Below are 228,151 nucleotides of genomic sequence, written 5' to 3'. Positions count from 1 at the left end.
AGCTGATCACCTGCCGTCACGCGGGCGAAAACATGATGGTTCCGTCCGAGAGGGTGGACCTCATGGACGTTTCGCCCAAGCAGCTTGTCTCGGTCGCCGCGGCGCTCATTCCGTTCCTGGAGAACGATGACGCCAACCGCGCCCTGATGGGCTCGAACATGCAGCGGCAGGCCGTGCCTCTGGTCCGTGCCGAGGCACCGTTCGTCGGCACCGGCATGGAGCCGATCGTTGCCCGCGATTCCGGCGCCGCCATCGGTGCGCGCCGCGCAGGTGTGGTCGACCAGGTGGATGCGACCCGTATCGTCATCCGGGCGACGGAAGAACTCGATCCGGGCAAGTCCGGCGTCGACATTTACCGTCTGCAGAAGTACCAGCGTTCCAACCAGAACACCTGCATCAACCAGCGTCCGCTGGTGCGTGTCGGCGACCGGGTCCACAAGGGCGATATCATCGCCGACGGCCCGTCCACCGATCTCGGCGATCTGGCGCTCGGCCGGAACGTGCTCGTCGCGTTCATGCCCTGGAACGGCTACAACTTCGAGGATTCCATCCTGCTGTCCGAGCGGATCGTGTCCGACGATGTCTTCACCTCCATCCACCTTGAGGAATTCGAGGTGATGGCGCGCGACACCAAGCTTGGTCCGGAAGAGATCACCCGCGACATTCCAAACGTTTCGGAAGAAGCGCTGAAGAACCTCGATGAGGCCGGGATCGTCTATATCGGTGCCGAGCTTCAGCCGGGCGACATCCTGGTCGGCAAGATCACGCCGAAGGGCGAAAGCCCGATGACGCCGGAAGAAAAGCTTCTGCGCGCCATTTTCGGCGAGAAGGCGTCCGACGTGCGCGACACGTCCCTGCGTCTGCCGCCGGGCGTGTCCGGCACCGTCGTCGAGGTGCGTGTCTTTAACCGTCACGGGGTGGAAAAAGACGAGCGCGCCATGGCGATCGAACGCGAGGAAATCGAACGCCTCGCCAAGGACCGCGACGACGAACAGGCGATCCTCGACCGCAACGTCTATGGCCGTCTTGCCGAGATGCTGATGGACAAGACCGCCATCGCCGGACCGAAGGGCTTCAAGAAGGACACGGTGCTGACCGGGGACGTCCTCAATGACTTCCCGCGCTCGCAGTGGTGGCAGTTCGCCACCGACGACGAGAAGTTCATGTCCGAGATCGAGGCTCTGCGCGGTCAGTATGACGACAGCCGCAAGCGTCTCGAGCAGCGTTTCATCGACAAGGTCGAGAAGCTGCAGCGCGGCGACGAACTGCCGCCGGGCGTCATGAAGATGGTCAAGGTCTTCGTTGCCGTGAAGCGCAAGCTTCAGCCGGGCGACAAGATGGCCGGCCGTCACGGCAACAAGGGCGTGGTCTCCAAGATCAACCCGTGCGAGGACATGCCGTTCCTGGAAGACGGTACGCATGTCGACATCGTTCTGAACCCGCTCGGCGTTCCGTCGCGCATGAATGTCGGCCAGATCCTTGAAACCCACCTGGGCTGGGCCTGCCGCGGCATGGGCCACCGGATCGGCGAAATGTACGAAGAGTACAAGAAGTCGGGCCAGATCGAGCAGCTGCGCGGCAAGATCGTCGAGATCTACGGCGACAACATGAAGGGCGACAACGTCAAGGAATACGACGACGAAGGCGTCGTGCGCCTGGCGGAGCAGCTGAAGAAGGGCGTCTCGATCGCGACGCCGGTCTTCGACGGTGCCCGTGAACCAGATGTTGTCGAGGCGCTGAACATCGCCGGCTACGACCCGAGCGGACAGTCCGTCCTCTATGACGGCCGGACCGGTGAAGAGTTCGACCGCAAGGTGACCGTGGGCTACATCTACATGCTGAAGCTCCACCACCTGGTCGACGACAAGATCCATGCCCGTTCAATCGGCCCGTACTCGCTTGTCACCCAGCAGCCGTTGGGCGGTAAGGCGCAGTTCGGTGGCCAGCGTTTCGGGGAAATGGAGGTCTGGGCTCTTGAAGCTTACGGCGCAGCCTATACGCTTCAGGAAATGCTCACGGTCAAGTCGGACGACGTGGCCGGACGTACGAAGGTCTACGAGGCCATCGTTCGCGGCGACGACACGTTCGAAGCCGGTATTCCGGAGAGCTTCAACGTGCTTGTGAAGGAAATGCGGTCCCTGGGTCTCAACGTTGAACTGCAACGTACCGATGCACCCATGATTACCGAGGAAGAAACCGCAGACGCTGCGGAATAACCCCGGTAACGGACTTAATGACTTGGCATGCCGGTTACGGGGGAAGGCGGAACAGCCCACTCCCCGGCCGTGCATCGAAGGAGATGGACCATGAATCATGAGGTCATGAACCTGTTCAATCAGCAGGCTCCCGCACAGACCTTCGACAATATCCGGATTTCGCTCGCGAGCCCGGAAAAGATCCTGTCTTGGTCTTTCGGCGAAATCAAAAAGCCGGAAACCATCAACTACCGGACGTTCAAGCCGGAACGGGACGGTCTGTTCTGCGCGCGTATTTTCGGGCCGATCAAGGACTACGAATGTCTTTGCGGCAAATACAAGCGCATGAAATACAAAGGCGTCATCTGTGAAAAATGTGGCGTCGAAGTCACCTTGTCGCGGGTGCGCCGCGAGCGTATGGGGCACATCGAGCTCGCCGCTCCGGTCGCGCACATCTGGTTCCTGAAATCGCTCCCGAGCCGCATCGGCCTTCTGCTCGACATGACGCTGAAGGATCTGGAACGCGTGCTCTACTTCGAGAACTACGTGGTTCTTGAACCGGGCCTGACACCGCTCAAGCAGCATCAGCTTCTGTCGGAAGAAGACTTCGTCGCCGCCCAGGATGAGTACGGCGAGGACGCCTTCACCGCCATGATCGGCGCAGAAGCGATTCGCGAGATCCTGATGAGCATGGATCTGGAGCGCGAGAGCGAAAAGCTGCGCCAGGAGATCGCAGAGGCGACCACAGAGCTGAAGCCGAAGAAGCTGGCCAAGCGCCTGAAGGTCATCGAGGCCTTCATGGAATCCGGCAACCGTCCGGAATGGATGATCATGACCGTGGTTCCGGTGATCCCGCCGGACCTGCGTCCGCTCGTGCCGCTCGACGGCGGCCGGTTCGCGACGTCGGATCTGAACGATCTCTACCGCCGCGTTATCAACCGGAACAACCGTCTGCGCCGGCTGATGGAACTGCGCGCTCCGGACATCATCATCCGGAACGAAAAGCGCATGCTGCAGGAATCCGTCGATGCCCTGTTCGACAACGGCCGCCGCGGCCGCGTCATCACAGGCGCCAACAAGCGTCCGCTGAAGTCGCTGTCCGACATGCTGAAGGGCAAGCAGGGCCGGTTCCGGCAGAACCTGCTCGGCAAGCGCGTTGACTATTCCGGCCGGTCGGTGATCACCGTGGGTCCGGAACTGAAACTGCATCAGTGCGGTCTGCCGAAGAAGATGGCGCTTGAGCTCTTCAAGCCGTTCATCTATTCGCGTCTCGACGCCAAGGGGTTTTCCTCGACCGTCAAGCAGGCCAAGAAGCTGGTCGAGAAGGAGCGTCCGGAAGTCTGGGATATCCTCGACGAGGTGATCCGCGAGCATCCGGTGCTTCTCAACCGTGCGCCGACGCTGCACCGTCTGGGCATCCAGGCGTTCGAGCCGACCCTGATCGAAGGCAAGGCGATCCAGCTGCACCCGCTCGTGTGTTCCGCGTTCAACGCCGACTTCGACGGCGACCAGATGGCCGTTCACGTGCCGCTGTCGCTCGAAGCTCAGCTTGAGGCCCGCACGCTGATGATGTCGACGAACAACATCCTGCATCCGGCAAACGGTGGCCCGATCATCGTGCCGTCCCAGGATATCGTTCTCGGTCTCTACTACCTCTCCATCATCGCTGAAGGCGAGCCGGGAGAGGGCATGGCCTTCGGTGACATCGGCGAGATCCATCACGCCCTGGCCAACAAGGTCATCACGCTGCACACTAAGATCAAGGGCCGGTACAAGTCCATCGATGCGGACGGCAATCCGACCTCCGAGATCATCGAGACCACGCCTGGCCGGATGCTGATCGCGGAACTTCTGCCGAAGCACCACGAGGTGCCCTTCGAAGTCTGCAACAAGCTGATGACGAAGAAGGACATCTCCCGCATGATCGACACGGTCTACCGTGCCTGCGGTCAGAAGGAGACGGTCATCTTCTGTGACCGGATCATGCAGCTTGGCTTCAAGAATGCCTGTAACGCCGGCATCTCGTTCGGCATGGACGACATGGTCATTCCGGATACCAAGACCAAGCTTGTTGCCGAAACCTCCTCGCTTGCGACGGAGTATGAGCAGCAATACAACGACGGTCTGATCACCCAGGGCGAAAAGTACAACAAGGTTGTCGACGCCTGGGCGAAATGCACCGACAAGATCGCCGACGAGATGATGGCCCGCATCAAGGCGGTCCAGATCGACGAGGAGACCGGGCGGCAGAAACCGATGAACTCGGTTTACATGATGTCCCACTCCGGGGCCCGTGGTTCACCCCAGCAGATGAAACAGCTGGCGGGTATGCGCGGCCTGATGGCCAAGCCGGACGGTTCGATCATCGAGAACCCGATCATTTCGAACTTCAAGGAAGGCCTGTCGGTTCTCGAGTACTTCAACTCCACCCACGGCGCCCGTAAGGGTCTTGCCGATACCGCGTTGAAGACGGCGAACTCCGGTTACCTGACCCGCCGCCTCGTCGATGTCGCGCAGGATTCCATTATCCTCGAGCAGGATTGTGGTTCGACACGCGGTATCACCGTGGCGCCGATCGTCGATGCGGGTAACGTCATTGCCTCTCTGGGCATGCGCGTTCTCGGCCGGACCACCGCGGAAGATGTCTTCAACAACCAGACCGGAGAACTGCTTGTCGCCAAGGGCACGCTGATCGACGAGAAGGATGTGGAAGCCATCGAAGCCGCCAAGGTTCAGCAGATCAAGATCCGCTCGGTTCTGACCTGTGAAACCGAAACCGGCGTGTGCGCGACCTGTTACGGCCGTGACCTGGCACGCGGTACGCCTGTGAACATGGGCGAAGCTGTCGGTGTCATCGCCGCACAGTCCATCGGCGAGCCTGGAACGCAGTTGACCATGCGTACCTTCCACATCGGCGGTACGGCGCAGGTCGTCGACAGCTCGTTCATCGAGTCCAACGTCGACGGCACTGTGAAGATCCGGAACCGTTCGGTGAACCGGGATTCGGAAGGCAATCTGATTGCCATGGTGCGCAACATGTCCATCGTTATCATCGACAGCGACGGCAACGAGCGCGCCGTGCACCGTATTGCCTACGGCTCCAAGCTGCATGTGGACGACGGCGATACCGTCAAGCGCGGTCAGCGGATCGCGGAATGGGATCCCTATACCCGTCCGATGCTTGCCGAAGTCGACGGCGTGGTGGATTTCGAGGATCTGGTCGACGGTGCCTCCGTGCAGGAAACGGCCGACGAGGCAACCGGTATCACCAAGCGTGTCGTCATCGACTGGCGTTCGTCCCAGCGGGGCGCGGACCTCAAGCCCGCGATCGTCGTCAAGGACGAGAAGGGCTCGGTTGCGAAAAACCAGCGCGGTTCGGATGCCCGCTTGATGCTGTCCGTGGATGCGGTCCTGTCGGTTCAGCCCGGCGCGACGGTCAAGGCCGGCGACGTTCTGGCCCGTATCCCGCTGGAAAGCGCCAAGACCAAGGACATCACCGGCGGTCTGCCGCGTGTTGCCGAACTGTTCGAGGCGCGCCGTCCGAAGGATCATGCCATCATCGCCGAGATCGACGGCACGATCCGTTTCGGCCGCGATTACAAGAACAAGCGCCGGATCATCATCGATCCTGCGGAGGACGGCGTCGAACCGGTCGAATACCTCATCCCGAAAGGCAAGCATTTCCATCTTCAGGAAGGCGATGCCATTGAAAAGGGCGAGTACATCCTCGACGGAAACCCGGCACCGCACGACATTCTGGCGGTCAAGGGCGTGGAGGCCCTGGCGGCATATCTCGTCAACGAGATCCAGGAGGTCTACCGGTTGCAGGGTGTGACGATCAACGACAAGCACATCGAGGTGATCGTTCGCCAGATGCTGCAGAAGATCGAGATCACCGAGCCGGGCGACACCGAGTTCTTTGCGGGCGAACAGATCGACAAGATCGACTTCGAAGAGGCCAACCGCAAGGCGATCGACGAAGCACGCGACCCGGCCAAGGGTGTTCCGGTTCTGCTCGGTATCACCAAGGCATCGCTGCAGACCCGGTCGTTCTTCTCCGCCGCCTCCTTCCAGGAGACGACCCGCGTTCTGACCGATGCGGCTGTCAACGGCAAGACCGATCCGCTCGTCGGGCTCAAGGAGAACGTCATTGTCGGCCGGCTGATTCCGGCCGGTACCGGAGGGGTGATGAAACGCATCCGCCAGATCGCAACCCATCGGGACGATCTAATCCAGGAAGCACAGCGCCAGCAGTCTTCGGAAAGCGCGGCGGAAGGACTTCTGGAAGACATGAGCGGGGCGGCGGAGTAGTCGCTGTCTTGAAGAGTAACGAAAGGCCGCCTCCGGGCGGCCTTTCTGTATGAAGTCTGGAACAGGATGATCAGCGATGAACGATAATGAATTGGATCTGGAGCCGGTTGTCTACATCGTCATTGGCCGTGTCTGGCAAGACGAAGATGCCAGTCCCGACGATGCCATCACGATCCATGCGCTACTGACGGCGCCCGATGACGACGATGCGGTGCGCAAGACACTCGAGTCGCTTTCGGCACAGGGGTTTGCGGAAGCGGAACTCGATCAGATCGGAATCATGGACGGCGAGCCCGACGATCCGGTCTACGAAGGCGCATATCAGGACGCACTGTCGGGAAATGTGGCCATCGTGACCTTTGCGGGCTGATGCACCGGACACGAATCTCCGGAAGAACCTGCTTCAAGGCCAGATAACGGGCGAGCCGGGCAGGGGCCATGGCGCCGGCTAGCCGTCGACCGTGCGTTTGATTCCAAACAGCCAAGGGTGACAGGTTGAAGTCACGCAATAAAATTACAAAACCGCTCCTTAAAGCGGCTACAAATTGTTCCAAGTCCCGGAAATTCTTTTGAAAATGCACTGCGACCGGCTCCGTGGCGGGATTTGCGGTTTTTTCGATAAATCACTTGACGCAATGGGTGCATATGAGTAGTTTCCGCGCATCCCAAGGACAGGCGGTAAGAGCGAACCCGTCCAGCGCTGATCAAGGCGCAGGACCCAGTCCTCTTAAACGCTGTCGGGTTAGATAGGCGAATATACGCGTCGATTGCATGACCGCGGGGCAACTCGTGGTCCTCTGGTTTTTCGCAGCGCCGGCCGCTCTTCTGTGAGCGCGCGGGCGCGATTTTGCATGCTTGAAGGCTTCTTGCCGAAGGGTGTCAAGGTCTGCGGAGGACTGCAGTTGCAGACGAATTTTTGGATGGACAAGGTAAAGGGCACAGAATGCCGACCATCAACCAGTTGATCCGCAAGCCGCGGAAAGATCCGGCGAAGCGGAACAAAGTGCCGGCCATGGAGGCCTGCCCGCAGAAGCGTGGTGTTTGCACCCGCGTTTATACCACTACGCCGAAGAAGCCGAACTCGGCTCTGCGTAAGGTGGCCAAGATCCGCCTGACCAACGGCTTCGAAGTCATTGGCTACATCCCGGGTGAAGGTCACAACCTTCAAGAGCACTCGGTGGTGATGATCCGCGGCGGCCGCGTCAAGGATTTGCCGGGTGTCCGCTACCACATCATCCGTGGTGTGCTCGATACCCAGGGCGTCAAGGATCGTAAGCAGCGCCGTTCGAAATACGGCGCCAAGCGGCCGAAGTAAGGAGCACGTAAGATGTCCCGTCGTCACCGCGCTGAAAAACGCGAAATCAACCCGGATCCGAAGTTCGGGGATGTTGTCGTCACCAAGTTCATGAACTCGATCATGTATGACGGCAAGAAGTCGGCTGCAGAACGCATCGTCTACGGTGCCTTCGACGTCGTCGAGAACAAGGCGCGTGAGAACCCGATCGAAGTGTTCCACGCAGCTCTTGAGAACGTTATGCCGCAAGTGGAAGTGCGCTCCCGCCGTGTTGGTGGTGCGACCTACCAGGTTCCGGTCGAGGTTCGTAACGAGCGTCGCCAGGCGCTGGCGATCCGCTGGCTTATCGCCGCTGCGCGCAACCGCAACGAAACCACGATGATCGATCGCCTGTCCGGCGAGCTGCTCGATGCGGCAAACAACCGTGGTACCGCTGTCAAGAAGCGCGAAGACACGCACCGGATGGCTGACGCCAACCGCGCGTTCTCGCACTATCGCTGGTAATTTGTGACTTCGAAGGGCTGACGCTATGTCGCGCACGCATAAAATCGAGGACTACCGCAATTTCGGCATCATGGCTCACATCGATGCAGGTAAGACAACTACCACCGAGCGGATCCTTTACTACACGGGTAAGAGCCACAAGATCGGCGAAGTCCATGACGGCGCAGCCACCATGGACTGGATGGAGCAGGAGCAGGAGCGTGGCATCACGATCACCTCTGCTGCGACCACCGCTTTCTGGAAAGAAAAGCGTCTGAACATCATCGACACCCCGGGCCACGTTGACTTCACCATTGAAGTCGAACGTTCGCTGCGCGTGCTCGACGGTGCTGTCGCCCTTCTGGACGCAAACGCCGGCGTTGAGCCGCAGACCGAGACTGTCTGGCGTCAGGCCGACAAGTATCACGTTCCGCGGATGATCTTCGTCAACAAGATGGACAAGCTCGGTGCCGATTTCGATCGCTGCGTCGAGATGATCGAGAAGCGCCTTGGCTGCACCCCGCTGGTCATGCAGCTGAACGTTGGTGCCGAGAACGAATTCGCCGGTGTCGTCGACCTTCTGGAAATGAAGGCTCTCATCTGGCAGTCCGAAAACCTCGGCGCTGCCTGGGACGTCGTCGACATCCCGGCCGATCTGGTTGACCGTGCCCAGGAAGCGCGCGACGCTCTGATCGAGACGGTTGTCGAAATCGACGAAGCCGCCATGGAAGCCTACCTGGAAGGCGAAGAGCCCTCCATGGAAACGATCAAGAAACTGATCCGCAAGGGCACCATCAACAACGATTTTGTCCCCGTCTTCTGTGGGTCCGCGTTCAAGAACAAGGGCGTTCAGCCGCTTCTCGACGCGGTCGTCGATTACCTGCCGAGCCCGGTCGAAGTGCCGGACATCAAGGGGATCGATCCGAAGACCGAAGAAGAGCTGCTGCGCAAGTCTTCGGACGAAGAGCCGCTGGGCCTTCTGGCGTTCAAGATCGCAAACGACCCGTTCGTCGGATCGCTGACGTTCTGCCGCATCTATTCCGGTGTTCTGAACAAGGGTGTGTCCCTGCTCAACACCGTCAAGGAAAAGCGTGAGCGCGTCGGCCGGATGATGCAGATGCACTCCAACTCCCGTGAAGACATCGATGTGGCCTATGCCGGCGATATCGTTGCTATCGCGGGCCTGAAGGACACCACCACGGGCGACACGCTCTGCGATCCCCTGAAGCCGGTGATCCTGGAGCGCATGGAATTCCCCGAGCCGGTGATCGAGATCGCTGTTGAGCCGAAAACCAAGGGCGACCAGGAGAAGATGGGCCTGGCCCTGAACCGCCTGGCTGCGGAAGATCCGTCTTTCCGCGTGAAGACGGACGAAGAGTCCGGTCAGACGATCATTGCCGGAATGGGCGAATTGCACCTGGACATCATCGTCGACCGCATGAAGCGTGAATTCAAGGTCGAGGCCAACATCGGTGCGCCGCAGGTGGCTTACCGCGAAACCATCACCAAGACCGCCGAAGTGGACTACACCCACAAGAAGCAGTCCGGTGGTTCCGGTCAGTTCGCTCGCATCAAGCTCACCATCGAGCCGGCCGAGCCGAATGAAGGTTATGTCTTCGAAAGCAAGATTGTCGGCGGTAACGTTCCGAAGGAATACATTCCGGGTGTTACCAAAGGTATCGAAAGCGTCATGTCGTCCGGCCCGCTGGCAGGCTTCCCGATGCTCGACATCAAGGCAATCCTGACCGACGGTGCTTACCACGACGTCGACTCATCCGTGCTCGCCTTCGAAATCGCCGGCCGTGCCGGTTTCCGCGAAGCGATCCAGAAGGCCGGCCCGAAACTGCTCGAGCCGATCATGAAGGTCGAGGTTGTTACGCCGGAAGACTACATGGGTGACGTTATCGGTGACCTGAACTCCCGCCGCGGTCAGATCGCGGGCACGGAGAACCGGGGCATCGTCACCGTCATCACCGCAATGGTTCCGCTGGCCAACATGTTTGGTTACGTGAACAACTTGCGTTCCATGTCACAAGGCCGTGCCCAGTATTCGATGGTGTTCGATCACTACGAGCAGGTGCCGCAGGCTGTCGCCGAAGAGGTTCAGGCGAAATACGCCTGATCCCCAACCTCTTAACGTCAAGAAGAAATAGAGAAACGGAGTAATCCGATGGCGAAGGAAAAATTTGAGCGCACGAAACCGCACGTCAACATTGGCACGATTGGCCACGTTGACCACGGCAAGACGACGCTGACCGCAGCAATCACCATGACGCTGGCAGAAGCCGGCGGCGCGGAAGCCAAAGCTTACGACGAGATTGACGGTGCGCCGGAAGAAAAGGCGCGCGGCATCACCATCTCCACGGCGCACGTTGAGTATGAGACGGAAAACCGTCACTACGCTCACGTTGACTGCCCTGGTCACGCCGACTACGTGAAGAACATGATCACGGGTGCGGCGCAGATGGACGGCGGCATTCTGGTCGTGTCCTCGGCTGACGGCCCGATGCCGCAGACCCGCGAGCATATCCTGCTTGCGCGTCAGGTTGGCGTTCCGGCCCTGGTCGTTTTCATGAACAAGGTCGACCAGGTCGACGACGAAGAGCTGCTTGAGCTTGTCGAGATGGAAATCCGCGAGCTTCTGTCCTCTTACGAGTTCCCGGGCGACGACATTCCGATCGTCAAGGGCTCCGCTCTTGCGGCCGTTGAGAACCGCGATCCGGCCATTGGCCGCGACGCGATCCGCGAGCTGATGGCAGCGGTCGACGATTACATCCCGACGCCTGAGCGTCCGAAGGATCAGCCGTTCCTGATGCCGATCGAAGACGTGTTCTCGATCTCCGGCCGCGGTACGGTTGTGACCGGCCGTGTCGAGCGTGGCATCATCAAGGTTGGTGAGGAAGTCGAGATCGTCGGCATCAAGGACACGGCGAAGACGACGGTTACCGGCGTTGAAATGTTCCGCAAGCTGCTGGACAGCGGCGAAGCGGGCGACAACATCGGCGCTCTGATCCGCGGCGTTGGCCGTGAGGAAGTCGAGCGTGGCCAGGTTCTCTGCAAGCCGGGTTCGGTTACGCCGCACACGAAGTTCAAGGCCGAGGCCTACATCCTGACGAAGGAAGAGGGTGGCCGTCACACGCCGTTCTTCACGAACTACCGTCCGCAGTTCTACTTCCGCACGACGGACGTGACCGGCGTGGTTTCTCTTCCGGAAGGCACGGAAATGGTCATGCCGGGCGACAACGTGTCGGTTGACGTTGAGCTGATCGTGCCGATCGCCATGGAAGAAGGCCTGCGCTTCGCGATCCGCGAAGGTGGCCGTACCGTCGGCGCCGGCGTCGTCGCTTCCATCATCGAGTAATCGACAGCCGGGCCTGCCGGCGGCTTTAACGAAACGCGGGCAGGCCCGCAGTCTTATTGGGAACAATAACAATGAACGGTCAGAACATCCGGATCCGCTTGAAGGCGTTTGACCACCGTATTCTGGACGCCTCCACCAAGGAGATCGTCAATACGGCGAAGCGGACCGGTGCTCAGGTGCGGGGTCCCGTGCCGCTGCCGACGCGGATTGAGAAGTACACCGTGCTTCGCGGACCGCATATCGATAAGAAAAGCCGCGATCAGTTCGAGATGCGCACACACAAGCGCCTTCTCGACATCGTTGATCCGACGCCCCAGACGGTGGACGCGCTGATGAAGCTCGACCTGGCCGCTGGTGTGGACGTCGAGATCAAGCTGTAAGCCGGATCGAAGGGGACAAAACCATGCGTTCTGGAGTGATCGCTCAGAAAGTGGGCATGACCCGCATCTACAACGATGCAGGCGAGCATGTTCCGGTTACCGTTCTGCGGCTGGAAAATTGCCAGGTGGTAGCCCACCGGACCGAAGAAAAGAACGGTTACACCGCGCTGCAGCTTGGTGCGGGTACCCGGAAAGTTAAGAATACGCCGAAGGCGCTGCGCGGCCATTTCGCCGTGGCACAGGTCGAGCCCAAGCGGACCGTCGTGGAATTCCGCGTGTCCGAAGGCAACATGATCGATGTCGGCGCCGAGCTGACCGCCGATCACTTTGTCGAGGGCCAGTTCGTCGACGTGACCGGAAATTCCATCGGTAAGGGTTTTGCCGGTGCGATGAAGCGTCACAACTTCGGCGGTGGCCGTGCGTCGCACGGTAATTCGATCTCGCACCGTTCACACGGTTCCACCGGTCAGTGTCAGGACCCGGGCCGCGTGTTCAAGGGCAAGAAAATGGCCGGTCACATGGGCGACGTCCGCGTGACCACGCAGAACCTGAAGGTTGTGCGCATCGATGTTGAGCGTGGCCTGATCATGGTCGAGGGCTCTGTTCCGGGCGCCAAGGGCGGCTGGATCCTGGTTCGCGACGCGATCAAAAAGGCGCTGCCGGAAAACGTTCCGGTTCCGGGTGCTTTCAAGGCATCCGAAGCGACTGAGGCTGCCGGGAAGGAGAGTGAGTGATGGAACTTGAGGTCAAGACCCTCGAAGGTGGGGCGGCCGGTTCGATCACGGTGTCTGACGAGATCTTCGGTCTCGAGCCGCGCACCGATTTGATCCACCGTGTGGTGCGCTGGCAGCTGGCAAAGCGCCAGGCGGGCACCCACAAGTCGCTGGGCCGTTCGGAAGTTTCCGGCACGACGAAGAAATTCGTCCGCCAGAAGGGCTCCGGCGGTGCGCGCCACGGCAACAGGAAAGCTCCGCAGTTTCGCGGCGGCGGCAAGGCTTTCGGTCCGATCGTTCGGGACCACGGCCACGACCTGCCCAAGAAAGTGCGCGCTCTCGGACTGAAACATGCTCTGTCGGCGAAAGCCAAGGCAGACAGCATTGTCGTCGTTGAAGACGCCAAGGCGGCCGAAGCCAAGACCAAGGCCCTGAAGAGCCAGCTCGCGAAGCTCGGTCTCAGCAGCGCTCTTGTTATCGACGGCGCCGAAGTCGACAACAATTTCGCACTGGCTTCACGCAACATTCCTCACCTGGATGTGCTGCCGGTTCAGGGCATCAACGTTTACGACATCCTGCAGGCCAACACCCTGGTGTTGACCAAGGCTGCGGTGTCCGCACTTGAGGAGCGCTTTAAATGAGCAAACTTCCTCACTACGACAAGATTGTCGGCCCGGTGATCACCGAAAAGTCGACGATGGCTTCCGAAGAGAACAAGGTTGTCTTCAAGGTTGCTAACGACGCAACCAAGCCGGAAATCAAGGCCGCAGTCGAAGCTCTGTTCGGTGTCAAGGTCACGGCGGTGAACACCCTCGTCCGCAAGGGCAAGGTCAAGCGCTTCCGCGGACGTCTTGGCCGCCAGTCCGACTTTAAAAAGGCCGTCGTAACGCTGCAGGAAGGTCACGGCATTGACGTGACCACCGGGCTCTAAGACGGGGACATAAGAAAATGGCACTCAAGACATTCAATCCGACGTCTCCGGGCCGCCGTCAGCTCGTTCAGGTTGACAGGTCCGGTCTGTGGAAGGGCAAGCCGGTCAAAACTTTGACCGAAGGCCTCTCCAAGAGCGGTGGACGCAACAACACCGGCCGTCTGACGTCTCCGAACCGCGGCGGCGGTCACAAGCGAACCTACCGCCTTGTGGACTTCAAGCGTCGCAAGTGGGACGTTCCGGCGACCGTCGAGCGTCTGGAATACGATCCGAACCGGACCGCATTCATCGCGCTGATCCGCTATGAAGACGGCGAGCTGAGCTACATTCTGGCTCCGCAGCGCCTGGCCGCTGGCGACACGGTCGTCGCAGGCGAGAACGTCGACATCAAACCGGGTAACGCAGCACCGCTGTCGCGCATTCCGGTCGGTACGATCGTTCACAACATCGAGCTGAAGCCCGGCAAGGGCGCGCAGATCGCGCGGTCCGCAGGTGCATTCGTTCAGATTGTCGGCCGCGACCAGGGTTACACCACGCTGCGCCTTATGTCCGGCGAGCAGCGCCGTGTGCTTGGCACCTGCATGGCTTCCATCGGCGCCGTGTCCAATCCGGACCACGGCAACGTGAACCACGGCAAGGCCGGCCGTTCCCGCTGGCTTGGCATTCGCCCGCATACGCGCGGCGTCGCCATGAACCCGATCGACCACCCGCATGGCGGTGGTGAAGGCCGGACCTCCGGCGGTCGTCATCCGGTTACTCCTTGGGGTAAACCGACCAAAGGCAAGCGCACGCGGCGCAACAAGCAGACCGATAAGTATATCGTCCGCAGCCGCCACGCGCGTAAGAAGTAAAGGACAAGGATCGTGGCACGTTCGATCTGGAAAGGTCCGTTTGTCGACGGGTATCTGCTGAAGAAAGCTGACAAGGTCCGCGAGTCCGGCCGGAACGAGGTCATCAAGACCTGGAGCCGCCGCTCGACGATCCTGCCGCAGTTCGTCGGTTTGACCTTCGGCGTCTACAACGGTCAAAAGCACGTTCCGGTGCTGGTGTCTGAAGAAATGATCGGTCACAAGTTCGGCGAATTTTCTCCGAGCCGGACCTATTACGGACATGGCGCCGACAAGAAGGCGAAGAGGAAGTAACGATGGGCAAGCCGAAGGGTGAGCGGACGCTCGCTGACAATGAGGCACGGGCAATGACGCGGATGATCCGCGTTTCCCCCCGCAAGCTGAACCTCGTTGCGGCCTCGATCCGTGGTAAAAAAGTCGGTTCCGCGATCGCGGACCTGACATTCTCCCGCAAGCGCATTGCGCAGGACGTCAAGAAGACCTTGATGTCCGCCGTTGCCAACGCGGAAAACAATCATGACCTGGACATCGACAACCTGGTGGTTGCCGAAGCCCATGTTGGCAAGGCCTTTGTCATCAAGCGGTTCCAGGCCCGTGCACGCGGACGTGTTGGCCGGATCGAGAAGCCGTTCTCGAACCTGACCATTGTCGTGCGCGAAGTTGAGGAGACTGCCTGATGGGACACAAGACAAACCCGATCGGCATGCGCCTTGGGATCAACCGCACCTGGGATTCCCGCTGGTACGCGAACAAGAACGAATACGGCGATCTTCTGCACGAAGATTTCCGCATCCGTGAGTTCCTGCTGAAGGAACTGAAGCAGGCCGCAGTCTCTAAGGTTGTTATCGAGCGTCCGCACAAGAAGTGCCGCGTTTCCATTCACTCCGGTCGTCCGGGTGTGGTCATCGGCAAGAAGGGTGCGGATATCGAACGTCTTCGCAAGAAGATCGCCGACATCACCAATTCGGAAGTGCACATCAACATCGTTGAAGTTCGCAAGCCGGAAATCGACGCTACCCTGGTTGCGGCTTCGATCGCACAGCAGCTGGAACGCCGTGTTGCCTTCCGCCGCGCCATGAAGCGGGCCGTTCAGTCCGCCATGCGTCTCGGCGCCCAGGGCATCCGGATCAACTGTGGCGGCCGTCTCGGCGGCGCGGAAATCGCACGTATCGAATGGTACCGCGAAGGCCGGGTTCCGCTTCACACGCTGCGTGCCGACATCGACTACGGTGTTGCGAGCGCACACACGGCTTACGGCGTGTGCGGCGTGAAGGTCTGGATCTTCAAGGGTGAAATTCTGGAACACGACCCGATGGCGTCCGAACGCCGTGCAACGGCCGTGTCGGACGGAAACCAGGGTGATCGCGGCGGACGCCGGGATCGGGGCCGCGAGCGCGTAGCTTAATTCAAGCTGCCGCCTGCTCGTAAGATAAGAAAGACGAGAGAAGAACGATGCTGCAACCGAAGCGCACAAAGTTCCGCAAGCAGCACAAGGGCCGCATTCACGGCTTGTCGAAGGGGGGCACCGACCTCAACTTCGGCGCATTCGGTCTGAAGGCTGTTGAGCCGGAGCGTGTAACGGCACGTCAGATCGAAGCGGCCCGTCGTGCTATGACCCGCCACATGAAGCGTGCGGGTCGTGTTTGGATCCGTATCTTCCCGGACCTTCCGGTTTCTTCGAAACCTGCCGAAGTCCGCATGGGTAAGGGTAAGGGTTCTCCGGATTTCTGGGCTTGCCGCGTCAAGCCTGGCCGGATCATGTTCGAAATCGACGGTGTGCCGGAAGATGTGGCTCGTGAAGCCATGCGTCTTGCGGCTGCCAAGCTGCCGATCAAGTGCCGATTCGTTCAGCGTATCGGCGAGTAAGGCAGGCGAGGAGTTTAAGCCATGAAGGCTACCGATGTACGGGCCAAGACCCTCGATGAGCTTCGCACGGAGCTCGAAGGCCTGAAGAAAGAGCAGTTCAACCTGCGCTTCCAGAAGGCAACGGGTCAGCTTGAAAACACTGCGCGTGTCCGGCAGATCCGCCGCGACATCGCGCGCATCCAGACGATCATGCGCGAAAAGCGCGTGTCGGCGAACGCTTAAGGAGACGGCTATGCCAAAGCGTATCCTGCAGGGCACCGTTGTCGGCGACGCCAATGACAAGACGGTGACGGTGAATGTGGAGCGCCGCTTCACGCACCCGCTTTTGAAAAAGACCGTGCGCCGGACCAAGAAGTACCGCGCACACGACGAAAACAACCAGTACAAGGTTGGCGACACTGTCCAGATCGAAGAGTGCGCGCCGATCTCGAAAAACAAACGTTGGACTGTGGTCACCCAGTGACCGCTCTCTGACAGAGTGAGCATCAGGCGCCCGCGAAACGAGCGCCACAAGAAGAACAAGGCAGCCAGTCATGATTCAGATGCAAACAAACCTCGACGTCGCCGACAACTCCGGCGCCCGTCGTGTCATGTGCATCAAAGTGCTCGGCGGCTCCAAGCGTAAATATGCCCAGGTAGGCGACATCATCGTCGTCTCCGTCAAAGAGGCAATTCCGCGGGGCCGTGTCAAAAAGGGCGACGTGATGAAGGCTGTCGTCGTGCGCACGGCTAAGGATATCCGCCGTCCCGATGGCAGCGTGATCCGGTTCGACCGCAATGCGGCCGTGCTGGTGAATAACAACAAGGAGCCGGTCGGTACGCGTATCTTCGGCCCGGTGCCGCGCGAACTCCGTGCAAAGAACCACATGAAGATCATTTCGCTCGCGCCGGAGGTGCTCTGATGGCTGCGAAAATTAAAAAAGGCGACACGGTGGTCGTGCTGACCGGTCGTGACAAGGGCAGGTCCGGCGAAGTCATTCAGCTGATGCCGGCCGACAACAAGGCTCTGGTCCGCGGTATCAACATGGTTCAGCGCCACCAGAAGCAGACGCAGACCCAGGAAGCCGGGATTGTCTCGAAAGAGGCCCCGATTCACCTGTCCAACGTTGCGCTGGCCGATCCGAAGGACGGCAAGGCGACCCGCGTCGGCTTCAAAGTGCAGGACGATGGCACCAAGGTCCGTGTGGCCAAGCGTTCGGGAGACCTGATCGATGGCTGAGACCACTAACGTGCCGCGTCTGAAAACGCATTACGACGAAGTCGTGCGCAAGCAGCTTCTTGAAAAATTCCAGTACAAGAACGTCATGCAGGTTCCGCAGCTGGAAAAGATCGTCCTGAACATCGGTGTCGGTGAAGCGGTTGGCGACAGCAAGAAGGCGCGGACCGCGGCGGATGACCTGGCTGCGATTGCCGGTCAGAAGCCGGTGATCACCAAGGCCAAAAAATCCATCGCGACCTTCAAGGTTCGTGAAGGCATGCCGCTTGGCGTCAAGGTGACCCTGCGCCGCCAGCAGATGTTCGAATTCATGGACCGTCTGATCACCATCGCGCTGCCGCGCGTTCGTGACTTCCGGGGCCTGAACCCGAAAAGCTTCGACGGTCGTGGCAATTACGCCATGGGCATCAAGGAACACATCGTGTTTCCCGAGATCGAATACGACAAGGTCGATCAGATCTGGGGCATGGACGTGATCGTGTGCACCACGGCGCCGACGGATGACGAGGCGCGCGAGCTTCTGCGCGCGTTCAACTTCCCGTTCACGAAGTAACGGGCAAGGAAGGGAACGACGATGGCGAAGAAAAGCGCAGTCGAAAAAAACAAGCGGCGCGAGCGGCTTGTCAAGAAATATGCTGAGAAGCGCGCGGCTCTGAAGGCAATGGCTAAGGATGAAAGCCTGTCTCTTGAAGAGCGTTTCAACGCACGCCTGAAGCTGGCGAAATTGCCGCGGAACTCCGCGCCGAACCGCATTCGCAACCGTTGCGAAGTGTCCGGCCGCCCGCGCGGTTATTACCGCAAGCTGAAGATGTCGCGTATCGCGCTTCGTGAACTGGGCTCCCTGGGCAAGATCCCGGGCCTGGTCAAGTCGAGCTGGTAAGGAGATACTCCGATGGCAATTTCAGATCCGTTGGGGGATATGCTGACCCGGATTCGCAACGCTCAGATGCGTCGCAAGAACAAGGTCAGCTCACCAAATTCCAAATTGCGCGCGCACGTACTTGATGTGCTCGCAAAAGAGGGCTACATCCGTGGCTACACCACGGTTGACTACGAGGGCGGTAAGTCCGAGTTGGAAATCGAACTGAAGTATTTCGACGGTGAACCGGTCATCCGCACAATCGAGCGGGTCTCCAAGCCGGGCCGCCGCGTGTACTCTTCGGTGAAGAACATCCCGCATGTCTCCAATGGCCTGGGCGTGTCGATCATTTCGACTCCGCGCGGCGTCATGAGCGACCATCAGGCGCGGGAAGAAAACGTAGGTGGCGAGGTTCTTTGCCGCGTCTTCTGACGCGGCGGGCTCGCTCTTTATAAAACGACAAGGTTGGTCATATGTCTCGTATTGGCAAAAAGCCAGTCCCCGTGCCGAGCGGGGTAACGGCATCGATCGACGGTCAGACGGTTACGATCAAGGGCCCGAAAGGCGAAAAGTCTTTTGTGCTCAATGATCTCGTTCTGGCCGAAATCACTGATGACGGGATCAAAATCGATCCGCGCAATACCTCCAAGCCGGCACGCTCCATGTGGGGCATGAGCCGGACGATGGTCGCGAACCTGATCACGGGTGTTACCGAGGGCTTCAAGAAAGACCTCGCGATCACCGGCGTCGGTTATCGCGCCCAGATCCAGGGGCAGAACCTTCAGCTTGCTCTGGGTTTCTCGCACGACGTTGTCTATCCGATCCCGGACGGCATCGAAATCAAGTGCCCGAAACCGACGGAAATCAACATCACCGGCACCGACAAACAGCGTGTCGGCCAGGTGGCGGCTGAAATCCGCGAGTTCCGTCCGCCGGAGCCCTACAAGGGCAAGGGCGTTCGTTATGCGGACGAGTTCATCGTTCGCAAAGAAGGCAAGAAGAAGTAACGGATCAGGATCATGGCGAACAGCAAACAAGCTTTCGAGCGCCGCCGCGATCGCGTGCGCCGTTCGATCAAGAAAGCCGCTGGCGGCCGCCCGCGCCTTTCCATCTTCCGCTCGTCGAAGCAGATCTACGCCCAGATCATCGACGATGCGAAGGGACATACGATTGTCTCTGCCTCCACGATCGAAAACGATCTCAAGGGCAGCCTGAAGACGGGCGCCGACGTTGCCGCAGCCGCGGCCGTTGGCAAGCTTGTCGCCGAGCGTGCAGTTGCCGCCGGCGTCAAGCAGGTCGTGTTCGACCGGGGCGGGTACATGTATCATGGGCGCGTGAAAGCGCTCGCCGATGCGGCCCGCGAAGGTGGACTTGAATTCTGACCAGCGCCCGTTGGCGCTCTTAAGAACGGAAGACGTATAATATGGCGAGACAGGATAATCGCGATCGCGAAGAGCGAGACAGCGAATTCGTCGACAAGCTCGTGCACATCAACCGCGTAGCCAAAGTGGTCAAGGGTGGCCGCCGGTTCGGTTTCGCAGCCCTCGTCGTGGTTGGTGATCAAAAGGGCCGTGTCGGCTTCGGTCATGGCAAGGCACGCGAAGTGCCGGAAGCCATCCGCAAGGCAACAGAAGCCGCAAAGCGCACGATGATCCGTGTGCCGCTGCGCGAAGGCCGGACCCTCCACCACGATGTGGAAGGCCGTCACGGAGCCGGCAAGGTGCTGTTGCGCGCCGCACCGGCCGGTACCGGTATCATCGCCGGCGGACCGATGCGCGCCGTTTTCGAAACGCTTGGCGTTCAGGACGTTGTGGCAAAGTCGCTGGGGACTTCGAACCCCTACAACATGGTACGCGCAACTTTCGCTGCGTTGACCAGGGAAGACAGCCCGCGCTCCGTCGCTGCCCGCCGTGGACTCAAGGTCTCGGTGCTGCAGTCGCGGCGCCGCGACAACACCGACGAGGCGGCTCCGGCTTCCGCCGAGGCTTGACCTCGGCGGTTCCGGCCACCAGTTGAAAGAGGGTAGGTTCCATGGCGAACTCAGAAAAGACTGTTACGGTCGAACAGATCGGCAGCCCGCTGCGCCGTCCGAAGGACCAGCGCGCGACGCTTGTCGGTCTTGGCCTGAACAAGATGCACCGCCGTTCCACACTGAAGGACACTCCGGAAGTGCGCGGAATGATCAATAAGGTCCAGCATCTCGTTCGCGTCGTCGAAGACAACGCATAAGGACGGGGTGAGGAGAAAACAAATGAAGCTCAACGAACTTCGTGACAACGAAGGTGCCGTGAAAGAGCGCATGCGCGTTGGTCGCGGTATCGGATCCGGCAAAGGCAAGACCGGCGGCCGTGGCGTCAAGGGACAGAAGTCCCGCTCCGGCGTGGCGATCAAAGGCTTTGAAGGCGGTCAGATGCCGCTTCACCGCCGTCTGCCGAAGCGCGGTTTCACGAACATCTTCGCCAAGGACTTCAACACCGTGTCCGTTGGCCGCGTTCAGAAGGCGATCGACGCCGGTAAGCTGAACGCGTCCGAGACCGTCACCGTGGAGGCTCTGAAGGCCGCCGGTGTCGTCAAGCGGGTTCGCGACGGTGTGCGTATTGTCGCAAACGGTGAAATCACCGCGGCAGTGACCTTCGAAGTCGCAGGTGCCTCCAAGGGTGCCGTTGAAGCGATCGAAAAAGCAGGCGGCAAGGTCGCCGTTTTGGGAGCTCAGGCTTAACAGCCTGGGCTTCACCCTTTTGTGGGCATTCTACGACCGGAGTAGGGCATGGCATCGGCCGCCGAGCAACTGGCGTCAAATCTAAACTTTTCAGCTTTCGCCAAGGCTGAGGAACTCAAAAAGCGCATCTGGTTCACACTGGGGGCGCTTTTGGTTTATCGACTGGGCACCTATATTCCGATGCCCGGTATCAACCCTGAAGCGTTCGCGCAGGCCTTCGGCCAGGCCCAGTCGGGCATCATCGGCATGTTCAACATGTTCGCCGGCGGCGCCGTCGAACGCATGGCGATCTTTGCGCTCGGCATCATGCCGTATATTTCCGCCTCCATTATCATGCAGCTGATGACGACCGTGGTGCCGTCTCTGGAGCAGATGAAGAAGGAAGGCGATCAGGGCCGGAAAGTCATCAACCAGTACACCCGCTACGGGACCGTTATTCTGGCGGCTTTCCAGGCGTACGGGATTGCGGTCGGTCTGGAAGGCGCGACAAATGTCGTCACCGATCCGGGCTGGTTCTTCAGGGCGTCCACGGTCATAACGCTGGTCGGCGGCACCATGTTCCTGATGTGGCTCGGCGAGCAGATCACCTCGCGCGGGATCGGTAATGGGATATCGCTGATTATCTTTGCCGGGATCGTCGCAGGCCTGCCCGCAGCGATCGTGCAGACCCTCGAGCTGGGCCGCCAGGGGTCGCTTGCGACCTGGATCATCCTTGCTGTGATCATCCTGGCCGTGGTTGTTATTGCCGTCATCGTCTTCATGGAAAGAGCGCAGCGGCGTCTTCTGATCCAGTATCCGAAGCGTCAGATGGGCAACCGCATGTTTGAGGGAAATACCTCATTCCTGCCGTTGAAACTGAACACCGCCGGTGTGATTCCGCCGATTTTCGCTTCCTCCCTTCTGCTGGTTCCGGCAACGGTTGCCGGCTTCGGTCAGGGCGCTGGAAACGAGTGGCTGACTTACATTACCGCCGCGCTCGGTCACGGGCAGCCGTTGTATATGGTCTTTTACGCGGCGATGATCATCTTCTTCTGTTTCTTTTATACCGCCATTGTGTTCAATCCGAGCGACACGGCGGACAACCTCAAGAAACACGGCGGTTTTATTCCGGGTATTCGTCCGGGTGAGCGGACAGCGCAGTATATCGATCACGTTTTGACGCGTATCACCGTGGTCGGCGCCATCTACATCACCATCGTTTGTCTATTACCCGAATTCCTTATTTCGGCGACTGGCGTTCCGTTTTATTTCGGGGGCACCTCTTTGCTTATTGTCGTGAGCGTGACAATGGATACAGTGTCACAAATACAGGGACACCTGCTCGCGCATCAATATGAGGGGCTGGTGAAAAAAGCGAAACTCAGGGGGAGACGTCGATGAGGCTTATTCTGGTAGGACCGCCGGGGGCGGGGAAGGGAACGCAAGCGGCCCACCTCGTTGAGAAATACTCCATTCCGCAGCTTTCCACCGGCGACATGCTGCGTGCTGCCGTTGCCGCGGAAACTCCGATCGGTCTCCAGGCTAAGGCGGTAATGGATGCAGGCGGTCTTGTTTCCGACGAAATCGTTGTCGGTATCATTCGCGACCGGATCGCCGAGGATGACGCGAGGAACGGTTTCATACTGGACGGTTTCCCGCGCACCATCGCTCAGGCCGAAGCGTTGGATGGGATGCTCGATCAGGGCAACCTGAAGCTGGATGCGGTCATTGAGCTTCGGGTCGACCAGACCAAGCTCGTCGACCGCATCATCAAGCGCGCCGAAGACGCGAAGGCTGCCGGTCAACCGGTGCGCAAGGACGATGACCCGGAAGTGTTCAAGGACCGGCTTGAAGCATATAATCGCGATACCGCTGTTGTCGTTCCGTATTACGAGAAGACCGGCCTTCTTACGGTGGTAGACGGAATGCAGTCCATCGAAGAAGTGACCGCGGCGATCGATTCTGTTCTGCAAGGACTTGACGAAAAGGTTTAGAACCGTTAAACGACGCGCTCTACCTTACAGTTGAGCCGGTTCCATGAAAGTGGGACCGGCATTCTCTGTGCCGGGGTTCCCCCGGCATTTTCGTACCCCGCAAGGGCCGGCCTCCACCGGACGCGGGATTTACCCACTGCGGCCAGTGCTTTGCGCACAGCCGCTTACCATGGAGATAGACGTGGCACGTATTGCTGGCGTTAACATCCCGACGAACAAGCGCGTTGTTATCGCGCTTCAGTACATTCACGGCATTGGCCCCAAATTCGCTCAGGAAATCATCGAAAAGGTGAATATCGAGCCGGCGCGCCGTGTGAATGAGCTTTCCGATTCGGAAGTTCTGCAGATTCGCGAAACCATCGACCGCGACTACCTCGTGGAAGGCGATCTTCGCCGCGAAACTGCAATGAACATCAAACGTCTGATGGACCTGGGCTGCTATCGCGGCCTGCGTCACCGCCGTGGCCTCCCGGTTCGCGGTCAGCGGACGCATACGAACGCACGTACCCGCAAGGGTCCGGCGAAACCGATCGCGGGCAAGAAGAAGTAATCAACATTTGGCGATTGGTGGTGGAGCTGCCGGCATTACGGCAGTGACGAGATCAAAAAAAGGATAAGAGAATGGCAAAAGACACGACTCGCGTGCGTCGCCGTGAGCGCAAGAACATCTCCTCCGGTGTTGCGCATGTGAACTCCACGTTCAACAACACCATGATTACGATCACCGATGCGCAGGGCAACGCGATCTCCTGGTCGTCGGCCGGCGCGCTCGGTTTCAAGGGGTCTCGAAAGTCGACCCCGTATGCCGCTCAGGTTGCTGCCGAGGACGCTGCAAAGAAAGCGGCGGAACATGGCATGCGCACTCTGGAAGTTGAAGTCCGTGGTCCGGGTTCAGGCCGTGAATCCGCTTTGCGCGCCTTGCAGGCTGCCGGTTTCCTTATCACGTCGATCCGCGACGTGACGCCGATTCCGCACAATGGCTGCCGTCCGCGCAAGCGCCGCCGCGTCTAAGGCTTTCCAGCTTTAGGTACCTGTTTCTCCAAATGGCAAAGAATAGCCTGGCCTGAAGAGCCGGGCGGGATAGCCGAAGGGACGCAAACGTGACCATTCAAAAAAACTGGCAGGAACTGATCAAGCCGACCAAACTCGAGATCAAGCCGGGCGACGACCCGCGCTTCTTGGCAACAGTCGTTGCCGAGCCGCTCGAGCGTGGCTACGGTTTGACCCTGGGGAATGCGCTGCGCCGCATTCTTCTGTCCTCTCTGCAGGGGGCTGCCGTCACCGCCGTTCAGATCGATGGCGTGCTGCACGAGTTTTCGTCGATCCCGGGCGTGCGCGAAGATGTCACCGACATTGTTCTTAACATCAAGGAAATCGCCATCCGCATGGAAGGCGAGGGCCCCAAGCGCATGGTTGTGCGCAAACAGGGTCCTGGTGTCGTGACCGCCGGAGACATTCAGACTGTCGGCGATGTGGAAGTGCTCAACCCGGATCTTGTGCTTTGCACGTTGGACGAAGGCGCCGAAATCCGCATGGAGTTCACCGTCAACACCGGCAAGGGTTACCATTCTTCCGACCGGAACCGTCCGGAAGACGCCCCCATCGGTCTCATTCCGGTCGACAGCCTGTATTCGCCGGTCAAGAAGGTGTCCTACAAGGTGGAAAACACCCGTGAAGGACAGGTTCTCGACTACGACAAGCTGACACTGACCGTCGAAACCGACGGATCGGTGAAGCCGGATGACGCCGTGGCCTTTGCCGCACGCATTCTGCAGGATCAGCTTTCGATCTTCGTTAATTTCGAAGAGCCGCAGCGCGAAGTTGCCGAGGACACTGTCCCGGAACTGGCGTTCAACCCGGCGCTTCTGAAGAAGGTCGACGAGCTGGAACTTTCCGTCCGCTCCGCGAACTGCCTGAAGAACGACAATATCGTGTATATTGGCGATCTCATTCAGAAGACCGAAGCGGAAATGCTGCGCACGCCGAATTTCGGCCGCAAGTCGCTCAACGAGATCAAGGAAGTTCTTGCCCAGATGGGTCTCCATCTTGGCATGGAGGTTGCCAATTGGCCGCCTGAGAACATCGACGATCTCGCCAAGCGCTACGAAGATCATCAGTATTAAGGGGCGTACGCGTCCTTGTTGGATCAACCGGGCAAGTGCTGTTGAAGGATAACGAGCAGACTGCCTGAAAGAAAAAGGAGAGGGCCATGCGCCACGGTAAATCCGGCCGCAAGCTCAACCGGACATCCAGCCACCGCAAGGCGATGTTCGCGAACATGGCAGCGTCGCTGATCAAACACGAACAGATCGTCACGACCCTGCCGAAAGCTAAAGAAATGAAGCCGATCATCGACAAGCTCATTACGTTGGGCAAGCGCGGCGATCTTCATGCACGCCGTCAGGCCATTTCGCAGATTCGCGACACGGCCATGGTCGCCAAGCTTTTTGACACGCTCGGCGAGCGTTACAAGGAGCGCAACGGCGGTTATTCCCGTGTACTCAAGGCCGGGTTCCGGTACGGTGACAACGCGCCGCTGGCGGTGATCGAACTCGTCGACCGCGATCCGGAAGCCCGGGGAGCGGAAGACCGCGCACGCGTGGAAGCGGAAGAAGCATCGGAAGACGCTGCGTAAGTCAGCGCGATGCAGGATTTCAGGAAAAGGCGGGCAGTTTGAGCCCGCCTTTTTTTTACGCTTCCGGACTGAAACTCGAGATAACTATTGTCTAAATTATCAATGATTTAAGGAAGGACACCTATCATTCCTAGTGGCATGCAAGAGATGCAACTGATGTTAGGGGGTCCGCTTTGACTGGCAAAAAGAAATCCGGCGACAAGAAGATTTCGACTTCGCTCCGCCTTTCCTTTGTTATTCCGGCTTTGATGATCGTCATTACGGTCGCCGCCTGTACGGCAGTCGGTTTCATCGGCTACATGTCTGGCCGCGACGGCCTGCAAAAGGCCGGCAAAGCGGAATTGGCAATGGTGATCGCCGCCAGATCCGCTCTATTGAAGAGCAAGTTGCGCGCCGCAGAGGTCGAGACAATCAATCTGGCCTCAAGTGTCGGAGAGCCTTTGAGCAATCTCACGAACGCGACACAGAACCTGTCTTCGGAAAAGGATGAGATCTTCAGTTTCTTCCAGTCGCCTCAGTCGGCTGAAGAACGCGCCAAGCTGACCGGGGAAAAACAAAAAACTATGTACGCCTGGCGGCATGCGGAAGCGCACCAGGGCTTTTACAACGTCTGGAAAAACGGGGGCTATGCCGATCTCTATCTGATCGGGCCGGATGGCCTCGTTCTTTATTCGGTGACGAAGGGAAATGAGTTCCTGCAAAGGATCGGCGAGGGTGATTCCGTCGATGGTACGGGGTTCGAAGCCACCTTCAGGTCCGCACTGAAACTTGAGGAGGGGCAGGTGGTCTCCAGCGTGTTTGAGCCCTTCGGACCGGCCGGAGAAGAAGGATCCCTGTTTCTTGCTTCTCCGGTTTACATCAATTCATTCGGTTCGGTTTCCCTGGGCGGTGTTGCCATGATCCGGCTCGGGTCCTCGTTTCTGAACCAGGTTGCCGCCAGCCGAGAAAACCTCGGCGACACCGGTCAGGTTTACATGATCGACGGGGACGGGCGCCTCTTGACCGATTTGCCGTTGTCGGACGCGCCAACAGCGCTTGTTGCGCATACCGGAGCGAAGCCGGCCCTGGCGGCAGCGGAAGGTGCTGAAACGGCTGAAATCGTGACGGGGGAAGACGGTGTTGCGGATCTCATGGTGGCGCGGCCGTTTAAGTTTCTTGGCCACAATTGGGCCATCGTCGCGGAAAAAAGCGTTGAAGAGACCCTGGCGGCCGTGACCAACATGCGTAACCAGATGTTCCTCTGGTCTTTGGCAACGATTGCCGTTGCCGCGGTCATCGCCCTGGTCTTTTCCCGCTCGATCACCGGACCTCTGTCGACCATGGTCGGTGCCCTGAATGCGATTGCCGCAGGCGATCTGGCGACCAGCATCAAGGCCGCGAGCCGCAAGGACGAAATCGGCGACATCGGCCGCGCTGTCCTTCAGATCCGTCAGAACGCGGCGGAGGACAACGAACGCCGTGCGGCGGAAGAAGCCGACGCGGCACGCCATCAGGCCGAACAGCGCAAGGAAATGCTTTCAAGCCTTGCCGGCGAGTTTGAGGCAACGGTCGGCACGGTCGTTGACAAGGTTGCCCATTCGGCGGCTTCCTTGCGCGAGTCCGCCGAAAAGATGCGCAGCATGACCGACACTGCCGGCGAAACCTCCGTGAACGCCGCGGCCATGTCGGAAACCACTCTTGCCGAGGTGGAATCCATTGCGGCGGCCTCCGATCAGCTTTCGAGCTCCATTCAGGAAATATCGACTTTGATCGAACGTTCTTCCGAAGTGGCGTCGGCCGCCACAAAAAGGGCGGAGTCCACCAACCAGACCGTCAAATCGCTGGCCGAGGCCGCGAACAGGATCGGCGAGGTCGTAACCTTGATCAGCGACATCGCGGATCAGACAAACCTTCTGGCGCTGAATGCCACGATCGAGGCGGCGCGCGCGGGCGAAGCCGGCAAGGGGTTTGCCGTCGTCGCTTCCGAGGTCAAGGAACTGGCTTCCCAGACCGGCAAGGCCACGGGCGAAATTCAGCAGCAGATCGATGCGATCCGGGGTGCCACCGACGAAGCCGTCGACGCGATCGGAGACATTCAGAAGACCATCGACGAGATCACCAAGTCGGTCAGCGAGGTTTCGGCCGCGGTAACGGAGCAAAGCTACGCGACCCAGGGGATTGCCGAAAACACGCAGCGGGCTGCGGGAGGCACATCCAAGGTGACCGAAGACATTCGCAATGTTTCTTCTTTGTCGAGCGACGCAAATTCCGCGGCGCAGGATTTTTCCGATCAAGCCGCCAACATGGCGACGGACGCGGAGCATCTGGACAGGGAAATGCGCGGCTTTCTCGACCAGATCCGCTCCGCATAAAGCGGCGCAACAGAAAAGAGCCAGAAGCCGCCGCCCGTTCGGTGGCTTTTTGCTTTTGTGTTTGCCTCTTTTCCTCCCTATCTGCCATGTATCGGCAGACTGGAACGAAGATTCGGAAAAGAGGGTTCTGGCAATGCGCCTGGCACGAACTGGCAAGACAGATCTATTTATTCGCGCGGCTCTGGCCGGTCTCTGCACGCTCTGGACGGTGGCTGCAACGGCCCAAGCGGTTCAGCCGTCCGCGGAAGACCTGAGGCTTGTTCCCGAAACGGAAGCGCAGATCAAGTTGTCCTTTGCGCCGATTGTCAAGGCGGTCGCGCCGGCGGTCGTCAATGTCTATGCCAGCCGTAAGGTTGTGCAGCGCCAGCGTGTATCGCCGTTTTTCGACGATCCGTTCTTCCGCCGCTTTTTCGGCCAACCCGGCGGTGGTTTCGACCGGCCGCGTCGGCGTGTTGAGTCCTCGCTTGGGTCCGGGGTGATCATTTCCGCGGACGGTACAGTGATCACCAATCACCATGTCATCAAGGATGCGGATGAAGTTCGCGTCGCGCTGAACGACCGGCGCGAGTACGACGCGGATATCGTGCTCATGGACGAGCGGACAGATCTGGCGGTTTTGAAAATCCGCGACAAAGGGCCGTTCGAACATACCGCTTTCGCGGATTCAGACAGTCTTGAGGTCGGGGACATCGTGCTTGCCATCGGCAACCCGTTCGGCGTCGGTCAGACCGTGACCCAGGGGATCGTGTCCGCCACGGCGCGCACCCAGGTCGGGGTCACCGATTTTCAGTTCTTCATCCAGACGGATGCGGCGATCAATCCGGGCAATTCCGGCGGCGCGCTCGTCGACATGACCGGCAAGCTTGTGGGCATCAACACGGCGATCTTTTCGCGGTCCGGAGGATCCAACGGCATTGGCTTCGCTATCCCAGCGCATATGGCGCGCTTTGTTGCAAAGGCGGCCGACCATGGCGGCAAGGTGCAGCGGCCGTGGCTTGGGGCGACTGTGCAGACGGTCAATGCCGAGATTGCGGAAGCGCTCAGCCTGGAGCGGCCGCGCGGGGTTCTCGTGACCGCCGTTTACGACGGCTCCCCGGCTCAGGGCGCCGGACTGAAGGTTAGCGATCTCGTTGTCGCGATCGATGGCAAGGAAGTGCTCGATCCGAATTCCTTCGGATACCGGTTCGCCACCAAGATGATCGGTGAAAAGACGGAATTCCGGATCCTGCGCGGGGGCAAGGAAGTCTCCTTGCAGGTGGCTCTGGAACCGGCTCCCGAGACCGTGCCCCGGGATACGAGGGAAATGCGGGCTTACTCGCCCTTCGAGGGGGCGACGGTGATGAACCTTTCTCCGGCGGTCGCGGAGGAACTCGGCGTCGAAGGCGTGTTTGAGGGCGTTGCCATCGCCGAGGTCGACCGGGGCAGCACCGCCGACCGTGTCGGGTTGCGGACGGGCGACATCGTGCGGTCTGTCAACCGGACCCCGATTGAGACAACCCGGATGCTGGAAACGATCACCAAGACGCCTCCGCGCGTCTGGCAGCTCGATATCGAGCGGGACGGCAAGGTTTCCCAGATCACCTTGCGCGGGTAACGGGGCCGGTGAGCGATCTGTTCGAAGCGTCGGGTTTGACGCAGACCGGGCCCCGGCCGTTGGCTGACCGGATGCGCCCGACCCGTCTGGGCGATGTCGTCGGTCAGGACCATCTGCTTGGCCCGGACGGGACCCTGTCGCGAATGCTGAAGACCCGCAGCCTGGGATCCCTGATCTTCTGGGGGCCGCCTGGAACGGGCAAGACGACGATCGCCCGCCTGCTTGCCAACGAGACCGATCTGGCTTTCGAACAGATCTCGGCGATTTTCTCCGGGGTTGCCGAGCTGAAGAAGGTTTTTGAGGCGGCCCGGGCAAGACGCATGGGCGGCCGGGCAACCTTGCTTTTCGTCGATGAGATCCACCGGTTCAACCGTGCGCAGCAGGACAGCTTTCTGCCCGTCATGGAAGACGGCACGATCACGCTTGTCGGGGCGACCACCGAAAATCCCTCGTTCGAGCTGAACGCGGCGCTCTTGTCCCGGTCCCACGTGATGACGTTTCAATCGCTGTCTCAGGACGCGGTTGACCAGCTTCTGGCCCGGGCCGAGAAACTGGAAGAAAAGGCTCTGCCTCTGGACGCGGAAGCCCGGCAGGTCTTGATCCGCATGGCGGACGGCGATGGCCGGTCCGCGTTGACGCTGGCGGAAGATATCTGGCGGGCGGCGGATGAGGGCGAAATTTTCGATGCGCAACGCCTGCAGGACATCGTGCAGCGTCGGGCGCCAATCTACGACAAAAGCGCCGACGGGCATTACAATCTGATTTCGGCGCTTCACAAGTCCGTTCGCGGCTCCGATCCGGATGCGGCACTCTACTGGTTCTGCCGCATGCTCGACGGTGGCGAGGACCCGATGTTTCTCGCGCGCAGGCTGATCCGCATGGCGGTGGAGGATATCGGTCTTGCCGACCCGAATGCTCTGGTTCAGGCGAATGCGTCCCGCGACGCCTACCAGATGCTGGGATCGCCGGAAGGCGAGCTGGCGCTTGCGCAAACAGTTATTTATCTGGCGACCGCCCCGAAATCCAATGGTGCCTACGTGGCTTACAAGGCTGCCATGCGGGATGCCAAATCCAGTGGGTCGCTGCTGCCGCCGAAGCATATTTTGAACGCCCCGACCAAGCTGATGAAGGAGGAGGGGTACGGCTCCGGCTATCAGTACGATCATGACGCTCCGGACGGGTTTTCCGGACAGGATTATTTTCCGGAGCAGATGACCCGTCGGACCTATTACGATCCGCCGCAACGCGGTTTTGAACGCGAGTTGCGCAAACGGCTGGAATATTGGAGCAAGCTGCGCAGCGAAAGGTGAAAAGACGGCGGTTAAGCCTGGAGGAAGACAGCGGGGATAAAATCTGAGTAACTAGCGACACCGCGCTTTTTCCGGCGGATTACCCGTACCCCGAGGCGGCTGCATCATGAAGGAAATCGAACTCAGACTTGCGCTTGTGTTTTACGGCGGGGTGTCTCTGGCCGTTTACATGCATGGCGTCAGCCGGGACATCCTGAACCTCGTGCGTGCCTCCGCATTGCGGCTCGACCGAACAATCGCTGCGCCTGAGGCACAGCACACTCCGCCCGTCCAGGCGGCCTTCAAGGAGCTTCTGGATCTGGTCTCGGCGGTCGCGGACATCAGGGTCGTGGTCGACGCCATCGCCGGCGCATCGGCGGGTGGGGTCAACGGCATCATGCTGGCGCGGGCGATTGCCCACGACCTGCCTTTGGACAGCCACAGCGAACTCTGGCTGAAAAACGCGGATGTCACCCGCTTGTCCCGGCCGCAGTCGGGCTTGTCGAGATACCTGAAGCTGACGGTTTCGCCGGTGCTCGACCAGCTCATTTCCTCCCGTCTCGACAAACAGATCAAAAACCAGGAAACCCGCGAGAAGCTTCGGCAGTTCATGCAGGCCAGGTGGTTCTCTCCGCCTTTTTCCGGCGAGCGGTTCAGCGGATGGATGCTGGACGCCTGCCGCGAAATGGAAAAGGACTGTGAGTTCAACCGAACGCTGATCCCGACCGGGCAGACGCTCGACCTATTCGTCACGATCACCGACTACAATGGCGTCAAACGGCGTATTCACCTGGATGATCCCGCCTTTGTCGAAGAATGGGATCACAGGCGGATCCTGAATTTCCATGCCGTTCACCGCACACCGGGATATGTCGACAGCCAGTTCGGGGCCGAACATGTCCCGGAACTGGTGTTCGCCGCGCGTGCGACTTCCTCCTTTCCAGGGGCCTTTCAGCCGGCGACCTTGACGGAGATGGACCGGGTGCTTGCCGACAGGGGCCAGTCCTGGCCGCATCGGTCCGACTTTCTCGCGCGGGGTTTCGGTCTGACGCCGGAGACGGTGCACCAGCATTGTTTCGTCGATGGCAGCGTCGTCATGAACAAGCCGTTCGCTCCGGTCATCAGTGTCATTCGGGACAGGCCTGCCGCGAGGGAGGTCTCCCGGCGCCTCATCTACATCGACCCTTCGCCGGTCGAGCCGCCGCCGCATTCGGGATCGGTCGAAATACCCGGATTTTTCCGGGTGATTCTGGCATCGCTGGCGCATATACCGCGCAACGAACCGGTCGGTGACGATTTGCGGGATCTGGAGAAAAACAACAGACGCAGCCGGTGGCTGGCGCAATTGGTCGATGCCGCTTCCCCGATGGTGGAAGATGTGGTCGCCGGATTGCTGCCAAGACGCAAGCCGTTGACCGCCGAAGGTTTGTCAAAGTGCCGAAAGCAAGCAACCGTTGCGGCGTTCGAACAGGCCGGTTTTGCTTTCCTCAATTACCAGTCTCTGAAGTTGCACGCGCTGGCCGACCGGCTTGCCAAGCTCACCGTTCGCCTGGGTGTTACAGGGGATCGGGAACGACTTGAAGAGGATATTCTCTCCATATATTCGCGGCACTTCATCGCATTGGCTTCGGCCGGCAGCAAGGATATGGGCCGAACCGACCCTGATGTGGTGGCCTTGTTGCGCGGGCTCGACGTGGACTACCGGGTTCGACGCCTGCGGTTTGTGATCCGCAGGTTGAACGGGTTTTATCGCGATCGACCAGCCAGCAGTGATTTGCCGCCGGACACTGCCGCTCTCGATCGGTTGAAAGCGACGCTTTATGAGCAGATAGATCATTTGCGGTGGCGTTGGAGCGACCGGTTTTACGGCGGAAAATGCCGGGATCAGGTGGAGCGCTTTCTGGTGGATATCGAAAGCGGATCGGCAGCCGTTTCCAGCCATGTCGCTCCTATGATCAGAACCCTCACATCCATGATGGGGCTGGCGGACCTGGATCGGCTGCATGACGAGATTTTTGCCGAAACCGCGCAAGACCTTCTCGAACCGGCACACCACAAATCCCTGATGCGCTCCTATGTCGGTTTCGGCTTCTACGATCTCATCACCTTTCCAGTTCTTCAGCGCAATGACTTTGCGGAGGTTACCGAAATACTCGTGGACCGGATCAGTCCGGGCGACGCAACGGCTCTTTTCACCGAGGGCTTCCAGCTCAAAGGCAAGGCCCTCAACAGTTTCGGTGCGTTTTTCAACCGGTCGTGGCGGGAACACGACTACATCTGGGGACGCCTCCACGCGGCGGACCGGCTTGTGAACATCGTCTTGTCGGCAGCCGAAGGGGGATCGTTGCCGCAACACCGTATCGACCAGGCGCGCGCCCAAGTCCTGCTGGCGATCCTGGAAGAGGAACGCGACAAGCTGAGTGAAATCGGCGAGGAGATCGAGCGTATCGATGCTCTGATCCGGTCCATCTATCCGGACTTTGCCCATGTTGCGCGGGAGGTTTGAGGCCGGCGCGTTCGCACGAGATGTCACGGCGATGTCTTGACGGTCCCGCGATGCAAAAATAGGCTTGCCGGTGAAACGGTTGCGCACAGGTGGGCCAGATTTGAAGCATCTTATTCTCGTCATGCTGGGGGGCGGTCTTGGAGCCGGTGGGCGGCATCTGGTGTCGATGGTGACGCTGAGACTGTTCGGTCCGGGGTTCCCGGTTGGAACGCTCACCGTAAACGTCCTCGGCTCCCTGATCATGGGGCTCTTCATTGGCTGGCTGGTCAAGCACGGCAGCGCTCAATTGCAGGATCTGCGCTATTTCGTTGCCACCGGTGTACTCGGCGGGTTCACCACCTTCTCGGCCTTTTCTCTCGACACCTCGGTCCTCTGGGAGCGCGGCGACACGCATCTGGCGCTTGGTTACGTGCTGGCGTCCGTGTTCCTGTCGATTGTCGCGGTCTTCGCCGGCCTCATGATCATGCGACAGTTCGGGCCGTAAGTTTCCCTTTCCTTCGAAGGGAAAGTTGCCTATACGCAGCGGAACCATTCCGGGCGAGATCCGGGGCGTCCACCGCAGGCAATCATGGACGCTGCAACATGAGCTGACAGTCAGCCAAGCTTGAGTCAAAAAATGTCCGCGATCGAACAGAAACAGGTGACCGCCGATGAGGCGGGCATGCGGCTGGACCGTTGGTTCAAGGCCCACTATCCGGGTCTCGGATTTGGCCGTCTCCAGAAACTATTGCGCACGGGTCAGGTGCGTGTGGACGGCAAGCGTGTGGAAGCAAACACCAGGATCGCCAAGGGGCAGACGGTTCGTATTCCGCCGCTTGGCGTGGAGCTTCCGGCGGACGACAAGAAAAACGCCAGACCGAAATCCACCAAACTGATCGCCGACGACAGGAAAGCCATCGAAGAGATGCTGCTTTTCGAGGACAACCAGGTCATGGTCCTGAACAAGCCGGCCGGCCTTGCGGTCCAGGGCGGCTCGGGCCTCAAACGGCACCTGGACGGCATGCTGGACGCCTATACCGACCGTAAAGGCAACAAGCCGCGGCTGGTGCATCGCCTGGACAGGGAGACATCGGGCATCATTCTGGTCGCGCGCACGCGCCAGGCGGCGCAGGAACTCACCAAGGCCTTCCGCCACCGCAACACGCGCAAGATTTACTGGGCGATGCTGGCCGGCGTTCCCAAGCCCAAGCAAGGCCGCATTTCGACCTTCCTGGCCCGTAACGAGGGCGAGGAACGCATGCAGGTGGTTCGCCAGGGAGAGGACGAGGCGCAACACGCGGTCTCGCTTTATTCCGTGTTCGAGCAATCCGCGCAAAAGCTCTCCTGGGTGACCATGAAACCGATCACCGGTCGCACACACCAATTGCGCGCCCATGCTGCCCACATCGGCCATCCGATCATTGGCGACGACAAGTATTTCAATATCGAGAACTGGGAATTGCCGGGCGGCATACAGAACCGGCTGCATCTGCTGGCGCGCCGGATCGTCATCCCGCACCCCTCGGGCCACGGCACGATCGATGTCTCCGCGCCACTGCCGCCGCACATGCAGCAGACCTGGAACCTGCTGGGTTTCGATGCCTCCGATTACGACCCGGAAGTTGACGATCCCGACGAGGACCTGATCAGGCGGTAGGTCTGCTTTCAACTTTCAGACTGAAACCCGGTGAACCATGATGTTGAAGCGCTCGTCTTCGGAGGGGGGCTGGAAATGCTCGGCTATGCGCTCAAACTGGTCCTCGGTCACCGAAAACTCGTGTTCGCCCGATGCGTTGCGCTGCCCGAGCCGCGACAAGCATATCTCGTCAGGAACGTCCAGATAGTGGAGCTGGTGAAGACACTCGGCTCTGTCGATGAGTTCCTGCATCCAGAGCCTGTCATCTTTCGTATTTGCCGGAAAGTCGAGAACGACAGAGGTTCCGCTTTTCAACAGCGCGACGATATATGATGCCATCGCCTGCTTGAGACGCGCGGAAAACTTCACGTAGTCTCGCAGTGTCTTCAGTTCCTCACCGTAGAGGCTGGAGAGCCAGAAGTCCTCGCGCAAGAGAACGGTGTTGTGAGTGGAGGCCAGGCGGTCCGCCAAGGTTGACTTTCCTGAAGCAACCTTGCCGCACAGCATGAATAGGGTTGCCGGAGGGGTCTTGAACATGTCGACCTACCAGTCAGGCCGCGGGAAACAGCGCGCGCTCCTGGGTCATACCCCCTGAAACAAGGCGCTCAGTACCAGCGATGCGAAGGTGAAGCCCATCACACCCGCGACAAGCTTCCAGGCGTCTGACCGCTTCTTCAGACCAGGCCATCCGAGAGGCTTGATCACCTGGATTGCGGCAATCAGAAACAGCAGCAGCAGGACGATCTTGGTCAAGAAGGGCTCCGGTGCGGGCGGAAAAGAGGGATCTCCCCCGGCATAGCCAATCCCCCGACCGGCTGCAAGCCACTTAAGAGGCGCCGGTGTGGCGCTCCAGCATGGCCATGTAAGACGGCAGCTTGTTCATGGACGGCACGACGATCATCGTCTTGACCTTGCCTGTTTTGAAGGCGGTCAGGAACTTCTTGTAGTCCTTGAATGCCACGCAGCCGTGGGAGCCGATGGAGTTGCGCAGGAGCCTGGTATGGGTCAGCATGCCGTCGCGCCCCTTCATGGCCGCCTTGTCGTAGGGCAGCATCCGGATGGCTTCGACACCGTGGAAGCGGCGCTCCCGCATGCGGAGCTTGTAGACGTTCGGGGGGGTCGGGCCAAGCATCCGTACATGGGCGTACTTCGGATTGTCCATCCGGTGCCCTATACCCGAATGAGCTTCCAGCTTCGTTCCGTCCGGCATGTGCACGGTTGCCGCGCTGATGTCGTAAATCGCCACACCCTTTCTACGGGTGGCAATGCCTCCGCCGCCGAAAAGCTTGCCGAGGCCGCTGAAGACACCCCCGTCCTCATCGTCCGGGTTTCCGGGGGTTGCATAGGCAAGGACCGGTGCCTTGGCCTTACGGTCCTTGTCCTTCGACGGTTCTGCGACGGCGCGGCGCGGCGGTTCAGGCTTGATGCCGGGAGCCGGCGGGACGATGGTTCCGGAGTTTGAGGGAAGCTCGGCTTCCAGTTCAGCGACCGCCGTTTCTTCCAGTGCCGCGACAATGCCGGTTTCCGCACCGGCCTGCGCGTCGTCGCCGAGAAGCGCGGACACGGTTGTGGAGCGTTCTGCGCGGGTGTCCGGTTCGCCTGAGGTTGCCAGGGCAATGTCAAAGGCGCCGGCATGTTCTTTCGCGATACGGGTTTTCGAGGCAGCCTGAGCGGCCAGAAGACTGCCGGCAAGCCTTAGTCTGGCGAGTTTTCGGACGAGCGTTTCCTTGGCGGTCTCCCGGGCTTCCGCTGCCTTGATCGCTTTGAGGTCCGGACCGGCTGGCTGCCTGTCTGCGAGGCTGCCTGCGTCCGGCGTCACAGCCCGAAGCGGCACAATCGCGTCTTTAACTGTCCGGGCCGTTTCCAGGCGGGAAAGAGAGGCGTTTTCAGGTGTCGATGCCAGGCTCGCGACATGAGAGGGCGCGAGAGCCGGTTCCATTAACATGGCAGCCATGGCAAGAGCGAAAATCAGCAGAGTTACACCGGAAAGAAGGGCGTAGGGCATCCGTCCGTTTTTGGAGGGTGTTTTCGACCCCATGCGGGCGGGGGGCTGCTTCTTCTGAGTCATTCAGACAAAACCATCGTTTTCGCGCAGCCGGTCATGCTGCGTTCCGTGTTCCGTATTCTTTGGCGACAAACTTGCCCCAAGCGATCATCCCCACCAGCACACGCAAGTATCGCGGGTCATGGTAACCAATCGGTTTACGTGCCTGCGCCCGGTAATATGTTCGCTAACCATCTTAAAGCGGCGAATTTCGGGCAGGTAATTTGAAATCGCGGATATCCCAAGTTCGGCAGTCGATATGTCGCAGCGTGGGAACGAATTGCCGATCGGACGAGACGAGGCGGCAACTCTTGACCCCCGGTGCAAAACCGGTCACATGCGAAAGCCGCTAACTGGAAGCTGGATAATTCATGTATCTCATCATTTTTGACGTCGACGGCACGCTGGTCGACAGCCAAAACAGCATTCTTCACGGATTGCAGGTTGGGTTTGACGCCGCCGGCCTGCCGATGCCGGACCGTCAGAGGGCTCTTTCCATTGTCGGACGGTCATTGGAGGAGGCGTTCTCGGATCTGGTTGGCCCGGCGTATCAGGACAAGGTGGCGATGATGGCGGACGCCTATCGGCAGTCCAAATTCAGCCGGCGGGAGCAGGGCCTTGAGATCGATCCGCTGTATCCCGGCGCCAGGGAGGCGATCGAGCGTTTTCACGCCCGCGAAGATGTCCTGCTGGGCATTGCCACGGGCAAGGCTCTGAGGGGCGTTAGGCACATGCAGGAGGTCCACGATCTGCACGGCATGTTTGCAACCATCCAGACGGCCGACACTTCTCCTTCCAAACCGCATCCGGACATGATTTTTCGGGCCATGGCGGAAACCGGTGCGGAGCCGGGCCGCACCGTCATGCTCGGCGACACCGGCTTCGATATGACCATGGCGAGAGAGGCAGGGGCTCATGCAATTGGTGTCACGTGGGGCTATCATGAGAGCACCCGCTTGAACGCGGAAGGGGCGGAACTGATCGTCGACAGCTTCGAAGAGCTGGATCAGGCAGTCGCGGAATTGTTTAAATTCGACGAGGAAACAGTCTAATGCGCGATTTTCTTGAAGCTTCGAATGAGGAGTTGTCAAAAGATCCGGAACAGCGTGCACGTGAGCTGTCCAAACGTGAACTGCCCAAGAGGTTTTACAAGGACGTGACTTATGTCGCGGGGAAAGACGGCTTTGCGATCCACCTGGACGGCCGTACTGTCAAGACGCCGGCCAAGGCGACGCTGCTCCTGCCGACCGAAACGCTCGCAGCCGCGGTTGCCGCGGAGTGGGACGCACAGGAAACGGAAATCGACCCGGTGCGCATGCCGTTGACGCGGATTGCGAATTCCGCACAGGACGCCGTCCGCGATCGTTTCCGGGAGGTTGTCGAGGACATTGTCCGGTATGCCGGGAACGATGCGCTCTGCTATCGGGCGGATGATCCTGAAAGTCTGGTTCAAACACAAGCGAGTTTGTGGGATCCGGTGGTCGAATGGGCAGGCCGTCTGCTTGACGGACGCTTTGTCCTGATCGAGGGGATCATTCACAAGCCGCAGCCGGAAACCGTGTTGCGGGCTTTCGGGGAGCGGCTGGCGGATGAAACGCCCTTGCGTCTCGCAGCGCTCCATACAATCACGGGCCTGACAGGTTCAGCTCTCTTGGCGCTTGCTGTGAGAGAATCATATCTCGACGCGGACGCGGCCTGGAAGGCTGCGCATGTCGAGGAGGATTTCAACATCGAGCGCTGGGGCGAAGACGCCGAGGCCGCGCAACTTCGCGCACGCAAGAAAACCGAGTTCGAAGCGGCGGTGCTGGTCCTCAAGGACGGGTGAGGCGGCTAGGCCTCGCCGGCAGGAGGCGGCGCGGCCGCAAAACTCTCATGTGATGTAAAATGTCGTTGCCATCAGGAAGAAGATCAGCACGCCCAGGACATCGTTCGAAGACGTGATGAACACTCCTATGGCCATGGCCGGATCGATGCCGATCTTGTCGAGGACAATCGGAATTGTCGCGCCGACCATTGCAGCGAGAGTCGTCACGCACAACAGGGACAGGGACGTGGCGATCGCCAGATGGAAGGGAGCTTCCAGAGGGACGACAAGCGACGCGGTCATCACCAGGCCTCCAAGGATGGCTCCGGCGATCGCTCCGTTGAACAACGCTGCGACAAGTTCCTTCAAGAGCCGGAAGAAGATATCGCCGGACCATAGGGCGCCCGTGGCGATGCCCTGCACGGCGACGGCGGAGGCCTGAAGGCCGGCATTGCCGGCCATGGACATCGTCACGGGAATGAAGGCGGCGAGAATGGCGGCTTCGGCCAACTGGTCTTCATACGAACCAACCACCGTGGCGGCGATGCTCGCGCCGACAAGTCCGGCCAAAAGCCAGGGAAGACGGCCCCGGACAATCCTGAATATCGTGTCGTCGGAGCGGGCTTCACCCGACACGCCGCTCATCAGCAGCATGTCTTCGTTGGCCTCGTCCGCGGCGATACGGGTCAACTGCTTGGGGGTGATGCGTCCGACAAGATGCCCGTCTGCGGAGACCACGGGCACGGTACGCATGTCCCGCTTGCGCGCCAGACGCAGGACCTCTTCCTGATCCGTATCCGCGGACACCGCGATGACATCCTTGTTCATGATGTCCTTGAGAGGTGTTTCCCTGGGGGCGAGAAGCAGCTTTCCGACTTCGACCGTGCCGGTGAGCTTACCTGCCGCATCGATCACATAAACCGTGAAGATCTTGCGGATCCGGTCCGCTTCCTCACGCATTTGCGTGACGGCCTCGCCTGTGGTGCAGTTCTCCGGCAACGCGACGAATTTTCGGGCCATGACCCGCCCGGCGGAATCGTCGGCATAGCCGGCGCGGGTGGAGATCTCTTCAACGTCCGGCAGGCGCGCCGCCAATTCGTCGGCAACATCTTCCGGAAATTCGTTCAGGATTTCGGTGGCGTCTTCGGGATCGAGTCCCGCCAGAATGTCCCGGAACTGTTCGAGCGTCGATTCTTCCATGAGGATCGAACGGAACTCGGGTCTCAGTTCGGCCACCACCTTGATGGACGGGTTCGCGGGCAGCCACTGGAATAGTTTGCGGGCGTGCTTGAGCCTGAGCCGCGTCAGAAGCTGCATGACGTCGACCGGGTCCCAGCGCTTGAGCAGATCTACGGTCTGATTGCGTTCGCCGGACTTGATCATGGACCGGATCGCCCTGAGCGCCGTATCGTTTTCTTCCAGCGGCTTGTTGGCCGGTTCCCGCGTCCAGGTGATGGCGTCAAGATCCGTGACGGTGCTGGAGCTACTCATTGCAACATGTTCTCCGGAAAGATCCTGAACGCTTCTACCGGTGCAATATGACGTCTGCCTGAAGGTTTGTTCCTGCGTCTGGAACGAGTGGTGTCAGACTTCGAATTCGTCAATGTCGGCAAAGGCTTCGCGCAATTTGTCGGACCATCCTCGGGACAGCTTCTGGAAATAGGGATCGTCCTGGTCGATCCGCACCTGGCGCTGAGCGGTAAAGGAATCGGTGTTGTAGAGCAGCATGTCGATCGGCATGCCGACCGAAAGATTGGACCGAAGCGTTGAATCGAACGACAAGAGTACCAGCTTGGCAGCTTCGCCAAGGCGCATTTCCGCGCGCGTGACCCGGTCAAGTATGGGTTTGCCGTATTTGTGTTCGCCGATCTGCAGATAGGGCGTATCCTCGCAGACCTCGATGAAGTTGCCTGCCGCATAGACCTGAAACAGGCGAGGCGGCTCACCCTTGATCTGACCTCCGAGAATGAAGGTGACGAAGAAGTTGTCGGCGTTGGCCGCAAGGGCTTCTCCGTCGATTTCCTTGACTTCGCGTACCGCACTGCCGACCAGGCGCGCAACCTGGAACATGGTCTTGGCCGTCATCAGCGTCGCTCGGTCGCTATCCGCCGATGCGATGTGTTCGCTGAGCAGGGAAACGACCGCCTGGGTCACGGCCAGGTTTCCCGCCGAAAGCAGCGTGATCACCCGCTCGCCGGGGTCCTCCCAGACGTGAAGCTTCTTGAAGGTCGAAATGTTATCGACGCCGGCATTGGTTCTCGTGTCCGCGGCAAACACCAGGCCGCGATCCAGTTTTAAGCCGACACAGTAAGTCATGGCCGCGCCCCCCAGCCTAACAATGGTTTCTTCTTGCCAGTGAACCCGGTTTTGGCGTCCGGAAAATGACAGCTATTGCTGCTGTTGAAAAGCGGCTTGTGCAACATCGACTTCAACATGAAGGTTTTCTTCCAGGCCGCCGAACCGGATGCCCCTGATCGGCGCGGCCGATCGGGAATCGAGGCCGACCGTCAACCGGATGTAGCGGTCCGTCGGGCACACGGCGTTGGAGATGTCGAACCCGGTCCAGCCCAGTCCGTCGATCATCACTTCAGCCCAGGCATGGTGAGCTTCCGAGGCCTGTTCCTCTTCCAGGAGGAGATAGCCCGAGACATAGCGTGCCGGAACGCCGAGCGACCTTGCCGCGGAGATAAAGATATGGGCGTGGTCCTGGCAAACGCCTTCGCCGGCCGCGAGCGCGGATGTCGCCGAAGCATGGGTCTCCGTCACCCCGACCTTGTAGTCGACCTTGTCCCGGATCGCGTGCATGAGGTCATGGAAGCCGGAGACTTTGTCCGCGACGTCCGCATGGGCTGCCAGTTTGCGGATAGCCTGATTGAAGTGCGTGAGCGGCGTGATCCTGGTGTAGATGCGCGGCGGCGCCTTTGCATCGGGCTCGAAGCCAATGACACCGTTCGTATCGATGGTTTCCAGCGTGCCGGAGGCGGTAATTGCGACGTCTTCGACAGGGCCGCTGCGCGAGACCATATGCACCTGATTGCCGAACGCGTCCTTGTAGGTGGTGGCCCGCGCGATGCCGGGCGCATCTATTTCCCAGTCGATGACTTTCTGTGCCGGGCCGTCCTCCGGTGTCAGGCGGAGCTGCTGCATGGCGTTGGCTAGCGGCGAGTCGTATCGGTAGCTGGTGGTATGTCGGACGGTCAGTCGCATGCGGCACCGGGTTGTCGGGTTCGAGGATCAGGCGAAATTATAGTCTTCAGATAACTGTTGTGCGAACTGATTGTTCTTGCCAATGAAAATTGTCAGAAAATCGTGGAGACCTTCTTGATAGATGTCGCGCATCTGTTTGCCGGACAGTTCCCGATGGATCTCGATTGCCAGGTCCAGGCTGGGTTCGCGCGAACCGTAATACTGCGCCAGGTCCTCTGCCGTGTCGGCGATCCAGTCGAAGCAATGCGCGAGCGAACGTGGCATTTCCTGCCTCAGGATGAGGAATTCCGCGATGTTGAAGGCTTTCAGGCGCGCATGCGGATAGGCGAAACGGTAACTGCGCCGTCCGGACAACGCTCTCAGGATTGCCGACCACTGGTAGCGCTCCGTTGAGCCATCGTCGATGATGTCGTTATCCGGCAGCAGGGACCAGTACTGGGTGTTGAGGATCCTGGCCGTATTGTCCGCGCGCTCGACGAAATTGCCCATCTGACTGAAAAAGTATCCGTCATTCCTGAGAACGGTGTTCAAAAGCGCGCCGCGGAACAGGTGGGCTCTCTGATTGATCCATGCCAGAAAATCCGGCAGCTTTTCCTGGGTGACACTTTGCGGATTGACTTCGGTGAACTCGATCCAGGTGGTGTTCATGGCCTCCCAGAGTTCGGCGGTAATGCTTGTGCGCACGGCCCTTGCGTTGTTGCGGGCAAGCTCGAGCGAGTTCCGAACGCTGAGCGGATTGTCCTTGGCGAAGATCATGAACATCGAGACGTTGCGAATATTCAGCTCTTCGTATTTCTGGCGGTAGTCGCTTTCGAGCCCGGAGTTGGTCAGGGCGAAGGTAAGATGAGTGCCGTGCTCCTGACCGTTGTGCGACATGATGGCGCCGCGATAGGCGACCTCCAGCAGACGAGTGACATTCTGGGCGCGTTCATGATAGCGCGACATCCAGAAAAGCGAGGCGGCGGTTCTTCCGAGCATTTAATCCTCAGTCTTCTAGTACCCAGGTGTCTTTGGTGCCGCCGCCCTGGCTTGAATTGACGACGAGCGACCCCTTTTTGAGCGCGACCCGGGTCAGTCCGCCAGGTGTGATGCGAACCTGATCGCCAATCAGGACGAAGGGACGCAGATCGACGTGCCGGGGGGCGACGCCGGAGGCGACGTGTGTCGGACAGGCGGAAAGGGCAAGGGTGGGTTGGGCAATGTAGTTGGAAGGATTGTGCTGCAGGACCTTCCGGAATTCGGCGATTTCCCGTTTCGATGCGGTCGGGCCGATCAGCATGCCGTATCCGCCCGAGCCGTGAACCTCCTTGACGACGATGTCGTCGAGATTGTCGAGCACATAGGCCAGATCCTCTTTCCGGGAGCAATTCCAGGTCGGGACATTGTTCAGAAGCGGCTTTTGACCGGTATAGAATTCGATGATGTCGGGGACATAGGCATAGATAGCCTTGTCGTCGGCAATGCCCGTGCCCGGTGCGTTGCAGATCGTGACATTTCCGGCCCGGTAGGCGTCGAACAGGCCCGGAACGCCAAGCATGCTGTCCGGATTGAAGGTGAGGGGATCCAGAAAGGCATCGTCGATGCGCCGATAGATGACGTCCACCTGCTTCGGCTCGCGGGTGGTGCGCATGTAGACCTTGCCGGCGTCGACGAAGAGGTCGCGGCCTTCGACAAGGTCGACACCCATGGAGTCGGCCAGGAAGGCATGCTCGAAATAAGCGGAGTTGTAGATCCCGGGAGTCAGAACCGCGACGGTCTGATCGGATTTGCCGCCGTCGGGGGCGACACTTTCCAGAGTCCGGCGCAAGAGTTCGGGATACTGCTCGACGGTGGCGACCCGGTTGGTCTGAAAGAGTTCCGGGAAAAGGCGCATCATCGTTTCGCGGTTCTCCAGCATGTAGGAGACGCCGGACGGTGTGCGGGTATTGTCTTCCAGAACGTAGAACTCGTCTTCGCCCACACGGACGAGATCGGTTCCTATGATGTGGGCGTAGACCTTTCGTGCCGGGGTGAAACCCACCATTTCAGGCAGGAAGGCCTCGTTTTGCAGGATGAGCGCTTCCGGAATGACGCCTGCGCGGAGTATTTCCTGCCGGTGGTAAATGTCGTGCAGGAAGGCATTAAGCGCCCTGACACGCTGATCGATGCCTATGGAAAGCCGGCGCCACTCCGCGGCGGAGATTATGCGGGGAATAGGATCGAAGGGAATCAGACGCTCGGTGGCCTCTTCGGCACCGTAAACCGCGAATGTGATTCCCAGTCTGCGGAAAATCATTTCCGCGTCGCGGCTCTTCTTCGTCAGAAAATTGGCGGGCTTGTCTTCAAGCCATTGGGCAAGGCGGGCGTAAGGCGGGCGTGGCCCGCCGTTTTCATCGAGCATTTCATTGAAGAAGTTGCGGTCGTCCGGCATTGCCTCCCCTTCGGTGTGCTTTCTTCTTATGCATCATCGCAAAATTCCGAAGGCTGTCAAAGCGCAATATCTCAGCGGCCGTGACTAGTAATTGGGCAAATGGGCTGAGAAAGACGAAAATCCCTGTTTTTCTCCCGCCTGTGGGCCTTGTCGTCAAACGGCCGGTAAACCTTTAAAAGCAAAACGGCCAACGACTTGCAAAAAAGCCGAAGCTGGAAACCAGGGCGAAACGATCGGTTTGCCTCCGAAGCATTTTTCCTGCCGATAGACGCGGCAATTTATTGATTTCTGCCCGGCTGGGCGACCAGGCAACTCGAAACCGCGATCTTAGGAAATGCGTGAACAGCAATGCCGAATTCAGCCGGCTCCCCGTATTTGCTCATTTGATATGCAACTTGAATTCAATACTCTGCTTCGGACTTCAACCTGGACCGACGGTATGCGCCGGGCCGGCACCTGGCACCAGAGGATGCCGGTTCACGGGCATGAGCGGACCCGGAACCGGCGATGAACCGGTGCCATAAGCCCTTGTGCTGACTTTGCCTCGCATTTGGTTCATGTTACGGCCTGAAAAACCGAATTTTGGGAGGACCGGATGAAAGAAGTTCTGGCCGAATTGGAACAACGCCGTGAAACCGCGCGCATGGGCGGCGGACAACGCCGCATCGATTCCCAGCACAAAAAAGGCAAGCTGACCGCGCGCGAACGGATCGAGGTTTTGCTGGATGAGGGCTCCTTCGAGGAGTTCGACATGTTCAAGCAGCATCGTTGCACCGATTTCGGGATGGAAGAACAGCATATTCCGGGTGACGGTGTGGTCACCGGCTGGGGAACGGTCAACGGCCGCACGGTCTATGTCTTTTCCAAGGACTTCACGGTTTTCGGCGGCTCCCTTTCGGAGACACATGCCGAAAAGATCACAAAGCTTCAGGACATGGCCCTTCGGAACCGGGCCCCGATCATCGGCCTGTTCGATGCCGGTGGTGCACGAATCCAGGAAGGTGTCGCCGCGCTGGGCGGCTACGGCGAGGTGTTTCACCGCAACGTGCTTGCCTCCGGCGTTATTCCGCAAATCTCCCTGATCATGGGCCCGTGCGCCGGCGGAGATGTCTACTCGCCCGCGATGACGGATTTCATCTTCATGGTGCGGGACACGTCCTACATGTTCGTTACCGGGCCCGACGTGGTGAAGACGGTGACCAACGAAACCGTGACGGCCGAAGAACTCGGCGGGGCATCGATCCACACGACCAAGTCCTCGATCGCCGACGGCGCCTTCGACAACGATGTCGAGGCTCTCCTCGAAATGCGCCGTCTCATCGACTTCCTGCCGATGAACAATCAGGCAGAGCTTCCCGAGTTGACGAACTACGACGATCCGGAGCGGATCGACACCAGTCTGGACACCCTGATCCCGGACAACCCGAACAAACCCTACGACATGATGGAGCTTGTCTCCAAGACGGTTGACGAGGGGGATTTCTTCGAGATCCAGGGCAGTTTTGCGAAGAACATCATCACCGGATTCGGCCGCATGGAAGGGCGCACCGTCGGGATCATCGCCAATCAGCCGATGGTGCTGGCCGGCGTCCTCGATGCCGATGCAAGCCGCAAGGCCGCCAGGTTCGTCCGGTTCTGCGATTGTTTCAGCATCCCGATCGTGACCTTCGTCGACGTGCCGGGCTTCCTGCCGGGCACCTCACAGGAATATGGCGGGCTGATCAAGCACGGTGCCAAGCTGCTGTTTGCCTACGCGGAAGCAACGGTGCCAAAGATCACGGTGATCACCCGCAAGGCCTACGGCGGCGCTTACGACGTCATGAGTTCCAAGCACATTCGCGGTGATGTCAATTACGCCTGGCCGTCCGCCGAAATTGCGGTGATGGGTGCCAAGGGCGCGGTCGAGATCCTCTACCGTTCGGAACTCGACGACCGGGAAAAGATCGCCAAGCGGACGAAGGACTACGAGGACCGGTTCGCCAATCCTTTCGTCGCGGCGGAACGCGGTTACATCGACGATGTCATCCGGCCGCATTCCACCCGCCGCCGCATAGCCAAGGCGCTCGCGCTGCTCAGGTCGAAGCAGGTCGAAATTCCCTGGCGGAAACACGACAACATTCCGTTGTAGACCCGATCCCGCTGACAGTCGCCGCGCTCCGTTTAGAACGGGAAACGCGGTGCTGTTGTCGTTCCGCCGATCCTTTCGCGCGGGACCCGGGGCGGTTTGCCGATACATTTGCTTTCGCAGTCGTCTCCGCCGTTCTCGACGGGAGGTTTCTGCTGCGGGCAGGACTACCAGCGCCTGATCCCGTGGCGGAACAGGCGTTCCTGGCATTTAAACGCCACGGGGCACTTCGGGGTGTCCAGGGTCGGCCCGTATTGGGTGAAGAGCGATTGTCCGCGATCGCAATAGCTCAGGTTCGAGACGAACCTTGAGAATGTGTGTTGTCCGGTTGTGAAGACCAAAGCGCCGTGCTGCCGGACCAGGTTCTGGGCCTGTGCGCAGGTCATGCGGCGAAGGTCGGGGCGGGCCGCTTCGGCGGCGGTGGTCAGGGCAACGCCGGCAAGCGCGAGCGTGGCTGTCGCGAGATGACGAATTCGCATCGATAGCTCCTAGTAGCTTCCAAAATCCACTGGCCGTCCGGATTTTACCATTCATTTCCGGCAGCGTGTGACACAAAGAATTTAGGGAGCGGCATTGGCCGCTGCTGTGATCGTGCGCACAGCTCGGGTGAAAGCATCGGGAAAAGCCCCTCTCGCCCTTTGGATAAGTTGCGCGTGAGGGACCCCCGGCCTACAAATTCAAAAAACGATCCTGCTGGGTGGAGTTCATGTTCTCAAAAATACTTGTCGCCAACCGGGGCGAGATCGCGTGCCGGGTCATCAAAACCGCTCGCCGGATGGGGATTAAGACCGTTGCGGTGTATTCCGACGCGGATCGTGAGGCGCTGCATGTGGAGATGGCGGACGAAGCCGTTCACATCGGACCCGCGGCGGCCGCGGAATCCTATCTGATCGCGGATAAAATCATCGCAGCCTGCAAGGAAACGGGCGCGGAAGCGGTGCATCCGGGCTACGGATTCCTGTCCGAACGGGCGAGCTTCCCCGAAGCACTTGCGAAAGAAGGCATCGTCTGGATCGGTCCGAACCCGCGCGCCATCGAGGCGATGGGTGACAAGATCGAATCCAAGAAATTCGCCAACGACGCGAAAGTCAGCACCGTTCCTGGCTATCTCGGAGTGATCGAAACGCCGGAACACGCAGTGGAGATCGCCAAGGAGATTGGCTATCCGGTGATGATCAAGGCGTCCGCTGGCGGCGGCGGCAAGGGCATGCGCATCGCCTGGAACGATGCGGAAGTGCACGACGGATTTGCGCGTTCGAAGTCCGAGGCGGCCTCTTCGTTTGGCGACGACCGCGTGTTCATCGAGAAGTTCATCGAAAATCCGCGGCATATCGAAATTCAGGTGCTGGGCGACAAGCACGGCAACGCGATCTATCTGGGCGAACGCGAATGCTCCATTCAGCGCCGGAACCAGAAGGTGATCGAGGAAGCGCCGTCGCCGCTTCTGGACGAGGAGACGCGCCGCAAGATGGGTGAGCAGGCGGTTGCTCTTGCCAAGGCGGTTGACTATGACAGCGCCGGTACGGTGGAATTCGTCGCAGGCCAGGACAAGAGCTTTTTCTTCCTGGAAATGAACACCCGCCTCCAGGTGGAGCACCCGGTTACGGAACTGGTTACCGGCATCGATCTGGTCGAACAGATGATCCGGGTCGCAGCCGGGGAAAAGCTCTCCCTTGCACAGGATGACGTGAAGCTGACCGGCTGGGCCGTCGAAAGCCGCATCTACGCGGAAGATCCCTACCGGAACTTCCTTCCCTCCATCGGCCGCCTTGTGCGTTACCAGCCGCCGGAGGAAAGCGCCGACGGGACGGTGACGATCCGCAACGACACCGGCGTGGTCGAGGGGTCGGAGATTTCCATGTTCTACGACCCCATGATCGCCAAGCTGATTACACACGCACCGAGCCGCGATGAAGCCATTGAGGCAATGAGTTCCGCTCTGGATGGCTTTTACGTCGATGGAATCCAGCACAATGTTCCGTTCCTGACGGCGCTGATGAACCATCCCCGCTGGCGTTCCGGCGAACTGGCGACCAGTTTCATCGCGGATGAGTATCCGGACGGTTTCTCTCCCGCTGTCCCCGATGACACGGCCTATTCCGTGCTTGCCGCGGTTTCGCTTTCGATGGGCGCACTGGAACGCGAGCGTCTGGATCACCTTCCCGGACGGCTGCGGGCGCATTCCGGCGCCATTCGCGAAGACTGGGTGGTCAAGCTGGACGATACGTTCGTGCCGATCCGCCTTGCCGCGGGCTACCCGGGCACCCCTGTCGAAATCGACGTGGCCATCGGCGAGGGACCTATTCTGAACGTGGAATCCGACTGGGCACCGGGTGCCCCGCTTTGGACGGGCCGGGTCGGCGAGGAGCAGGTTACGGTTCAGGTTCGCCCGGTAACCGGTGGCTATCGACTTGACTGGCAGGGCTACTCGGTGATCGCAAAGGTGATGACACCGCGGATCGCGGAGCTTGAGGAGCTCATGCCGGAGAAGCTGCCGCCGGATACCTCGAAGATGCTGCTGTGTCCGATGCCGGGCCTTGTGGTTTCCATCGCGGTCTCGGAAGGCCAGGAAGTCAAGGCGGGGGAACAACTCGCCGTTGTCGAAGCCATGAAAATGGAAAATGTGCTTCGGGCCGAGCGGGATTGCGTGGTTTCAGCGGTCAAGGCAGTCCCTGGAGACAGCCTGGCGGTCGATGCCGTGATCATGGAGTTTTCCTGATCCACGCCACGCATTGACACGATTGGCACGCTCGCTCATTTGTTTGAAACCGGTCCGGAGCTTTTCCAGGTCGGTTTCTTTTTGCTGGAGGGCGCATGCCAATCTCAACCGTGTTGTTCGATCTCGACGGGACGCTGACGGATCCTTACGAAGGAATTTCCAGGTCCATTCGATACGCCCTTGAAAAGATGGGGAGCACGGTGGCGGACGGAGACGACCTTCGCTGGTGCATCGGTCCGCCGCTCTGGGAGAGCTTCAGGGTTCTTCTGGGAACGGACGAGCAGCCGGAACTGGACCGGGCAGTGGCGTTTTACAGGGAACGGTACACACAGACCGGACTGTTCGAAAACTCGTTGATCGGCGGAATACCGGAATTGCTCTCCATGTTGCGCGCCGAGAACCGGCAGCTTCATGTCTGCACCTCAAAACCGCATGTTTATGCCTCCCGGATTGTCGAGCATTTCGGGTTGAGGCGTTTTTTCGGTACGGTCTATGGCTCCGAGCTCGACGGTACGCGGTCCTCGAAGACCGAGCTGATTGCTCATATTCTGTCTGGTGAACAGGCGTCGCCGTCGGAAGTCCTTATGATCGGTGACCGGAGACACGATCTGATTGGCGCGAAGGACAACGGCGTTGCCGGCATCGGCGTGCTTTGGGGATATGGCAGCCGGCAGGAACTCGAAATGGAAAAGCCTGTCCTGATTGCAGAGACGCCGGGGCAGGTTGAGGCTTATTTCCAAAGGGCTTCTTGAGACCGGGACCGGAAGACACCGGATCGTCAAGAGCTCTTGAGGCGTTTCGGATGCGCACGCACGTCGTGTCCGATGACCCGCACTTCTTCAGGTCCTGCAATACCGGTTCACCAAGCGCGAACCGGTATTGAAACGCCTGCCGCTGACCAACGTTGCGCGCTTCGCGGCAAGCTGTTCGCCACGATCGACCGTACCCCTGTCCGCACCCGATGCCGCCGGCAATGCGATCCGGTCCCGGTTGTCGGTCAGGCCGGATTGCGGAAGCGAAGATTGTCGCGGCTGAGCTGGTCGAGACTGGTGATGCCCATCAGCTTCATGTCGCGTTCTATTTCGGTTCTCAGGTTGCCCAGAGCGCGCTCGACACCAGCCTGGCCCGCAGCGGCCAGGGCGTAGAGGTAAAGCCGGCCTCCTGAACAGGCTTTCGCACCGACCGAGAGCGCCTTGAGCACGTGTGTGCCCCGCTGAATTCCGCCTTCACAGATGACGTCGATCTTGTCGCCGACCGCATCGACGATTTCGGCAAGCTGATCGAACGGACTGCGCGAGCCGTCAAGTTGTCTGCCGCCATGGTTGGAAACCATGATGCCGGTGCACCCTATGTCGACGGCGCGCTTGGCGTCTTCGACGCTCATGATGCCCTTGAGCGCAAATTGGCCGTTCCACCTGGCGCAGAGCTCTTCCGCATCCTTCCAGTTCATGGACTGATCCAGCATCGTCGAGAAGTAGTTTCCGACGGAAACGGCAACATTGGTGCCTTCGCTGACGTAGCCGGACAAGTGAGGCATGTCGAATTTGGGCTTGGTGTAGAAGTTCCAGGCCCACATCGGATGCATTGCGAAACTCAGGAGAGAGCCGAGCGTAAGCTTGGGCGGCGAGGTGAAGCCTGTTCTGAGGTCCCGTTCCCGGTTGCCGCCCGTGATCGTGTCAACCGTCAGCGCCATCACCTCGAAGTTCGCGTCCCGCGCCCGTTCCAGCAAGGCATCGTTCAGGCCACGGTCCTTGTGAAAGTAGAACTGGAACATCTTCGGGGAACTTGCGATCTGGGCGATTTCCTCGACCGTCACGGTCGCAAGGGATGACACGCCGAACATGGTGCCGAACTTGCTCGCAGCACGCGCCACCGCGCGTTCGCCATCGTGATGGAAGAGCCGCTGCAACGCGGTCGGAGCGCAGTATAGCGGCATGTCCAGCTTCTGCCCCATGACTTCGACGCTCATGTCGACAGTCTCGACCCCCGCGAGCACGTTCGGCACGAGGTCGCAACTGTCGTAAGCCTCGGTGTTCCGCCGGTAGGTGACCTCATCGTCCGCCGCACCGTCGATGTAGTTGAAAATGGGACCGGGAAGCCGCTTGCTGGCGAGTCTCCGGAAATCCTTGAAATTATTGCAATCACCGAGATTCACAGCAGCTCTCCCAAACTAAATCCAACCAAGATGTGCTTTGGTGTATTTTTCTTACCAATTTTTCAATGGCCACTTTTTTCCTGATCGAGGCCCTTCAAAGCGCGTGGACGGGTTCCACTCGCAGTCGAATGGGGTAAAAGAAATAAAAATCAGTATCTTACGCGATTTTGAAGGTTTCAATCCCTTCGTTGGCTTTCAAGGGAAGAAAAAGTGCTTTTCCAATAGGACTCGGTTGCAAAGCGCTGTTCAGGACCCCGGATGTTTGTTTTCGAGAGCAATTCGTCATCCGGTTGCGGGCATCGGCGCAGCAGCCACTGTCTTGCATGACTGCCGAGCAAGGCCTGTCTCTCGGTGTTAGCCGAGGCAGGTCCAATGACGAGAAACGGGAAGCCAAAAACAGGGTCCCGGAGAGTGTCTGCGCGGTCACCTTGGTCACGAAACTTGCCGGCCTCATGTGCGATTTCTCACGCAGTCTATCCGGGAGGAGCTCCGCTCACTTCGAGAAGGTTTCAGTGAGCGTTGCGACGAAGGCTTGCCTGGAGATGTTGCGCGGAAGGCAGGCGTGAGCCTGGACGTCTATCCGGCGGTCTTCGCCCAAAAGGGACAAGAAGCGGTTTATGGCATCGATTGCGTCGGTGGAGACAGGATCGATCAGCATGATTGCGTGCGCAAGAATGGCGCTTCTATTTCTGTCCGCCTTTCCGCGGCGAACGCGCATGGCCGTTCCGGCGAATTTTCTGTTGTTCAGCTGAACATTGAACTCACCGTCGCAAAAAGCGCCGGGTTGCCAGCCCCTGCCTGCACCGGGGCCGAGCGCCTGTTCGAGCGGTGTGCACAGCCGGTCGTACTCTCGCTTCAGATCGACCGGTTTTCCAGGCTCTGTCGCGTAGACATGAGAAACGTTCACGATGCCCGCGCCCTGCGGTGTAACATCCCCACCGGTACTGCGCAGATTAACCGGCCAACCTTCCGCTTCGAGCACGCTCGACGCCTGTTCAAAGTTGGCCTTGTTGCTCAAACTCTTCGGGGCGACAAGGCATTTGGGGCTCTCCCAGAACCAGAGATGCCGCCGGTCGGGATTCCGGCTGACATCGTCGAGAAGATCCAGCTCTTTGGCAAGTGCCTCCGATGCATCCAGGAAATCAATCAAGGGTCACCTTCTGTTCTGCCTGAGTACTTGTTGGATCAGTGCAATTAGTCCGAACCCAGGCGCAAACACAACACAGTCCTTGAGAAGGCCGTTGTGATCCGGAGGTCGTCCGCCTGGAGTTTCCCTGCCAGATACTCGCGCCGAGCCTCGCGACGATGTGCGCTTGTGCATCGCGGAAACGGACGAGGCTTCAGAGGTCCGGACCTTCGGTTTCAACGGGAGAGCATGGATTCCAGTGCGATTTCAATGGGGCGGGCTTACATTCGAAGCTCCTGGCGGGAAAAAACAAAAAGCCTGCTATTAACCGTAGATTTAACGGTATCGCGCAAACTCACCGCTTGATTATGGTAATATGGGCGATTGCGATGAACGTTGGGGACGCCGGACGCAAAACGGCAACCTGCACGGAGCCGGTTGGCATCGGTTGTTATATGAAGTCCGGTCATCCATCTCCGGAACTGCCCGATGGATACGACCTGCAGACTTTCGACGCCTTTTTGCATTCGGACATTTGCACCTTCCAGATCTGCCTCTTAGGAGCTGAACTGGCCGAGTTCGAAGACTTGCTGGCAGAGGCGAGGTCCTTGCTGGGTGACGATTGCCATTTCATCGCATGTGTCCAGAACCGTCTGGATGTTCAGCATTCGCTGAACCTGCTCGACATGGGGATGGACGATGTGGTTGTCGCCAGCGACAAGGACGGTGTTGCTCTGGCGTTGAAACGCGCGACGAGGGCGGTGGATCGGGAAAACAGCCTTCGCCAGTTGCATCGGCAAGCCGTGGTCGAGCGAAACAACCTGCAGGCGGCGATCGACAATCTGCCGTCACCGATTTTTTTCAAGAACAGAGCCGGAATTTACAGTGGCTGCAACAAGGCTTTCGAAGAGTACATCGGTCTGCCGTCGGACGAAGTGCACGGTTCGAGCGTTTACGATGTGGCGCCTCCGGAACTGGCGAAAATCTATGAAAGCGCCGACGAGGAGCTGATGAGCCGGGGCGGCGTGCAGATCTATGAAGCCGAAGTCCGCTATGCGAACGGCGACATCCGCAACGTTACGTTTCACAAGGCGGTCACCCATGACAAGTCTACAGGCGAAGTGAGCGGGCTTGCCGGCGCCATGCTGGATATCACCGACCGCAAGAGGCTTGAGGAGCGGCTCAAGCGGGCCGCCGAGCGCGATGACCTGACAAATGCCTATAATCGCCGGAAGTTCTTCGAGATGGCGGGCGAAATCGAGATCCGCTCCAGGCAGGAAGGTATCGACCTTTCCGTTCTCGTGGTCGATGTCGACCATTTCAAGCAGATCAATGACCGTTTCGGCCATGCGTGCGGCGACAATTCGCTGTGTCACCTTGTCGGGATACTCGAAAAGGAACTGCCGGAACCGCACGTCTTCGCACGGGCCGGCGGCGAAGAATTCTTCTGCCTGCTCTACGACTGCGATATCCGCAAGGCCTACCGAATTGCCGATGCCATCCGGGCGAAGGTGGATGTTTCACCTTATAACTTCGACGGACTGGAAATCTTCTTGAAGGTCAGTATCGGCGTAGCCGACGTCGGTGACGGAGAAAAGCTGAGTCAGGCAATCATTCGCGCCGATCAGGCTCTCTACCGGGCCAAGGAAGAAGGCCGTAACCGGGTCATTACGGCCTGAACGCTCCCTACAGACCTCAATAGGCAAGGTTGTATTACGGGAGCCAACGGCCTTGCCGGAGTGAACGACTTGCCTTGTTGCAAAATGTCATCGCCGTGACAACAAACGTCAGTTGAAACACGTTCGTTGCTTTACGCGCATGGCGACGCAGCGTAAATAGCCTGCGTCGCAATCCCGAACCGTTTCGGCCAGTTCAATGTAACGCCTTTTCGCACATCGCCATTTTCATCGCGACCGTTGTCGCGGTCGCTGCAACATCGATCAACTTCGAACATTCAGTCGATAGGCATTGAATGCGCGTTGAGCCGGTGCATGTGCAATTTCCGCACCCATGTCCATTTCCGAATTAAACTGCCTGTCGCGCTCGATCGGAGCCGGCGAAGGCAATCGAAGGTTTGTGCGTGGATGGCGGACAGCAAAGAGCAAAACCATGGAACTGACAAAATACCCGCGCACGCGGCACCTGGAGGGGTCGCGGCTGCAAGCGGGAGACTTGCCGGACGACCAACCGATCGCGGATCTCGCCGGGAAATTGCTGGTCGTCGAAGAAAAACTCGATGGGGCCAACTGTGCCGTGTCCTTCGACCGGAGTGGCGGACTGCGCCTGCAAAGTCGTGGTCATTTTCTCGGCGGAGGTTACCGCGAACGCCACTTTGACCTGCTCAAGACCTGGGGCTCCGTTCACGCTCCGCGGTTATGGCAGGCGCTGGGGAGCCGTTACATCATGTATGGCGAGTGGCTCTTTGCCAAGCACACGGTCTATTACGACGCCTTGCCGCACTTCTTTCTGGAGTTCGACATCTATGACAGGAAGAGCGGGCTCTTCCTGAGCACCGACCATCGCCGGGAAAAACTAAAAGGTCTTCCCGTCATGCCGGTCCCGGTCATTCACCGTGGCGAGTTGAGCTCGGTTGCGCAGGTCGAGGGACTGATTAGTCCGTCCCTCTACAAGACGCCCAACTGGCGCGAAGCGTTGCGCGTGTCTGCCGAAGCGTCCGGGAACCGGCTCGAAATGGTCAGGCGGCAGACCGAGGACACGGATCTGGCGGAAGGGCTCTATGTCAAACAGGAAGACGCGTCGACGGTCCAGGGGCGCTACAAGTTTGTCCGATCGGGATTTCTTCAGACGATAACCTCTTCGGAGGGGCACTGGCATTCCCGGCCTGTCCTGCCCAACAAGCTTGCGCCGGACGTGGACATCTTTGCGCCGGTTCTGGGGCTTGAGGGAGCTTACGATGAAGTATGACGGCTCAAGGCGCGTTCCCTTCAAGAGGCTCATGGATCTTGTCCCCACCGCACCCGGCTGGATCGTGGACTGGGGCGGTGTCTGGGGCCTTTGGCCGGAGCTTGCTAAGCTCGATACCTGTCTCCAGGATCCCGTTCATCATGCCGAAGGAGATGCGGGAACGCATACGCGCATGGTTGTGGAGGAACTGGTTGCCTCGCCGGGTTGGCGCGCGCTCTCCCGTTCGGACCAGTCCTGTCTGTTCTGGACGGCGGTGCTCCATGACATCGGCAAACCCGCCACGACGCGGTACGAGGAAGATGGCCGGATCACGTCCCGGGGACACTCCCGGGTTGGAGCGGCCATCGCCAGAAAACTCCTCTGGGAGGTGGAAGCGCCCTTCGAGTGGCGGGAGCAGATCTGCGGGCTGATCTCCGGTCATCAGCTGCCTTTCTGGCTGATCGAGCGCGAGGAGTGTGACCGGCTGGCGATCAAGACATCCTGGAAGTGCCGGCCGGACCTGCTTTGCCTGCATGCGGAGGCGGATGCCCGGGGACGGATTTGCGGTGACAAGAATTCGATCTTGGACAATGTGGCCCTCGCTCGGCAGCTCTTTGAGGACAATAAGTGTCTCTCGGAAAGCTTTGCATTCGCAAATGACGAGAGCCGCGTTGCGTTTTTCGAACGATCGGACCGGGATCCGTATTTCGCGGCCCACGAGGATTTCAGGTGCAACGTCATCATAATGTCGGGCCTTCCGGGTTCGGGAAAGGACACCTGGATCGGGAACAACAGGCCGGATCTTCCCGTGGTCAGTCTCGATGCCATCCGAAAAGAACTCGATGAAAAGGGTACCGGCAATCAGGGGCGGGTGGTCCAGGCTGCCTATGAAATGGCACGTGGGTTCCTGAGGGAAAGGCAGGATTTCGTCTGGAACGCGACGAATGTCACCGAGCAACTGCGCGCCAAGCCGATACGGTTGCTGCGCGACTATGGAGCCCGGATCGAAATTGTTTATCTTGAACCGCACCCGGACAGGCTCTTGGCCCAGAACAGGAACCGGTACCAGGCGGTGCCTGAAACGGCCCTGGCGAACCTTTTGAACAAGTTCGAGCCGCCCGGAGACTGGGAAGCTCACGCGGTTCACAGGGTTGTGGAAGGGAGCGGCGGCGATTGACCACGGGTACTTTGCCTGTCCGCCGTTCTCGATTTAAGTTCGGCGGACAGTTGCAAATCGGGAGAGACAGATGACAACCGATCCCTTGACCGTACATGTTCTGATAGAAGGCAGGGTGCAGGGCGTCGGTTACCGAGCCTGGTGCGCCTCGGCGGCCGAAGCGCGCGGATTGTCAGGCTGGGTGAGGAACCTGAAAACCGGCGCGGTCGAGGCGGTTCTGAGCGGCCCCTCCGATACGGTGGTGGACATGATGGATCAGCTTTGGCAGGGTCCGGCTTTCGCACGTGTCAGTGCCATCCGGGATCTTGATCCCGTCGATCCGGCGAAAGGTTCGTTTGCGGTCCTTGAGACCGCCTGAAACCAGCCGTTGCGGGCTCCGCTTTGTCGCAGCGGCGAAAATCAAAGTCGTTTGTCATTTAGGTATCGCATTAATCTGCTCATCCATGGTACCCGATTAACGTCTTGATCCGTTTCGTTTAGGGAGACTGCTTGTGAAGATCGCGATACTCGGTGGTGACGGATTTGTCGGCTGGCCCACATCCCTGCATTTGTCGGACCAGGGCCACGAAATTCACGTGATCGACAATCTCAGCCGCCGGTGGATCGATGCGGAGCTCGGCGTCCAGTCGCTTACGCCGATGGATTCCATTCAGGAACGCGTGCGTATCTGGAAGCAGGAAACCGGCAACACCATCCATTTCCATCTGATCGACATCGCCAAGGACTACGAGGTTTTCAAGGCGTGGCTTGCTGACAACCGACCCGATGCCATCGTCCACTTCGCCGAGCAGCGCGCCGCCCCTTATTCGATGAAGTCGGACCAGCACAAGAACTACACGGTCAACAACAACGTCAACGCCAGCCACAATCTCCTGAACGCGATGGTCGAGCTGGACCTTGACGCGCATCTCGTCCATCTGGGCACCATGGGCGTCTACGGTTATTCCAACGTGGGGGCGGCTATTCCGGAAGGCTATCTCAGCGTCGATGTGGAAACGCTGAGCGGCGAGAAGGCGTCACAGGAAATTCTTTATCCGGCTAATCCGGGCTCGATCTATCACATGACGAAGTGTCTGGATCAGCTTCTGTTCCAGTTCTACGCCAAGAACGACGGGCTCAGGATTACCGACCTCCATCAGGGCATTGTCTGGGGTACGCATACCGAGCAGACGTTGCGCCACAAGCAGCTCATCAACCGGTTTGACTATGACGGCGATTACGGCACCGTTCTGAACCGCTTCCTGATCCAGGCGGCCATCGGCTATCCGCTGACGGTGCATGGCACCGGTGGACAGACCAGAGCCTTCATCCACATTCAGGATTCTGTGCGCTGCGTCGAGCTCGCCCTTCAAAACCCGCCGGCGAAGGGCGACCGGGTGAAGGTCTTCAACCAGATGACGGAGACCCACCGGGTGCGCGATCTGGCGGAGTTGATCTCGAAGCTCACGGGCGCGAAGGTCGCTTATCTGCCAAACCCGCGCAAGGAAGCGCCTGAAAACGACCTGGTCGTGGAAAACAAGCAGTTCCTCGAACTCGGCCTGAATCCGATCACGTTGGAAGACGGTCTTCTGAGCGAAGTCGTCGATGTCGCGAAAAATTTCGCCTACCGGGTCGACCGCAGCCGGGTGCCTGCCGTTTCGGCCTGGACCAAGGAAATCGCGGAAGAGATCGAGCGCGATCCGGAACACCCGCGGCTCAAGTCAGTTTCCTGAGGCTGCACCATGACGGATGCTCCCGAGTTCGACCGGGCACCGGCGAGCCCGCTCGCCTATGTCACGCTGGTCACGAATCCTGACTACGTTTCGGGAGCTTGCGCCTTGCTGCGCTCGTTGCGCCGGACCGGAACGGGAGCTGATCTCGTCGTGCTCTATACGCCGGGTGTGGCAGACGAAGATCTGGCGGCGTTGCGGGAATTCGAGCCCCGGCTGGGGCGCTGCGAACGCCTGCCGACATCGGAGTCCTTCAACGAGCGCCACGAACGGGGCAGGCTGCACACGGCAGCCCCGTTCACCAAGGGCGGCAAGCCCGTGTTTCATACGCCTCTGGACAATTTCGTGAAGCTGCGTTTGTGGCAGCTGGAGGAATACGAGAAAATCGTGTTCATTGACGCGGATGCGCTTGTCTTGAAAAATTGTGACAAGCTTTTCGGCTATCCGGAATTCTGCGCCGCGCCGAATGTCTATGAATCACTTGTCGATTTTCACCGGATGAACAGCGGTGTCTTCACCGCTTGCCCGAACGCGGCCACCTACAAGGATATGCTGGCACGCCTTGACCAGCCGGATGCCTTCTGGCGGCGCACTGACCAGACGTTCCTGCAAAGCTATTTCCCGGATTGGCACGGCCTGCCGGTCTTTTACAACATGCTGCAATATGTCTGGTTCAATCTGCCCGATCTGTGGGATTGGGAGCAGATCCATATTCTGCACTACCAGTACGAAAAGCCCTGGGAAGTTGGCCACGACAAGAGCGAGAAACTCAAGCCGTTGATCGACTTGTGGCAGGCCTACGCCACCGGGAACGGTATCCCGGAGGACAGTTCCAAGCTGGCCGAGCGGTCTGTCAAACAGGCTTCCTGATGCATGTTCTGGTGACCGGTGCCAGCGGAACGGTCGGGCGGTTCATTGTGAAAGGTCTTCTGGACCAAGGCCATGCGGTGACGGCCCTGGGGCGTCGGCCGCTGCAAGGCTGGCCCACAGCATTTCACCCCTTCGACCTTGGTGACGACGTACCTGTGGTGCCGCAGTCGGATGCACTCGTCCATTGTGCTCTGCTTCACGAACCGGGGCGGTTCCGGGGCGGGGAAGGGGACGATCCAGAGCGCTTTCGGCGTTTGAATGCGGACGGTACGCGGCGGCTGTTTGAAGCGGCTCGCAATGCCGGCTGCCGGGACGCGGTGTTCCTGTCCAGCCGGTCGGTCTATGGCGATCACCGCAAGGGCGAGACCCTTCTGGAAACCGACCGGCCCGAGCCGGACACGCTCTATGGCCGGGTGAAGCTTGCAGGTGAGGAGGCGCTGAAGGGCCTGTCGGGAGCGGAATTCAAGGGAACCGTGTTGCGAGCCACAGGCATTTACGGCTGTCCTCCGGGGGAAACGGCTCATAAATGGTCTGAGCTCCTGAAAGACTTCGACCGAGGCGGCGACATTTCTCCGAGAGTGGGAACGGAAGTCCATGGCGACGACCTTTCCGCCGCCGTCTCGCTGGTGCTGAACACGCCGCACGACAAGCGCCCGGCCTTCAATGTGTTCAACGTGTCGGATCTTCTGCTCGACCGTCGGGATCTGCTGACACTTTATGGAGAGCTTGCCGGGATATCCCGTCCGTTGCCTGAGCGGTCCGGGGGGGCGCCAGGTGTCATGGACACCGGAAGACTTCGAGAGCTTGGGTGGACGCCGGGCGGTATCGAGAAATTGAGATCGTTTCTGACCTGCCTAGTCAAAGGCCATTCCTAGAGAATCCGCAAGTCACGCGCTGCCTGACGAAACAACCGGCCCGAAAATCTTTTCGAATTCCGCTCTCAACACGATGTCGTTTTCCGCCATCGTCACCGGAATGCCGAGATCGACCAGACTGGTGACGCCGTGTTCGCTGACACCGCAGGGAACGATGCCGGAAAAATGCTCCAGCTCAGGTTCGACATTGAAGCTGATGCCGTGAAGGGTCACCCATTTGCGCAGTCGGATGCCGATGGCGGCAATCTTGTCTTCCGCCGTTTGGCTGCGCTCGGGCCGCCGTACCCAGACACCGACCCTGTCTTCCCGGCGCTCTCCCCGGATGTGGTAGTGCCAGAGGGTATTTATGAGCCAGGCTTCCAGGGCGGAGACAAAGACGCGCACATCCTGTTTCCGCCGCTTCAGATCCAGCATGACGTAGGCAACCCGCTGGCCGGGGCCGTGGTAGGTGTGCTGCCCGCCGCGTCCGGTTTTGTAGACCGGGAACCGGTCCGGAGAGATCAGGTCGCTGTCTTGTGCCCTGGTCCCGGCTGTGTAGAGCGGAGGATGTTCCAACAGCCAGACCAGTTCGCCCGCTTCTCCGGAACTGATTCCCTGCACCCGGTCGTCCATTTCGGCAAGGGCGGTCTCGTAGGGGACGAGATCGTCGGATATACGCCATTCGACCGGTGGAGCGCCGTCCTTGGGCAGGAAACTGAACTCCAGGGCGTCTCTTTGGGAAGGTGACATGTGGATGACACTTCTTTGTTTTTTGAGCGGGCTTGCAATGCCGTGGTACACTTCAGCGCTGGCAGGTTCTGCCCTATTTAAGGATCGTTGCGTCTGATGGCCACCTTTGATGAGATCAATGTCGACATTTCCGTCGTGCTCGGCGAATCCGAAATGCCGGTTCATCAGCTCCTGCGCATGGGACGTGGCGCGGTTATCGACCTCGATGTATCGGAAGACGACGACGTGAAAATCTATGCCAACAACACGCTCGTGGCCAAGGGGCAAGTGGTGCTGCTTGGCGAACGGATCGGCATTTCCATCACGGAAGTCCTGATGCGTGCGCCGGACCAGAGACCGATGCGAAGCGACGGGCCGCTCTGAAGCCGTGCGAAATCGAAGCGTGTAAGAAATTTCCTGTGCCTGTGAATTATTCCGATTTCCGCTCTTGCGCCCAGAAAGCCCTTTTGCTACATGGAGCGCCTCGACGCTGACAGGCGCCGGGAGCAACTGAATATGCGGTCGTGGCGGAATTGGTAGACGCGCAGCGTTGAGGTCGCTGTGGGGTAAAACCCGTGGAAGTTCGAGTCTTCTCGACCGCACCATATTCAAGTCGAAAGACGTTGTTCAAAAGAGCCGCCTTCGGGTGGCTTTTTTGCTTTTCAGGCGCCGTCCTGCTTCCGGCCAATTCGAAATCTCTCTGTTCGTCATCTTGCGAATGTGCTTAGTAGCATTCGGTCCACGCTGTTTTGTCGCGCAAATCGGGAGCGTCAGGGAATGAGACCCATTTCCTTTCTTGTTTCAATGGCTTTTGTTGCACTTGCGGGGAGTTCCCAGCTGGCACTCGCACAGCAGGCGATGGTCCCGGCCATGTCGGTCGCCGGTGTTGAGACCGTTCCGGTTGACGGCGATATTTTTCGCTACCGGGCCGTTCTGGCGGATGGCGAGGATGGCGGCGATCTTTACATTTTCACCGACGCTGGCAACGGTTGGCAGCAGGCGGTTTATGCCAGGGGACTCGTCTGGCGTGGCGCCATGTACGGTACGGAACCGTGGATGGAAGCGACCGAACACGGATCGTTGAAAATTCACTCGGAGAATTCCGCGATCGGCCGCAATCGCTGGGAACAGGTGCTGACCATCGCCTACAGGAAGAACCAGTTCCTCGTCGCGGGATACACCTACAGCTACTACGATACGCTGGATCCGAACGGCGCGGGTCAGTGCGACGTCAATTTGCTGACCGGCAAGGGCAACTTGAACGGCAAGACCTTCAAGACGTCACTTCCGTCCCTGCCGGTCGCCGAATGGACCATGGAAACCCAGCCGCGCGAATGCATCGTGGAGTGAGGGCATTGCGCTTGGGTGCGATTGCGGGTGGTGGCGGCTGGCGGTGACATTGAGCTTCGAGACGATCCTGAAAAGTCTGGCGTTCAAGCACGACTGGCGCAGTTATCAGAAGCGCGTGCTTCAGGAGCTGGAACGGCACATGGAGGACACGCAACTGCATGTGGTTGCCGCGCCCGGGTCGGGCAAGACTGTCCTCGGCCTGGAAGTCATGCGCCGTCTGGGGAGGCCGGCGATCGTCTTTGCGCCGTCCCTTGCAATCCGCAACCAGTGGAAGGCCCGTCTGGTTGAGTTGTTTTTGCCGGAAGATGCTGACATCAGCTGGATTTCCTTCGACGTACGCAACCCCGGGCCGCTGACGATTGTCACCTATCAGGGCTTTCATGCGGCCTTGAGTGGAGATGCCTCTTCAGAGGATGGTGAAGAACGGGACCTCTCCGGGCTGGATTTGATCACCCGTTTCAAAGACCAGGGTGTCGGAACGCTCGTCTTCGACGAGGCGCATCACCTTAGAAAGGACTGGCAACGTTCGCTGGTCCGTCTTCGCGAAGCGCTGCCAGCCTGTGCGACCACCGTTTCGTTGACGGCGACCCCGCCCTACGACACTGATGCCTCCGAATGGGATAGTTACGAAGCGCTATGCGGCCCGATCGATTGCGAGATCTCCGTCCCGGAGTTGATCAAAACCGGCGATTTGTGTCCGCATCAGGATCTGGTCTGTTTTTCCGCTCCCACCGATGATGAAACGAGGTTTATCGACGCCTTCGCGGAAAACGTAAACGGGTTCGCCTATAATCTGCTGAACGACGAGCGTTTTCTGTCAAACATGGCCCGCATGCCCTGGTTCGCAGACCCGTTGCAGCATGAGGAGGAGGTGTTCAAGAACTCCGGGTTCTTCCTGGCCGGGCTGGTCTTCCTCAAGGCAGCTGGCCGGACGCTTCCGGCTGAGGCGCTTCAGCTCTTCGGTCTTGAGGAAGAGCATGTCCCCGCGCTCAACCGCGATTTTCTCGAACGCCTCGTTGCCGGAGTTCTGACCGGAGACGGTGCTGACTGGTTCGATGAAAAAGGCTGTCACCAAAGGCTGAAAACGGATCTCAAGGCGTTCGGTGGCATTCGCGGCGACCGTCCGATGCTGGCCAACATGGACAAGATCGACCGACTGCTACGCAACAGTCTCGGAAAGATACAAAGCATCAGATCGATTGTCGCCGCGGAAAGTTCAAATCTTGGCGCTGGGCTGCGCATGGTCATTCTGACCGACCATATTTACCGCGATCTGATGCCATCCCCCTCTCAACGGGTCTATGAGCCGGTGAAAATCGGTGTTGTACCGCTGTTTGAGGTTCTCAGGGAACACGGAGACTATTTTTACAAGGTCGGCGTGCTCACCGGATCTCTTGTTGTTCTGCCGGTGGAGGCGGTTCCTCTTTATCGCGAAGCCGCCGCAGCGAAAGGGATCGCTGAAAAGGACTTCAGCACGCGCCCTTTGTCGCATGCTCCGGACTATGTCGAAATCGAGTTGCGTGGCGCTTTTCAGCACGAAAGCGTTCGTTTGGTGACCGAGGTTTTCGAACGCGGAGGCGTCACGGTTCTTGTTGGCACCCAATCTCTTCTCGGCGAAGGCTGGGATGCGCCCTCCATCAACGCGCTCGTGCTGGCAAGCACGGTGGGATCGTTCATGCTTTCCAACCAGATGCGCGGACGGGCTATCCGAACGGATCCGAACGCGCCGCGAAAGACCGCCAATATCTGGCACCTGGCCTGTGTGACCCTTCCTGAACCAAAGGGACCACTGAATAGCCTCGACAGGATTGGCGGAGTGAAGCTGCCGGGCGGCCGGCCCGGTTATCCTCGCGGCGCGCTGCCTGAAGATCTTGGCCAGGACCGGGATCTGCTGGTGCGCCGCTTCAAGGCCTTTGAAGGCCTGAGCGTGTCCGATCCCCCTTTCATAGAGACGGGTCTCGGCCGGCTCGGTTTTGAAAACGTCAGTTGGACACCGGAGGGGCTGGAACGGATCAATGGCGCGACCTTCGCCAGGAGCGCCGACCGCGTGGCGCTTGCCGTGCGGTGGGAGAGTGCCTTGTACCTCGACACCCCGGGTGCCCGATTGCGTCCGATGGTGACCACCCGCCGACCGGCGCAAAAGTGGGTCTATCGCCATCCCCTGCGTTCGCTGTCGTACTCGGGGCTTGCGGCGCTTCTTCCAGTTGCCGGCATGGCGGTTTCCGGAGTGTCGGTGACTTCGGCTGTTGTCCTGACAGCGACGGCTCTGCTGGGATTGGGTGTGGCCTTCCTGCGCGGATTCAATCCTCTGCGGACCGCGGCCCTCGTTTTTCGGAACAGAAACAAGACCCGGAACCTGTCACAGATCGCGCGGGTGGTTCTGGAGGCGCTGGCTGCGACCGATCAGCTCGAAAGCCCTTTGGCGGATTTGACACCGGTCGTGCAAAAACTGCATGAGGACCATCTTTGCAGTCTTGAAGGCGCGCAGCCAAAGGAGCGGGCCGTGTTTCTGGATTGTCTTGCGCAGCTTCTCGGCCCGATCGATAACCCCAAGTATATCTTGCTACGCCGTGCCAGGGGGCTCGGCAAGCTTCTGGAGGACTATCATCCGGTGCCGGACTGCCTCTCGGGTAAAAAGGCCGACGCGGAAGTATTCGCCAGGCTCTGGAACGGCCGGGTTTCAGATGCGGTTCTGGTATCGGCAAGGTCCAGGGAAGGGCGGAAGGTTCTGTTGCGGGCTCGTGCCAGGGCCTATGCGAGCGAAGAAGCGGCAGTCGCGGAACGGTTGGGAAGATGGCAATAGAAACCCGGATCGACTTGCCCGCGCCTGCGTGGCTGGGGGCCTCGCGGGTCAGAGCCGGACGGCCTTCTTGCTGGAAGACCCCGCATACCTCCGCGAGCGTATTCCAGCTTAAGCCGGTCAGGACGGGACGGTTTGTCCTGACGGGGTTTTTCTGGGCGCTGACTTGTCTTGCAGCCGGTGGGCAGACCCCTTCCGTCGATCCGGGCCGGTTCGGAGCCATGACCTGTCAGCAGCTCTGGTATGTGGAGCAGCAGGTACTTGCGGAGGGCGGCGTCTGCCTCAAGACCGAGCGAGCGCGACGAGCGTTTCGCAAGTCAGGACGATGTATCTCGCCCGACGAGGACATCCTGCCGGTAAAGGCTCGCGATTACCTTGCGAATTTGCGTGGCGTTGCCAGAGAGAAAGGGTGCCCCGGTTCTTAGGTGCCGAATTTTCTCGCGCGTGCCGCAGACGGGCTTCCTCCGCGAATTCAGGAAACGTGCCTAAGACTGTGGACCGGCGTTTCTTTTCCTGTGGCGCTTTGGCGCTTCAAGGGATAGTTCTGGAGAACCGTTCCGGGCCTGTTTTCCGGGCGAAATATCGTGCGGAAAGGAGGGAGACGTATGAGCGACGCTACCGAGCTTGAAAAGACGGTTTCCCCGGATCCGCAAACGATTCCGGTACGCGACGAGGACGAGCGTCTCAATCCGGATTTCATCGCAGCCGTAGAGACGGCCATCGAGGCCAGCGACCAGTTTGCCCTGAAGCAGCTTGCCGCCAATCTTCACGAGGCCGACACCGGCGATTTGCTTGAAACGCTGGCCGCCGACGAGCGGGCGGCCTTCATCCACCTTCTTGGCGACGAATTCGATTACACGGCGCTCACGGAAACAGACGAAGCGGTTCGTCTGCAGCTTCTGGAAGACTTGCCGAACGAGGTGATCGCGGAGGGTCTCGGAGAGCTCGATTCCGACGATGCCGTCTACATCCTGGAAGATCTCGACGCGGACGATCAGGCGGCCATCCTGGAAGAGCTGCCCTACGCCGACCGGGCCCAGCTTCGGAAAGCGCTGGACTATCCGGAAGAAAGCGCCGGGCGGCGCATGCAAAGCGAATTCATCGCGGTCGCGCCGTTCTGGACCGTGGGACAGACCATCGATTACATGCGCGAGGCCCGGGACCTTCCCGACAGTTTTTACGAAATCTATGTCGTCGATCCGACCTTCAAGCTGCTCGGGTCCGTCCATCTGGACAAGATCCTGCGGACCAAGCGGGCGGAGAAGGTTACCTCCATCATGGAGGAAACCCGGCAGGCGGTTCTGGCGACCGAGGACCAGGAGGAAGTCGCAAGACGGTTCGAGCGCTACAACCTGGTTTCCTCGGCTGTCGTGGATGAAAACGACCGCATGGTCGGGGTGCTCATGGTCGACGACATCGTCGATGTCATCCAGGAAGAGGCGGAAGAGGACCTGCGCGCGCTTGCCGGTGTCGGCGACGAAGAGATTTCCGACAATGTGATCACCATTGCCCGTTCCAGGCTTGCTTGGCTTGTGGTGAACCTCGGGACCGCGGTCCTGGCCTCCGTGGTGATCGCGCTGTTCGAGGACACGATCGAAGCCATGGTCGCGCTTGCGGTGCTGATGCCGATCGTTGCGTCCATGGGCGGCAATGCCGGCACCCAGACGATGACGGTGGCCGTGCGCGGTATCGCGACCCAGGAACTGAGCGCCCGAAACATGATGAGGGTGCTCAATCGCGAGGTGCTGGTGAGCGTTCTGAACGGTGTGGCCCTGGCCCTGTTGATCGGTCTGACCGCCTGGTTGTGGTTCTCAAGCGTCGGGCTCGGTGTGGTGATTGGCGGTGCGATCGTCATCAACATGCTGTTCGCGGGTCTTTCGGGGCTGCTGATCCCGATTGTTTTGGACAAACTCAATGTCGATCCGGCAATTGCGTCCAGCGTGTTCGTGACGACTGTTACGGACGTGGTCGGCTTCTTCGCCTTTCTCGGCATTGCCGCGCTCTGGTTCGGCCTGCCTTTTTAGGCTGTTGCATGACTGCAGGAGAGGCTCTGACAACCGGGGTTCGGGCGCGTGTCCGTTTCCGTGCTTTTCAGGCTCTCTCTCATTTCATTCTCCGCAAATCATGACTTTCTGACGCTCGCAAGCCGCCGTGCGGTGGTGAAACGCTCGTCTGTAGTGGTCGTCGGAATAGAGGGCCATGAAAGACTTGAGGTTCGGATAAGCGCCGATAGCGACAAGATCCCAATCTTCGTCGTCTCCGAGGAACATTCCCTGATAGGGACCTACAAAAAGAAATTTGCCTCCGGCCCTTTGCATGGCGGGAAGGCTAACCGCCGCGTAGTCCGAAAAGGCTTGCTGACCGCTCACCTCGGGCGTCTTGTCCTCATACGCGGCCTTGCCTCGGAATTTGAAGAAATTGATCAGTGTGAGCGGCTGTTCGGGCGAGCGGTTCAATATTCTGGTCCACTGCGACCCCGTTGGGCAATTTCCGTCGTTTCCGGGGCCATACCATTCCGTGAATTGAGCGATCTGCTGATTGACGTCCATGCGGCAACTCCATAACTTGACAGGTGTCAAAATAAGAGAAACTTTACACGTGTCAAGTCAGCGCAGGGTGCAGCGAACCCGTAACGAGATTCTGGACAGGGCCTGGAGTCTGATTTCCGAGCAGGGAGCGGAGGTTTCGCTGGGGGAAATTGCCAAGGCCGCGGGCGTCAGCCGACAGTCGGTCTATGACCATTTCGGGTCCCGGGGCGGGCTGATTCTGGCGCTGGTCCGTCGGGCCGATGAGCGGCTTGACATCAAGAACAGTCTTTTTACCGCGTTCGATTTGCAGGATCCGGAGGAGCGGCTCAGGGTAACGATCGATGTCTGGATATGTTTCGTGCGGGAAATCTATCCTGTCGCGAGCGATTTGATCCGGCTCCGGAAGACGGATGAAGATGCCTCGGCCGCATGGGAGGACAGGATGTCCGACTTGAGAGCCTGGCTGAAGGTTCTGACCAGCTCTCTCGAAAACGACCGGGCCTTGCAGCCGGTCTGGAGTGCTCAGACAGCGTCCGAGTTTCTCTGGGCTTCCTTCAGTGTGCAGGTGTGGGGACTGCTGACCGAGGACTGCCGCTGGAGCACGCAGGATGCGTCAAGCGTCCTGAAACGGACCCTCTGTCAAACGCTGTTGAGGGCCGGCGGATAGAATCCGGCACACGCTGCGGTCTTTCTTTGAAGAAGACGCTCAAGGAGAGGGGGCTCCAGTTCAGGAGCTTGGCTCCGCTTGCCGCAGATTGTCGCGAAGCTTCATGATCTTGCGCTGCAGATCGGCGACTTCCTCGAGCTGCATGCCGGTCGCGCCGAAGACGCAGTTCCCGAAATGGGCGGTTTTCTTCTGCAGGGCGCGGCCTTTTCGGGTGAGCTTCAGGATCACCTGGCGCTCGTCTTTGACGTTGCGCGTTCGCGTGAGCAGTTCCATGGCTTCCAGACGCTTCAGAAGCGGTGTCAGCGTGTTGGTGTCGAGCTGCAGTTTTGAGGTGATCGCACCGACTGGAACGTTGTTTGTCTCCCACAAAACGGTCATGGCCAGAAACTGAGGATAGGTAAGCCCGATTTCCTTCAGAAGCACTTTGTAGACGCCGTGCATGGCGTGGTTCGCCGAATAAAGCGCGAAGCAGAGATACTTGTCGAGGGGCAGGGGACCTTCAGGCAGCTCATCCGTTTCAACGGCGGCTTCGGGTGCGGGGAGCGCGGGCTCCTGGCGGCTTTCAGGCGCGCTCGGTGCCTGTTCCGGAACCCGGATATCCGTTTCTGTTTCCACATCTGGTGCGTTCTGCCTGGCAGGCTTTTTCCTCCTGGGCTTGGCGGCTGCGCCGGAGCCTTTGACTTCGGGCGGCTGTTTCGCCTTTTCGGTTTCCTTGCGCACGGAAAAACCGATCGCGTCCAGTAGGGACATCTGGTCTGTTGTCTCGCTCATTCCGCAATCTATAAATCGTGCACGATATGATCGCAAGAGGTTGACGAGCTGGCGGCGGCGGCATATGTGGATATTTATATCGTGCACGATATTAACGTAAGCGATATAAAGTGAGTTGGTTGAACTGGTGAAGACAGAGGAGAAAACGATGGCTGTGAATGTCGTTTACGAAACGAAGGCAAAGGCGACCGGTGGCCGCGACGGTGTCGCGGAAACCCTGAGCGGGTCCTTGAAGGTCGATCTCGCGACGCCGAAGGAACTCGGCGGAGCCGGTGGGGCGGGCAACAACCCGGAGGAACTCTTCGCGGCAGGCTATGCGGCCTGTTTCATCGGAGCGCTGAAGTTTGTCGGCGGTCAGGAAAAGGTCGCCGTACCGGCGGATACGGCCATTGTTGCCACCGTTGGCATCGGGCCGCGGTCGGAAGGAGGCTTCGGGCTGGAGGTCGCGCTGGAGGTTTCGCTCCCCGGCCTGGACAAGGAGGTCGCGCAGGACCTCGTGGTCAAGGCGCACGAAGTCTGCCCCTATTCCAACGCAACTCGCGGCAATATTGACGTGAAACTGTCGATTGCCTGATCGGAAAAAGGGTCCGGCTACACAGCCGGGCCTTATCTGATTGATGGCGATCTAAATCGCAAGGCGCTTCTTTTTCGCCTGCGGGAAAACGTCTTTCAGGTACCCGTGGGTCTTTTCCAGGATGGTGGGGATCATGTGGTGAGCAAGCTCCCGTTCATCGACCCGAACGAAGGTGACGGAGGGACTCCACGGGACGTAGTCCTTGCCGAGGGTCAAGGGCACGGAGGTGCCCCCGAAGCGGACGCAGGGAACGTCCATCACACCCGCCAGGTCGGCAATGTTGGTGTTGGCCGAGATGACGACGTCGCAAATGGCGATCAGCGACGCCACGGAACCGAGATCGTTGTAAAGATCGACATCCTCGAAATGATGAAACGCGCGTCCTGGCACGGATGACAGCGCCTTGAGTTCCGGAGGGTGGGCGAGATACTGAAGATTGAGGAACACCGCGTCCTCGCTTTCCACGATCGCGCACATTTGCTCCGCGGTCATGTAGTAGCGCGCCCGGTAGGCCTCCATCTTCTTGGACCGCCAGCACAGACCGATGACAGGCTTGTCGGCCGCCCCGGGTAAACGCTCCATGAAGCCTAGGCTTTTTTCCCTGTCGAAACGGATGGACGGGCAGCGAAGCTTGTCGAAACTTGCCAGGGAGGGGCGCAGAAACCGGGCGATGTCGGTGGTGTTGGAGACGAAGTCATAGTCCCGGTCCGGATCATCCTGCGGCGCGGAGTTCTGCCCCGGGGAACCGCCGATGCGCCGGCACTCAATGCCTTCCAGGGCCTGTGAGAAAAACGGAACGAAGCGCGGATTTGTTTCAAGGATGACCTTGCCGGCCATCTGTTTCAGGTCCGATAGCATCGTCGTCGATTTAATCGTGTCTCCCAGCCCCTGGTCCGACCAGATCAGGATCGCCTTGTCCGTCAGGTCTTCGCCGTTCCACAAGGGGGCCGGGTAGTCCCACCACTTCGCTCCCTTTTCGTGGAAGCGGGCCGGGTGGAGTTCCCAGCCTTCCTTCAGATTGCCGCGTGCGAGTTCAATGTTGGACTTGATCCATTTGAGTTGTTCCGCTTTCTCCGCGCGATGTTCTTCGGCCAAGACGATTGCATCGTAAGCTTCGTCATAGCGTTCGAGCTGGTTCAGAATATGCGCGTGGATCAGATGGCCCATGCCGCTGTCGGGCACGTTTTTCGTGTAGTACTCGATGTATTTCAGGGCTTCGTGGTGCCTGGACAGTCTCAGCAGAAGCTCCGAGAACAGGAGGGACAGGTTCAGGTCCGCCGGAAACCTGAGCAGCGCCTGGGATAGTTCGTCAAAGCAGGTGAAATAATCCTCGTCTGATATTCTCAGCCATGCCCGGTCCGCGTAATGGGTAACCGTGTCCGGGTCGAGTTCGATCATCCGGTTCAGGAAGGCGCAGGCGGCTTTGCGCTGCTCGACCTTCGCAAACGCACTGACGCAGTATCTCAGGAAGACGATGTCTGGGGTGTCGGTCGCGGCATGGCGCTTGATGAGTTCGAAGGCGTCGGCGTAGCGGCCGGCCTTGACCATCACGTCGACTTTAAGCGCGACGGTTTCCATGCGCTCGGGATCGAGCGCAACTGCCGCATCCAGCGTGTCGAGGACCTTTTCGGCGCTCTCGCCGGCAAGAAACTGGCAACGGGCCAAGCTTATCAGGGTGGCGCTGTTCTGCCCTGTCAGTTTCAGGGACTTCCTGAAGCAATCGGCTGCCTTGCCGTATCTCTGCTGGCCTTGATAGGCGGTTCCCAGAAGGTTTTGCAGTTCCGGCGACTTGGGCAGTTTCTTGACCACGGACTTGTAGATTGCCGCGGCCTTGTCGTACTGCTTCGTCTGCAGGCAGGTCATGCCTTCCTTGATCTTGAGTTGAAGCGGTTGAGCGTCTGTTTTCGGTACCGTCTGATATTGCACGCTGTCCTGTCCGTGGTTTCCGGGGTCTTGCGCTGCGCGAAGACCGGCCTGGCAGAGGAGTGTCCGAACGGGGACCGGGATTGTGATCCGGGTCGTCCTTCCGGCATGCTAGGTTGGGAAGCTGGTGCGGACCTGATGCCTTGAGCCAACCGCTTTCGCGGGGCGTGTTTGACAAAGGGGGGGGTGGCATGCGGCCAAATCTGGGGGGAATTCTCGAAACGGCGGTCTATGTCGATGACATGGAATTGGCACATGCCTTTTATTCAGGCGTGCTTGGCCTGACACGCATGGTCGCCGGCGACCGGCTCTATGCCTATGACGCGGGGCCGTCTCAGGTGCTGCTTGTGTTCCATCGCGGTCACACCGGTGAGGATGTCGAGACGCCGGGAGGCATGGTGCCGGGCCATGACACGTCGGGGCATAGTCATTTCGCGTTCAAGATCCCCGCGGACCAGGTGCAGCCCTGGCGCGATTTCCTGTCCCGCGAGAAGGTCGAAATCATCAGCGAAGTGGTTTGGCCGGCAGGGGGAACCAGTCTTTATTTCAACGATCCGGACGGCAATGTTCTGGAACTGGCCGCTGCACCTCTCTGGCCAAACTTCCTAACCTGAATATTAACATGTTCCGGCTATTTTAAGATTTGCCTTCGGAACTGTTCGGGTGGTGAAATGAATTTCTTGCAAGCGGTTTTGCGGACCATATTTTATATTGTGGTCGGCGGAGTGATATCGATTGCCGGAGCGGCGTATTTCTTCATGAACTGGGAACCTGACCGGGACGAATTTCCGATCCGCGGTATCGATGTGTCTCATCATCAAGGAGAGATCGATTGGCCGACGGTTGCCGGCGACGATGTTGCCTTTGCCTATATCAAGGCAAGTGAGGGAGGCGACTTCAAGGATGGCGCCTTTGCCCGCAATTGGGCGGGAGCCGGCGCTGCCGGAATTGCCCGGGGCGCCTATCATTTTTTCAGCTTGTGTAAACCGGGGCTCGAGCAGGCGGAAAACTTCCTGAGCGTGCTGCCGCAAGACAGCCGGATGCTGGCCCCCATGGTCGATCTCGAGTTCACGGGCAATTGCGCACGGCGCCCGCAGGTGACGGAGGTACTCAAGGAGATCAGCGATTTCGCCGCGCAGGTCGAACAGGCCAGGGGTCGGCAGGTGATTTTTTACGCACCGAAGGATTTTTTCGTTGCCTATCTGAAGGACCAGGGCCTGAACCGGCGTCTGTGGACCCGTTCCATCTGGCGGTCGCCTTCCTACGCCAGGGATTGGACGATCTGGCAATACCATCATCAGGGATCGGTCGAGGGAATCTCCGGCAGCGTTGATCTGAATGTTCTTGGCCCCGGCATAGCGGTCGAGGATCTGGTTGAGTGATTGCTAATCATCTGTAAATAAAATAAAAACAAAGACGTATTGACTTAAACGTAAAAAGGCTGAACTGTGCCCGCCAAAAGGAGAGGGCATGCAGCGGTACTTCACGATCACCCAACTGACCCGGGAACTGGATGTCACCACGCGCACCTTGCGGTTTTATGAGGCGCAGGGGCTGGTCTCGCCCACCCGGCGTGGGCGCCAGCGTCTTTACAGCCAGGGGGACCGGACCCGCGTCAAGCTGATCCTCAGAGGCAAGCGCCTCGGCTTTTCCTTGAATGAAATCAAGGAAATCATAGAGATGTACGACAGCGCACCTGGAGAGACCGGGCAATTGCGGCTGCTGTTGAAAAAAATCGCCGCGCGCCGTGAAGAGCTTCTGGAAAAGCAGCGGGACATCGAACTTACCCTGCTGGAACTTGAGGAGGTGGAGGCCGGGGCACGCACCCGAATGGCCGAACTCGCTCCGGGCGCGACGCAGGAGGAAGTGTGATGAACTTGGAACCGCGCGATCCCGATTGGGAGAACCGTGTCAGAACCAGTTTTGCCAGCCAGAAGTTCATGGTCCATCTGGGAGCGGAACTGGTCCATCTTTCGCCAGGGGCGGTGGATCTGGAGCTGAAACTTTGCCCCGAACTCACCCAGCAGCACGGCTTCTTCCATGCCGGCGCCACGTCGTCGATCGCCGACAGCGCGGCGGGCTACGCGGCACTCAGCCTGTTCGCGGAAGGCTTCGGCGTGCTGACCAGCGAATACAAGATCAACCTGCTCAACCCGGCCAGGCAGCCGGTCCTGATCGCGCGCGGCAGGGTGGTGAAACCGGGACGGACCCTGACCATTGCCAAGGCCGATGTCTACGGTCTCGGTGACGCCGAACAGGTGCATGTCGCGACCGGACTTTTCACGCTGATGAGCGTCTCGGGAATGAAGGACTGATCCGATGACGGACGTGACCATCAGGGACTTGCGCCCGTCCGACAAAGCGGAATGGCTGGCCCTCTGGCGGGGATACCTGGAATTCTACAAGCAGGAGCTGCCTGGAGAAGTCACAGAAACACTGTTTGACAGGCTGTTGTCCGAAACGAAAGGGCATGACGGGCTTGTGGCCGAACAGGACGGACGGCTTGTCGGTTTCGTGCATTACCTTTTCCATGCGAGCACATGGTCGACGCAGGCGACGTGTTACCTGGAAGATCTTTATGTCAGCGAACTTGCACGTGGCGGAGGAGCCGGCCGCAAGCTGATCGAGGCCGTTTATGCGGCCGCCGACGCGAAGCCGGACGCCAGCGGCAAGGTCTATTGGCATACCCATCATTACAATGAACGCGCCCGGCTTCTCTATGACCGGATCGGCGTTTTGAGTGACTTTGTGCGGTACGATCGCCCCTGAATCTCAAGGGGCCGGGAGGAGCAAGAATGATCCGCAACGATTTTCCCACCTTCAATTTCGATCTCGGCGAAACAGCCGACATGCTGCGCGATACCGTGCGGTCCTACAGCCAGGACCGGATCGCGCCCATGGCCGAAAGAATCGACAGGGACGACTGGTTCCCGCGAGAGATCTGGCCGGAAATGGGCGAACTCGGCCTGCATGGCATCACTGTCGAAGAAGAATGGGGCGGTTCCGGCCTCGGGTATCTCGAGCACTGTATCGCCATGGAGGAAGTCAGCCGGGCGTCGGCGTCCGTCGGACTCAGCTACGGCGCGCATTCCAACCTTTGCGTCAACCAGTTGCGCCGCTGGGGTTCGGACGCGCAGAAAAAGCGGTATCTTGGCAAACTGGTTTCCGGGGAACATCTCGGCGCCCTGGCCATGTCCGAACCCGGCGCCGGATCCGATGTGGTTTCAATGAAGCTGCGCGCCGAAAAGAAAGGCGATCGGTATATTCTGAACGGCTCCAAGATGTGGATCACCAACGGGCCGACCGCAGATACGCTGATCATCTATGCCAAGACCGATCCGGACGCGGGCCCAAAGGGCATTACCGCCTTTCTGGTAGAAAAAGGGTTCGCAGGCTTTTCGGTGGCTCAGAAACTCGACAAACTCGGCATGCGCGGGTCGGAAACCGGTGAGCTGGTGTTTCAGGACTGTGAAGTTCCGGAGGAAAACGTTCTCGGCTCGGTGGGCAAGGGCGTCAACGTTCTCATGTCCGGCCTCGACTACGAACGTGCCGTTCTGGCCGCGGGCGCGGTGGGGATCATGCAGGCGGCGATGGACGTCGTCATTCCCTATGTGCACGAGCGCGAACAGTTCGACAAGCCGATCGGTACGTTCCAGCTTGTCCAGGGCAAGCTTGCGGACATGTATGTCACCATGAACGCGACCAAATCCTATGTCTACATGGTCGCTCGGGCCTGCGACCGTGGGGAAACCACGCGGGAGGATGCGGCCGGAGCGATTCTCTTCGCGGCGGAAAACGCCACCAAGCTCGCGCTTGATGCCATCCAGCTTCTGGGAGGCAACGGCTATATCAATGAGTATCCGACGGGGCGCCTGTTGCGCGATGCCAAGCTTTACGAAATCGGCGCCGGAACCTCTGAAATCCGCCGCATGCTGATCGGGCGAGAAATCTTCAACAAGACGGCGTGAAGAGACCAATACACAGCGGATCTTTTTGGGAACCTGTGATCCTCAAAAGCGATTGAGGCTGTGGGTGTGACATGTTCGGGCGAATGCAAGGCTTTCGGTGGCTTCGACAGGTCACCGGAGATCCAGCTTTTTACATCTTCCGATGGATAGCGGGCGGCAAAGGGGTATCCGCACAAAATATTTGACCTGAACGCGGAGAGTGTTCCAATTAGGTGAATACGTGACAGTTCTTCAGGAGCGGAACAAGTTTTCAGCCTGGGTCTTCTCGCTAGGTCTGGCCGCGCGTGCCAAACTGTTTTCTCTGTCGGCCGCTGCCGACGGCACGGTTCTGTGGTGAAGCGGAAGGGATTGAATTTCCTGTCGTGTGCAAATCAGGAGCGATAACGGTTCCGGTATGGAGAGATCGCTTGGGAAGGAAATTTCTGAGTAGTCCGCAGATCGCGACGTACAGGAGCGCAAAACGCCAGACAAAGGACCACGCGTATGACAACCGTCCCGGAATGTCGTTCGTGAGGTATATCTCGTCAGGGTTACCTCTAACATAGGTGAGGCGCACTGTTGGCAGCTTACGCAGCCAGTCGAACCTGCTCCGACGGACCTGAAGCTCTGCCTGGTGTTCCATCCCGGCGGCGGGGAAGAAAAACCGGGCGTAATACTCCTTCTCGCCGTAAGTCCGTTTGGTGTCCTCTTCCCACACAGCTACGGTCTGGGCTTGGACATCCACACCGAAAAAGATAGCTGGAATAGACTTTGGAGCCTTGATGACCCCGCTGATGAAGGAGGGGCCGGTTAACAACAGACCGAGAACAAAGGCTACCGTTGTACCCCAGAGAGCGGGGCCGGATGTCGGACGCTGTATTTCCTGCAGGGGGACGCCGTCGATGAGTCTGCGGGCCATTCTGCGGATTCCGTACCCAATAAGAAGCAGGGCCGGAAAGAGAAGCCACAACCACAAAATCGGTGGCTGAAGGAACAGTTCCGGTTGTTCCATCGCACCAGCAAGGGAATCGGCCAGCAACAGGGCGAGACTCGCCCCAGCCTCTTTCTCGCCGGGCATCGTCGCCATGAATTTGTAGGTGGAGTGGAAATTCACCAGGGAGTAGAGAATTAGACCTAGCCCCGTGAAGACCATCATGCCACTCAGAAAAAGACTGATCGCAAAACGTATGAAGCGCTCCATCTGCGAACCTCAATGACTACACCGGTAAAAACTGTGGAACTCTAAAGGTGCAATTATAAATAGAAGGTTGAGCGTCGAGAATGCCTGATTAGTTCCGGGAATGATGAAACCGTCCCGACAGCCAAAGAGTTGCGTGCTGTCATGAAAGCGGGAGAAAATGCCTTCATGAAAACCCAGTCGAACGGTGAGACCGATCTGGAAAGACTGATCTCGAAGATGCGGCCGGTTCTGGACCCGCTGCGCTACGTGTTTTGCAGTTTTCCGGAAAAAACCATGAGCGAGCTGGCTGTCTACGACCCTGCCGGACTTATTGCCGAGAAAGAGGGGATGACCGCGATATTCACTGCGGAACAGGCAAACGAGATGGGACTTTCAGAGCAGGTAGTGTTCAGAAGGATAACCCTCACGGTGCATTCCTCTCTCGAAGCCGTCGGCCTGACAGCAGCCGTATCGAGGGTGCTTGCGGCAAAGGGGATCTCCGCGAATGTTGTCGCTGCCTTCTATCACGATCATGTTTTCGTTCCCGAAGCGCGCTCGAAGGACGCCATGGACGCGCTTCGGGAGTTATCCGCAGGTGGATAGAGGATTGTGTCGCAAGGCGTCCCGGTCCACGCGTTTCGCTATCATATGTTACAATTTCCGGGGAAATGTTCTTGCATTTTGCGGGCTGGCTTCCCATTCCTAAGCATGAGCAATCAGGGGTAAGCGTATGCAACGGGTGAAGCGGCGTCTGGCGGCGATCATGTGCGCCGATGTCGAGCAGTATTCCAAGTTGATGGAACGCGATGAGGATGGGACACTCGACCGGTTGAAGGCTTACCGGGAGGTCATGTCGTCGCTCACCGACCGTCACAGCGGTCGGATCGTCAACACCTGGGGCGATGCGGTCATCGTCGAGTTCACCTCGGTCATAGAAGCCGTTCAATGCGCGGTAGAGATCCAGAACGAGCTGACTCACCGCAACAGCGATCTGCCTGACAACAACCGGATGGAATTCCGCATTGGAATCAACCTCGGCGATATCATGGTCGAGGGCGATGACATCTACGGCGATGGCGTCAACGTCGCCGCCCGGCTGCAGGAGCTTGCGCCGCGCGGCGGAATCATGTTGTCGCAATCGGTTTACGATCAGGTCCGGACCAAGCTGGCCCTCGGGTTCGAGAATCTCGGACCTCGAAAGGTCAAGAATGTCAGCGAGCCGGTCGAAACCTATTCGGTCAGGCTCGGAGGCCGCAATGCTCCCGAGACAAGTCTCGGACGCGAGGAGCCGGACGCGGCCGCAGAGGGCCACGCGGCTTCACGCGGCCCGCACGACTGGGAAAAGGACACGCGGGCAGTGGGAGATGGCCTGGAACAGGCACGCCGCTGGCTGAGAGGCCAACCGAGGCGCGTTCAGGGGTGCGTCTTCATGATCGGCTTCTTTCTGGTTCTTAATCTGCTGACCACCGGTTTCCACGAATTCTGGTTCGTGTGGCCTTCGCTGCCGTTCGCCGCCATGCTGGCCTGGCACTTTCTCGTGGGTCAGAAGGACAAGAAGCTGAATGGTTAGACCGGGCAGGCCGACCGCTGAGGACTGTCAGGAGGCTTGTTGCCAATCTGATAACTCTTTTCAGGCTATTCAGGTTCACACGATTTGCGAGCGCCCGTCACATGGCTTACACATACCGTAAAAGCCGGACCGGCGTATCCGGCCGTCAAACGTCAAATTGCCGGGCCGACCGGCTCAACAGCCAAGGGAGCTAAATCCTGCGCATGAAAAACTACTCGACCACGGTGCCAGCACACCTCGACGATGACGACGAGGAAAAGACCAAGAGCCAGCAGTCGATTCAGGTCGACAAGCATTTGTTCGACGCGCGCACGGTTCTGATCACCGGTCCGGTCACTCAGGAAATGGCGCGCGATGTCTGCGCCCGCCTTCTTGCTTTGGCACAGGTGTCCAACGATCCGATCACGGTCATCGTTTCTTCTCCGGGCGGTCATGTGGAATCCGGTGATATGATCCACGACACCATCAAGTTCGTGGCGCCGGAAGTACGCATTCTCGGCATGGGATGGGTCGCTAGCGCCGGAGCGCTGATCTACGTCTCCGTTCCCAAGGACAAGCGCTTCTGCACGCCGAACACGCGTTTTCTCCTGCACCAACCGTCCGGCGGGGCCGGCGGCATGGCCACCGATATCGAGATCCAGGCTAAGGAGATCATCAAGATGCGCGATCGTCTGAACAAGATTTTCGCGGATGCGACCGGTCAGCCGATCGAGCGTATCGAGAAAGACACCGACCGCGACTATTGGATGGGCCCGGAAGAGGGCATCGAGTACGGCCTCGTCGGCAAGGTTGTCGTCACGGTCGACGAACTGGGCTGAACAAAGCCTTCGCAACAAGCGAAAACGCCGGGAACATCCCGGCGTTTTTCGTTCTGGGTCTCTCCTTTGAATTCGAGCGTTGCCGGGTTGCCCGCATCGGACAACGGGTCCGCTTCAAGCACTCAACATGTCCGTCTCGAGGGAATAAACCAGGACCGGCGCGACCGGTTTCGGGCACAGGACCTGAGGCCTCAGCCTGTCCATCAGGTTTCGCAGATCCTCTTCCGCCGCGGCGATGGCGGTACCGTCGAAGAACACGGCGACGAGGTGATCGACGAAACGATCATAGACGTCCGCGCAGGTGCAAATCGGCGACAACAGAGCATTCACCGGTTTGCCGTCGTAGAATGGAGCGCCTCCGAACAGAAACACCAGGAACTCCGTCAGATCGTCGGAACGTTCGAACTCCTGGCGGAACTTCGTTAGGTCGAAACAGGGGTCCTGCTCGAGACGGACTTGAAGGAGCGGCATGGCCTGCATGATTGCCTTGCGCCCACCGAGTTTATTGTAGAGTGTCATCTGGCTAACCTCACTTAAGCCTTCGAAACTGCTCCAGTAAATTGCCGCATCCAGTCGGCGAACCCAGTGACTCAGATCACTAATCTGACCTTTGAGAAAAACGACAAGGCTTCCTGTTGCGCGGCAGGGGCAAAGTTTCGGATCTCGTGACGGCAAGTTGGCTCGTTGGCGCGGCGGAGAATGTCGGTAAACTGTGACAGGCAGTTTACAGATTTGTAACAGGCGTGATTCTGACCGGCAGTAAGTGGAAGTGTTTTGCGGATTTTGCGTAAGTAATTAATATTATTTGGAAAAGCCTTTTCTGATTTCGTTGGAAAGACGTCAGATTCGAGGCTTGAAGCGGTTTGTGGAGCTCTTTGGTCGCGCGCCGCGATGGTCCGGCGCATGCCGGGGGAAGGGGCTTTCCACTGGTGCCGATCCTGCTGTAGATGTCCTTGCCCGCAACGGTCTGGAGGTCCGGCCCATGTTTTTTTACCTCGCCAAAATTGGATATTTCCTGATCCAGCCTTCGAATTTTCTGATTGCCATGGTCGTTTTCGGATTGCTGATGAGGGCTGTCACGAGACGGAAGAGGCTGGGGCTCGGACTTGCCTGGACCGGCTGCCTCGGGCTACTGATCTGCGGGTTCTCTCCGGCAGCCAATTGGCTGATCCTGCCTCTTGAAGACCGCTTTGCGCGACCGGTGGAAATGCGCGCTGTCGACGGCATTATCGTCCTCGGAGGCGCCGTTGACACGATCGTAACCGGCACCCGGGGCGATACCGCGCTCACCACGTCGGCGGAGCGCATCACCATCACGGCCAGACTGGCGAAGCGATTTCCGCAGGCCAAGGTCATTCACAGCGGCGGGCACGGCATCATCGTTCCCGCGCAGGCGACGGAGGCGGAAGGCGCCGCCCGGCTCTTTGAGGACTTCGGGATCTCCGCCGAAAGGGTGATCTTGGAAGACGCCTCAAGAAACACCTGGGAAAATGCTGTGCTGACGAAAGACCTTGTCGATCCCAAACCGGGACAAACATGGCTGCTGGTGACTTCGGCGTACCACATGCCCCGATCCATGGGTGTCTTCGAAAAAGCGGGCTGGACAGGTTTGACGGCCTATCCGGTGGACTACCGCACTCGCGGGCCGGAAGACAGGTCGCTTGGGTTCGGCGGGGCATCGAAAGGGCTGAGGCGCTTCGATGTGGCCTTCAGGGAATGGGTTGGTCTCCTGGTCTACTGGCTTACGGGTCGTTGCTCGTCACTGTTTCCCGCCCCCTGAGGTTTGGAAATTTGTTCCAGGCAACGTCGCGTTTTCAGTAAGAAACCCCTTTCTCAATTGGTCGCCAGGCACCATATAACGCCTGAATCATGATTTGAGAGGGCGCTCGAAAATGGTCCTTGAGGCACCGATCGTTTCGGCCGACGTCGTACAGTGGCTTTATAGCGAAGCACCGCAATTGAAGGGCACGCTTGAGATTATCAGCGAAACCGCTGAGCGCTTGCGTGCTGGAAATGTTCCTGTCGATCGGGCGACTACCGGGATCTGGGTGGTTCATCCGAACGTCCGGGCGGAAGCCTCCATCTGGAGAAGCGAAGGCACGCGTGAACTCCGCCTCTATACGGAGGACGACGGTTCGGACAAGGATTATCAGACCAGTCCGATCAGAAGGGTACACGAAACCCTGAAACCGGTTCGCGTTGAAATCGGCAAACATTCTCGGAAGGCGGCAGAGTTTCCGGTTACAGCCACGCTTCGGGAAGAAGGATATACAGACTATATCGCGCTTCCGATGCCGTTTTCCGACGGCTCGGTCAAGGTCGTGAGTTTCGCGACCAAAACCCCGGACGGTTTTACGGACAAGCATCTGAGTGTGTTCGACTCCATCGTGCGGCCGCTTGCGCTTGTCTGTGAGTTGAAAACGCTGCGGCGCACGGCAGAAACGGTGCTCGATACCTATGTCGGACCGCGCGCCGGTCTGAGGGTGCTCGACGGAACGACCAGACGAGGTGAGGGCGAGTGGATCAAGGCTATCGTCAGCTTTGCAGATATCAGGGGATTCACGGTTCTTTCCAATACTTTGCCTGCCGACAAAATCGTTTTGTTCCTGAACAAGTATTTCGGGGTTATGACGGCGGCCGTTGAAGCGCACGGTGGCGAGGTGTTGAAATTTATCGGCGACGAGGTCATGGCGATCTTTCCCTATGACACCGAGAGCGAGGCGGTCGAAGCAGCGCACCGGGCGCTCGCGGCCGCGCGTGACACGATGCTGCGGATCGCGGAAATCAACACCAAAAAGACCTGTATGGTCACTCCCGACATGAGTGTCGGTATCGCGCTGCATGCAGGGGATGTGTTCTACGGTAACGTAGGCAGCGAGACGCGGCTGGACTTCACTGTCGTCGGCCCCGTTGTCAATCTGGCCGCACGCATTGCGGAATTGGCAAAGGACATGGAGCGTCCGATCCTTGTTTCCGACGCGGTGGCCGACATCATGGGGTGCCGGTCGGGATTGTTCGGCAGCTATAGGGTCAAGGGATTTGAAGACCCGGTCTCTGTCTATTCTCCGGACCTGTCCAGCGATACCGTATCCGGATACTGCCCGGACAATACCGCCGCGCGGGCCTTGGAGGCGAACTGACGGCGGGCAAGGACCAGAAAGACCGCTAGCGTGGTTGCCGCGAAAACGTAAGGGCCGGCGAACCAGCCGAGAAAACCGATCGAAAAGAAAAACGCACGCTGGCCGCGATTAAAATGGCGGCCGGCGAGAATGTTCAGTTCTGCCGCCTGGAGAGCGATGTTGCGTATCTCCGTGTCACTCGCACGACCCCGGTCCGGCACCGCCCCCATGATGATGCTGGCATAGTTGAACAGCCTGTAAGCCCATCCGAACTTGAAAAAGGCGTAGGCGAAGATCAGCATCAGGCCCAGCACCTTGATTTCCCACAGGGCCCGGCTCTCGCCCACCGGAATCGAGAGGTCTCCGGCAACCTGGAGGATCGTGTCGGTTGCATCGAGCAGTGCGAAACCGCCACCGATGGCAATGAGGGAGGTGGATGCAAAAAAGGCGGTGCCTTGCTGCAGACCGGACATGATGGAGGTATCCATGATGCGTACCTCGCGCAAACACATGGAAATCATCCAGCCTCGGCGGAAGCCCTCCATGGCACTTGACAGGGTTTTCTTGCGCAATGGGCTGACATCAATCAGGAAATTGAAACCGAACCAGGCAAGAAGGAACCACGCTGCCGCTGCCTGGTCGAGTTGCGATAAGGCGTGCATCGTGACCCTTTCCGTTCAATCGTCGATGATTACTGGCCGAATCGTGACCCGAACCCAACGATAATACACAGGCCCGGCCGATTTTGGCTTAATTGCTCGACTTTGCGTACCTGTCCAACAGGCGTGTCGCCAAGGTAGGTGAATCCCATCGGGCAGGGAGTTTGGAGAGGGTGGGAAGGCCTGCGGGAGCGAGTTTCCAAACGGTCAGTCTTGAGGTGGCGAAGCGCTAAATATCTCGTCGATCAGGGCATTTTTCCGCCCTGCGAAAAAGTGAGGTCAGATGCTCTAATTTTGCACTTGCGAAATGGTAAGGGATCGTTTACCTCGTTGCCCCAATGGCGCCATAATTGGGTTCTCAGGGGGATGGCGCCGACAATCGAAATGTAGGGCTTTCATGGACGAAAACGTGCAGAAATCTTGCTGGAGCGTCACCTTGTGGACCGTTGCAGCAGCAGGCATTGCGTTGACGATGATCCTTTTGTTCAACGATGTGGAATCTGCCCAGCAAGCCGTCGCCGTTGCCCAGTAAGGCAAACGGGACGTTTTCAGAACGAAGGCGCAGCCACTGGCTGCGCCTTTTGTTTTTCAGTCGTTGTCCGCGTTTGCAGCCATTTCGTGAGACGGGTGCGAAAACTCCGGCCGGTTCGCGGGACCAAACGTTTGGCGGAACTCCATCTGACGGACGACGGTTTTTTCTCCTGGGTGGCTGATAACAAACCCTGTGAGTGCATCGATACCAAGCGGCAGAAGGACAATTTCCACGGTCCCGTTCCCAGGCCAGTCGACACGAGCCCCCCAGACCGGGATCTCGGCGCGGTCGCTTTCGCCCAACAGCGCCTGAATGTCTACGTCGTGCAAAAGGGCGGTTGCCTCGGCGTCCCAGCTCAGGGCGTCCAGCCCGTTGGCGACCGGAAACAGACCGATTTGCGTATTGTTGATTTCCAGAAGCAGTGTGCCGTCGTTCTCGCGGCCGATCGTGGCGACTCCGGCGTTCTGATCCAGTTCAAGTGGTTGGCGGATACCGTTTTCTTCCACGAAGCCTGCCGAGTTGACCACCTGAAACGTGCCGAGTGGAAAGTTGCTTTCCGCCCTCAAAGGGGTTGTCAGGCAAAAAATCGCGATCAGCCCTGCGATCGCCTGAGCGCGCGCGAATAGATTCAGGTTTGTTGCCAATGTCTGTTCCCTGCCGGCCACAAAGCTAAGGTCGGGAAACGCTAGCAGGGAAACCTTTAAAAAGCCTTGTTGAGCATATCATAGGCGATTGAAAAGACTAAGTAAATTTTCCATGTGTCTATTTTGACAGGGCGACGATCAGGTCCTCGACGGTTGAGTGCTCCGGTTGCCAGCCGGTAGCGCGCCGGGCATGGTCGATGTCCACGGTTTGCGAAAGTGCGTAGCCAGCGGTCCAGTCGCTTGCCGGATCGATATCTTTCGGGCTTGCCTGCGTTTCAATCTCGAGCGGCAGACCATGGCGTGCCGAGATATGTGAGGCCAGGTGCGCTACGGAAATGCCAGCAACGCCGGCGGCGATGAGCGAGAGGCGAAACCGGGCCTGTTTGAGCGCTGCAAGGTAGAGATCCGCAAGGTCCCGCGCTTCAACCAGAGGCCAGACTGTTTCGGGACGCGCCCGGGTCTGAAATGCGCTGCCCGCCTTGAGCGCACGGGTCATCTCTGCGATCGGACCCGACGTCCGGCTGCAGACCAGAGCCGGGTGTATCACGGCAAGGGCAAGGTCGGTTCCGTTGGACAGGAAGCGGATCGTTTCGCTCATGAAGCGAAATGCCGGTAGTGGAGAAAACGGCGTCTTTTCGGTAATGATCTTGCCTGTGCCGCATGGCGGATACAGCCAGATGCCACCGGTATAGATAACCTGCAAGGGTTGTTTTCGGTGTCTGGCGGCCTGTTTCAGGCAGAGCATGGCATGGCGATCGATCCGGCCCATGTCGCTTGCAAAGGTGGCGCCCGCGTGGATAACCGCGTCACAGGAGGCGGCCCGGCTCACCCAGCCTTCCGGAGCGCGCAGGTCGCCGGGATAGGCGCTTGCGCCCGCAGAGCGCAGTTCCTCGGATGCGGCATCGGACCTGGCCAAGCCGATAACATGAGCGCCTTCCTGGAGCAGTTTGGCGACGACCGGGGCGCCAATGGTCCCCGTGCCGCCAGACACGAAAATATCCATGACCAAAGAGAACCTGTTTCGGCGCCACCGTGCAAGGACCCACGTTCCAACCCTGTGCAAAATCCGGCGCCGGATTATCCCCCAGCTTGACGCGGACGGCGGGGCTGCTAGGTCAGGGGCATGACCTTGCATCTTGTAAAACTGTGTGTCGGTGCGGACAGTGTGGAGTCGTTGCAGGCCTGGATCGACTTTCGCGTCGATCAGGCGCGGGCAGCCGGGCTGCCGGCGGAAACGACCCATACGACCCGGATGGTACCGACGCGGCGCGACGAGCTTCTCGACGGCGGGTCGCTCTACTGGGTGATCAAGGGAAAAATTCAAGCCCGGCAGCATCTGGTCGATATCAGGCCGTTTACGGACGAAGCCGGCATCAAGCGCTGCGACCTCGTGCTCGAGCCGAGAGTCGTTCTGACCCAGTTTCAGCCGAAGCGTCCCTTTCAGGGGTGGCGTTATCTCAAGGCGTCGGATGCTCCGAAGGATCTACGGCTTGCCGGCGACAGTTCGGCGCTCTCGGAGGCCATGCGTCAGGAACTGACCGAACTCTGCCTCCTTTAGGAGCTTCCGTGCCCGTTGCTCCTGTCGCCGGGCAGAAGTCCTTCCGCTTTGTCGGCAGCAAGAGCCCGCTCCAGGTATTGGAGCAGCGATCCAAGGTCAGGCCATGTCAGGCCGATTTCCGGGTTTTCCCTTTTTCTCGTCATACTCAGATGAGCGTAGCCGTGCACAAAGGACCAGACGAGGATTTCCAGATGCGCGGGCTCCGACCCTTCCGGCACCAGCGGTGCGCAGACCTCGCGCAGGATGGCATAGGCCTCCCGGGCCGCAGCATCGTACTCCTCGTCCGACTCGTTGAATTTCTGGCCTGAGAAAATGAACAGAAACAGTTCGGGGTGCGCGGACGCATAGTCCAGGTAGCCTTGGCAGATGGCTTCCAGGCGGCTGAAGGGCGCTTCGTCCGCCGCGGCCAAACGTTGTTTCATCGCTTCGCAAAACAACCGGTAGCCACGGGCGGCGATCGCCGTGGACAGTCCCATGAGATTCTTGAAATGGTAGCCGGGTGCCGCATGGGAAACACCCGCATTCGCGGCACACTCGCGCAAGGAGAGGCCATCGGGACCACGGTCGCGCAGAAGCGACACCCCCGCATCGATCAGGTCATTCCTGAGAGACCCGTCTCTCTTTCGTTTCAAAGAAGCGGCTGTTGGCATGGAACCTTGATGAAGGATCTACTTGACAGTGTCAAGTCAATCGATATCTTGACACTGTCAAGTTTGCAGCGAAGGATCAAGAGCCATGCATCCATCAATCCTCTCGGCGCGGCGTACGGCTTTCTGGGGTGCGACCGTAAGCGCGCTTGCGGTCGCGCTGATCTCCTACCGGTTTCTTCCACTCGGCGTGGAGGTGGCAATGGATTTTCTGGCGCACAATCTCGATGGGAACGCGATACCGCTCTACGCCCACATCGGGGTCGCGCCGATTGCGCTTGCCCTGATGCCTTTCCAGTTCATGGGGCGGCTGCGCGCAGGCAGGCCGGCACTGCATCGATGGATGGGACGAGCCTACGCGGCCGCTATCCTTGTGTCGGGACTTGCCGGGTTTCAGCTTGCCTTCCATTCGACCGCCGGAAGTGTCGCAAGCGCAGGCTTTGCATGCCTTGCCGTCCTTTGGCTCGCCACGACCGCCCAGGGCGTCATATATGCGGTCCGGCGCCGTTTTGCTCTGCACCGTATCTGGATGCTTCGGTCTGCATCGCTCACTTTCGCTGCTGTCACGCTCAGGATCTATCTCGGGACGGCACTGGCGCTCGATTGGGATTTTTCCATCGCCTACACCGTGATCGCCTGGCTATGCTGGGTGCCGAATGCGCTGGCGATCGAGATTTACCTGAGGGTTTCTGGCGCGCTTGACTGCATTTCGAGACCTGTGGCGGCTGAATGAGCTCTCCTCTGTGGCACATGGAGACGCGCGGTGCTTGCCAAAACGGCTCTTCGGTCCCAATTTCAGGTTTTGGAAGCAGGGACCGGGACCGGAGGAAATGACCAAAACGGGCGAAAGCGGAAAAGAGGCGATTGCCACCCGGACGGAAACAGGTTCGCTCCGATCCGCCGATACGGAAATCTCGGCTTTTCTCGACAAGGCCAAGGGTCTCCAGCCGGCGGGGGACTGTGGCGGTCGTCTGATCTTCGCGCTGGATGCAACCATGAGCCGGCAACCGACCTGGGATCAAGCCTGTCATATCCAGGCAGAAATGTTCCAGGAGGCCGGCAAGATCGGTGGCTTGAATATCAAGCTTGTCTATTTCCGTGGATTTGGCGAATGCAGGGCCTCGCGCTGGTTCGAGCGGGGGGAAGAGCTTGCACACGCCATGAGCAGGATTTACTGCCAGGGGGGGCGTACGCAAATTCGCAAAGTTCTTTCCGCCGCTCTTTCCGCTGCCGAAAAGGAAAACATTGCGGCCCTGGTCTACGTCGGCGACTGCATGGAGGAGGATGTCGATCTTCTGTGTGACAGGGCAGGTCAGTTGGGAATGCTCGGTGTGCCGATGTTTCTGTTTCAAGAGGGACGCGATGGCGTCGCCGAGAGGGCCTTCCGGGAGATGGCCAGGCTGACCGGTGGCGCTTATTGTCCCTTCGATGCGGGCTCCGCCAAGCAGTTGGCGGACCTGCTGAAGGCCGTGGCCATTTTTGCCAGCGGTGGACGGGCCGCGCTTGAGAAACTCGGAAAGCAGGGAGGGCAGGGCGCCCGGAGGCTGCTGGAACAACTTAAACGCTGACGAAATTGCCGTCGGCTAAGAAAGACGCAATGCTTTATCTGGTTATCGGAACGGTTCTTCTCGTTGCTCTGCTGGTTGTAGGACAGAGTTTTGTGCAGGCGAACACCGCTGCCCTGGCCAAAAGCCTCAAAATCTATGGCGGCATATTTCTTGTTCTGCTGGCCGCGATTTTCGCTTTTACCGGCAGGATTGGTTTTGCGGTTCCGCTCTTCGGCCTGGGTCTGTCGGTGCTTGGTCTCGCCGGGCTGGGCGGCGGTTACAAACCGAACAAGGCGTCTGGGCAAAGGTCGCGGGTGCGCACGGCGATGATTGAAATGGAGCTGGATCACGACACCGGAACCATGACCGGCACGATCCTGGCCGGCGGCTTTCACGGCCGCGGCCTTGACGATCTGAATGAGCAGGACCTGCATGCCTTCTGGCAGGAAACGGCGCAGGACGAGCAGAGCCGCAAGTTAGTCGAAGCTTATCTCGACCGCCGGCTTGCCGGATGGCGTGAACACTTCCAGTCGGATGGAACAGAGCGGCAGGGAAGCGCGGCGGGCGCGGGCCCCATGACAGATGAGGAGGCCTACCAGATCCTGGGGCTTTCTCCCGATGCCGGGGACGCGGAAATTCGAGCCGCGCACCGACGGCTTATGATGCGAGTCCATCCCGACCAGGGTGGATCCAGTTTCCTCGCGGCGAAAATCAACGAGGCTAAAGACACGCTTCTCAGAGGACATTGACGGCATCCGTTACGCGGTTACTGATAGATGGCGAAGCAAGCATATTTGGCCTTCTTCAGGGAAGAACAGGCTTTCCATGCTGCGGATTTCGTGTCGAAGCCGACAAAGCGGGCTCTGTAGAGCGTCTGGCCGCCGGATTCCACGGGTTCTGTGTAAGGTTTGCGGCCCCTAAGCGCTGAGCCGGCTCTGGCCTTGGCGTTTTTCAGCATTTCGATGGCCTGGTTTTCCGTTTCCGTCGCTGCGATCTGCACCTGCCAGCCCGGATCTGCCTCCTGGGTATCGCTGGTGGCGACCGTTACCGTGTCGTCCTTGTCCTCGATTTCCGTGGCGGCCTGTTCGGCGCTGACGGAGACAGGAGCAGTGCTGGCGACCTTGGTCGCGCCGGCCACGTTGTCCGCCTTGACGACTGTCACCGGAACGGGGTCGATTCTGATTGTTTCGACTTTTACGGTTCGGGCGGGTTGCACCGATGCGGGCTGGCCTTTTCCGGTTCCTGAAACTTCCTTCTTCGCGGCTTGCAGCAACTCGGCCCTGCTGATGGAGTTGGTGGTGAAGGAAGCGCCTGGACTTTGTGGCGGTATCGGTGGAAGCGACGTCGCGACGGCAAAGGCGGCGTCAAAGCGCTGCTTGACCATCTTCGGCGGAACCGGCACCGCGTCACCGAAACCGGGGACGGGCGGCGGCGCAGGAACGACGGATACCGGGGCGGGAGCGGTGAGGGCGAGCACCATCGGAGCTCCTGTCGACTTTCCGGTCTGCGGTTTTGCAGTGGGCAAAGGTACCGTATCCAGTTTGGCTGCCTGGAAGCTTGGTTGCGCACCCCGTTTTGCAATGGCCGGGGCGGTTCTTGCGCCACGGCTGGCCTTGGGCAGGTAGCCCTTGATCAGCTTTACCATCTGGGCATCGCGGGAGGAGCCTGTTCGCCCGCCCATGACGACGGCGACGATGTGCCGGCCGTTGCGTTTGACGGAGGAGACGAGGTTGAAACCCGACGCGCGCGTGTAACCGGTCTTGATCCCGTCAACGCCCTTGACCCGACCGAGAAGCTTGTTGTGGTTCGCATAGGTGCGTCCCTTGTACTTGTAGGCGCGGGTTTTGAAGTAACCGTAGTATTGCGGAAAGTGCTCCTGAATAGCCCTTCCAAGCGTCGCCATGTCCCGGGCCGTGGTCCGCTGACGGCTATCGGGCAGGCCGTGCGGGTTCCGGAATGTGGTTTTCGACATGCCAAGGCTGCGGGCCGTGCGTGTCATGCGCTCCGCGAACCTTGCCTCGGATCCGCTGATGTTTTCTGCGATAACGGTGGATGCGTCATTGGCGGATTTCGTCACCAGTCCGAGGATGGCGTCCTTGACCTTGATGGTTTGACCTGGCTTCAAACCAAGTTTGGTCGGCGGCCGGCCGGAGGCGTATTTCGACACGGTCAAGGCGCTGTTCAGTGACAGGCGGCCCGCCTCGAGTTCTTCAAAGACCACGTAAAGGGTCATGATCTTGGTCAGAGATGCCGGGTACCGGTAGGCGTCCGCTGAAGACGAGTAGAGGGTCTTGCCGGTCTTCGCGTCTATGACAATTCCGGCATACTTGGAGTTGGCGAGAGCCGTTGCCGGAATACTCAAGCTTACGAGGAGGAGGCCGAGACCCAATGCCCTGCCAGTTCCGAGCAGAGCCTTTATTTTGCGGAGAAGACGCATACCAAACACAGTTACTATCCCAATTCGGGTCACGTGATAAGTGTTCTGACTTTCGCGGACCGAATTCCTGAACCCCCGTTTTGAATCGGTGCCGCGTTCTTTCTGTACGGATTATTTGAGGGAATTACGGTTACGAATGTGTAAATAGTCCGGCCAAAAAACACTTTAAAATTTTCACTTCCGTTAGAGTTAATCGTTTGTTAATTCTGTTTTCTGCCGCTTTATTTTCTTTTCAAATGTAGTTTTTCGAATCTTAATTTGTTAAAAGTTTTGTTCTATGAGAAAAATTCATGCTTATATTGTTTTTTGTTCTGTTGTCCGGCGCGATTGTTTGAGGTTGTTTCTGTCTATACTCTGGCGCGCGAAAGCCTTTTTCACGTATGGTGTCGAACCTGTCCATGTCGGGTTGTTCGATATTTCTCGCTCAGGTTGTTTTTGCGGTGCAAAAAAACCTTGACTTCGATTGTGCAGTGCATTATCAGATTTCCCGTAGGTAACGCGATGCGCGCACCGGTCAGCCAGTCGGGTTCGTCCGTGGCTTCCGGTTCGCCGGAAAAGGGCAGGAAAATGATGAGCAACTTTGAAGAAATGCAGAAGTTGAGCAAAGACAACATGGATATGGCCATGGCGTCCTTCGGGACCATGAGCAAGGGTTTTCAGGCGATCGCTGCAGAAGTCGCCGATTACCAGAAAAAATCCTTCGAAGAAGGCACGGCAGCGGTCGAGAAGCTGGTTGCGTCCAAATCCCTGGACAAGGCATTCGAGGCTCAGGCTGACTACGTCAAGACCGCTTACGAAGGTTTTGTCGGTGAGATGACCAAATTGGGTGAAATGGTCACCGACATGTCCAAGGATGCCTACAAGCCTTACGAAGGCGTTTTGGGCAAAATGGCGAAGTAAATTCCGTTTTCGATTGCCGCATGACGGCATCAGGACATGAAACCCGGCTCATCGAGGCCGGGTTTTTTTGTTTTCGAAAGTTATGCCCAGAAACCTGGGGTTTTCAGGTTTCGACTCGTGACCTGTGCCATCCCGCGCCGTCTGCCCATCTTTATTTCGCTTTTAAGACACCTACATTCATTCGTAACGGTGGGCCCGTTTGCGAAAAATGCGGGTCCCCAGGGTACTTGATGAAATCGACCATTGCACGAATGCGGCTCGCGCGGCAGGATTACCAGACAAGTCTTTCATCCGGCGGGCCATGGGCGATGCCGGAGAGAGCCCCGGACCAGTTTCACTGAGTAGGGTGATCTGCAGTGCTGGGCAATCCACGGCGCGGGAGTTGAGCGCGTCCGGAACGATAGAGGCGTAAGAAACAGTAATGTCGGCAGGCTCTGACTATGACAATGACGGTGGCGACACCGGTACGGTTGTTGTTACCAGAACCAAAACAGTTACGAAGCGGCCAAACCTCTATCGCGTGCTGCTTCTAAACGATGACTACACTCCGATGGAGTTCGTCATCCATGTTGTGGAGAACTTCTTCCAGAAGAATAGGGAAGAAGCGACCCGTATAATGTTGCATGTCCATCATCACGGTGTCGGGGAATGTGGGATCTACTCCTACGAAGTCGCGGAGACCAAGGTGACCCAGGTGATGGACTTTGCCCGCAAGCATCAGCATCCTCTGCAATGCGTCATGGAAAAAAAGTGAGGACAAACGCACGTGCCTTCTTTCTCACGCAGTCTTGAAAAAGCTCTTCACCAGGCCCTCGCCTTCGCAAACGAGCGGCAACAGGAGTACGCGACTCTCGAGCATCTGCTTCTTGCATTGCTGGACGATCAGGATGCCGCGGCTGTCATGCGGGCCTGCAACGTGGACCTGGACACGATCCGGCGAAACCTTCTGGAATATATCGAGACGGAGCTCGACAATCTGGTCACCGACAGTGACGAGGATTCAAAGCCCACAGCCGGATTCCAGCGTGTCATTCAGCGCGCCGTCATTCACGTCCAGTCGTCCGGGCGGGAAGAGGTGACCGGTGCGAACGTCCTGGTAGCGATCTTTGCCGAGAGGGAAAGCCATGCGGCCTATTTCCTTCAGGATCAGGACATGACCCGCTACGATGCGGTCAACTACATTTCGCATGGCATCGCAAAGCGTCCCGGCATGTCGGAAGCCCGTCCCGTCGAAGGGGCGGAAGAGGAAGACGTGCTGCCCGGTGCGGAAGCCGAGAAGAAGTCCAGCCAGAAGACCGACGCGCTCGAAGCCTACTGCGTCAATCTCAACGACAAGGCGAAGGGCGGAAAGATCGATCCGCTGATCGGTCGCGACAGCGAAATTCAGCGCACGATCCAGATCCTGTGCCGCCGCTCGAAGAACAACCCGCTTTTCGTAGGCGATCCGGGTGTCGGCAAGACAGCCATCGCCGAAGGCCTGGCGCACCGGATCGTCAAGGGTGACGTTCCGGACGTGCTCAAGGAAGCGACCATCTTCTCCCTGGACATGGGGTCGTTGCTGGCCGGAACCCGCTATCGCGGCGATTTCGAAGAGCGCTTGAAGCAAGTGGTCAAGGAAATCGAGGATTACCCCGGCGCGGTGATGTTCATCGACGAGATCCACACCGTCATTGGCGCGGGCGCGACCTCGGGCGGCGCGATGGATGCCTCGAACCTGCTGAAACCCGCGCTGGCCTCCGGTGCGATCCGCTGCATCGGCTCGACGACTTACAAGGAATACCGGCAGTTCTTCGAAAAGGACCGCGCGCTGGTTCGCCGTTTCCAGAAGATCGATGTGAACGAACCGTCCATTCCGGACGCCATCGACATTCTGCGCGGCCTGAAACCCTATTTCGAGGACTTCCACAAGGTCCGCTATACCAACGACGCCATCAAGACAGCGGTGGAATTGTCGGCGAAATATATTTCCGACCGGAAACTGCCGGACAAGGCCATTGACGTTCTGGACGAGACGGGCGCTTCGCAGATGCTGGTTCCGGAGGCTCGGCGCCGGAAGACCATCGGCGTCAAGGAGATTGAGAATACCATCGCGACGATGGCGCGTATTCCGCCCAAATCCGTCTCCAAGGACGATGCGGAGGTGCTTGAAAACCTCGGGACCGACCTGAAACGGGTGGTCTACGGTCAGGACGACGCCATCAGCACGCTTGCATCGGCGATCAAGCTTGCCCGAGCCGGCCTGCGTGAGCCGGACAAGCCGATCGGAAGCTATCTGTTCTCCGGGCCCACAGGCGTCGGCAAGACCGAGGTGGCGCGTCAGCTGGCATCCTCTCTGGGTGTCGAACTCATCCGCTTCGACATGTCGGAGTACATGGAGCGGCACACGGTTTCGCGTCTGATCGGTGCGCCCCCGGGCTATGTCGGCTTCGATCAGGGCGGTCTGCTGACGGACGGTGTCGATCAGCATCCGCATTGCGTGCTGTTGCTCGATGAAATCGAAAAGGCCCATCCCGATCTTTTCAATATCCTCCTGCAGGTCATGGACCATGGCAAGCTGACCGATCACAATGGCAAGCAGGTCGATTTCCGAAACGTCATCCTGATCATGACGACGAACGCGGGCGCGGCGGACATGGCGAAAATGCCGGTCGGCTTCAACCGGGTGAAGCGCGAGGGCGACGACGCCGAGGCGATCAACAAGCTGTTCACGCCGGAATTCCGGAACAGGCTCGATGCGATCATTCCGTTCGGCAATCTGCCGATCGAGGTCGTCTACAAGGTGGTCGAGAAATTCGTCATGCAGCTGGAAGTCCAGCTCGCGGACCGGAATGTGACCTTCGAGCTGACCGACGATGCCGTCAAATGGCTGGCGACAAAGGGCTACGACAGCCAGATGGGCGCCCGTCCGCTTGGCCGGATCATCCAGGAACACATCAAGCGTCCGCTCGCCGATGAAGTTCTCTTCGGCAAGCTGAAGAAGGGCGGCATGGTCAAGGTTTCGGTTTCCGAGGACGGCAAGGGTCTGCTTCTTGAAAGCGTCGAGGAACGGGCAACGCCACCTAAGGCCAAGACGGTTGCAAAGCCCAAGCCGAAACGCAAACGCAAGCCGGCCTCAAGAGCCGCTGCGGCCAAGGACGCCAAGGCTTCCCCCGGGAAGGGGGGCACACCCAAGAAAAGCCTTGTCCCGAAGGTGCCGCTGGCGGACTGAACGTCCGCTGCTTGACCCCGCAAAAACAGGTCAAAGCCCCGGAGCGATCCGGGGCTTTCCGATTCCGGAGTGGAGGCCTTTCATTCCGCAGCTTCAAGTTCCTTTTGAGGTTCCGGAGCCAAAGGCTTTCCCATGCTGTTTTCCAGCCTGTTCTTGTGGGTTCTGACGAATACCTCTCCCGTCTTCCGGCCGATCTCGAAGAGTTCCGTCAGATTGAAGTTGCTCCAGTCGAGCACGTGAGGCCAGTGGTCTTCTGGAATGTGCTGTCTGAACGGCATGCGCAGGAGTTCGGTCCGGCTGCGGTGGATGGAGCCTTCCGACTTGCCGACCATCTCCGTTTCCCTGTTTTTCAGATAGGATTCGCGCTCATTCGCAAAGCTCGGGTCTTCCGCCATCGCGAGATCGACAAGGTCCTTGAATGCCGGGTCGCTGGTTTTGTCCAGATAGGCCTGGGCGCGGTTGTCGAAGGCCGCCATATCCGCGTCCGCGCTGCCCAGAAGATCGACGAGTTGGTAGAGGTCGCGCTTTCTCTGAATGAGGTCGCAACCTTTCTTGAAGTCCGTTGTCTTCGTCCCCGCCGTTTCGGCTGCCTGTTGCATTTCTCTCAGGAACAGCTCGTGGGCGTGAATCTCCCGCCTGTTCTTGAATTCGGTCAGGCTGTTTTCGGCAAGCCGGGTGAGGGGGGCGATGATGGACTGGACCCAGGCATCGGTCAGGTCACGAGGTTCGTCGATCAGTTCCCGGTAGCCGAGCACGTCCATGAAGACGATGGTGTCGATATCGTTTTCGACCATGACGTCGCCCGGGTTGAATTCGAGTGGGTTGAACGCGGATCCCTCCAGGAAGGTCTTCGGCTTGTCCGCGTCCGGCAACTTAAGCTTGAAGGGTTCGTAGATCAGCGGCATCGCGAGGGCCGCCTTGGTGTGATCGATGGTGATTTCGTTCCGGTTGAAGGTGATTTCCTTCCTGTCCTCGACACTGTAGGCGGTGAGCCGGAAGAGGGTGTCGCCAAGGTTCTCGACAAGCTGTTCGAAATCGACAATCGCTTCGATCCAGGAGGGCGCCTGGCAGAGGCCCTTGCTGAAGGGGGTGAGGTTGGATGGCATCAGCGTTGCCGCCACAAGCGCCGTCCAGTCCCGCAAAAACTGCTGCGCGGGTGTTTCGTTTTCGAAGGGGCGCAGGAACCAGGCATTGAAAACCGGAGCCAGCAATTCCGCGGCCGGACCCGGCTTCTGGAAAATCTTGTAGTTGATGGGCATGACCTTGTAGATGAGGTCGTTGATGCCCAGGAACTGGGTTTGAAAGAGTGCATCGCGGCGGGCGGCGATCAGGTCATCGTCCGGCCGCGATTTCTGCGGCGAGGCATAAAGCAGTCCCGCCAGCATGCCGGCGCCGGTTGTCGATATGACCTTGTATTCGAGCCCCGCTTCGTCCAGGGCCAGCAAGGCGCCGCTCATGAGCGGCAGATTCGGGGCGCCTCCGCCCAAAACCAGTCCAATAGGCATAAGTCTATCCTCTAAAGAAAAACAATTAGAGGTTTACATTAACAAAAATCTCGCCTCTTGGTGCTCAAAAAAATGCCTGCCGGTGCGTTTGCCATGGAAGTCATTCCGGGCCTTGATGAAATTCATTCAGCAAATTTGTTTGCGTGTCGGATGAAGGCTTCCTAGCTTGATTGGATGTGCAGAGGAGAAATCGAATGACGGATACCAAGGTTGCCCTGGTTACCGCCGGAGGGTCCGGCATGGGGGCGGAGGCCGCTCGGCAGCTTGCCGCCGACGGATTCAAGGTTGCGATCCTGTCGTCTTCCGGAAAGGGGGAAGCCTTGGCGGAAGAGCTTGGCGGGCTGGGTTTCACCGGCTCCAATCTGAGATCCGTCGACTTGAAGTCGTTTGTCGATAAAGCTCAAGAAGTTTATGGAAGAATTGATGTTCTTGTGAACTCGGCTGGTCATGGGCCGAAAGGGGATATCCTGGATATCAGCGATGAGGACTGGCATTTTGGCATGGATGTCTATCTCATGAATGTCATCCGCCCGAGCCGTCTGGTGGCTCCCTTGATGGCCGCGCAAGGCGGTGGCACCATCCTCAATATCTCCACCTTCGCAACATTCGAACCGGATCCGATGTTTCCGACCTCCGGGGTCTTCCGCGCCGGCCTGGCGAGCTTTACGAAGCTGTTCTCCGACAAATTCGCGGACCGGAACGTGCGCATGAACAATATCCTGCCGGGCTTCATCGACAGTCTGCCTGAGAAAGAAGACCGCAAGGCGCGCATTCCGATGGGCCGATATGGCCGCTCCGACGAGGTCGCCGGTCTGGTTTCCTATCTTGCCAGCGATGCGGCCGCCTATATCACGGGGCAGAATATCAGGATCGATGGCGGGCTGACGCGGTCGGTTTGACAGCGACAGGCTGCATCAGAAGGTCATACCAACAAGTCGAGGTGGTTCCGCTCGGTTTCCCTGGGCATAGTCAAGCAGCCCACGGAGCCACAAGACACCACTTTCAAAGGTATCCTTGGAAAGCTCTTCCGGGCGGGTGTCAATAACGCGTGCAACATTCTCAAACTTTTTGCACGCTGGAAACGACGTTCTCTTGCCGTCTATACCAATCGGGCACCAGAGTTTTTGGTTGGCGAGTGCGCCCCAGGCGATGCCACGCTCGTAACATGTTAGCGCCCGGTATTTCGGTTCTATAAACACATTGTCCTCACGGTCTTTCATTCCCCAAAGACCGTCTTCTTCGAAACGTTTCAAAATACCGCCGCAACGTAAGATCGCTTCGCCTTCTTCTCCGGTCGGGCCGCTGGGTTTTGAAATCTCGTTGTTTTGTGAGTCAATCCAGAAGTGTCTGCCGTTTAGCTCGGCTTTGAATACATTTAGCAATCTTTCGGTCGGAGAAGTGGCTGTGTACCAATGGCTGTTACCCAAATGTGGGGAGAGCTTGTCGTACACCGGTGGAACCAAGAAAAGTCCGGTTTCGCTGATAATACCCCATTTCCCTTCAAAAGAGACTACCGCCCTTCCGCTTTGGAATTGGAAAACATTGTCATACCAACCGGTTGCAGGCAGGATCTTTCCATCCTGCGTCACGAATTTGTACCGACCTTTGTCGGCCCACACCAGATACGGATTCCTGCAATGGTCGCTGGTAAGAAGTAAATTTTTCGCGCTTCTTTTTGACCGTATCAAACGGGGCAGTTTTGGATGAACTACGGAAAAGAAACCATTTATTTCAATTATCTGGAGGCCGTCCGGGCAACTTAGGTGAACATGGCCGTTTCGCTGGTCTTCGAGCAGTTTTCCTTCCGAAGTGACGCTGTACCACCTTCCGTTTTTAAGAACGCGCGGCAACCGTCGGTCAGTCGATCGTTCGACATTCTCGTAATAGCGGCCAGTCAGTAGTTCTCCTTTTGGTGTTACCAAGCCGAGTTTGGGATTATCCCCAAACTTGCGGGCAAGGCCATAGCCGCCCATCCAGTAGCTCAGGCCCTCGTACTTCAGCGGAATGACCAATCTGCCGTTTTTATCTACCGCTCCAGACATCTTTTTCCGGGTTTGGGAAGACGTTTCTTCGGCATCGTCGGAAAAACCTTGCACCGTGGCAAAGTTGCCGATGACCCTATGGACCTTGGTGTAGCGAGGTGTAACCTGCCAGGTGCCGTCCGCTCTTAGGAGGCCAAAGAGCGGATCTTTGCCTTCCGCTTCGGAGGCCCAAAACAGGCCTTGGCTTGGCCTATCAAAGAAGTTTATTTTGTAGCGTTTTTCCGACAACCAACCCCGGTTGATGCGGTAAAGCCCAAATCGCCTTTTGAAAATGATGTCGCTTAGGCTTTCGAAGGGCGCAAGTCTCCAGCTTTCTTCGGGGTGCCGTTGTCCCTCCGCTATAAGAACAATGTCTTCAGTCAACGGAATTGCGCGGGCGAATTGCGTCTCGACGACGAGCTTACCGTTTCGGTCGATGACACCTGCCTGATTATCCAGAACGACCTCCGCATGTCCGGACGTGAAGGCACCAGCAAGTTCGAAGCGCGGCTTAATGACCATCGAGCCCGTGCTGTCGATGTAGCCCCATTTGCCGTGGCTTTTGACCGCCGCCAGTCCGCCGGCGAAAGGGGAGGCTTCTTCGAACTTGAAGGGGATCAAGGTTTGTCCCGATTTGCGGTCGACATATCCGCAAAGGTTGAACACCCCGCCACATTTGAACGAAAAGGTGGTAGCGTCAGCGACGCTCAGCGAACCCGTAAGCAGAAATGAGAAGAGGAAGACTGAGAAAAAGAACAATTCGCGAGACATCTGGACTGCTCCGCATCAAGTATGGTTGTAACTTGATCCTTCGAAAATGCGGCTTTAATGCAGTCAACGGTTGCAAAACTTGCTGATCCCAACATCTTGGGAAGTTTAAGAGATTGGTCGACCGACACCATGTGCCTGCGTACCAATCCTCCATTGGGTGCACTGGACAGCATTTTTGCGAAAAGGTAAGGCTACCTTACTAACTGCCGAAAGATGAGTCAGCTTCATGACGGCTTCGGACCGGTCCGCATCCGCCAAAACACCGCTAGATCCATTGGTCCCGTCAAGGGTCTGGGTGCTGCGCGGCGCGTTCTCTGCCATCTCCATACCCGCCTTTATCCTGAGCGCCGCCTTTGTCGGCTATGCGGGGCTTGCCCGGGAAACCGGACTGACCCTTATAGAAACCCTCGCCATGACAGGACTTGTCTGGGCACTGCCGTCGATCGTCGTTCTGACGGGCGCCCTGCAATCCGGCATGGGCATGATACCGGCGGCCATCGCCGTCGCTCTGGCGTCCGTCCGGCTCATGCCCATGACCATGGCGCTTCTTCCGATCATCAAGGTTCCGGGGAAGACCAAGACCTGGCAGCTTCTTCTCGCTTCCCATTTCGTTGCCGTGACAGCCTGGGTCTTTGCGATGAGGAACCTGCCGGAGCTCCCCAGGGAAGCCCGTCTGCCGTTTTTTCTGGGGTTCGGCGGGGCGTTGACGGGTTTCGTGTTTTGCATAACGGGCATTGCCTATCTTCTGGTTGAGCAACTTCCACAGGTTGTGGCCGGTGCGTTGTTCCTCCTGACACCGATCTATTTTCTCTGTTCTCTCTGGGGTGCGGCGCGGCTCGGTGCCGACAAGGTCGCCTTGGCCGTCGGTCTTGTTCTCGGGCCGGTGTTCTACGTCTATTTTCCCGGGCTTGATCTGCTCTTGACGGGTGTCATCGGCGGAACGCTCGCTTATGTCGGCTCGCGGTTCATGCGCAAGGGGCTGTTGTCATGACGCAGACATGGTGGTGGCCGCTCGCGATGATCCTGATTGCCGGTTGGCTGGCAACCGATGTCTGGCGCTGGATCGGTGTGTTCGCAGGCGGCAGGTTGCGGGAAGACGGCGAACTTCTCATCTGGGTCCGGTGCGTCGCGACGGCGCTTGTGGCAGGACTGATCGCCAAGCTGATCCTGTTTCCGCAAGGCACCTTGTCCGAAACGCCGATGTGGTTGCGTCTCGCGGCCGCGGCTTTCGGCTTTGCCATGTTTCTGATCGCCAAGCAGAGAGTTATCGCCGGCGTTCTGGCCGGCGAGGCGTTCCTCATCTGCGGGTGGGTGCTGCTCGATGCCGAGGCCTGGATGCTCTGACCTGTAGCGGACACGGACAGGTTGCGCTATCGTTTCGGACAGGTGCTCGGAGAACAAGAGGCGGGCAATGGCGGATCAGCTGGAACTCTTCTACAGCCCACGAACACGGGCAACCGGCGTGCGGGTGCTTCTGGAGGAGCTGGATGCTCCCTACAAACTCAACGTCTTGAACCTGAAGCTCGGGGAAAACCGCAAGCCGGAGTTTCTGGCCGTCAACCCTTCCGGCAAGGTTCCAACGCTCCGTCATGGCAACGCGGTGATCACGGAGCAGGTTGCCATCTACATCTATCTGGCTGACCTGTTTCCGGAAAAAGGCCTGGCTCCGGCGCTGGACGATCCGCTGCGGGGCCCTTACCTGCGCTGGTTCGTCCACATGGCGTCCTGTTTCGAACCGGCTCTTGTCGACAAGGCGATGCAGCGGGAGGAGCCGCCGCAATCCATGTCGCCGTACGGCAGCTTCGACACGGTCATTGAAAACATGCGCGCGCAACTGGCCGAGGGGCCTTATGTGCTTGGCGAAAAAATGACGGCGGTCGATGTTCTTTGGTCGGCCGGTCTCAGATGGGGCATGCTCTTCGGCATCGTGCCGGACCTTGAGGAATTCAAAGATTATATCGAGCGCAATTTCGATCGTCCGGCCGCTCAGAAGGTCATGCGTGAAGATCAGCAGTTGGCCCAGGAACAGGACGACGCTGCGGAAAGGGCCGGCGTCGTCTGAACCGGTCAGGCAAGGGCCGCGCGTATTTTTTCCGCATGCGCGGCCAGAAGATCGTTATCTGCCATTTCTCCCGTGTGCGGTTTCAGGCGAACGCCCTCGAAACGCGGGATAATGTGGACATGGGTATGAAACACCACCTGGCCTCCGGCCGGTTCGGAGAACTGCTGGATGGTGGTTCCGTCCGCGTCGAAGGCCTTCAGGACCGCGCGAGCCATTTTCTGCACGGTCGCCATGAGCGACGACAGGTCCTCCGGAGCAATGTCGAGAATGTTGCGTGACGGTTCCTTCGGAATGGCGAGGATGTGACCGTCTCCACGCGGCATGATATCCATGATCACCAGGGTATTGTCGTCTTCGTAGATCTTGTGACTGGGCAATTCGCCCCGCAGGATCTTCGCGAAGACATTCTGATCGTCGTAAGCGGGCGTGGACATGCTGCAAGTTCCCGATTGAATTGATTGGCGCTCCGAAGGGTTGCGCGCGAGACTAAGCGCACATTCGTGGGCGGAGCAAGAGCGAAATGGACCAAAGCGGTCCGCCGGCGCTCAAGGCAATCTCGAAGAGCCTGAGCGCCGGCTTGAGGGTCTTGTCAGGCCGCCGCCTTGACTGTTCGGTCCACCGACACAAGGTTGGCCACACCCGCGAAATCCACCTTGCCGCTGCCCAGAACCGGAACCTTCGGCACCACGCGAACGTCCGCCGGGATCATGAGATCCTGCGCGCCGGATGTCTTCGCGGCTTCGATGAAGGAGGACCGTGTCGCGTTCGGGCACTCGGTGATCAGGATGAGTTTTTCACCCTTGCGCGGGTCCTTGACGGCGGCGACGGCGGAAAGATGCTCCGGCCAGATTCTCCCGGCGATGGCTTCCACGGCGGCCAGGGACACCATCTCTCCGCCGATCTTGGCGAAACGCTTTGCGCGCCCCTTGATTGTCATGAAGCCTTCCTTGTCGATCTCGACGATGTCGCCGGTGTCGTGCCAGCCGTCGACCAGCGGTTCGACGACGCCTGGCTTGTCCGCCTTCAGATAGCCGACCATCACATTGGGGCCCGTGACGAAAAGACGGCCGCCGGTTTCGACACCGGGCACGGGTTCGAGGCGCGCGGACATGCCGGGCATCAGCTGGCCGACCGTTCCCGCCTTGTTGAACATCGGTGTGTTGAGCGCGATGACGGGCGCCGTCTCGGTAACGCCGTAGCCTTCCAGCACCCGGACACCGAAACGCTCCATGTAGGTCTGCCGCGTCGCGGGTTTGACCGGCTCGGCGCCGGCGAAGCAGTAGCGCAGGGAGCGGAAATCGTAAGCGTGAGCCACGCGTGCATATCCGTTCAGGAACGTGTCGGTGCCGAACAGGATGGTGGCGTTGGATGCGTAGATCAGCTCCGGCACGATCCGGTAGTGGAGCGGCGAAGGGTAGAGATAGGTCGGCACGCCGGAAATCAGCGGCAGGATTGTTCCCGCCGTCAGGCCGAAGGAATGGAACATCGGCAGCACGTTGAACACCTTGTCGGAGGGGGTGAAGTCGATCCTTGCCGCCGCCTGGTTCGCGTTAGCCAGAATGTTCCTGTGGGTCAGGACGACGCCCTTGGGAGTGCCCTCGGAGCCCGAGGTGAACAGGATCACCGCGGTGTCGGAGGAACTGCGCCGGACAAGGGGACGCCTTTTGGTCAGGAGGCCCCGGACCTTGTTCAGGATTCCGATTTCCTGGCGCAGGTCCTCGAGCCAGACGACATTCACGTGCTGTTCCAGTCCGGCGACCAGAGCCTCCAGCTTGGCCTGCTTGACGAAGGCCCTGGAAGACAGGATCGTGCCGAGATCGGCCGCGCGGCAGGCTGACAGGACATTTTCCATGCCAGCGGTAAAGTTGAGCATGGCCGGTACCTTGCCCGCGGACATGGCCGCCAGAACCGTCGCGGCGCAGTCGTTGGCATTCGGCAGCATGACGCCGATGGCGTCCTTGTCTTCTTCCAGACGTCGGATTTTTCGGCCAAGCACGGAGACACCGGTCAACAGCTTGCCGTAGCTGAGCTTGCCGGTCAGCGGATCTTCCAGCGCGGTTTCGGAAAGTCCGCGCTCCGCTGCGGTCGCGATCACGGTTTCCAAGATGGTCTCGTTCTTGGCCAGGCTGGTGTCGAACATGAGGCCGGACATGATCTTGTACAGGGCGGCGCCGGCGGCGGAGCGGCGCTGGCGGCCCTTGAGGTCCTCAGGCAATTCCAGGCTTTGCGGTTCCATGATCGTTACCTTCACTTTCGGAAACAGGGCTTTACGGATCTGGCCGGGTTTCAGGTAGGAAAACGGCGTCTTCTCCAGACCGTCGATGCGGATGGGTACGATCTTGGCGCCCGTCTTGTCGGCAACCATCGCGGCGCCGTCATAGATCTTCATGAGAGTTCCGGTGACTGTCAGGCGGCCCTCTGGAAAGATCGCCATCGGTTCTCCGGAATTCACAACCTTGATCAGCGAGCGGGTCGCCATCGGCTTGGCCGGATTGATCGGCATGGAGTTGGCGAGTTTCAGGAAGGGTTTGACCCACCAGCGTCTGGCGATGTTGTAGTCCACCGCGAAGGTCGGCTCCCTGTCGGTCAGTGTCAGCGCAAGGCCGGCATCCAGATAACTCACATGGTTCAACGCGAGGATCGGTGCGTCACCCGCCTTCTTCAGGTTCTCAAGACCCTCGATCTCGACGCGGAAGAACACCCGGTAGAGGATCGAAATCGCGTCTCGCATGGGATTGGTCGGCAGCAGTTTGAACATCAAGATCGCCACACAGGCATTCAAGATGGCCAGGGTCAGGAAGATGCTCTGCAATGAAAGACCCAGTTTCTGGGCACCCGCGAGGAGGAGGCTGCCGAGAACCATGATGGCGGCTCCAAGAGCATTGCTTCCGGCAATGCGCCGGGCGCGGTGTGCGGGGTCGGCCCAGGCCTGCAGGGCTGTGAAGGTCGGAACGGCGAGGAGGGCGCCGGAGACAGCGAGCCCGGCCATGTCGATACCGAGCTTCGTGACTCCTTGCTGCTGGAAGAAGTCACCCGCCGTGAGGGAAGGCGGGACTGACGGGAGACCGGCTAGGGTCAGCGCGGTGTCCAGCATGAACAGGGCAATCAGCGCGGTGCCGACCGGGGCGGGCAGCAGGACAACCCGACCCGCGGAAAGCCATGCGGCAAGAGCCGAGCCGAGGCCGACGGACAAGGCGAACACCGTCAGGAAGCCGGTGATAACCGTTTCATCCCCGCCCAGGGAGTTCTTCACCATCAGCGGCAGAAGGGAAAGCACGACCGCGCCGGTCAGCCAGAACCAGGCATTCATCAGGGCGACCTTGAACAGGCGTCTGTCTTCAGCCAGATCGGCCATGATGCGCCAGGTTGCGGTCAGCACGTTCCAGTCGACCTTGAGGCCTGGATCGGCCGCGGGCGCACCGGGGATCAGGCGGCTTGCGCCGTAACAGCCCAGTGCCAGCAGGATCATGACCGGGGCAAAGGCCAGCGCCGGAGTTTCGGAGGTGAACAGGAAACCGGCGGAAATCGTGCCGCCGAGGATCGCCAGGAACGTACCGGCTTCGACCCAGGCATTGGCGCGAGGCAGTTCATGCGTCGCAAGATGATCGGGAAGGAGCCCGTATTTGACCGGGCTGAACAGCGCCGACATGGCGCCGAAAACGAACAGCGCGGCAAAAAGCACCGGCACGGAGGAAACGATCATGCCGGTGACCGCAAGGCCCGCGCCGGCGACCTCGACCGATTTTGTGAGCCGGGCGAGTTTCGACTTGTCGTATTTGTCCGCCAGCTCGCCGCCAAGGGCGGAAAGAAACAGGAAGGGGGCAATGAAGACAGCGCCGGCCAGTGCGACCAGAGTGCCGGTTCCCGTGGACGCCGCGCCGCCCTGTCCCAACTGGAACAGGACCAGGAAAATCAGCACGTTCTTGAGAAAGTTATCGTTGAAGGCGGACAGAAACTGCGTCCAGAACAACGGGGCAAACCGCCGGGATGTCATCAGGGAATTGCGCATGAGTGTCCTCCTTGAGCGGGCCGGTCCTGTCAAAGGCCGGTAATCCGCTCTTGCGCTTTCGTTGCGTAGGATTTGGGTGAAAGGGCGGGCCGGTCCGGAGAGGGCGGCGCTCGGCCGCCGCGCCCGGACCGGAAGGGTCAGGCCTGTTCAGGCTTGCTGATGTCCATGAGGAGTTTCTCGGTTTTGGCGTCTTCAAGCCGGTTGTGGAACTTCGAGGCTTCTTCCCGGTCCCGCAAGGTCTTGGTCAGGGTGACCGCCGAATGCACGAGCATGATCGCGGCCATGGTGTAAAACCCTTTCGCGGAGAAACTGGCTTCCAGATTGTAGATGCCGAGACCCATCATGATCGCTGCAACTGCGAAGCTCACAACAGTGAAAATCGTCCAGTTCTGGGAGTGTTTGGCGGTTGTGTCCTGCATGGCAAAGTCCTTTCTCAGGAGTTGGATTCAAGAAGGAGGGGCATTTCGGATTTCAGGCGCGCAAGCACCTCGTCCGCGCGTCTGCGAACAGGCTTGCCGCAGCCGGCTTCGGCAAGCTTTTCAATGACGGCGTTTGCTGAGTCCGCCGGCGATAGCGCCGCGAACTCTCTATCGGCCAGCCGGTCACGTTCCTGCCGGTTCAAAATGTCGTCGAGGCGGTTTTCCGCCTGGGCAAGGGCCGACTGACCGGCTGAAGCCCCCATAGACTGCGCCTTTTGGATCTGCTCCCGGACCTCGGCCGTGCGTTCCCCGCGTTTCAGGGCACGCAGCCGGTTTTGTGCCCGGTACAGCTGGTCTGTGAGCTGGGCCAAGTCCTCGTCAAAGGACTTGATCGCCGCCTCCAGCTCCGTTTTTTCGTCTTCGAGAACGGCGATGGCCTCGGCGGCCTCCCTGGCTAGGCTTTCAGCTCCTTTGAGCACGGCGTTTCGCGTCCGGTTTTCCAGGTCCTCGATCGACGCTTCGAGTTTTTTCAGGCGTCGGCGGTCGAGTTGCTGCTCGGCCTTCGCCCGGGCCAACGCGGCCTGGGCCGACCGGACGGACTGCGCGGCGGTACGCAGCGTCCATCCCAGGGCAGGCAGGGCGGATGGGTCGCCGGTGCCACCTGGGGTGTTGTCGAAAAGCGCCCTTAATTGGGCGATGAATGGTTCAAACATGGTGCCTCCGCGAAAAGTGAACAGGGTTCACTATTTGACAAAGCCACGTCATTCGGGGTAAGTCAAGAAAAAAATGAACTGAGTTCACTTTTATGGAGGGGCCCGGAATTGGCCGGAATTCAAAAAGCGAAAAGCGAAGAGACCCAGAGGCGCGTGCTGGAGGCGGCGGTTGCCGCTGTCGAGGCCGGGGGGCTGGAGGCGATTCACATCAGGAAGATCGCGGCGCAGGCGGGGTATTCGGTCGGGTCGATCTACAAGCATTACGAGGATCAGGACGCCCTGATACTGGCTGTCAGTTCCGTTACGCTCGGCCGGATCAAGACGGTCATGGCCGAGGCTGTCGAAGGCATTGAAGAACCGTTGGCAAGGCTGAAGTCTCTTGCCCAGTCCTATCTGACCTTTGCGCGCGACAACCGGAACCTGTTGACCGCATTGTTTGCTTTTCAAATTTCCGAGGGAAAACAGACGCCGGACTGGCATATCCAGGAAAATATCGCCTTGCTGGGTTTTATCGCCGGGCCGTTGCGGGAGCTCGATCCGGATCTTGACGACGAGGCGCTGGCCGCCCGCACCCGCACGTGTTTCGCGGCCGTGCATGGTCTCGTGACGATCAGCCTGGAAGAACGGTTCATCGGTCTTTACGGCGACCGTCTCGAGAAGGAAATGGACTTTCTTGTCGAACGGCTCGCTGGGTGAAGGGCGAAATCTTTCGAAACGGTCAGGTTCCACAATATGTTCTGTAAGCGCCAAAATCGTCCGGAGCCGGCATCGCATAGTCTTCAAGACCGGGTCTTTCCTCAAACGGCGCGGCAAGAACGGTCAGGAGTTTTTTGACCGGCTCGTAGTCGCCGGTTTCGGCCGCGCCAAGGGCTTCTTCCACCTTGTGGTTCCGTGGAATGTAAACCGGATTGCAGAGGTTCATCCGTTTCCCGATCTCTTCCGGAGCGCAGCCTTCTTTCGCAAGCCGGGCTCGCCAGTCTTCAAGCCAGCTGTCGAAGGGGCCGGATTCCTGGAAAAGTGTGCGGGCGCTTTCCGCCGGGCCGGAGGTCACGTTTGCAAGACGGCGGAACAACAACGTGTAGTCGACCTTCTGGCGTCTCATCGCTGCAAGCAGGGTCTCGATCAGCTCAAGGTCGCCATCCTCTCTGGTCGCCAGTCCAAGTTTTGCGCGCATGCCTTCTAGCCAGAAGCCCTGGTAGAGCTCGGGAAACCGCTTGAGTTCGCCGGTGACCCTGTCAACCGCGCGATCGACATCGTCCGGCTCGATCAGCGCCAGAAGGGTTTCGGCAAGACGGGCAAGGTTCCACTGCGCCATCATGGGTTGACGGCCGTAGGCATAGCGGCCGCCGGTGTCGATGGAACTGAAAACGGTTTCGGGATCGTAGGCCTCCATGAACGCACAGGGCCCGTAATCGATCGTTTCGCCGGAAATCGTCGTGTTGTCGGTGTTCATCACGCCGTGGATGAAGCCCACCAGCATCCAGTTGGCGATGAGGGATGCCTGACGTTCGACGACCCGGCTGTAAAGGGTGAGATATTTGTTTTCCGCCTCCGCGAGGTCCGGATCGTGGCGGGCGATGGCATAATCCGCAAGCTGGCAGAGCTTGCCTGTTTCTCCGCGGGCGGCGAAAAACTGGAACGTGCCGACGCGCAGATGACTGGCGGCAACGCGGGTAAGCACCGCGCCGGGCTTCGGACCCTCGCGGAAGACTGTTTCGCCGGTGGTCGCGGCAGCCAGGGCGCGGGTTGTCGGAATCCCGAGCGCATGCATGGCCTCGCCGAGGATATATTCCCGCAACACCGGACCGACGACCGCTTTGCCGTCACCGCCGCGCGAAAACGGCGTCGGACCGGAGCCTTTCAGATGAATGTCGCACCGTCGGCCTTTGGAATCGATCACTTCGCCGATCAGGATCGCACGTCCGTCTCCGAGTTGGGGCGAGAAGCCGCCGAACTGATGACCGGCGTAGACCTGGGCGAGGGGAGAGGCGCCGGCCGGCTTTTCGGCGCCGGTGAAGATGGCGGCGCCTTCAGCCGTCTCCAGTTGGTTCGCGTCGAGGCCGAGATCTTCAGCGAGGGGGCGGTTCAGAAGGACCAGTTCCGGCGCCGGCACCTTCGCGCCCTCCCAGGCGACATAAAACCCGGGCAGTTCCCGGGCGTAGCTGTTGTCGAACTGGAAAAGAGGCGGCTTGGCGGTCATGAAAAGGATCCGGCGACTGATGGCGTTGTCCTGCAGCATATAGGTCGTCTGGGCAAATCGTGCAGGTCCCGCTCCAAACTGTTTTCCGGAACAAAAAGAGCAGCCCGGAGGCTGCTCTAAGGCTGCTGACAAACCCTCACAAGGTCATTCCGGACAAATGCAGCGGAGCTGCGTGCAGATCCGGAACCCAGACCTATTCCGTGCCGAAGGCGCTCAATACTCTAATTTTAACAGATAGATACGAGAATTTGTGCTCGCTGTCGCTCGCGCTGATGTCTGGATCCCGGCTCACGCGACACCGCTTCGCGGCGCGCTGGCCGGAATGACTTCACGAGGTTTGTCAGCAATCCAAGAGCAGCCCGGAGGCTGCTCTTGAGGGTCTTGCCGGAAGAGATGTCGTCTCTTCGGGTGTCCGTCAGTGTTCCAGGATGTATCTGCGTCCGGTTTCCTGCAGCGGGCGCGCGTTCGAGGAATACAGCGCCTCGAATTCCGCGATTGCGTTCTCTGATACCTTGAGTGGTTTCTTCAGGAGCGTCCAGATGACTGTTTCGGAACAGGGAGGTGTCGTGAGCGAGCCCTGGTAACGGTAGAAGTGCTCGCCGGTTGGAATGATGTCGGCCGGATTTGCCGTGCCGAGATTCACCGTTTCACCGGAAGACCTGGGAGCCGAGTCCATCACCTTCTGGAAGAGGCCGTTGTCGCTACCGCCTTCGATCATGGCGCCCAACACGGCAATGGTTCCATCGTCGGCAACATGAACGAAATGGGCTTCCATCGGAAATTTCCGGCCATCAATGGCGTGTTCGGAAGGCGCATGGAAATGGAATTGCACCAGCTTGTAGGTCTTGCCGTTCAGCTCGATCGAACCGCCGTTTTCGCTGTTCGCCTGGATGCTGTGGCCGTTGTTCACTTCCGTCCAGTCCGCATCCTTGTTCCAATGGAACACGATGGCTTCCGGCTCCGCCTTGATGGCGTTGGTCAGATCGACCGGCGATTGTTCGTCTCCGGCCTCGCAAGTTTCGAAGTTTTCGGCAATCTGACCCCAATGCGCCGGGCCTCCGGCACCTTCGTAGGACCAGTGCGGCTTGTCCGCAGCCATGACGGACGTGGTCAGCGCGATTGCGGTCGCCGCCGTTGCAAGAAAACGAATTTTCATGAGTTACTCCGTGTCACCCCGGCGCGGCACTTCCGTCGCGTCTTCTAGGGTGTTCATGGCTTACGTAGCAGTCTCTTCAGCGTAAAGTTAAATTTCTTTAATTAAAAAGTAAGTGAGTGTATTTGCGTAGTTGACTCTAACTAAGGTTGCTTTGAAGTGTTTGTAAAGAACTTTCAATTTCCTTCCGAATTTCGGAGGTGAGGTTTTTGGGATTTGCTTTGTTGTCGATTGATTGTGAAACGATCAATTTAAGTGCGTGGGTGGTAAGAGACTTCTTTACCGGCCGTAGGCGGCCAGAAATATCTTTACGGCTTCGTTGACGTTCTGGTCGACTTCGCCGCTGTTCGGCTGCGGCCCCGCGTTCAGGAGCGATCGTCTGAGCAGACCTGAAACGCAGAGGTCGAAAAATTGTCCTGCCGCGAGTTCCGTGTCGCAGGGACGCAGGTCTCCCTTGGTGACACGTTCCTGAATGAACGCGCCAAGTTCGCGCCGCCCCCGGCAGGGACCGGACTCGTAGACCAGTTCGCCGAACTGGGGGAATTTCTCGGCCGCGCCGATCACCATGCGCAATGTGGATATTTTCTCGGGCCGAACCATCTTCATGACATAGTTGCGCCCGATCCGCTTCAGGTCGGTTTCGATATCCGACTGACTGATCAGGATTTCCTGCATGCGTTCAGGCTGTCCGAGCCGTTCTTCCTGGATCAGAGCTTCGAACAAGGCTTCCTTGCTGTTGAAGTAGACATACAAGGTGCCTTTGGAGACACCGGCCTCTTTGGCGATGACCTCCATGCTGGCCCCGTCAAACCCCTTGGCGCGAAAGACCGTCCGCGCACCGTCCAGGATCTGCCGGCGCTTGGCATTATCGGTTGTAGGCGCGGGCGCTTCCGCCACAGCGGCCATGTCTGGGGTATTGGAGTTCATTTTTTCCGGTCGACCTGAAAACGAGATTTTACGTGTCCGTACCCTAGGCGAATAACAGCTCTCCGTTAAGCATGCTGCCTTTTAAATGTCCTGTCACCCTCTTGCGTCGGGACGGTTTTATAAGCATATAGATGTTATTGACCGAACCGTTCAGTCAATAGGCTGCGCCAAGAAATTTTCAGCAAAGGACATCCCAGTGCCACGCACGGAAAAACAGACGGACAGCGATGCGATCGAGCGCGGTGCCGAAGCCGTGGTCAATCAGGACCAGGGCGATCCGGGCACGACATCGGCAGCGGCGTCCGGCGTGTCCGTCAGAAATTCAGCCTCGTCCGGGGATAAACCGCTCTCGAAACAGGAAACGGTGAAAACACCGGCAGTCCGGTCGGACCAGAACGCGGGTGCGCCAGAGCAGAAGAAAGGCTCCAAGGCGAAACGGATCTTCATGCTCGTCTTGCTCGCCGGGCTCGGCTTCGGAGGGTATGAGGCCTATCACTGGTGGACCGTCGGGCGGTTTTTCGAAACCACGGACGACGCTTATGTCAAGTCGGACATAACCGTGATTTTGTCCAAGGTCTCCGGCTATGTCTCTTCGGTTGAGGTGAGGGACAACCAGCATGTGAAGGCCGGCGACGTGCTTATCCGTATTGATGACGGGGACTACAAGCTCGCCGTGAAGTCCGCTCAGGATTCGATCGGGAGCGCCGAGGCCACCGTCGCTCGCATAAAAACCCAGATCGAGGCTGCCAAGACTTCGGTTCTGCAGGCCGAGGCGTCGGTCGCCTCCGCCGAGGCGGGCAACGATGAAGCGCAGGCGAATTACACCCGGCAGAAAAAACTGGCCGACAACAAGTTTGTCAGCCAGGCAACGCTCGATACCGCCGAGGCCAGCCTCAAGCAGGCTCAGGCGGACCTGAAAAGTGCCCGGGTCGCGGTCAAGCTGGCGAAAGCGGATGTCGAGGTGCTGATCGGTCAGAAAAAGGAGGCTGAGCAGGCCATCGTCGCCGCGCGGACTGCCCTGGAGCAGGCCAAGCGCGATCTGCAGTTCACGGTATTGCGGGCACCCGTGGACGGGATTGTCGGCAATCGTGCCGCTCAGGTCGGATCTCTGCTGCAGGCCGGCAGCCGCATCGCCGCGATCGTTCCGCTGGCCGATACCCATATCGATGCGAATTTCAAGGAAACGCAGCTGGAAGGGATTCATCCTGGCGCGGAAGTCGCGATCTCCGTCGATGCTTATCCGGACCAGCCGATCAAGGGGACGGTAGAGAGCATTTCGCCCGCGACCGGATCGGTCTTCTCTCTCTTGCCCTCGGAAAATGCGACCGGAAACTTCACAAAGGTAGTCCAGCGGGTTCCCGTCAAGATCAAGGTGCCGGAAGAGGAGATCGCCAGCGGCCATCTGCGCGCCGGCATGTCGGTCGTCGTCGAGGTCGACACGAGAACGGGCGGCGGAGACAGCGGACACCTGACCAAGGCCGCCATGCGCTAAGGCATATCCGCGGTGAGGTTCGAGAAACCGGTTCCGTTCTTACCGGAACCGTTACCAAGGCAATTCCGATGAGTTCGGCAGTCCAGAGTGCGTCCATCGACGGACGCAAACTAGTCACCTTTATCTTCATGGTGTTCGGGATGTTCATGGCCATCCTGGACATTCAGATCGTTTCCGCCTCGCTGTCTGAGATTCAGGCGGGACTAGGCGCATCGCAGGACGACATTCCCTGGGTTCAGACAAGCTATCTGATCGCGGAAGTGATCATGATCCCGCTGTCCGGTTATCTGTCGCGCATGCTTTCGACACGCTGGATGTTTGCCTTTTCGGCCGCCGGTTTCACGATCATGAGCCTGTTGTGTGCGACCGCTTCCACCATCGAGGAGATGATCCTCTATCGTGCGCTGCAGGGCTTTCTGGGCGGCGGCATGATCCCGACGGTGTTTGCGACGGCCTACCTGATTTTCCCGCGTGAGAAATTCAACGTCATTTCACCGGTGATCGGCCTGGTCGCCACGCTGGCGCCGACCATCGGGCCGACCCTCGGCGGCTACCTGACCGAATTCGGCTCCTGGCACTGGCTGTTCCTGATCAATGTCGTTCCCGGTATTTTCGTCACGCTCGCCGCGGTCACCATGATCGACTTCGACGAACCGGATTTTTCGCTTCTCGATCATTTCGACTGGTGGGGCTTCGCCGCCATGGCGGTGTTCCTCGGCTCGCTCGAATTCGTGCTTGAGGAAGGGGCGGGGGACGACTGGTTCCAGAGCGAGGAGATTCTGTTTTTCACCGTGTTGTGTGCCGCAGGGGGCTTCGCGTTCTTCTGGCGGGCCTTTACCGCGCGCGAACCGATTGTCGATCTCAGAGCCTTCGGTGACAAGAATTTCGCCATGGGCAGTATTTTCAGTTTTGTCATGGGCGTCGGCCTCTATGGCCTGACCTATCTCTATCCGGTTTATCTGAGCAGTGTGCGCGACTACACCTCCCTGCAGATTGGCGAGACCATGTTCGTCAGCGGTCTGGCGATGTTCCTGACCGCGCCGATCGCGGGTCGACTGACCTCGCTGCTTGATCCGCGTCTGATCATGGGGATCGGCTTTGCCGGTTTCGCGATCGGAACCTGGATGGTTACGGGCATTACCCATGACTGGGACTTCTGGGAGTTGCTGGTGCCACAGATCCTGCGCGGCTGCTCGCTGATGCTGTGCATGGTGCCGATCAACAACATCGCGCTCGGCATGCTGCCGCCGCATATGATCAAGAACGCTTCCGGGCTGTTCAATCTGACCCGCAACCTGGGCGGAGCGGTCGGGCTTGCGGTTATCAATACAGTCTTGAGCAACCGGCAGGATTTTCACTACGAGAGGATCGCCGAGACGGTCAACTGGTCCCGTCCGGTCGTCAACGAAACCCTGAACTCCATGGCCCAAGCCTTCTCGTCGCTCGGTGAAACCGCCCAGACGGCGGCACTGAAGTCGTTGTCGCAGATCGTGACCCGGGAAGCGTTTCTGATGTCCTTTTCAGACCTGTTTCTGATCCTGACCGGCCTGTTTCTGTCTCTGGTCCTGGCTCTGCTCTTCGTGGAGAAGCCGAAACCGGCCGCCGCCGGTGGCGGCGGCGGTCATTGACGAAAGCGGCCCCTAGTTCACCAGATCCCTCACATCCTTCTTGATGCGCGCCAGGACAGTTGGATCGGAAGAGTAGTGATCTTCCGCCTTAGCGAGTGCGGCCTCTGCTTTTTCCCTTTCGCCGAGATGGCTGTAGGACCGCACAAGCATTACCCAACCATCGGGGTTGTCCGGATTTTCCTCCAGTTTGGCGGCGAGGCCGGCGACCATTCCTTCGATCATGTCGGCCTGTTCGTCCGCCGTCAGACTTTGAGCGGCGGCGATATCGTCTTCGGTCGGACCTTTGGTTTCCTTTGATGCGGCAATCAGATCGAGACCCAGATTTGCCGCGGTTGCGTTGATCTTCGAAAGAAGGAACGGCGCGGCCGCGAAGCGCTTTCGGGCCGTTTCAATTGCGGCTTTGGCCTTCTCCGTGTCGCCGAGCGCCGCGCGGATCTGGGCAAGTTCCTGCCAGCTCTTGTAGTCGGCCGGGTCTTTCGCCAGCTTTTCATCGAGCGTTTCCGCTCGGGCCTCCAGAGCGTCCTTGTCGTTTTCTATCGGCCTGCCTGCCGCCTTTGCGGTTTCGGCGGGTGTCGCATCGGGCAGGTAGGCCTCAAGATCGCTTTCCGTGAACCTTGCCATGTTGACGATGTCACGCCGGACCAGCGCCATCCAGGGAGCGTTGGGATCGGAGTCCGCGGCCAGCGCCGCCCAATCCGTCAGAGCGCCTTCGAAATCCTGTCCCTGCGCCTTGGCGAGCGCCAGATAGTATCGAGCGCGCGGGTCGTTGGTCTCGTCGCGAATCTGCTGAAACAGTATCTTGGCTGCGGTGGGAACCTTGTTGCCGTTGGCAAGCGTCATTGCCTCGGCATAGGCTGACAGCACTCCCGGATCGTTTTCGGAAAGCTCCGCGGCTCTGCGATAGGCATCGGCCGCAGAGGCGTTGTCGCCGGTCGCGGCGTAACTGCGGGCAAGCAACCACCAGTCTTCGAACGAGTCCGGGTGCTTCTCGACCGTTTCCAGCAGCAACTGGATTCGGCTTTTGATGTCTCCCGCCTCGGCCTTCTTGACGAGAGCTTCCGTCTTGCGGGCAAAGAGCGGGCGGTCTTCCGATCCGGGAGTGCCCAGCCACGCATACCCGGCGAATGATCCGGCAATCATTGCGACCGCTATCCCCAGGGCAAAGACTGGTGAGCGATGGGAAATCGACATTCCGCCGACCGACCGGCGTGCAGCCTGGAGAGCCCTGGCTTCGATCTCGCGTTCGGCGGCTTCAGATTCGGACTGTGAAATCAGTTCCGCTTCGAGATCTCGGTGAACCTCGTCCAGCTGGTCGCGGTAGATTGAAAGGGCTGCATCGGTTTCGTCGCGTTCCGCCTCGGTGCGGCGGAGAAAGGGAAGGGCGAGCCAGATGGCGCTGATGACAATGGCCAGAGCCGAGAATATCCAGAACGAGGTCATGACCTGCTCTCCTGCAACAGTTTGCGCGCTGCTTCGCGTTCGTCTTCTGAAAGGGAAGCGACTTTGGGGACGGTGGTGCGGGATCTCAGGTAAAACGCCGCAAGGATCAGTCCCAGCCCCAGCACCACGGCCGGTGTCGCCCAAAGAACCGCGTTTTGAGCGGTGAATCTGGGCTTCAGAAGCACGTAGTCTCCGTAGCGGTCGGAGATATACGACAGGATTTCCGTGTCGCTGTCGCCTTCTTCCATTCTGGCGCGGACAAGAACCCTCAGGTCCTTGGCCAGTCCCGCATTCGAATCGAAAATGGATTGGTTCTGGCAAACGAGGCAGCGAAGCTGACGTCCGATCTCGCGGGCACGGGCTTCACGCGCCGGGTCCTGGAACATCTCGCTGCCGTCGATTGCGAAAGCGGAAACGCTGAGACAGACAACAGCTACAAGCGCCAGCAGCGTTCCGAAGACCTTGCGGACGAGGATAGGCATCGTCGTTTTCTCCTATTCGGCAGGTTGGGCGGCAGGCGCAGGGGAGCGGCGGGGCGAGGGAACTCCGACCCTCAGCCGTCTGTCGGCAAGGGATATCAGGCCGGAAAGGGATATCAGCAACGCGCCCAGCCACATCCAGGGAACACCAGGATTGTAGTAGAAACGCGTGACGAAGGTTCCGTTGGCCGCCGGATCGCCCAGTACCGCGTAGAAATCGCCATGCCAGCGTGTTGCAATTCCGGCCTCTGTCGTCGGTTTGCGTTCGACGGGATACCAGCGGCGTTCCGGATAAAGCGTGGTCAGGGTTTTTCCGTCGCGGCCGATCTCGACCCTTGCGATCGAGGTCTGGTAATTCGGACCGACACCGTTTTCGACTTCATGAAGCGTGTATTCGTAGGGCCCGACCGAAACCGGATCTCCAGGCGTTACGGTCTGGATCTTTTCCACGCTCCACAAGGAGGCGGCGATAACGCCGGCCGAGGCGAGCGCGAGACCGAAATGACCGACATAGAGCCCCCATGCCGAAAGCGGCAGGCCGGCCAGGCGACGGGGAATGCTCGACCATTTCGCGGAGCCTAGTCCGGCGCGTCGGGCGAGATCGAAAAGCGTCGCGACAGCCAGGAAAAGGGCGATCGCGATGCCGAAGAGGCTCGCGACATCCGGAATTCCGTAAAAGATCAAAAGCCCGATACCGAGAAGTGCGGCGATGCCGCCGGTGATCGCGACGTCCTTGCGGACGCGCCGGACATTGGCGCGTTTCCAGGACAGGAACGGCCCAACGGCAGCAAGCAGGGCGACGGCGCCGAAGATCGGCAGGAAGGTCCGGTTGAAATAGGGGGCGCCGACAGTGATCTTTTCTCCGGTCGCGATATCAAGGAACAACGGAAACAGCGTGCCGATAAAGACAGTCGCCGTGCATGCACTCAGGAGCACGTTGTTCATCAACAGTCCGGATTCGCGCGAAAGGACGGCAAAAGACCCTCCCTCCCTGATTTCCGAAGACCTCAAGGCGAAGAGCGTCAAGGCGCCTCCGATCGCGAGGACGAGCAAAAGCAGGATGAAGACCCCGCGTTCCGGATCGTTGGCGAAGGCGTGGACGGATGACAGGATGCCGGACCGCACCAGGAAGGTGCCGATCAGGCTCAAGGCGAACGTGATGATGGCCAGGAGAATCGTCCAGGTGAGCAGCGCCGCACGCTTTTCGACCACAATGGTGGAATGGAGAAGCGCCGTTCCAAGCAGCCAGGGCATGAAAGACGCGTTTTCCACCGGGTCCCAGAACCAGAAACCGCCCCAGCCGAGTTCGTAGTAGGCCCACCAGCTTCCGAGCGCGATACCGGCGGTCAAGCCGGACCAGGCCAGCAGGATCCACGGCCTCATCCAACGAGCCCAGCTCGGATCGACCTGTCCGCGGACAAGCGCCGCGATGGCAAAGGAAAAAGCGGTCGAAAAGCCGACATATCCGAGATAAAGAAGCGGAGGGTGAAAGGCCACGCCCGGGTCCTGTAGGAGCGGGTTCATGCCTTGTCCGTCAAGCGGCGGATTGACGACCCGTTCAAACGGGTTGGAGGTCAGCAATATGAAGGCGAGAAACCCGACACCGATCATGGCCTGCACCGCAAGCACCACCGAACGCATGCTGACGGGAATGCCTTTTCCGAAGATGGCGATCAGAACACTGAACAGGGACAGGATCAGAACCCAGAGCAGCATGGAGCCTTCGTGATTGGCCCACACGCCCGACACTTTGTAGAGAAGCGGCTTTGCGGAGTGGCTGTTCAGCGCGACGTTCAGCACCGAAAAGTCCGACACCACATAAGCATACGTGAGCGCACCGAACGCGGTGGCGATAGCCAGAAACTGGATTTCGGCGGCATTGTCGGCAAAACGCATGGCCGAAGCGTTGTCGGTGCGAAGCCCCCAGAGGGGGATCGCAGACTGAAGAACGGCTACGACCAGGGCGAGGATAAGGCAAAAGTGGCCAAACTCGACGATCATTGTCTGACTCCGTCAAATGATGCGGCGTGTCCATGCAGCGTGGAGAGGAACGTCTCGAGCTGATCCAGGGACATGTGGTGCGGAACGGGAAGGGGAAGCCGGCGTTCCAGCCGTTCCGGTTCGGGAATGGAAAACGAGCTTCTTGAAGGAAACTGGACCAGCTTGCTTTTCTTGAGCCGGGTGAAGATCCGGCTGATCGTTTCGGTGTTCAGGCCGAGATAGTCAGCGATGTCTTCGCGCGTCATGGGAAGTTCGACGAAAACTGCCTGGCCGCACGGGCGGCCCAGCCGGATTGCCATGTCCAGCAGAAAGAGCGTCACCCTTTCCGTGCTGTCCAGTCTTCCCAGGGTGACCAGGTGGGAGGAATATCGCTCCAGGCGCTGGTGAATGACGCTGAAGAGGTTGGCGATGACTTCCATGCCGTCCGACGGTGCGGCGTTGTCGGCTTGGAACTGAGCGGCGACCTGAAGCTCGAGTTCGCACAGGACGGTGTCGCAGAAGGCTTCAATCCAGGCGCCGGAATGCTGACCGGTGCTCATGCCGCAGATGATCCCTCCGGGCACATCGAGGCCAAGGATCTGACGGCGCCCGTCCGCCAGTCCGACGCACATCGCGGTCATGCCATTCAGAAGGATCCAAACCTTTCGGCAGGACCCGTGTTCCAGTTCGAGCCGGTCGCCCCGGCGCAAAACCTTATGCCGTTTTAGTGGCTTCGGGCCCGATATCGACCGGCAGACCCTGTGCTGGCAACCGGCGTCATCACAGCCGGTGTGGCCTGTGACCGTAGAAACGTGGGTCATCGTTTGCGTCCCGCTTGGTCCGGTTCCGCCTCTCCCACGGCTCCCCGGTTTCCTTACGCAGGTGAAACTATTGGGCCTCTCAAGAGGGAACTATGATCTAAATCATTTCAAGTATTTGAACTTTCATAGGTGAAAAGGTCGAAAGTGTAACCGATGCGTGTAACTGGTCTTTCCTGATAAATGTCAGGGACCGGCCACAACCCGACTCTTACTGTCGCCATCGTTGGAACTGTACTCGTGAGGGAGTCGGGTCTGTGAGATACCTAATATTCGCAATTGGCTTGTTCGCCTTCGGAACAGCCTTTGCTCAAGATGTCCCGGAAACGGTCGATCAAGCCGTTGCCGCGGAAAAGGGCTGTATGTCCTGTCACGAAGGAATCGAGAAATTCACCTCCGGCGTTATGATGGAATCCATCGAGGCCATGGGACCGGATCTGGGCGATCCGGCGGGGTGCGTGGTCTGTCACGGCGGTAACCCGCAGGGGCTGACCGCAGAAGAGGCCCACAAGGGAACACCCGCCGATCTCGCCGAGGCCGGCGGTCCGCACATGTTCTATCCCGATCCGGGCGCGCTCTGGATCGCGGACAAGTCTTGCGGCCAGTGCCACGAGGGCTACGCGGAACGTCTGACCAAGTCGCTGATGAACACCGAGGCCGGCAAGCTGCAGGGGAACCTGTGGTCCTGGGGCGTGATCGACACCCACCGGTCCGTTTACGGCAACTATGATCTTGTCGACGAAGACGGCAATGTTCCGACCGTTGGCACGGATGCCTACAAGGACTACATGGTCGCCTTCAGCGAAGCGCATCCGGACCAGATGCCGACATCCATGGAACAGGTCCCGGAAGTCGATGTCGATGCTGTCTCCCAGCATCCGAATCTTGCCGGTATCACCTATTCCCGCCAGCAGTGCCAGCGCTGCCATGTGGGCGTCACGGGCCGCGAAAAACGGGGCGATTTCCGTGGGGCTGGTTGTTCGTCTTGCCACGTACCCTATTCCAACGAAGGGCTTTACGAAGGCAACGATCCGACCATCGCCAAGGACCAGCCGGGCAAACTGCTGACACACCAGATGCAGGGCACCCGGAAGTCCAAGGTCAAGGTCGGTGAGGTCGAGTACTCCGGTATTCCGTCCGAAACCTGCAACTCCTGCCACAACCGCGGCAAGCGTATCGGCGTGAGCTATCAGGGCATCATGGAGTTCCCCTACGGGTCACCCTACGATGAAAAGGGCGGCAAGCAGCCCAAGCTGCACACCAAGAACTACGTCTACATTAAGGACGACCTGCACCATTCCATCGAATCGCGGGAAGGCAACCCGGCCGGCGGCATGCTCTGCCAGGACTGCCACACCTCCGTGGACATGCATGGTGACGGCAACCTGCCGGGTACGACCCTTGCACAGGTGGAAATCGAGTGTGAGGACTGCCACGGTACCGTTTCCAAGTTCCCCTGGGAATTGCCTCTCGGATATGGCGAGGAGCATGAAACGGATATTGGCGACACGGCACGTGGCCTGGCCGACGATGTCACGGCGGAGCAATATTTCGCGGAAGTCTATGACGCGGAAGACGGCTATCTGCTGAGTGCCCGCGGTAATCCGCTGGGGAACGTCATACGCCGTGGCGACAAGGTCATCCTGCACTCCGCATCGGGCCTCGATTTCGAAGTTCCCGTTCTGCGCCAGTTGGCGATCGACGGAACCTGGAAGTCTCCGAATGCCGAAGTGGCGATGATGAGTGTCGGCAAGCACATGGAAAGCATGGAATGCTATGCGTGCCACGCGGACTGGGCTCCGCAGTGCTATGGCTGCCACATCACCGTGGACTACTCGGAAGGCAAAACCGATGTCGACTGGATCCACAACGCCAACTCGCGCGGCGAGGACGGTCTGACCGCAGACAACCAGTTGGGTACGAACGGCCTGACCAGCCCGGGTAAAGTCGCCGAAACGCGCTCCTACCTGCGTTGGGAAGAACCGACCCTCGGTATCAACGGTGAAGGCCGCGTCAGCCCGCTGATGCCCGGTTGTCAGGTGATCACAACCGTGATCGACAAGGACGGCAACACGGTCGCCCATAATGAAACCTGGATGACGCCGGATGCCGGTGGAACGAAGGGTCTCGATCATGCAGCGGTTCAGCCGCACACGGCCGGACGGGAAGCCCGGACTTGTGAGAGCTGCCACAACAACCCGAAAGCACTGGGTTACGGCATCTCCGGCGGACGCTTCATGAAGGGTTACGACAAGGGCTTCACGGTCGATCTGGAAACAGCGAAGGGTGAAATCATCCCGAAACAGACCCAGATGCAGTCGCAGGCTGTTCCAAGCCTCGACCATGACCTGAGCCGGATCGTGACCGAAGAAGGCAAGCAGCTTGTCACGGTCGGGTCGCACTGGCCGCTGACCGGTCCGCTGCCGCAGGACATGCGTGAGAAGATGGAGCGCACGGGCCTGTGCATGGGTTGCCACCAGAACATGACGAACGAAGACCTTTGGAACAAGGTCAACTCGCCTGCCTTCCTCAATAACGAGGAACACCAGGATGTCATGAACAAGGCGGTTCACGCCCTTGCCGACAAGAAGAGTGCGCAATGACGCGCAGCATCCCCCGCTCTCGCAGCGGGGGATGCCTCTGGCTAATCCTTGGGGAGCAAACCGATGCGTTTCAGCCTAATTTTCCTCATACTGTCCGGCCTTCTGGCCGTTCCCGCCGCCGCAGCGCCCGGTTCGGTGCTGCTCATTCACTCCAACTACACCGCCGGAGAGCTTCTCTCGCCCTGTCAGGAAGCCGACAATGACGCCCGTTGGGGCCAGGCGGCTGAAATCGAATGCGAGCAGTACATCATCGGCTACATCGATGCGCTGGAAGCAACCGGCGCCGTTGGTGAGGGAACCGATATCTGTCTGCCCGCGCAAAATACCCCTGACGAGGTTCGCTGGGCATTCATGCGTTGGGTCCATGGCGCCTTCACCAAACGCAAGGCCATGATGGCGGCCGAGGCGCTGATGGAAACACTGAAGCAGGACTTTCCCTGCAAAAAGTGAACTTCTGGCGGCCGAATGAAACAAAGGCACAAGCTCCGGTGGAGCTTGCGCCCTTGTCTGTTTTGACAGGCCTTAACGGCCGGTCTCCTCAAGGCTTTTCGGGCATTGCGCCGTCGATGAAGCTAGTTCGTTCCCGGCGGAGGCGGCAGCTCTTGGAGAGCGGCGGCACAGGCCTGCTGGAGCTGGTTCATGTTGGCGTTCAGGCAGGACAGAATGCGGCCGTTACCTCTCGGGACGTTTGCACAGAATTTCTGGTAGTCGGCGCGGCAGACCGACATGGTTTGCCGGGCCTTGGCCTTCATTTCCGGCGTGATTGTCGTCTGTGCCAGGGCGAGGGGAGCGCTCACGGCACTCGCGCAGCTTGCCGCAAGCAGAATTCCAAGTAGCCGTTTCCGGATCTGCATCGTCATAGTGAATTTCCTTTTGGTTGCGGTTCTGAGGGAGAGGGAGGCGGGAGCATTTCATCCCGGCGAGGCGCGTTTCCGCCGCGCTTGGCGATGGAAATGCCCGGTGGACCGAACAACGACAAAATCCTGTCGCGCCATGTCGCGGCCGACCTGAAGTCCTTGGCCATGGCGATCCATTCGGAAAAGTTGATCCGAACCGGATTGAGATCCGGGTCTTTACCGGCCAGTCCGTAACGCAGACGCTCTTCGACCGGCGCTTCCGCGAAGGTGCCGAACAGCCGGTCGAAAACGATCAGGATGCCGCCATAGTTCTTGTCGAGGCAGGAGGCATTGGAGGCATGATGGACCCTGTGGTGGGCCGGTGTGTTCAACACCCACTCCAGCGGCCCCAGACGAGGCACGGCTTCCGTGTGGACGAAGAACTGGTAGGCGAGGTTGAGGCCGAGCATGCCGACTACGGAAAAAGGATGGAAGCCGATCAGCGGCAGCACCAGAAAGAACAGGAAGTTGCCCGAGATCTGGCCGGTCCAGCCCAGGCGGATCGCAGCCGTCAGATTGAAGTGCGTCGCCGAGTGATGCACGCTGTGGGTCGCCCACATCCATCGTATCCGATGCGACGCCCGGTGAAACCAGTAGTAAAGGAATTCCGTCGCCAGGAAGAGCGCGGCAATGGCAAGGGGGGCAGTGGCGGGAAAGTCGAACAGACGATGCTGATAGGCCAGCACGAAGGGGATGGCGACGAGACCCGCTTCCAGTCCCTTGACGATCTTGTTGCCGACGGCAATGACGAGCGACGTCGCGCTTTCGGCCAGGTCGTAGGTTGCGTGGTCGTGCCGGGCAAGCCGGCTCACTCCGAATTCCAGTGCGATCAGGCTGATCGCGATAACCGGCATCACATAGCGAAGAGGGGCTTCGGGCGAGAAGAAAAGTGTCGGGTCCATCGCTGGGACCTCCCGAACCTCGTGTGAATTTTCAATGCGCAAACAGCGGTGCGGGAAGACCTGGCGGTCTGAGCCGGTCAGGTCTTCCAGACAGTCAGACCCTGTTAGCGGGAGATGGTGGTCTGGCGGTTGATCGATCCGCCATAGGAGCCGGAACTGGTGGACGACCGTGTGCAGGTGCCGTTCGCGCAGACGGTGCTGTTCTGGGTCTGGATCTGATTCCCGTATGGAGTGGTGCGCGTCGCGGATCGATTGCAGACGCCGTTGGCGCAGCTCCCCGTGGCGCTGAAGGTAGCCGTCCCGGCCGGTCCGGAACGGGTGGTGTTGCGTGTCCAGGCACTGGCATCGGCTGCCAGCGCGAGGGAGAGGGTGGCGGCGAGAATCGAGGTGGACAAAATGCGTTTCATCGAACAGTCTCCTTCAGTGTTTTCGCAAGGCCGGTCCTCCACCAGTTGCTGGAGCCCGGGAATGGGACCTTTCATCCGGCGCAGGGGGGGGGCGTGCCGGGTGAAGTCCGGCGGACGACCGGCTTGCAACGAAGACATTGGGAGGGGAATGTCGTTGGCGTTTGACGCCGTTGAATCAATGCGTTTCAAAAAGTAGCGGTTGCGTAACAGAATGTTGTCGGCCAGGGCCGCGGTTTCCGTCCACGCACCGTCAGAGGATACCGATTTGACCTTTCTTCGTTTCTTTTTCATAAGCCTTTTTGCTTTGGCCGTTTTTCAACCGGCACAGGCTCAGGACAATCCTATCGTCAAGAGAATGGCAGCGTTCGTGAAGGCCTATAACGCGCAGGACGCCGCAGCCGTATCGACCTTCTACACGGACAAGGCCGCTCTGCTGCCGCCGCGGAGCAAGGCGCTGGTCGGACGTCAGGCGATTGCAAACCACTATGCGCAAGCGTTTCAGAATGGCGTCGAGGCGCTCATCTATCAGGTGATAGAGATCGATCAGGCGGGTCCCGGTTCCGCGGTCGAGATTGGCGAAACCCGGGTCAAGTTCAAAGCCCAGTCGATCGCCGGGCGGTCCATTCATGTCTGGAAAAACGTGAATGGCGAATGGTTCATTCACCGGGACATGTATCACGTGCTGGCCATTTCCGAATGACGCGTCCGCAGCCCCTCCACCGGAGGGGCTGCCGGCGTGCTGTCCATTGACCCTCAGCTATCGTCGGTCGAATGTCCTGCGGTCTTGCGGGAGAAGAGCGGCTTTCCCCAGTAAACCAGCAGCGTTCCAGCCGTTGACGCGAGAGCAGCCAGACAGAGGATCCATTTTGTAAAGCCTTCCATCGCCCCCTGGATGAGAAGGGCATGGATGACGGTCGCGACCACGACGACCAGGGCGAGCCCGTTGTGAACAAGCCGCCATGCGGAATAGCGCAGGCCCCACCGGCGCCGGAACATGACAAGAAGGGTGGTAAGCAGAATTCCCCACAAGGCGATCACGCCGTAGACCGAGAACGGTGTCGGTGCGACAAGCAGAAGGGCGTCCAGCGTGTCCGCGGCGCTGGTGAGGTAAAGGCCGGCGAGATGCAACAGGACGCAAGCGACGATCGCGGTGCCGACAAACCGGTGCCATCGGCGCTGCTTTAGAACACCGGGGCCGGGCAGAAATCCTGCCGCCAGCAGGGGCTGGATAAAAAAGAAGGCCAGACCGAAAATTCCGGCGAAACCACCGAAGATGTAAGCCGTGTTTCGATATGCGAGATAGGGGCTTGCCGTAGCCATGATGACCGGAACGGTCATCATGGCCGCAACGCCGGCCCAGACAATGATGAGGTGCGTCATCCGCCGTTTCGAGGTGAGCATCCCGGTCGGCGTAGTCTCAGGCAGGCGCCAGGACGAAATCTGCATTGACCGAAGTGTCGCGCGCGCTCGGCATCACGGGGCGGAGAAACACGGTCTCGAATGCACCGTCGTCATAGGCGAGGTGGGCGTGGGGCTGGCCGAAATTCGGCACGATCTGCTCTGTCTCCAGCCGGAAGCTGCCATCTGCGGCCGTCAGCACGCTGCCGTGATTGCGCGGCTCGCGTTCTCCACCCAGAATCGTCGCGGCCCAGATCTGAATTCGCACTCCCGAAAGGGGCGCACCGTCTCCAGCCCTTCGCACCGTTCCGGTCACCCAGAAGCCGGAGCCGAGTCGGTCGACCAGAGGCGCGTTGGGCCGGTAATTGTTGCTGCCGCCGCGCATGGTGCGTGTCGGGGCGAGGCCATTGGCCTGTGCAGGCAGGCTCAGGCCCACCGGTCCCTGAGCCAGGGTCATGCCGGTCATGCCGGCGGTTGTCAGAAAGCTGCGGCGGGTAAACAGGAAGGAGCTCATGTTGGTGTCGCCTTTTCCCGGAGATTGTGTGGCGGAGAGCGGCGTGAACCCAGGCTCACCGCGCCTAGTAAACAGTATAGTTTCCCTTCACGATCAGGATACGTTGTGTCCGCGCACAATTTTGTGATCCGGGAGGCGATCGGCATTTCGCACCAAAGCACGCATGGAGTTGAGATGAGGCCTGAATTGAAGAACCGGTTTGCGGAAACGCTGGCGCATCGTTCACCCGGGACTTTCCATTTCCGTGAGATCTACGGACCGGACTGGGAGGACCTTTCCATCGGCGACCGGGTGAAACTCGGGAATGTCTTTTTGCGCATGGTGCGGAATGCGACCTTTCCGGACGTGCGCGATACAGGCCAAAAGAATGCCGGCGGCCGGATCTACGTCAAAACCGGTTGAACAATTTTCTCGAAACTGGCCCCCGGCAAGCCTTCGAACGTGGTTACACCGGCTTCGAATCGTATCCGGCCTCCTTCAGGACCGCTGCGATTTCCTCCGTGGAGCGGGTGCTGTCGATGGCTACCGTCCTGTTTTCCAGATCGAACTCAAGCGACGCGGCTCCGTCGATCTCCTTGACCGCATTATCGATCGCCGCCTTGCAGTGATTGCAGCTCATGTCCGGAACGCTGAACTTCATTGTCGTCTCCTGTGATTGACGAGGACGGATTGTTCCGGTTCCAGTCGCGGGAGGGTCAAGAGAAAAAATTTAATCTTCGCGAGGACTTGACCTTCCAGTCACTGGAAGCGCCATCTGGAGGCAATCGTTTTGCCCCTGCTGGAGTTCTCTCATGTCCGCCCGACCGAAAGTTACCCTGTCCGTGCAGGGAATGTCTTGCGCGTCCTGTGTCGGTCGGGTCGAGCGCGGCCTGGCCGCCGTCGACGGCATCGGTGATGTCTCGGTGAACCTCGCAACGGAGAGCGCGCAGTTTACGGCGGCGCCCGGCGGAACTGCCGCGGCTGTCGAGAAGCTGGAGCAACTCGGTTATCCGGCAAGGAGCCGGACGGTGAGCCTTAACATCCAGTCCATGTCCTGCGCGTCCTGCGTCGGCCGTGTCGACAAGGCGCTGAACGCAGTTCCCGGAGTTTTGAGCGTCAGCGTCAATCTGGCATCGGAGACCGCCAGCGTGAGCTATGCCGAAGGGGCGACGACGGTCCAGGACCTTTTGAAAGCGAGTGCCGACGCCGGGTATCCGGCAAGTGTGGCGGAGGCCGGCGCCACGCAGGACCGCAGCGAACGCAAGGAAGAGGAAGCGCGCGATCTCTCGCGAAAGATGCTTGTCGCGGGCGCCTTCGCGCTGCCTGTGTTCCTGATCGAGATGGGAGGGCACGCGATTCCAGCTCTTCATCACCTGATCGCGTCGACCGTCGGCCAGCAGGCAAGCTGGGTTCTGCAATTCGTTCTGACGACCATTGTGCTCGCCGGTCCGGGGCGCATCTTCTACCTCAAGGGTATACCCGCATTATTGAAGGGTGCCCCGGACATGAACAGCCTGGTGGCTGTCGGAACGGGTGCTGCCTATCTTTATTCCGTGGTCGCAACCTTTATGCCGGAGCTTCTTCCGAGCGGGGTGCGCGCGGTCTATTTCGAGGCGGCTGCGGTCATTGTCGTGCTGATCCTTCTGGGGCGCTTTCTGGAGGCACGCGCCAAGGGGCGAACGGGCGAGGCGATCCGCAAACTCATGGGTCTCCAGGTCAAGACGGCGCGGGTTCTGCGCGACAATGAAACGCTCGAGGTCCCCATTGACTCTCTCGGCCTTGGCGACATCGTCGTGGTGCGTCCGGGGGAGCGGATCGCCGTCGATGGCGAGGTCATGGATGGATCGTCTCATGTCGACGAGAGCATGATCACGGGCGAACCTCTCCCGGTCGTGAAGTCGGCCGGAAGCGCGGTCACCGGCGGCACGGTCAATGGCGCGGGCGGGTTCCGCTTCAAGGCGACGCGCGTCGGCGCCAATACGACGTTGTCGCAGATCATCCGCATGGTCGAAGAGGCGCAGGGCGCGAAACTTCCGATCCAGGGGCTGGTGGACCGCATTACCCTTTGGTTCGTTCCGGCGGTCATGACGGCGGCCGTTCTGACTGTCCTCGCTTGGCTGATTGCCGGGCCCGACCCGGCGCTCACGCTGGCCCTGGTCGCGGGCGTGTCCGTGCTGATCATCGCCTGCCCGTGCGCCATGGGGCTGGCGACGCCGACATCCATCATGGTCGGGACGGGACGGGCCGCGGAAATGGGCGTCTTGTTCCGCAAGGGGGACGCGTTACAGCAACTGGCCGAAACCGGCACCGTTGCGCTGGACAAGACCGGCACGGTGACGCAAGGCCGTCCGGAACTCACCGATCTGGTTCTGGCCGATGGCTTCGACCGCGATTTCGTCTTGTCGCGCATCGCGGCGGTCGAGGTGCTTTCCGAACATCCTGTCGGCGAGGCCATCGCGCGAGCGGCCGTCAACGAAGGGGTGGAGCGGCTTGAGGCGGAGGGCTTCACCTCGGTCACGGGGCACGGCGTCGGCGGGACAGTGGAGGGACTGCGGATTCTGGTTGGCGCCGATCGCTTGATGGAACGCGAAGGCCTTTCGACAGAAGCTTTTGCCGAGAAGGAAACGGAGCTGGCGAAGCGCGGGCGTACCGTGCTCTACGCGGCGGTTGACGGCAGGGTTGCCGCCCTGATCGGTGTTGCCGACCCGGTCAAGCCTTCCAGCCGCGCTGCCATTGCAGCGCTGCACGATCAGGGCCTGAAGGTCGCGATGATCACCGGAGACAAGCGTGAGACCGCCGAGGCGATTGCCGCGGAAACCGGTATCGACACGGTGATCGCGGGCGTGTTGCCCGATGGAAAGGTCGCGGCGCTGAAGGCTCTGCAAGGCGAGGGGAGCCGCATTGCCTTTGTCGGCGACGGTATCAACGACGCGCCCGCGCTGGCGTATGCCGATGTCGGTATCGCGATTGGAACCGGCACGGATGTGGCGATCGAATCCGCCGATGTGGTGCTGATGTCTGGCGATCTCCGGGGCGTCGTCAACGCCTTCGAGGTTTCCCGCCGCACCATGCGCAACATCCGCGAAAACCTCTTTTGGGCCTTCGCCTACAACACGGCTCTGATACCCGTTGCCGCGGGCGTGCTTTATCCGGCGTTCGGCGTGCTGCTGTCGCCGGTTCTGGCCGCGGGTGCCATGGCACTGTCTTCCGTCTTCGTTCTCACCAATGCCTTGCGCCTGCGCCGGATCGCCCCGGCCATGGACGAGACGGAAACCCGGGGTACGGTCAGTGCGGACGCGCCGGCGATGCTTGCGGAGTGAGGTGAGGGGCAGACGAAAGACGTTTACCGTCATTCCGTTTGTTCGGCCTGGTCCATTGCCTTCTAGAAAACCGGGTGGAGCGCGCTTCTCTGATTTTCCAACGTGAACACAACGACAAAGGCCGGGCGTTGCCCGGCCTGTCAGTTTCAGGGAGCTGCAATCCGGAGATCAGCTCGTCGCGCGGTTCCTACGGCGGGAAACCAAACCCAGTCCGCCTACGCCGGCCAGGAGTAGCGGAAGTGCCGCCGGAAGGGGCACGGCTGCAACGGTAAGGCTGGCAGCCGTGATGTTGGTATTGCCGTCGTCATATTTCGATACGCCGCCAGCCAGGAACTGGACCACGTTGGCATAAATTTCCAGACCTTCCAGCAAGGCGAGACCGACGGTGCCGAAGGAGCCGTCATCATGTTTGGAATACAACGGGTTTGCGACTTCCGTGTTCCAGGTGGTTCCCCCATCCGAGGAATATTTCAGGATGACCTGTTCGACGGCGGGTGTGGTGCCGTCGTCATCGTCATAGGTCAGCATTCCGGAGAAAGCGAGTATCTTCACAACGCTATCGAACTGAACCTGAACAAACTCGTTTTGATTGATCCCGTCCACTTCGTTGTTGTTGCCGCCGCCGGTTACTCCGAAGCCGACATCAAACAGTGATTTCTTTTTCTTTTGCTTCTGCTTCTTCTTCTTTTTTGACGACACAGTTGAACTGATCTCGTCACAGGCGAAGCTGGTGCCGCAGCCGTTGTCGGTCTTGTGCGTGGCGTTGATGAGGTCACCGCCGGAACCGGAAATCGTGTAGCCGGTGCCTTCAACGGTACCGACGACCGTACCTCCCGGTGTCGCAACATCGATCGAGCTGGAAGTGAAGTCCAGGAAAGTGACTGCACCGGCCGGGCTGGCGAAGCCGACCATCAGTGCGGCGGCAAGAAATATTTTTTTCATGGTCAAATTTCTCCGCACCGCCTTCTGCGGTAATTAAAATTTGGTTTACGCTACACTTTTGACTCTTTTTAATCAAGTAGTGTTTGCAATTTTAGCGATAGTCGCCTTGTCTACGATCCTGCCAGCCAATTTAAGACTTTGTCGCGCGTTCCTTTTTTTAGGTCGAGTTGTAATCACGTTAAATAAATGACTTGGCTGAAGACCCCTGTCTGTAAGGTAGTTTACGTGAACGACAGAAACGGCCTTATACGGTCGCGTCTTCCGGCCATTTTTGCAAAGATGCCGTGGCGCGATTGCTTGTTGCACGATCCAACGTTTTGTTTCCTCATGTCTTTCGTCCCTCCGGTGTTTGGCCGCTCTTCCTTCGGTCAGGTCTCTTGCCTTGAATTCTCCGTAAGACGTTCCAGCAAGCCGGCCAATGTGAAACAACGGTTGAGGGGAGCAATGGACCGCAGCTCAGGGGAATGCCGAGCGGCTTTCCGGCCAGTGCCCATGGAGGTCGTCGATCACGACCGGGTGGCGATGGTCCTTGGTGCCATGTTCTCTCAGATGGGGATGATCCGGTGGCAGGTCCGGATGGGAATGGCGCAGTGTTTCGGGTTCCTTCGCGGGCCAGAGCAGCAGAGCGCCCGCGACACCGACGGTGGCCAGTCCCGCCATCAGGACGAAGGTGGTGTCAAGGCCCAGGGCGGCGCCGAAGCGGCCCGCCAGCGGATAGGCGATCAGCCAGCAGGCATGGCTGAGGGCGAATTGGGCGGCAAAGAGAGCCGGACGATCCTCCGCATGTGCCGACCTGCGCAGTAATCGTCCGCTCGGTGTCTGGGTCAGGCTGAAGCCGAAACCGAGGATCAGCCATAGGGCCATCACGGCCGTCAGAGAGGTGGCAAACGGTCCGGTCAAGGTTCCGGCGGCGAGAAGTGCCGCGCCGGCGATCATCGGCGGCCGGTCGGGCATGTGGTCGAGCAGGCGGGGGAGAAGAAACGCCGCGGCCATGGAGCCGCCACCGAAAGCCGCCAGGGCAAGCGCGACCTGCGTTTCTCCCAGCCCAAGGCGGGCCTGGACAATAACAACCGTGTTCACGATCACCATGGAACCGGCGGCGGACACCGTGAGGTTCAGGGAGAGCAGACCCCGCAGACGCGGGGTGGCGAGATAGATGCGGATGCCCCGCGTGGTCCGATCCCAGATGCCGCGTGGAACGGCCGGCTTGGGTGATGGCAGGGTCACGGAGACGACCAGCGCCGACGAGGCGAGGAACCCGAGCACCGTGCCGCCGAAAAGAACCGGAAAGCTGACCACCGTCAGAAGAGCCGCCGCCAGCATCGGCGAGAGCAGGTTTTCAAGGTCATAGGCCAGCCGGGACAGCGAAAGGGCGCGCGTGTATTCGGCTTCATCGGGGAGGACGTCGGGAATGGTTGCCTGGAAGGTTGGTGTAAAGCCGGCCGACGCAGCCTGGAGCAGGAAGATCAGGAGGTAGATCTGCCAGATTTCCGAGACAAACGGGAGCGCCAGCGCGATGGTCGCCCGGACAAGGTCCAGGGCCACCAGCAGGGCTCGTCTTGGAACCCGGTCCGCAAATGCGGAAGCAATCGGTGCCAGCGTGACGTAGGCTATCATCTTGATCGCCAGCGCTGTGCCGAGAACCAGGCCGGCCTTGTCGCCAGCGATCCGGAAAGCGAGCAGGCCGAGAGCGACCGTCGCAAGGCCGGTACCGATTAGCGCGATTACCTGTGCCGCGAACAGATGCCGATAGGTGCGATTGGCGAGGACGCCCAGCATGAAACCCTCAAAGCAGTTTGGCGAGCGCCCGTATTTCGGCGAGATCCTGCTCGCCGCCATGACCGAGGCAATGATCGATGTGATCGTGAATCAGCATGCGTTTGGCAGCGGTAATCGCCTTTTCGACGGCCTGAAGCTGGATCGCGATCTCACCGCAGGGCTTCCCGTCCTCGATCATCTCGACGACGTGGCGCAGGTGTCCGTCGGCGCGCTTCAACCGCTTGACCAGACCGGGGTGGCTTGCGTGTTTGTGTTGATCTGTCATGGGGGGATTTTATCCCCCAGGGGGGGATAAAACAAGATCCGTCGTGCCGAGCCTGGAAGGTGTAGGCCGAACCAGGACTATTCCGTATGAGCGCTGGCTGCCGTACCCTGGGGTGTGGGCCCGCAAACTTGTGCGTTCAGGTCGCTCAGGAAAGGACTGTATTCAAAGCGTGAAAGCGCAGGAGACAATCCTTTCCCGAGCGATCCGGAAGACACCAATCGGGCGTTGAAAGGCCGTGTCAAAGCCATTGGCCCATGCGAAAGCATAGCTCCGCAGGCTTTTTCTTGCTTTTCTGTGCCCGATTGACGCCTGAAAGCACAATTTTATGAGCCAGTTCCCTGGATCCGGCTCACCCCCACCCACGCGGCGCGTATGCCTTCCATGTCATAGGGTTTGCTGAGAACGGGAATGTCGCGAACCTCTTTAGGAAGAGTGCTGTTTTCGCCGTAGCCCGAGGCAAAGATAAACGGGACATTTTTTGCTATCAGTTCAATCGCGATCGGTATGCTGGTCTCTGAGCCCAGGTTGATATCGAGCAGAGCGAAGTCGAACTTGATGGTGTCGAGAAGCTGAAGCGCCGCGCCAACATTTCCGCGAATTTCCACTTCCTGTGCTCCAAGGCGCCGCAGTGCGTCTTCTCCGTCCATCGCGATAATCATGTTGTCTTCCACCAGCAGAACGCGTTGCGGGAAACCCTCGGTATCGGCAGCCGTTTCCGGGGGCTGCCGGTCCGCGGCCGGTACGGCAACGACGCGGGGTGCGTCCTTTAGATGGATTTCAGGAATGCGGAACCGGGCTCGCAGTCCTGTTACCGCGAAATCCACTTCGGCTTCTCCGCGAAGCTCGAAGGGTATGGTTCGTTCAATGATGGTTGTTCCAAAGCCTTTTCGTGTTGGCGCCTTGACGGGAGGTCCGCCGATCTCCTCCCAGGTCATCACGAAGGAATTGTCTGCATCGCGCTGGAAGCCGATGGATACATTGCCGGTCCGGTCGGAAAGAGCGCCGTATTTTGCCGAGTTCGTGATCAGTTCATGCACGACGAGGGCTACAGTCGAAAAGGCGGTCGGCACCAGCAAGACATCATCGCCGGTTACCTTGAGGCGATGCGCATTGTCGTTCAGGTATCCCGCAGCCTCCGTTTCGATCAATCTTCGCACGGACGCCGGAGACCAGTTTTCTTCGGTTATCTGGTCATGGGCACGGGCCAGGGACTGAATCCGGCTGTCGAGTATCCGGGCAAACTCCGAAGTTGAAACGTCATCCGATTGAGTTTGGTTCAACAGGCTGCGGACGAGGCTCAGGATGTTCCTCACACGGTGATTGAGTTCCGCGATCAGAAGTTCCTGTTTTTCACCGGCGCGCTTTCGCTCCTTGGAGGCTTCCTCCATGAAGCGAAGAACGACCTCCAGAATTGTCAGTCGCAACTGTTCCGCCGCCCGGTGATGCGAGGTGAGCCACTCTTCACTCTGTCCCTGGACAATTTGTTGCCAGGTTTCGAAGCTTTTTCGAGGTGTTAGCCGCGCACCGTTCGGACCGAAAGTCACCGGTTTTTCCGGATTGCCGGCCCAGGAGACCTTCTTGGACACTTCGCGGCGGAAAAACATGATGTAGTCGCGAGGAGACTTTGAAATCGGGATTGCCAGGAGCCCCGCGGCACGCTCGGCAAAGTCGGCAGCGGCAGGCAATTGCGTCCCGAGTTCTGAACTGGAAAAGATGACGCCCGCCGGATTGCGGTTCAGGAACCTGGAGACAACGACGATTTCTTCGTTGGACGGAGTCGAACCGACACTTTCGATCTGTCCATCGAGCATCAGGGTCATTCCGTCCGCTTCCATCAGCTTTAACAGCTCGTCCGAATAGGAAACCAAAATCTCGCCGAGGCCGCCCTCCGAACCGGCAACTCGGGATATGGCGTTGCTGAGTTCCGTGGTCGCGTGTTCGAGATGCAGGTCCTGGGTCGCGAGTCTCTCCCGCAATACGAGCGAGAGAATCTGTCCGAACAGGGACAGGGCGTTGCGGGTCGACTGAGACAGAAGTTTCGGCGTGTTGTGGTGACAGGCGATGAGCCCCCACAGCGTATTGTCGACGACAAGAGAGATCGACATGGAAGCGCCGACGCCCATGTTACGCAAATACTCAAGGTGAATGGGCGAAACGCTTCTTAGAACGGCGTCCGACAAGTCTATCCCCGCGCCTCCGTTGCCCGGGTTGATCGGACTTCCCGCGTCCTGGACATCTGCGATAACGCGGATCGGTGTCCGCACATAAAGAGCACGCGCCTGTTTTGGGATGTCCGATGCGGGGTAACGGAGGTTCAAAAATGCAGCCATCCCGCTTCGAACGGCCTCAGCCGCCACTTCGCCGCTTCCGTCCGGCAAAAAACGGTAGGCCATGACGCGATCGTAACCTGTCAGGGCTCTGACAAACCGAACCGTAAACTGAAGGGTTTCCTCAACTGTCCTGGCTGTGCCCAGGCGGGTTACGGCGTTTTGGACCTGGATCACTTCGTCGCTGACCGAGGACAGGGGGAGCGACGGTTCGAATTCCAGAACAATTGTCTGCTGGGAGACGTGTACGGAAATGTCGTAGCATCTGCCGTTTTCACCGACCTCCACATTTGTGGCGATTTCACATCCCGGACGCGCCCCCAGGAACTGGAGCCGGTTGCGGACGGCATGCAGCGCGCGGTCGTTCAGAAGAGTCGATACAGGAAGTCCCAAGACAGATCCGGAAGAAGGAACGGGCAGGAATGACCCGATGTTCTCCGAGGCATGCGAGATGATCCAGTCGGAGGTCACGCCGAGCAGGAAACCGAAGGACTGGACTCTGCCGAGCAGATGGATGGGTTCCCGGTCGCAATTTGTCAGGTCGACTTCCGGAGACGTTTGATTGCTCATCCGAAGACTAACTCCCTGTCGTCACAGGCTGATAGGTTTGCATTGAAGATCGATAACGCGCTCACGCGCGTTGTCGATATCTCACCCGATGTCCAATTTTGTCTGTTGAGCCATTGGACGAAAGAATTCCAAAGGTGCCGGCCCGCGCCAGGGGAGAGAAACCGGGACAGCAAGATTGAAACTGGGGAATTCAGCTGGCGAAGAATAAACTTGAATCCGAGACGCGATCCCTCAAGTGCACATAGGTCTCCGGCTACAGACGCCCTGTCGGGAACGAAGTTCATTGCCTTGCACGCGGGTACTTTCATTCCCAAATGGTCATGGTTGCCGAGAAGTGCTCCGGCACGCCAGCGCTCGTCGATGAAAGGAACTGCATCGATCACCGTCTTGGACTTTACTGCGGCCTCGAAAGGCGGCACAACCATCGCGTTTGCTGTCTGGAATTTTTCGTAATTTGCACGAAGCCTACTTGGTCCGGCCGTCATTGAGCTCTCAGCCATTTGATGGATTTTCTTAGTTGATTTCCTTAATAAATCGCGCATTTTTTCCGTTGAATTATTGTTGAGTGTTTTTTTGTGGTGATGGCAGTATTTATACTTTGCGTAGTCTAGAGTTAACTCTTCACTTTCTCAACATTATCATTGTATTGGAAATAATCAAGCATGATTGATGGGTGCGAAAATTTGCGAAGTTCTTGAATTAACAGATCTCTTGAGTATTGTGAGTCAACGAACAGCTCTGCGATCGCTCTGTGGTTGTGGCTGGGGAGGTGGAGACTCCCTGTGAGCCAGATTTTTTAAAGAAATTCCAGAGCGACCAGCGCGACCGCGATATAGCGCCCGGTCTTGGCGATTGCGACCAGGATCAGGAACGGCCAGAAGGGCTCCTTCAGCAATCCGGCAGCCAGGGTGAGCGGATCGCCGATGAACGGTGCCCAGCTCAGCAAGAGACTCCACTTGCCGTAGCGGCGATACCAGGCGGACGCCCTGTCCAGCTTCTCAGGCTTGACCGGAAACCAGGACGCATGCGCATAGGACACCGCTCCGCGTCCCAGGGCCCAGTTCACGACCGAACCGAGCGTATTGCCGAGGCTGGCAACCGCGATCAGCAGCGCGGCCGGTTGGTCCCCCAGATAAATCAACGCGGAAAGCCCAAGCTCGGACTGTGCCGGAAGCAGGGTAGCGGCGAGGAAGGAAAGACCGAAAAGGCCGACAAGGGAACCGCTCACAGGGCACGGCTTCCGGTTCGTAATTCACGGGCAGGGGGCGAAATTCGAATTACCTTCTCGTTTCATCGGCAGGATAACGAAACCGGGCATTTTAAAGCGGAGCTTGTTTGTCCGGTGTTTGGGGCTGGTTCTTCGAACAAGCCCCCGATGCCCGCAGGGGTATACGAACTTGCGCCCGGTTATCAAGACGGGGAGGCGTGGATATTCAACAGCGGCCCCGATCTTTTCCGGGCAGATCCAGCTTGGGCGGGTCTTCCTGCTGTGACCAGCGCCGATTTCCCAACTCGGGCAAGCGGGAGCCAGTTGAGAGGCTTCTTTGAAGATGCAGAACCCATCCGATCGTCTCCGATGGGCGGGTGCTTTGGTTCCAGGGCTGGTGAGCCGGTCGACGGATGCTCTGAAACCGAGTGCTGGCATGCCGGCACGCTGGCCGGCGCCATCAGTTCTCCATGACCGTGCGGCCCAGAATTTCGTCCGTGTGTTCTCCAAGTCGCGGAGGAGCGGTAGGCTCGGCAAGAGGGGTGTCACTGAAGTTCAACGGCGAGCGGACCAGCTTGAGCGTACCATGCACTGGGTCAGCAACTTCGATGACGAGACCGCGTTTCATGACCTCGGGAGATGAAAAAACTTCGCTTACCTTGCGGACCTTGCCGCAAGGCACCTTGGCCGTTTCGAGTTTCGTGAGCCACTCACCGGTCGCTCGCCCGCTGAAGATCTCCGCAAGGACTGGAATGAGAACTTCCCGGTTATCGACCCGATCCCGGTTGCGGGTGAAACGCGGGTCCGCCGGCAGATCCGGGCGTTCGAGCGCGGCTTCACACATTGCGCGAAACTGGGCGTCATTGCCGCAGGCAAGCGCCAGGGTGCCGTCCGATGTATCGAACAACTGGTAGGGGACCACCGTTGCGTGCGCGTTTCCGAAACGGCGGCTTTCCTTGCCGGTCTGCAGATAGCCGCTGGCGACATTGGCCAGCATGGCGACGGCCGAGTCGAACAGGGCGATGTCGAGGTTCTGGCCGCGTCCGGTTCGGTCGCGGGCATAGAGTGCGGCGAGGATCGCCTGTGCCGCGTTCATGCCGGTCACAAGGTCGGTGATCGCGACACCCAGCTTCATCGGCTGTCCGCCGGGATCGCCGGTAATTGCCATGAGGCCGCTCTCAGCCTGGATGGTGAAATCGTACCCGCCCTCGGCGGCGCGCGGACCGGTGCGTCCATATCCAGATATGGAGCAATAGATGAGGCGCGGGTTGATTTCGGCAAGAGCTTCATATCCGAGCCCCATTGCGTCGAGCGCGCCGATCCTGAAGTTCTCCACCAGGATATCGGCCTCGAGGGCGAGGCTTCGGATCGCTGCGCGGCCCGTTTCCGACTTCAGGTCGACGGTTGCCGATTTCTTGCCGCGGTTGCAGCACAGGAAGTAGGTGGATTCGCCGCCGATGTCCGGCGGCATCCAGCCGCGGGTGTCGTCTCCGCCCGCAGGGTGCTCGATTTTCCAGACTTCCGCACCGAGATCGGCCAGTGTCTGGGTACAACTCGGCCCGGCGAGCACTCGTGACAGATCGAGGACCCTGATGCCTTCGAGTGGTGTGCGTGTCATTGAGGTGCCTCGATCATGTGAAGTCCGGATCCCAGATGGGCGGCACCGTCGATCTGTATCAACTGGCCTGTCATGAGACGGGCGGCTGGGCTTCCAAGGAACGCCGTCAGTTCGGCAACTTCTTCCACGCTCGTCGGCTCGCCCATCGGCGTGGCGGCGATCAGCCCGTCTAGCAAGGCGCGGGCCGCCTCGTCGGCCAGTCCCGCCGTGACGACCGTTCCGGGTCCAAGGCAATTGAGCCTGATGCCGTCGCAGGCCCATTCGAGTGCCAGCGACCGCGTCAGGCCGAGAACGCCGGCACGGGCCGCGACCGAATGGGCGAGCCCCATGGATCCGCGGTCCACGCCAGACAGGGAGATGTTGACCACCGCACCTTTCGCCTTCTTGAGGTAAGGGTAGGCGGCCTTCGTCGCAGTGAAAATAGCGTTCAGGTTGAGGTCGATGACCGCGTCCCAGCCGCGCCGGCTGATCTTGATCGCCGGGGCGAAAAACTGGCCGCCGGCATTGTTGAAGAGAAGGTCTATACCATGCAGATCGCCGGCCTCTCGTATTGCTTCCTCAAGCGCTTCGGTGTCCCTGACATTGACCGAGACCCCGCGGAAAGTTCCGGGAAGATCGCGCGCAAGGTCTGCGGTTTCCTGTAGCGCCTCCTCGCGGCGGCCGACCCCAGAGACATTCATGCCGAGTGCGCATAGCCGGAGAGCCACGGCGCGTCCGATGCCGCTGCCGGCTCCACTGACAACCGCGCCCTTTCCCTTCATGATGCCGGAATCAAGTACTTCCGGGCCTGCTGCGCTCATGATCTTTCTCCTGAAATTGTCCTGGCCGGCTGTTCGGCGCCGATTTCAGGCGCGCGCGTGCGGGCAATCCGTGTGCCGTTGAAGAGGGCCGGGAAGCTGGGAACGTGCTCACCGTTTTCTAGCTGCTGCGTTCCCCCGCCGGTGCGGAGGGCGCGGATACGCTGGATGCCGTCAGCGGGATGACGAACGGCGCCGGCGGGAATCCCAAGCCGGTTCATGTCGGAGAGCACCTGGTCCATGCTGTGTCGGCGCGTCCAGTGCTCCACCATCTGGTCGAATTCGCCGGCACGTGACATTCTTTCTTCGATGCTGGCCTCCTCGCCGCCGACAAGAGGACGCAGGGAGGCCCAATAGCCGTCGAGCCCGCCATAGATGTAGACGTGGCCGTCGGTGCACTCGTAGATGCCCGAAGGAGCGGAAGCGCGGTCACGATTACCCGAGGGCGGGCCGAGCTGGGCCCCCTCCGACAGCAGAAGGGCGGAGGGGCCAAGCAGCATGGCGGAGGCGACTTCCATCATCGTCAGGTCTATGACGGTTCCGCTTGCGCGTGCGCTGTCCAGCATGGCCATTGCGGTCGAGAGCGCCGCGTATAGACCGGAATAGAAGTCGACTGGCCAGGATGTCGAAATTCGGGGCGAACCGTCCGCATTTCCGTTCATCCAGGCGAAGCCGCTCTCGCATTGGGCGATCGTGTCCATGCACGTACGATCATCCTGCTGGCCGAATCCCGAGATGTATGTGGCGACCAATTCCGGAAAGCGGTGCAGAATATCACCGGGGCCAAGGCAAAGGCGCTTCAAAGCGCGGGGGGACAGATTGCAGATGAAGGCGTCCGCGTCCCGGAGGAGCGCGGCAAGGGCCACGCGGCCCTCCGGGCTGCCTGTATCGATGACGTGGGACTGCTTGCTGGTGTTGAAGGAGCGGAAGTAGGCGCTGCCGAATTCGGTGCCCGGCAAGGCCCGAGAGCCGTCACCTTGTGCCGGTTCCACCTTGATTACGTCCGCGCCGAAGTCGGCAAGCAACTGCGCCGCCGTCGGGCCGGCGATGAACTGGGTCAGTTCGACGACGCGCCTTCCGGCCAGCGGTCTGGGCGTAGCCATGGGTTTATTCCTTCAGCACGCGCTTGGCTTTGTGGACGGTGCGCGGCAGGCTGCCGGCCTCCAGCACCTCGACATTGAAACTGACGTTGAGCTTGGCCTTGAGGGCGGATTTCAACGCCTCGCCGAGCCCATTGTCCGAGGGGTTGCTGCGTTCGACCCGCAAGGTGACCGTGCGCAGCATTCCGGTGTTGGGGTCCTTCATGCTGTCGTCGATGACGAGCGCGTATTCGTTGGTCGTGCCGGAATGGGCCCGTACCACATCCTCGACCGCGCTCGGAAACAGGTTCACGCCGCGCACGATCAGCATGTCGTCGGCACGCCCCTGTACGCCGCCGCTCAGGCGGGCATGGGTGCGCCCGTCTGCCGCCATGGAACTGTCGCGCACGACAATATCGCCCGTCCACCAGCGAACCAGCGGACAGGCCTGCTTGTCGAGGTGGGTGAGGACGAGGACACCGGGCGTTCCGTCCGGTACTGGATCGTCGGTGTCAGGATCGAGGACTTCGACATGGATGAAGTCCTCCGCCAGCGTCGGACCAAGCTGCGCCGCCGTATCCCAGCCGATCGGCTGGCATTCCAGTGCGCCGTAGCAGTCGAACATCCTGGCGCCCCAGTATCCCTCGATCCGTTCGCGGGTACCTGGAATGCTCGCACCGGGCTCCCCGCCGACACAGACCATCTCGACCGATGAAGAAGCGAGGTCGACGCCCCGGCGCAGCGCCGCTTCGGCAATATGGGCCATGAAGGAGGGGGTGCCGATCACGCAGCGGGGCCGGTATTCCAGAATCGTGTCGATCTGCCGTTCGGTATCGACCGACCCGCCGGGGATGACCAGCGCGCCGACCCTCTGGGCGGCCATTGTCGCGCCGAGGCCGCCGACGAACCAGGAATAGCCGAACATGCAGTGAAAGACATCGCTGCGCCTTAGCCCCTGGGCGTAGAGATAGCGGGCGTAGAGATCGGCCCAGCGGTTGATGTCGTGATCCGTCCAAAGAACTGGAGCGGGCCGGGCTGTCGTGCCGGAAGAATAGTGCACGCGCACCGCGTCGGCGATGTCGACCGCCCGGAAGGTCCCGAACGGCGGGTCTTCGGCGAGCCCCTTGACGTAATCGGCCTTGCGCGAGAGCGGGAGGTTCCGGATTTCCTCTAGGGACCTGAAGTCGCGCGGATCGAACCCGCAGTCGGCGAACACCTTGCTGTAGTGTGCGCTTCTCTCGGCCACGCTTGCGAGCTGGCGCTTGAGTGCGTCGGTCTGGAATGCTTCGATCCGGTCCCGCGACCAGGTTTCAACCTCATCCCAGATAGTTTCAGAATAGGGCGTGCTAGCCCTTTCCGTCATTCCCATCCTGTCCTCCCTTGCGGATGCCGCGCATGGCGAAATCGACCAGCGCGTCCGACATGACCTTGATGCTTTCGGGGTCCTGCAGCTTTCGGGGGCGGTACCAGACCATCACCCAGTTGAGCGCTCCGAAGAACGGTTTCGTCAAAAGACGGGGCGGGAGATCGACGAAGACTCCCTCGCGGGTTCCCTGGTCGATGACCTCCGCGAAAATTTCCTCGTACTCGTCGCGCAGCTTGTTGATCTCCCGGATCTCGTGGACATAGCGAAAGCCCGAAGACTCGAAGAGATACCGCTCCAGAGCCTGGACGGTGACCTTCTGGACCGGCATATCGTGGATCAGCAAAGACAGGTGCGCCTCTGCCATGCGGCGCAGCCGTACATCGACGGGATCCGTGGAGCGGGCGATGGGTTCCACCAGTTGCGTCAGCCGGTTCATCGCGGTGCGCTGAACGTCGAAAAAGATCTCGGCCTTGCTTCCGAAGTAGTGATAGACGCGCCCCTTGGTCGCCCCCATCTTGGCGGCTATGGCGTCGATCGAAGTCGCCGTGAAACCGAGGTCCATGAACAGTTCCGCCGCCGCCTGGATGATTTCCTCCTTGGCCGCGAAGGCGGTCTCGCTGGTTTCTTCGGTCTTGTTTTTCACGTGGCTTCCCCGTCTGTCAGCTCGCTGCACCGCGCAGCAACTCATCGGCCTCTTTACGTACAGCACGGGACAAGACAAGGCGCTGGATTTCTGACGTACCTTCGTAGATTTCCAAAATCCTCTGGTCGCGGTACAGCCGCTCGGCGAGGTTCGGCTTGCAGTATCCGAAGCCACCCCAGATCTGGATGGCGGCATCCGCGGCCCGGTGGGAAACTTCCGATGTGTACAGCTTGGCCATTGCGCCAATATTCGCGACATCCTCGCCAGCGTCGTAGGCGCGGGCCGCTTCATAGAGCATCAGCCGGGCAGCCGAGATCTCGGTGGCGGCGTCGGCGAGACGGAAACCCAGTCCCTGGTTCTCGATGATCGGCTGGCCGAAGGCATGGCGATCAACCGCGCGGCTGGCGCCGGTCCGGTAGGCGGCGATTGCCAGGCCAATGGACTGGGCGGACACCATGATGCGCCCGACATTCAGTGTCTGCAGGGCGAGGCGCAGAGCGCGGCCCTCATCACCGACCATGGCCTCGTTCGGGACCCATGTGTCGAGCTTGAGGTTCGAGGTCTGGGTGCCGCGAATGCCCATCTTTTCGGACAGTTCATCGATGGTCGCACCGTCCTGCTCCTTGTCGACCATGAAGGCGGTGATGCCGCGTCCGCCCGCCTCGGGATCGGTTTTCGCGAAGACCACGTAATAGCGTGAGGCTCCACCATTGCCGATCCAGTATTTCTCGCCCGTGATGCGCCAGCCGTTACCGTCTCGCGTCGCCGTCGTCGTGATCGCGGCGGCATCGGAACCGGTCGACCGTTCGGAGAGGGCAAAACTGGTGGCGGTTCCGCGAGCCATTTCGCCGAGATACTTTTGTTTTTGCGCCTCGGTTCCGCCAAGCAGGACCGGAAAGGCACCGAGTTGGCAGGCGCAGAGAATGGCGGCTGTCGAGGCACACCCCGTGGCGACGGTTTCAACCGCTGCCACCGTTGCGCTCAATGGCGCACCGCTTCCACCATAGGTCTTGGGGATGAAGATCCCTGCCAGTCCGCTTTTAACGAGGGCCTCGACGCTTTCCCATGGGTAGCGCTGATCGCGGTCGAGTTCGTCGGCAAGGGGAGCGAATTTTTCATCCGTCAGCCGCAAGGCGAGATCGCGCCATGTGGTGGCTTCATCGTCGAGTTTGGGTTGCCAGATCACGGACATGTATTTTTCTCCAGGTGAGCGGATCAGGAATTGGCTGCGGAGCGTCGCCTGGCGAGCAGACGATAGGTATCGATGGCGACACCGCTGAGACCGCGAGGAAGGAAGGAGAGGACGGCGATCAGCACGCCACCCAGGATGATGCGGTCGTAGTAACCGCCCAGCGACAGGAATTTCTCCTGCAGGAGGATCAGGGAGACGCCGATGAGCGGAGCGGCGAGCATCCGGCGTCCGATCAGCACGACGGCCGTCAGCATCAAGATCAGGAAATACATGTCCAGAACGTCGGCGCTGATATAGGCGCGCTGATAGGCGTAGAGCCAGCCGGCGGTTGCCGTGATGGGTGCTGAAACCATGAACACCAGCATGCGGATCCGCTGCGGATCGATACCGGACATGGTGGCGAGCTTGGGGTTCAGGTGAATGGTCATCGCCTCGAGCCCAAGGCGCGAACGGCGGAACGAACTGACGAGGTAGATCGTCAGCACCAGGAATAGCCAGGCAACCGGCCAGAGCGCCCGGTCCGTCCTTGCGGCATAGCCAAAGAGCTGGAAGACGGGAATTCCGGCAATGCCGTCCGAGCCGCCCAGAAAGCTCCAGTTGGCGGCGAGCGTCATGCCGACAACCGTCACCGCGTAGGTTACCAGCGAAAAGACGAATTCGCGCAGTCTCAGCGTGACCAGTCCGATCAGCAGAGCGACCGCCAGGGAAGCGACAATGGTCAGGATCAGTGCCGAAGCCGGATCCAGTCCCCAACGCGCCGAAGCCAGCGCAGTCGTGTAGGCGCCGGTCGCAAAGAAGACGGGGTGCGCCAGGCTGACTTCGCCAAGGTCGGATACGATAATGTCCAGTCCGTAGGACATGATCGCCAGGATCGCGATGAGAACGAATGCACTGTACACCGCACCGCTTCCGCCAAGCGCCCAGGGCGCGGCAAGCAGGCATAGCAGAGCGGCCCACCAGGCAACCGATTGCAGGGGGTGATGCATTTCAGTGCCCTCCCGGGCGCGTTGCAAGCCCGCCGGGGCGGATGACGAGAACGATGATGAGAACGATGAACATCGCTGCGGTGGAATAGGCGGCGGAAACGTAGGCGCCGAAGAACGCCGTGAAGAGGCCGAGTCCGATCCCTGCCATGTAACTGCCGGCCACGCTGCCGATACCACCGAGAACCACGACGACGAAGGTGATGATGACCTCGTTGAACCCCATCGAGGTCAGGATCGGCGTGCGCGGAGCAACAAGTGAAGCCGCCAGCGCTACGGCGGCCCCTTCGAAAGCGAACACGCCGAGATAGATCTTTTGGATATCGATGCCGGCGAGCGCCGCCAGCTTCGGGTCCTCGGCCACCATACGGATCAAGCGACCGAGTTCGGTTTTCTCGATGACGTACTTCAGGCCGGCGAAAAACACGACGGTGACCAGGATGATGGCGATGTCCTGCCAGGTGATCCAGATGTCGGCAATATAAATGTTGCTCAAGGACAGCGGCGTGTCGAGGATCTGCCCGGTCGATCCGAAGAACAGGGCGGCGGCTCCCTCCAGCACATGGCCGAAGCCGAGCGTGACGATCATCACCGAGACGAGGTCCTGCTTGATCGTCAGCTGGAGCATCGTCCGCTGCATGAGGTAACCGACGGCAACGCCGACCGTCATCGACAACGGAATAGCCACCAGGTAGGGCAGTCCGGTTTTCGCCATGACGAACCAGGTGACGAAAGCCCCCAGCATGTACATCTGGCCATGGCCGAAATTGACCAGCCGCGCCACGCCGAGAAGGACAGTCCAGCCGATGGCGATCAGCGCATAGGCATGTCCGAGGACGAGACCGTTGATAAGTTGCTGGGCGAAATTCATGCGCCGGCTCCCAGATAGGCTTCCGCCAGGCGCGGATCGTCACGCATCTCGTCGGCTGTGCCGGAGGCTACGACATGGCCGCGGTCGAGAAGGACGAGCCGGTCAACGACGCGGATCGCCGCCTTGACGTTCTGTTCCACCAAGAGGACGGACAACCCCTGATCGACGAGTTTGCGGACGGTTTCGAGCACCACCGAAACGAGACGGGGAGCCAGGCCGATCGAGGGTTCGTCCAGAAGAAGCACACGCGGCGCAAGGCGAAGCGCCCGGGCGATGCCGAGCATCTGCCGTTCGCCGCCCGACAACTGCCCGCCGAGGTGCCGGCGCCGTTCGGCCAGGTTCGGAAACAGCTCGTAAATTTCCTGGATCGAATAGATGCGACGGTCACCGGAATGACGCTGATCCGTGCAATGGGCGAGGTTCTCCTCGACCGTCATCGTGGCGAAGACGAGATCGCTTTCGGGAACGAGAAGCAGGCCCTGCCGCACCCGTTCATGCGTCGACAGCGAAGAAATCGCGTGGCCGTTGAGGAAAACCTTGCCGTTGATCCTGGGCGTTCCACGCGACCAGCCGAGCAAGCCGTTGACGAAGGTGGATTTGCCGGCGCCATTGGCACCGACGACGCCCGCCAGCTCACCTTCGGCCAGAATGAAGCTGTTCATATCGAGGGCTCGGTTGCCGGCATAATCGACCGTCAGGCCGCGCACTTCGAGAACCGGCGATCCCGGTTTCGTGCCGAGCGAGGAGGGGGTAGGCTTGCTGCTCATTCGTCGCGTCCCAGATAAGCTTCGAGTACCCTGGGATCTCGCCGTATTTCCTCCGGCGTGCCATAGGCCAGCATGCGGCCTTGATCCAGAATGACGATGCGGTCGGTGACGTTCATGATGAGGTCCATGTGATGTTCGATCACGATCAGCGCCATGCCTTCGGCACGCAGGGCAAGAAGCAGATCCTTGAGCTTCTGCATGTCCTCCCCGCCGAGCCCTGCGGCTGGTTCGTCCAGCATCAGCGTTCGGGCGCCGGTGGCATTGGCGAGGGCAATGGAGAGCATGCGTTGCGTGCCGTAGGGGATTTCAGTCGGGTAGAGGTCGTGAAACTGTTGCGGTACGCCCAGGTGTTCAAGGGCCTTTGCCGCGACCTCGCGGGCTTGCATTGCCCTGCGTCTCGCATGGAATGGCCGAAACACGGTTTCCGCCAGACCGGTCCCGTATTCAGGCTGGATCACGGCGATCATGTTTTCCAGCACGGTGAGATTCTTGAAGAAGGTGTTCTGCTGGAACGCCCGGCGCAAGCCAAGGGCGGCCAGCCGGCTGGCCGGAACCTCCGTCACGTCCTTGCCGTCGATGAACACCTTGCCGCTGTGTGTCAGCATGTTGGTCGTCGCATTGTAGCAAGTGCTCTTTCCGGCGCCGTTGGGGCCGATGATCCCGAGGATCTCCCCGGGGGCAACGCTCCAGGAAACCCCGTCCAGGGCGACGAGCGCCCCGAACGCAACCCGCAGGTTTTCGACCCTCAGCCGGCTTCCGGCGTCAGTGGCAGTGGACATGTCCAGAGGTCCCATCCAACCGGTTCAGTTTGAGGTGCGGACCACAATCTTCTGGTCTTTGACGTCGAAGATGTAATGGTTGGTGTCGAGCTGGCCGTCGGCGGCGAAACTCATGTCGCCAAGAATGGTGTCGGAGAATTCTCCGCCACGGATCCGCGATGCGACCTGGGTCTTGTCCAGGCTGCCAACTTCGTTGGCGGCTTTTGCCCAGACCTGCAGCGCGGCTGCGGCCAGCGCCATGAACTTGTCGGGCGTGTAGTCGTGCAAGTCCTGCGTTTTGGCAATAAAGCGCTGGTTGACAGAATTCGAGGCGAAGGGCTCGACATCCGGGAAATAGATGTCCGCGCCGATCAATCCGTCGCTGGCCTCGCCAGCCACGTCGATGACGCTTGGAGCGACCGTGCCGACAGCGGCGACCAGCTGGCCGGGCAGGCGGCTGCTCTTGGCCTGCCGGATGATGGCGGGCATGCCGAGACCTTCATTGGCGTTGATCGCCACCGTGATGTCCGGATTGGCCGCCTTCACATTGGAGAGCTGCACGCGGAAGTCGGCCTGCTTGAAGGGAAACTTCTCTTCCGCGACCTTCTCGTAGGTGTGCCCCATCTCTTGCAAGGCGCCTTCGATCGAAGCCTGGGCACCATTGCCGTAAGCATCGTTCTCAGTCAGGAACGCAACCCTCTTGGCACCCTGGTCGGCAATGAACTTGGCGATGACCGAGCCGTCCTGGGCGTTGGAGCTGTTGAGGCGGATAGCCAGGGGGTTGCCTTCGCCCGAAAGGATGGCGTCTGCCTTGGCGATGGCGGTGATGTCGAGGACGTCGGCACGCGCAATCACCGGCTGCATGGCCAGCGAAACAGGGCTGTTCCAGCCTTCAATGATGACGCTGACTCCCTCGGAAAGAAGTTCATTGGCACGCGACACCCCGATCGCCGGCGTTGACTCGTCATCGCGGGTGAGCAGTTCGATCTGGCGGCCCAGGACGCCGCCATCCTCGTTGATCATGTGCGCCATTGCGTCGAGTGCCCAGGTCACATGCTGGCCCTGCGGTCCGGCGCCGCCGCTAAGCGGGAAGATGACGCCGACCTTGATCGGCTCGTCAGCCGAGGCCGTTCCCGCGGTCAGCATTGCCGCCAGTGTGATACCTGCCATTCCCAGTTTCTTGATTCCAAATGCCATTCTACTTCCTCCCAGTTTTGGCCTGTCACTTGGACCGATTACAAACGTTCCCGAAAGTCTGGACGGCAGCTGAACCGTCTTTTGGGCCGGTTGAACCGGACTGCTTTCGAGCGATTGTCGCTATCTGCGAAGCTGGAATTGCTTGCTTGAACTCGCTCGCCCGGGCCCGCGGTGTCTGCCCGCGCTGCCCGCATCAGAATTGACGGCGATATCATCGATCATGCGCACCCTCCCATGTGCGTGGCCTTAAAAAAGATACTGATCAGAATGTGCGCTCGTCAAGCGGTATTCTGAGAAAGTCATGTTGCATGGCGCAAAAATGGCATTCCTCGGACTGTGAAAAATATTCCCTATAAACAAAAAAAAGACAGTAAAAACAAGTAAATAATTGATTTTCGATGGCGAACTTATCCAAAGTTTCGAATTTCATGCCAGCCGATTCTGGGTCATTCTATGGATGAAAATTTCAAAATCATATTGCAAAGATACTAATCAGTATGTCAGTGTTTGCGCATGGAGGAGATGTCATGAGTGAGACGGATCCGGCTGCTGCCGGCCTGGTGACGTGCGAAATTGCCGAGGGTGTGGCCTTGCTGCGTCTTGAGCGACCTTCGGTGCGCAATGCACTGAGTCTGCCGTTGCTTGTTCGTCTTGCCGGGCTGATGGTGTCGTGCGATGCGGACCGGGAGGTTCGCTGCATCGTCCTGACAGGCGGTGTGCGCGTCTTTTCCGCGGGGGCGGACGTCGAGATGCTCTCGGGACACAACCCGGCAAGCTACATGGTTTCGGAAAATCGCCAGGCCTTCGACCGGATACGCGAAACACGGAAGCCGGTCGTTGCGGCTGTCGCGGGCTATTGCCTTGGCGGCGGCTGCGAGATTGCCCTTGGTTGCGACTTCGTCGTCGCAGCTGACAATGCCGTCTTCGGACAGCCTGAAATCAATCTCGGCATCATTCCGGGAGCCGGCGGCACCCAACTGTGGGCCCCGCGCGCCGGTTCGGGTGTCCAGGCCCGCGCAGTGCTCGAGGGGGGGCTGGTCGGAGCTTACGAGGCGAGGCGCAGGGGCATTGCCGATTGCGTCGTGCCGGTAGAGGCGTTGATCCCGGCTGCGATGGAAATTGCCGCGGCGCTTGCCGCAAAGGCGCCGCTTGCCGTTCAGGCGGCGAAGTCTGCGATGCGTTTCGGCTGGCGCGCGCCGATGGCTGCTGCGCTCGAGCTGGAGGTCGTGACCATGGCCGGCCTGCTTGCGTCGGAAGACGCTGCCGAAGGTATCGACGCGTTCCTCGCGAAACGCCAGCCCAGTTTTGGCGGACGCTGACATGTCCGAGACGGGATTGGAAATAGTGGAATTGTCCGCGATCGGTTCTGACGAAGAATTTTCGTCTTCGCTTTGCGGATCAATCCGCCGGGTTCACGGCGAGGCGTTGCTCATGACGGGTGGTCTTGACGCACCATTGAGGTCCGGCGCCACCGGATGGATGACCGCAATCGAGAATGCCGATGTGCTGCCCATGGTCGTCGCCGACGGCCCCGTCGGTGAACGCGGTATCGCGTTGCTGCTGTTGGCGGACATGGCCTGGATCGGTCCGGGCGCGCATATCGCGGGCCGGGTGCCGCGGTTGCCTGAACTGGCGCAAATCCGCCTCGGTCCGCTGGCGGCCAGGCGGTTCGCATTCGCCTGCGATCCTCTGGATGCGCTTGTTGAACTGGGCCACTGCCGGCGCGCGGACGATCCGGCAAAGGCCGCGGCGGCCTTCGCGTCATCCTGGACCGGTGGAATTGCCGGACGGCTCCGCCGGGGCTGGCGCGCCGCGCGCGAACTCGCGCCGGACGAGGCAATGACTTTCAGCGCCTGGATGGGGCGCATAGCTGGGGAGATTGAGTGATCATGACCGATCCGCGCTTCGATGGTCCGGGTCCGGATGCTGCCTGGGAGGACCTCCTGGGTCAGGGCGTTTTCGCGGTCCAGTTCTGCGGAAACTGTGGCATAGCCCAGTTTCCACCCGGTGTCGTCTGCCGGCATTGCGGTGGAACGGACCTGGTGTTCCAGGCAGCGTCGGGGGAGGGAACTGTCTACTCGACCACGACGGTCCGAAGCCGCGAAGGCGGTCGCAACGTCGCCGTCGTGCAACTGGCCGAGGGGCCGCGCATGATGAGTCGCGTCGAGGGGGATCCGGAGACCGTGACGATTGGCCTTGCGGTCGTCGCAAGAATTTCGGGCGACGAGACGCCTGTTGTGGTTTTCGACCGGAAGGAACAGGCATGACCGTCCTGCTTCGTGGCAAGATCGCCATCGCGGGAACCGGCAATACGCGTCGCTGGTACGCGCCGGGCCGCAGCGCCTTCGAACAGCTTGCGGAGGCCTCGGTTCTGGCTTTGGAGGATTGCGGGCTCGGCCTGAAGGACGTCGATGCGCTCTATTGTGCCCATTCGACTTCGGGTTTGCCGGTTCTCAACATCGCCGAGCGGCTGGGGCTCGGTCCCAGGTTGCGCCACGCTGACGGGACGATGGTGGGCGGAGCATCCTTCCTGTTCCATCTGAGGTCGGCGATGTCGGCGCTGGCTGCAGGCCAGTGCGACGTGGCGCTGGTCTGTTACGGATCGAACCAGGCGAGCGCCGGGGGCAAGCTGGTTCCGATGCCGGATCCTCAGCCTTATGAGGAGCCCTACGGCGCGCGCTATCCGCTGTCGAGCTACGCGCTCGCCGCAGCGCGGCACATGCATGAATACGGCACAACGCGTGAGCATCTGGCCCATGTCGCGCTGGCCGCCCGCCAATGGTCCAAACTCAATCCGGATGCCCGGGAACGCGGCGATCTTTCGCTCGACGAGGTCCTGTCCGCGCGGATGATTTCCGATCCTCTGACCAAGGCCGACTCTTGCCTGGTGACCGACGGGGGCGCGGCTGTGGTCCTGACACGCGCCGACATGGCCAGGGACTTGAAACGCATGCCGGTGCATGTTCTCGGCACCGGCATTGCGGTCAGTCACCGGCAGATCGCGGCGATGCCCGATCTTGCCCGCAGCGCCGCGCATCAATCCGGTGCTGCCGCTCTACAGGCGGCCGGGGTGTCGCTGACCGATATTGATCACGTAATGGTCTACGACGCCTTCACGATATGCACCTTGCTGTTTCTGGAAGATCTTGGTTTTTGCGCCAAGGGCGAGGGCGGCCCCTTTGTCGCGTCCGGCGCGATCTCGCCGGGTGGCAGCCTGCCCGTCAATACCAACGGCGGCGGTCTCTCCTGCAATCACCCGGGCATGTACGGCCTGTTCACCTTGATCGAGTCGGTGGAGCAATTGCGAGGGACCGCAGGTGCACGTCAGATCGAGGGTGCGAAGATCTCGCTCGCCCATGCCAACGGCGGCGTGCTGTCCAGCCAGGCCACGGCAATCCTAGGCACACCGGACACTGTCTGAAATCGGAGTTGAAAGAACATGAGTGGAATTCTCGAGGGCAAAGTCGCGATCGTGACCGGGGCGGGACAAGGTGTCGGCAAGGCGATTGCCGAGGGGCTCGCGGGCGAGGGCGCCCGTGTCGTCGTCAACGACATCGGCGTCTCGCTGACCGGAGAGGCGGAGAACGCGTCGGCGGCGGACGAGGTGGCCACCGGTATCCGCCAGACCGGTGGAGAAGCCGTTGGCTGCGCGGAATCGGTGTCCGAATGGGAAACGGCACAGAAGATCGTGGCGTGCGCCCTCGACAATTTCGGACGTGTGGATCTCGTCGTGAACAATGCCGGCATTTTGCGGGACGCCATTTTTCACAAGATGGAGCCGGACCAGTTCCGCGCGGTCCTGGATGTACATCTGTTCGGCAGCTTCCATCTGAGCCGGGCAGCGGCGCCTCATTTCAAGGCACAGGAAAGCGGTTCTGTCGTTCACATGACGTCGACTGCCGGGTTGATCGGCAATTTCGGTCAGGCCAACTACATGGCCGCCAAGATGGGGATTGTCGGGCTTTCCCGCGCCATCGCGATGGACATGCAGCGCTTCAAGGTCCGCTCGAACTGCATCGCGCCGTTCGCCTGGAGCCGGATGGTCAGCTCGATCCCCACCGAGACCGAGGCCGACCGGGACCGCGTGGCGAAGCTCAAGCGCATGACGCCGGAAAAGATTGCCCCTCTGGTGGCCTTTCTCGGCTCGGATGCCGCCGCAGGCGTTTCTGGGCAGATCTTCTCGGTCCGCAACAACGAGATCTATCTGTTCAACCAGCCACGTCCGATCCGCAGTATCCATCGCGGCGAGGGCTGGACAGCCGGCAACCTGGCGGAAGTCCTGCCTGGGGCTTTCGGACCGAGCCTGACGCCCCTTGAACGTTCCGCAGACGTCATATCCTGGGATCCCGTCTGATGGCACTCGATCCGAAGGCGCTCATGGCGCTGGAGATCCCGGCGGTGCGGCGTGCCTATGACTGGCGCGATTGCGCAATCTATGCACTGGGCCTCGGCTACGGTGAGGATCCGCTGGATCAGGGCCAGCTTCGCTACGTGGTGGAAACCGGACAACAGGCCATGCCCGCCATGGTCAATGTGCTCGGCCACGACGGATCCTGGATGAAGCGGCCGGAGACAGGCATCGACTACCTGCGCGTCGTGCATGGCGAGCAGGAGATGCGCCTGCACCGGCCTCTGCCGGTCTCGGGCGAGATTGTCGCTCGAACCGTTATCGAGGAGGTCGTCGACAAGGGGGAGGCCAAAGGGGCTCTTGTCACCGCGCGAAGGGAAGTGTCGGACGCCATGACAGGTGACCTTGTCGCAACGGTCTGGATGACGATCTTTTGCCGGGGCGTCGGTGGTTTCTGCGGCAATCCGGACAGTTCCCGGACCCCGCATCCGCTGCCCGAGGGCGCGCCCGCCAAAACGGTGAGCGTTGCGACATCGCCGCAAAGCGCTCTGATCTATCGCCTTTCCGGTGACTACAATCTGCTTCACGCGGACCCGGAGGTGGCCGCCAAGGCGGGCTTCGACAGACCCATTCTTCATGGCCTCGCCACTTTCGGCATCGTCTGCCGCATGCTGATGGCGGAGTTCTGCGGGGCCGATGGAACCCGGGTTGCCGGTCTTCAAGGCCGTTTCTCCGCTCCGGTCTATCCCGGAGAGATCATTACAATCGACATCTGGCCCGAAGCGCCCGGCCGGGCAGCCTATCGCGCGCGCGCAGGCGAACGCGATGTGCTCAGGAACGGACGTTTCGACTATCATCCCTAGGAGCTTCCGATGGACTTCACCCTAAGCGACGATCAGCGGCAACTGCGCGAAACGGCGCGTAAATTCGCCGGCAACGAACTGCCGAAACTGGCCGACGAGATCGATGACACGGGGCACCCCGTGAACGAGGCCTGGCTTGAGCGCTACGCCGAGATGGGCTTTCTGGGCGTCAATACGCGCGAGGAACATGGCGGCCTCGGGCTGCCGCATCTCGACGCCTATCTTGCGATGGAGGAATTCGCCCGTGTTTCCGTCGGCGTTGCCTTTCCCGTGTTCGAGTGCTGCGCGGGTCCCGTGCGTATTGTCGAGGCCCTCGGTCACCCGGATCTTGCCGCGCGTGTTGTTCCACTGGCCGTGCAAGGCAAGATGCTGGTCGCGATTTCCATGTCCGAACCGGATGCCGGAACGGCCCTGACCGATCTGCGCACGACCGCCCGGCTGGACGGCGACGACATCGTGCTGAACGGCACCAAGCGCTGGTGCTCGGGGGCCGGCCATTCACAAGGCTATGTGGTCTTCTGCCGTTTCGACGGCATTGCGGGCGCCAAGGGCATTGGGGCTGTTTTCGTCGATCGCGATACCCCCGGTGTGAGCTTCGGGCCTCAGGAACGGCTCATGGGCTTCAGGGGCGTACCGTCCGCGGACATCATGCTCGACGAGGTTCGCGTGCCGCGTGAACATCTCCTCGTCGGGGCTGGCGGCTTTTCCGAACTGATGGGCTTCTTCAACATCGAGCGCCTCGGCAACGCGACCATGTCTCTCGGTGTGGCGGCGGGCGCGCTCGAACAGGTGACAACCTATGTTCAGGAGCGTAGCCAGTTCGGCCGGGCCATCGTCGACTTCCAGGCCGTGCAGATGCGGCTTGCCGAGATGGCGATCAAGGTCGAGGCCGCCCGCTTGATGATCCACCGCGCGGCGGCCAATGCCGGCACCGGACTGCCGAATTCGACCGAGGCGGCAATGGCCAAGTGTTTCGCCAACGAGATCACGCGCGAAGTCAGCACCACGGCGATGCAGTTGATGGGCGGCTACGGCTACGCCCGCGAATACGGAATGGAACGGCGCGTCCGGGACAGTTTCGGCTGGGGCATTGCCGGTGGTTCGATCGACATTCAAAAGGTTAATATCGCCGCCGGCCTTGTCGGCAGGCGCTTCAACCAGCGGGCCTGATCCGGTGACCGGCCATGTACTCATAGCCGGAGCTTCCGGCGTAATCGGGCAGGCGGCGTGCGCCGAGTTCGCCTCCAGGGGCTGGCGCGTGACGGCGCTGTCGCGCCGCCGCCCGGCGGTCAGCGCTGCCTTCACGCATCTTGCCGTCGACCTGACGGACCCAGCGGCATGTGTAGCCGCCCTCGCCACCGTCGGGCCGGTGACGCACGTCGTCTATGCCGCGCTCTACGAGGAGCCGGACCTGGTTGCCGGGTGGCGGTCGCAGGCCCAGATGCGGACGAACCTCGCCATGCTGCGCAATCTCCTGGAGCCCTTGCTGGAGCGTGGCGACCGTCCGCACGTCTCGCTGTTTCAGGGCACAAAGGCCTACGGGGTCCACATCCGTCCCTTTCCCGTGCCGGCGCGCGAGCGGTGGCCGCGCCACGACCACGCCAACTTCTACTGGCTGCAGGAAGATTTCATTCGCGATAAGTCCGCGGAGCACCGGCTGACATTCACCATCTTTCGGCCGCAGGTGGTGTTCGGGGAAGCGGTCGGCGTGGCCATGAATATCGTTCCCGTCATTGGGGCGTGGGCTGTCATGCGCGCCGCCGAAGGGTTGCCATTCGGTTTTCCCGGCGGCCCGCCGTACATTCTGGAGGCGGTCGACGCCCGGCTAATCGCCCGTGCTCTGGTGTGGGCCGCTTCAAGCGAACGGGCGCGCGGCGAGACATTCAACATCACGAATGGCGATGTCTTTGTCTGGCACAATGTCTGGCCCGTCATAGCCGAGTCGCTGGGGGGCGCGAACGCCCCGCCGGAGCGCGTCGTTCTGGCCAAGGACATGCCCGCCAGGGCGGATCTCTGGCGCAAGCTTGCCGGCAGGTTCCGCCTCGCCGAGCCAGCGCTCGATGCGCTGATCGGCCATTCGCATCATTATGCGGACTTCACCTTCGCGACCCACGCCCGCAAGGATCCGGCGCCTGCCATAGTCAGTACCATCAAGTTGCGGCAGGCGGGGTTCTGCGACTGCGTCGACACAGAGGACATGTTCCGCGCCCATATCGCGGCGCTGCAGGACGCCAATATCCTGCCCGCGAGTGAGGTCGTGGCCAGGATCGCGGCCGCGGGCAGCAATCAGGAGACAAACGCATGAGCCAACGCTGGAAGAACCGGCCCGAAGGATCGAATTGGGGCGACTTCGGTCTCGATGATCAGGTCGGGCGCATGAATCTCGTCACGCCCGAGGCGCGGCTGCGGGGGGCTCGGGAAATCCGTGAAGGGCTGTCGTTCTGCCTCAGCCTGCCCCTCGATTACCCCGGAGGCAACGCGCTGATGCCCTACCGCAGGGAGCCGGTCTTTCACTATGAACGGCGCGGCGAGGGGCATAATTACAACTTCCGCCTCAGCAGCGTCTCTTCGTGCTATTGCGACGTCGTCTCCGACGATGCCGTGACGCTCTACACCCAGTATTCCACGCAATGGGACGCGCTCGCCCATGTCGGCCAGTTGTTCGACGCCGACGGCGACGGTGTGCCCGAGAAAGTCTACTACAACGGATTTCGTGCCGGTGAAGACATCAGCGGGCCGGATGAAACCGCTGGACCGGGCGGCGCACAGGCGCTCGGCATCGAGAACCTGGCGCGAACAGGTGTTCAGGGGCGTGGCGTGCTGATTGATCTTGAAAGCCGCTACGGGCGCGAGCGGGCGATCGTCGGCTACGATGATCTCATGTCGGCCTTCGACGACCAGAAGGCCGAAATCCATTCCGGCGACTTCCTTTGCCTTTACACCGGTTTCGCGGACCTCGTCCTGTCGATGAACAAGCAGCCGGATGGCGACGTCCTGGCAAGGTCCTGTCCGGTCCTCGACGGGCGCGACCCGAAATTGCTCAACTGGGTCACAGACAGCGGGCTGGTCGCAATCTGCGCCGACAATTTTGCGGTCGAGGCCTATCCCGCACGCATGATCGAGGGGGAGAGTTTCCCCGGATTGCCGCTCCACAACCACTGTCTTTTCAAGCTGGGGATTCACCTCGGTGAACTTTGGTACTTCCGCGAACTTGCGGACTGGCTCAGGCGGAACGACCGCTCCGGCTTCTTCCTGACCGCGCCGCCGCTACGGCTTCCACGCGCCGTCGGCTCGCCGCTGACCCCGGTTGCAACCGTTTAGGCAGACTTTGATTTTCTTTCAGGCTTTCGATTTGTCTGCCGGACGGGATTGGTGGCACTGCGACCCGTAGCCGGAACTTGCGCCTTATGGGCAGCATGGTTTCCATGAGCCGGGGTGCTGGTTAGATTTCGGCTTTCAACAGGTTGTCCATTCAGATCTCCTTGCCTCAGACTTTGGAAAGAAGGCGGCCACAAACCCATGGGGTATTAACTGCCTCGAAACCTGCTGACAGAAACAAACCCGCCCGATCGTTTCCGAAGGGCGGGTTTTAGTGTTTCAGGGCCTTTTGAGCCGCTTATTGACCTGAATTGGCCATCCTATGCGACTTGGGTCAACACCGAGCCGAGCATCAGCTGCAGCCGCTGGTCGACCCGCAAGTGTCGCACTTCAGGCAGGTGCCGTTGCGGACCATGGTGAAGTTGCCGCATTCCGCGCAGCTTTCGCCTTCGTAGCCCTTCATGCGGGCCTGGGCGATCTGCTGGGCCGCGCTTGAGACCTGCGGGGCAGGGGCGGAGACTTCGACTGCGGCAGCCGCTTCCGAGCCGCGGGCAAAGGCGGTGGCAACCGCCGAGACCTGCGCAGCCGGAGTGCTTGCGGTCTGCACCGAGATCGCTTCGGTGGCTTCGCCCGCCGGCTCGCCGGCGCTGGAGACCAGGCGGAAGCGCTCGGTCTGGCCGCGCACGAGACCGTGGGAGACCACGTGACCGCCCTTGCTGTCGTCGCGGCCCTCGTTCGGGCCCTTGCTCATGGCCGTGTTGCCGATGGCTTCCGGCGGCACATGGGCGAGGTCGTGACGGCCAAGATAGGAGACCGCCAGCTCGCGGAAGATATAGTCGAGGATCGAGGTCGCGTTCTTGATCGCCTCGTTGCCCTGAACCATCCCGGCCGGTTCGAACCGGGTGAAGGTGAAGGCGTCGACATATTCCTCAAGCGGCACGCCGTATTGCAGGCCGAGCGAGATCGCGATGGCGAAGTTGTTCATCAGCGAGCGGAAGGCGGCCCCTTCCTTGTGCATGTCGATGAAGATCTCGCCGAGACGGCCGTCCTGGTATTCGCCGGTGGTCAGATAGACCTTGTGGCCGCCGACACGTGCCTTCTGGGTGTAGCCCTTGCGGCGGTCCGGCATCTTCTCGCGTTCGCGCACGGTGCGCTCCACGATCCGTTCCACGATGCGCTCGGCGATGACTTCCGCGCGCGCCGCCTGCGGCTTGGCGGCAAGCTCCTCGGCGATGTCCTCCTGATCGTCGTCGTCATCGGCCAGAAGCTGGGCGTTGAGCGGCTGGGACAGCTTGGAGCCGTCGCGGTAGAGCGCGTTGGCCTTCAGCGCCAGCTTCCAGGACAGCATGTAGGCTTCCTTGCAGTCCTCGACGGTCGCATCGTTCGGCATGTTGATCGTCTTGGAGATCGCACCGGAGATGAACGGCTGGGCCGCGGCCATCATGCGGATGTGGCTTTCCACGGACAGATACCGCTTGCCGATACGGCCGCACGGGTTGGCGCAATCGAAAACCGGATAGTGTTCGGTGCGCAGGTGCGGAGCGCCTTCGAGCGTCATCGCGCCGCACACATGGGTGTTGGCGGCCTCGATGTCGGCCTTGGAGAAGCCGAGGAAGGTCAGAAGATCGAATTCCGGATCTTCCAGTTGCTCGTCGGTAACGCCGAGCGCCTTCATCTGCGCGTCGCCGAGGGTCCAGCGGTTGAAGACGAACTTGATGTCGAAGGCCGATTTCAGACCGTCCTTCAGTTTCGCCAGGGTTTCGTCTGTCAGGCCCTTGGACTTCAGCACGGAGGGGTTGATCGCCGGGGCCTGGTCGAGGGAGCCGTGGCCGACCGCGTAGGCCTCGATCTCGCCAATCTGGCTTTCCGAATAGCCGAGCACGCGCAGGGCTTCGGGAACCGCGTGGTTGATGATCTTGAAGTAGCCGCCGCCGGCCAGCTTCTTGAACTTCACCAGCGCGAAGTCCGGTTCGATGCCGGTCGTGTCGCAATCCATGACCAGGCCGATGGTGCCGGTCGGGGCGATGACGGAAACCTGCGCGTTGCGGTAGCCGTTCTTCTCGCCGAGTTCCAGCGCGCGGTCCCAGGCCTTTTTTGCCCGTTCGACGAGTGTCTTGTCCGGACAGGACCCATGGTCGAGCGCAACCGGGTTGGTGCTCAGGCCTTCGTAGCCGTCCGCTTCGCCGTAAGTGGCGCGGCGGTGGTTGCGGATTACCCGCAGCATGTGCGCGGCGTTCTTCTTGTAACCGGGGAACGAGCCGAGCTCTCCGGCCATTTCGGCGGACGTCGCATAGGAGACGCCGGACATGACCGCGGTGAGCGCGCCGCAGAGCGCGCGACCCTCGTCGGAATCGTAGGGTATGCCGGAGGTCATCAACAGGCCGCCGATATTGGCGTAGCCGAGGCCGAGCGTGCGGAACTTGTAGGAGCGCTCCGCGATTTCCTTCGACGGGAACTGCGCCATCAGCACGGAAATCTCGAGAACGACGGTCCACAGGCGCACGGCGTGCTCATAGCTGTCGACGTCGAATGAGCGGTCTTCCCTGCGGAACTGCATCAGATTGAGCGAGGCGAGGTTGCAGGCCGTGTCGTCCAGGAACATATATTCCGAGCACGGGTTGGAAGCCCTGATCTCGCCGTCGGCAAGGCAGGTGTGCCAGTCGTTGATGGTGGTGTGGTACTGCAGGCCCGGATCGGCCGAGGCCCAGGCGGCGTAACCGATCTGTTCCCAGAGTTCCTTCGCCTTGACGGACTTCAGAACCTCGCCGGTGCGCCGGGCGGTCAGGTCCCATTCGCTGTCGTCGACCACCGCATTGAGGAAGCCGTCGGTGACGCGCACGGAGTTGTTGGAGTTCTGGCCCGCGACGGTCAGGTAAGCGTCGGAGTCCCAATCCGTATTGAAGGTCGGAAACTCGATCTTCGTGAAGCCCTGGCGGGCGAACTGGATGACGCGCTGGATGTAGTTCTCCGGCACCATCATTTTCTTGGCCGCGCGGATTTCCCGCTTCAGGGCCGGGTTCTTGGAGGGCTCGAAACAGTCGCCGTTATCCGCTTCACAATTGACGCAGGCGCGCATGATGGCGGACAGGTGCTTCTGGCAGATCTTGGAGCCGGTGACGAGCGCGGCAACCTTCTGCTCTTCCTTGACCTTCCAGTTGATATATTCCTCGATGTCGGGATGGTCCACGTCGACCACGACCATCTTGGCCGCGCGACGGGTCGTGCCGCCCGACTTGATCGCGCCGGCCGCCCGGTCGCCGATCTTCAGGAAGCTCATCAGGCCGGAGGACTTGCCGCCGCCGGAAAGCCTTTCGCCCTCGGAGCGGACGTGGGAAAAATTGGAGCCGGTGCCGGAACCGTATTTGAACAGCCGCGCCTCGCGGACCCAGAGGTCCATGATGCCGCCGTCGTTGACAAGGTCGTCGGCCACGGACTGGATGAAGCAGGCATGCGGTTGGGGGTGTTCGTAGGCGGTCTTGGATTTCACCAGCTTGCCGGACTGGAAGTCGACGTAGAAATGACCCTGGCTCGGACCGTCGATGCCATAGGCCCAGTGCAGGCCGGTGTTGAACCATTGCGGCGAGTTCGGAGCGACCTTCTGGGTCGCCAGCATGAAGCGCAGTTCGTCGTAGAAGGCGTGCGCATCGGCTTCCTGGTCAAAGTAGCCGCCTTTCCAGCCCCAGTAGGTCCAGGTGCCGGCCAGACGATCGAACACCTGACGGCCATCGATTTCCGAGGTGTAGCGCTCGTCTTCCGGCAGGGCCTCGAGTTCGGTTTCGTCGGCTTCGTGACGCCACAGCCAGGAGGGGACCGTGTTTTCCTCGACCGGCTTCAACCGCGCCGGAACGCCGGCCTTTCGGAAGTATTTCTGCGCCAGAATGTCGGAAGCCACCTGCGAGAACTGAGCCGGAACCTGTATGTTTTCAAGACGGAACACGATCGAACCGTCCGGGTTCCGGATTTCGCTTGTCGCCGTTCTGAATTCAACATCGGCGTAAGGCGATTGCCCTTCCTTGGTGTAGCGCCGCTCGATCCGCATTCTCAAAGTCCCCTTAATTTCCCAAACCGGTTCGCCCCGAACCGGTCCCAATCCGCATCTCACCCGGAGTGACGTTTCCGCCGGCCTCTGTTACCGGATGCTGCCCAGTCGTTCACAGGCTATGGAGCCTGTATGTAGCGTTTCTTGGGTTGTGGTCCACTATATATAGTGTTCATCAACAGGTTTGTCACGATGCGCACAGCTCAAACAGACACACAGATGCCGTCCCCCGGCTCAAGGTCGAAAAGCACGGAAGCGGAACGCGGTTACTTTCTGATTTGGATGACCTGAGCGCCTGATCAGGCGTTCGGTTACGCACATCGCAATGATAGGGAAATTAATGTAAATGCTTTCTTAAGGTCAAGCCGCAAGCGACAACAGCTAGTGCCCAACAGGCGGGTGGTCGCAAAATATTGTGTGCCGATGTGGATTGTGGGGAGTGCCGCGGATCGAGAGCAAACCGAGGAATTTCGCGCTTGCTTTCCCGGCGAAGGAGTGCAGCCGGATGCTCCGTTCACAGCTGTGGATGATTATAAAAGGCTTTTTATGAAAATTTGAAGAAAATGACCGGTGCGGAGTTCAAGCCGGTTTAAGCCCGGTCTGATTGAGTGCGTAGCTGACAGGAAAAGGCTCGCATTCTATGAAACATCACGCTGCTTTCGGGCTTGCGATGGAGGACATCGACGCGGTTGTCGTGGAAGACAGCAAGCCGATGCAGACGATTCTCCGGTCGATCCTGCTCAGTTTCAAGGTCGCGAGGGTGCGGGTCTTTGATTCGGTCGACGAGGCGTTGGAAGCAAGCCTCGCCGAACCGCCGAATGTGATTCTCACCGACTGGCGCATGGAACCCACATCCGGCTATCAGTTGCTGCGCCTCGTCCGGCATCGGCACATGGAACCGCTTTGCTATGTGCCGATCCTGTTCATCACGGCACATGGAACAAGGCCGCTGGTGGACAAGGCCCTGCGGGCGGGGGCGCATCATGTGCTGGTCAAACCGGTGTCGCCGCTTACCCTTCACAAGCGGTTGAACTGGCTTTTGAATGACGACCGGCCGATGATTCTGGAACATTCCGGCTTCTACAATATCTACGGTATTCAGAAGGCCATGGATGCCCAGGCCGAGAAAATGCAGTCGCTGGCCGGCGCACGTCTGCACCACAGGGCCGCATTGCAGAAGCGGGCGGAAGTCGAGGGCGCGGTCAAGGAAGCGTTCGAGGACCGGTCCGGCGCGGGAACCGAGCTGGACGAAACCCGGACTCTCACCGTTCCGGAAGTGAGGAAACTGCGGACCCCCGGTTTTGCCAAGGTCAAGGCGCCGCATTCCAAGGGACACTGAATCTCCGCAGGGCATCTGGCGGCGACGGGTCGCGGTGCAGAAGATTTCTCAGACCGTGCGACGGTGCGGCACTGGACAGAAGCGGCAGTTCCCGCCATAGTCCTCCAAAATCCGCCGCACGCCCGGCGGGACCCACTGTCGCAATCGTCACGTTAAGGACCTTTCAAGGGCCATGAAAACGCTTCTTCTTGAACTTTTCACCTGGTGGAACAGCCAGACCATGGGCACCCGTTTCTTCACCTGGCGCAAGGGTGAGTTTGTCGGGGAAGACGAGTTCGGCAACAAGTATTACAAGGAACGGGGCGGCAAGAAGCGTTGGGTCATTTACAACGGCCTGGCTGAAGCTTCCGCGATTCCTCCCGGCTGGCACGGCTGGATGCACCATCGTGTGGACACGCCGCCCCCGGAGGAAACCTATCACGCGAAAAGCTGGCAGAAACCGCACCGGGTCAACGCCACGGGAACGCCGGAGGCCTATCGTCCGCACGGCTCGATCCTGACGCCTGAAAAGCGGCCGGAGGTGACCGGTGACTACGAAGCCTGGACGCCGGGTAGCTAAAAGAACCCAGCCTTGAAGACTTGAACGAACCCCGCCGTCCGGCGGGGTTTTTTGTCAGGCGCCCTAACGGGCTTTCCAGTTGTCGAGCACGTCCAGGACTTCCTGTCCGCTGGCCTGGGGGGGCAGGGCGTAAAAGTCTGTCTCCAGCTTCAGGGCCTCTCCGAGCCGCTTGTTGTAGTCGGCCTGGGAGACTTCGACGGTGCCGAATTTGCTCAAGTGGTCCGTTACGAATTGGGTGTCGAGCAGGGAATACCTGCCGACGATCAACCGAGCGACCAGGTGAGCAAGACACACCTTCGAGGCATCGGTCCTGAAGGTGAACATGCTTTCCCCGAAAAAAGCGCCGTTCAAGCTGACGCCGTAGAGACCACCGACGAGTTCGCCGTCCTGCCACGCTTCGATCGTGTGGCAGTACCCCATATCGAACAACTCACCGTAAAGCCGGCGGATCTCACGGTTGATCCAGGTCTTCTGTCGGCCCGGCATCGGTTCGGCACAACCATCGATGACGCCCTGGAAGTCGGTGCTGACCCGCACCTCGAACACATCGGTGCGGACGGTTCTGCGCAGACGACGGGGCAGATGGAACATGTCCAGCGGCAAGATGCCCCGGCGCTCTGGCTCGAGCCAGAACAGGCCGGGGTCCTCCGCGGATTCCGCCATTGGAAACAGGCCGCAGGCATAGGCTTTCAGCAAGACCTGCGGCGTGATTTCCATCACGATGTCGTCTTTATGTTCAGCCATGCGGCCTCACTGTCCAAGCGGAAGGGGGCATGCCCCTTTTTTGAAACCGGTCAGCTCGACTTTTCTGACAGGTGCTTTTCCAGCCAGTGAATGTCGTACTGACCGTTCGCTATGTCCTGATTGTCGACCAAATCGCGGAAAAGCGGAATAGTGGACTTGATCTCGTCAACGACAAATTCGTCCAGACAGCGGCGAAGACGCATCATGCATTCGACGCGGTTGCGGCCATGGACGATCAGCTTTCCGATCAGACTGTCGTAATAGGGAGGTATCTTGTACCCTTGATAAACGCCGGAATCGACGCGCACACCCAGCCCGCCCGGGGGGTGATAATAGGTGATGGTGCCCGGCGAAGGCGCGAAGGTCAGCGGGTCTTCCGCATTGATGCGGCACTCGATGGCATGACCTTCGAAGGTGATGTCTTCCTGAGTGAATTCCAGGGATCCGCCGGCGGCGATACGGATCTGTTCGTTGACAAGATCAATCCCGGTAATCATCTCCGTGACCGGATGCTCAACCTGGAGGCGCGTGTTCATTTCGATGAAATAGAACTCGCCGTTCTCGTAAAGGAACTCAACGGTGCCGGCGCCCCGGTACTTCAACTTGCGCATCGCGCTCGCGACGATTTCACCGATCTCGTTTCGTTGAGCCGCGTTGAGGCAGGGGGAAGGGGCTTCTTCAAGGACCTTCTGGTGCCGGCGCTGCAAGGAGCAGTCGCGCTCGCCGAGATGAACGGCGTTGCCCTTGCCGTCGCCCAGGACCTGAATCTCGATGTGGCGGGGCTTGCCGAGATATTTTTCCATGTAGAGGGCGTCGTCGCCAAAGGCGGATGCGGCCTCGGCGCGCGCGGTGGAGAGCGCTGTGTCCAGATCGGCTTCGGATTGCGCAACCTTCATGCCGCGTCCACCGCCTCCGGCCGCTGCTTTCACCAGCACGGGATAACCGATCTGGCGGGCGATCGCGTGGGCGTCGTCAGCAGGGGTCACGGCGCCGTCGGATCCCGGGACCACAGGGATACCAAGCTCCCTGGCTGTCTTCTTTGCCTGGATCTTGTCGCCCATGATGCGGATATGGTCCGCGGTCGGACCGATGAAAACGATCTTGTGGGCTTCCAGGATTTCCGCGAAGCGGGCGTTTTCCGACAGAAAACCGTAGCCCGGATGCACCGCATCCGCACCGGTGATCTCGCAGGCCGCGAGAAGCTGGGGGATGTTCAAATAGCTGTCGCGGGCCGCGGGCGGACCGATACAAACGCTTTCGTCGGCCAGGCGAACATGCATGGCGTCCGCGTCGGCGGTGGAGTGAACGGCGACCGTGGGAATGCCCAGCTCTTTGCAGGCGCGCAGGATTCGCAAGGCGATCTCGCCGCGATTGGCGATGAGAATTTTGGAGAACATGGCCGCGACGGCTCCTTACTCGACGATAATAAGAGGTTCGCCGAATTCCACCGGCTGAGCGTCTTCCACGAGTATTTCCTTCACAACGCCGGCCTTGGTCGAGGGAATGTGGTTCATCGTTTTCATCGCTTCGATGATCATGATCGTCTGGCCTTCAGAAACCGTGTCGCCGACCTGGACGAAAGCAGCCGCACCGGGTTCGGCAGCCAAGTAAGCGGTGCCAACCATCGGTGATGTCACAGTGCCTGGATGCGCCGCGGTTTCTGTCGGGGCAGGGGCGGAGGCTGCAGTTGCCGCCGGAGCATGGGCGGGCGGAGGCGGGGGGGCAGCGACATTGACGGGAGCATTGATCGACATCTGCCGCGCAACGCGGATCCGCGTGTCGCCTTGCTCCAGTTCGATCTCCGTCAGATTTGTTTCGTCCAGAAGGACCGCAAGGTCACGGATCAAGGCCGTGTCGAATTTTGGATTGTCACTACGCATAATGTTGGCTCTCGTACTCAGACCGAGGGAAAAACGCAATATCGACCGGCAAGCCCCCGCTTATGCCAGACGGTCCCGCGGTAGCGGTATCACACCCGTCACGGGCTTGAAGCCGCCGGCCACCGGTATATCGCGTAGCTTGCTTCCCTAATAGCAATGCTCATAACGAACTGGACCCGCCGTTCAGTCGAAAGTGAGCTGGCTCCTTATAGGCATTGAATTAGCACAGTCAAACCCTGTCCCGGTACGAAAATGCGGGAACAGTGCTTCTCCGCCGTGCTCTCAGCAGGTCGTTTCACCACAATTTTTCAAGGCCTGCAGCTTGGAGCGCAATTGCTGGTAACCGACCGCACCCATAACGACCTCGTTTCCGACCACATAGGACGGCGTGCCGGTGAGGCCGAGCCTGTTGGCAAGAGAATAGACTTCTTCGAAGGTCTCTCCGGCTTCGTCCGTTGCCATCGCGGCCAGAAGGTCGTCTTCGCTGATCCCGGTTTCCGTTGCCGCCTTAAGCGCGCTTGCCTTGTTGGCCTGGCCACGGCTCAGCAGCAGCTTTTCGTGGAACTCGGCATATTTCTCCGGAGCGACGGAATTCACCGCAACGGCGACCTGGGCCGCCTCGACGGATCCCTGGCCAAGAACAGGGAACTCCTTGAGAACGATCTTCAGATCCGGGTCCTCGTCGATCAGTTTGACCATGTCGCCATAGGCGCGTTTGCAGTAGCCGCAATTGTAATCGAAGAACTCGACCAGGGTGACGGTTCCTTGCGGATTGCCGAGGATGACCTGACGGGTCGAATTGAACAGGATGTCAGCGCTGTCGGTCAGGGCCTGAACGCGCGCCGCTTCCTCGGCGGCTTTCTCGCGCTTGTCCAGTTCGGTCAAGGCTTCGCCGATGATTTCCGGATTCTCCAGGATATACTCGCGCACGATTTTTTCGATTTCGCTACGGTCCAGGTCCTGCGCCGACAAAGGGGCGGCACCGACGGCGAGGCAGACGGCACAGGCGGACAGCACGCGCACCAGAACGGCCGGACAGAATTGCCGGGGTGAAAAAAGTCGTTGGGTCATTCAGCGCTCCTTCAGCAGTGGCGCATGTTCAAGTTCGCGCGGGCACTGCCGTGATGGGGGATCTTCGTGTTACCGGCGATTCGGCAGCTTGGGTGGTTTGTACGCTACAATATCGTCCGCTTGAAGCCATGCGGGCGTTCCCCGCTTCAAACTTTTTTGAGCGCGAGCCGCATAACGCCGTGCAGCCTCAAACTCGCCGTTCACCATGAGGCCCTTCGCGGTCGCCAGATCCGCCTCGGCGCGCTCGCCCTGACGGCCGTGCGCAATGGCAAGCTGGCTGTAGGCCACACCAGAATCCGGGTCTCTCTGGATGGCCTGTTTCAACAAACGCTCTGCTTCAGGAAGATAGGCCGGGTTGTTGGCGCCAACCAGGGCGTATCCGAGCCAGACCAGGAACTGGGGTTCATTGGGCTTGAAGGACAGGGCCTTGCGGAATGGGGCAATCGCGGCCTTGGGGTCGCCCCCCTCAAGCAGGGCCTGGCCTTTCAGTTCATAGTAATAGGGATTGTTGGGCTGCGTCCGGATAAGAGCGTCGATCTCCTTTACGGCTCCCTTTCCACGGCTCTTCATTGCGGCGATCGCGCGAGCGTATCGGGCCGCGGGGCTTTTGTCGCTGCGCGGAAAAGTCCTCAAAGTGGCCGAGGGGTGGGACGTGTAGGCGTAAAGCTTGGCGCGGATAAGGTCGTGCCTGTATTGCAGTACGTAATCGTCGGGTTTGTCGAAGTACTTTGATTTCCGAGCATCGTTCAGGAGGCTGCTGTAGCGTTCCTGAGCCATCGGGTGGCTCTGGGCGTAAGGGTCGGCATACTGGCGGGAAAAGAGCTGCTGCTCGGCCATGCGCTGGAACGTTTTAAGCATTCCGCGGGCGCTTTGGCCAGTTGCGTTGAGATACTTCAAGGCCGCCCGGTCGGCTGCGGCTTCCTCGCCGCGCTGGTAGGAAAGCAGCGTCCGCTTGCCGACCGAACCGGCACCAACCGCCGCCGCCACGCCACCGGTTGTCGCCTGGCTCGATCCCGCTGCCGCTCCGGCAGCCGCCGCACCGGCTCCAAGTATCGATGCGAGCACCGCCATGATCTGAGCATTGCTGGCCGCTGTGCGCAGCCGCACAAGGTGACGTCCGGCGATGTGACCCGATTCATGCGCGATCACACCAATCACCTCGTTGGGCGTTTCAGCCTCAAGCAGCACCCCGATGTTGATGAACATGCGCCGGGAATCCGGCACGAAGGCGTTAAACGTCTTGTCGTTGACCAGAACTATCTGCGGTTCGGAATGCGCGATCCCGGCCGCCTTGAAGATCGGTCTCGCATAGTCGCGCATGAGTGCTTCGGTTTCAGCATCCCGAATGAGAGACAGTCTCCTGCCTTGCGCCTGGGAGGGCACCGCCAGCAAGGGCAGTGCGATCGCCGCCGAACATGCGCATGCAATCGCCTTCCGAACGATACGGGTGTCGGGCAATCTGTTTTGCAAGGCGGCAGCAAAGACGGTGCGCGGCAAGTTGAAAACTCCGGTTTCAAGCGAATTCGCTATCCGTGTACATGACTCTGTGGCGAAGGTATGGAGACAGGCCGTCCCGGTCAAGAAAACCTAAATGACAATTGCGCAAGGTCTTTCGGCAGGGCGGTTGGCCGGAGGGCTAACCTTCGGACGAGCGGATTGCATCCTTGCGGAAAATCCGCAATACGGGGTGGAAATAAATGTTTTCCAAGCCGGATTATAAACTCACATGATGTCTGCCACGTACAAACCGTCCCGTCGCAGCGAGGTCGCCCCTTTCATCGCGATGGATGTGCTGGCCGAAGCCGCGAGACTGGAAGCCGAAGGACGCAAGATCGTTCACATGGAAGTTGGGCAGCCGTCGGCTCCCGCGCCGAAACCGGCCCTGGACGCCGCACGGCAGGTGCTGGAACACGGCCGTGTCGGCTATACCGAAGCGCTTGGCATCAAACCTTTGCGCAAGGCGCTTTCATCCCATTACCGGAAAACCTACGGCGTGGAGGTTCCTCTCGAGCGCATCATGGCGACCACAGGGTCGTCGGCAGGCTTCAATCTTGCGTTTCTCGCCGCTTTCGATCCGGGAGACCGGATTGTCCTGTCTGCTCCGGGCTATCCGGCTTATCGCAACATAATCAAGGCGCTTGGCTTTGTACCCGTTGAGGTGCCGGTCGGCGCAGAGACCCGCTGGTGCCTGACACCTGATCATCTGGAAGCTGCCCGAAAAGAAGGGCCCATCAAAGGGATCCTTGTGGCAAGTCCGGCAAATCCCACCGGAATCATGATGACCACCGAGGCTCTCGAGGACCTGATCCGCTATTGCGAAAAGCATGGGATCTGGTTCGTTTCCGATGAAATCTACCACGGTCTGGACTATGCCGGTGAGCAGAAGTCCGCGCTTGAGTTTTCTCAAAATACCATCGTTATCAATAGCTTCTCGAAGTACTACTGCATGACTGGTTGGCGGATCGGCTGGATGGTCTTGCCTGAAATCCTTGTCCGTCCGGCTGAACGGATCGCCCAGAGCCTTTATATTTCGCCTCCGGAGCTTTCCCAGATCGCAGCGACTGCCGCCCTGGACGCCGTGCAGGAACTGGAAGCGGTTAAAGCCGGCTATGCCGCCAACAGGGAGTTGCTTCTGGAGGGGTTGCCCAGAATAGGTCTCGACAGACTCCTGCCGGTGGACGGTGCTTTCTATATCTACGCCGATGTCAGCGCGTACACTCGAGACAGTCTGGAGTTTGCGAAAAAGATGCTGCACGAGGCTGGTGTGGCAGCGACACCCGGTGTCGATTTCGACCCGGTGCACGGCCACGAGTTTCTCCGGTTTTCCTTCGCCGGTGCTCACGAGGAGATGAAAGAGGCCTTGCGCAGGCTTTCGGTCTTTCTGAAGTAAACGGAGGCTGGCGAACAAGCCGCTCCTTCTTCGAGTGACTGCCCTAAACGAAAAAGGCGGCCGATTGGCCGCCTTTATTGCTCGAGTATCGATGACTTAGAAGAACGACCGACCGCGCTGCCACCAGCCGACGCGTTTGGGTTTGTCTTCCGCGGCCTCGTCTGACGATTCGCTGGTCACGACGGGTTCCGCCGGGGCGGCGGGTTGACCCTCGACGGATTCCCCGGTCGAACTGTCAGGCTCGGATTGATCGGTCGTTTCCGTTTCACCGGCGGCTTCCGCTTCGCCATCGCCGGTTTCTACCGGTTCAACCTCTGCGTCCGTCTGTTCCGGCGCATCGGCGGTCGAGACTATGGGGGATTCGCCCGTGTCCGCGGCAGTCATCTCAGGTCCGGCGGCCTGACCGTTCAGGGCCTCTTCGGTTTCCGGTTCAGCCGATACGGCTGCATCGTCCACAGTGTCTGTCGACGGGGCGCTGTCCTCGCCGGATTCGGTGTCTTCGGTCTCAGGTAGCGCGGTGACTTCCGTTTCCGCTTCGGTGGCCTCGTCGTCAGCGCCGGCTTCCACGCCGTCGCCGTTCCGGCGTCCGCGGCGTCCGCCTCGGCGACCTCTACGGCGCTTCCGCCGGGGTTCTTCCTCGTTGGTATCGTCTTCCGAACGGGCCTCTTGCGTCTGAGCGTCATCGCCTTCCGCCTCGTCGCCTTCGGAAAGCCGCTGGTCTTCGGCACTGTCTGCCTGAGTCTCGGACCCGTTGCGCCGGCGCTTCCGCCGGCGGCGCCGGCGGCGTTCGCCGCCGTCCTCGTCAAGTGCCTGTTCTTCGATTACCGGCTGTTCGGTGGTGTCGTCGATGATTTCAACCGTGTCCGGCTGGACGCTGACCGGCGGAGCCGGGAAACGGTCCCGGTCAACCTGCTCGCCGCGTTCAAGAACGTAGAGCTGGCCGTTGACCATTTCGTCGGCCTGAACTTCGATCTCGATCGCGAAGCGGGTTTCCAGGTCGAACAGGTTCGAGCGTTTGTTGTTGAGGATATAGAGCGCAACGTCGGTCGTCGTGCGGATGATCAGGTTGTGGGACGCGCCTTTCAGCAGATTGTCTTCGATCGAACGAAGCACATGAAGCGCCACGGACTCCACGGAGCGGATCATGCCCGTGCCCTGACAATGGGGGCAGGGCGTTGTCGAGCTTTCCAGGACACCCGTGCGGATACGCTGGCGCGACATTTCAAGAAGACCGAAATGCGAAATTCGTCCGACCTGAATGCGTGCGCGGTCGTTCTTGAGACAGTCCTTCAGTTTGCGTTCGACGGCGCGGTTGTTTTTCGATTCCTCCATATCGATGAAATCGATGACGACCAGTCCCGCGAGATCCCGCAGACGCAGTTGCCGGGTCACCTCTTCGGCAGCTTCCAGGTTTGTCTGGAGCGCCGTGTCTTCGATGTTGTGCTCCCGGGTAGACTTGCCGGAGTTCACGTCGATCGAAACCAGGGCTTCTGTCTGGTTGATGACGATGTAGCCGCCGGATTTCAGGGTGACCTGGGGCGAGAACATCGCGTCAAGCTGCGGTTCGACCCCATAGCGGATGAAGAGCGGCGAGGGATCGCGGTAGGGCTGGACGTTCTTGGCATGGCTCGGCATGAGCATGCGCATGAAATCCTTGGCTTCGCGATAGCCTTCGTCCCCGGCAACGAGAACTTCGTTGATGTCCTTGTTGTACAGGTCGCGTATGGAGCGCTTGACCAGACTGCCTTCCTCGTAAACGAGGCTCGGGGCGCTGGACTGGAGCGTCAGTTCCCGGACATTCTCCCAAAGCCGCATCAGATATTCGAAATCGCGTTTGATTTCAGCCTTGGTCCGGCTTGCGCCCGCCGTGCGCAGGATCACGCCCATGCCTTCCGGAACATCCAGTTCGGATGCGATCTGCTTGAGGCGTTTGCGGTCTGTCGGCTGCGTGATCTTCCGCGAAATACCGCCACCGCGGGCGGTGTTCGGCATGAGAACCGAGTAACGGCCGGCAAGAGACAAATAGGTGGTCAGGGCCGCGCCCTTGTTGCCGCGTTCTTCCTTGACGACCTGCACCAGAATGATCTGGCGCCGTTTGATGACTTCCTGGATTTTGTACTGCTTGCGCATCGGCACGATGCGCTCCGGAACCTCTTCCAGTGCGTCTTCCGCGCCGACGGACTCAACGGCATCGTCGTCGTCGTTCTCGGCGTCGTCGTCTTCTTCGTTTTTGCGCCGGCGCCGGCGGCTGCGGGCTCTTACAGGAGGCTCGTCCTGGTCTTCGTCCTGCTCCTGGGCGCTGTCCCGGGATTCCTCCGCGGTCTCTTCGTCATTTTCGTCTTCGCCACCGGTCATTTCCGGTTCTGAACTCTCGGGCGATTTTGCCGCCAGTTCCGCGGAGGTTTCCTCGGCAGCATCGGAGGCGTCGCCGCCGTCCGTCGCCGCACCTTCGGTTTCTTGATCCGGAGCAGCCGGGTCCTGCGATTGTTCGTCCGGGCCGGGCTCCACCTTTTCGCTGGCGACGGTCTCGGTGGACTCGTTCTTGGCCGCACGGGACCGGCGGCGGCGCTTGGGCTTTTCTTCCGCTTCCGCGTCATCACGTTGACGCTCGGCCGCTTCCGCAGCAAGAAGGGCTTCCCGGTCGGCGACCGGGATCTGATAATAATCGGGATGTATTTCGCTGAAGGCGAGGAAACCGTGCCGGTTTCCTCCGTATTCCACAAATGCCGCCTGGAGGGAGGGCTCGACCCGGGTAACTTTCGCTAAATAGATATTCCCGCGAAGCTGTTTTCTGTTTGCTGCTTCAAAGTCGAACTCTTCAACCCGATTGCCACGTACGACGACAACCCGGGTCTCTTCCGGGTGGCCCGCGTCGATCAGCATTTTGTTTGCCATTACTAAACGTCTCCACGGCGGCGCTGCTTGGCGCGTATCCGAAACGCGCATCGCCCGAAAGGAGGATGGCCGCCGTACTTGTATTGCTAAGATGGGGAAGGGCGTCTGCGCCCGGCGCGGTCGTATGATCAAAGCAAAGCGCCGCCGAAGCGGAAACCTGCTTTCTGTTGATCATCATGTGCATCGCGCGGGTCCTTCGGGGCAACGCAGGCCCTTGAGTTAAGTATTTGTTTCGTCAGCCGGTTCGCCAGTCAGATTTTCACCGTTCTGGCAGCTTCCGTCTCGGGAACGGTTCGCCCTCATGCTCGCCGCGGTCCATGCAAGCAGGTCAACCGGGTTAAACGGGTTGACCTGTCCATCCGGCGGCTTCAAAGAGGAGCCGATACACGATCCACTGTAGGCCGACTCCTCTTTGGAAAATGGACAGAACGACCTCTGTTCTGCCTCTTGAGGGCCTTAAGCTACGATGACGTTGTGGATAGAGTCCCCTGGACGTCATCCGGGAAGGTATCGGTTTTGAACCTGAATCCGTAAGATACTTTTACGTTCCGTCGATGCGCATTGCAAGCAATGTAAAACGGATAACCTATTTTCCTCGCCCGCCGGATCGCTTATGAGAAGGCTTGCGGGGGCCGTATGCGGACAAGTGGCGAGTCTCATGGCCGGAAGAAACGAGAAGAAATCAGCGGGAAAACGCCGTCCGGGCAGGGGGGATACCGTGCCGAGCAGGTGCTTTAGGCTTGCCGGAGCCGTGCTCGCGGCCTGGGTGGCCGTGTTTGCATTTGCCGGTGGCGAAAGCCATGCGGAAGGGGCGAAGCCGGTGGTTCTCGGCGCCAGAATGGCCGGCGACGAAAGCCGGACGCGATTCGTTTTGGACATGGATCAACAGGTGACACCCGTCATCAAAGGTCTGGCAAATCCCTACAGGCTGATCATCGACCTGCCGGAGGTGGCGTTTTCAATTCCGCATGATGCCGGTTCAAAGGGACGGGGTCTCGTCGCGGACTGGCGGTTCGGGCTGTTTGCAGACGGCAAGTCGCGGATCGTGATGGACCTGACCGGGCCGGTGGATGTGGACAAGACCTTCTTTCTGCCACCGGTGGACGACCAGCCGGCGCGCCTGGTGGTGGATCTGGTAAGTGCAACGCCGGAGTCCTTTGAGACCTTCGTCAAGGCGTCCAGGCCGAAATCCTCGCAAAAAACCGGAAGTTCCGCCGTTAAAAGCGATAGGAAGTCAGGACAGGAAGCCGCCGGGAAACCAGTGATCGTCCTCGATCCGGGGCACGGGGGAATCGACAGTGGCGCAACCGGGGTCGGCGGAACGCTCGAAAAAGCCATCGTTCTGGATTTTGCCAGGCTGTTTCAGAAAAAGCTCAATGAAACAGGGCTTTACGAAGTTCACCTTACTCGTTCCGACGATACTTTCGTCCCGCTTTTGCGCCGGGTCGAGATCGGCCATGAACTCGCTGCCGACCTGTTTGTGTCGATCCACGCCGATTCGGTGCGCAGAGGCCAGAAGTTCGCGCGCGGATCGACGGTCTACACCCTTTCCGACAAGGCATCGGATCAGCTTGCGGCCGATCTGGCCGAGTCGGAAAATCTGTCCGACGTCATTGCCGGTGTCGACCTTGAGGAGGAGCCTTCGGACGTCTCCGATATCCTGCTGGATTTGGCCCGGCGTGAAACGCGTTCCTTTTCGGTTTATTTCGCAAGAACGCTGGTGAGTGAACTGCAAAGCGCGGTCCGGCTGATCAACAATCCGCACCGGTACGCGGGGTTCAGGGTCCTGAGGGCGCACGATGTTCCTTCGGTTTTGTTGGAGCTTGGATATCTTTCGAACGAGCACGATGAAAAGCTGCTGGTGTCGGACGAGTGGCGGGAGCGAATGGCAAACGCCATGACCGAAGCGGTCAATGCCTTTTTCCAGCCACGGCTGGCCAGGCAGCAAGCGACGCCTTCGCAGTGATCGCCACGGCCAAAGATGCCTCCCAAAACAGCCGCTTTGCCCCGAATTGCCTCAGCATCGCCATATTGGTACCTGAGAAGGCGTAAAACACGTTAAAGACAATGTGACAGACTGCCCCCGGGGGTGCCGGATCGAGGTATCCGTGCTAGAAAGTTGAATGCCCTCAGGTCGGGGAAAGACGAGCCCGCAGTATGAAATTTTTGGTGAAGTTTTTTGGCTATCTCTTCGGTATCGGAACGGCCCTTGCCCTTCTGGTGGCGGCCGGGGTCTGGATGTACCTGCAGCATGTCAGCGAAGGTTTGCCGGATTACACCGCGCTGAAAAACTACGAGCCGCCCGTCATGACCCGCGTTCACGCGGCCGACGGAAGTCTCATGGCCGAATATGCCACGCAGCGCCGCATGTTCCTGCCGATCCAGGCGATTCCGGACCGGGTCAAACAGGCTTTCGTCGCGGCGGAGGACAAGAATTTCTACACCCATATCGGTGTCGACCCGGAGGGCATCGCGCGTGCCGCCGTTCGCTTCATCCAGAATTACGGATCCGGTCGGCGTCCGGAGGGCGCGTCCACGATCACGCAGCAGGTCGCGAAGAACTTTCTGTTGACCAACGATCTGTCGGTTGTCAGGAAGATCAAGGAAGCCATTCTCGCGCTGCGGATCGAACAGGCCTACACCAAGGACGAGATTCTCGAGCTCTACGTCAACGAGATCTACTTCGGTCTTGGTGCGCATGGCATAGCCGCGGCCGCCCTGATTTATTTCGACAAGTCCGTCCACGAACTGAACCTGGAAGAAACGGCCTATCTGGCGGCGCTGCCCAAGGCGCCCAACAACTATCATCCGTTCCGTCACACGGATCGCGCGGTCGCACGTCGCAACTATGTGATCGACCGCATGGTTGCGGACGGTTATGTGTCCTTCGACGAAGGCGCGGAAGCAAAACAGAAACCGATCGTCGTGAAACCGCGGGAGACGGGATCCCGTCTCTTTGCCGCGGAGTATTTCACCGAGGAAGTGCGCCGCGAGGTCGCCGATATTTTCGGCGACAAGAGACTTTACGAGGGCGGATTGTCGGTTCGTTCCACGCTTGATCCGGAACTTCAGAAAATGGCCCGGAAGTCCCTGATGGACGGGCTGATCGACTTCGATCACAAGCGCGGCAGTTGGCGCGGTCCGGTGGACCGGATAACAATCGGCGCCGATTGGGGCGTCGACCTTTCCAAAATCGAGGCTCTCAGCGATCTCCCCGAATGGACCCTGGCGGTTGTTCTCGAGAGCGGAGGGGAGTCCGCAACGGTTGGCGTTCAGCCCGAGAGGCTGGTCAGCGGCAAACTGTCCACCGAACGCAAGACCGGAAAACTGTTTCTGGAGACCATGAAGTGGGCGCGCGTCAAGGGCCGTGCCCCGGGGGCCACTTCGGACGTTCTTGCACCGGGTGACGTGGTCTATGTGGCAGAAAGCCCGGTGGCGCCGGGCACCTACGAACTCAGGCAGATACCGAAGGTCTCCGGCGCAATCGTCGCCATGGACCCCTATACGGGCCGCGTTCTGGCGCTGGTTGGCGGATTCAGTTTCGCTCAAAGCGAGTTCAACCGCGCCACTCAGGCCTATCGCCAGCCGGGATCTTCGTTCAAGCCGTTCCTCTATGCGGCAGCGCTTGACAACGGCTACACACCGTCCTCGGTCATCATGGACGCCCCGCTTGAGATCAGCCAGGGGCCCGGGCTTGGCACCTGGCGGCCACAGAACTACGGCGGCAAATTCTACGGTCCCTCGACCCTGCGCACGGGTATCGAGTTGTCCCGGAACGTCATGACCGTGCGTCTGGCCCAGGACATGGGCATGCCGCTGGTCGCGGAATACGCCAAGCGCTTCGGCATCTACGACAACATGCTTCCCGTTCTTTCCATGTCGCTCGGAGCGGGGGAAACCACGGTCCTGCGCCTGACCACGGCTTACGCCACGATCGCCAACGGCGGACGGAAGGTGCGGCCGACCCTGATCGACCGCATCCAGGACCGCTACGGCCGAACGATCTACAAGCACGACAGCCGGATTTGCGACGGCTGCACCCAGGATGTCTGGGAAGGTCAGGGCGAGCCCAGCCTGATCGATAATCGCGAGCAGGTACTCGATCCGATGACCGCCTATCAGATCACGTCGATGATGGAAGGCGTCGTGCAGCGCGGCACGGCAACCTCGGTGCGCGCAGTCGGACGCCCGGTCGCCGGCAAGACGGGAACCACCAACGACGAGAAGGACGCCTGGTTCATGGGCTTCACGCCCGATCTCGCCGTCGGTGTGTTCGTCGGTTACGATACGCCGAAACCGATGGGACGGGGCGCGACAGGTGGCCAGGTCGCGGCGCCGATATTCACCGACTTCGTGAAAAAGGCGCTCGCCGACAAGCCGCCGGTGGAATTCCGCGTTCCCAAGGGCCTGCAGCTGATCACGATCAACCGCAAGACCGGACTGCGAGCTGCTCCCGGAACCCCCGGTGCGATTGTGGAGGCCTTCAAGCCCGGCATGTCGCCAAACGACAGCTACGCCATCATCGATTTCGAAGGCTCGCTTGGAACGACCTATCACAGCGTTTCGCCGGAAGCCCAGCAGGCGGTCACGGTCGGCACCGGTGGTCTTTACTGATATCAGCCGTAAGTCACAGGCATTTATCTGACCGGTGTCGGAGCCTGTTCGGTCCGGAGCGTGCGGCAGGGCGATGCGTTTTCCCAGCAGACTGGAACGTGCCAGCAAGAGGCGGACGGCTGACAACTGCAGCTGGCACAAGGTCTTTTCTTCAAGACGCGGCAGTCTGACGGTTTGCCGCGTTTGCGTGGTTTACACAAAAAGCCTGTCCGGCTAATGTCCCGCTCCAATTCACGGCCCGGTCCCTCTGTCAGGAGCCCGGGCTTCTTCGCTTGAAAGAGAGAGGTATCCGATGCGCGCCGAAATGGAAGCGATCGTCGATGAAATCAAGCAGGCCGTAAGCCTGCTGAGGAGGCATCTTTGACTGGGATCAGGCTGTTGTCCGCCTGGAGGAGCTGAACGCTCTTTCCGAGGCCCCTGAATTCTGGAACGATCCGACAAAAGCGCAGAAAATGATGCGCGAACGCCAGCACCTTGAAGACGGTATATCCGGGGTCAAGGGGCTGGAACAGGATCTGGCCGACAACATCGAGCTGATCGAACTTGGCGAGATGGAGGACGACGCCTCCGTTGTCTCGGACGCCGAAGACGCCCTGCGCGGGTTGAAGGCAAAGGTCAACGATCTCCAGCTCAAATCCCTGCTGTCCGGGGAAGCGGATGCGAATGACACCTATCTGGAAATCAACTCCGGTGCAGGCGGTACGGAGAGCCAGGACTGGGCCTCCATGCTTTTGCGCATGTACCGCCGATGGGCCGAAAAACACGGTTTCAAGGTGGAGGTGCTGGAGTATCACGACGGCGAAGAGGCCGGCATCAAGTCTGCGACCCTGCAGATCAAGGGCGAGAACGCCTATGGCTGGCTGAAGACGGAATCGGGCGTGCACCGCCTGGTGCGGATATCGCCATACGACAGCAACGCCCGGCGGCACACCAGCTTTTCCAGCGCCTGGGTCTATCCGGTGATCGACGATTCGATCGAGATCGACATCAACGAAAGCGATTGTCGGATCGATACCTACCGGGCCTCCGGAGCCGGCGGTCAGCACGTCAATACGACGGATTCGGCCGTGCGCATCACGCACCAGCCTACGGGCATCGTGGTGCAGTGCCAGTCCGAGCGATCGCAGCACAAGAACCGGGCGACCGCCTGGGGCATGCTGAAGGCCCGTCTTTACGAGGCCGAACTGAAAAAGCGCGAGGAAGCGGCAAACGCGGAAGCGGCCTCCAAGACCGATATCGGCTGGGGCCATCAGATCCGCTCCTATGTGCTTCAACCCTATCAGCTGGTGAAGGATCTTCGGACCGGTGTTGAAAGCACGTCGCCTGGGGATGTCCTGGACGGTGATCTCGACAAGTTCATGGAGGCCGCCCTGGCCCAAAGGGTCTTCGGAGGAGATCCGGTCAACGTCGAGGATATCGACTGATTGCCCACGGGCCTATTGAAGAACGCAAACGGGGCCGGATCGGCCCCGTTTCAGTTTCCGGCTAGAGGGTCAGTTCGGCGAGCTTGTCTCCGGCGGTCAGAAAAGGAGCCGGATCGCTCGGCTTGTCGGCCCGACGGATCTCATAATGCAGGTGCGGTCCGGTCGAGCGCCCCGTGGAGCCGACATTGCCGATGAGATCGCCGGCCAGAACGTGATCGCCCTCCGAGACCTGATACCGGCTCAAATGCGCATAGCGCGTGACAAAGCCGTTGGCATGGCGGATCTCCACCATTTTGCCGTAGCCGCCATGACGTTCGGCGCTAACGACCGTACCCGGTGCGGTCGCGTAGACCCGTGCGCCATAGGGAGCCTTGAAATCGATGCCGGAATGCATCGCAAGCCGTCCAAGAAACGGGTCGACCCGCGGACCGTAACGGCTGGAAACGGCACCGTTGCGTACCGGTCTTTTCAAAGGCAGGCGAAGTGCGGTGAACTTGACCCTGCGAAAGGCTTTCAGGGCGCCGTCAGCGCGTTTCAGGCGGTCTGGAAAGGTCTCTTCGGTAATAGGCTGGAACGGACCGCCGATTGCGCTGTCCTTGCGCAAGGCCGCGTTCAGGCCCGGGGTCAAAGGACGTGTAATCCCAAGGATGTCTTCTATCCGGCCTTCCGTTGCCACGGTTATGGCGTCGACCGCCGCCGTGCTTTCCATGTCCATAACGGAGATATGCGCCTTTACCGCATCGAGAGCAGCCTGTTTTTCAGTGTTTTTTTTTACGCTTTGCGGATCTGAAGGAGCGGTTTCAACCGGTTTCTGAAGGATTGTCAGCGGATCGAAGCTTTTGCTTGCGCCGTCTCGCAGACCAAGGGCCTTGACCGGTTCTTCGATCAGTTCGCTTTCGCCGCCGATCGCGAACTTGTCGTTTGTTTCCACCGAGGCGAGGTCGCGCGCATTGGGTGAAGGTTTGTGCGGAGGCAACGGCTTGTCGTTGCTGAGATAGATGCCGACCTGCTCGGCCCGCGCGACAAGGTCGGCCACAATGGCATGTCGTTCGTTGAGATCCTGCTGCCGGCGAAGAACATCCATGACCTGTATTTCGACGGTCTCCCGATCCACCATCTGCCGGCTTGTCAGATTTTCGATTTCGGTGCGAAGCCGGTCGATGTGGTCCTGGTACTCAAGAACAAGTTCTGTTCTTTCGGCGCTCGCCTCCGCGAGCATGTCGCTATGCAGATAAAGATACCCAAGGGCCCCCGATGCGGTGAGAGTTGCCGTAACGCAGGCGAGTGCTCCGCATATGAGGTGCAAGGGACGAACGCTATATGTGGTCGTCCTGCTGCTTTTGCTCAAAGCCGGATGATGCGGGGCTGCTTTGGGCCCACGATGGGGCTGCGTCGATTCTTGGCGCTGTTGCATGGTCACTCAGTCACTGTTTGCATTCTGCAAGAGAACTGAGTCTGATTAGAGTTTGGTAAGGTTAATAATTCGTCTTCACGGCGCCTTTATCTAGCCTTTGAGAGGGGCCAGAGGCTTGTAAAAACCGGGTGTTAGGCCTGCTTCCGAACGTGCCCGGTCATTGAATGGGGGTTTGAGGGACCCGCGGAAGTGGCGCCGGACAAAAAAATGAAAGGCCGGTTCGGGTCTGATTCCCTGGCGGTCGCACAGGAACCGGAACCATTTCGCACCGAAGGCGACGTGATTCTTTTCGTCGCGATAGATGATATCCAGGCATTTGGCGGTGTCTTCGTCGCCAATTTCGCGCGCTTTTTCGATCATGGGCGGTGTGATGTCCAATCCGCGCGCTTCCAGTACCAGAGGTATGATTGCGAGGCGGGCGGCCAGATCGTGGCCGGTATCTTGTGCCGCCTGCCACAGGCCATCGTGGGCCGGAAGATCGCCGTAACGCGCATCGAGCCCGGCAAGCCGATCCTCCAGCATTGAAAAGTGTTTGGCTTCCTCCAGACCAACACGGACCCAATCGTCATAATAAGACCGGGGCAGGCGCACATGGGCAAATCGGCCAATCAGGTCCCAGGTCAGATCCACCGCGTTCAACTCGATATGGGCGAGGGAATGGATGAGCGCGAGGCGGCCGGCCTTTCCCGTGAGACTGCGCTTGGGCATGTCACGCGGGGCGCGCAGTTCCGGACGCAGCGGCCGCCCTGGACGGTCCGGCATCGAGCCGTCTTTCGACGGCGACCCGAGCGCAAGGTCCCGGCGAAACCAGGCTCTGGAAACGGCATAGGCCAGCCGGACCTTTTCCGACGTATCAGACGCGGAAACAATCGCTCGCGCGCCGGCCACCAGGCTGGCAGGCAGGGCAGCGGAGTGTGTATCGGGCATTTCCGGAAAATCCTGGACGGTGTGAGGGGGCGACATTCTTTTGGAGTGTTCTGCTTCTAGAGTGCTCTGACTGTGTCCAGAACATCTTCAGCGTGCCCTTGTACCTTCACCTTTCGCCAGATCCGGGCAAGCTTTCCGTTCGCGTCGACCAGAAATGTCGAGCGCTCCACACCCATGTACTTCTTGCCGTACATGGATTTTTCCACCCATACGCCATAAGCCTCCGCCGTTTTGGTGTCCGTATCGGCACCGAGGCGAACGCTGAGGTTATGTTTGGCTATAAAGTTGTCATGCTTTTTGGCTGAGTCCGGAGACAGTCCGATGACCGTCACTCCAAGCTTGTCGAATTCTTCGGTCAGACCGGAAAAGGCAATGGCTTCCTTTGTACATCCCGGCGTGTTGTCCTTCGGATAAAAATAGACGACAACCGGCTTACCCTGGAGCGCGCTCAGGGAGACCCGTTCACCGCCATCGCCTTCCAGGTTGAAATCCGGTGCTGTGTCGCCAATGGTCAAATCGGCCATTCTGCCTTCCTTCTGTCAATCTTTGTGCGTTAGTGCCCGCATCCGGTGTCGGGTGCAGCAAAGCGGTCGCTATTTGAACCGCTTTTGCTCTATCATAGGCCGCCCCGTGACTCGTTCAACGTCGCGAGGCCGGAAACATGTGCCCTGTTAACAGTTGCAGTTTTGGGTTAGCTAGTTGCCTTCAAATGCAGAAATAGGCCGAGGTCATTGACTGAAACCAGCGATACGGCGGAAAAAAACAGAAAGACGGCTAAAAAGCCCTGGCGCAGACGTGCCGTTTTTCTTGCCGGTGCTTTGCTGCTTTGTCTGGTTTCAGCCCTTGCCGTGTTGTTTGCATCCGGCCCGGTCAGAATTCCCCTGCTCGGCAGCCTCTTGGCGATGCAGGGAACACGAGGCCCCGTCCAGCTTTCCGTCGAAAGCGCGAGCCTGGATTTTACCTCGCCCGACGGTATCGATGTCATCATCGAAAACGCTCGCGCCAAGATCTCGGGCAACGCGCCGGTCAACATCGTTTTGCCGAAAGTGGTTGCTCCCCTCAAAACCGACGCGCTGCTCAAAGGTCAGGTTCACTTCGAGTCCCTCAATCTGGAAAGGCCTCTGGTCAATCTCGTCTTGAGCGGCGGTCCGGCGAAGATTCCGGAAATGGGCCCGCTGATGGAGGCCGTCGACCGGGTGAGTGATGTCGTCGACGACCAGTTTGCCCGCCGGGGACTGAGATTCGTCAGAATCCGCGACGCTTCCTTTGAGCTCGGCGGGTCCGCTCCGCGCCAATTCGAGGGGATTGATGCGGATGTCCTGCGCTCGCAGAACCGGACCATCCGCGTCTATGCGAAAGTCGCGGGGAATGTTTCCACCTGGAGCCTGGAATTGGTCAGACAGGCGCCTGAAGGTGGGTCGTTCAAGAGCATAGGTGTCGTGGTCAACGGCATCACCGTCGCGGAACTCCTCGGTCCACAGGCCTCTATCCAGCCTGGCAAGGGCCTGGGCATTCCGGCTGCGGCAAAGATCGAAACCCGTTTGGATGGCGACGGCAAGTTCGTTTCCTCCAATCTCGTGGCCAGAGTTGAAAACGGTTGGTTCCAGCTCGGCAAGACCCTGGTCGCCTTCGATGACGCGGCGCTGTCTCTTGTGTTCCAGGCGGGGCTGCCCGCAATCGAGATCACGAGGTCCCATGTGCTGCGGGGCGAAACACGCATCTTTTTCACCGGTACGATAGAGCCCGGTGCGGGAGATGCGCAGGACTGGGTTATTCAATTGGAATCGGAATACCCCCAGTTCGGCTCTGCCGACGTGTCCGAGGCCCCCCAGATGCTGGAGGGCATTCGGGTCGAAGCCCGTTTCGACCCTGAGGAGCGGCTTGTGAGCATCGATCAATTCGTTGCCAGATCTGGGAAAGCCGCCGTTTATGCGAAAGGGACGATAGAGATCACTGAGAAGGGCCCCTATCTCGCCATTGCCGCAGAAGCCGAGGATATTCCCATCGCGCTTGCCAAGCAGGTCTGGCCGATCACGCTTGTTCCACCTGCGCGGCAGTGGGTGATCGAAAGGATCAAGCAGGGACTGATTGAAAGAGCGTCCTTCAGTGCCGCTGTTCGCCCCCCCGCTTTCAACCACCGTGATCCCGATGCCGGTTGGTCGGGTGACGACATGGAAGCTGAAATCGCGTTTTCGGACGGAGCGGTCATGCCCTTCGGCGAACTTCCCGAAATCAGGGGGCTGCGCGGCACCCTGACCGTCGAAAACGAGGTCCTGGCCGTCGCCGCGGAAGGCGGCGTGGCGACCTCGTCGAATGGCGGTGAAGTCAAGATCCCGAGCAGTTCGTTCGAGATCCACAATCTTCCGCTTCGCAAAGGCAAGACAGCTCGGGTTTCCGCGTTGCTTACAGGCGGAGCCAAGGACCTCGGAGCCGTCGTGAACAGCGCGCCGTTCCTCGTGCTTGACAGGGCCAATTTGAAAAACGACGGGGTATCGGGAACGGGTAGCCTGGATATCCTGGCGGCGTTTCCGCTCGATCAAAAGGTCGATATCAGTGAAATTGACTGGAGCGCGACCGGTGAGTTCCAGAACTTTACCGACCGGAATGCCATCATGGGCCACACGGTCGAAAAGGCCGATGTCAACCTGAATGCCGATCCGGATCAGGTTGCGATCACCGGCAAGGGGATCTTGGACGGACTGAAGGCGGACATCGATCTTGTCGTCCCCTTGAAGGACACCGGTGTCGCTGCGAAACAGGATGTGGTTGTTTCCGTCACAGCGGAGAAGCTCAAGGAAAAAGGGGTCGACCTAACCGCCTTTCTGAGCGGTGACCTGACCCTGAATGTCGCGAAGGTGAGCGACGGCCAGGAATTCAATATCGATCTGGACCGGGCGGAAGTGACGCTGCAGGCGCTTGGCTGGAAGAAATCGAAAGGCGTGCCGGCGACCGCTTCGTTCAAACTCGTCGAAACCGATGAAGAAAAATATGTTCAGGATTTCAAGTTGAAGTCCGAGGGTGCCGACGTCGAGGGAAGCATGCGCCTTTCCGCAGCCGGTGATTTGCTGCGCGCATCGTTCGAAAAGTTCAAGCTGAGACCCGAGGACGATACCGAAGTGGATATCCAGAGGGCCTCGGACGGGCGTTACGACATCGTGTTTTCGGGACAGTCCTTCGATGGACGCGGGTTGATCCGCAGTCTGAGCAGCCCGGGCGGAAGCAAGGGAGCGGGCGATTTTTCAAGCGGGGCGAGAATTGCGGCGTCGATAGATCGGGTCATCGGGTTCAACAACCAAACGCTCAACGGGTTTTCCGGAAAGATCGAAACAGGCGCCAAGGGTTTGAGATCCGCGGATCTCAGCGGGCGCATCAACGGCAGGTCTGTTTTTGAATTCGCGGTGACCGAACAGGGTGGCAGTCAGCTTGCCACCGGCGAGTTCAGCAATACGGGCGATACGCTTCGTTTTCTAGACATGTACAAGCGCATGAGCGGCGGTCAGGGGACGGTTTACGTGGCCATGGCCGACGAGGACAGCTGGGCGGGAGACTTCAAGGTCCGAAATCTGCGCATCACCGAAGACCCGGCGATCAAACGCATCCGCGAGAGGAACCAGACCGCTCGCAACCAGGGCCGTGGAGCCACCGGTAATGGTGACAAGGAGGATTCCGCCTATTTCGATTTGCTCGACATCGATTTCACGCGCAACGGCGATATCATGCACATCAGCCGGGGCGCGCTTCAGGGTAATGTCCTGGGCGGCACGGTTTCGGGGTCGGTCAATCTTGCCCAGCAGACACTTAACCTGACCGGGACTTTCGTTCCGATTTATGCGCTCAACAACTTCTTCGCCAAGATACCGCTGCTCGGCTTCGCCCTTGGCGGAAATTCCGGCGAGGGCCTGATCGGCGTCACCTACAGGCTGTCCGGGTCCGTGAGCGACCCGGTTCTGTCCGTCAATCCGATTTCGGCGATCGCGCCCGGGATATTCCGGAAAATGTTCGAGTTTCAGTCAAACTGAGACCCGCTTCGGAACGGTCGGCCCCATTCGATCGAGAGGGCGATCGAGAGGGGCTGTCCGCTCAGACCGGCTTCAGCAGAACGTGCTTTTTCTTGCCGAGCGAGAGTTTGATCACCCCATCTCCGGTCACGTCGTCCAGTGACAATTGCCGCTTGTCATTCTGCTCGCCCCGGTCATTGACCTTTACGGCGCCACCCTTGATGTTCCGGCGGACGTCGCCATTCGAGGCACACAGGCCAGCCGTCACGAAGGCTGAAAGAACTCCGATGCCGGCCTCCAGTTCCGTTCTGGAAACCTCGACGGTCGGAAGACCCTCCGCGGACTGGCCCTCTTCGAAGGCCCTGCGGGCCGTCTCCGCCGCGGCCTCCGATTTCTCCCGGCCGTGGATGAGTGCGGTCGCTTCCGTCGCCAGGATCTTCTTGGCCTCGTTGATCTCCGATCCTTCCAGTGCGGCAAGCCGCGAGATTTCGGCCATGGGCAAAACCGTGAACAGCTTCAGGAAGCGTTCGACGTCGGCGTCCTCCGTGTTCCGCCAGTATTGCCAATAGTCGTAGGCGGAAAGCTGCTCCTCGTTCAGCCATACGGCCCCTGCGGCGGTTTTGCCCATTTTGGCGCCCGAGGCAGTGGTCAGAAGCGGGGAGGTGAGGGCGAAAGCTTCGGTTTCCGCAACGCGGCGCACAAGATCGGTCCCGGAAAGAATGTTTCCCCACTGGTCGGACCCACCCATCTGCAAGCGGCAGCCGGTGCGCCGGAAGAGCTCCAGGTAGTCGTAGCCCTGAAGGAGCATGTAGTTGAATTCCAGGAAGGAGAGATGCTGCTCGCGCTCAAGGCGCAGCCGGACAGAATCCCTTTGGATCATCTGGTTGACGGAGAAATGCCGGCCGATGTCGCGCAGAAACTCGATGTAGTTGAGTTTCAGAAGCCATTCGGCGTTGTCGAGCATGAGCGCGTCGCCCGGACCATCGCCGAAGTTCAGCAGCTTTTCGAAGACCTTTTTAATGCCGGCCTTGTTTTGCTCGATTGCCTCTTCAGTGAGGATCTTGCGAGACTCGTCTTTTCCCGAAGGATCCCCGACCCGCGTCGTGCCACCGCCCATGAGGGCGATCGGCCGGTGACCGGTCTTCTGGAACCAGTGCAGCATCATGATCGGGACAAGAGATCCGGCATGCAGGCTGGGAGCGGTACAGTCGAAGCCGATATAGGCCGTCACGGTTTCCTTGGCGCAAAGTGCGTCGAGACCGTTTGGGTCGGAAATCTGGTGAATGAATCCGCGTTCCGAGAGTACGTTTAGAAAGTCCGATTTGAACTCGCTCATGCTTGCCTGTCCGTCCGTAAAGTCTTTGGGCGCCATTTGCCGCCGTTACGAACGTGCTCTAACCTGTGGCAGGGAACTTGTAAATTGCAGTGCTCCGGAAATCGGAGTTGACTGGCCGGTCTCAATTCGGTGCGGGTTCCGTGCCGCGAACCTTCAGGCAGACATATTTCAGTTCCCCGGCCTCCCAGGCCAGGCGCAGGTCCTCTGAAAGTGTGCGCGGAACCGCTTCGCTCAGCGCGGCTTCGCAGGCTTGAGCGCTTTCGAATGTACCTTCATTCGTCACGACCCAGACGTTCGGACCTGAAAGCATCTGAATCGAGACCGCCAACATCGCCCACATGGAAACTCCCCTGTCTATTGTTCGGTGGTCCTGACATTCGCTCCTTCAGAGCGTCGCCAGGCCAATGTGTGTTCAGCGCGTTCGGCGAGACAGACATCGATCTGGAGCTATGGCCTGCGCAACGGAATTCAGGATTGACTGACCTGCCTTCGGCAACTTTAGCAGCATTTCGCGGAAAACCACAGCAAAGTGACCTAGCGTGATTGCTGTCACAGATGGAAAATCCGAGCACGGCTATGTTTGGCTCATCAGCGCAGGGGACGTCGCTGACAACGAGTTGAAGGAGCCTAGACATGTTTCGTAAATTTGCCATCGCAGCTGTTGCCGTCGCCACAGTGGCCACCGCAGCCGTTACCATCACCCCGAATGAAGCCCACGCCAAAAACCGTGGCGGTGCAGTCGCAGCCGGCGCCATAATCGGTCTTGCCGCCGGTGCCATCATCGCCTCCCAGGCACAGCGTGGTCCGTATTACGCTCCGGTCCGCTGCCGCAACCAGCCGGTTCGCCGCTGGAGCCCTTACTACGGCCGTTACGTCGTTGTCGGCTATCGTCAGGTTTGCTACTGAGCCGCGACCGACACCCGGGCGGATTTCAGCCTGGGCCTGAACATGCGAATGGCCTCCTTCGGGAGGCTTTTTCGTTTGTGGCTGGTGAGAAATTCCTGACGACTTTCTTGGGTGTTCGCAGCCGGGATTGCCGTCCCGTCCCCAAGCCTGTTTGTCGGGCCTGATATCTCTTCTACGGGAAAACAAAAAACCCCGGCCTTTCGACCGGGGTTTTCCATGTCCGAAAGAGTAACCTCTTAGACGGAGTAGTACATGTCGAATTCGACCGGGTGCGGGGTCATTTCGAAACGCTCGACTTCTTCCATCTTCAGTTCGATGTAGGCGTCGATCTGGTCGTCGTCGAACACGCCACCGGCTTTCAGGAATTCGCGGTCTGCGTCGACCGATTCCAGAGCTTCGCGGAGAGAGCCGCAAACGGTCGGGATCTCTGCGAGTTCTTCCGGCGGAAGATCGTAGAGGTTCTTGTCCATCGCGTCGCCCGGGTGCAGCTTGTTCTTGATGCCGTCGAGGCCGGCCATCAGCAGAGCGGAGAAGCAGAGGTACGGGTTCGCGGACGGATCCGGGAAGCGGACTTCAACGCGCTTGGCTTTCGGGGAAGCGGTGAACGGAATACGGCAGGATGCCGAGCGGTTACGCGAAGAGTAGGCCAGGAGAACCGGAGCCTCGTAACCCGGCACCAGACGCTTGTAGGAGTTGGTGGACGGGTTGGTGAAGGCGTTGAGCGCCTTGGCGTGCTTCAGGATACCGCCGATGAAGTACAGGCAGGTCTCGGAAAGGTCGGCATACTGATTGCCGGCGAAGACCGGCTCGCCTTCGTTCCAGATGGACAGGTGGCAGTGCATGCCGGTGCCGTTGTCGCCGAAGACCGGCTTCGGCATGAAGGTCGATGTTTTGCCGTAGGCGTGCGCAACCTGGTGAACGACATACTTGTAAACCTGCATGTGGTCGGCGCAGACCGTCAGCTTGTCGAATTTCATGCCGAGTTCGTGCTGGGCAGCCGCCACTTCGTGGTGGTGCTTTTCGGTCGGTACGCCCATTTCGCCCATCACGGACAGCATTTCGGAGCGGATGTCCTGAGCGCTGTCGACCGGCGGAACCGGGAAGTAGCCGCCCTTGGTGCGCGGACGGTGGCCAAGGTTACCGGTTTCGTACTCGGAACCCATATTGGACGGCAGTTCGGCGCTGTCCAGGATGAAGCCGGTGTTGTACGGGTCGGCGTTGAAGCGGACGTCGTCGAACATGAAGAATTCGGCTTCCGGACCAACGAAGATCGTGTCGCCGAAGCCGCCGGACTTGACGTAGGCTTCCGCTTTCTTCGCGGTCATGCGCGGGTCGCGGTTGTAGCCTTCACCGGTGATCGGGTCGATGATGTCGCAGAAGATCGCCATGGTGGACTGTGCGAAGAACGGGTCCATGTGAGCGGATTCCGGATCCAGGATCAGCATCATGTCGGACTCGTTGATGGCTTTCCAGCCGGCGATGGACGAGCCGTCGAAGGCGACGCCTTCAGCGAACATGTCTTCGTCAACAAGTGCGACATCCATGGTGACGTGCTGCATTTTACCCTTGGGGTCGGTAAAGCGCAGGTCGACGAATTTCACGTCCTTTTCCTGAATTTCCTTCAGGACTTCAGCGGCAGTGGTCATAATGTCCATCCCTTTAGTTTTTCGTGTGAACGGTTGGAGGTGTTCCGGTCCGGTTGAGACTTTTAAGATTGGCTCCGTGAAAAAGGACCGGAAATCGGAAGTACCGGCAGAAGCCGGAATAGGTGGGTCAGATAGCGTCGATGCCGGATTCGCCGGTCCGGATTCTTACAGCTTCCTCGATATTGGATACAAATATCTTGCCGTCGCCAATGCGACCGGTTTGCGCAGCGGAGCGGATCGCTTCAACGGCCTTATCGACCATTTCGTCTCCGAGTACGATCTCGACCTTTACCTTGGGAAGAAAGTCCACGACATATTCGGCGCCACGGTAGAGTTCCGTGTGACCCTTCTGGCGGCCGAAACCCTTGGCCTCGGTCACGGTGATGCCTTGGAGGCCGACCTCCTGCAGAGCTTCTTTGACCTCGTCCAGTTTAAAGGGTTTGATGATCGCTTCGATCTTTTTCATCACCTTGTGTCTCTCTCCACATAACAGGCCGGACCTAAACGGCGGGCCTTTTTTCGGTCGGCTCAGAACAAGCAGCCCGGACACGCCGGGTCAAGGCCGTTGCAGCCTCTTAAAGCATGATATGTGCCAGTCCGGAACAGGAATTGTATTTTTTTGCGGAGTGGAGAATTCCGCCGTCAAAAAGGGCAACCCCCTCCCGGGACCTCTGGGTGAAGCGGGCCGGAAGGTCATGTGTCTGATTAAAAAATATGCACCTAGATCACTATTTGGGCAAAATGAGGCGTTTCGGCCTGTGATGCTTGGGCTCGACAATCATACCGCTTATCGGCAGTGTGCGGAACCGGGACCAATGGAGGCTTATCTGGCATGCGCGAAAACCGGCTTTTTTCCGAGGCAGTCCTGCTTTCGCCGAAAGAAATGGGCGAGTCGGACCGGCTGACCATCGAAGGCGGCGTGCCCGGGATCGAGCTGATGGAAAAAGCAGGGCAAGCGGTTACCCGGGCGGCGGTGTCGATGATTTCGGCAAGGGCGCGAATTGCGGTCCTGTGCGGTCCCGGCAACAATGGTGGCGACGGCTTCATCGCGGCACGCTGCCTCAGGGAGGCCGGCCATCTGGTGGAGGTATTCATCCTGAGGGATCCGGGGGAGCTTAAAGGCGACGCCGCAGAGGCTTTTACCCGGATGGGACTGGCGCACAATCCCGTGGCAGACGGGAGCGGGATCTCGACCGGTCTGTCCAGGGCCCTGGCAACCGCGGACCTGATCGTCGACGCGCTGTTCGGCGCGGGGCTCGACCGGCCATTGGAAGGCGTAGCTCTTCAGCTCGTCAGCGCCGTGAACGCCAGTCCCGCACCGGTGCTGGCGGTTGACCTTCCCTCCGGTCTCAACGGGGCGAGCGGTCAGGTCCTGGGTGGCGCGGTCATGGCCCGGCGCACCGTGACGTTCTTTCGCAAGAAGCCGGGTCATCTTCTCATGCCTGGCAGAGGCCTGTGCGGTGGCATCACGGTTGCCGATATCGGCATCCCCGACGAGGTCCTTTCCAGGATCTCTGCCGCCACATTCGAAAATATGCCCGGTTTGTGGCTGAATCACTGGCCGCGGCCGGAGGTGGACGGGCACAAGTACAGCCGTGGCCATGCAGTGGTTTTCGGCGGTCCGATGGCGGCGACGGGCGCGGCGCGTCTGGGGGCCGGGGCGGCTTTGAGGGCCGGGGCCGGGTTGGTGACACTGGCGGCGCCGCCGGATGCCATGATGGTCAATGCCTGCCATTTGACCGCAGTCATGCTGCAGAAGGTGAGGGACACGGCAGCGATTCCCGATCTTCTTGCCGACCGGCGCCTCAACGCGGTGCTGATTGGGCCCGGATACGGGGTTGGGCAGGGAGCCAGGGAGGCGGTGAAGGCCATTCTTCAGGCCGGGCGGGCGACGGTTCTCGACGCGGATGCGCTGACCAGTTTCGGCGACGACCCGGACATGCTGTTCGAGTGGATCAGGGCGATGTCCGAACCTGTGGTTCTGACGCCGCATGAAGGAGAATTTGCCAGGCTGTTTCCCACCCTTTTGGGCGACAAACTCACCAGAGCCGGTGCGGCTGCGAAGCTTTCCGGCGCGTGCGTCGTCGTGAAAGGGGCCGATACCGTGGTCGCTGCGCCGGACGGGCGGGCGGCTGTCAATTCGAATGCGCCACCCTGGCTGGCCACGGCGGGCTCTGGCGATGTGCTTGCCGGTGTCGTGACGGGTCTTCTCGCGCAGGGCGTTCCGGGGTTCGAGGCGGCTTGTCAGGCGGTCTGGCTTCATGGGGAAGCGGGGAGGGAGGCCGGTGCAGGCCTTACATCCGAAGACCTGGATGCCGCCCTGAAAATCGCAATCCAGGGGCTTGTGGACAAGGCTGGCGAGGCTTGAGTGGCGAGCCGCTTTTTCCTTTGACGGAAAAAATGACGGTGGTATAGAAGCCCCGCTTCAACGCCGGGGCTTTTGACCTCGGGCGGCGCGGATGTGGTGAAATTGGTAGACACGCCAGATTTAGGTTCTGGTGCCGCAAGGCGTGGGGGTTCAAGTCCCTCCATCCGCACCAATTCTTCAAATTGTTTTCTGTAAGGCCACCGGCGGATGACGCCGCGCTGTCAGGCGCGGCGCTCTTGGTTTTGCGAGAGGCTTTCACCCCTCGTTCGTTTAAGACTTGTTTTTGCTGACTGCCGTCAGCGAACCCGGTTTTGAAACTCGTTGTTATAGTGCGACGTGATCTGGGAATAAGTTCCGTTGTCGATAATCTTCTTGAGGCCTTCGTTGAACTTTTCAACATAGGTCATCGTGTGCATCGGGTTGTCTTTGTAAGTCAGGAGGTAGATCCTTTCCGGGACCGTGAAGCTCGCCATCCTGACATTGTCGCGTATGCCCATCGCGTGAGCGGTGGCGACACCGGTGAAGCGGTTCATGATGACATAGTCGACTTCCCCGGCCAGCAGCTTGTCGAAACAGTCCTCGACGCGTTCGGCCCGAACCAGATTGTTCAGCTCAATGCCGTGTTCGAGCATTTCGAAAGTCGACCAGCCTTCCGGACGGCACAGGCGCATCGAAGCCATGTCTTCGAAGGTTTTGTCCTTCAGGTCCGACCGGCCGACTTCATGGAAGAAGCCGAGCGACACGGTTACGATCGGGTCTGACTTTTCGAACTTGCAGTAGATCTGGTAAAGCTCGCGCAGGCGGGAACAGTCTTTCCAGAAATTCATGTCCGGCATGCTCCAGCCGAAGCTCAACTGATATCGGTTGTCGGGAAGCAGTTCTTCAAGTTGCGCTTTCCAGTCGCTCACGTGGTGGATACGGATCTTGTCGCCAAGACCGGCAGCCTCGAAAGCGGCGCGAACGATCAGTGTCACCAAGCCGCCCTGCGGCCAGTCGGAATCGACGTAAGGAGGTTTGTCGTCGCCCGTAACGATGTAAATGGTGCTTGGTTGGAGAGCATCGAAGGGTTGGGTTGTGGGCAGGTTTTCCGCCGTGACATTCTTGACGGGCGCGCTGCTTTCCCATTCGACGCTTGGAAGCGCCGTGACGCTACCCGGGCACGGCGGGATTTTGAGGACTTCGCCAACTGTCAAAACGTTCGGATCTCTGCCGATCACCGCATGGTTGCCGGGATACTCGTAGATCAGATGCCAGTCGGCGTCTCCACCAAAAACCTTTTGCGTTATGACGGACAGGGTGTCGCCGGGAGCAACCGTATATTCCTGAACCTGATCGGTGCAGGTGGCCGCGTTAACCGTTGTGCCGGTCACTAGGCCCAACAGGGAGAGGCCTGTAACCATGCTCAGCGAATAGAAACATTTCATTGCACAGTGACTCCGTTCTTGGATGTTTTGTATTTCGACTATGGGGGTATAATTTCTTTTTTGCGTATCTCTGCTGCCTGTTAAACCTTTGGCGTCGCGGTAAAGACATGATGTTCCAAGTAATTGTCGACCCATTCTTGGGGGACCCCGACGCGACGTCTCAGGGTGCGCCCAGTCTCTCATTCTGCATGTTCCTGCGCGTACAGGTGACGCGCTTTTTCTTCAGGACAGCCGGGCGCCGGTCAGAAGGTTGCGGCCGTCCGAATTTGTTTCAATCCAGAGAAGTACTCGTATCTGGTTGTGAATGAGGGGCTGCAGTCTAACGAGCCAGGCGAAACCCGATCGAGGAGTAGGGGGCTTCCAGGGCCTTGCCCAACCGGAAGTTCATCGAAACCGTGTCCTGGTTCGCTTCCCCAAGCGGCGCGCCACGCACGACGCCAAGCCCGCGATAGCAGCCATTTGTATCCATCTCAGCCGTCCAGCAGTCAGAAGTTCGTTCTTCCGCGTTTCCGACAATGCCCGTCAGGCCATTTATGGTCTCTGCCTCGGATACAGGGACGAGTTCGCCCGTTTTCCTAACGTATGCGGGGTCAAACCGATCTCCCCAGGCGAAATTCCGGGTTTCCTCGGATGCGCCGCGCGCGGCGACCACCCATTCCGCATCGGAAGGCAGACGGTAGGCCGGGGTGTCTTTCGGACGTTGGCTGTTGAGCCATTCGATATATGCCATCGTCTGATCGTAGGTGATCGAGGTGATGGGAAGGTCGGTGTTCGCAGCTGCGAAATAGCCTTCATCGAAGCCTTCGCCAGGGCAAGCACCGGCGGCGACGCATTGAAGCCAATCCGCGCGGGAGACTTCGTGCCGGCCGATCGCGAATGCGCCGATTGTAACCATTCGCTCCGGATCCAGCACGTTGTCTGCCCGCATGAGCGGAACCTGATACGTGCCGGCGGGTATCGAGACCATGTCCGGGAAAGGTGCCGTGGCTTTCGCAGCGTCGGGATTCTGTCCCGCGTTCGCGGTGTTCCGGGGCAACTGGGGTGAGGCCGCGGTTACGGTCTTTGTGGGGGCGACATCCGAATTTTCGCCGGCTTGCGTTTTTACCGCTTGTGCAGTCGTTTCGGCGGGTTCGACCGCTTTAGGAGACGGTCCTCGCCCGACCATCGCCGCCTTCAGCGCTTCGCGTGCCTTGTTGATTTCCTCGCGGTTTGTCTCGGCCAGGTTTTGCGTGGTTCGGCTAGCGGTCGCGGCAGCGCTCGTCTCCGAGCCTTCGCCTGACTCCTGAAAATAACCGCCGAAACCGGAGAAATAGAGGACGCCGCCAAGAGCCGTTGTTACGAGAAGCGCAGTAAAGACAGCGATCCACCTGAACGAAACCGCGCGGGTCGCGCTTTCTTCCCCGGCATCCGGCGCATCCTGTCGCCTGAACACCTCGGGTATCGTCTGGATTTCGTCGTCGTCGTTGTGCCACTTGATCGCGGGCTTTCGAGCCTTGTCCCAGGTTTTGGCGGGGGAGCCCGTTTCTTCGCTTGCGGATACAGGGAGATCGTTGGCCTCCCGTTGAAGCCAGCTATTGGCATCCTTTGGCGTTCCAGGGGCTGACTCACGTGGCGGGAAATCTGAACCGTCCCGGTTAATGTAATCCGTTGCGGATGGAATACTCATTTTACAAACACCATCGCTATTCACATGCCGACAATACTGTAACGTTTCTCAGCAAGTTCCCTTAGGTTGAAACGGCATACTTGCTTCACGTTGCCTTCACGTTTGGCGTGTCTCTAAGGCTTTAGACGGGGGGAGTCAATTTTGGCCATTAGAGGGTTAGTATTGCTCAGGTAGTCGTCGTTAAAGAGGACAATTTTTAGTATGTTTCTGCGCGAAATGATTGCGGGGAGCGTTCGGCTTCTGCGACAGGCCATCGATATCATTGACTCGCTGCCTTAGAGAAAATTCTTTCTTGCGCGCAGTGAACTCAGAGCGTTTAACATGCTGAAAAAATTGCGCTAACTGCCTGTGAACGCGTTGTCGCAGCCAAGAGGCGTGTCCTCCCGATCCTTCGTTTGGTTGTTCAACGGAAGGATCCGTGTGTTGGCGAGAGGTTGTGTCGGGAATGCGCGTTTACCATGTTTTGATTTAATTTGATGATCGAAAAATATTTTCCGCTTACGTAAGCGCTAGGTTGTCTTGAAAGCGCTACAGACCCGTTTCGTTTGCTGGGTTTGAGGACAAATGAAGCGGCAGTTTGCGCGCAAAATTTCTGCTCGTGGCCCAAATCAGTCCCTCACAGCTCTCTGTTCCGGCGCGTTCTACCGCACGGCCATGCGTCCCTTCCGGTCTGTTGTTTAGCGCTGGAAAAAAACATGTGCCACGGGCAAGTCTGATTATGTGTTTCCTGTGGTCCTGTCAGCAGGCTGTACGGAGGTGGTAGGGCACCCACCGCCGGTCTTGCATTCGGTTCGGCGAACCGTTTGTGCCCGCGGCCCGCATTGAATGAGGGATCGGGGGCGCAATCACTCGAAAGAAGCGCGTCAATTTCCCAGGCTATTCCTTCTCTGCCCTTGACTCGTATCGGCCCAAGCAGTATCGCGCTTTCATCGTGCGTCCCGGGTATCGCTCGGGGCGATGCAACGCTTTTCTGAACGCTCCTGGAAAAAGGGGAGTGCAGGCGATGCGGCTTACGGGATTTTTAAAAACAAAACCTCCGGGGCGGAACGACGCTTTGGATCGAGGACGACAAAACCCATGCAGGTAACAGAAACCCTTTCCGAGGGCCTCAAGCGAGAGCTGAAAATCGACATTCCGGCCGGCGACCTTGCCGCCAAGCTCGATAACTACATGGCCGACATGAAATCCAAGGCGAACATCAAGGGCTTCCGTCCGGGCAAGGTTCCGGTCGCGCACCTGAAAAAGATGTATGGTCGCCAGGCCATGGCCGAGATCCTGTCCAACACGATCCAGGAAACCACGCAGAAGGCCGTTGAGGAGCGCTCCGAGCGCCCGGCTCTGACGCCGGAAATCGATCTGCCGGAAGAAGACGCGGAAAAGATCCTGGCGGGCGACGCCGACCTGTCGTTCAAAATGACCTACGACGTCCTCCCGGACTTCGAGATCGTCGATTTCGCGGGCATCGAAATCGAGCGCCCGGTTGTCGAGATCGCCGAATCGGAAGTCGACGAACAGGTCGCGCAGATCGCCAAGAACAATACTCCGTTCGAGCCCAAGGAAGGGTCCGCCGCGGACGGCGACCGCGTGACCATGTCCTATCTCGGCAAGATCGACGGTGAGCCTTTCGAGGGCGGTGCCGACGAGAACGGCATGCTCGTTCTTGGTTCCGGCCAGTTCATTCCGGGCTTCGAAGAGCAGTTGATCGGCGTCAAGGCCGGCGACGAGAAGGTCGTCGAGCTTTCCTTCCCGGAAGACTATCCGGCTGAACATCTGGCTGGAAAACCGGCAACCTTCGATGTGGTCGTCAAGGAAGTTGCGGCTCCGGGCGAAGCTACGATCGACGATGAATTCGCCAAGGGTCTCGGTTTGGAGTCTCTCGACAAGCTGAAGGAAATCGTTCGCGGTCAGATCGAAGGCCAGTTCGGCCAGATGACCCGGCAGCGGGTCAAGCGCCAGCTTCTCGACAAGCTTGACGAACATTACTCCTTCGATCTGCCGGAAAAGCTGCTTGAATCGGAGTTCAAGATCGTCTGGCAGCAGGTCGAAGAGGACATGAAGCGCAACGAAAAGACCTTCGAGGACGAGGAAACGACGGAAGAAGAGGCGAAGGCGGATTACCGCAAGATCGCTGAACGCCGCGTTCGCCTTGGCCTGGTTCTGTCTGAAATCGGCGAGAAAAACGACATCCAGGTGACCGAAGAGGAGCTTCAGCGCGCGCTTTACGACCGCGTCCGCCAGTTCCCGGGTCAGGAACAGCAGGTGTTTGAGTTCTACAAAAGCAACCAGCAGGCGCTCGCTTCCCTGCGTGCGCCGATCTACGAGGAAAAGGTCGTCGATTTCATGCTGGAACTGGCCAAGGTGACCGACAAAACGGTAACCAAGGAAGAGCTTGAGAAGCTTGTGGAAGAAGATGAGGACGACGCATAAGCGCTGTCCAGGAAATCAACAGATACGGCATGGGTCTTAACTTTGCCTTCATGCCGTATCAGTCATGACTTTGCGTAGCGGGCGACATCTCATATATACGGGATGTCGCTTTTTTCGAGTCAGGCCCCTGATCGATGCGCTTCAAGGGCCTGTTTCCTGCCCGGCCTGGCTCCGGGCATCATCTCAAGCTTATGGATGAGGTATGAAGGATCCTGTCGATATTTACATGAACACTCTCGTGCCGATGGTTGTCGAACAGACGAACCGGGGCGAGCGGGCCTTCGATATCTTCTCGCGCCTGCTCAAGGAGCGCATCATCTTCCTGACCGGACCGGTCGAGGATCACATGGCAACGCTGGTCAGCGCGCAGCTTCTCTATCTGGAAGCGGAGAACCCGAGCAAAGAGATCGCAATCTATATCAATTCCCCGGGCGGTCTCGTGACCTCGGGTCTGGCGATCTACGATACGATGCAGTTCATCCGGCCGGCGGTATCGACGCTCTGCATCGGCCAGGCTGCCTCGATGGGATCCCTGCTGCTGGCTGCCGGCGAGAAGGACATGCGCTTCATTTTGCCGAACGCGCGGGTCATGGTGCACCAGCCGTCCGGCGGCTTCCGCGGTCAGGCCGCCGATATCATGCTTCATGCACAGGAAATTCTGGCAATGAAGCGCCGGCTGAATGAAATCTATGTGAAGCATACGGGCCGAAGCCTCGATCAGGTCGAGGACGCGCTGGAGCGCGATAACTTCATGACCGCTGAAAAGGCCAAGGAATTCGGTATCGTCGACAATGTGATCACGGATCGGGCCACTCTCGGCGGCGAGAACGAGGAATAGGCGGAACACCCGGTCTTAAGGATAGAATGAATTTTCGTCCCCAGGTCCGCAGAAACCCCAATTGTTGCGGTGTTTTCATCTTCGCCTTAAACCTATATTGATTTTTAATGGCGAAGCATGGTGACATCTCCGGATTGAAGCGGTGCTTCGCCGGCGTCACTTCACAACCGGATCGGGCCCGCAAGGGCCGCAACCGGTCTGATAAGGGGGAAGGCCCCATAAACGCGAGGTTGACTACATGACAAAGGCCAGCGGCAGCGATTCCAAGAATACGCTCTACTGTTCCTTCTGCGGCAAGAGCCAGCACGAGGTTCGTAAGCTGATCGCCGGCCCGACTGTTTTCATTTGCGATGAATGTGTCGAGCTGTGCATGGATATCATCCGCGAGGAGAACAAGTCCTCGCTGGTGAAGTCTCGGGACGGAATACCGACCCCTCAGGAAATTCGCGACGTTCTGGATGACTATGTCATCGGCCAGGGCAGCGCGAAGAAGGTTCTGTCGGTTGCCGTTCATAACCATTACAAGCGCCTCAATCACGCATCGAAGAACAACGATGTGGAACTGGCGAAATCCAACATACTCCTGGTCGGTCCGACCGGTTGCGGCAAAACGCTTCTGGCGCAAACCCTGGCCCGCATTCTGGACGTGCCCTTCACCATGGCGGATGCCACGACGCTGACCGAAGCCGGTTACGTCGGGGAGGACGTTGAAAACATCATCCTCAAACTGCTTCAGTCCGCCGACTACAACGTCGAGCGCGCGCAGCGCGGCATCGTCTACATCGACGAGGTCGACAAGATCAGCCGCAAGGCGGACAATCCGTCGATCACACGCGATGTGTCCGGTGAGGGCGTGCAGCAGGCTCTGCTGAAGATCATGGAAGGCACGGTCGCTTCGGTGCCGCCGCAGGGCGGGCGCAAGCATCCGCAGCAGGAATTCCTTCAGGTGGACACGACCAACATCCTGTTCATCTGCGGTGGTGCGTTTGCCGGTCTCGACAAGATCATTTCCGATCGCGGCACTCAGACTTCCATCGGCTTCCAGGCCAAGGTTCATGCTCCGGAAGACCGCCGGATCGGAGAGCTTTTCGCGGAGCTGGAGCCCGAAGACCTGCTGAAGTTCGGTCTCATTCCGGAGTTCGTCGGCCGCCTTCCGGTGATCGCGACGCTTGAGGATCTGGACGAGGACGCGCTTGTTACCATTTTGACGGAGCCGAAAAACGCTCTTGTCAAACAGTACCAGCGACTGTTCGAGATGGAGCAGGTCGAGCTTTCCTTCCATGACGAGGCTCTCAAGGCGATTGCCCGCAAGGCCATCGAACGCAAGACCGGCGCACGCGGACTGCGGTCCATTCTGGAAGCCATTCTGCTCGACACCATGTACGAACTGCCCGGTTTGAAGGGTGTCAAGGAAGTGGTGATCTCGCCGGAAGTCGTCAAAGGCGAGGCGCGTCCGCTCTACATCTATGAAGACCGCGAAGAGACGTCCGCCACCAGCGCGTGACGGTTGCGTTTCGGCGCTTCGAGACAAGGATGAATGCCGCTCTCGTGGGCGGCATTTTCTTTTCGGACCAGTCGATACCGGCTGTTTGCCGTTTTCCACCATTGCTTGGGTTCGTCAACAGGCAACAGGCTGCAAGAGTGCGGCATTGCCTTGACACCGGGGTGTCCGGTGTCCACCTAATAGCTCTAACGAACGGCTCGTGCGAATTGAGGTCCGCCCAACCGGGGGGCCTCGATCTGGCCTGAGGGGCGCCAAACCTCAAAGCCGTTTTCCAGTGTTCCGGTTGCTTTTTTCGAGTAGGGCCGGAACACGCTGAGAAAGGATAAAAAATGAGCGACACAGAAATCCGCGCCGCAGATCCGGACAGCACCGCTGTCTATCCCGTTCTTCCCTTGCGCGATATTGTCGTTTTTCCGCACATGATCGTGCCGCTTTTTGTCGGCCGCGAGAAGTCCATCAAGGCGCTGGAAGAGGTGATGACCACCGACAAGCACATTCTCCTGGCGACCCAGGTGAATGCGGCCGACGACGATCCGAATCCGGATCAGATCTACAGCGTCGGGACGCTTGCAACCGTGCTCCAGCTCCTGAAGCTTCCGGACAACACCGTGAAGGTCCTTGTGGAAGGAGGCGCGCGCGCTCAAATCGGCGAATACACCGGCCGTGACGACTATTTCGAGGCCTCTGCGACCGTGCTTCCTGAGCGCGACGGCGAGAACATCGAGGTCGAGGCGCTTGCCCGGTCGGTCGTGTCCGAGTTCGAGAACTATGTGAAGCTGAACAAGAAGGTTTCTCCAGAAGTCCTCGGCGCGGTCAACCAGATCGACGACTATTCCAAACTCGCCGACACGATTGCCTCGCATCTGGCGATCAAGATTCCGGAGAAGCAGGAAATCCTGGGTGTCGTTTCCGTCGCCGAGCGTCTCGAACGCGTTCTCGGCATGATGGAAAGCGAAATTTCCGTCCTGCAGGTCGAGAAGCGTATCCGTTCGCGCGTCAAGCGGCAGATGGAGAAGACCCAGCGCGAGTACTATCTGAACGAGCAGATGAAGGCCATTCAGAAGGAACTTGGTGACAGTGAGGACGGTCGCGACGAGATCGCGGAACTCGAAGACAAGATCAAGAAGACCAAGCTGTCCAAAGAGGCGCGCGAGCGCGCTGCGGCGGAGATCAAGAAGCTCAAGCAGATGAGCCCGATGTCGGCGGAAGCCACGGTCGTGCGCAACTATCTGGACTGGCTGATCGGTATCCCGTGGAGCAAGAAGTCGAAGGTCAAGCACGACCTCGCCTTCGCCGAGAAGGTTCTCGATACCGACCACTACGGTCTCGACAAGGTCAAGGAGCGGATCGTCGAATACCTGGCCGTTCAGAGCCGGGCGAACAAGCTGCGCGGACCGATCCTTTGTCTGGTCGGCCCTCCCGGGGTCGGCAAGACCTCGCTTGGCAAGTCGATCGCGAAGGCGACGGGGCGCGAATTCGTGCGCATGTCTCTTGGCGGTGTGCGCGACGAAGCGGAGATCCGCGGTCACCGGCGGACCTATATCGGCTCTATGCCGGGCAAGGTCATCCAGTCGATGAAAAAGGCGAAAAAGTCCAACCCGCTGTTCCTGCTCGACGAGATCGACAAGATGGGCATGGATTTCCGGGGCGATCCGTCTTCGGCGCTGCTTGAGGTGCTGGATCCGGAACAGAACTCCGCCTTCATGGACCATTATCTTGAGGTCGAATACGACCTTTCCGATGTGATGTTCGTGACCACGGCCAACACGCTCAACATTCCGGGTCCCTTGATGGACCGAATGGAAGTGATCCGCATTGCCGGCTACACGGAAGAGGAGAAGGTGGAAATCTGCCGCCGCCACCTCATTCCCAAGGCGGAAAAGGACCACGGTCTGCGCGAGGGCGAGTTCACGATCGAGGACGACGCGCTGCATTTCATCGTCCGCCGCTATACCCGCGAGGCGGGGGTGCGGAACCTTGAACGCGAAATGGCGACCCTTGCCCGTAAGGCGGTCAAGGACATCCTCATGAGCGAGAAGGAGAGCATCACGGTCACTCCGGAAGTGGTCGAGGAGTATCTCGGCGTTCCCCGCTATCGCTACGGCGAAGCGGAACTTGAGGATCAGGTCGGTGTTGTCACCGGGCTGGCGTGGACGGAAGTGGGCGGCGAGTTGCTGACCATCGAAGGCGTCATGATGCCTGGCAAGGGCAAGATGACCGTGACCGGTAACCTCAAGGACGTCATGAAGGAGTCGATCTCTGCAGCCGCTTCCTATGTGCGTTCGCGTTCCGTCGATTTCGGTATCGAACCGCCGCTCTTCGACAAGAGGGACATTCACGTGCACGTGCCGGAAGGTGCGACACCGAAGGATGGTCCGTCGGCCGGCATCGCCATGGCGACGGCTGTCATCTCGACACTTACCGGGATACCGGTGCGCCGAGATGTGGCCATGACCGGGGAGATTACACTGCGGGGCCGGGTGCTGCCGATCGGCGGTCTGAAAGAAAAACTGCTTGCGGCCCTGAGGGGCGGTATCAAGCTGGTGATGATCCCGGAAGACAACGCGAAGGACCTGGCGGATATTCCCGATTCGGTGAAAAACGCGCTCGAGATCATTCCGGTTTCCGGCATGGACGAGGTTCTGAAACATGCTCTGACTCGTTTGCCGGAGCCCATCGAATGGACTGAACCCGCTGCGGAAGCTACAGCCGGAGCGGGTGACAAGGACGAAGATACAGCGGGTCTTTTCGCTCACTGAGGCCCTCTTCGCACCGCAAAAAACGTCAAGCCCCGGGTCAACCGGGGCTTTTCTTTTGAAAAACCGTTAAAAATGGCGGTTTTCTGCGAAAAAACCACTTGCGTTTCGAGTCAAATCACACGAATTTCGCGCAACGGCGCTGACAGGAATCGTCGGCAATCTGCCGTTTCTTAGAAAGGTATCTGCTATGAACAAGAACGATCTGATCGCAGCTGTCGCAGAAAAGACCGGCCTGACCAAGGCGCAGGCGGGCGAAGCAGTTGACGCAACTTTCGACGCAGTCACGGAAACGCTGAAAGGCGGCGATGAGGTTCGCATCATCGGTTTCGGTAACTTCACGGTTTCCGAGCGTGCGGCAACTGAAGGCCGTAACCCGCGGACCGGCGACACGATCCAGATTCCGGCTTCTAAGACGCCGAAATTCAAGGCCGGCAAAGGCCTGAAGGATGCCGTGAACTCCTAAGCGTTCACGAACGTCTTTCTGAAACCCCGTGCCCGGTTCGCCGGGGGCGGGGTTTTTTCTGGCCCCAGGTCCAACGAGTGAGCGGCAAGGCGCCTGCGACGACAGAGTTCCTGGCTCCTGCGACCCCGGTGGCCACGCGACCGTCCACAGGCCCGGTTCGGGATCTGAATTTCTTCCATTTAACTCTTGCCAAGCGTCAGGGGACCACCTAAAAGGCGGGTCACCTCGTTGAGGGCGATTAGCTCAGTTGGTAGAGCGCTTCGTTTACACCGAAGATGTCGGGAGTTCGAGTCTCTCATCGCCCACCATTCCTCCTTGAAAACCGGTCCGAACCTTTGAGTTTCTGGAGACTTTCCAGAGCGGCGTCTCTGAGAAATTCAACGGGTCGTGCACCTTTTGCGGCTGGTTTCTGACTTGTGCAAGCCCTGCATGCGTCAAGGTTGCCGTTAGGCTGATATCCGCAATAGAAATGGCAAGAAAGAACAGGGCACGAAAGCACCGCCCTGACAGAGTTCGTGCATAAGCAGTAAACGGCGGGAACGTCCCGCCGTTTGCTTTCCGTTGCCTTAGTCCTTGATCGTGGCTCCGGATTTTTCCGGAATGACCAGGGACAGGAGGATGGCGCTCACGCCGCTCAAGGTGATGGGCGTTGCGAAGACCTTCTGGATAATGTCCGGCAATTGTTTGATCGCGTCCGGCACGAGGGTTACTCCGAGACCGAGACCGAAGGAAATCGCCATGATGTAGATCTTGCGATGGTCGATTTCCTGGGAGGCCAGAATACGGATACCCGCCACGGCGATCGAGCCGAACAGAACCAGTGTGGCGCCTCCCAGAACCGACTTCGGCAGAAGGATGAAGACCCCTCCGATGATCGGAAAGAATCCGAGGATCACGAGGATGCCGGCAATGTAGTAGCCAACGTGGCGGCTGGCCACTCCGGTCATCTGGATCACGCCGTTGTTCTGGCTGAAAGTGGTGTTCGGGAAGGTGTTGAAAATGGCCGCGATGCCCGAGTTGACGCCGTCGGCCAGAACCCCGCCCTTGATGCGTTTGAGATAGGTTGGTCCCGAAACCGGTTCTCCTGAAATGACCGAGTTGGCGGTCAGGTCTCCTGTGGTTTCAATCGCCGTGATCAAATAGACGAAGGCGATTGGAACAAACAGGGTCAGATCGAACGAGAAACCGTATTTGAACGGCATGGGAAGCGCGAACAGCGGTTGCGATCCCAGGCCGGAGAAGTTCACCTTGCCAAAAGCCGTCGCCACGATCAGGCCGGCTATCAGGCCCAGCATGATGGCTGAAATGCGCAGCATCGGGTTTTTCTGAAAGCTGAAGAAGACGATGACGACAACCACAAGGAGGCCAAGGCCGAGATTCGCCGGTGAGCCGAACTCATCCCCGGCGCCGAATCCTCCGGCGAAGTCGGTGAAGCCGACCTTCACGAGGCTGAGGCCGATCACCGTGATAACGATGCCGGTAACGGTCGGCGTGATGATGCGGTCCATCTTGTCGATGAACTGGCTCAGGATCACCTCGACCAGGCAGCCGACCAGGCAAAGGCCGAAAATCATTGCCAGCATGTCTTCAGGCGTGCCCCCTTGCGCCTTGACCCCGAAACCTGCGGCCAGGATCACGCCAAGAAACGCGAAACTCGTTCCTTGAAGGCTCAAAAGACCGGAGCCGACCGGACCGATCCGCCGGCATTGGATGAAGGTTGCGACCCCGGAGACAAACATGGCCATCGCAATGAGATAAGGGACGTGTTCGCCGAGGCCGAGCGCTCCGCCGATGACAAGCGTCGGTGTTACGATGCCGACGATACTGGCCAGTATATGTTGAAAGGCCGCCAGAAATGCGGGGGCCGGGGGAGGAGTGTCGGTCAAACGATAAATGAGATGCGGTCTTTCCTGTTCGGTCGTATCTGTCATTCTGGTCCCCTTGGTTTTGGTTTGTTGACCGCCTCCTCCAAACGGCCAAGCCATCAGTAGAACTGCTGTGGTTGTAATTTGCAATCACGTTTTCGCCGCATTTCCTTCAGCGTATAGAGAACAAGCAAAGCCCGGGTTCATTGATATTCCCGGGGCGATACGGCCCCGTTCATGCAGACGGGGCTGAAAGCGGTTGCAGTTGAGGGTTGAGCGTGCCGAAGAACGGCGTGTGCCGTCAAACGGAGCGTTTTCGGATTTTTCGACACGCGGCGAATCCGTTTGTTTTGTGAAATCTGCGCCTTGTTTTCCACACGGAGGATTCCGGCAAATGGCGGGGAGTGCCGGAAATCCAAGGCTTTCGCAAAAACGACATATTTCCTGCAAGAGGGCGCTTGACTTCCCCACCCAGCCGCCGTACATCAGCGCCACTTCACGGCGACAGAGCGTTGCCGGACGAAGCGGGTGTAGCTCAGTTGGTTAGAGTGCCGGCCTGTCACGCCGGAGGTCGCGGGTTCGAGCCCCGTCACTCGCGCCACTTCCCATTAAATAGGTACAACCTGTTTTCGGGAAGGGCGCAAATACCGTGAATGTGCGGGTGTAGCTCAGTTGGTTAGAGTGCCGGCCTGTCACGCCGGAGGTCGCGGGTTCGAGCCCCGTCACTCGCGCCACTCACGGTCTTTCTGCATCAGGTACTTACCCTGATTTACTCATCCTAAATCGAAGATAGCGTAAGCTCCAGGGCGTGTATGCTTCAGGTGGCCGCACGTGCGGGCTACCTTTGTGTTCCCGAACGGAATGCGAAGCCTTGCCGCAGCTTGTTCATTTAACTGGACTTTTGAACGTATGTGAGGTCTTTTTCGAATCTCGGCTTCCGGTGAATACCGGTAGGCTGCGGCAAAATCGGCTGAAGCAGATTCAAAGTTTTTGCTGTGGTGCAAAATGGCCGGAACAAAAGGGTTTGCCGGGGGAGGAGAGGCAAATCGCGGCAGGTGTCGCAAGAGTTTGACCTGGACAGGGTCTTGCGTTGCACCAAGTCGTAAGTTAAGCGTGCGCTCGCATGTTGGTTTCAGTCAGCCAACGGGCTGCGCGCGACCTGGGGGTTTCATTAGGCATCAGGGACCGCAAGCCCTGGCAAGGGCCGTACCCGGCCCACCTCCATATGCAAGGACGCGAAAGACATGGAAGAATTGTTGCGGGAATATATCCCGATCGTCGTGTTCATCGGCATTGCGCTGGTGATCGGTCTTGCTCTTTTGATTTCCCCCTTCCTGCTGGCCTACAAGAACCCGGATCCGGAAAAGCTTTCCGCCTACGAGTGCGGCTTCAACGCGTTTGACGACGCGCGCATGAAGTTCGACGTACGCTTCTACCTGGTTTCGATTCTGTTCATCATCTTCGACCTCGAGGTCGCTTTCCTGTTTCCGTGGGCAACGGTGTTTGGCGATCTGGGCTGGTACGGGTTCTGGTCCATGATGGTATTCCTCGGCGTCCTGACAGTTGGCTTTATCTACGAATGGAAGAAGGGAGCGCTGGAATGGGATTGACCACACCCGAGCCGCTCGTCGCACCGCAGCCGAAAGGCGTCATCGACCCGAACACAGGCAACCCTGTCGGCGCGGACGACGCGTTCTTCCTGGAAGTCAACAATGAGCTTGCCGACAAGGGCTTTCTCGTCACCTCCACGGACAATCTGATCCAATGGGCACGGACCGGATCCCTGATGTGGATGACGTTCGGTCTTGCGTGTTGCGCCGTTGAGATGATGCAGATGTCGATGCCGCGTTACGACGCGGAGCGGTTCGGTTTCGCACCGCGGGCATCGCCGCGCCAGTCCGACGTGATGATCGTCGCCGGAACGCTGACCAATAAGATGGCTCCGGCTCTGCGCAAGGTTTACGACCAGATGCCGGAACCGCGTTACGTGATTTCCATGGGCTCCTGCGCAAATGGCGGTGGCTATTATCACTATTCCTATTCGGTGGTGCGCGGCTGCGACCGGGTCGTGCCGGTCGATATCTACGTACCTGGCTGCCCGCCGACCGCAGAGGCGCTTCTTTACGGCGTGCTGATGCTGCAGAAGAAGATCCGCCGGACGGGAACGATCGAACGGTAGCGCACTTGCCGGGTTCTTCGACGGATCTAGAACATACGGGTGCGACCGGCACCGCTTGAACGGGCTCCTGTGGAGTGAGGTAGAACACGATGGACGAGACTTTGAAGGAACTTGCCGAGCATATCGAGCTTGGCCTGGCAGAGTCGCTTGTGTCCTGGAAAGCCGAGTATGGAGAGCTGACGCTGACCGTTGTCGCGACCGACATACTCGACGTTGTCCGTTTCCTGCGCGACAACAGCTCGTGCAAGTTTGTCAACTTGACGGACATCTGCGGCGTAGACTATCCGAGCCGAGAAAAGAGGTTCGATGTCGTCTACCATTTCCTGTCGCCCGTGCAGAACCAGCGTATACGGGTAAAGGTCTCCACCGACGAATCCACTCCTGTTGCTTCACTGACGCCGCTCTTTCCGGGAGCGGAGTGGTTCGAGCGCGAGGCCTATGACATGTACGGGATCCTGTTTTCCGGTCATCCGGACCTGCGGCGGATCCTGACCGACTACGGGTTCGACGGCCACCCGTTGCGCAAGGATTTCCCGGTGACGGGCTTCGTGGAGGTGCGCTACGACGACGAGAAGAAGCGCGTCGTCTACGAGCCGGTAAGGCTGAACCAGGAAATGCGGTCGTTCGATTTTCTTTCGCCCTGGGAGGGCACGGATTACGTGCTGCCGGGCGATGAAAAAGCAACGACGAACTGAGGCGGGACGAGAATGAGCGATCGGTTGTCCGGCGGATGTCTTTGCGGTTCGGTCCGTTTCTCTGCCCGTCCTGAAAACGGCGAGATGGCCGTGTGCCATTGCAGCATGTGCCGCCACTGGTCCGGTGGCGCCTTCATGGCGGTCAGCTGCGGTACGATGGACAGCATCGAGGTCAAGGGAGAGGACACTCTGGGTGTCTACAAGTCCTCCGATTACGGCGAACGCGTGTTTTGCGCCAAATGCGGTTCCAATCTGATGTGGCGCATGGCCGACGGCTCGCACACCAGTGTCGCCGCCCAGGCCTTTGACGACCCGTCAGCCTTCAAATTCACGACGGAAATCTTCGTCGACGAACAGCCGGCCAATTACGCCTTTGCGAATGACACCCGCAAAATGACCGGCCCGGAAGTCTTTGCGTTATTCGCACAACAGCAGGACCCTCAACATGGCTGAGGCTCAGGTTCGTAACTTCAACATCAACTTCGGCCCGCAGCATCCGGCGGCCCATGGCGTGCTGCGTCTTGTGCTGGAGCTCGACGGCGAAGTGGTGACCCGCGTCGATCCGCATATCGGTCTTCTGCACCGTGGCACCGAAAAGCTGATCGAGCAGAAAACCTACCTTCAGGCCGTCCCCTATTTCGATCGTCTCGACTACGTGGCGCCGATGAACCAGGAGCATGCTTTCGCGCTCGCGGTGGAACGCCTGCTGGACATCGAGGTGCCGAAACGCGGCCAGCTTGTCCGTGTGTTGTTTTCCGAGATCGGTCGTCTGTTGTCGCATCTTCTGAACGTGACGACGCAGGCGATGGATGTCGGCGCCCTGACGCCGCCGCTTTGGGGCTTCGAGCCGCGCGAAGAGCTCATGGTCTTCTATGAGCGCGCTTGCGGTGCCCGCATGCATGCGGCCTACGTCCGTCCGGGTGGCGTTCACCAGGACCTGCCGCGCGCGCTCCTGGACGATATCTGGGACTTCTGCGATCCGTTCCTTCAAACACTCGACGATATCGAGGGTCTTTTGACCGACAACCGGATCTTCAAGCAACGCAACGTCGATATCGGCGTCGTCGATCTGGACGATGCCTGGGCCTGGGGATTCTCCGGGGTGATGGTGCGGGGCTCGGGGGCTGCCTGGGATCTGCGCAAGTCACAGCCCTACGAATGCTATTCGGAACTCGATTTCGACATTCCGGTCGGCAAGAACGGCGACTGCTACGACCGCTATCTGATCCGCATGGAAGAGATGCGCCAGTCGGTCCGGCTGATGAAGCAGTGCCTGGAAAAGCTGACGGTCGAAACCGGTCCGGTTTCCTCCACCGACGGCAAGATCGTGCCGCCGAAGAGGGGCCAGATGAAGCAGTCGATGGAAGCGTTGATCCATCACTTCAAGCTTTACACAGAAGGATATCACGTGCCGGCCGGCGAGGTTTACGCCGCCGTCGAGGCGCCAAAGGGCGAGTTCGGCGTCTATCTTGTTTCAGACGGTACCAACAAGCCGTACCGTTGCAAGATCAAGGCACCGGGATATGCCCACCTTCAGGCCATGGATTTCCTGTGCAAGGGCCATTTGCTCGCCGACGTTTCGGCGGTGCTGGGTTCCATGGACATCGTGTTCGGCGAGGTCGACCGCTGATGCGGTTCGCCGGCCAAAGATTTTCGACCCTGGCAGCCGCCCGTACGGCTCCGGTCAGTGTGATAGAACGGGGATAACACCATGGCAGTTCGCCGACTTGCCGCGGAACAACCAGAAAGCTTCGAGTTCACGGAGAAAAATCTCTCCTGGGCTAAGAAGCTGATCGACCGCTATCCGGCCGGCCGCCAGGCCTCTGCGGTAATACCGCTGTTGTGGCGCGCTCAGGAACAGAACGACGGCTGGGTGAGCGAACCGGCGATCCGCTATATAGCGGACCTGCTCGACATGCCGAACATCCGTGTTCTGGAGGTGGCGACCTTCTACACGATGTTCCAGCTTCAGCCGGTCGGCAAGAAGGCGCATATCCAGGTTTGCGGCACGACGCCGTGCCAGCTTCGCGGCTCGGAAGACCTGATCAGGATCTGCAAAACGCGCATTGCCAAGCACATGCACGAGATTTCCGAGGACGGCATGTTCTCCTGGGAAGAGGTTGAGTGCCTCGGGGCTTGCGTGAATGCGCCGATGGTCCAGATCTTCAAGGACACCTACGAGGATCTTACCGAGGAGAGCTTCAACAAGCTCATCGACGATATCGCCGAGGGCAAGGAAGTGACCCCGGGTCCTCAAAACGGCCGCCGGTTTGCCATGGCCGAAGGTGGGCAGACCAGTCTGACGGAGATCGACGACGACACCAAGGGCGGCCTTCCTGTGCCCCATCTGGTCGAAGGGGCAGAAAAGGCGTCGCACGCCTTCGCCGGTGCGCCGATCAATGCGGACGGAAACGATTTCGACGGTGTTCCGACACCCGCCGAAGATGCGGTGGCCAAGGTGAGGGCCGAATTTTCCGCGAAAGCGGAGAAAAAGGCCGAAGCGCCGGCGGCGCCCAAGGCTGAACCCAAAAAGGCCGAAGCCAAACCTGCCGAAGAAGGCAAGTCTGATACCGGAAAGAAGCCGACGACGAGCGAAGCGCGCGCTGAAAACAAGGCCAAACCCGTGGCGGAGGACCGCCCGGAAGTTGAGGTGGCCCGTGCCGCCGATACCAGCGAGGGCGGCGACGACGACGAGAAAGAACCGGAGCTTCTCAAGGAAGCGCGCGGCGGCAAGCCGGACGATCTGAAAAAACTGAAGGGCGTGGGTCCGAAGCTGGAAGCAACGCTCCACGAACTCGGTTTCTTTCACTTCGATCAGGTCGCAGGCTGGGGGCCGCAGGAGATTGCCTGGGTCGACAGCCGGCTGAAGTTCAAAGGCCGTATCGAGCGCGACGGCTGGGTCGAACAGGCCAAGGTCCTCGCATCCGGCGAGGAAACAGAATTTTCCAAGCGTGTGGAAGCCGGCGAAGTGGCTTCCTCCAAGAGCGAAGACTAGGGGGAAGAGATGCTGACGGATCAGGATCGGATCTTCACCAATATCTACGGTCTGCATGACTGGGGCCTTGACGGCGCCAGGAAGCGCGGCCAGTGGGACAACACCAAAGGTCTTCTGGACAAGGGGCGCGACTGGATCATCCAGGAAATGAAGGACAGCGGTCTGCGCGGCCGGGGCGGAGCAGGCTTTCCGACCGGGCTGAAGTGGTCGTTCATGCCCAAGGAAACGGATGGTCGTCCAGCCTATCTGGTTGTCAATGCCGACGAATCTGAGCCGGGCACCTGCAAGGACCGCGAGATTCTTCGCCACGATCCGCACACGCTGGTTGAGGGCTGTCTGGTCGCGGGCTTCGCCATGGGAGCGGTTGCCGCCTACATCTACGTGCGCGGTGAGTTCATCCGTGAACGGGAGCGCCTGCAGGCGGCCATCGATCAGGCCTACGATGCGGGTCTCATCGGCAAGAACAACAAGAACGGCTACGATTTCGACATTTACGTGCATCACGGTGCCGGCGCCTACATCTGCGGCGAGGAAACCGCTCTTCTGGAAAGCCTGGAAGGCAAGAAGGGCCAGCCGCGGCTGAAACCGCCTTTTCCGGCGAACGTGGGCCTTTACGGCTGCCCGACCACGGTCAACAACGTCGAGTCGATCGCAGTCGCGCCAACCATTCTGCGCCGCGGCGCCGCCTGGTTTTCCGCGCTTGGACGTCCGAACAACACCGGTACCAAGCTCTTCTGCGTCTCCGGACACGTCAATCAGCCGGCGACTTTCGAGGAAGAGCTCGGCGTGCCGTTTTCCGAGATGATCGACAAGCATTGCGGCGGCATTCGCGGAGGCTGGGACAATCTCCTGGCCGTCATTCCGGGCGGGTCCTCCGTTCCTTGCTGTACGGCGGAGCAGATAAAGGACGCGCCGATGGATTTCGACACCTTGCGCGGCATGGGGTCGGGTCTGGGAACCGCGGCGGTGATCGTCATGGACAAGTCCACCGACATCATCAAGGCGATCGCGCGGCTTTCCTACTTCTACAAGCACGAAAGCTGCGGTCAGTGCACGCCGTGCCGGGAGGGCACCGGCTGGATGTGGCGTGTCATGGAGCGAATGGTCAAGGGCGAGTCCTCCTATGAGGAAATCGACATGCTGTTCAAGGTGACCAAGCAGGTTGAGGGCCATACGATCTGCGCACTCGGGGATGCGGCCGCCTGGCCGATCCAGGGATTGATCAAGAATTTCCGGCCTGTAATCGAGCAGCGCATCGATGACTATGTCGCCAGGTCGAAGTCTTCTTCGACCATGGTGGCGGCCGAGTAAGCGGAACGGGATTTGGAGAGCAACGGATGACGAAGCTCATCATCGACGGCAAGGAAGTTGAAGTCCCGGCGGACTACACGCTGCTTCAGGCGTGTGAAGAAGCGGGCGCCGAGGTTCCGCGCTTTTGCTACCATGACCGGCTGTCCATTGCCGGCAACTGCCGCATGTGCCTGGTCGAGGTCAAGGGCGGGCCGCCCAAGCCGACCGCATCCTGCGCCATGGGCGTCAAGGATCTGCGTCCGGGGCCCAACGGCGAGCCGCCTGTGGTCGACACCAAATCCGAAATGGTCAAGAAGGCCCGCGAAGGGGTGATGGAGTTTCTGCTCATCAACCACCCGCTCGACTGCCCGATCTGCGATCAGGGCGGTGAATGCGACCTGCAGGATCAGGCAATGGCCTATGGTGTCGACGGCTCGCGGTTCCACGAAAACAAGCGCGCCGTCGAAAACAAGGAAATAGGTCCTCTGATCAAGACGATCATGACCCGCTGCATTCACTGCACCCGTTGTGTCCGCTTCACCACCGAGGTGTGCGGCGTAACCGACATGGGCCTGATCGGACGCGGTGAGGATGCAGAAATCACCACCTATCTCGAAGCGGCGCTTTCGTCGGAGATGCAGGGGAACGTCGCGGACCTCTGCCCGGTCGGTGCGCTGACGCACAAGCCTTACGAATTCCATGCCCGCCCTTGGGAGTTGACCAAGACGGAGAGCATCGACGTTTCCGACGCGGTCGGCTCGGCCATCCGGGTGGATACGCGTGGCAAGGAAGTCATGCGTGTGATGCCGCGGCTGAACGAGGAGGTCAACGAAGAGTGGATCTCCGACAAGGCACGCTATGTCTGGGACGGTCTGAAGACCCAGCGTCTGGACCGGCCATACGCCAAGAAAGACGGCAAGCTGCAGCCGGTTTCCTGGTCCGAGGCCTTTCAGATCATCGCGGACAAGGTCAAAGCCTCCTCCGCTGAAAAGATCGGTGCGCTCGCGGGCCAGCTTGCCGGCGTGGAAGAGATGTTTGCGCTGAAAAGCCTGATGGAAAAGCTCGGCGTCGCCAATCTCGACTGCCGCTTTCCGGGATCGCCGCTCCATCCGAAAAACGGACGTGCAAGTTATCTTTTCAATTCGACCATTGAGGGGATCGACGAAGCCGACGCGATCATGCTGATCGGAACCAACCCGCGCCAGGAAGCGCCGGTTCTGAACGCGCGGATCCGCAAGCGCTGGACCCGTGGCGACCTGACGGTCGGCCTGATCGGCGAAAACGCCGACCTGACCTACCCTGTCACCTATCTCGGAGCTGGTCCGGAAAGCCTGAAGCAATTCGTCGACCACGCGCCCGCCAAGTCCGAGAAACCGATGTTCATCGTCGGGCAGGGCGCCTTGAACCGGGCGGACGGTGCCGCTGTGCTGGCGACCCTTGCGGCGGCGGCAAAGTCGCTCGGTGTGATCAAGGACGGCTGGAACGGGTTCAATATCCTGCACACCGAAGCCTCCCAGGTGGGTGCGCTCGACATAGGCTTCGTGCCGGGCGAGGGCGGCATGGACACCGGAGCGATGCTGGAAGCGGGGGCGCTCGACGTCCTGTTCCTGCTCGGTGTCGATGAAGTCGAGGTTCCCGAAGGCGCTTTTGTCGTCTACCAGGGCACCCATGGCGATCGCGGAGCGCATCGGGCGGACGTGATCCTGCCGGGGGCGGCTTACACGGAAAAATCCGCGATCTACGTCAACACCGAAGGCCGCGTGCAAATGGGCGACCGGGCCGGATTTCCCCCGGGCGATGCCCGCGAGGACTGGGCGATCCTTCGGGCGTTGTCGGCAAGTCTCGGTCAGACGCTTGAGTTCGACAGTCTGAGCGAGCTGCGTGCCAAGCTGTTCGAGGCGGTGCCGCATATGCTGAGCATCGACGCCGTCGAGCCGGGCGATGCCGCCGACATCGAAAAACTCGCCGACGCGAAGGCGAAAATGGACAGCGCCGGGTTTGCCAACGTGATCCGGGACTTTTATTTGACCAATCCGATTGCCCGTGCCTCCAAGGTCATGGCCGAGTGTTCGGCGCTCGCCACGTCGCGGGCGGCGGAAGCAGCGGAATAAGGGGTAGGGGACCGATATGGCAGAGTTCATGACGACCTACGGCTGGCCGTTCCTCTGGATGGCCTTCACGAGCATTCTGCTGATGGTCGTGCTTCTGGTGATTGTCGCCTATGTGCTATTGGCGGATCGCAAGATCTGGGCCGCCGTTCAGATCAGGCGCGGGCCGAACGTCGTCGGGCCATGGGGGCTCTTGCAGAGCTTCGCCGACCTTCTGAAATTCGTTCTGAAGGAGCCGGTGATCCCGTCCGGGTCCAACAAGGTTCTGTTCCTGCTGGCTCCGCTGATCTCCGTGCTCCTGGCGCTTGCAGCCTGGGCGGTCATTCCGGTCGCCGACGGCTGGGTGATCTCCAACATCAACGTAGGCGTTCTGTTCGTCTTCGCCGTTTCGTCGCTGGAAGTTTACGGGGTCATCATCGGCGGTTGGGCGTCGAACTCGAAATACCCGTTCCTCTCGGCGCTCAGGTCCGCGGCGCAGATGGTCTCCTACGAAGTCTCCATCGGCTTTGTCATCGTGACCGTCCTGCTGTGTGCCGGTACCTTGAACCTTTCCGGCATCGTGCAGTCGCAGGAAACCGGCCTGGCGACCATGCTCGGCGTGCCCTGGCTGTCCTTCCTGAACTGGTACTGGCTGCCGCTGTTCCCGATGTTCGTGGTGTTCTTTGTTTCCGCTCTTGCGGAAACAAACCGACCGCCCTTCGACCTCGCGGAGGCGGAATCGGAGCTGGTTGCCGGTTTCATGGTGGAATACGGTTCCACACCGTACATGATGTTCATGCTCGGCGAATATGTCGCCATCTGCCTGATGTGCGCGCTCATGACGATCTTCTTCATGGGGGGCTGGCTTCCGCCGCTCGATTTCGCGCCGTTCACATGGGTGCCGGGCGTCATCTGGTTCATTTTGAAGTGCCTGCTCGGCTTCTTCATGTTCGCGATGGTCAAGGCAATGGTGCCCCGGTACCGCTACGATCAGCTCATGCGTCTGGGCTGGAAGGTCTTCCTGCCGCTGTCGCTGGCGATGGTCGTGGTTGTCGCGGTGGTCTTGATGGTGATGGGATGGGCTCCGACTTCGGCGTGACTATCTCGCTCGCCGGTCTGATCGGGGCTGCCGTCGGCCTTTACGTCGGCTGGCTCGACTGGAAGATCCTGAAGGGATTGCTTCAGGCGGCGGAAACGAAGAACAGACAGGCCGGCGGAGACGGTGGTCCCGCGGCCAGATACAAGGCGCTCCTGGGCGCAGTCATATTCGCGGTTCCGGTGATCGGTTTTCCGATTGTCGGCTATTGGGCCGCCAGCGTGCTGGTCGGTTGAGGAAAGAGAGGCAAAAAGCGATGGGACTCAGTCAAGCCGTCAAATCGCTGTTTCTGCAGGAATTCGTATCGGCGTTCTTTCTGGCGATGCGGTATTTCTTCAAGCCGAAACCCACGGTCAACTATCCCTTCGAAAAGGGACCCGTTAGTCCGCGGTTCCGGGGTGAGCATGCCCTGCGCCGCTATCCGAACGGGGAAGAGCGCTGTATCGCCTGCAAGCTGTGCGAAGCGATCTGCCCGGCCCAGGCGATCACCATCGAGGCCGGTCCGCGGCGCAACGACGGGACACGCCGGACCACGCGCTACGACATCGACATGGTCAAATGCATCTATTGCGGCTTCTGTCAGGAAGCCTGCCCGGTGGATGCCATCGTTGAAGGGCCGAATTTCGAATTCGCCACGGAAACCCGCGAAGAGCTTTACTACGACAAGCAGAAGCTTCTCGCGAACGGAGACCGCTGGGAACGCGAAATCGCCCGTAACATTGAAATGGATGCTCCTTACCGCTAGGAGCTAACCGTGAAGTTTGCATTCTGCCCGGCAATCCGGCCGGGCCCCGCAGTTCCGGCCCGTCAGGGCCACTCGACAGGCAGGTCTTCGATATGATCCTGAAAGCCCTTTTCTTCTACCTGTTCGCCGGCGTTACTGTTGCGTCCGCCCTGATGGTGATCGCATCCCGGAACCCGGTCACTTCGGTCCTGTTCCTGATCCTCGCCTTTGTGAATTCCGCCGGTCTCTTCATTCTGTTGGGTGCCGAGTATCTCGCCCTGCTGCTTGTCGTGGTCTACGTCGGCGCGGTGGCGGTGTTGTTCCTGTTCGTCGTCATGATGCTCGACGTGGATTTCGTCGAACTCCGTCAGGGCTTTCTTCAGTACCTGCCGGTCGGCGCGCTTGTCGGACTGATCCTGCTGGTTGAACTTCTTCTGGGACTTGGCGGCTGGGTGATTGCGCCTGAACTTCTCGGACACGGGGCGGAGCCGATGCCGGCCCTGACCGAGACGAGCAACATTCAGGCGTTGGGTTCGGTGCTTTACACCAAATACATCTTCTTCTTCCAGGTCGCTGGCCTGGTCTTGCTGGTGGCCATGATCGGAGCGATCGTCCTGACCTTGCGCCACAAGCCGAATGTCAAACGCCAAAGTATACCGGACCAGGTGGCGCGAACACGCGAAACCGCGATCGAAGTCCGGAAAGTGGAGAGCGGCAAGGGAATCTGACGCAAATCCTTGCGTCTTTTAAGCTAGTCCGGATACCGGCACGCTCCTCCGTGCTGTTTCCGGTTGGGGTAAACGAGGGGAGCACGGCGAGGCGCCCATGGAAATCGGTCTGTCGCACTATCTGTCTGTCGCGGCGATCCTGTTCACGATCGGGATTTTCGGGATCTTCCTGAACAGGAAAAACGTGATTGTCATCTTGATGTCCATCGAGCTGATCCTTCTGTCGGTGAACATCAACATGGTTGCCTTCTCGTCGCATCTCGGCGACTTGATGGGGCAGATCTTCACCATGCTGGTTCTGACCGTGGCCGCCGCCGAAGCGGCGATCGGGCTTGCCATCCTGGTGGTCTTCCACCGGAACCGCGGTTCCATCGCCGTGGAAGACGTCAACGTGATGAAAGGGTAGGAGCCGATGTATTCCGCAATCCTGTTCCTGCCGCTGATCGGCTTTCTGATCGCCGGTCTTTTCGGCCGGTCCATCGGCGCCAAGGCCTGTGAATATGTTACCAGCGGTCTGGTGATCCTCGCCGCGCTTCTTTCCTGGATCACGTTTTTCGGTTTCTGGCTCGGTGGGTCGGAGCTTCAGGTTGTCGAGCTGTTCCGCTGGATGGATGCAGGAGACCTCAAGGTCTCGTGGTCGATCCGCGTAGATACGCTGACCGCGGTGATGCTGGTCGTGGTCAACACGGTCTCCGCGCTGGTGCATGTCTATTCCATCGGCTACATGCACCACGATCCGCACCGGCCACGCTTTTTCGCCTATCTGTCGCTGTTTACCTTCGCGATGCTGTCGCTGGTGACCGCCGACAACCTGCTGCAGATGTTCTTCGGCTGGGAAGGCGTGGGGCTCGCCTCGTATCTCCTGATCGGCTTCTGGTACCAGAAACCCTCCGCCAATGCCGCCGCGATGAAGGCCTTCGTCGTCAACCGTGTCGGCGATTTCGGTTTCGCGCTTGGTATCTTCGGCGTGTTCTATCTGTTCCAGAGCATCGATTTCACGACCATCTTCAACGACGCTCCGTCATTCATCGAAGAACACGGTGAAGTGCTGACCTTTCTCGGCTACCATCTCGACCCGCACGCAGCGATGACCGTGGTCTGTCTGCTGCTCTTCATGGGAGCCATGGGCAAGTCGGCGCAGTTCCTTCTGCACACCTGGTTGCCGGACGCCATGGAGGGCCCGACGCCGGTTTCCGCGCTTATTCACGCGGCGACCATGGTGACGGCCGGTGTCTTCATGGTGGCGCGCCTGTCGCCGCTTATGGAACTGTCGCACACGGCGCTGGCGGTGATCGTGTTCTTCGGCGCCACGACGGCCTTTTTCGCGGCGACGGTCGGTCTGGTTCAGAACGACATCAAGCGGGTGATTGCCTATTCGACCTGTTCACAGCTCGGCTACATGTTCGTAGCGCTCGGGGTCGGGGCCTATTCGATCGGTATCTTCCACCTGTTCACCCACGCCTTCTTCAAGGCGCTCCTCTTCCTGTGCGCAGGCTCCGTCATTCATGCGGTGTCCGACGAGCAGGACATGCGCAAGATGGGCGGTTTGCGGAAGCACATTCCGATTACCTACTGGACCATGATGATCGGAACGCTGGCGCTGACCGGTGTCGGCATTCCGTTCACCCATCTGGGCTTCGCAGGCTTTATTTCAAAGGACGCGATCATCGAGGCGGCCTTTGCCGGGGCCGGGGGCGAACATGCAAACCCGATGGCGCTCTATGGCTTCTGGATGACGGTCATCGCGGCCGCGCTGACGTCCTTCTATTCCTGGCGCCTGACCTTCATGACCTTCCATGGCAAGCCCCGCGCACCGGTCGACGTGATGAAGCACGTTCATGAATCGCCTCTGGTGATGACCGTGCCGCTGTTCATCCTTTCCGTCGGCGCGGCGTTGGCCGGGATGGTCTTCTACGGTTCGTTCTATGGCGAGGGGTACGCGGAGTTCTGGAAGGGCGCGTTGTTTAACAGCGAAACCAACCACATCCTCCACGAAATGCATCACGTTCCCGGCTGGGTCAAAGTCTCGCCCTTCGTCATGATGGTGCTTGGTTTCGTGGTAGCCTGGGTGTTCTACGTCCGCTCACCCGAAATGCCGAAGCAACTGGCGCAGCGTCACTCCGGCCTCTACCAGTTCCTGCTCAACAAGTGGTATTTCGACGAGCTTTACGACTTCATCTTTGTCCGTCCCGCCCTGTGGATCGGCCGTGTGCTCTGGAAGAAGGGCGACGGTACCGTCATTGACGGTTACGGGCCCAACGGGATCGCGGCCCGGGTGCAGAACGTCACGGCATGGGTCGTGCGGTTGCAGACCGGATATCTTTACCACTATGCATTTGCGATGCTGATCGGCGTAGCTGCGCTGATCACCTGGTCGATGTTCACCGGTGCAGGCACCGGCGGGGGTGCTCACTAATGATTGACTGGCCAATACTGTCACTCACGACGTTTCTGCCGCTGCTCGGCGTCCTGTTTATTCTTCTGGTTGCCGGAGACGACGAGGTCAGCAAGAAAAACATACGCATGGTCGCCCTGGTGACCACCGGTGTCACCTTCCTGCTTTCTCTGGTGATCTGGGCCTATTTCGACTATTCGAATCCCGGATTCCAGTTCGTTGAGCATAAGGAGTGGCTTGGCAGCGACATCAGCTACCGGATGGGCGTTGACGGCATCTCGGTGCTTTTCGTGATCCTGACCACCTTCCTGATGCCCTTCTGTGTCCTGGCCTCCTGGGAGAGCGTGCAGAAACGGGTCAAGGAATACATGATCGCTTTCCTGGTTCTGGAAACGCTCATGATCGGCGTGTTCTGTGCGCTCGACCTTGTCGTCTTCTACGTCTTCTTCGAAGCCGGACTGATCCCGATGTTCCTCATCATCGGTGTGTGGGGCGGGGCGCGTCGTGTCTACGCGTCCTACAAATTCTTCCTCTACACACTGCTCGGCTCCGTTCTGATGCTGATCGCGATGATGGCGATGTACTGGAACGCGGGCACGACGGATATCGAGCAGCTTCTGGCGCATTCCTTCCCGGAAAACATGCAGACCTGGCTGTGGCTCGCCTTCTTCGCCTCTTTCGCGGTCAAAATGCCCATGTGGCCGGTGCATACCTGGCTTCCTGATGCGCACGTGGAAGCGCCGACGGCGGGCTCGGTCATCCTGGCGGGTGTGCTGCTGAAGCTCGGCGGCTATGGCTTCCTTCGCTTCTCGCTGCCGATGTTTCCGATCGCGTCGGATATGTTCGCGCCGTTCATCTTCACACTCTCGGTGGTTGCGATCATCTATACCTCGCTGGTGGCGCTTGCGCAGGAAGACATCAAGAAGCTGATCGCCTATTCGTCGGTCGCGCATATGGGCTATGTGACCATGGGCGTTTTCACGATGACCCACCAGGGTGTGCAGGGTGGCATTTTCCAGATGCTCTCCCACGGGATCGTGTCCGGGGCGCTCTTCCTTTGCGTTGGCGTGATTTACGACCGGATGCACACCCGCGAGATCGCCGCTTATGGCGGTCTGGTCAACCGGATGCCGAAATACGCGGTCGCGTTCCTGATCTTCACCATGGCCAATGTCGGATTACCCGGAACCTCCGGTTTCGTCGGCGAAATACTGACGCTCATGGGCGCGTTCCAGGTCAATACCTGGGTGGCGTTTTTCGCGACCACGGGTGTCATCCTGTCCGCGGCCTATGCGCTGTATCTCTACCGGAGGGTGATCTTCGGGGCCCTTGAAAAGGAAAGCCTGAAATCGCTCCTCGACCTGGACCTCCGGGAAAAGGTCATTCTGGTGCCGATGATCGTTCTGACGATTTTCTTCGGGTTCTATCCGATGGCGATCCTGGATGTGACCCAAGGCGCGGTCGACAATCTTATCACTCAATACACTGCAGCGCTTGACGCGGCCGGGGTCTCCCAGCACGCGGCAGCGGCTGCCGCGGTGTCTCACTAAGGCTTCGAGGACGAGACAGAGCTATGTCGGACATGACCCAATTGCCGGATCTCCAGCCGGCCCTGCCGGAGATCATCCTGGCCCTCGGAGCCATGGTTTTGCTGATGATCGGCGCCTTTGGCGGCAAACGCGTCAGCTACGCGGTTTTCGGCGGTGCCATGGGGCTCCTGGGCTGTACGTTCCTGGTTCTCCTGTTTGTCCCGAGCTTCGGCGAGACCTTCGGCGGGTCCTTCGTGCTCGACGATTTCGCCTATCTGCTCAAGCTCCTGGTCCTGGTCGGGTCGTTCTTTGCGATCGCCATGTCCTGGGCCTATGCCAAGAGCCAGTCCTTCGATCATTTCGAATATCCCATCCTGATCGTGCTCGCGACGCTCGGCATGCTCCTGATGCTGTCGGCCAGTGACATGATCGCGCTCTACCTGGGCCTCGAACTGCAGAGCCTCGCGCTCTACGTGGTTGCGGCCATCAACCGGGACAGCGTGCGTTCGACAGAGGCCGGCCTGAAGTATTTCGTTCTCGGTTCGCTGTCTTCAGGCATGCTGCTTTACGGCATGTCGCTGGTCTACGGCTTCACCGGCCAGATCTCCTTCGACGGCATCGCCGAAACCATCACCCATGAAGGGGCATCGATCGGCCTGGTGATCGGCCTGACCTTCGTTCTCGCAGGCCTGGCCTTCAAGATTTCCGCCGTTCCGTTCCACATGTGGACTCCGGACGTTTACGAAGGGGCTCCGACACCGGTGACCGCCTTCCTCGCCGCAGCTCCGAAAGTTGCCGCCATGGGCATGACGGTCCGCATTGTCATCGAAGCATTCCAACCGGTGACGAGCGACTGGCAGCAGATCGTCGTCTTTGTCTCGATCGCGTCCATGGCACTCGGTTCGTTCGCCGCAATCGGTCAGCGCAACCTGAAACGGCTGATGGCCTATTCCTCCATCGGTCACATGGGCTATGCGCTTGTCGGACTGGCGGCCGGAACCCAGACCGGTGTCGAAGGCGTCATCTTCTACATGATCGCCTACCTCGGCATGACGCTTGGTGTATTCGCCTGCATCCTGTCCATGCGCCGCAAGGACGGCATGGTTGAGGAAATCGACGATCTGTCCGGTCTTTCGCAGACGAACCTGCCAATGGCCGTGCTGCTCGGACTGCTGATGTTCTCGCTGGCCGGGATCCCGCCGCTCGTCGGGTTCTTCGGCAAGTGGTATGTGTTTGTCGCCGCGGTTCAGGTCGGACTGTATCCGCTTGCGGTGATCGGGGTCCTGATGTCGGTTGTCGGAGCCTACTACTATCTGAGAATCGTCAAGGTGATGTTCTTTGACGAGCCGGTCGAGAAATTCGAGACGATGCCCATGGAACTGCGGGTTGTCCTGGGATTGTCGAGTGTCTTCGTGATTTTCTTCTCGGTCGCGCCGGGCCAGGTGGTCAATGCGGCAAGCGCTGCGGCGCAGTCGTTGTTCTAGTACATCGTGCGGTCCGCTGACGGAACGATGGTCATTCCTTCCGGAATCGGTCAACCTTTGTCAGGTGAGTCGGTTCCGGTTGATACTCCGGTGTTCTAGAAGATCCATATGACCCAGTCCAATTCCGAGTGTCCGGCGCCCGGTGCGCCGGACTTTCGCTATGAAGCGCATGAAAACGTCGGTTCGACGAATTCCCTTTGTTTCGAACGCGCCCGAAGCGGGCATCCGGGGCGACTGTGGATACGGGCCGACGTTCAGACTTCCGGCCGAGGGCGCAGGGGGCGCGAATGGTCCTCTCCGGCAGGGAATATGTTCGCAAGTCTTTTGCTGGTCGATCCGGAACCCGCCGACAGGATCGGCGAGTTGCCGCTGGTGGCGGCTGTTGCCCTGGCTGAAGCGGTTGACAAAGCCGCCGGGACACTGCAACTGGTCAAACTGAAATGGCCGAACGATCTCCTGATCGAGGGCGCCAAGCTTTCCGGCATCCTTCTGGAATCGGAAACCCTGGCCGGCGACCGCCAGGCGGTGGTCCTCGGGTTCGGCGTGAATTGCGTGTCCCACCCGCCACTGTCGCTCTATCAGGCCACGGACCTGAGAAGTCTCGGCTATCAGGTGTCCGCCGAGAGCCTGTTTGGAAGTTTGAGTGCGGTCTTGGCGGAAAAACTGGCTGTCTGGCGGCAACCCGAAGGGTTCAGGTCGATCAGGAAAGACTGGTTGGGACGGGCGGCGCATCTGGGCAAGGAAATCACCGTGAGATCGGCCCAGCAGGAGATTACCGGTACTTTTGCCGATTTGGATGAACGTGGCCATCTGGTGATACAACAGGCCGATGGACGACAACGGACCATCTATGCGGGCGATGTCTTCCTGCCCGGCGTTTAGCCGGCAGCGAAGTCTCCGCGGGAGGGTCAAAGGAGCAATGCATGGCTTCGGCCAACAATAACGATTACGACATAGTGTTTCTTCCCCTGGGAGGGGTCGGGGAAATCGGAATGAACCTCGGTCTGTATGGTTATGGACCGGAAGAGGACCGGAGCTGGTTGATTGTCGATTGCGGCGTGAGTTTCGCCGGCCCGGACCTGCCGGGTATCGATATCGTGGTTCCGGACATCAAGTTTCTCGAAGAGGAAGTCGACAATGTCGTCGGCATGGTGATCACCCATGCCCATGAAGACCACTATGGCGGTATCCTGCATTTGTGGCCCTTTTTGAAGGTTCCGGTCTACGCGACCGCGTTTACCGCGGGTCTTCTGGCGGCCAAGGCAGAGAGCGAGCCGGGCGAGGAAGACGTGCCGGTCACGATCGTGAAGCAGGGCGAGCGGCACAAGATCGGGCCGTTCGATGTCGAATTCGTCGCCATGTCCCACTCCATTCCCGAACCCTGTGCACTTGCCATCCGGACGCCCGCAGGCCTGGTTCTTCATACCGGTGACTGGAAGATCGATCGGACGCCCGGCGTCGGACATCCGATCGATCTGGATCGGCTGGCCGAACTCGGACGCGAAGGCGTCATGGCTCTCGTGTGCGACAGCACCAACGCGGTGAGGGACGGTGTCAGCCCGAGCGAGGCGGATGTGGCGGAAACCCTCAAGGACGTGATGTCGAAGGCCAGGCACCGGGTCGCCGTTACAACCTTCGCCTCCAATGTCGCGCGTATCCGGGCCATTGCCGAGGCGGCGGCGGCGAACGACCGCGATGTCGTGGTGGTCGGCCGGTCCATGCACCGGGTGATCGAGGTGGCGAGCGAACTCGGATATCTGGAAGGTCTGCGCACCTTTCACGAGGAAGAAGCCTTCGGCTATCTGCCGCGCGAGAAGGCGGTGCTCCTGTGCACCGGGTCCCAGGGGGAAAACAGGGCGGCGCTCGCACGGATCGCAGCCGGCGATCATCGGCATATCGCGCTGTCGAAGGGCGATATGGTGATCTTTTCCTCGAGGACCATTCCGGGCAATGAAAAGGCTGTCGGCGAGGTGATGAACAACCTCGCGGACTCCGATGTCGAGATTATCACCGACAAGGATGCCCTTGTGCATGTGTCTGGACACCCGCGGCGCGGCGAGCTGGAGCAGCTATACAAGCTGGTCGGGCCGAAAGTCGTGCTTCCCGTTCACGGTGAACCGTTGCATCTTGCCGCGCACGCCGCGTTTGCCAGGGAACTTGGCGTTCGGGAAGTCGTGCGCGGGAAGAACGGAAACATCGTCCGTTTGAACGCCGGTCGGGCCGCCGTCATCGACGAGGCCCCATCCGGCATTCTGGTGAAGGACGGCGGAATTCTGGACGACCCGGAAGTTACCGGCGTGAAGGAGCGGCGCAAGCTTTCCTTTGCAGGGGCGGCGGTGATCGCGCTGATTGTCAACCGGGCAGGGGAGCTTCTGTCCGATCCGGAGATTGCCTTGCTTGGTCTTCCCGATACGGACGACGAGGGAGAGCCGATGGAAGACCTTGTGTCCAAGGCGATCGTCGGTGCGGTGAAAAGCATTCCGAAGGCCCGGCGCAAGAACAAGGACCTTGTCGCGGAAGCCGCACGGCGCGCCGCGCGCTCTGAAATTCTGGATGTCTGGGGCAAAAAGACGCTCTGCAAGGTGATGGTGACCCAACTATAATCAACGCACTCGGGCAGCATTCTAGCGGCTGCCTTTCGAGGAGGAGAGAACATGATCGGACGGCTTAACCACGTTGCCATCGCGGTGAAGGACATTGAAGCAGCCACCGCTGTCTACCGGGACACGCTTGGAGCGGAAGTCTCGGCGAAGGAGGCACAGCCGGACCATGGTGTCAGCACGGTATTCATCACCCTGCCGAACACCAAGATAGAGTTGCTGGAACCGCTCGGAGAGAATTCTCCTATCGCGAAGTTTCTCGAGAAGAACCCATCGGGCGGCATCCATCATGTCTGCTACGAGGTCGATAACATTATCGCGGCGCGGGACAGGCTGGTGGCGGAAGGGGCGCGTATCCTTGGAGACGGTGAACCGAAAATCGGTGCGCACGGCAAGCCGGTCCTTTTCCTTCACCCCAAGGATTTTCTCGGCACCCTGACCGAGCTGGAAGAGGCTTGAGTCCCGATGTCCGTGGCGTTCGGGCTGGCGATCTATTTCATCCTCTGGTGGATCATCCTGTTTGCGATCCTGCCGTTCGGTCTTCACCGGACGCAGGAGGAAGCCGGCGACATCGTTCCCGGATCGGAACCGAGCGCCCCGGACCGTCCGCGGTTCCTTAGAGTGATTCTGGTGACAACGGTCATGGCCACGCTTTTGTTCGCAGCCTTTCTCGCCCTGCGAGCCAGCGGTTTCGGTCTGGACGACATTCCGTTCTTTAAACCGCCGGGGGGCAGTTACGGGCATCCGGGAACGTAGTGGGACAGATTTGCCGGATGGGCCGTGAACGGACACGACGGCCTTGCAGACAAAGAAAAAGGCAGAGCCTGGCTCTGCCTTTATTGAGTTCCGCGTCTAAATTTGACCCTGTTCTCTACCGAGACATTTCATGTCGTTGTAGAGGGCTGCGAACTGTTAAGTCGCGCCAAAAGGCCATTCCTCCCAAGACTCAGACCGCGATGACCTTGAGCTTCATGGTATTTCTACCAAGGCGTCTTTTTGTTATAGATTTGAAACTTAGCGGATTGTTTTTGGCTTGTCACCTATTTGTAGTGGGTAGCCTACATTTTTTGCTTGCCTATTTGATTTGCGTCGATTGTGGCAAAGTCATTGGTGTCTCTTCTGCTTATGTGTTTGCTGTCTAAGTGCCTTCACATGCGCTCCGGGGTGCCGGTCTCCTCACATATTCAGTAAAACCCCGCCGGGCCGGTTCAAAAGGCTTGTTTTTGTGTCCGGCTTGCGCTTTGACTGCGCAAGAACAGAGCAAAGCCAAATTGCGAGAACATTGATGCGTCTTTCCCGGTACTTCCTGCCCATCTTGAAAGAAACGCCCAAGGAAGCGGAAATCGTTTCCCACCGGCTTATGCTGCGTGCCGGTATGATCCGGCAGCAGTCCGCGGGAATCTATTCCTGGTTGCCGCTGGGGCTGAAGGTCTTGCGCAAGATTGAACGCATCGTGGAAGAAGAGCAGGCCCGTGCCGGGGCCGTCCAGCTCCTGATGCCGACGATCCAGTCCGCGGACCTGTGGCGGGAAAGCGGCCGCTACGATGCCTATGGCAAGGAAATGCTCAGGATCACCGACCGTCACGAGCGCGAGATGCTTTACGGTCCGACGAACGAGGAAATGATCACCGACATCTTCCGCGGCTATGTCAGATCCTACAAGGACCTGCCGCTGAACCTCTATCATATTCAGTGGAAGTTCCGCGACGAAGTCCGTCCGCGCTTCGGCATCATGCGCGGACGCGAATTTCTCATGAAGGACGCCTATTCCTTCGATCTCGACAAGGAAAGCGCGCGCCACGCCTATAACCGCATGTTCGTGGCCTATCTGCGTACCTTCGACCGGATGGGTCTCAAGGCCATTCCGATGAAGGCAGACACCGGCCCGATCGGTGGCGACATGAGCCATGAGTTCATCATTCTGGCGGAGACAGGAGAAAGCGAAGTCTTCTGTGAAAAGTCGCTTCTGGAATTGCCGATACCGGCCGAGGATACGGACTTTTTCTCAGATCTGACCCCGGTTGTAACCCGCTGGACGACGCCTTATGCGGCGACCGACGAAATGCATGATGAAACCGCGTTCAACGCGCTTCCCGACGACCAAAAGGTGTCGGCGCGAGGCATTGAGGTCGGCCACATTTTCTATTTCGGGACCAAATATTCCGATGCCATGGGCGCCAAGGTCGCGACCGCCGAAGGCACGGAGGTTCCCGTCCACATGGGTTCCTACGGTGTCGGGGTGTCCCGCCTTCTTGGCGCCTTGATCGAGGCCAATCATGACGAGAATGGAATCATCTGGCCGAAGTCGGTTGCGCCGTTCCATGTCGGTCTGGTCAATCTGAAGCCGGGGGACGAGCTGACGGACACAGTCTCTCAGGACCTTTACGCCAGGATGGAAGCAGCCGGGATCGAGGTGCTTTACGACGACACGGATACCAGGGCCGGGGCAAAGTTCGCGACCATGGATCTCATCGGCCTGCCGTTCCAGGTCGTTGCAGGTCCCCGGGGCCTGAAAGAAGGACTTCTGGAGGTCAAGGACCGGGCAACTGGGGAAAAGGAAATGCTTTCTCCCGAGGCCGCCTTGAACAAGCTGACGGCGGCATTGACGGATTGAGACGCTCCGGCAATCCTTCAGACTGGCCCGCTTTCAGGTGGAATCACTTGAGGGCGGGAATCAGGTTGGGGAATGATCCGGCTGAAATTTGATCAGGTGGCGTTCGGCCAGTGGGCTGTGTTGAATGTACGCTGAAGTGGGTGGACAATGGCAGCGGTAGATACAGCAGACGTTGACGGCGGCGCGCAGAGCGCTGCCCCCACGCGCCCGTTTTCCGCTTTTGAATGGATGATCGCCGGGCGGTATCTGCGCTCCAGGCGCCGCGAGACGTTTATTTCGGTCATCGCAGGGTTTTCCTTCGCGGGGATCATGCTGGGCGTTGCCACCCTCATCATCGTGATGGCGGTGATGAATGGCTTCCGCTCCGAGCTTCTCGGCAAGATCCTCGGGATCAACGGCCATATGCTGGTGCAGCCGATCGATCTGCCCCTGACCGATTACGATGCCGTGTCCGCGCGGCTGGAAGGGGTTCCGGACGTCGTCAGCGCCATTCCCTTTACCGAGGGTCAGGCACTGGTTTCCGGTCCTTCCGCCAATCTCGGCGCGCTGGTCCGGGGTATTTACGAAAGCGATTTGCGGCGCATTCCCCTGATCGCTCAAAACGTCCTGTCGGGCACGCTCGACGGGTTTGACGAAGGTTCCGGGGTCGCCATAGGTTCAAGCATGGCCGAGCAGCTCGGCTTGCGAGTGGGCGACAAGATTACGATCATTTCGCCACGCGGCAGCGTGACACCCATGGGCGTGACGCCGCGGCTCAAGGCGTATCCCATCTCAGCGATTTTCCAGATCGGCATGAGCGAGTATGACGCTACCTTCCTGTTCATGCCGCTTCCCGAAGCCCAGGGCTATTTCAACATGGACACCAAGGCGACGGGTATCGAGATCTATGTGGTCGATCCCGACAGGGTTGGCGTGATGCGCAAGGCGATCGAGGAGGCCGCGGAGAGGCCGGCATTCGTGACCGACTGGCGGCAGCGCAACGTTACCTTCTTTTCCGCGCTTGAAGTGGAACGCAACGTGATGTTCATCATCCTGACCCTGATCGTTCTCGTCGCCGCCCTGAACATTATTTCGGGCATGATCATGCTGGTGAAGGACAAGGGCAAGGATATCGCCATCTTGCGGACGATGGGCGCTTCGCGCGGGGCGATCATGCGCATCTTTCTGATCACCGGCGCCAGCATCGGCTGTGTCGGGACGTTGGCGGGATTTGTGCTCGGGCTGATCGTCTGTCTCAACATCGAAAGCATCCGCCAGTTCGTATCCTGGATGACAAGCACGGAGCTGTTCTCGCCGGAGCTCTATTTCCTTTCGAAGCTGCCGGCGGATATCGATAGCGGCGAAACCATTTCGGTGCTGCTGATGGCTTTGCTGCTCTCGCTTCTGGCCACCGTTTATCCCGCATGGCGGGCCGCACGGCTGGATCCGGTCGAAGCCCTTCGGTACGAATGAGGAGCGCAGATATGGACATGTCCGTTGAATCGCGCCGCGCACCGAATCTGAGCCCCGCCGCGCTGGAACTGGCAGGCATCACGCGCAGCTTCTCGGAAGGTGACCGGCAGCTGGACATCCTGAGTGGAGCGAACCTGCGTATTGAAGCTGGGGAGATGGTCGCTCTGGTGGCACCGTCGGGCACCGGCAAGTCCACGCTTTTGCATATCGCCGGGTTGCTGGAGCGTCCGGACAATGGCGATGTTTTCGTCGGAGCGGTGAATTGTACAGAGCTTTCCGACGAGCAGCGCACGGCGATCCGGCGCAACGATATCGGTTTCGTTTATCAGTTTCATCATCTGTTGCCGGAGTTCACCGCCCAGGAAAACATCATGATGCCGCAGATGATCCGGGGACTGTCGCGGGCAGTCGCGGCCGAGCGCGCCGATGAGTTGCTCAATTACATGCGTATCGGAGAGCGCGGCAAACACCGCCCGTCGGAACTCTCCGGTGGCGAACAGCAACGGGTTGCGGTTGCCCGCGCGGTTGCGAACGCCCCGAGGATCCTCCTTCTTGACGAACCGACCGGCAATCTGGATCCCAAGACGGCGAATTATGTTTTCGACGCTCTGGCAGCTCTGGTGCGCGCCTCCGGCGTGGCAACGCTCTTTGCCACCCACAATATGGAGCTCGCGGGCCAAATGGACCGGGCGATCACACTTCAGGACGGACTGGTCACGCCGCTTTAGCGGAGTTCGAGGACCAAATCGACCTGCCGGGGGTGCTTTCAGACCTCAAGACACGATCGATCGGATCAGTCAGGCCGGGTCTGAGAGCAGGTGACGGGTTCCTGTTCTGTGGCGCGAGAACAAAGCAAAAACCCGAGATTTTCCGCAAATTTGATTTACCTTAAGGCAAGGGGAACAAAAAGGGCTTGCAAAAGGAACAAAAATGGAACATGCTGGTTTTATGCAATGAGCCTTGGTTGGAGGGTGTGATGTTCCATATCGCTCGTGATTTTGCCGCTTTCGGATCTCTCGTTTGCTTCTGCACCACATTGGTCGTCTGGGGCGACGTGCTGTTCGCCGCAGGCTAATTGTGGAGCCGTGCGGAAAAAGGGTTGCGCGCGTCTGCGAGCGTCCCGCGCCGGAAGGCGGGTGTTTCCTGGAAAAGAACTGCGGTGACAACTCGATGCACGTCTCGACTTGCCTTTCGTGACAGGTTTCACTTGGAGCCTGATTCTGTGAGACAAGACGAGCGTTGCAATGACCGGTTCCGACACGACCTCCCAGGGGGGGCTTAGCACCACGAAAGGTGAGGGCGAGACGTTGGGGCCGGGGTTCGTTCATCTGAGGGTCCATTCTGCCTTGTCCCTTCTGGAAGGGGCGTTGCCGATCAAGAAACTCCTGGATCTGGCCAAGGACGACGCTCAGCCGGCCCTTGCGATCGCCGACACCAACAACCTCTTCGGGGCGCAGGAGTTTTCAGGCAAGGCCTGGGGTGCTGGAATACAACCTATTACGGCCTGCCAGCTTTCGATTTTTTTCGATGACGGTCTCGATAGCGGACGGCGCGGAGAACCGGCGCTTGCCGATGTCGTTCTGATCGCCATGACCGAAGCGGGTTATGGCAACCTGATGGAACTGTCCTCCCGGGCCTTTCTCGATACGGAAACCGGTTTGCGGCCGCACGTTTCCGCCGAGTACCTTTGCTCCAAGTCCCAGGATGTGATCTGCCTGACCGGCGGCTGTTACGGTCCTGTCGGCGCCGCTCTTCTGGCCGGACGCAGGGATCTGGCGAAACAGCGTCTGGAAATTCTGGCAACGGCATTTTCCGGCCGGTGTTACGTCGAGCTTCAACGGCACGGCATGGAGGCCGAGCGTAAGACGGAGCCGGCGTTTCTGGACCTGGCCTATGAACACGACCTGCCGCTGGTCGCCACCAACGAGGCCTTTTTCCCGAAGCGCGAAGACTACGAAGCCCATGATGCGCTCATCTGTATTTCCGAAGGCCGGGTGCTGATTGAGGACGACCGGCGGCGCCTGACACCGGAACATTATTTCAAGTCGCGCGCCGAGATGGGGGCGCTTTTTGCCGACCTGCCCGAAGCGCTGGCGTCGACGGTGGAAATCGCGAAGCGGTGCAGCTTCCGGCCCTTGAAACGCGCGCCGATCCTGCCGCGCTTTGCGGGCGCCGATGCCGATCCGGAAGAAGCGGAAAGGGCCGAAGCAGCCGAACTCATCCGTCAGGCGCGTGAAGGTCTCCAGGCGCGTCTTGACGCCCATGGGCTGGCGCCGGGGCTGGAGGAAAAAGATTACTGGGAACGTCTCGATTACGAGACCGGCATTATCGAGCGCATGAAGTTTCCGGGCTACTTCCTGATCGTTGCTGACTTCATCAAATGGGCCAAGAACAACGACATTCCCGTGGG

212 protein-coding genes and 5 tRNA genes (2 of these 217 running past the window's edge) are annotated in these 228,151 nt (G+C 59.5%); 141 read left to right on the top strand and 76 right to left on the bottom strand.

The window, feature by feature from the left end; genetic code table 11:
- From rpoB to JF539_RS11380, 40 genes are all read left to right on the top strand, one after another.
- Positions 1–2,216, top strand: the 3' portion of a protein-coding gene (gene rpoB / locus JF539_RS11575; protein ID WP_207140533.1) for a DNA-directed RNA polymerase subunit beta. 1,924 nt of this gene lie to the left of the window's left edge; only the last 2,216 of its 4,140 coding nucleotides appear in the window; the start codon falls outside the window, past its left edge; the stop codon is at positions 2,214–2,216.
- 90 nt (positions 2,217–2,306) lie between these two features.
- Complete coding sequence (gene rpoC / locus JF539_RS11570; protein ID WP_207140532.1) at positions 2,307–6,506, top strand: DNA-directed RNA polymerase subunit beta'; 4,200 nt, start codon at positions 2,307–2,309, stop codon at positions 6,504–6,506.
- A gap of 76 nt (positions 6,507–6,582) precedes the next feature.
- Positions 6,583–6,876 carry a regulator gene (locus JF539_RS11565; RefSeq protein ID WP_207140531.1) on the top strand — a complete coding sequence of 98 codons (294 nt, stop codon included), beginning with the start codon at positions 6,583–6,585 and terminating at the stop codon, positions 6,874–6,876.
- 573 nt (positions 6,877–7,449) lie between these two features.
- Positions 7,450–7,821 (top strand): 30S ribosomal protein S12, encoded by a 372-nt coding sequence (gene rpsL / locus JF539_RS11560; protein ID WP_093187939.1) that lies wholly within the window; start codon positions 7,450–7,452, stop codon positions 7,819–7,821.
- A 12-nt stretch (positions 7,822–7,833) separates the two neighbouring features.
- A complete protein-coding gene (rpsG, locus tag JF539_RS11555) occupies positions 7,834–8,304 on the top strand; it encodes a 30S ribosomal protein S7 (protein ID WP_207140529.1) in 471 nt (156 codons plus the stop codon).
- A 25-nt stretch (positions 8,305–8,329) separates the two neighbouring features.
- Positions 8,330–10,405: an elongation factor G gene (gene fusA, locus JF539_RS11550; RefSeq protein WP_207140528.1), complete on the top strand. Its 2,076-nt coding sequence runs from the start codon at positions 8,330–8,332 to the stop codon at positions 10,403–10,405.
- Between the two features lie 48 nt (positions 10,406–10,453).
- Positions 10,454–11,644: an elongation factor Tu gene (tuf, locus tag JF539_RS11545; protein ID WP_207140526.1), complete on the top strand. Its 1,191-nt coding sequence runs from the start codon at positions 10,454–10,456 to the stop codon at positions 11,642–11,644.
- Between the two features lie 71 nt (positions 11,645–11,715).
- Positions 11,716–12,024, top strand: a complete 309-nt coding sequence (rpsJ, locus tag JF539_RS11540) for a 30S ribosomal protein S10 (protein ID WP_006936455.1) — start codon at positions 11,716–11,718, stop codon at positions 12,022–12,024.
- A gap of 23 nt (positions 12,025–12,047) precedes the next feature.
- The gene (gene rplC, locus JF539_RS11535; protein ID WP_207140525.1) at positions 12,048–12,758 is read left to right on the top strand and encodes a 50S ribosomal protein L3; all 711 of its coding nucleotides are present in this window, start codon (positions 12,048–12,050) and stop codon (positions 12,756–12,758) included.
- Positions 12,758–13,378, top strand: a complete 621-nt coding sequence (gene rplD, locus JF539_RS11530; RefSeq protein WP_207140524.1) for a 50S ribosomal protein L4 — start codon at positions 12,758–12,760, stop codon at positions 13,376–13,378. The genes rplC and rplD overlap by 1 nt, the downstream gene beginning before the upstream one ends.
- Positions 13,375–13,668, top strand: coding sequence for a 50S ribosomal protein L23 (locus JF539_RS11525; RefSeq protein ID WP_029061773.1), 294 nt, complete (start codon positions 13,375–13,377; stop codon positions 13,666–13,668). Before rplD ends, JF539_RS11525 begins: the two co-directional genes overlap by 4 nt.
- A 17-nt stretch (positions 13,669–13,685) precedes the next feature.
- Positions 13,686–14,519: a 50S ribosomal protein L2 gene (gene rplB, locus JF539_RS11520; RefSeq protein ID WP_207140523.1), complete on the top strand. Its 834-nt coding sequence runs from the start codon at positions 13,686–13,688 to the stop codon at positions 14,517–14,519.
- A 12-nt stretch (positions 14,520–14,531) separates the two neighbouring features.
- A complete protein-coding gene (gene rpsS, locus JF539_RS11515; protein ID WP_022998243.1) occupies positions 14,532–14,810 on the top strand; it encodes a 30S ribosomal protein S19 in 279 nt (92 codons plus the stop codon).
- A 2-nt stretch (positions 14,811–14,812) separates the two neighbouring features.
- Complete coding sequence (gene rplV, locus JF539_RS11510) at positions 14,813–15,193, top strand: 50S ribosomal protein L22 (protein WP_207140522.1); 381 nt, start codon at positions 14,813–14,815, stop codon at positions 15,191–15,193.
- Positions 15,193–15,921, top strand: a complete 729-nt coding sequence (gene rpsC / locus JF539_RS11505; protein WP_207140521.1) for a 30S ribosomal protein S3 — start codon at positions 15,193–15,195, stop codon at positions 15,919–15,921. The genes rplV and rpsC overlap by 1 nt, the downstream gene beginning before the upstream one ends.
- A gap of 47 nt (positions 15,922–15,968) precedes the next feature.
- Positions 15,969–16,382, top strand: coding sequence for a 50S ribosomal protein L16 (gene rplP / locus JF539_RS11500; protein WP_207140520.1), 414 nt, complete (start codon positions 15,969–15,971; stop codon positions 16,380–16,382).
- Positions 16,383–16,403: 21 nt separating this feature from the next.
- Entirely contained in the window at positions 16,404–16,604 is a 201-nt protein-coding gene (gene rpmC / locus JF539_RS11495; RefSeq protein WP_094071095.1) for a 50S ribosomal protein L29, read from the top strand.
- Between the two features lie 10 nt (positions 16,605–16,614).
- A complete protein-coding gene (gene rpsQ / locus JF539_RS11490; RefSeq protein ID WP_207140519.1) occupies positions 16,615–16,845 on the top strand; it encodes a 30S ribosomal protein S17 in 231 nt (76 codons plus the stop codon).
- A gap of 70 nt (positions 16,846–16,915) precedes the next feature.
- The gene (gene rplN, locus JF539_RS11485; protein ID WP_008191626.1) at positions 16,916–17,284 is read left to right on the top strand and encodes a 50S ribosomal protein L14; all 369 of its coding nucleotides are present in this window, start codon (positions 16,916–16,918) and stop codon (positions 17,282–17,284) included.
- Positions 17,284–17,601 carry a 50S ribosomal protein L24 gene (rplX, locus tag JF539_RS11480; RefSeq protein ID WP_207140517.1) on the top strand — a complete coding sequence of 106 codons (318 nt, stop codon included), beginning with the start codon at positions 17,284–17,286 and terminating at the stop codon, positions 17,599–17,601. Before rplN ends, rplX begins: the two co-directional genes overlap by 1 nt.
- Positions 17,594–18,151 (top strand): 50S ribosomal protein L5, encoded by a 558-nt coding sequence (rplE, locus tag JF539_RS11475; RefSeq protein ID WP_209017100.1) that lies wholly within the window; start codon positions 17,594–17,596, stop codon positions 18,149–18,151. The genes rplX and rplE overlap by 8 nt, the downstream gene beginning before the upstream one ends.
- A gap of 21 nt (positions 18,152–18,172) precedes the next feature.
- Positions 18,173–18,478 (top strand): 30S ribosomal protein S14, encoded by a 306-nt coding sequence (rpsN, locus tag JF539_RS11470; RefSeq protein WP_207140515.1) that lies wholly within the window; start codon positions 18,173–18,175, stop codon positions 18,476–18,478.
- A gap of 12 nt (positions 18,479–18,490) precedes the next feature.
- Positions 18,491–18,889 (top strand): 30S ribosomal protein S8, encoded by a 399-nt coding sequence (gene rpsH, locus JF539_RS11465; RefSeq protein ID WP_207140512.1) that lies wholly within the window; start codon positions 18,491–18,493, stop codon positions 18,887–18,889.
- Between the two features lie 41 nt (positions 18,890–18,930).
- Positions 18,931–19,464, top strand: a complete 534-nt coding sequence (gene rplF, locus JF539_RS11460; protein ID WP_207140511.1) for a 50S ribosomal protein L6 — start codon at positions 18,931–18,933, stop codon at positions 19,462–19,464.
- Between the two features lie 12 nt (positions 19,465–19,476).
- Complete coding sequence (gene rplR, locus JF539_RS11455; RefSeq protein WP_207140510.1) at positions 19,477–19,839, top strand: 50S ribosomal protein L18; 363 nt, start codon at positions 19,477–19,479, stop codon at positions 19,837–19,839.
- 41 nt (positions 19,840–19,880) lie between these two features.
- Entirely contained in the window at positions 19,881–20,447 is a 567-nt protein-coding gene (rpsE, locus tag JF539_RS11450) for a 30S ribosomal protein S5 (RefSeq protein ID WP_207140509.1), read from the top strand.
- Between the two features lie 41 nt (positions 20,448–20,488).
- Entirely contained in the window at positions 20,489–20,686 is a 198-nt protein-coding gene (gene rpmD / locus JF539_RS11445) for a 50S ribosomal protein L30 (RefSeq protein ID WP_207140508.1), read from the top strand.
- A gap of 22 nt (positions 20,687–20,708) precedes the next feature.
- Positions 20,709–21,176, top strand: coding sequence for a 50S ribosomal protein L15 (rplO, locus tag JF539_RS11440; protein ID WP_207140507.1), 468 nt, complete (start codon positions 20,709–20,711; stop codon positions 21,174–21,176).
- A 48-nt stretch (positions 21,177–21,224) separates the two neighbouring features.
- Positions 21,225–22,556: a preprotein translocase subunit SecY gene (secY, locus tag JF539_RS11435; protein WP_207140506.1), complete on the top strand. Its 1,332-nt coding sequence runs from the start codon at positions 21,225–21,227 to the stop codon at positions 22,554–22,556.
- Positions 22,553–23,149, top strand: a complete 597-nt coding sequence (locus JF539_RS11430; protein ID WP_207140505.1) for an adenylate kinase — start codon at positions 22,553–22,555, stop codon at positions 23,147–23,149. Before secY ends, JF539_RS11430 begins: the two co-directional genes overlap by 4 nt.
- A gap of 181 nt (positions 23,150–23,330) precedes the next feature.
- A complete protein-coding gene (rpsM, locus tag JF539_RS11425) occupies positions 23,331–23,699 on the top strand; it encodes a 30S ribosomal protein S13 (protein ID WP_207140942.1) in 369 nt (122 codons plus the stop codon).
- Positions 23,700–23,770: 71 nt separating this feature from the next.
- Positions 23,771–24,160 carry a 30S ribosomal protein S11 gene (gene rpsK / locus JF539_RS11420; protein WP_006936427.1) on the top strand — a complete coding sequence of 130 codons (390 nt, stop codon included), beginning with the start codon at positions 23,771–23,773 and terminating at the stop codon, positions 24,158–24,160.
- Positions 24,161–24,249: 89 nt separating this feature from the next.
- Positions 24,250–25,272: a DNA-directed RNA polymerase subunit alpha gene (locus JF539_RS11415; protein WP_008190287.1), complete on the top strand. Its 1,023-nt coding sequence runs from the start codon at positions 24,250–24,252 to the stop codon at positions 25,270–25,272.
- Positions 25,273–25,358: 86 nt separating this feature from the next.
- A complete protein-coding gene (rplQ, locus tag JF539_RS11410) occupies positions 25,359–25,784 on the top strand; it encodes a 50S ribosomal protein L17 (protein ID WP_207140504.1) in 426 nt (141 codons plus the stop codon).
- A 173-nt stretch (positions 25,785–25,957) separates the two neighbouring features.
- Positions 25,958–28,135 carry a methyl-accepting chemotaxis protein gene (locus JF539_RS11405; RefSeq protein ID WP_209017098.1) on the top strand — a complete coding sequence of 726 codons (2,178 nt, stop codon included), beginning with the start codon at positions 25,958–25,960 and terminating at the stop codon, positions 28,133–28,135.
- A 133-nt stretch (positions 28,136–28,268) separates the two neighbouring features.
- Positions 28,269–29,729 carry a DegQ family serine endoprotease gene (locus tag JF539_RS11400; RefSeq protein ID WP_207140503.1) on the top strand — a complete coding sequence of 487 codons (1,461 nt, stop codon included), beginning with the start codon at positions 28,269–28,271 and terminating at the stop codon, positions 29,727–29,729.
- 8 nt (positions 29,730–29,737) lie between these two features.
- Positions 29,738–31,039 carry a replication-associated recombination protein A gene (locus JF539_RS11395; protein ID WP_207140502.1) on the top strand — a complete coding sequence of 434 codons (1,302 nt, stop codon included), beginning with the start codon at positions 29,738–29,740 and terminating at the stop codon, positions 31,037–31,039.
- A gap of 106 nt (positions 31,040–31,145) precedes the next feature.
- Positions 31,146–33,524 carry a patatin-like protein gene (locus tag JF539_RS11390; protein ID WP_207140501.1) on the top strand — a complete coding sequence of 793 codons (2,379 nt, stop codon included), beginning with the start codon at positions 31,146–31,148 and terminating at the stop codon, positions 33,522–33,524.
- Between the two features lie 100 nt (positions 33,525–33,624).
- Positions 33,625–34,008 carry a fluoride efflux transporter CrcB gene (gene crcB, locus JF539_RS11385; protein ID WP_207140500.1) on the top strand — a complete coding sequence of 128 codons (384 nt, stop codon included), beginning with the start codon at positions 33,625–33,627 and terminating at the stop codon, positions 34,006–34,008.
- 132 nt (positions 34,009–34,140) lie between these two features.
- Positions 34,141–35,160: an RluA family pseudouridine synthase gene (locus JF539_RS11380; protein ID WP_207140499.1), complete on the top strand. Its 1,020-nt coding sequence runs from the start codon at positions 34,141–34,143 to the stop codon at positions 35,158–35,160.
- Between the two features lie 15 nt (positions 35,161–35,175).
- Here the strand turns inward: JF539_RS11380 and JF539_RS11375 are convergent, their stop codons facing one another.
- The 3 genes from JF539_RS11375 to JF539_RS11365 form a co-directional block, all read right to left on the bottom strand.
- Positions 35,176–35,646 (bottom strand): ATP-binding protein, encoded by a 471-nt coding sequence (locus JF539_RS11375; protein WP_328809247.1) that lies wholly within the window; start codon positions 35,644–35,646, stop codon positions 35,176–35,178.
- Positions 35,647–35,721: 75 nt separating this feature from the next.
- A complete protein-coding gene (locus JF539_RS11370) occupies positions 35,722–35,892 on the bottom strand; it encodes a hypothetical protein (protein ID WP_207140497.1) in 171 nt (56 codons plus the stop codon).
- Positions 35,893–35,965: 73 nt separating this feature from the next.
- Positions 35,966–37,207, bottom strand: coding sequence for a DUF2778 domain-containing protein (locus JF539_RS11365; RefSeq protein WP_236042368.1), 1,242 nt, complete (start codon positions 37,205–37,207; stop codon positions 35,966–35,968).
- Between the two features lie 347 nt (positions 37,208–37,554).
- Here JF539_RS11365 and JF539_RS11360 point away from each other — a divergent pair, with 347 nt between their 5' ends.
- Both JF539_RS11360 and JF539_RS11355 read left to right on the top strand, forming a co-directional pair.
- Positions 37,555–38,235, top strand: a complete 681-nt coding sequence (locus tag JF539_RS11360; protein ID WP_207140496.1) for an HAD-IA family hydrolase — start codon at positions 37,555–37,557, stop codon at positions 38,233–38,235.
- Positions 38,235–39,008 (top strand): ATP12 family chaperone protein, encoded by a 774-nt coding sequence (locus JF539_RS11355; protein ID WP_207140495.1) that lies wholly within the window; start codon positions 38,235–38,237, stop codon positions 39,006–39,008. The genes JF539_RS11360 and JF539_RS11355 overlap by 1 nt, the downstream gene beginning before the upstream one ends.
- Positions 39,009–39,053: 45 nt before the next feature.
- Here JF539_RS11355 and mgtE (JF539_RS11350) read toward each other — a convergent pair whose 3' ends face one another.
- The 5 genes from mgtE (JF539_RS11350) to JF539_RS11330 form a co-directional block, all read right to left on the bottom strand.
- Positions 39,054–40,478 carry a magnesium transporter gene (mgtE, locus tag JF539_RS11350; protein WP_207140494.1) on the bottom strand — a complete coding sequence of 475 codons (1,425 nt, stop codon included), beginning with the start codon at positions 40,476–40,478 and terminating at the stop codon, positions 39,054–39,056.
- Positions 40,479–40,571: 93 nt separating this feature from the next.
- Positions 40,572–41,303: a proteasome-type protease gene (locus JF539_RS11345; RefSeq protein WP_207140493.1), complete on the bottom strand. Its 732-nt coding sequence runs from the start codon at positions 41,301–41,303 to the stop codon at positions 40,572–40,574.
- A 72-nt stretch (positions 41,304–41,375) separates the two neighbouring features.
- The gene (locus JF539_RS11340; RefSeq protein ID WP_207140492.1) at positions 41,376–42,194 is read right to left on the bottom strand and encodes a transglutaminase family protein; all 819 of its coding nucleotides are present in this window, start codon (positions 42,192–42,194) and stop codon (positions 41,376–41,378) included.
- A 27-nt stretch (positions 42,195–42,221) separates the two neighbouring features.
- Complete coding sequence (locus JF539_RS11335; RefSeq protein WP_207140491.1) at positions 42,222–43,172, bottom strand: alpha-E domain-containing protein; 951 nt, start codon at positions 43,170–43,172, stop codon at positions 42,222–42,224.
- Between the two features lie 7 nt (positions 43,173–43,179).
- Positions 43,180–44,604, bottom strand: coding sequence for a circularly permuted type 2 ATP-grasp protein (locus JF539_RS11330; RefSeq protein ID WP_207140490.1), 1,425 nt, complete (start codon positions 44,602–44,604; stop codon positions 43,180–43,182).
- 595 nt (positions 44,605–45,199) lie between these two features.
- On the opposite strand from JF539_RS11330, the gene JF539_RS11325 reads away from it, so the two are divergent.
- Positions 45,200–46,732: an acyl-CoA carboxylase subunit beta gene (locus JF539_RS11325; RefSeq protein WP_207140489.1), complete on the top strand. Its 1,533-nt coding sequence runs from the start codon at positions 45,200–45,202 to the stop codon at positions 46,730–46,732.
- A gap of 164 nt (positions 46,733–46,896) precedes the next feature.
- Here the strand turns inward: JF539_RS11325 and JF539_RS11320 are convergent, their stop codons facing one another.
- Positions 46,897–47,208: a hypothetical protein gene (locus tag JF539_RS11320; RefSeq protein ID WP_207140488.1), complete on the bottom strand. Its 312-nt coding sequence runs from the start codon at positions 47,206–47,208 to the stop codon at positions 46,897–46,899.
- Between the two features lie 227 nt (positions 47,209–47,435).
- Between JF539_RS11320 and JF539_RS11315 the strand changes: the two genes are divergently transcribed.
- Both JF539_RS11315 and JF539_RS11310 read left to right on the top strand, forming a co-directional pair.
- Complete coding sequence (locus JF539_RS11315) at positions 47,436–49,448, top strand: acetyl-CoA carboxylase biotin carboxylase subunit (RefSeq protein WP_207140487.1); 2,013 nt, start codon at positions 47,436–47,438, stop codon at positions 49,446–49,448.
- A gap of 95 nt (positions 49,449–49,543) precedes the next feature.
- Complete coding sequence (locus JF539_RS11310; protein WP_207140486.1) at positions 49,544–50,200, top strand: HAD family hydrolase; 657 nt, start codon at positions 49,544–49,546, stop codon at positions 50,198–50,200.
- A gap of 245 nt (positions 50,201–50,445) precedes the next feature.
- Here JF539_RS11310 and JF539_RS11305 read toward each other — a convergent pair whose 3' ends face one another.
- Together JF539_RS11305 and JF539_RS11300 are read right to left on the bottom strand one after the other, a co-directional pair.
- Positions 50,446–51,603, bottom strand: a complete 1,158-nt coding sequence (locus JF539_RS11305) for an alpha-hydroxy acid oxidase (RefSeq protein WP_207140485.1) — start codon at positions 51,601–51,603, stop codon at positions 50,446–50,448.
- A gap of 493 nt (positions 51,604–52,096) precedes the next feature.
- Positions 52,097–52,753 carry a lipoyl protein ligase domain-containing protein gene (locus JF539_RS11300; RefSeq protein ID WP_209017097.1) on the bottom strand — a complete coding sequence of 219 codons (657 nt, stop codon included), beginning with the start codon at positions 52,751–52,753 and terminating at the stop codon, positions 52,097–52,099.
- 365 nt (positions 52,754–53,118) lie between these two features.
- On the opposite strand from JF539_RS11300, the gene JF539_RS11295 reads away from it, so the two are divergent.
- From JF539_RS11295 to JF539_RS11265, 7 genes are all read left to right on the top strand, one after another.
- On the top strand, positions 53,119–54,408 hold the full coding sequence (locus tag JF539_RS11295; RefSeq protein WP_209017096.1) for a sensor domain-containing diguanylate cyclase: 1,290 nt from the start codon (positions 53,119–53,121) through the stop codon (positions 54,406–54,408).
- A gap of 430 nt (positions 54,409–54,838) precedes the next feature.
- Positions 54,839–55,654, top strand: a complete 816-nt coding sequence (locus JF539_RS11290) for an RNA ligase family protein (protein WP_207140484.1) — start codon at positions 54,839–54,841, stop codon at positions 55,652–55,654.
- Positions 55,644–56,810, top strand: coding sequence for an ATP-binding protein (locus JF539_RS11285; RefSeq protein WP_207140483.1), 1,167 nt, complete (start codon positions 55,644–55,646; stop codon positions 56,808–56,810). The genes JF539_RS11290 and JF539_RS11285 overlap by 11 nt, the downstream gene beginning before the upstream one ends.
- 70 nt (positions 56,811–56,880) lie before the next feature.
- Positions 56,881–57,168: an acylphosphatase gene (locus tag JF539_RS11280; RefSeq protein WP_207140482.1), complete on the top strand. Its 288-nt coding sequence runs from the start codon at positions 56,881–56,883 to the stop codon at positions 57,166–57,168.
- Between the two features lie 133 nt (positions 57,169–57,301).
- A complete protein-coding gene (locus tag JF539_RS11275; RefSeq protein WP_207140481.1) occupies positions 57,302–58,522 on the top strand; it encodes an NAD-dependent epimerase/dehydratase family protein in 1,221 nt (406 codons plus the stop codon).
- A gap of 9 nt (positions 58,523–58,531) precedes the next feature.
- Complete coding sequence (locus JF539_RS11270) at positions 58,532–59,389, top strand: glycosyltransferase (protein ID WP_207140480.1); 858 nt, start codon at positions 58,532–58,534, stop codon at positions 59,387–59,389.
- Entirely contained in the window at positions 59,389–60,264 is an 876-nt protein-coding gene (locus JF539_RS11265) for an NAD-dependent epimerase/dehydratase family protein (RefSeq protein ID WP_207140479.1), read from the top strand. The genes JF539_RS11270 and JF539_RS11265 overlap by 1 nt, the downstream gene beginning before the upstream one ends.
- 12 nt (positions 60,265–60,276) lie before the next feature.
- On the opposite strand, the gene lipB is transcribed toward JF539_RS11265, so the two are convergent.
- Complete coding sequence (gene lipB, locus JF539_RS11260) at positions 60,277–60,993, bottom strand: lipoyl(octanoyl) transferase LipB (protein ID WP_207140478.1); 717 nt, start codon at positions 60,991–60,993, stop codon at positions 60,277–60,279.
- Between the two features lie 96 nt (positions 60,994–61,089).
- Between lipB and JF539_RS11255 the strand changes: the two genes are divergently transcribed.
- The 5 genes from JF539_RS11255 (at position 61,090) to mgtE (JF539_RS11235) (ending at position 67,146) form a co-directional block, all read left to right on the top strand.
- Positions 61,090–61,356, top strand: coding sequence for a FliM/FliN family flagellar motor switch protein (locus tag JF539_RS11255; RefSeq protein ID WP_207140477.1), 267 nt, complete (start codon positions 61,090–61,092; stop codon positions 61,354–61,356).
- Between the two features lie 134 nt (positions 61,357–61,490).
- Positions 61,491–61,577, top strand: a tRNA-Leu gene (locus JF539_RS11250).
- A 172-nt stretch (positions 61,578–61,749) separates the two neighbouring features.
- The gene (locus JF539_RS11245) at positions 61,750–62,322 is read left to right on the top strand and encodes a hypothetical protein (RefSeq protein WP_207140476.1); all 573 of its coding nucleotides are present in this window, start codon (positions 61,750–61,752) and stop codon (positions 62,320–62,322) included.
- Positions 62,323–62,365: 43 nt separating this feature from the next.
- A complete protein-coding gene (locus JF539_RS11240; RefSeq protein ID WP_207140475.1) occupies positions 62,366–65,125 on the top strand; it encodes a DEAD/DEAH box helicase family protein in 2,760 nt (919 codons plus the stop codon).
- Positions 65,126–65,727: 602 nt separating this feature from the next.
- A complete protein-coding gene (gene mgtE, locus JF539_RS11235) occupies positions 65,728–67,146 on the top strand; it encodes a magnesium transporter (protein WP_207140474.1) in 1,419 nt (472 codons plus the stop codon).
- 84 nt (positions 67,147–67,230) lie between these two features.
- On the opposite strand, the gene JF539_RS11230 is transcribed toward mgtE (JF539_RS11235), so the two are convergent.
- Positions 67,231–67,671, bottom strand: coding sequence for a DUF1330 domain-containing protein (locus tag JF539_RS11230; RefSeq protein ID WP_207140473.1), 441 nt, complete (start codon positions 67,669–67,671; stop codon positions 67,231–67,233).
- 49 nt (positions 67,672–67,720) lie between these two features.
- Here JF539_RS11230 and JF539_RS11225 point away from each other — a divergent pair, with 49 nt between their 5' ends.
- On the top strand, positions 67,721–68,317 hold the full coding sequence (locus tag JF539_RS11225; RefSeq protein WP_207140472.1) for a TetR/AcrR family transcriptional regulator: 597 nt from the start codon (positions 67,721–67,723) through the stop codon (positions 68,315–68,317).
- A gap of 60 nt (positions 68,318–68,377) precedes the next feature.
- On the opposite strand, the gene JF539_RS27680 is transcribed toward JF539_RS11225, so the two are convergent.
- Complete coding sequence (locus JF539_RS27680) at positions 68,378–69,088, bottom strand: MarR family winged helix-turn-helix transcriptional regulator (protein ID WP_207140471.1); 711 nt, start codon at positions 69,086–69,088, stop codon at positions 68,378–68,380.
- A gap of 148 nt (positions 69,089–69,236) precedes the next feature.
- On the opposite strand from JF539_RS27680, the gene JF539_RS11215 reads away from it, so the two are divergent.
- A complete protein-coding gene (locus JF539_RS11215; RefSeq protein ID WP_207140470.1) occupies positions 69,237–69,662 on the top strand; it encodes an organic hydroperoxide resistance protein in 426 nt (141 codons plus the stop codon).
- Positions 69,663–69,713: 51 nt separating this feature from the next.
- Here the strand turns inward: JF539_RS11215 and JF539_RS11210 are convergent, their stop codons facing one another.
- Positions 69,714–71,588 (bottom strand): tetratricopeptide repeat protein, encoded by a 1,875-nt coding sequence (locus JF539_RS11210; RefSeq protein ID WP_207140469.1) that lies wholly within the window; start codon positions 71,586–71,588, stop codon positions 69,714–69,716.
- A gap of 188 nt (positions 71,589–71,776) precedes the next feature.
- Between JF539_RS11210 and JF539_RS11205 the strand changes: the two genes are divergently transcribed.
- From JF539_RS11205 to JF539_RS11180, 6 genes are all read left to right on the top strand, one after another.
- Positions 71,777–72,199 (top strand): VOC family protein, encoded by a 423-nt coding sequence (locus JF539_RS11205; protein ID WP_207140468.1) that lies wholly within the window; start codon positions 71,777–71,779, stop codon positions 72,197–72,199.
- Between the two features lie 144 nt (positions 72,200–72,343).
- Positions 72,344–72,967: a GH25 family lysozyme gene (locus JF539_RS11200; RefSeq protein WP_236042366.1), complete on the top strand. Its 624-nt coding sequence runs from the start codon at positions 72,344–72,346 to the stop codon at positions 72,965–72,967.
- An 88-nt stretch (positions 72,968–73,055) separates the two neighbouring features.
- Positions 73,056–73,457, top strand: coding sequence for a MerR family transcriptional regulator (locus JF539_RS11195; RefSeq protein WP_207140466.1), 402 nt, complete (start codon positions 73,056–73,058; stop codon positions 73,455–73,457).
- On the top strand, positions 73,457–73,900 hold the full coding sequence (locus JF539_RS11190) for a PaaI family thioesterase (protein WP_207140465.1): 444 nt from the start codon (positions 73,457–73,459) through the stop codon (positions 73,898–73,900). Before JF539_RS11195 ends, JF539_RS11190 begins: the two co-directional genes overlap by 1 nt.
- 4 nt (positions 73,901–73,904) lie before the next feature.
- Positions 73,905–74,354 (top strand): GNAT family N-acetyltransferase, encoded by a 450-nt coding sequence (locus tag JF539_RS11185; RefSeq protein WP_207140464.1) that lies wholly within the window; start codon positions 73,905–73,907, stop codon positions 74,352–74,354.
- 26 nt (positions 74,355–74,380) lie between these two features.
- Positions 74,381–75,553 carry an isovaleryl-CoA dehydrogenase gene (locus JF539_RS11180; RefSeq protein WP_207140463.1) on the top strand — a complete coding sequence of 391 codons (1,173 nt, stop codon included), beginning with the start codon at positions 74,381–74,383 and terminating at the stop codon, positions 75,551–75,553.
- Between the two features lie 268 nt (positions 75,554–75,821).
- On the opposite strand, the gene JF539_RS11175 is transcribed toward JF539_RS11180, so the two are convergent.
- Positions 75,822–76,733 (bottom strand): hypothetical protein, encoded by a 912-nt coding sequence (locus JF539_RS11175; RefSeq protein WP_207140462.1) that lies wholly within the window; start codon positions 76,731–76,733, stop codon positions 75,822–75,824.
- 165 nt (positions 76,734–76,898) lie between these two features.
- Between JF539_RS11175 and JF539_RS11170 the strand changes: the two genes are divergently transcribed.
- From JF539_RS11170 to JF539_RS11160, 3 genes are all read left to right on the top strand, one after another.
- Positions 76,899–77,315, top strand: a complete 417-nt coding sequence (locus JF539_RS11170) for an ACT domain-containing protein (RefSeq protein ID WP_207140461.1) — start codon at positions 76,899–76,901, stop codon at positions 77,313–77,315.
- A 127-nt stretch (positions 77,316–77,442) separates the two neighbouring features.
- Positions 77,443–78,282, top strand: coding sequence for an adenylate/guanylate cyclase domain-containing protein (locus tag JF539_RS11165; RefSeq protein ID WP_207140460.1), 840 nt, complete (start codon positions 77,443–77,445; stop codon positions 78,280–78,282).
- A 203-nt stretch (positions 78,283–78,485) separates the two neighbouring features.
- Positions 78,486–79,100 carry an ATP-dependent Clp protease proteolytic subunit gene (locus tag JF539_RS11160; RefSeq protein ID WP_207140459.1) on the top strand — a complete coding sequence of 205 codons (615 nt, stop codon included), beginning with the start codon at positions 78,486–78,488 and terminating at the stop codon, positions 79,098–79,100.
- 114 nt (positions 79,101–79,214) lie between these two features.
- On the opposite strand, the gene JF539_RS11155 is transcribed toward JF539_RS11160, so the two are convergent.
- Entirely contained in the window at positions 79,215–79,619 is a 405-nt protein-coding gene (locus JF539_RS11155) for a Clp protease ClpP (RefSeq protein ID WP_207140458.1), read from the bottom strand.
- Between the two features lie 463 nt (positions 79,620–80,082).
- On the opposite strand from JF539_RS11155, the gene JF539_RS11150 reads away from it, so the two are divergent.
- Together JF539_RS11150 and JF539_RS11145 are read left to right on the top strand one after the other, a co-directional pair.
- Positions 80,083–80,880, top strand: coding sequence for a YdcF family protein (locus JF539_RS11150; protein WP_207140457.1), 798 nt, complete (start codon positions 80,083–80,085; stop codon positions 80,878–80,880).
- 112 nt (positions 80,881–80,992) lie between these two features.
- A complete protein-coding gene (locus JF539_RS11145) occupies positions 80,993–82,240 on the top strand; it encodes an adenylate/guanylate cyclase domain-containing protein (RefSeq protein WP_207140456.1) in 1,248 nt (415 codons plus the stop codon).
- Here JF539_RS11145 and JF539_RS11140 read toward each other — a convergent pair.
- A complete protein-coding gene (locus tag JF539_RS11140; RefSeq protein ID WP_207140455.1) occupies positions 82,159–82,881 on the bottom strand; it encodes a DUF599 domain-containing protein in 723 nt (240 codons plus the stop codon). The genes JF539_RS11145 and JF539_RS11140 overlap by 82 nt on opposite strands.
- Before the next feature lie 394 nt (positions 82,882–83,275).
- Between JF539_RS11140 and JF539_RS27850 the strand changes: the two genes are divergently transcribed.
- Positions 83,276–83,410 carry a hypothetical protein gene (locus JF539_RS27850; protein WP_268957531.1) on the top strand — a complete coding sequence of 45 codons (135 nt, stop codon included), beginning with the start codon at positions 83,276–83,278 and terminating at the stop codon, positions 83,408–83,410.
- Between the two features lie 56 nt (positions 83,411–83,466).
- On the opposite strand, the gene JF539_RS11130 is transcribed toward JF539_RS27850, so the two are convergent.
- Both JF539_RS11130 and JF539_RS11125 read right to left on the bottom strand, forming a co-directional pair.
- The gene (locus tag JF539_RS11130; RefSeq protein ID WP_207140454.1) at positions 83,467–84,054 is read right to left on the bottom strand and encodes a hypothetical protein; all 588 of its coding nucleotides are present in this window, start codon (positions 84,052–84,054) and stop codon (positions 83,467–83,469) included.
- Positions 84,055–84,172: 118 nt separating this feature from the next.
- Positions 84,173–85,045, bottom strand: coding sequence for an NAD-dependent epimerase/dehydratase family protein (locus JF539_RS11125; RefSeq protein WP_209017095.1), 873 nt, complete (start codon positions 85,043–85,045; stop codon positions 84,173–84,175).
- Positions 85,046–85,177: 132 nt separating this feature from the next.
- On the opposite strand from JF539_RS11125, the gene JF539_RS11120 reads away from it, so the two are divergent.
- Positions 85,178–85,612, top strand: a complete 435-nt coding sequence (locus JF539_RS11120; protein WP_207140452.1) for a DUF1489 family protein — start codon at positions 85,178–85,180, stop codon at positions 85,610–85,612.
- Here the strand turns inward: JF539_RS11120 and JF539_RS11115 are convergent.
- Entirely contained in the window at positions 85,609–86,244 is a 636-nt protein-coding gene (locus tag JF539_RS11115; protein ID WP_207140451.1) for a TetR/AcrR family transcriptional regulator, read from the bottom strand. The genes JF539_RS11120 and JF539_RS11115 overlap by 4 nt on opposite strands.
- Positions 86,245–86,347: 103 nt before the next feature.
- Here JF539_RS11115 and JF539_RS11110 point away from each other — a divergent pair, with 103 nt between their 5' ends.
- From JF539_RS11110 to JF539_RS11100, 3 genes are all read left to right on the top strand, one after another.
- A complete protein-coding gene (locus JF539_RS11110) occupies positions 86,348–86,992 on the top strand; it encodes a DUF2306 domain-containing protein (protein WP_209017094.1) in 645 nt (214 codons plus the stop codon).
- Between the two features lie 97 nt (positions 86,993–87,089).
- Entirely contained in the window at positions 87,090–87,827 is a 738-nt protein-coding gene (locus JF539_RS11105; protein ID WP_207140450.1) for a VWA domain-containing protein, read from the top strand.
- A gap of 29 nt (positions 87,828–87,856) precedes the next feature.
- Positions 87,857–88,555 carry a DnaJ domain-containing protein gene (locus JF539_RS11100; protein ID WP_207140449.1) on the top strand — a complete coding sequence of 233 codons (699 nt, stop codon included), beginning with the start codon at positions 87,857–87,859 and terminating at the stop codon, positions 88,553–88,555.
- A gap of 17 nt (positions 88,556–88,572) precedes the next feature.
- Here the strand turns inward: JF539_RS11100 and JF539_RS11095 are convergent, their stop codons facing one another.
- Positions 88,573–90,195, bottom strand: coding sequence for a serine hydrolase (locus JF539_RS11095; RefSeq protein ID WP_419247669.1), 1,623 nt, complete (start codon positions 90,193–90,195; stop codon positions 88,573–88,575).
- A 422-nt stretch (positions 90,196–90,617) separates the two neighbouring features.
- Positions 90,618–90,869, bottom strand: a complete 252-nt coding sequence (locus JF539_RS11090) for a hypothetical protein (protein ID WP_207140951.1) — start codon at positions 90,867–90,869, stop codon at positions 90,618–90,620.
- Here JF539_RS11090 and JF539_RS11085 point away from each other — a divergent pair.
- The 3 genes from JF539_RS11085 to clpA all read left to right on the top strand — a co-directional run bounded on the left by JF539_RS11085 (position 90,811) and on the right by clpA (position 94,351).
- On the top strand, positions 90,811–91,143 hold the full coding sequence (locus JF539_RS11085) for a phasin family protein (RefSeq protein ID WP_207140448.1): 333 nt from the start codon (positions 90,811–90,813) through the stop codon (positions 91,141–91,143). The genes JF539_RS11090 and JF539_RS11085 overlap by 59 nt on opposite strands.
- Positions 91,144–91,564: 421 nt before the next feature.
- A complete protein-coding gene (gene clpS, locus JF539_RS11080; RefSeq protein ID WP_207140447.1) occupies positions 91,565–91,897 on the top strand; it encodes an ATP-dependent Clp protease adapter ClpS in 333 nt (110 codons plus the stop codon).
- A 12-nt stretch (positions 91,898–91,909) separates the two neighbouring features.
- Positions 91,910–94,351 (top strand): ATP-dependent Clp protease ATP-binding subunit ClpA, encoded by a 2,442-nt coding sequence (gene clpA / locus JF539_RS11075; protein ID WP_207140446.1) that lies wholly within the window; start codon positions 91,910–91,912, stop codon positions 94,349–94,351.
- Between the two features lie 80 nt (positions 94,352–94,431).
- Here the strand turns inward: clpA and JF539_RS11070 are convergent, their stop codons facing one another.
- Positions 94,432–95,856: a patatin-like phospholipase family protein gene (locus tag JF539_RS11070; protein WP_207140445.1), complete on the bottom strand. Its 1,425-nt coding sequence runs from the start codon at positions 95,854–95,856 to the stop codon at positions 94,432–94,434.
- Positions 95,857–96,050: 194 nt separating this feature from the next.
- On the opposite strand from JF539_RS11070, the gene JF539_RS11065 reads away from it, so the two are divergent.
- On the top strand, positions 96,051–96,755 hold the full coding sequence (locus tag JF539_RS11065; RefSeq protein ID WP_207140444.1) for an SDR family oxidoreductase: 705 nt from the start codon (positions 96,051–96,053) through the stop codon (positions 96,753–96,755).
- A gap of 15 nt (positions 96,756–96,770) precedes the next feature.
- On the opposite strand, the gene JF539_RS11060 is transcribed toward JF539_RS11065, so the two are convergent.
- A complete protein-coding gene (locus JF539_RS11060; RefSeq protein WP_207140443.1) occupies positions 96,771–98,648 on the bottom strand; it encodes a WG repeat-containing protein in 1,878 nt (625 codons plus the stop codon).
- A 226-nt stretch (positions 98,649–98,874) separates the two neighbouring features.
- Between JF539_RS11060 and JF539_RS11055 the strand changes: the two genes are divergently transcribed.
- The 3 genes from JF539_RS11055 (at position 98,875) to JF539_RS11045 (ending at position 100,710) form a co-directional block, all read left to right on the top strand.
- Complete coding sequence (locus JF539_RS11055) at positions 98,875–99,639, top strand: AzlC family ABC transporter permease (RefSeq protein WP_207140442.1); 765 nt, start codon at positions 98,875–98,877, stop codon at positions 99,637–99,639.
- On the top strand, positions 99,636–99,992 hold the full coding sequence (locus JF539_RS11050; RefSeq protein ID WP_207140441.1) for an AzlD domain-containing protein: 357 nt from the start codon (positions 99,636–99,638) through the stop codon (positions 99,990–99,992). Before JF539_RS11055 ends, JF539_RS11050 begins: the two co-directional genes overlap by 4 nt.
- A 67-nt stretch (positions 99,993–100,059) precedes the next feature.
- Positions 100,060–100,710, top strand: a complete 651-nt coding sequence (locus JF539_RS11045; protein WP_207140440.1) for a glutathione S-transferase family protein — start codon at positions 100,060–100,062, stop codon at positions 100,708–100,710.
- A 5-nt stretch (positions 100,711–100,715) separates the two neighbouring features.
- On the opposite strand, the gene JF539_RS11040 is transcribed toward JF539_RS11045, so the two are convergent.
- The 4 genes from JF539_RS11040 to JF539_RS11025 form a co-directional block, all read right to left on the bottom strand.
- Positions 100,716–101,144 carry an HIT family protein gene (locus JF539_RS11040; protein ID WP_207140439.1) on the bottom strand — a complete coding sequence of 143 codons (429 nt, stop codon included), beginning with the start codon at positions 101,142–101,144 and terminating at the stop codon, positions 100,716–100,718.
- Between the two features lie 155 nt (positions 101,145–101,299).
- Positions 101,300–104,719, bottom strand: a complete 3,420-nt coding sequence (locus JF539_RS11035) for an acyl-[ACP]--phospholipid O-acyltransferase (protein WP_209017092.1) — start codon at positions 104,717–104,719, stop codon at positions 101,300–101,302.
- A gap of 137 nt (positions 104,720–104,856) precedes the next feature.
- On the bottom strand, positions 104,857–105,138 hold the full coding sequence (locus JF539_RS11030; RefSeq protein WP_207140438.1) for a YiaA/YiaB family inner membrane protein: 282 nt from the start codon (positions 105,136–105,138) through the stop codon (positions 104,857–104,859).
- Positions 105,139–105,152: 14 nt separating this feature from the next.
- Positions 105,153–105,851: a PspA/IM30 family protein gene (locus JF539_RS11025; protein WP_207140437.1), complete on the bottom strand. Its 699-nt coding sequence runs from the start codon at positions 105,849–105,851 to the stop codon at positions 105,153–105,155.
- Positions 105,852–105,959: 108 nt separating this feature from the next.
- Here JF539_RS11025 and JF539_RS11020 point away from each other — a divergent pair, with 108 nt between their 5' ends.
- A complete protein-coding gene (locus tag JF539_RS11020) occupies positions 105,960–106,547 on the top strand; it encodes a TetR/AcrR family transcriptional regulator (RefSeq protein ID WP_207140436.1) in 588 nt (195 codons plus the stop codon).
- Between the two features lie 22 nt (positions 106,548–106,569).
- On the opposite strand, the gene JF539_RS11015 is transcribed toward JF539_RS11020, so the two are convergent.
- The 3 genes from JF539_RS11015 to JF539_RS11005 all read right to left on the bottom strand — a co-directional run bounded on the left by JF539_RS11015 (position 106,570) and on the right by JF539_RS11005 (position 110,131).
- Positions 106,570–108,051: a protein adenylyltransferase SelO gene (locus tag JF539_RS11015; RefSeq protein WP_207140435.1), complete on the bottom strand. Its 1,482-nt coding sequence runs from the start codon at positions 108,049–108,051 to the stop codon at positions 106,570–106,572.
- Between the two features lie 415 nt (positions 108,052–108,466).
- Entirely contained in the window at positions 108,467–109,207 is a 741-nt protein-coding gene (locus tag JF539_RS11010; protein ID WP_207140434.1) for a carbonic anhydrase, read from the bottom strand.
- Positions 109,208–109,483: 276 nt separating this feature from the next.
- A complete protein-coding gene (locus JF539_RS11005; RefSeq protein WP_207140433.1) occupies positions 109,484–110,131 on the bottom strand; it encodes a TetR/AcrR family transcriptional regulator in 648 nt (215 codons plus the stop codon).
- A 196-nt stretch (positions 110,132–110,327) separates the two neighbouring features.
- On the opposite strand from JF539_RS11005, the gene JF539_RS11000 reads away from it, so the two are divergent.
- Together JF539_RS11000 and JF539_RS10995 are read left to right on the top strand one after the other, a co-directional pair.
- Positions 110,328–111,623, top strand: coding sequence for an HlyD family secretion protein (locus JF539_RS11000; RefSeq protein ID WP_328809230.1), 1,296 nt, complete (start codon positions 110,328–110,330; stop codon positions 111,621–111,623).
- Positions 111,624–111,691: 68 nt separating this feature from the next.
- Positions 111,692–113,251, top strand: a complete 1,560-nt coding sequence (locus tag JF539_RS10995) for a DHA2 family efflux MFS transporter permease subunit (RefSeq protein ID WP_207140432.1) — start codon at positions 111,692–111,694, stop codon at positions 113,249–113,251.
- A 12-nt stretch (positions 113,252–113,263) separates the two neighbouring features.
- Here the strand turns inward: JF539_RS10995 and ccmI are convergent, their stop codons facing one another.
- Genes ccmI through JF539_RS10975 form a run of 4 tightly spaced genes read right to left on the bottom strand, consistent with a single transcriptional unit; the run spans position 113,264 to position 117,791 of the window.
- Positions 113,264–114,691, bottom strand: coding sequence for a c-type cytochrome biogenesis protein CcmI (ccmI, locus tag JF539_RS10990; protein ID WP_207140431.1), 1,428 nt, complete (start codon positions 114,689–114,691; stop codon positions 113,264–113,266).
- On the bottom strand, positions 114,688–115,173 hold the full coding sequence (locus tag JF539_RS10985) for a cytochrome c-type biogenesis protein (protein ID WP_207140430.1): 486 nt from the start codon (positions 115,171–115,173) through the stop codon (positions 114,688–114,690). Before JF539_RS10985 ends, ccmI begins: the two co-directional genes overlap by 4 nt.
- 12 nt (positions 115,174–115,185) lie before the next feature.
- Entirely contained in the window at positions 115,186–117,171 is a 1,986-nt protein-coding gene (locus tag JF539_RS10980; RefSeq protein ID WP_207140429.1) for a heme lyase CcmF/NrfE family subunit, read from the bottom strand.
- Positions 117,168–117,791, bottom strand: coding sequence for a helix-turn-helix domain-containing protein (locus JF539_RS10975; protein ID WP_207140428.1), 624 nt, complete (start codon positions 117,789–117,791; stop codon positions 117,168–117,170). Before JF539_RS10975 ends, JF539_RS10980 begins: the two co-directional genes overlap by 4 nt.
- A gap of 539 nt (positions 117,792–118,330) precedes the next feature.
- On the opposite strand from JF539_RS10975, the gene JF539_RS10970 reads away from it, so the two are divergent.
- Both JF539_RS10970 and JF539_RS10965 read left to right on the top strand, forming a co-directional pair.
- Positions 118,331–120,571, top strand: coding sequence for a hypothetical protein (locus JF539_RS10970; protein ID WP_207140427.1), 2,241 nt, complete (start codon positions 118,331–118,333; stop codon positions 120,569–120,571).
- A 63-nt stretch (positions 120,572–120,634) separates the two neighbouring features.
- Entirely contained in the window at positions 120,635–121,021 is a 387-nt protein-coding gene (locus tag JF539_RS10965; protein WP_207140426.1) for a Rap1a/Tai family immunity protein, read from the top strand.
- Between the two features lie 122 nt (positions 121,022–121,143).
- On the opposite strand, the gene JF539_RS10960 is transcribed toward JF539_RS10965, so the two are convergent.
- The 3 genes from JF539_RS10960 to JF539_RS10950 form a co-directional block, all read right to left on the bottom strand.
- Positions 121,144–121,431 carry a cysteine rich repeat-containing protein gene (locus tag JF539_RS10960; RefSeq protein ID WP_207140425.1) on the bottom strand — a complete coding sequence of 96 codons (288 nt, stop codon included), beginning with the start codon at positions 121,429–121,431 and terminating at the stop codon, positions 121,144–121,146.
- Positions 121,428–122,369: a sterol desaturase family protein gene (locus tag JF539_RS10955; RefSeq protein ID WP_207140424.1), complete on the bottom strand. Its 942-nt coding sequence runs from the start codon at positions 122,367–122,369 to the stop codon at positions 121,428–121,430. Before JF539_RS10955 ends, JF539_RS10960 begins: the two co-directional genes overlap by 4 nt.
- A gap of 104 nt (positions 122,370–122,473) precedes the next feature.
- The gene (locus tag JF539_RS10950; RefSeq protein WP_207140423.1) at positions 122,474–122,776 is read right to left on the bottom strand and encodes a hypothetical protein; all 303 of its coding nucleotides are present in this window, start codon (positions 122,774–122,776) and stop codon (positions 122,474–122,476) included.
- Positions 122,777–123,131: 355 nt separating this feature from the next.
- On the opposite strand from JF539_RS10950, the gene JF539_RS10945 reads away from it, so the two are divergent.
- Positions 123,132–123,476 carry a YybH family protein gene (locus tag JF539_RS10945; protein ID WP_207140422.1) on the top strand — a complete coding sequence of 115 codons (345 nt, stop codon included), beginning with the start codon at positions 123,132–123,134 and terminating at the stop codon, positions 123,474–123,476.
- A gap of 53 nt (positions 123,477–123,529) precedes the next feature.
- On the opposite strand, the gene JF539_RS10940 is transcribed toward JF539_RS10945, so the two are convergent.
- On the bottom strand, positions 123,530–124,156 hold the full coding sequence (locus tag JF539_RS10940) for a ferric reductase-like transmembrane domain-containing protein (RefSeq protein WP_207140421.1): 627 nt from the start codon (positions 124,154–124,156) through the stop codon (positions 123,530–123,532).
- Positions 124,157–124,193: 37 nt separating this feature from the next.
- Complete coding sequence (locus JF539_RS10935; RefSeq protein ID WP_207140420.1) at positions 124,194–124,688, bottom strand: twin-arginine translocation pathway signal; 495 nt, start codon at positions 124,686–124,688, stop codon at positions 124,194–124,196.
- Between the two features lie 174 nt (positions 124,689–124,862).
- Between JF539_RS10935 and JF539_RS10930 the strand changes: the two genes are divergently transcribed.
- Complete coding sequence (locus JF539_RS10930; protein WP_207140419.1) at positions 124,863–125,090, top strand: DUF1413 domain-containing protein; 228 nt, start codon at positions 124,863–124,865, stop codon at positions 125,088–125,090.
- A gap of 43 nt (positions 125,091–125,133) precedes the next feature.
- On the opposite strand, the gene JF539_RS10925 is transcribed toward JF539_RS10930, so the two are convergent.
- Complete coding sequence (locus JF539_RS10925; RefSeq protein ID WP_207140418.1) at positions 125,134–125,328, bottom strand: heavy-metal-associated domain-containing protein; 195 nt, start codon at positions 125,326–125,328, stop codon at positions 125,134–125,136.
- A gap of 151 nt (positions 125,329–125,479) precedes the next feature.
- Between JF539_RS10925 and JF539_RS10920 the strand changes: the two genes are divergently transcribed.
- Positions 125,480–127,987 (top strand): heavy metal translocating P-type ATPase, encoded by a 2,508-nt coding sequence (locus JF539_RS10920; RefSeq protein WP_207140417.1) that lies wholly within the window; start codon positions 125,480–125,482, stop codon positions 127,985–127,987.
- 168 nt (positions 127,988–128,155) lie between these two features.
- Here the strand turns inward: JF539_RS10920 and JF539_RS10915 are convergent, their stop codons facing one another.
- From JF539_RS10915 to JF539_RS10835, 17 genes are all read right to left on the bottom strand, one after another.
- The gene (locus tag JF539_RS10915; protein WP_207140416.1) at positions 128,156–128,929 is read right to left on the bottom strand and encodes a VPLPA-CTERM sorting domain-containing protein; all 774 of its coding nucleotides are present in this window, start codon (positions 128,927–128,929) and stop codon (positions 128,156–128,158) included.
- Positions 128,930–129,385: 456 nt separating this feature from the next.
- Complete coding sequence (locus tag JF539_RS10910; RefSeq protein ID WP_207140415.1) at positions 129,386–130,708, bottom strand: MFS transporter; 1,323 nt, start codon at positions 130,706–130,708, stop codon at positions 129,386–129,388.
- A gap of 7 nt (positions 130,709–130,715) precedes the next feature.
- Positions 130,716–130,973 (bottom strand): metal-sensing transcriptional repressor, encoded by a 258-nt coding sequence (locus JF539_RS10905; protein WP_207140414.1) that lies wholly within the window; start codon positions 130,971–130,973, stop codon positions 130,716–130,718.
- A gap of 323 nt (positions 130,974–131,296) precedes the next feature.
- Positions 131,297–133,870, bottom strand: coding sequence for an HWE histidine kinase domain-containing protein (locus JF539_RS10900; RefSeq protein ID WP_207140413.1), 2,574 nt, complete (start codon positions 133,868–133,870; stop codon positions 131,297–131,299).
- Positions 133,867–134,412 (bottom strand): hypothetical protein, encoded by a 546-nt coding sequence (locus JF539_RS10895; protein WP_207140412.1) that lies wholly within the window; start codon positions 134,410–134,412, stop codon positions 133,867–133,869. Before JF539_RS10895 ends, JF539_RS10900 begins: the two co-directional genes overlap by 4 nt.
- A gap of 254 nt (positions 134,413–134,666) precedes the next feature.
- Positions 134,667–135,098 (bottom strand): YqaA family protein, encoded by a 432-nt coding sequence (locus JF539_RS10890; RefSeq protein WP_207140411.1) that lies wholly within the window; start codon positions 135,096–135,098, stop codon positions 134,667–134,669.
- Between the two features lie 439 nt (positions 135,099–135,537).
- Complete coding sequence (locus JF539_RS10885) at positions 135,538–136,695, bottom strand: CaiB/BaiF CoA transferase family protein (protein ID WP_207140410.1); 1,158 nt, start codon at positions 136,693–136,695, stop codon at positions 135,538–135,540.
- Positions 136,692–137,495 (bottom strand): SDR family oxidoreductase, encoded by an 804-nt coding sequence (locus tag JF539_RS10880; protein ID WP_207140409.1) that lies wholly within the window; start codon positions 137,493–137,495, stop codon positions 136,692–136,694. The genes JF539_RS10885 and JF539_RS10880 overlap by 4 nt, the downstream gene beginning before the upstream one ends.
- Positions 137,492–138,595, bottom strand: a complete 1,104-nt coding sequence (locus JF539_RS10875; protein ID WP_207140408.1) for a CoA transferase — start codon at positions 138,593–138,595, stop codon at positions 137,492–137,494. The genes JF539_RS10880 and JF539_RS10875 overlap by 4 nt, the downstream gene beginning before the upstream one ends.
- Before the next feature lie 4 nt (positions 138,596–138,599).
- A complete protein-coding gene (locus JF539_RS10870; protein ID WP_207140407.1) occupies positions 138,600–139,934 on the bottom strand; it encodes a phenylacetate--CoA ligase family protein in 1,335 nt (444 codons plus the stop codon).
- The gene (locus tag JF539_RS10865; protein WP_207140406.1) at positions 139,918–140,580 is read right to left on the bottom strand and encodes a TetR/AcrR family transcriptional regulator; all 663 of its coding nucleotides are present in this window, start codon (positions 140,578–140,580) and stop codon (positions 139,918–139,920) included. Before JF539_RS10865 ends, JF539_RS10870 begins: the two co-directional genes overlap by 17 nt.
- 16 nt (positions 140,581–140,596) lie before the next feature.
- The gene (locus tag JF539_RS10860) at positions 140,597–141,772 is read right to left on the bottom strand and encodes an acyl-CoA dehydrogenase family protein (RefSeq protein ID WP_207140405.1); all 1,176 of its coding nucleotides are present in this window, start codon (positions 141,770–141,772) and stop codon (positions 140,597–140,599) included.
- Positions 141,773–141,795: 23 nt separating this feature from the next.
- Positions 141,796–142,758: a branched-chain amino acid ABC transporter permease gene (locus JF539_RS10855; RefSeq protein WP_207140404.1), complete on the bottom strand. Its 963-nt coding sequence runs from the start codon at positions 142,756–142,758 to the stop codon at positions 141,796–141,798.
- Position 142,759: 1 nt separating this feature from the next.
- Positions 142,760–143,626 carry a branched-chain amino acid ABC transporter permease gene (locus JF539_RS10850; RefSeq protein ID WP_207140403.1) on the bottom strand — a complete coding sequence of 289 codons (867 nt, stop codon included), beginning with the start codon at positions 143,624–143,626 and terminating at the stop codon, positions 142,760–142,762.
- The gene (locus JF539_RS10845) at positions 143,623–144,393 is read right to left on the bottom strand and encodes an ABC transporter ATP-binding protein (RefSeq protein ID WP_207140402.1); all 771 of its coding nucleotides are present in this window, start codon (positions 144,391–144,393) and stop codon (positions 143,623–143,625) included. Before JF539_RS10845 ends, JF539_RS10850 begins: the two co-directional genes overlap by 4 nt.
- Positions 144,390–145,172, bottom strand: a complete 783-nt coding sequence (locus tag JF539_RS10840) for an ABC transporter ATP-binding protein (RefSeq protein ID WP_207140401.1) — start codon at positions 145,170–145,172, stop codon at positions 144,390–144,392. The genes JF539_RS10845 and JF539_RS10840 overlap by 4 nt, the downstream gene beginning before the upstream one ends.
- A gap of 24 nt (positions 145,173–145,196) precedes the next feature.
- A complete protein-coding gene (locus JF539_RS10835; protein WP_207140400.1) occupies positions 145,197–146,348 on the bottom strand; it encodes an ABC transporter substrate-binding protein in 1,152 nt (383 codons plus the stop codon).
- A 527-nt stretch (positions 146,349–146,875) separates the two neighbouring features.
- Between JF539_RS10835 and JF539_RS10830 the strand changes: the two genes are divergently transcribed.
- From JF539_RS10830 to JF539_RS10790, 9 genes are read left to right on the top strand one after another with little or no spacing between them, the layout of a single operon-like run.
- Positions 146,876–147,667: an enoyl-CoA hydratase/isomerase family protein gene (locus JF539_RS10830; protein WP_207140399.1), complete on the top strand. Its 792-nt coding sequence runs from the start codon at positions 146,876–146,878 to the stop codon at positions 147,665–147,667.
- A gap of 1 nt (position 147,668) precedes the next feature.
- Positions 147,669–148,235 (top strand): hypothetical protein, encoded by a 567-nt coding sequence (locus tag JF539_RS10825; protein ID WP_207140398.1) that lies wholly within the window; start codon positions 147,669–147,671, stop codon positions 148,233–148,235.
- Between the two features lie 2 nt (positions 148,236–148,237).
- On the top strand, positions 148,238–148,615 hold the full coding sequence (locus JF539_RS10820; protein WP_207140397.1) for a Zn-ribbon domain-containing OB-fold protein: 378 nt from the start codon (positions 148,238–148,240) through the stop codon (positions 148,613–148,615).
- A complete protein-coding gene (locus JF539_RS10815; RefSeq protein ID WP_207140396.1) occupies positions 148,612–149,769 on the top strand; it encodes an acetyl-CoA acetyltransferase in 1,158 nt (385 codons plus the stop codon). The genes JF539_RS10820 and JF539_RS10815 overlap by 4 nt, the downstream gene beginning before the upstream one ends.
- Positions 149,770–149,787: 18 nt before the next feature.
- Positions 149,788–150,702 carry an SDR family NAD(P)-dependent oxidoreductase gene (locus JF539_RS10810; protein ID WP_207140395.1) on the top strand — a complete coding sequence of 305 codons (915 nt, stop codon included), beginning with the start codon at positions 149,788–149,790 and terminating at the stop codon, positions 150,700–150,702.
- The gene (locus JF539_RS10805) at positions 150,702–151,559 is read left to right on the top strand and encodes a MaoC/PaaZ C-terminal domain-containing protein (protein ID WP_207140394.1); all 858 of its coding nucleotides are present in this window, start codon (positions 150,702–150,704) and stop codon (positions 151,557–151,559) included. The genes JF539_RS10810 and JF539_RS10805 overlap by 1 nt, the downstream gene beginning before the upstream one ends.
- A gap of 9 nt (positions 151,560–151,568) precedes the next feature.
- Positions 151,569–152,729 carry an acyl-CoA dehydrogenase family protein gene (locus JF539_RS10800; protein WP_207140393.1) on the top strand — a complete coding sequence of 387 codons (1,161 nt, stop codon included), beginning with the start codon at positions 151,569–151,571 and terminating at the stop codon, positions 152,727–152,729.
- A gap of 4 nt (positions 152,730–152,733) precedes the next feature.
- Complete coding sequence (locus JF539_RS10795; RefSeq protein WP_207140392.1) at positions 152,734–153,864, top strand: NAD-dependent epimerase/dehydratase family protein; 1,131 nt, start codon at positions 152,734–152,736, stop codon at positions 153,862–153,864.
- Positions 153,861–154,880: a cyclase family protein gene (locus tag JF539_RS10790; protein WP_207140391.1), complete on the top strand. Its 1,020-nt coding sequence runs from the start codon at positions 153,861–153,863 to the stop codon at positions 154,878–154,880. Before JF539_RS10795 ends, JF539_RS10790 begins: the two co-directional genes overlap by 4 nt.
- Before the next feature lie 349 nt (positions 154,881–155,229).
- Here JF539_RS10790 and JF539_RS10785 read toward each other — a convergent pair whose 3' ends face one another.
- Complete coding sequence (locus JF539_RS10785) at positions 155,230–158,916, bottom strand: vitamin B12-dependent ribonucleotide reductase (protein WP_207140390.1); 3,687 nt, start codon at positions 158,914–158,916, stop codon at positions 155,230–155,232.
- A 640-nt stretch (positions 158,917–159,556) separates the two neighbouring features.
- Between JF539_RS10785 and JF539_RS10780 the strand changes: the two genes are divergently transcribed.
- Positions 159,557–160,255: a response regulator gene (locus JF539_RS10780; RefSeq protein ID WP_207140389.1), complete on the top strand. Its 699-nt coding sequence runs from the start codon at positions 159,557–159,559 to the stop codon at positions 160,253–160,255.
- Positions 160,256–160,427: 172 nt separating this feature from the next.
- Positions 160,428–160,814: an NADH:ubiquinone oxidoreductase subunit NDUFA12 gene (locus JF539_RS10775; RefSeq protein ID WP_207140388.1), complete on the top strand. Its 387-nt coding sequence runs from the start codon at positions 160,428–160,430 to the stop codon at positions 160,812–160,814.
- Between the two features lie 63 nt (positions 160,815–160,877).
- On the opposite strand, the gene aat is transcribed toward JF539_RS10775, so the two are convergent.
- From aat to JF539_RS10750, 5 genes are all read right to left on the bottom strand, one after another.
- Positions 160,878–161,558 (bottom strand): leucyl/phenylalanyl-tRNA--protein transferase, encoded by a 681-nt coding sequence (aat, locus tag JF539_RS10770; RefSeq protein ID WP_207140387.1) that lies wholly within the window; start codon positions 161,556–161,558, stop codon positions 160,878–160,880.
- A gap of 50 nt (positions 161,559–161,608) precedes the next feature.
- Entirely contained in the window at positions 161,609–162,955 is a 1,347-nt protein-coding gene (gene accC / locus JF539_RS10765) for an acetyl-CoA carboxylase biotin carboxylase subunit (RefSeq protein ID WP_207140386.1), read from the bottom strand.
- Between the two features lie 15 nt (positions 162,956–162,970).
- Positions 162,971–163,438 carry an acetyl-CoA carboxylase biotin carboxyl carrier protein gene (gene accB, locus JF539_RS10760; RefSeq protein ID WP_207140385.1) on the bottom strand — a complete coding sequence of 156 codons (468 nt, stop codon included), beginning with the start codon at positions 163,436–163,438 and terminating at the stop codon, positions 162,971–162,973.
- Between the two features lie 282 nt (positions 163,439–163,720).
- Positions 163,721–164,509 carry a DsbA family protein gene (locus JF539_RS10755; protein ID WP_207140384.1) on the bottom strand — a complete coding sequence of 263 codons (789 nt, stop codon included), beginning with the start codon at positions 164,507–164,509 and terminating at the stop codon, positions 163,721–163,723.
- A gap of 69 nt (positions 164,510–164,578) precedes the next feature.
- On the bottom strand, positions 164,579–166,006 hold the full coding sequence (locus JF539_RS10750) for a M48 family metalloprotease (RefSeq protein WP_207140383.1): 1,428 nt from the start codon (positions 166,004–166,006) through the stop codon (positions 164,579–164,581).
- Positions 166,007–166,235: 229 nt separating this feature from the next.
- Between JF539_RS10750 and JF539_RS10745 the strand changes: the two genes are divergently transcribed.
- Entirely contained in the window at positions 166,236–167,399 is a 1,164-nt protein-coding gene (locus JF539_RS10745) for a pyridoxal phosphate-dependent aminotransferase (protein ID WP_207140382.1), read from the top strand.
- A 96-nt stretch (positions 167,400–167,495) separates the two neighbouring features.
- Here JF539_RS10745 and JF539_RS10740 read toward each other — a convergent pair whose 3' ends face one another.
- A complete protein-coding gene (locus JF539_RS10740; protein WP_207140381.1) occupies positions 167,496–170,294 on the bottom strand; it encodes a ribonuclease E/G in 2,799 nt (932 codons plus the stop codon).
- Positions 170,295–171,012: 718 nt separating this feature from the next.
- On the opposite strand from JF539_RS10740, the gene JF539_RS10735 reads away from it, so the two are divergent.
- From JF539_RS10735 to prfB, 3 genes are all read left to right on the top strand, one after another.
- Positions 171,013–172,260 carry an N-acetylmuramoyl-L-alanine amidase gene (locus tag JF539_RS10735; RefSeq protein WP_328809229.1) on the top strand — a complete coding sequence of 416 codons (1,248 nt, stop codon included), beginning with the start codon at positions 171,013–171,015 and terminating at the stop codon, positions 172,258–172,260.
- Between the two features lie 200 nt (positions 172,261–172,460).
- On the top strand, positions 172,461–174,908 hold the full coding sequence (locus JF539_RS10730) for a penicillin-binding protein 1A (protein ID WP_209017237.1): 2,448 nt from the start codon (positions 172,461–172,463) through the stop codon (positions 174,906–174,908).
- Between the two features lie 292 nt (positions 174,909–175,200).
- Positions 175,201–176,332 (top strand): peptide chain release factor 2 gene (prfB, locus tag JF539_RS10725; RefSeq protein ID WP_207140378.1). Its coding sequence is split into 2 segments (ribosomal slippage): positions 175,201–175,269 and positions 175,271–176,332, totalling 1,131 coding nucleotides; the frame shifts between segments, so codons are not numbered across the junction.
- Positions 176,333–176,393: 61 nt separating this feature from the next.
- Here prfB and JF539_RS28000 read toward each other — a convergent pair.
- The 3 genes from JF539_RS28000 to bcp all read right to left on the bottom strand — a co-directional run bounded on the left by JF539_RS28000 (position 176,394) and on the right by bcp (position 179,197).
- Positions 176,394–177,551 (bottom strand): M23 family metallopeptidase, encoded by a 1,158-nt coding sequence (locus tag JF539_RS28000; protein WP_328809228.1) that lies wholly within the window; start codon positions 177,549–177,551, stop codon positions 176,394–176,396.
- Positions 177,552–177,836: 285 nt separating this feature from the next.
- Positions 177,837–178,673, bottom strand: a complete 837-nt coding sequence (locus tag JF539_RS10715; protein WP_207140376.1) for a ferritin-like domain-containing protein — start codon at positions 178,671–178,673, stop codon at positions 177,837–177,839.
- A gap of 56 nt (positions 178,674–178,729) precedes the next feature.
- On the bottom strand, positions 178,730–179,197 hold the full coding sequence (gene bcp / locus JF539_RS10710; RefSeq protein WP_207140375.1) for a thioredoxin-dependent thiol peroxidase: 468 nt from the start codon (positions 179,195–179,197) through the stop codon (positions 178,730–178,732).
- A gap of 207 nt (positions 179,198–179,404) precedes the next feature.
- Here bcp and JF539_RS10705 point away from each other — a divergent pair, with 207 nt between their 5' ends.
- Positions 179,405–182,692 carry an AsmA-like C-terminal domain-containing protein gene (locus tag JF539_RS10705; RefSeq protein WP_207140374.1) on the top strand — a complete coding sequence of 1,096 codons (3,288 nt, stop codon included), beginning with the start codon at positions 179,405–179,407 and terminating at the stop codon, positions 182,690–182,692.
- Between the two features lie 61 nt (positions 182,693–182,753).
- Here the strand turns inward: JF539_RS10705 and tyrS are convergent, their stop codons facing one another.
- Both tyrS and JF539_RS10695 read right to left on the bottom strand, forming a co-directional pair.
- Complete coding sequence (gene tyrS / locus JF539_RS10700; protein ID WP_207140373.1) at positions 182,754–184,007, bottom strand: tyrosine--tRNA ligase; 1,254 nt, start codon at positions 184,005–184,007, stop codon at positions 182,754–182,756.
- 121 nt (positions 184,008–184,128) lie between these two features.
- Entirely contained in the window at positions 184,129–184,347 is a 219-nt protein-coding gene (locus tag JF539_RS10695) for a hypothetical protein (protein WP_207140372.1), read from the bottom strand.
- 293 nt (positions 184,348–184,640) lie between these two features.
- Between JF539_RS10695 and JF539_RS10690 the strand changes: the two genes are divergently transcribed.
- On the top strand, positions 184,641–184,913 hold the full coding sequence (locus JF539_RS10690) for a tyrosyl-tRNA synthetase (protein WP_207140371.1): 273 nt from the start codon (positions 184,641–184,643) through the stop codon (positions 184,911–184,913).
- 236 nt (positions 184,914–185,149) lie between these two features.
- Here JF539_RS10690 and glnA read toward each other — a convergent pair whose 3' ends face one another.
- A complete protein-coding gene (gene glnA, locus JF539_RS10685) occupies positions 185,150–186,559 on the bottom strand; it encodes a type I glutamate--ammonia ligase (protein WP_209017089.1) in 1,410 nt (469 codons plus the stop codon).
- Positions 186,560–186,686: 127 nt separating this feature from the next.
- Positions 186,687–187,025, bottom strand: coding sequence for a P-II family nitrogen regulator (locus JF539_RS10680; protein WP_207140370.1), 339 nt, complete (start codon positions 187,023–187,025; stop codon positions 186,687–186,689).
- Positions 187,026–187,391: 366 nt separating this feature from the next.
- On the opposite strand from JF539_RS10680, the gene JF539_RS10675 reads away from it, so the two are divergent.
- The gene (locus JF539_RS10675) at positions 187,392–188,927 is read left to right on the top strand and encodes an NAD(P)H-hydrate dehydratase (RefSeq protein WP_207140369.1); all 1,536 of its coding nucleotides are present in this window, start codon (positions 187,392–187,394) and stop codon (positions 188,925–188,927) included.
- Positions 188,928–189,014: 87 nt separating this feature from the next.
- Positions 189,015–189,099 (top strand) — tRNA-Leu (locus tag JF539_RS10670).
- Positions 189,100–189,223: 124 nt separating this feature from the next.
- Here the strand turns inward: JF539_RS10670 and JF539_RS10665 are convergent.
- Positions 189,224–190,351, bottom strand: coding sequence for a transporter substrate-binding domain-containing protein (locus tag JF539_RS10665; protein WP_207140368.1), 1,128 nt, complete (start codon positions 190,349–190,351; stop codon positions 189,224–189,226).
- 319 nt (positions 190,352–190,670) lie between these two features.
- Entirely contained in the window at positions 190,671–192,017 is a 1,347-nt protein-coding gene (locus JF539_RS10660; protein ID WP_207140367.1) for a formylglycine-generating enzyme family protein, read from the bottom strand.
- 1,077 nt (positions 192,018–193,094) lie between these two features.
- Here JF539_RS10660 and tig point away from each other — a divergent pair.
- The 6 genes from tig (at position 193,095) to JF539_RS10630 (ending at position 200,316) form a co-directional block, all read left to right on the top strand.
- A complete protein-coding gene (gene tig / locus JF539_RS10655; RefSeq protein WP_207140364.1) occupies positions 193,095–194,444 on the top strand; it encodes a trigger factor in 1,350 nt (449 codons plus the stop codon).
- 202 nt (positions 194,445–194,646) lie between these two features.
- On the top strand, positions 194,647–195,282 hold the full coding sequence (locus JF539_RS10650) for an ATP-dependent Clp protease proteolytic subunit (RefSeq protein WP_207140362.1): 636 nt from the start codon (positions 194,647–194,649) through the stop codon (positions 195,280–195,282).
- Positions 195,283–195,520: 238 nt separating this feature from the next.
- Positions 195,521–196,786: an ATP-dependent Clp protease ATP-binding subunit ClpX gene (gene clpX / locus JF539_RS10645; protein ID WP_207140360.1), complete on the top strand. Its 1,266-nt coding sequence runs from the start codon at positions 195,521–195,523 to the stop codon at positions 196,784–196,786.
- 329 nt (positions 196,787–197,115) lie between these two features.
- On the top strand, positions 197,116–199,545 hold the full coding sequence (lon, locus tag JF539_RS10640; protein ID WP_207140358.1) for an endopeptidase La: 2,430 nt from the start codon (positions 197,116–197,118) through the stop codon (positions 199,543–199,545).
- 187 nt (positions 199,546–199,732) lie between these two features.
- Complete coding sequence (locus tag JF539_RS10635) at positions 199,733–200,008, top strand: HU family DNA-binding protein (RefSeq protein ID WP_207140356.1); 276 nt, start codon at positions 199,733–199,735, stop codon at positions 200,006–200,008.
- 232 nt (positions 200,009–200,240) lie between these two features.
- A tRNA-Val gene (locus tag JF539_RS10630) sits at positions 200,241–200,316 on the top strand.
- Between the two features lie 258 nt (positions 200,317–200,574).
- Here the strand turns inward: JF539_RS10630 and JF539_RS10625 are convergent.
- Complete coding sequence (locus JF539_RS10625; RefSeq protein WP_207140354.1) at positions 200,575–201,939, bottom strand: nucleobase:cation symporter-2 family protein; 1,365 nt, start codon at positions 201,937–201,939, stop codon at positions 200,575–200,577.
- Between the two features lie 458 nt (positions 201,940–202,397).
- On the opposite strand from JF539_RS10625, the gene JF539_RS10620 reads away from it, so the two are divergent.
- The 26 genes from JF539_RS10620 to dnaE form a co-directional block, all read left to right on the top strand.
- Positions 202,398–202,474 (top strand) — tRNA-Asp (locus JF539_RS10620).
- Between the two features lie 56 nt (positions 202,475–202,530).
- Positions 202,531–202,607: transfer RNA gene (locus tag JF539_RS10615), tRNA-Asp, on the top strand.
- Positions 202,608–203,117: 510 nt separating this feature from the next.
- Positions 203,118–203,483 (top strand): NADH-quinone oxidoreductase subunit A, encoded by a 366-nt coding sequence (locus tag JF539_RS10610; RefSeq protein WP_207140352.1) that lies wholly within the window; start codon positions 203,118–203,120, stop codon positions 203,481–203,483.
- Entirely contained in the window at positions 203,474–204,052 is a 579-nt protein-coding gene (locus tag JF539_RS10605) for a NuoB/complex I 20 kDa subunit family protein (protein ID WP_207140350.1), read from the top strand. Before JF539_RS10610 ends, JF539_RS10605 begins: the two co-directional genes overlap by 10 nt.
- 89 nt (positions 204,053–204,141) lie before the next feature.
- Complete coding sequence (locus JF539_RS10600) at positions 204,142–204,747, top strand: NADH-quinone oxidoreductase subunit C (RefSeq protein WP_207140348.1); 606 nt, start codon at positions 204,142–204,144, stop codon at positions 204,745–204,747.
- Between the two features lie 12 nt (positions 204,748–204,759).
- Positions 204,760–205,200 (top strand): GFA family protein, encoded by a 441-nt coding sequence (locus JF539_RS10595; protein ID WP_207140346.1) that lies wholly within the window; start codon positions 204,760–204,762, stop codon positions 205,198–205,200.
- Entirely contained in the window at positions 205,193–206,377 is a 1,185-nt protein-coding gene (locus JF539_RS10590) for an NADH-quinone oxidoreductase subunit D (protein ID WP_207140344.1), read from the top strand. The genes JF539_RS10595 and JF539_RS10590 overlap by 8 nt, the downstream gene beginning before the upstream one ends.
- A gap of 81 nt (positions 206,378–206,458) precedes the next feature.
- Positions 206,459–207,742, top strand: coding sequence for an NADH-quinone oxidoreductase subunit E (locus JF539_RS10585; RefSeq protein ID WP_207140342.1), 1,284 nt, complete (start codon positions 206,459–206,461; stop codon positions 207,740–207,742).
- Between the two features lie 9 nt (positions 207,743–207,751).
- The gene (gene nuoF / locus JF539_RS10580) at positions 207,752–209,053 is read left to right on the top strand and encodes an NADH-quinone oxidoreductase subunit NuoF (protein ID WP_207140340.1); all 1,302 of its coding nucleotides are present in this window, start codon (positions 207,752–207,754) and stop codon (positions 209,051–209,053) included.
- Between the two features lie 26 nt (positions 209,054–209,079).
- Positions 209,080–211,143: an NADH-quinone oxidoreductase subunit NuoG gene (gene nuoG / locus JF539_RS10575; protein ID WP_207140339.1), complete on the top strand. Its 2,064-nt coding sequence runs from the start codon at positions 209,080–209,082 to the stop codon at positions 211,141–211,143.
- 16 nt (positions 211,144–211,159) lie between these two features.
- Positions 211,160–212,218, top strand: coding sequence for an NADH-quinone oxidoreductase subunit NuoH (nuoH, locus tag JF539_RS10570; protein WP_207140337.1), 1,059 nt, complete (start codon positions 211,160–211,162; stop codon positions 212,216–212,218).
- A complete protein-coding gene (locus tag JF539_RS10565; protein ID WP_209017088.1) occupies positions 212,197–212,451 on the top strand; it encodes a hypothetical protein in 255 nt (84 codons plus the stop codon). Before nuoH ends, JF539_RS10565 begins: the two co-directional genes overlap by 22 nt.
- Positions 212,452–212,471: 20 nt before the next feature.
- Positions 212,472–212,960 (top strand): NADH-quinone oxidoreductase subunit NuoI, encoded by a 489-nt coding sequence (gene nuoI, locus JF539_RS10560; protein ID WP_207140335.1) that lies wholly within the window; start codon positions 212,472–212,474, stop codon positions 212,958–212,960.
- A 92-nt stretch (positions 212,961–213,052) separates the two neighbouring features.
- Positions 213,053–213,667, top strand: coding sequence for an NADH-quinone oxidoreductase subunit J (locus tag JF539_RS10555; protein WP_207140333.1), 615 nt, complete (start codon positions 213,053–213,055; stop codon positions 213,665–213,667).
- A 97-nt stretch (positions 213,668–213,764) separates the two neighbouring features.
- Positions 213,765–214,073, top strand: coding sequence for an NADH-quinone oxidoreductase subunit NuoK (gene nuoK / locus JF539_RS10550; protein ID WP_207140331.1), 309 nt, complete (start codon positions 213,765–213,767; stop codon positions 214,071–214,073).
- Positions 214,074–214,079: 6 nt separating this feature from the next.
- Positions 214,080–216,083 carry an NADH-quinone oxidoreductase subunit L gene (gene nuoL, locus JF539_RS10545; RefSeq protein ID WP_207140330.1) on the top strand — a complete coding sequence of 668 codons (2,004 nt, stop codon included), beginning with the start codon at positions 214,080–214,082 and terminating at the stop codon, positions 216,081–216,083.
- Positions 216,083–217,612, top strand: coding sequence for an NADH-quinone oxidoreductase subunit M (locus JF539_RS10540; RefSeq protein WP_207140328.1), 1,530 nt, complete (start codon positions 216,083–216,085; stop codon positions 217,610–217,612). The genes nuoL and JF539_RS10540 overlap by 1 nt, the downstream gene beginning before the upstream one ends.
- A 23-nt stretch (positions 217,613–217,635) precedes the next feature.
- Positions 217,636–219,075 (top strand): NADH-quinone oxidoreductase subunit NuoN, encoded by a 1,440-nt coding sequence (gene nuoN, locus JF539_RS10535; protein WP_207140324.1) that lies wholly within the window; start codon positions 217,636–217,638, stop codon positions 219,073–219,075.
- 108 nt (positions 219,076–219,183) lie between these two features.
- Positions 219,184–219,957, top strand: coding sequence for a biotin--[acetyl-CoA-carboxylase] ligase (locus JF539_RS10530; RefSeq protein WP_207140323.1), 774 nt, complete (start codon positions 219,184–219,186; stop codon positions 219,955–219,957).
- 41 nt (positions 219,958–219,998) lie between these two features.
- Positions 219,999–221,678 carry a ribonuclease J gene (locus tag JF539_RS10525; RefSeq protein ID WP_207140321.1) on the top strand — a complete coding sequence of 560 codons (1,680 nt, stop codon included), beginning with the start codon at positions 219,999–220,001 and terminating at the stop codon, positions 221,676–221,678.
- A gap of 51 nt (positions 221,679–221,729) precedes the next feature.
- Positions 221,730–222,134 (top strand): methylmalonyl-CoA epimerase, encoded by a 405-nt coding sequence (mce, locus tag JF539_RS10520; protein ID WP_207140319.1) that lies wholly within the window; start codon positions 221,730–221,732, stop codon positions 222,132–222,134.
- Between the two features lie 6 nt (positions 222,135–222,140).
- Positions 222,141–222,431: a DUF1467 family protein gene (locus JF539_RS10515; protein WP_207140317.1), complete on the top strand. Its 291-nt coding sequence runs from the start codon at positions 222,141–222,143 to the stop codon at positions 222,429–222,431.
- A 529-nt stretch (positions 222,432–222,960) separates the two neighbouring features.
- Entirely contained in the window at positions 222,961–224,289 is a 1,329-nt protein-coding gene (gene proS / locus JF539_RS10510; RefSeq protein WP_207140315.1) for a proline--tRNA ligase, read from the top strand.
- A 147-nt stretch (positions 224,290–224,436) separates the two neighbouring features.
- Entirely contained in the window at positions 224,437–225,741 is a 1,305-nt protein-coding gene (locus tag JF539_RS10505) for a lipoprotein-releasing ABC transporter permease subunit (protein ID WP_209017087.1), read from the top strand.
- A gap of 11 nt (positions 225,742–225,752) precedes the next feature.
- On the top strand, positions 225,753–226,469 hold the full coding sequence (locus JF539_RS10500) for an ABC transporter ATP-binding protein (RefSeq protein ID WP_207140314.1): 717 nt from the start codon (positions 225,753–225,755) through the stop codon (positions 226,467–226,469).
- A gap of 516 nt (positions 226,470–226,985) precedes the next feature.
- On the top strand, positions 226,986–228,151 hold the beginning of the coding sequence (gene dnaE / locus JF539_RS10495; protein WP_209017086.1) for a DNA polymerase III subunit alpha. 2,338 nt of this gene lie beyond the right edge of the window; 1,166 of the gene's 3,504 nt are visible here — the first part of the coding sequence; its start codon is at positions 226,986–226,988; the stop codon falls past the right edge of the window.

The organism is Roseibium aggregatum (assembly GCF_017309185.1).
GTDB lineage: Bacteria > Pseudomonadota > Alphaproteobacteria > Rhizobiales > Stappiaceae > Roseibium > Roseibium aggregatum_B.
This window is presented reverse-complemented; position numbering and strand designations above follow the sequence as displayed.

What these genes read in the sequence shown, in the direction of transcription:
- JF539_RS11105 (WP_207140450.1), top strand. Translation starts at nt 87,090, where the DNA reads ATGACCAAAACGGGCGAAAGCGGAAAAGAGGCGATTGCCACCCGGACG.
- clpS (WP_207140447.1), top strand. Translation starts at nt 91,565, where the DNA reads ATGTCGGCAGGCTCTGACTATGACAATGACGGTGGCGACACCGGTACG.
- JF539_RS11430 (WP_207140505.1), top strand. Translation starts at nt 22,553, where the DNA reads ATGAGGCTTATTCTGGTAGGACCGCCGGGGGCGGGGAAGGGAACGCAA.
- JF539_RS10860 (WP_207140405.1), bottom strand. Translation starts at nt 141,772, where the DNA reads ATGTCCGTGATCTGGCAACCCAAACTCGACGATGAAGCCACCACATGG.
- JF539_RS11045 (WP_207140440.1), top strand. Translation starts at nt 100,060, where the DNA reads ATGGCGGATCAGCTGGAACTCTTCTACAGCCCACGAACACGGGCAACC.
- rplE (WP_209017100.1), top strand. Translation starts at nt 17,594, where the DNA reads ATGGCTGAGACCACTAACGTGCCGCGTCTGAAAACGCATTACGACGAA.
- rpsG (WP_207140529.1), top strand. Translation starts at nt 7,834, where the DNA reads ATGTCCCGTCGTCACCGCGCTGAAAAACGCGAAATCAACCCGGATCCG.
- JF539_RS10960 (WP_207140425.1), bottom strand. Translation starts at nt 121,431, where the DNA reads ATGACGATGCAGATCCGGAAACGGCTACTTGGAATTCTGCTTGCGGCA.
- aat (WP_207140387.1), bottom strand. Translation starts at nt 161,558, where the DNA reads ATGGCTGAACATAAAGACGACATCGTGATGGAAATCACGCCGCAGGTC.
- JF539_RS10895 (WP_207140412.1), bottom strand. Translation starts at nt 134,412, where the DNA reads ATGCGCGATTTATTAAGGAAATCAACTAAGAAAATCCATCAAATGGCT.
- JF539_RS11085 (WP_207140448.1), top strand. Translation starts at nt 90,811, where the DNA reads ATGATGAGCAACTTTGAAGAAATGCAGAAGTTGAGCAAAGACAACATG.
- JF539_RS10610 (WP_207140352.1), top strand. Translation starts at nt 203,118, where the DNA reads ATGGAAGAATTGTTGCGGGAATATATCCCGATCGTCGTGTTCATCGGC.
- tyrS (WP_207140373.1), bottom strand. Translation starts at nt 184,007, where the DNA reads ATGAGCGAGTTCAAATCGGACTTTCTAAACGTACTCTCGGAACGCGGA.
- JF539_RS10810 (WP_207140395.1), top strand. Translation starts at nt 149,788, where the DNA reads ATGAGTGGAATTCTCGAGGGCAAAGTCGCGATCGTGACCGGGGCGGGA.
- JF539_RS11200 (WP_236042366.1), top strand. Translation starts at nt 72,344, where the DNA reads ATGAACTGGGAACCTGACCGGGACGAATTTCCGATCCGCGGTATCGAT.
- JF539_RS10555 (WP_207140333.1), top strand. Translation starts at nt 213,053, where the DNA reads ATGATCCTGAAAGCCCTTTTCTTCTACCTGTTCGCCGGCGTTACTGTT.
- JF539_RS11030 (WP_207140438.1), bottom strand. Translation starts at nt 105,138, where the DNA reads ATGCAGGACACAACCGCCAAACACTCCCAGAACTGGACGATTTTCACT.
- JF539_RS11035 (WP_209017092.1), bottom strand. Translation starts at nt 104,719, where the DNA reads ATGCGCAATTCCCTGATGACATCCCGGCGGTTTGCCCCGTTGTTCTGG.
- JF539_RS11120 (WP_207140452.1), top strand. Translation starts at nt 85,178, where the DNA reads ATGACCTTGCATCTTGTAAAACTGTGTGTCGGTGCGGACAGTGTGGAG.
- accB (WP_207140385.1), bottom strand. Translation starts at nt 163,438, where the DNA reads ATGCGTAGTGACAATCCAAAATTCGACACGGCCTTGATCCGTGACCTT.
- JF539_RS27850 (WP_268957531.1), top strand. Translation starts at nt 83,276, where the DNA reads ATGGACGAAAACGTGCAGAAATCTTGCTGGAGCGTCACCTTGTGGACC.
- JF539_RS11345 (WP_207140493.1), bottom strand. Translation starts at nt 41,303, where the DNA reads ATGACTTACTGTGTCGGCTTAAAACTGGATCGCGGCCTGGTGTTTGCC.
- JF539_RS10950 (WP_207140423.1), bottom strand. Translation starts at nt 122,776, where the DNA reads ATGAAACGCATTTTGTCCACCTCGATTCTCGCCGCCACCCTCTCCCTC.
- JF539_RS10980 (WP_207140429.1), bottom strand. Translation starts at nt 117,171, where the DNA reads ATGATCGTCGAGTTTGGCCACTTTTGCCTTATCCTCGCCCTGGTCGTA.
- bcp (WP_207140375.1), bottom strand. Translation starts at nt 179,197, where the DNA reads ATGGCCGATTTGACCATTGGCGACACAGCACCGGATTTCAACCTGGAA.
- JF539_RS11205 (WP_207140468.1), top strand. Translation starts at nt 71,777, where the DNA reads ATGCGGCCAAATCTGGGGGGAATTCTCGAAACGGCGGTCTATGTCGAT.
- JF539_RS10900 (WP_207140413.1), bottom strand. Translation starts at nt 133,870, where the DNA reads ATGAGCAATCAAACGTCTCCGGAAGTCGACCTGACAAATTGCGACCGG.
- JF539_RS11055 (WP_207140442.1), top strand. Translation starts at nt 98,875, where the DNA reads ATGACGGCTTCGGACCGGTCCGCATCCGCCAAAACACCGCTAGATCCA.
- JF539_RS11170 (WP_207140461.1), top strand. Translation starts at nt 76,899, where the DNA reads ATGAAAACCCAGTCGAACGGTGAGACCGATCTGGAAAGACTGATCTCG.
- JF539_RS10500 (WP_207140314.1), top strand. Translation starts at nt 225,753, where the DNA reads ATGGACATGTCCGTTGAATCGCGCCGCGCACCGAATCTGAGCCCCGCC.
- JF539_RS10745 (WP_207140382.1), top strand. Translation starts at nt 166,236, where the DNA reads ATGATGTCTGCCACGTACAAACCGTCCCGTCGCAGCGAGGTCGCCCCT.
- JF539_RS11565 (WP_207140531.1), top strand. Translation starts at nt 6,583, where the DNA reads ATGAACGATAATGAATTGGATCTGGAGCCGGTTGTCTACATCGTCATT.
- JF539_RS11150 (WP_207140457.1), top strand. Translation starts at nt 80,083, where the DNA reads ATGTTTTTTTACCTCGCCAAAATTGGATATTTCCTGATCCAGCCTTCG.
- JF539_RS27680 (WP_207140471.1), bottom strand. Translation starts at nt 69,088, where the DNA reads ATGAGCGAGACAACAGACCAGATGTCCCTACTGGACGCGATCGGTTTT.
- JF539_RS11050 (WP_207140441.1), top strand. Translation starts at nt 99,636, where the DNA reads ATGACGCAGACATGGTGGTGGCCGCTCGCGATGATCCTGATTGCCGGT.
- JF539_RS10940 (WP_207140421.1), bottom strand. Translation starts at nt 124,156, where the DNA reads ATGACGCACCTCATCATTGTCTGGGCCGGCGTTGCGGCCATGATGACC.
- JF539_RS11390 (WP_207140501.1), top strand. Translation starts at nt 31,146, where the DNA reads ATGAAGGAAATCGAACTCAGACTTGCGCTTGTGTTTTACGGCGGGGTG.
- JF539_RS10965 (WP_207140426.1), top strand. Translation starts at nt 120,635, where the DNA reads ATGCGTTTCAGCCTAATTTTCCTCATACTGTCCGGCCTTCTGGCCGTT.
- JF539_RS10600 (WP_207140348.1), top strand. Translation starts at nt 204,142, where the DNA reads ATGGACGAGACTTTGAAGGAACTTGCCGAGCATATCGAGCTTGGCCTG.
- JF539_RS10695 (WP_207140372.1), bottom strand. Translation starts at nt 184,347, where the DNA reads ATGTGGGCGATGTTGGCGGTCTCGATTCAGATGCTTTCAGGTCCGAAC.
- JF539_RS11025 (WP_207140437.1), bottom strand. Translation starts at nt 105,851, where the DNA reads ATGTTTGAACCATTCATCGCCCAATTAAGGGCGCTTTTCGACAACACC.
- JF539_RS11175 (WP_207140462.1), bottom strand. Translation starts at nt 76,733, where the DNA reads ATGGAGCGCTTCATACGTTTTGCGATCAGTCTTTTTCTGAGTGGCATG.
- fusA (WP_207140528.1), top strand. Translation starts at nt 8,330, where the DNA reads ATGTCGCGCACGCATAAAATCGAGGACTACCGCAATTTCGGCATCATG.
- rplF (WP_207140511.1), top strand. Translation starts at nt 18,931, where the DNA reads ATGTCTCGTATTGGCAAAAAGCCAGTCCCCGTGCCGAGCGGGGTAACG.
- JF539_RS11145 (WP_207140456.1), top strand. Translation starts at nt 80,993, where the DNA reads ATGGTCCTTGAGGCACCGATCGTTTCGGCCGACGTCGTACAGTGGCTT.
- JF539_RS10875 (WP_207140408.1), bottom strand. Translation starts at nt 138,595, where the DNA reads ATGGCTACGCCCAGACCGCTGGCCGGAAGGCGCGTCGTCGAACTGACC.
- JF539_RS10505 (WP_209017087.1), top strand. Translation starts at nt 224,437, where the DNA reads ATGGCAGCGGTAGATACAGCAGACGTTGACGGCGGCGCGCAGAGCGCT.
- JF539_RS10775 (WP_207140388.1), top strand. Translation starts at nt 160,428, where the DNA reads ATGAAAACGCTTCTTCTTGAACTTTTCACCTGGTGGAACAGCCAGACC.
- mgtE (WP_207140494.1), bottom strand. Translation starts at nt 40,478, where the DNA reads ATGAGTAGCTCCAGCACCGTCACGGATCTTGACGCCATCACCTGGACG.
- JF539_RS10820 (WP_207140397.1), top strand. Translation starts at nt 148,238, where the DNA reads ATGACCGATCCGCGCTTCGATGGTCCGGGTCCGGATGCTGCCTGGGAG.
- JF539_RS10845 (WP_207140402.1), bottom strand. Translation starts at nt 144,393, where the DNA reads ATGAGCAGCAAGCCTACCCCCTCCTCGCTCGGCACGAAACCGGGATCG.
- JF539_RS10815 (WP_207140396.1), top strand. Translation starts at nt 148,612, where the DNA reads ATGACCGTCCTGCTTCGTGGCAAGATCGCCATCGCGGGAACCGGCAAT.
- JF539_RS11230 (WP_207140473.1), bottom strand. Translation starts at nt 67,671, where the DNA reads ATGGACGTCAATCAGCAGATCGCTCAATTCACGGAATGGTATGGCCCC.
- JF539_RS11295 (WP_209017096.1), top strand. Translation starts at nt 53,119, where the DNA reads ATGAACGTTGGGGACGCCGGACGCAAAACGGCAACCTGCACGGAGCCG.
- rplC (WP_207140525.1), top strand. Translation starts at nt 12,048, where the DNA reads ATGCGTTCTGGAGTGATCGCTCAGAAAGTGGGCATGACCCGCATCTAC.
- JF539_RS11165 (WP_207140460.1), top strand. Translation starts at nt 77,443, where the DNA reads ATGCAACGGGTGAAGCGGCGTCTGGCGGCGATCATGTGCGCCGATGTC.
- rpmC (WP_094071095.1), top strand. Translation starts at nt 16,404, where the DNA reads ATGAAGGCTACCGATGTACGGGCCAAGACCCTCGATGAGCTTCGCACG.
- JF539_RS11005 (WP_207140433.1), bottom strand. Translation starts at nt 110,131, where the DNA reads ATGAACTCCAATACCCCAGACATGGCCGCTGTGGCGGAAGCGCCCGCG.
- JF539_RS10925 (WP_207140418.1), bottom strand. Translation starts at nt 125,328, where the DNA reads ATGAAGTTCAGCGTTCCGGACATGAGCTGCAATCACTGCAAGGCGGCG.
- rpsQ (WP_207140519.1), top strand. Translation starts at nt 16,615, where the DNA reads ATGCCAAAGCGTATCCTGCAGGGCACCGTTGTCGGCGACGCCAATGAC.
- JF539_RS11100 (WP_207140449.1), top strand. Translation starts at nt 87,857, where the DNA reads ATGCTTTATCTGGTTATCGGAACGGTTCTTCTCGTTGCTCTGCTGGTT.
- JF539_RS11185 (WP_207140464.1), top strand. Translation starts at nt 73,905, where the DNA reads ATGACGGACGTGACCATCAGGGACTTGCGCCCGTCCGACAAAGCGGAA.
- JF539_RS11400 (WP_207140503.1), top strand. Translation starts at nt 28,269, where the DNA reads ATGCGCCTGGCACGAACTGGCAAGACAGATCTATTTATTCGCGCGGCT.
- nuoI (WP_207140335.1), top strand. Translation starts at nt 212,472, where the DNA reads ATGGGACTCAGTCAAGCCGTCAAATCGCTGTTTCTGCAGGAATTCGTA.
- JF539_RS10880 (WP_207140409.1), bottom strand. Translation starts at nt 137,495, where the DNA reads ATGAGCGCAGCAGGCCCGGAAGTACTTGATTCCGGCATCATGAAGGGA.
- JF539_RS10790 (WP_207140391.1), top strand. Translation starts at nt 153,861, where the DNA reads ATGAGCCAACGCTGGAAGAACCGGCCCGAAGGATCGAATTGGGGCGAC.
- JF539_RS11215 (WP_207140470.1), top strand. Translation starts at nt 69,237, where the DNA reads ATGGCTGTGAATGTCGTTTACGAAACGAAGGCAAAGGCGACCGGTGGC.
- JF539_RS11290 (WP_207140484.1), top strand. Translation starts at nt 54,839, where the DNA reads ATGGAACTGACAAAATACCCGCGCACGCGGCACCTGGAGGGGTCGCGG.
- JF539_RS11265 (WP_207140479.1), top strand. Translation starts at nt 59,389, where the DNA reads ATGCATGTTCTGGTGACCGGTGCCAGCGGAACGGTCGGGCGGTTCATT.
- glnA (WP_209017089.1), bottom strand. Translation starts at nt 186,559, where the DNA reads ATGACCACTGCCGCTGAAGTCCTGAAGGAAATTCAGGAAAAGGACGTG.
- JF539_RS11015 (WP_207140435.1), bottom strand. Translation starts at nt 108,051, where the DNA reads ATGACCGCCAAGCCGCCTCTTTTCCAGTTCGACAACAGCTACGCCCGG.
- nuoL (WP_207140330.1), top strand. Translation starts at nt 214,080, where the DNA reads ATGTATTCCGCAATCCTGTTCCTGCCGCTGATCGGCTTTCTGATCGCC.
- accC (WP_207140386.1), bottom strand. Translation starts at nt 162,955, where the DNA reads ATGTTCTCCAAAATTCTCATCGCCAATCGCGGCGAGATCGCCTTGCGA.
- JF539_RS11330 (WP_207140490.1), bottom strand. Translation starts at nt 44,604, where the DNA reads ATGCCGGACGACCGCAACTTCTTCAATGAAATGCTCGATGAAAACGGC.
- JF539_RS11280 (WP_207140482.1), top strand. Translation starts at nt 56,881, where the DNA reads ATGACAACCGATCCCTTGACCGTACATGTTCTGATAGAAGGCAGGGTG.
- JF539_RS10970 (WP_207140427.1), top strand. Translation starts at nt 118,331, where the DNA reads ATGTCCTGTCACGAAGGAATCGAGAAATTCACCTCCGGCGTTATGATG.
- nuoG (WP_207140339.1), top strand. Translation starts at nt 209,080, where the DNA reads ATGACGAAGCTCATCATCGACGGCAAGGAAGTTGAAGTCCCGGCGGAC.
- JF539_RS10840 (WP_207140401.1), bottom strand. Translation starts at nt 145,172, where the DNA reads ATGTCCACTGCCACTGACGCCGGAAGCCGGCTGAGGGTCGAAAACCTG.
- rplR (WP_207140510.1), top strand. Translation starts at nt 19,477, where the DNA reads ATGGCGAACAGCAAACAAGCTTTCGAGCGCCGCCGCGATCGCGTGCGC.
- JF539_RS10915 (WP_207140416.1), bottom strand. Translation starts at nt 128,929, where the DNA reads ATGAAAAAAATATTTCTTGCCGCCGCACTGATGGTCGGCTTCGCCAGC.
- JF539_RS11335 (WP_207140491.1), bottom strand. Translation starts at nt 43,172, where the DNA reads ATGCTCGGAAGAACCGCCGCCTCGCTTTTCTGGATGTCGCGCTATCAT.
- proS (WP_207140315.1), top strand. Translation starts at nt 222,961, where the DNA reads ATGCGTCTTTCCCGGTACTTCCTGCCCATCTTGAAAGAAACGCCCAAG.
- JF539_RS11380 (WP_207140499.1), top strand. Translation starts at nt 34,141, where the DNA reads ATGTCCGCGATCGAACAGAAACAGGTGACCGCCGATGAGGCGGGCATG.
- rplV (WP_207140522.1), top strand. Translation starts at nt 14,813, where the DNA reads ATGGGCAAGCCGAAGGGTGAGCGGACGCTCGCTGACAATGAGGCACGG.
- JF539_RS11140 (WP_207140455.1), bottom strand. Translation starts at nt 82,881, where the DNA reads ATGCACGCCTTATCGCAACTCGACCAGGCAGCGGCAGCGTGGTTCCTT.
- JF539_RS10805 (WP_207140394.1), top strand. Translation starts at nt 150,702, where the DNA reads ATGGCACTCGATCCGAAGGCGCTCATGGCGCTGGAGATCCCGGCGGTG.
- JF539_RS11070 (WP_207140445.1), bottom strand. Translation starts at nt 95,856, where the DNA reads ATGCCTATTGGACTGGTTTTGGGCGGAGGCGCCCCGAATCTGCCGCTC.
- JF539_RS10935 (WP_207140420.1), bottom strand. Translation starts at nt 124,688, where the DNA reads ATGAGCTCCTTCCTGTTTACCCGCCGCAGCTTTCTGACAACCGCCGGC.
- nuoH (WP_207140337.1), top strand. Translation starts at nt 211,160, where the DNA reads ATGGCAGAGTTCATGACGACCTACGGCTGGCCGTTCCTCTGGATGGCC.
- JF539_RS11195 (WP_207140466.1), top strand. Translation starts at nt 73,056, where the DNA reads ATGCAGCGGTACTTCACGATCACCCAACTGACCCGGGAACTGGATGTC.
- JF539_RS11360 (WP_207140496.1), top strand. Translation starts at nt 37,555, where the DNA reads ATGTATCTCATCATTTTTGACGTCGACGGCACGCTGGTCGACAGCCAA.
- JF539_RS10585 (WP_207140342.1), top strand. Translation starts at nt 206,459, where the DNA reads ATGGCAGTTCGCCGACTTGCCGCGGAACAACCAGAAAGCTTCGAGTTC.
- rpsN (WP_207140515.1), top strand. Translation starts at nt 18,173, where the DNA reads ATGGCGAAGAAAAGCGCAGTCGAAAAAAACAAGCGGCGCGAGCGGCTT.
- lipB (WP_207140478.1), bottom strand. Translation starts at nt 60,993, where the DNA reads ATGTCACCTTCCCAAAGAGACGCCCTGGAGTTCAGTTTCCTGCCCAAG.
- JF539_RS11320 (WP_207140488.1), bottom strand. Translation starts at nt 47,208, where the DNA reads ATGCGAATTCGTCATCTCGCGACAGCCACGCTCGCGCTTGCCGGCGTT.
- JF539_RS10800 (WP_207140393.1), top strand. Translation starts at nt 151,569, where the DNA reads ATGGACTTCACCCTAAGCGACGATCAGCGGCAACTGCGCGAAACGGCG.
- rplN (WP_008191626.1), top strand. Translation starts at nt 16,916, where the DNA reads ATGATTCAGATGCAAACAAACCTCGACGTCGCCGACAACTCCGGCGCC.
- rpsC (WP_207140521.1), top strand. Translation starts at nt 15,193, where the DNA reads ATGGGACACAAGACAAACCCGATCGGCATGCGCCTTGGGATCAACCGC.
- JF539_RS10870 (WP_207140407.1), bottom strand. Translation starts at nt 139,934, where the DNA reads ATGACGGAAAGGGCTAGCACGCCCTATTCTGAAACTATCTGGGATGAG.
- JF539_RS11525 (WP_029061773.1), top strand. Translation starts at nt 13,375, where the DNA reads ATGAGCAAACTTCCTCACTACGACAAGATTGTCGGCCCGGTGATCACC.
- rplB (WP_207140523.1), top strand. Translation starts at nt 13,686, where the DNA reads ATGGCACTCAAGACATTCAATCCGACGTCTCCGGGCCGCCGTCAGCTC.
- JF539_RS11340 (WP_207140492.1), bottom strand. Translation starts at nt 42,194, where the DNA reads ATGCGACTGACCGTCCGACATACCACCAGCTACCGATACGACTCGCCG.
- JF539_RS10885 (WP_207140410.1), bottom strand. Translation starts at nt 136,695, where the DNA reads ATGACACGCACACCACTCGAAGGCATCAGGGTCCTCGATCTGTCACGA.
- rpoC (WP_207140532.1), top strand. Translation starts at nt 2,307, where the DNA reads ATGAATCATGAGGTCATGAACCTGTTCAATCAGCAGGCTCCCGCACAG.
- rpsH (WP_207140512.1), top strand. Translation starts at nt 18,491, where the DNA reads ATGGCAATTTCAGATCCGTTGGGGGATATGCTGACCCGGATTCGCAAC.
- lon (WP_207140358.1), top strand. Translation starts at nt 197,116, where the DNA reads ATGAGCGACACAGAAATCCGCGCCGCAGATCCGGACAGCACCGCTGTC.
- rpmD (WP_207140508.1), top strand. Translation starts at nt 20,489, where the DNA reads ATGGCGAACTCAGAAAAGACTGTTACGGTCGAACAGATCGGCAGCCCG.
- JF539_RS10605 (WP_207140350.1), top strand. Translation starts at nt 203,474, where the DNA reads ATGGGATTGACCACACCCGAGCCGCTCGTCGCACCGCAGCCGAAAGGC.
- JF539_RS11270 (WP_207140480.1), top strand. Translation starts at nt 58,532, where the DNA reads ATGACGGATGCTCCCGAGTTCGACCGGGCACCGGCGAGCCCGCTCGCC.
- JF539_RS10680 (WP_207140370.1), bottom strand. Translation starts at nt 187,025, where the DNA reads ATGAAAAAGATCGAAGCGATCATCAAACCCTTTAAACTGGACGAGGTC.
- JF539_RS10660 (WP_207140367.1), bottom strand. Translation starts at nt 192,017, where the DNA reads ATGAGTATTCCATCCGCAACGGATTACATTAACCGGGACGGTTCAGAT.
- rpsK (WP_006936427.1), top strand. Translation starts at nt 23,771, where the DNA reads ATGGCAAAAGACACGACTCGCGTGCGTCGCCGTGAGCGCAAGAACATC.
- JF539_RS10625 (WP_207140354.1), bottom strand. Translation starts at nt 201,939, where the DNA reads ATGACAGATACGACCGAACAGGAAAGACCGCATCTCATTTATCGTTTG.
- JF539_RS10825 (WP_207140398.1), top strand. Translation starts at nt 147,669, where the DNA reads ATGTCCGAGACGGGATTGGAAATAGTGGAATTGTCCGCGATCGGTTCT.
- rpsJ (WP_006936455.1), top strand. Translation starts at nt 11,716, where the DNA reads ATGAACGGTCAGAACATCCGGATCCGCTTGAAGGCGTTTGACCACCGT.
- nuoK (WP_207140331.1), top strand. Translation starts at nt 213,765, where the DNA reads ATGGAAATCGGTCTGTCGCACTATCTGTCTGTCGCGGCGATCCTGTTC.
- JF539_RS11365 (WP_236042368.1), bottom strand. Translation starts at nt 37,207, where the DNA reads ATGACTCAGAAGAAGCAGCCCCCCGCCCGCATGGGGTCGAAAACACCC.
- JF539_RS10650 (WP_207140362.1), top strand. Translation starts at nt 194,647, where the DNA reads ATGAAGGATCCTGTCGATATTTACATGAACACTCTCGTGCCGATGGTT.
- JF539_RS10785 (WP_207140390.1), bottom strand. Translation starts at nt 158,916, where the DNA reads ATGCGGATCGAGCGGCGCTACACCAAGGAAGGGCAATCGCCTTACGCC.
- JF539_RS10530 (WP_207140323.1), top strand. Translation starts at nt 219,184, where the DNA reads ATGACCCAGTCCAATTCCGAGTGTCCGGCGCCCGGTGCGCCGGACTTT.
- JF539_RS11315 (WP_207140487.1), top strand. Translation starts at nt 47,436, where the DNA reads ATGTTCTCAAAAATACTTGTCGCCAACCGGGGCGAGATCGCGTGCCGG.
- rplX (WP_207140517.1), top strand. Translation starts at nt 17,284, where the DNA reads ATGGCTGCGAAAATTAAAAAAGGCGACACGGTGGTCGTGCTGACCGGT.
- JF539_RS11160 (WP_207140459.1), top strand. Translation starts at nt 78,486, where the DNA reads ATGAAAAACTACTCGACCACGGTGCCAGCACACCTCGACGATGACGAC.
- JF539_RS10565 (WP_209017088.1), top strand. Translation starts at nt 212,197, where the DNA reads ATGGGCTCCGACTTCGGCGTGACTATCTCGCTCGCCGGTCTGATCGGG.
- JF539_RS11040 (WP_207140439.1), bottom strand. Translation starts at nt 101,144, where the DNA reads ATGTCCACGCCCGCTTACGACGATCAGAATGTCTTCGCGAAGATCCTG.
- JF539_RS10910 (WP_207140415.1), bottom strand. Translation starts at nt 130,708, where the DNA reads ATGCTGGGCGTCCTCGCCAATCGCACCTATCGGCATCTGTTCGCGGCA.
- secY (WP_207140506.1), top strand. Translation starts at nt 21,225, where the DNA reads ATGGCATCGGCCGCCGAGCAACTGGCGTCAAATCTAAACTTTTCAGCT.
- JF539_RS11110 (WP_209017094.1), top strand. Translation starts at nt 86,348, where the DNA reads ATGCATCCATCAATCCTCTCGGCGCGGCGTACGGCTTTCTGGGGTGCG.
- JF539_RS11180 (WP_207140463.1), top strand. Translation starts at nt 74,381, where the DNA reads ATGATCCGCAACGATTTTCCCACCTTCAATTTCGATCTCGGCGAAACA.
- JF539_RS11090 (WP_207140951.1), bottom strand. Translation starts at nt 90,869, where the DNA reads ATGGCCATATCCATGTTGTCTTTGCTCAACTTCTGCATTTCTTCAAAG.
- JF539_RS11355 (WP_207140495.1), top strand. Translation starts at nt 38,235, where the DNA reads ATGCGCGATTTTCTTGAAGCTTCGAATGAGGAGTTGTCAAAAGATCCG.
- JF539_RS10755 (WP_207140384.1), bottom strand. Translation starts at nt 164,509, where the DNA reads ATGACCCAACGACTTTTTTCACCCCGGCAATTCTGTCCGGCCGTTCTG.
- rpsE (WP_207140509.1), top strand. Translation starts at nt 19,881, where the DNA reads ATGGCGAGACAGGATAATCGCGATCGCGAAGAGCGAGACAGCGAATTC.
- JF539_RS10740 (WP_207140381.1), bottom strand. Translation starts at nt 170,294, where the DNA reads ATGGCAAACAAAATGCTGATCGACGCGGGCCACCCGGAAGAGACCCGG.
- JF539_RS10930 (WP_207140419.1), top strand. Translation starts at nt 124,863, where the DNA reads ATGAGGCCTGAATTGAAGAACCGGTTTGCGGAAACGCTGGCGCATCGT.
- JF539_RS10690 (WP_207140371.1), top strand. Translation starts at nt 184,641, where the DNA reads ATGTTTCGTAAATTTGCCATCGCAGCTGTTGCCGTCGCCACAGTGGCC.
- nuoN (WP_207140324.1), top strand. Translation starts at nt 217,636, where the DNA reads ATGTCGGACATGACCCAATTGCCGGATCTCCAGCCGGCCCTGCCGGAG.
- JF539_RS10945 (WP_207140422.1), top strand. Translation starts at nt 123,132, where the DNA reads ATGGCAGCGTTCGTGAAGGCCTATAACGCGCAGGACGCCGCAGCCGTA.
- JF539_RS10635 (WP_207140356.1), top strand. Translation starts at nt 199,733, where the DNA reads ATGAACAAGAACGATCTGATCGCAGCTGTCGCAGAAAAGACCGGCCTG.
- JF539_RS10830 (WP_207140399.1), top strand. Translation starts at nt 146,876, where the DNA reads ATGAGTGAGACGGATCCGGCTGCTGCCGGCCTGGTGACGTGCGAAATT.
- JF539_RS11155 (WP_207140458.1), bottom strand. Translation starts at nt 79,619, where the DNA reads ATGACACTCTACAATAAACTCGGTGGGCGCAAGGCAATCATGCAGGCC.
- JF539_RS10920 (WP_207140417.1), top strand. Translation starts at nt 125,480, where the DNA reads ATGTCCGCCCGACCGAAAGTTACCCTGTCCGTGCAGGGAATGTCTTGC.
- JF539_RS11285 (WP_207140483.1), top strand. Translation starts at nt 55,644, where the DNA reads ATGAAGTATGACGGCTCAAGGCGCGTTCCCTTCAAGAGGCTCATGGAT.
- JF539_RS10850 (WP_207140403.1), bottom strand. Translation starts at nt 143,626, where the DNA reads ATGAATTTCGCCCAGCAACTTATCAACGGTCTCGTCCTCGGACATGCC.
- JF539_RS10525 (WP_207140321.1), top strand. Translation starts at nt 219,999, where the DNA reads ATGGCTTCGGCCAACAATAACGATTACGACATAGTGTTTCTTCCCCTG.
- JF539_RS11190 (WP_207140465.1), top strand. Translation starts at nt 73,457, where the DNA reads ATGAACTTGGAACCGCGCGATCCCGATTGGGAGAACCGTGTCAGAACC.
- mgtE (WP_207140474.1), top strand. Translation starts at nt 65,728, where the DNA reads ATGAGCGACGCTACCGAGCTTGAAAAGACGGTTTCCCCGGATCCGCAA.
- JF539_RS11245 (WP_207140476.1), top strand. Translation starts at nt 61,750, where the DNA reads ATGAGACCCATTTCCTTTCTTGTTTCAATGGCTTTTGTTGCACTTGCG.
- nuoF (WP_207140340.1), top strand. Translation starts at nt 207,752, where the DNA reads ATGCTGACGGATCAGGATCGGATCTTCACCAATATCTACGGTCTGCAT.
- JF539_RS10995 (WP_207140432.1), top strand. Translation starts at nt 111,692, where the DNA reads ATGAGTTCGGCAGTCCAGAGTGCGTCCATCGACGGACGCAAACTAGTC.
- rplD (WP_207140524.1), top strand. Translation starts at nt 12,758, where the DNA reads ATGGAACTTGAGGTCAAGACCCTCGAAGGTGGGGCGGCCGGTTCGATC.
- tuf (WP_207140526.1), top strand. Translation starts at nt 10,454, where the DNA reads ATGGCGAAGGAAAAATTTGAGCGCACGAAACCGCACGTCAACATTGGC.
- JF539_RS10955 (WP_207140424.1), bottom strand. Translation starts at nt 122,369, where the DNA reads ATGGACCCGACACTTTTCTTCTCGCCCGAAGCCCCTCTTCGCTATGTG.
- JF539_RS10590 (WP_207140344.1), top strand. Translation starts at nt 205,193, where the DNA reads ATGGCTGAGGCTCAGGTTCGTAACTTCAACATCAACTTCGGCCCGCAG.
- tig (WP_207140364.1), top strand. Translation starts at nt 193,095, where the DNA reads ATGCAGGTAACAGAAACCCTTTCCGAGGGCCTCAAGCGAGAGCTGAAA.
- rplP (WP_207140520.1), top strand. Translation starts at nt 15,969, where the DNA reads ATGCTGCAACCGAAGCGCACAAAGTTCCGCAAGCAGCACAAGGGCCGC.
- JF539_RS10675 (WP_207140369.1), top strand. Translation starts at nt 187,392, where the DNA reads ATGCGCGAAAACCGGCTTTTTTCCGAGGCAGTCCTGCTTTCGCCGAAA.
- rpsL (WP_093187939.1), top strand. Translation starts at nt 7,450, where the DNA reads ATGCCGACCATCAACCAGTTGATCCGCAAGCCGCGGAAAGATCCGGCG.
- JF539_RS11255 (WP_207140477.1), top strand. Translation starts at nt 61,090, where the DNA reads ATGGCCACCTTTGATGAGATCAATGTCGACATTTCCGTCGTGCTCGGC.
- JF539_RS10975 (WP_207140428.1), bottom strand. Translation starts at nt 117,791, where the DNA reads ATGACCGCGATGTGCGTCGGACTGGCGGACGGGCGCCGTCAGATCCTT.
- rplQ (WP_207140504.1), top strand. Translation starts at nt 25,359, where the DNA reads ATGCGCCACGGTAAATCCGGCCGCAAGCTCAACCGGACATCCAGCCAC.
- JF539_RS11060 (WP_207140443.1), bottom strand. Translation starts at nt 98,648, where the DNA reads ATGTCTCGCGAATTGTTCTTTTTCTCAGTCTTCCTCTTCTCATTTCTG.
- JF539_RS10715 (WP_207140376.1), bottom strand. Translation starts at nt 178,673, where the DNA reads ATGCCCGATACACACTCCGCTGCCCTGCCTGCCAGCCTGGTGGCCGGC.
- JF539_RS11010 (WP_207140434.1), bottom strand. Translation starts at nt 109,207, where the DNA reads ATGAAAATTCGTTTTCTTGCAACGGCGGCGACCGCAATCGCGCTGACC.
- JF539_RS11310 (WP_207140486.1), top strand. Translation starts at nt 49,544, where the DNA reads ATGCCAATCTCAACCGTGTTGTTCGATCTCGACGGGACGCTGACGGAT.
- JF539_RS10835 (WP_207140400.1), bottom strand. Translation starts at nt 146,348, where the DNA reads ATGGCATTTGGAATCAAGAAACTGGGAATGGCAGGTATCACACTGGCG.
- JF539_RS10515 (WP_207140317.1), top strand. Translation starts at nt 222,141, where the DNA reads ATGTCCGTGGCGTTCGGGCTGGCGATCTATTTCATCCTCTGGTGGATC.
- JF539_RS10905 (WP_207140414.1), bottom strand. Translation starts at nt 130,973, where the DNA reads ATGACAGATCAACACAAACACGCAAGCCACCCCGGTCTGGTCAAGCGG.
- JF539_RS10540 (WP_207140328.1), top strand. Translation starts at nt 216,083, where the DNA reads ATGATTGACTGGCCAATACTGTCACTCACGACGTTTCTGCCGCTGCTC.
- rplO (WP_207140507.1), top strand. Translation starts at nt 20,709, where the DNA reads ATGAAGCTCAACGAACTTCGTGACAACGAAGGTGCCGTGAAAGAGCGC.
- JF539_RS10780 (WP_207140389.1), top strand. Translation starts at nt 159,557, where the DNA reads ATGAAACATCACGCTGCTTTCGGGCTTGCGATGGAGGACATCGACGCG.
- JF539_RS10855 (WP_207140404.1), bottom strand. Translation starts at nt 142,758, where the DNA reads ATGCATCACCCCCTGCAATCGGTTGCCTGGTGGGCCGCTCTGCTATGC.
- JF539_RS11065 (WP_207140444.1), top strand. Translation starts at nt 96,051, where the DNA reads ATGACGGATACCAAGGTTGCCCTGGTTACCGCCGGAGGGTCCGGCATG.
- JF539_RS11375 (WP_328809247.1), bottom strand. Translation starts at nt 35,646, where the DNA reads ATGCTGTGCGGCAAGGTTGCTTCAGGAAAGTCAACCTTGGCGGACCGC.
- clpX (WP_207140360.1), top strand. Translation starts at nt 195,521, where the DNA reads ATGACAAAGGCCAGCGGCAGCGATTCCAAGAATACGCTCTACTGTTCC.
- ccmI (WP_207140431.1), bottom strand. Translation starts at nt 114,691, where the DNA reads ATGACCTCGTTCTGGATATTCTCGGCTCTGGCCATTGTCATCAGCGCC.
- JF539_RS10665 (WP_207140368.1), bottom strand. Translation starts at nt 190,351, where the DNA reads ATGAAATGTTTCTATTCGCTGAGCATGGTTACAGGCCTCTCCCTGTTG.
- JF539_RS28000 (WP_328809228.1), bottom strand. Translation starts at nt 177,551, where the DNA reads ATGCTCGCGGAGGCGAGCGCCGAAAGAACAGAACTTGTTCTTGAGTAC.
- JF539_RS10595 (WP_207140346.1), top strand. Translation starts at nt 204,760, where the DNA reads ATGAGCGATCGGTTGTCCGGCGGATGTCTTTGCGGTTCGGTCCGTTTC.
- JF539_RS11325 (WP_207140489.1), top strand. Translation starts at nt 45,200, where the DNA reads ATGAAAGAAGTTCTGGCCGAATTGGAACAACGCCGTGAAACCGCGCGC.
- JF539_RS10985 (WP_207140430.1), bottom strand. Translation starts at nt 115,173, where the DNA reads ATGCCTATCCTCGTCCGCAAGGTCTTCGGAACGCTGCTGGCGCTTGTA.
- mce (WP_207140319.1), top strand. Translation starts at nt 221,730, where the DNA reads ATGATCGGACGGCTTAACCACGTTGCCATCGCGGTGAAGGACATTGAA.